Below are 230686 nucleotides of genomic sequence, written 5' to 3' on the forward strand. Positions count from 1 at the left end.
GCGATCATCATCATGCTCGCCGGTGGCCTGGCGGTGCTCAAGCTGCCGGTGTCGATGTACCCGGAAGTGGCGCCGCCCACGCTGACGATCACGGCGATCTACCCGGGGGCGTCAGCCACGGTCATCGAGGAAACGGTCACCAAGGTCATCGAGCAGCACCTCACCGGCCTGGACGGGATGCTGTACTTTTCTTCACAGAGTTACTCCTACGGGGGTTACGCCACCATCAGCATCGTCTTCGAGCCGGGCACGGACCTGGAGACGATCCAGCCACACGTACAGAATCGCGTACAGCGAGCAATGCCCTCGCTGCCCGAGCAGGTGCAGCGACGCGGTGTCAACGTCTCAAAGTCCGGTGCGGACGTGCTGCAGATTCTGGGCTTCGTGTCTGAAGATGGCAGCATGGAGGCCGCCGATGTGGCCGATTACGTAGGCTCGTCCGTGGTGGATGTGATCAGCCGAGTGGAGGGCGTTGGCTTTGTACGCGAGTATGGCGGCAAGTATGCGATGCGCATCTGGCTGGATCCTGCTCGCCTCCACGCCTATCGTTTGACGGTCGATGAGATAGCGCAAGCCATTCGCGCGCAGAACGCGCAGATTGCGCTGGGCGAGATGGGCGGCGCGCCCGGCGTGGAGGCGCAGGCGATGACGGCATTCGTCGACGCAGGATCGCGTTTGTCCAGTGCTGCGCAGTTCCGGGCGATCATCCTGAGGGGGAATCCGGATGGAAGCCAGTTGCGGCTCGGTGATGTGGCCCGCGTTGAACTCGGCGCGGAAAGTTACGATTTCAGCAACCGACTCAATGCACGGCCCGCTGCGGCCATCGGGGTCTACCTGGCTCCGGGGGCCAACGCACTGCGCACGCGCGAGGCGGTAGACAAAGCACTGGAAAGCATGGCCCCGGACATGCCCGCCGGGCTGCGCGTCGTGGTGCCGTATGACTCCGTGCCCTTCGTCAAGGCCTCCATCCGCAGCGTCATCTCCACGCTGCTGGAGGCGATCGTGCTGGTGTTCCTGGTGATCTACCTGTTCCTGCAGAACTTCCGCGCGACCCTGATCCCGACGATCGCGGTGCCGGTGGTGCTGCTGGGCACGTTCGGCATCCTGTCCGCGCTGGGCTTCTCGGTGAACATGCTGACCATGTTCGCGATGGTGCTGGCGATCGGCCTGCTGGTCGATGATGCGATCGTGGTGGTGGAGAATGTCGAGCGGATCATGGCCGAGGAAGGACTTTCTCCGCTGGAGGCCACGCGCAAGTCCATGGGCCAGATCACCGGTGCGCTGGTCGGCATCGGCCTGGTGCTGTCGGCGGTGTTCGTGCCGATGGCCTTCATGAGTGGGGCCACCGGCGTCATCTACCGCCAGTTTTCGGCCACGATCGTCTCAGCCATGGCGCTGTCGGTGCTGGTCGCGGTCGTGATCACCCCAGCGCTCTGCGCAACCCTGCTCAAGCCGGTCAGGACCGGCGGGCATCAGTCACCACCGGCAGGCGCGCTGGCCCGGGCCTTTGGCAGGTTCAACACGGGTTTTGAACGCACCAGCGCCACCTATGAGCGCGGGGTCGCCGGTCTGTTGGCCCGTCCGTGGCGAAGCATGGCGTTGTTCGCACTGTTGTCCGGCGCGATGATCGTGCTGTTCATGCGGCTTCCCTCTTCGTTTCTGCCGACCGAAGACCAGGGAACGCTGGTGGTACTCGTGCAGGGTCCGGCCGGTTCGACATTTGCCCATACCGAGGCAGCGTTGAAAGCGGTGGAAAAGCACTTCCTTGAGGATGATCCGGTGGTCGATGCCCTTCTCACCGTGGTCGGCTTCAGCTACTCGGGCATGGGGCAGAACAACGGGCAGGCCTTCATACGCTTGAAGGACTGGTCCACGAGAGGGGGTGATGACGAGGCGGACAACGTGGCGGAGCGCGCCAGGTCCGCGCTTGCCTCATACCCGGGGGCCACCTTCCACGTGCTGACGCCTGCCGCCATCCCGGCGTTGGGAACGGCCGCAGGATTCAGCTTCTTCCTGCGGGATGGCATTGGCCAGGGCCATGCTGCGCTGTTGGAGGCGCAGGACAGGCTGCTGGCACTGGCGGAGGCCAGTCCGATCCTTGCTGGCATGCGCGCCAATGGGCTGAGCGACATGCCTTCGCTGCAGGTGAATGTGGATGCCGAACGGGTTGCGGCGCTGGGACTGTCGATCGATGAGGTCAACAGCACCCTGGCCACCGCCTGGGGGAGCCGTTATGTAGACGACTTCAACGACCGCGGTCGGCTCAAGCGCGTCTACCTTCAAGCCGATGCGTCGTTCAGGACGAGCCCGGATGACTTCGCACTCTGGTCGGTGAGGAATGCGGCGGGTGAGATGGTGCCGTTCAGCTCGTTTGCTTCGATCGAATGGAGGCATTCTTCACCGAGATTGGAGCGCATCAACGGGATGCCCGCCCGGGAAATCCTCGGGGCCGCGGCCCCAGGGACAGGCTCAGGACGCGCGATCGCCGAAATCGAACGTCTTGCCCAGCAGCTGCCGCCGGGCTTCGGCATCGAATGGACCGGCACGGCACTCCAGGAAAACGGTGCGACGTTGCAGACCCCGCTGCTGTACACGCTGTCACTGCTGATCGTGTTCCTGTGCCTGGCCGCGCTGTATGAAAGCTGGAGCGTGCCGACCGCGGTGCTGCTGGTGGCGCCGCTGGGCATCCTCGGCGCGGTGCTGGCCAACACCTTCCGCGGCATGGAGCGCGACATCTACTTCCAGGTGGCGATGCTGACCACGGTGGGCCTGACCAGCAAGAACGCGATCCTGATCGTGGAGTTCGCAAAGGAAAACCTGGAGAAGGGCGCCGGCCTGATCGAAGCGACGATGCATGCCGTGCGCGACCGTCTGCGCCCGATCATCATGACCTCGCTTGCCTTTGGCCTGGGCGTGCTGCCGCTGGCGCTCGCGTCGGGTGCCGGTTCCGGCGCTCAGCGGGCGATCGGGACTGGCGTACTCGGCGGCATGGTCGTGGGCACGCTGCTGGGTGTGTTCTTCGTCCCGCTGTTCTTCGTCATCGTGCAGCGGGGGTTCAACCGAACGCGTTGATGCCATCGGCAGTCAATGCCGATGGAGGTGTCATCCATCGCGCTGCACCCGCGTTCGGTACGCCGCCACATTGTCACCGCGGATGCGCCGTTCCTGTGTGCCCGTCACCGTATCGACCTTGCGGTCTGAACCGGTGACGGGCTTGGCGTCGATCGCGGTGTCGCGCTCGAACGCGTGGGATTTGTCGGTGTTGCGGTAGTACCGGTACAGCGCCCAGTACAACGCCGTTGCACCGGCGGGACCGGCGGCAAGCAGCCAGAGACCACTGTCATCGCTCATGAGGCAGCTACCAGGAAGAAGAGCACGAGGGCTTCGATGATGGTGCCGGTGGTGAGCGCGGCCAGCAGCAGCTTCCACTGCTGCACCGGCACGCTGCCCATGGTTTCACCGGTGCGGCCGTTCACCGCGATGTAGTGCAGCATGCCGCCATTGCGGCCGGGTTGGTGGTAGGAGTACAGCCACACCGGCAGGTACATCGACACCCAGCGGGTGCCATGCACGTCCACGCGTTCACGTTCCCAGCGTACGCCCCGATCGTAGCGGCGCACCGAGCCTTCCACCTGCGCGCGGGCGATCGACAGCAGCTGGTCTTCCAGCCGTGGGCGCAGCGTCTCGACATCGAGGTTGCGCTTCTCCGAAGTGAAACCGGCCAGGTAGGAGGCGTTCCACTTCAGCGCGTTCTTGGTATCGAACGGCAGGATCGCGTTGATGATGTTGTTGGTATTGCTCTGGATGTCCAGATTGCCGCGTTCGGCGGAGGACTCCAGGGTCAGGTCGTCCACGGTGAAATCGACCTGGCGGTCCACCTGGTACACGTCGGCGTCGTAGTAGGTCTGCTTGTTCTTTTCGGTGCCGCGCGTGTACTGCCGCGTCTGGATTTCACCCTTGCCCGAGACGCTGGCACTGACGTTGCTGTCCACGATCATGTAGGGCAGGTAGACGCCGGTGACGTTTTCCGGCGTGAACTGGTCCTTGAAGGCCTTCAGCGCGAACAGGCGCCGCTTGTCCACGAACTGCCGGATCCGCGCGACCGCGTCGTCCTTGCTGATGCGGAACGGCAGCACCGCATCGGGCACCGCGCCGTTGGCGATCTGTTCGTTGACCCCGAACACGTGGCGGCACCAGTGGCAGCGTGCGGTCATGGTGCTTTCGGTGTTGATGGTGACTTCCGCCCCGCAGCCGGTGCACTTGAAGCTCATCAGGCTGGCGGTGCCAGTGTCGATGTCGCGCGCACCGGACGCGACCACCGTACCGCGAAGCTCGCCGATCCCTTCGCCGAACCCGAACGCTTCCTCGACCCGGTCGCCGTGCCATTCGTGACGGCAGAACTGGCAGACCAGTACATCGGTGCCGAGCTTGAGCCGCACATCGCTGGAGCCGCAGTTCGGGCAGCGGTTGACGCCGTCCTTGAGCTCGGCCGCAGAGGTGTCCAGCGCGGCCGGATCGGGCGCCAGCACTTCATCGCGGATGGGCTGGGGCAGGGTGGCCGGGTCGATCGGGAAACTGCCCGGCACCGGCGGCACCTCCCGGGGCGAGCCTGGGCCGGTGACCGGCGCCGCGGGCGAGGGCGAGGGCGAGGGCGGCAACGGTGGCGGACCCGCCGGGATCGGCGGTGGCATCTTGGGGTCGGACATGGTGTCGGTGCGCTCGGTGTCTTACAGCCCCAGCGCCTTGGCCTTGAGCTTGTCGTAGTCGTCCTGGGTGATCAGGCCGAGGTCCAGCATCTCCTTGGCCTTCTTCAGCTTGGCGACCGGGTCGTCCGCGGCCGGGGTGACCGGCTGCTGCATCCCTCCAACCCCGAGCATGCCCGAGGCCATGCCGACGCCGACCAGGCCGGCGGCACCGCCGTTCTCGCCGGCCGACTGGATGCCCTGGGCCACGCTGGCCTGCAGGTTGGAGTTGCCGCGCGAGCCGGCCAGCGCATCGGCGCGCTGCACGGTCTTGAGCAGTTCACGCGTGTTGGCGTCGTACTCGATCGAGACGATGGCGGTCTTGACGATGGCCAGGCCGCGATCGGACTTCCACTGGTAGCCCTGCTCGACGGCAGCGGACAAGCTCTGCGCGAAGCCCAGCGAGTCCTGCTGCAGCTTGGTGATCCGGTTGCCCTTGCCCGGGTCGTTCGTATACAGGCTGAAGGCCGGGGCCAGCGAGCCCACCACTTCGTTGAACAGCTGGCTGGCGGCGGCGTTGTCCAGATCGGTGAAATCGAACACCTGGCCCGGCTGCAGGTAGCTGGCCGGCACGAAGTTCTTCACGAACAGGATCGGATCGACGATTTTCAGCGTGTACGAGCCGCGCGTGACCGCGCCGACCTGCGTGCCGAGGAAGCCATCGTCCCAGTAGATTTCGGACTGCGTGCCAAAGCGGTTGTCCGGCAGCTCTTTCAGCGAGACGAAGAAGGCCGCCTGCTGCGACCCGGGCTGGCCGCCGAACTTGAAACGTTCCCAGCTCTGCTTGATCAGCGGGCTGACGAAGCCGTCGCCGGCGAAGATCGACTGCGAGTTGGTATCGTCCGAGCGCCATTCATAGCCACCCGGCTCGGCGACGAAACCGGTGATCGCGCCGTCCTGGAACAGCAGCAGGCCGTAGCCTTCGGGCACGACGATCCTCGAGCCGTTGGTGATGATGTTGGAGGAGGCGCTGGTGTTGGAGCCACGCCCGGCATTGGTGCCGCGCGGGACCGCCGCGAACAGCGCTGCCGTGGAGGGCAGGCCCGTCGGCACGGTGTAGAAGTCCTTCCACTGGTCGGCCAGAACACCACCCACTGCACCTGCCACCGCCTGACGAAGACCCATGACCAACTCCCTGTGATTCGTGGCCGGGCACCGTGCCCGCCATGCTCGGCCGACTATATCAGCAGCCAACGCACCTGCATCCAGAACGCCGTTCTGCTCGTACAAGCGCCATGAACCCCAAGTCGCCGATCCCCCGGAAGTGGCCTACCATGGAGGCTGACCCGCCTGTTGCCAGGATGACGCCCTTCGAGGCCGCCCGGATGATTGCCGCCCCCGCTCAATCCACGACGGAAATCAAGACCTGGGCGGCGGAAATGGCGGCGGTGGCCGGCTCGCGCGACCGCGAGTGCTTCCTGCGCATCTACGACCACTTCATGCCGCGTCTGTGCCGCTACCTGGGTGGGTTGGGGGCGGCCGATGGCGTGGCCGAGGATCTTGCCCAGGAAGTGCTGCTCAAACTGTGGAACCGTGCCGACCTGTACGATCCGGCGCGCAGCAGCCTGGGCACGTGGCTGTACCGGGTCGCGCGCAACATGCATATCGACCGCGTGCGCCGGGAACATATCTGGGTGCATGCCCACGAGGTGGTCGAGCAGGCCGCCGAAGGGGCCGACGGGGGCGGCTCGCTGGCCGAGCGCCATACCGAGCACGTCAGGCTCAAGCAGCGGCTGGACGAACTCTCCGCAACGCAGGCCCGTTTGATCCGGATGTCCTACTTCGAAGCCAAAACCCACGCCGAGATCGCCACCGAGCTGCATATGCCACTGGGCACCGTGAAGTCCCATATCCGACGTGCGTTTCTGCAGTTGCAGTCGCTGATGGGAGAGTCGCGATGAATCCTCGTCATCACCTGGACCCGACCACCGTCCTGGGCTTTGCCACCGGAACCCTGGCGCCGGAAATGTCGGTGGTCGCCGCGGCGCACCTGGAAGCCTGCGCCTACTGCCGGAAACAACTGCGCGCGGCCGAACGGGTCGGGGGACTGCTGCTGGAGCAGCAGTTGCCGCCGCCCGGCGCGGAGGATCGCCAGGCCGCGCTTCGGCAGGCCATGCTGGCGCGCCTGGATGCCGCGCCAGCGGAGGATGGCATGCGTGGCCAGACGGCTGTGCGCGGCGCGCCTGCGCACGACCCGGATCAACTGCCGGCGGCGCTGGCGCCACATTTCGGAACGTCCTACCGCTCGCTGAAATGGCGGTGGATGGCGCCGGGTGTCCACTGCATCCGCGCAACGGCGCACCCGTCGTTGATCATGCTGAAAATCGCCCCGGGCAAATGCCTGCCCATGCACAGCCATGGCAGCAGCGAGCTGACTCAGATCCTTCGCGGTGCCTACGATGATTCACTGGGGCATTTCGCCCCCGGCGATGTGGCCGATCTCGACAGCCAGGTCGAGCATCAGCCGGTGACCACCCCCGGGGTGGCGTGCATCTGCGTTTCAGCGCTGGATGCGCCACTGGTCTTCAGCGGATGGTTCGCGCGGAAGCTGCAGCAGGCGTTCAAACTCTGACCGGGCAGGCCGCGATCGCGGCCGCTTCGAACACCTGCATCACCAAGGCCGGGGACATCGGCCGGGCAAGCAGGTAGCCCTGGACTTCGTCGACCCCCATCGCAGCCAGCACCTCCACCTGCGCCTGTTGCTCGACTCCCTCGGCCACGGTGAGGTAGCCCAGCTCATGCGCCAGATGATGGATGGCCGAGACCTTGGCGCGCGCCCGGGGATTGATGGCGATGCCATCGATCAACGATTTGTCCAGCTTCACGGTGTGGATGGGAAGATCGGACAGATAGCTGAAATTGCTGTAGCCGCTGCCGAAGTCGTCGATCGCCACAGTGATGCCGGCCTGCGCCATCGCTGCGATATGGCCGATGGCCGGGGAGCCCGGACGCAGCCATTCGCCCTCGGTGATCTCCAGCTCGATCATCGAGAACGACAGCGCCCTGTGCTCGAGTTTGCTGCGGATGTCGTGCCATGCCGAGGCGTTGGACAGATAACTGCTGGAGAGGTTGATCGAGACCGGAATATCCAGCCCTTGGGCGCGCCACGCCTGGACCTGATCGAGCGCGGTGTCGAGCACCCAGTTGGTCACCTCATCCATCAGGGCGGTCCGCTCGAAGACCGGAATGAACTCGGCCGGGCTGATCGACCCCAGGGTGGGGTGGGTCCAGCGGATCAGGGCTTCGGCCGAGACCGGGCGCCGGCCGTCCAGGGTGAAGCGGGGCTGGTAATCCAGGTGGAAATCGCCGGCCTGCAGCCCGCGTTCGGCATCGGAGGCCAGGCGGTAGGCGCGGTGCATCTTTTCGTCGCGCTGTTCGGAGTACCAGCAGAACGGCCGCCGTGCGTCGAACGCACCGTGCATGCTGACCAGCAGCCGCCGCAGCAGGTCGTGGCTGTCTTCTTCGCCGGGTTCGACGGCGCAGATGCCGGCATGGAAGCGTGGCGACATCGGCACTGCCGCGGCCATCAGCGGGCGCAGCATGCGCGTTCTCAATTCCAGGATCAGCGCCTCCACCTGGGCTGCGGCCGGCATCTCGACCACAAAGGCAAACCGCGTCACCCCCACGTGGTACACCGTGGCCACGCCCTCCAGCGCGGCACGCAGGCGGACGCCGGCGCGCCGGATCAAGGCCTCCAGCGGCCGCAGGCCCAGCACCTGGCCCACCTGGTTGGCGCGTGGAATGTCGAGGATGTCCACCGCGACGGCGTAGGCCGTTCCTTCAGTGCAACGCGCCAGGATGCCGGGCAGATCCGCATGCAGCTGGTGCCGGCTCGGCAGGCCGCTGACCGGGTCCAGCCGACCGGACATCGCACGCAGCTCCAGCTGTGCGACGACCAGTTCGGCCAGGGTGGCCAGCTGATCCTGATCACCCTCGTTGAACGTGCGCGGGCGTGTGTCCATGACGCACAGGGCACCGATGGCGACCCCGTTCTTTGCCACCAGCGGTGCGCCCGCGTAGAAGCGCAGATGCGGGCTGTCGGTGACCAGCGGGTTGTCGCGGAAGCGGGGGTCCTGGCGGAGATCCGGAACCACCAGCACGCCATCGGCGGTGACGGCGTGGGCGCAGATCGAGGCGCGGATGTCGGTCTGCGCCATGGGCAGGCCGATCCGGGAAAGGAAGCGCTGCTTCACATCCCCGAGGATCGAGACGAATGCCACCGGGGCATTGAAGGTATAACCGGCCAGCGCGGTGAGCCTGTCCAGTGCAGGCAGGGACGCCAGACCGTCGACCTGCATGGCACTGAGGACCGCGCTGCGTTCGTCGCGTTGTGAGGTGGGGGGGCTCATCGTGATTCGACTGGGGGTGGAGGCCACGGCCGAAGCCGGAAAAGTGGGCCTCCTGTCCCTTGCCGCTCGAACCGGCGGCGTTCCTTCCAGGCTATACGTACGACACACGCAGCTGGATGCAGTTACCAGTCGGTGGGCGCGTAGTCCTTCAGGAACTGACCCCAGACGTGCTCACCGGTGTTGATGCCGTGGATGATCGGGTCGACGATGCGGGCGGCGCCGTCGACGATATCCAGCGGCGGATGGAAGCGCTCTTCCTTCACTTTCTTGGCCGCGATATCCGCCGGATCCTCGTCGGTCACCCAGCCGGTGTCGACGCTGTTCATGTGGATGCCGTCGTTCTGGTAATCCGCCGCCGAGGTGCGCGTCATCATGTTCAGCGCAGCCTTGGCCATGTTGGTGTGCGGGTGGCGGGTGGTCTTGAAGTTGCGGTAGAACTGCCCCTCCATCGCCGAAACGTTGACGATGTGCTTGTCACGCTCGGGCGTGCGCAGCATCAGCGGCTTCAGGCGCGCATTGATGATGAACGGTGCGATGGCGTTGACCAGCTGGGTTTCCAGCAGCTCCACCGAGGGCACTTCGGCCATCAGCATGCGCCAGGAGTTGCGCCCGCGCAGATCCACCTGCTGCAGGTCCTGGTCCAGGCGACCGTCCGGGAACAGATGCTGCTGCGCCACCAGCTCATCGTCCAGCAGCGGCACCTGCGACAGCTCGGCGGCACGGGTCAGGCCGTTGGCGGCATTGAAGTCGCGGCCCTGGACCACCGGCAGCCCGGCCGAGGCGGTGGTGCCGAGCAGTTCGGCGCTGCGCAGGCCTTCGTAATCGCCGATCAGCTTGCGCAGCGTGTCCGGTACCTCGTGCAGCGGCGCGGTTTCACCGGCCATCATGTGCGCATAGAACTGCGGCGGGCGGCGCACGGTCTGGCAGGCGTTGTTGATGATGAAATCCAGGCGCGGGCGGGTGGCCAGCAGTTCGCTGCAGAAGGCCTCCACGCTGGGGGTGTGGCGCAGGTCCAGGCCGTACACCTGCAGGCGGTGGCCCCATTCGGCGAAGTCGGGCTCTTCGGCGTAGCGCGCGGCCGAGTCACGCGGGAAGCGCGTGGTCACGATCAGCTCGGCGCCGGCGCGCAGCAGCTTGAGTCCAGCCTGGTAGCCGATCTTGACCCGGCCACCGGTCAGCAGCGCGACGCGCCCGCTCAGGTCGGCGGTTTCGGTGCGCTTGAAGAAGTTCAGCTCGGCACAGGCCGGGCACATCTGGTCGTAGAAATGGTGCAGCTGGGTGAACTTCTGCTTGCACACATAGCAGTGGCGCAGCTCCGGGGAATGCACCGGCTCCGGCGCGGCGGCGGCATTCTCGCCATTGGAGGCGTCATGCAGGCCGGCGGCATGGGGCGGGAAGTAATTCGGGGTGCTGAACACGGGCTTGCGGCGCAGGGCGCGGATGCCGGTCTGCTCCAGCAGTGCCTCGGCCTTGGCCACCTTTTCCTGGTGCCGGGCCTTGGCCTGCTGTTTCAGCTTCGCCCGCCGCGCCTTGGGCTCGGGGTGGTAGACCTTGGCCACCACCTGGTGCAGGCGGGTGCGGTCGGCGTCGGGCAGCGTATCGAGCACGCTGCGGTCGGCTTCGATGGCCTCCAGCAGGTCCAGCGCGGCGCGCAGCCGGTCGGTCAGGGGCAGGTCGTCGTCGGCAAGGGGCAGGGCGGTGGTATTCAATTCGGGTCCGGAAAAAGCAGCAGGAAGACAGGCAGGCGGGCGCCGCGCGGTGGCCCCCGACGGGGCATGCGCCGGCAGGCCGGGGCAAACGATGGGCGGCTATTGTCCCTGATCCTGGGATTTGGTGCTGAGCGGCGCCCGTCCCTGGCTCCACATCCGCTCCACACCGCGCCCCATAGAGTGGCCTCCACTCAATCGATGGCCCTTCCCCGTGAGCCTGCAGACCTCCGTGTCCCTTCCGCTTCCCCGGCGCCCGTTGCCGGACAGTTGCCACTTCGAGCTGCTGGATGTGAGCGCCCTGCAGGACCCGGGCAGCGGCCGTATCGTGCATCTGTACTCGATGGTGGCGCGGTGCCTGTCCTGTGAGGTGGTGTTCAACGCCCGGGAAGGGGAAGGATTCGTGAGCACCTCGGGGGCGCGCCTGCTGCGCTGCCCCACCGGCTGCGGCGAGCAGTCCCTGACGGGGGCCGCATTGCGCCAGTGGCGTGCGGCGGGCGTGTGCGGCACCTGATCCGATCCGGGCAGCCGCATGAGCATGCGGACACGCCGTCGCAGGGTGCAGATCTGCCGGCCGATGAGCACGCCAGATCCAAGGACAACGTCCAGCCCTGATCGGGCACGAACGCCGCGCTCGCTCAGCCTGACGCGAGCGAGGCCTGCAGCGCAGTGGCCAGCGCGGCGTCACCATTCACCAGTTCGGCCCACTTCAGGGTGAGGCCATTCCGTTTTCCCTTCGGCACCAGCTTCAGGCCGTCGGGATCGATGGTCAGCGTGTACGCCTGGTCGCCGATCTGGACCTCCCGGCGCACCGGTTTATCGAGTGGGGTCATGGGGGATCACGGCTTCGGCGGGGATTCGCGCTTCGGCTCCGCGCTGGTCCCGGTGCCGTGCCCGGAGTCCTGCGTCTCGGAGGCGGCCGTTCCACTACCGCCACCGGGCACGTTGCGCGACGTATCGCCCGCGGCCCGGGCGGTGGCAGGCTGCTCGATCGTATCGGCGTGCTTGCCTTGATCAGTGTGCTCGGCCTGGCTGCAGGCAGACAGCGCCATCGTGGCAAGGGCGGTGAGCAACAAGGTGCGCATGACGATTCTCCGGGAGTGATACCACTCCGGTTTGTAACGCTGAGGCTGTTGCTGATCCGTGATCACCTCGTTGATCACTCTGTGACGACAGCGGCATGGAGTACCCTTGCCGCCGTCGATGCTTAGCCGTTCCGTGGTCTGCGGGCGGGGAGCCGGCGTGTTACGGAGCAGAGTAGACATCATGAGTATTCCCGAGGGAGTGGACGAGAACCGGCATAGGCACGGCCTCACACGACGAGGCTTCCTTCTTGCGGTTGGTTCGGTTTCGCTGCTCGCGGCCTGTCGTGATAAGGCGCCTGCGGTGGCAACGCCCGCCGCAGCAGCGCCGGCGGCCAGGACCGATACCGCCTTCCTCTCGCTGTCCCGCGCCCTGACCGACAAGAACGACCTCGACCCGGCCACGGCCGAACGGATCGAAAAGGCGTTCGCCACCCTGCAGCCCGACCTGCATGCGCAGTTCCCCGCCCTGGTCACGCTGGCCGGGCAGGTGAGCGGTGCCACGGCGCTGGTCGCCGCCGCCGGCGAGGCCCAGCCCGCGGCGCTTGCCATCATCACTGCTTGGTATACCGGCACGGTGGGCAAAGGCGTCCACGCCGTGACCGTGTCCTATCGCGATGCGCTGATGCAGCGCTGCGTGGACGATGGCCTTTCGCCACCGACCTATGTCCAGGGCGGACCCGCCTGGTGGACCGCTGCGCCGCCGGCCCCGATTCGAGCCCACGCATAAGCCTGCGCGGTTCTCTTTTCCCTGTTACTGATCTGGAATCCCTCTCATGAAAGCTCCGGTTTTCCGTGATGGCGACGTCGATGCCGACGTCGTGATCGTCGGCTCGGGCGTCGTCGGTGCATTGATCGCCCACCAGCTGGTGCGCGCCGGCAAATCGGTCCTGGTCCTCGAGGCCGGGCCCCGCTTGAACCGCTCCGATGTGGTCGAGAACTGGCGCAACGTCAGTTTCGAGCGCCGTATCGGCAGCGACTTCCAGGGGCCATTCCCGCAATCGAAATTCGCGACGGCGCCGCTGTATTTCCCCGCCAACGACTACGTCGGGCTGACCGGGCCCGATGCCAGCAGCTTCCATCAGGGCTTCATCAAGGCCGTCGGCGGCACCACCTGGCACTGGGCGGCGTCGTGCTGGCGCCATCTCCCGGTCGACTTCAAGATGCAATCGGCCTATGGCGTCGGTCGCGATTGGCCGATCAGTTACGAGGACATCGAGCCGTACTACTGCCGTGCCGAGGAGGCCATGGGCGTGTCCGGGCCGAACGACCCGGCGCAGCAGAGCCCCTCGGAGCGGTCGAAGCCCTACCTGGCCGACATGATTCCGTGGGGCAACGGCGACAAGGTGTTCGCCGAGGTGGTCAATCCGCATGGCTACAACCTGGTGCCGATTCCGCAGGGGCGCATGATCAAGCCGTGGAATGACCGGCCTGCCTGCTGCGGCAACAACAACTGCCAGCCGATCTGCCCGATCGGGGCGATGTACAACGGCGTGCATACCGTGCAGGCCGCCGAGGCGCTGGGTGCCAAGGTATTGGCCGAATCGGTGGCGTACAGGATCGATACCGACGACCAGAACCGTGTCACCGCGATCCACTGGTATGACAGCGACAAGGTGAGCCACAAGGCCACCGGCCGCAGTTTCGTGATCGCCTGCAACGCGCTGGAAACACCGCGCCTGTTGCTGCTGGCCGCCAACGAACAGAACCCGAACGGCATTGCCAATTCCTCCGACCAGGTCGGCCGCAACATGCTGGACCACTCCGGCTTCCACTGCTCCTTCATTGCCGACCGGCCGATCTGGCTGGGACGTGGTCCGGCGCAGTCCAGCTGCATGGTCGGGCCACGCGACGGGGCGTTCCGCTCGGAGTACTCGGCGACCAAGATCATCCTCAACAACATCAGCCGCGTGGCGATCGCCACCGACCAGGCCTTGAAGATGGGGCTGGCCGGTGAGGCACTGGATGCGGAGATCCGCCGCCGTTCGATCTACGGGGTGGACCTGTCGATCAGCCTGGAGCCGCTGCCGGATCCGAGCAACCGCCTGACGCTCTCCAAGACCCGCGTCGATGGTCATGGCCTGGCCTGCCCGGACATCCATTACTCGCTGGGCGATTACGCGCGCAAGGGCTACGACAAGTCCTGCGAGCAGCTGCGGCACATCGGCAAGCTCTTCAATGCCGAAGAGTTCGTCATCACCACGGCGCTCAACGCCAACAACCACATCATGGGCTCGACCATCATGGGTGCCGACCCCCGGGATTCCGTGGTCGACGGCGACTGCCGCGCGCATGACCACCCGAACCTGTGGCTGCCGGGTGGCAGCGCGATGGTCTCGGCCAGCGTCGTCAACAGCACCCTGACCATGGCTGCGCTGGCGCTGCGCGCGGCCGATGCGATCGAGCGTGCCGCATGAAGACCTTCCTCCTCATCGCGTTCGGCCTGCTGGCCGGGGGCAGCCAGGTTGCACGCGCCGACGAGACGGTCGAGCGCGGTCGCTACCTGTCCGTGGCCGCCGATTGTGTGGCCTGCCATACCAGCCCGAAGCAGGGCAAGCCGTATGCGGGCGGTTATGCGATCGCCTCGCCACTGGGCGAGATCTGGGCCAGCAATATCACCCCGTCCAAGAGCCATGGCATCGGCAACTACACGGAAGGCGATTTCGCCAAGGCGGTGCGCGAGGGCGTGCGCAAGGACGGCGCGCATCTGTATCCGGCGATGCCCTACACCTCGTACGCGAAACTGACCGACGAGGACATCCACGCACTGTACGTCTATTTCATGCAGGCCGTCGCGCCGGTCGATGAAGAGGCGCAGACCACCGAGCTGCCGTTCCCCTTCAGCGTCCGCTCGTCCATGGCGGTGTGGAATCTGCTGTTCCTGGACAAGACGCCCTTCAAACCTGATCCGGCGCAGAGCGCGCAGTGGAATCGCGGCGCCTATCTGGTGGAAGGGCTGGCGCACTGCTCCAGCTGCCACAGCCCGCGCGGGTTAATGATGCAGGAAGTGGGTGGCAAAGCCTTCGCCGGCGGTTCGTTGGGTGACTGGTATGCCCCCAACATCACCTCCCATCCGATCAGCGGCATCGGCGGCTGGAGCGATGACGAACTGGCCCGATACCTCAAGACCGGCCGGGTGGAGGGCAAGGGACAGGCCGGCGGCGGCATGGCCGAAGCGGTGACCAACAGCCTCTCCAAGCTGCGCGATGAAGACATCAGCGCCATCGTGACCTATCTGCGGACCGTGCCTGCGGTGGCCGACAAGGACGCCACCCGCGCCGCCTTCGCCTGGGGCGATGCCGCCAAGGCGCCCGGTGAGCAGCTGGTGCGCGGCACGGACGCGCCGATCACCTCCGGTGCGGTGCTGTATTCCGGCCTGTGCGCCAGCTGCCACGGGCCGCAGGGCGAGGGCAGCAAGGACGGCTATTACCCGTCGCTGGTGCACAACAGCACCGTCGGCATGACCCGGCCCCAGAACCTGGTGGCCACCATCATCGGCGGCATCGACCGCGAGGTGGATGGCCAGCATGTGCTGATGCCGCATTTCTCCGAGGGCTCTTACGTCCAGGCGTTGAGCGATGCCGATATCGCCGCCGTTGCGACATATGTACGGACCAACTTCGGCCCCGGTGATCAGGTGACGGAAGCGCAGGTCGCGCTGATCCGCGACGGCGGTGAGAAGCCCTTGCTGGCGAAGATCGCACGCCTGTGGCTGCCGCTGCTCATCCTCGGGCTTGCGGCGTTCGTGTTGGTGATCGCGATGGTGCGACGCGCCTGGAAGAAACGAAGGCTGCGGAGGGCCTCAGCATGAAATACACCCCCTGTCTGATCACCCTTGGTCTGTTGGCGGCCGCGACCAGCGTACCGGCCTGGGCGGACGACGCCGAGGCGCCCAAGCCGAAACCGGTGGATACCATCGCCCAGACACCGCTGAGCGCGGCGTGGGCGGCCCGGATATGGCTGCAGGACCGCGGCGTGACCCCGAGCGCCCGGATCGTGGTCGCCACCGGCGTCAACAGCGACGGCTACAAAGGCACTGGCTGGTCCACCGCCGAGCACGTCGACATCGGCGCGATGATCGACACCGGCAAGGCCTTCGGTGTTGACGGCACGATGCGCGTGGTCTTTTCCGACCGCTTCGGCAACGCGGTCAACGACCGCTCCACCGGCTCCTACGTGCAGAACCAGGCCTTCTACGGGCAGGGCCAGAACCTGCGTTTCAATGAACTCTCCTACGAGCGCTGGCTGCTGGACAAGCGCTTGAGCCTGAAGGGCGGCTTCTACTCGATGGGCAACGACTTCGGTGGTCTGCCCTATACCTGCAATTTCAACAACAACGGCCAGTGCGGCCACCCGCTGGGGCCGATCTACAGTTCCGGCTGGCTCGACAACCCGACCGGCCAGTGGGGCCTTCGGGTGAAATGGGCCGACCCTTCCGGCTGGTACGCCCAGACCGGCATCTATGACGTCGTGCCGATGCGCAAGCAGGCCGGCAGCGGCTTCCGGGTGTCCGACCGTGGCAAGACCGGTCTGTTCCTGCCTGTCGAAGTGGGCTACAGCCACGGCAACACCGGCGCGCATTACGGCGGCACCTACAAGGTGGGCTACTACCTGGACACCTCCAACGCCGACGATATCGGCAATCCGGCGGCGCCACGTGCCTCCCATCGCAGCGGCTCCTACATCCAGCTGGCGCAGCGCGTGCTCAAACCCGAAGGCGACACCGTGCGCGGGGTGTCGGTATTTGGCGTGGCCACGCGCGCGGATGCAAAGACCGGCCTGATGCGTTACTCGTGGGAGGCCGGCCTGAGTTGGCGCGGTGTCGTGGCCTCGCGCGAAGACGACGTGCTCAGTCTCGCCTGGACCCGGCTGGACATCTCCGACCGCCTCGCCCAGTACCAGCGCATTACCGGCAAGGACGTGCAGAGCAACGAGCAGTTCGTCGAGCTGAACTACGGCGTGCAGGTCACCCCGTGGCTGATCCTGCGGCCCGCGGTGCAGTACGTCGCGCGGCCGGGTGCGTATGACAGCCGCCCGGACAGCTGGGTGTTCACGCTGCAGGCGCAGGCGACGCTTTGAGGGGGGGGCACAGGGCGCCCGTAATGCAGGCGCTCTGTCCCGGGACCATGCGACCGCGCGGTCGGTGCGGTCGCGACGCTGCGTCGTCGCTGGGGCTCTAGGCCTGCTGTGCGTTGCCCGTTTTCCCCGGTCCTGTGGCCAGCGCTTCTGCCACCCGTTGCTGCAACACGCGGATGTCAAAGGGCTTGGACACGAACGGCACCCGTTGATGGGCGCGTGGCACTATCTGGTGATAGACCGCGGAGGCGAACAGGAAGGGGGTGCCGGTGGCGGCCAGTCGGTCGGCCACGGGGAAGACCGATCCGTCGCGAAGCTCCACGTCGAGGATGGCCGCATCGAATCGTTGGCCGGTGAGGGCGCTGAGCGCATCCGTCACGGAATCAGCGGTGACCGCCGTATGACCTGCCTCCTGCAGCACTTCGATGAACAACCGGGAGAGCTCGGCTTCGTCTTCAACAACCAGTACGGTACGGCCTGTAGGTACAACAGTGGAACGGTTCATGGGGGTGGGACAGAAGAAGAGGCCTCCATGGTGTGCCTGCACGCGTCAAGGACGAGGGAAGGGCCGTTGCCTGTCCGTTGACACCGCGCCGGCCGGCAGCCGCCGCCGCGGCCGCCGGAGGCGTAAAATGGCCAGCCGCTGACGCTGACGAGTGCCCTCCCCATGCCCTATGCGACCCGTGACGCGATCCAGCGGCTGCGCGAGCAGATTCCTTCGTTCCGCTGCGTGGTGGGGTGCCACGACTGCTGTGGGCCGGTCACCGCCTCCAGCGAGGAAGTGGCCCGCCTGCCGCTCAAGAGCGATGCCGAGCATGCCGCCGCCCTGGAAGCGCTGAGTTGCCCGTACCTGGGCGCCAATGGCTGCGAGGTCTACGAAGAGCGGCCGTTGATCTGCCGCATGTTCGGGACCACGCCTACGCTGCGCTGCCCGAACGGCCAGCGACCGGTCTACATGCTGGATGAAAGCGTCGAAGCCGAGATCCACCAGTTTCTGCGCAGCACCCGCCAGGTTCTCATCTGACGGGCACTGTGGCCGTGCGGGACGCCATGCCCTCAGCTCGACCTGCGGGCGCCCAGACGCCAGACGGCGAGGCCGCCGTACAGCGCCAGCAGCGCCGCCAGCGTCCATATTTCGTGGCTGACTTCGCTGAGGCTGGCATCCATCTGGTTCAAGCGCACCATCAGGTTGATGCCGGGCGTGGTGGGCAGCAGGTGCGCCAGCGCGACCAGTGCCGGCGGTGAGGTGACTGCGGGCCAGGACAGGTTGGCCAGGAAAAACAACGGGATCGAGCAGGCGATGACGACCTGGAACGCACGCTCGCGGGTGGCGAAAAAGCTGCCCACGAACAGGCCGAACGCCACCGTGGCCGCAATGAACAAGGTGCCGCCCAGCAGCTGCCCGAGCGGATTGCCACCGCGCGGATAGTCCTGCACCCACGCGGTGAACCCGGCGTAGTAGAGCAGGCCGAGCAGGCCGATCGCACCGAAGCCGACGGCCATCCCGGCCAGCGTGGGCAGGTCGAAACGCAGCCGCCGGCCCAGCGCCAGCCGCCGCGCGCCGAGCAGCACGCCGATGCCCATGAGCAGGGTCTGGTGCACGATCAGTTCGGCCACGCCGGGGACGATCGCGCTGCCGTAGCCTTCCTGGGTGTTGAACAGCGGCCGCTGCACCAGGGTGATCGGCGGTGCCTGCGGCGCGCCCATGAAGGCCGCCTGGGACACCGCCGCTTCCCGGGCGAACGCGGTCAGGGCATCGGCCACGCCGCCGAGCACCCAGCTGGCGCGGCCCAGGTAGGCGCCGTTGCCCATCAGCACCAGATACCCATTGCCCCCACGCAGGATGTCGCGCTCGAGGTTGGCGGGGATCAGCAGGATGCCTTCGGCCCGGCCGGCTTCCATTTCATCCCGGGCCTGGTCGACGCTGGCCGGCTGGTCGACGATGCGCACCGTGCGCAGCGCATCCACGCGACGCAGTAGTTCCCGGCTGGTCGCGCTCTGGTCGTGGTCGACCACCACGATGGGCAGGTTGGTCGCCACCTGGTGGCGGTAGGCGGCCGGGTAGAAGAACGAGTACAGCACCACCGCGCCCACCATCAGCACGACTGCGTAGCGGTCGGTGAGGACCGTGCGCAGGGTCAGGCGCAGGCTGCTGCCGAAGCGGCTCATGCGCCGGCTCCCGAGGCCGCGGCGGGCGTACCCGGATCGGCAGCCCGCGCGGCGATCAAGCGCCACCCCCCGATGCCGCCCGCCACCAGGACCATCAGCAGCAGGGTGCCCAGCGGCCACAGGGAAACACTCCACGGCGCGCCGACGAACTGCTGCTGGGTCTGTAGTTTGACGTAGGCGGTCAGGGGCAGCAGCGCGTTCCAGATGCGGGTGAACAGTGGCGCATCCACCACCGGGAACGTCGCCCCGGAAAATGCCAAGGCAGTCCCGATGCTCAGGCCGATCGCGGAGAGCGCGCTGCCCATGTCGCGGGTGAGCCCCACGAACAGCAGCGCCACCGCCGCACAGGCCAGGTAGAACAGCGGCTGGCCCAGCATCAGCAACAACGTGCTGCCGGCGATGCCGTCGCCACGCACCCGCGCGAGGTAGAGCACGCCGAGCGCCCCATACGCCGAAAACAGCAGGACATAGGGCGCGATCTTGCCGACGATGGCCGACCACGGGGCGTCGCCGAGCCACGCGCGCAGGTGCCCGTCGCGCACTTCGCGGCCCAGGCTGGCTGCGACCGCCAACGCCAACCCCAGCGACAGAACCGCCGGGAACAGCAGCGGCAGCAGGAACAGCTCATAGCTGCGTGCCGGGTTGTGCAGGATGTCCGACTGCACCGCGATCGGCGGCGCGCGCAGCTTGGCCGGGCCCACCTGCTTGGCGATGCGCCCGCCCAGCAGGCGCGCGTTCCAGGCACTGACGGCTTCAACGATGTCGCGCACGGCGGACTGGCCAGTGGTGAGATAGGTGGCGTTGTAGTACGCGAACACCGTGCCCTGTTCGCCACGCAGGGCGTTGCGGGTCGCATCGCGCGGCACCAGTACGACGGCGAACACGTCCAGCCGCCGCAGCTGCGACTGCGCATCGGCCAGACTGATCGGCTGGCTGGCCACGCGCACCCCGGGGCTTGCATCGAGCATCCGGGCCAGCTGCCGGCTCTCGGCGCTGCGGTCCAGATCGACGACGGCGATCGGGATATCGCGCATCACCGAGGCCGCGAACAGCCAGGCCATCACGCCCAGCATCAGCGCTGGCAGCAGGGTGACCAGCAGCAGATCGGCACGATCCTGACGCAGGTGCTGCAGCTCGCGCTGCAGCGAGGCGGTGATGCCCGCCCACGCCCGGCGGTTCATCCCTGCGGCCACGCGAACAGCACGCTCATCCCCGGCCGGAAACCTTCGATGGGGGCGACCGGGCGCAGCCGGATCTCGAAGCTGCGCACGTCATAGCCGGACGACTGCCGGGTGGCGCGCCAGGTGGCGTAGTCGCCCGCCGGATTGATGAAATACACCTCGAAGTCGGCGTCGCGGTCCAACGCGGGAACGCTGCCGTGCAGGCGGCTGCCCACCTTCAGGCCGCGCATCTGCGACTCGCGCAGGTTCACTGAAACCCACATGTGGTCGATGTCGACCAGGGTGAAGACCGGGTAGCCGGCCGGCACCAGCTCGCCGATATCGGACATGCGCTTGTTGATCTCGCCGGCCACCGGCGCGCGGCCGTTGACCTCATCGCGGGCAGCGTTGACCTCGGCCACCGCGCCCTGCGCCTGGCGGACCTGGCCCTGCGCGGCGCGCTTGTCCTGGTCACGGGCGCCGGCCAGCGCTTGGTCGTACTGCGCCCGTGCGGCATTGGAGAGCTCGCGCGAACTGCGCGCCTGCGCCAACGCTTCATCGCGCTTCTGCCGGGTCATGACCCCTTCGTTGAACAGGTTCTGCACGCGCTGATAGGTCGCCTCGGCCAGGGTGGCACCGGCTTCGGCACGCTTCCAGTTGGCCTGCGCAGCGCGGATATCCTCGCTGCGTGCACCTTCGTCAGCCTTGTCGGCCACGGCACGCGCCGCTTCCAGTGCACCGTGCGCCTGCTCTTCCTTGGCCGCCACTTCCGGACTGTCGAGTACGAACAGCACCTGGCCGGCCTTGACCCGGTCGCCTTCGCGCACCTTCAGCTCGGCAAGACGCGCGGTGATCTTCGCGGCTACGTTGATGGTGTCGGCGTCGGCCATGCCCTGCAGCTGCTCGGCCGGGGTGCGCCAGGCCAGCCAGAGGCCGACCACCACGACGACCACCAGGGCCAGGCCAATGAGGATGCCCGCCTTGCGCTTCTTCGGCGGCGGCGCGTCGGCGGCGGCCTGCAATGTGTCATTCATGCGCGATCACCTCGTCGCCCCGGCGGCGGAATTCTTCGTATCGGTCCATCTGTCCACTGATCTCCAGCAGCTGTGCCAGCGCTACGTCGTATTGATAGGCGGCCTGCGCGCGTTCCACCTGCGCGCCCCCCAACCCCAGCCGTGCATCGATCACGTCCAGCGAGGTCGCCTGGCCTTCGCGGAACGCCAGCTCCTGAAGGCGCAGGTTCTCACGGTTCTGTTCGATGCTGCTGTCCAGCAACAGGAACTGCTGGCGGGCGGTGTCCAGTTCGTACCAGGCCTTGCGAACGCCCAGCGTCACCTGGTTCTCGGCCTCGCGCAGGCCGGCTTCAGCCTGCTCCTGCTGCGCGCGGGCGGCGCTGATCTGGGCCGGGCGCGAGCTGGGCGAGAGGAAGGTGTACTTCAGGCCGATGCCGAACGCCCAGTCCGGATCGGTCAGCATCTCGTCGCGACGGCGGAAATCGTACTGGCCGAACAGGAACACGGTGGGTTTGAGCTTGGCCTGCTGCACGCGCACGCCTTGTTCGGCCTGCGCCACCAGGGCGCGCAGCCGGGCGATCTGCGGCTGCCGGGCCTGGGCCTCGCGTTCGAAGGTGGGCAGTGCACCGATCGGCGCGCGATGCACGAACAGCGGCGACACCGGGCGGACCTCGCCGCCGCTGCGGAGCAGGGTGGCCAGCGCTGCCTTCAGGGTCTGCAGATCGTTCAGCGACTTCTGGTAATCGCGCTCGGCCTTGTCGCGGGCCACGTTGGCCTGCAGGCGCTGGGCGCGGGTGGCAAAGCCCTCGCGCTCAAGCTTCAAGGCGTCGTCGAGATGGCGCTGCAGGCCATCGCGGACATCCCGCCGCACATCGACGGCCTGCTCGGCAAGGCGCTGACCAAAATAGGCCTGGGCCAGCTGCACGCTCAGCGATTGCCGCTGCGACTCGCGCTCGGCACTGGCCTGGTCGGTCGCGCCGGCCGCCGCCTGCTGCGCCGCCGGGATCAGCCCGCCGGTATACAGCGGCAGCACCGCGGTCACCACCGGGCGGGTACGCCAGTCGCGCTCGGTGAACTGCAGCGGCGAATCGATACCGAAGGCTTCGGCAACCGGGGCCAGCGAACCCAAGGGGAGGGTGAGGGTCTTCTGGAACTGCAGGCGGCGCACTTCACCGGTGATCTCCGGCAACCGCAACAGGCGGGTGGCGTCCTGCAGGTCCTGTTTGTTGCGCACCGACGCATCGGCGGCGGCCAGCGCATCGGAGACCTGCTCCAGCCGCTGCTGGGACTGCTGCCAGTCCAGCGCGGGGATAGCGGCGGCGCCCGGGGCGGGCTGGGCGATGGCCAGGCCACTGAAAAACAGCAGGGAGAGACTGGAAAGTCCTTTTAACGCGCGCGTTGGCGGCCAATGCCGGCTCACGAGGGGGCAGCTCCGTGGGGTGTGACGGCAAGAGGGTAGTGTGCGTCGCGTGAAGTGCGGGTCTTCACAACGGTGACCGTGGGAACCCGGACAGTGGCGCACTGCACATTGACAATTCTCCTATCAGGACGTTTATATCCCATTCGGGATGATTGTCTGCCGCATGGGGTGGTCCTCCCTTGAACGCCGCGCGAGACGGAACCGCGGGGCGATACGCGCTTCAGTACGCCCTTCAAGAGAGCACGACATGACAGCAGTAAAGGGTTGGCGGCGGTTTTGGCGATGGGTGAAGTGGATCCTGCTGGGTCTGTTGGCGCTCGTGATTCTCCTCACCCTGGTGGGCGTCGTGTACGAGGCGCTGGCGCGCCGGAACGCGGCGGACGCGCACCCGCTGCGCGGCGAACTGGTCGACATCGGCGGGCGGCAGATGCATATCGAGTGCCGGGGCAGCGGCTCGCCGACGGTGATCTTCGAATCCGGCCTGGGCACGGGCGGCACGCTCGACTGGACCCGCGTGCACGACCGGATCGCCCGCTTTACCCGTGCCTGCGCCTACGACCGTGCCGGCATCATGCGCAGCGACGCAAAGGATTCCCCGCAGCGTGCATCGGCCGTGGCTGATGATCTGCATGCGTTGTTGAAGGGCGCCGGCATCACCGATCCGCTGGTGCTGGTCGGCCATTCGATCGGCGGGCCCTACATCCGGACCTATGTGGGTCGCTACGGTGATCAGGTCGCCGGGCTGGTGATGGTCGACCCCTCGCATCCAGATCAGATCGCCCGGCTTGGCAGCGTGGTCAGCATCAACGTCCACCCGAAGAAGGTGTCGTTGTTGATGCATACCGCGACGGCACTGTCGCGGACCGGCCTGGTGCGCTTCCTGTTCTCGCGTGCCGATCATGGTCCCCGCCCCGAGGATGAGGCGGCGGAGATCACCGCCTTCTCCAGTGCGTCGGTCAAGGGCGCGACCGCCGAAGTGGATGGTTTCGACAGCACCATGGACGATGCCCGCGCGGTCACCTCGTTTGGCGATCGCCCGGTGATCGTGCTGACCGCGCTGAAGCCGTTCAAGCCCGAGGAGCTGGAAAAGATGGGCCTGACCGCGGAGGAGGGCGCCCGGTTCAAGCAGGAATGGCGCACCTTGCATGCCGAGCAGGCCGCCATGTCCAGCCGCGGGCAGCAACAGATCGTGAGCGACGCCGGCCATTACATCCAGATCGATCAGCCGGATCGGGTGGTGAACGCGGTTCGTGAGGTCGTGGAAGACGTGCGTGCAGACGCGCGTACCGACAAGGAGATGAAATGATGAAGCGCACTCTGCTCTGGGCCGGTGTGTCGATGCTGTTCGCCGCCCATGCGGCCGCCGCCGACTATGACCTGGTGATCCGTGGCGGCCGCGTACTGGACGGTGCCGGCAACCCCTGGGTCCGGGCCGATGTGGCGGTCAGGGACGGGCGGGTGGCACGGGTCGGCCAGGTGCCGGGGACCGGCACCCGCGAGATCGACGCGCGCGGGCGTTATGTGTCGCCGGGCTTCATCGACATGATGGACCAGTCCGGCGCGGCGCTGCTCAAGGACGGCGCCGCGGAGAACAAGCTCCGCATGGGCGTGACCACGCTGATCGGCGGCGAGGGCGGACCGCCGGTGCCTGCGGCGGGCATGCCGGGATACTTCAAGCAGCTGGAGACGCAGGGCATCGCGGTCAACTTCGGCACCTACTACTCCTCTACCCAGGCCCGCGTGCATGTCATGGGCGATGCCGCCGGTGCCCCGACCCGCAAGCAGCTGGATGCCATGGGCGAGCAGGTCAAGATCGCGATGGAGGCCGGTGCGTTCGGTATCTCCAGCGCGTTGATCTATGCGCCCAGCAGCTTCCAGAGCACCTCGGATCTCATTTCGCTGGCCAAGGTGGCCGCGCAATGCGATGGCTTCTACGCCACCCATATGCGTGACGAAAGCGAGGGCGTGGTCAAGGCGATCGAAGAAGCGATCGAGATCGGTGAAAAGGGCGGCGTGAAGGTGGAGATCTTCCACTTGAAGGCGGCCTATGCACCGGAGTGGGGCAAGCTGATGCGGCAGGCGCTGGCCACGATCAATGCGGCGCGCGACCGCGGTGTCGATGTCGCCGCGGATCTGTACCCATATACCGCCGGCGGCACCGGGCTGGAGATCATCGCGCCGAGCTGGGTCTGGGCCGATGGGCTCGAGAAGGGCATCGAGCGCGTGCGCGATCCGAAGGTACGCGAACGCATGAAGAAGGAAGTCGCCGCTGGATCGATGCCCGGCTGGTCGAACCTGGTGCACGCCTCGGGCGGTTTCCAGAACGTGCGCCTGGCCAACAGCTTCAGTGACAAGTACCGGCGCTTCCACGGCAGGACGCTCGCCGAGATCGGTGCCGAACTGAATCTGGACCCGGCCGATGCGGCCTGGGATATCGCGCTCGAAGGGCTGCCCAACCGCGCGGTCGCGCTGTATTTCATGATCAGCGAGCAGGATGTGCAGCTCGCGCTGCGCCAGCCCTGGGTCAGCATCGGCAGTGATGCCGCGGCGGCGGTGAACTACGGCAGCGAAGGTGCCATCGGCCTGCCGCACCCGCGCGCCTACGGCACCTTCCCGCGGATCATCGCCGAGTATGTGAAGCGGAACCAGGTGCTGACGCTGGAGGATGCCGTCCGCAAAATGACCGGCTGGCCCGCGCAGCGGATGGGCTTGAGCGACCGCGGGCTGATCCGTGAGGGCATGCGCGCGGACATCGTGCTGTTCGATCTGGACACGCTGGACGATGTGGCGAGCTGGGATGCACCGGCCGGCGCGCCGACCGGCATCGAGACCGTCATCGTCAACGGCGTGGTGAGTTTCGAGGGTGGCAGGCACACCGGCGCCCGGGCGGGCTCGGCGCTGCGCCACGCCTGCCACACGCGCTGATCCACGTGCGCGTCAAACCAACTTCAGGACCCACCTCATGATTCGATACTCCTCCCGCTGCAGCCTTCTGGCCCTGGCGCTCGCCGCCTCCGCGCCGGTGCTGGCGGCCGCACCGCCGATCACCAGCGCGGACGATCTGGGTACCGCGGTCTCGGCGCAGCTTGCCTGCGCCGGCATTTTCGTGGCCAACCGCACCGAAGCCGACGTCCTGCGCGATGACGTGCATGCGCTGGCGCCTTTCACCAGAACGGTCGCGCTGTCGGTGGATCGCAAGGCCGGGACGGTCACCGCCTCCGCGCCCGGCACGCCGACCCGTACCGCGCTGTATCGCCCGGCGGTCGGCTGCACCCTGACCACCGGGGATGTTCCATTGAAGGCCCTCAAGACGCAGGCGGGGCGGCTCAAACCGCTTGCTCCCTTGTCGGCGCGCCCCTGGCCCCAGGGCGACACGCCCGTGCCGGCGCTGCAGGCGGCGGCTGAAGCGAAACTTGACCGGACTGCACTCGATGCCGCGGTCAGCGCCGCCTTTGATGAGCAGAACGTCGGCGGCTATCCCGACACGCGGGCGATCGTGGTGGTGCAGGGCGGGGCGATCGTCGCCGAGCGCTATGCGCCCGGCTTCAACCAGAGCACGCGCATGCTGGGCTGGTCGGCGACCAAGAGCATCATGGGCACCCTGGTCGGCCTGTTGGTCGATGACGGCGTGCTCAAGCTGGATGAGCCGGCACCGGTGCCCGAGTGGAAGGGGGCCGGCGACCCGCGTGGCGCGATCACGTTGCGGCAGCTGCTGACGATGTCCAGCGGGCTCACCTTCGTGGAGAGTTACAAGCCGGGCAACGACTCGATCAAGATGTTGTTCGAGGCCGGCGACATGGGGGCGCTTGCCGCTGCGTTGCCGCTGGAGCACGCGCCGGGAACCTTCTGGAGCTATTCGTCCGGCACGACCAACATCCTGTCGCGGATCGTCTTCGAGGCGACCGGTGGGACGCTGGAAGGCATGACCCGGTTTGCACAGACGCGGCTGTTCGAGCCCGCAGGGATGCGCAGTGCACTGATCGAGCCGGATGAATCGGGTGTGCTGGTCGGCAGCTCGTACGGGTACGCGACGGCACGCGATTGGGCGCGGTACGGACTGCTGCATCTGAACCACGGCGAGGCGGGCGGCAAGCGGCTGCTGTCGCAGCAATGGCTCGACTTCGCGGTGACACCGACCCCGGCCTCTCCGCGCCCCTCGTACGGCGCGCAGCTGTGGTTGAACCGGGCCGAAGCCGGCGGAGAAGGACGCAAGGTGCTGCAGGATGTCGCGACAGATGCCTTCATGGCGATGGGCCATAACCACCAGATCGTGGCCGTGATTCCCTCGCAGGATGCGGTGATCGTGCGCCTGGGCTGGACGCCCGAAGGCCAGAAGTTCGACTGGAACAAGTACCTCTCGCAGATCGCGGCCGCGCTTGCGCCCGCCGCTCCCGCAGCAAAGTAACCAGAAAAGCAGGGAAAGGGGAGGGCGCCGAACCCGGCGCCCGTTGACAGTTCTCTTATGAGAGAACTAATGTCTCAATGTGAGAATTCCTCACCATGAGGCAGGGAAACCAGATGTGCTTGATCCAGCTGTTGGGAACGTCCCCGTTGACGCGTGACCGTGCCGCAACCGGGGCGCACGTCTGATGGCCCGCCTGAAACTCGGCATCGCCGTCGACGCCCTGCGCCTTGCGGCACCCTTCCGCATTTCCAGCCACGTGTTCGACAGTCGCCTGGCCGTCCTCGTCACCTTGGATGACGGCACGCACATCGGGCGTGGCGAGGCGACCGGGGTGTACTACCTGGGCGAAGACGTGGAGACCATGCGCATCCAGCTGGAAGCGGCGCGCGATGCGATCCAGGCGCATCCCACGCGCGAGGAACTACGTGCGATCCTGCCGGCCGGCGGCGCGCGCAACGCGGTCGATGCCGCCCTGTGGGAACTGGAATCCAGGCAGACGCGAACGCCCGTGTGGGCGCTTGCAGGGCTCGAGGCACCGCGTCCACTGCCGACCACCTTCACGGTCGGCGCCGATGAGCCGGCCGCGATGGCGGCGGCCGCTGTGGCCTACCGTCAGGCGCGTTCGATCAAGGTCAAATTGACGGGCGATCTCGACCTGGACATCGCCCGCGTTGCGGCCATCCGCGCGGTACGGCCGGATGTGTGGCTGGGCGTCGACGCCAACCAGGGGTATCAGATTGGTGATCTCGACCGGCTGGCCACCGCCATGGTGGACGCCGGTGTGGCGCTGATCGAACAGCCGCTGGCCCGCGGGCGCGAAGCCGACCTCGATGGATTCGTCTCGCCGATTCCGCTGGCCGCGGACGAAAGCGCGCTCACCCTGGCCGACGTGGACGGCCTGAAGGGTCGCTTCAACGTCTACAACATCAAGCTCGACAAGTGCGGCGGCCTCACTGAGGCGCTGCTCATCGCGGGAGCCGCGCGCGAAGCGGATCTGGGCGTCATGGTCGGCTGCATGGTCTGCAGCAGCCTGGGCGCTGCGCCGGGCTTCGTGGTCGGGCAGTTGTGCGATCTCGTCGATCTGGATGGCCCTACGTTCCTCAAGCAGGACCGCACGCCCGGGGTCGTCTATCGCGACGGCACGATCTGGTGCGACGAGGCGGTCTGGGGCGCCGCACGCTGAGGCGCGGCGGACGCCTGGCGCACGATGTGATGTCAATGCTGCGTCGCAGGATTGACAGTTCTCTGAACAGGACTATTGTGTCCTACATGGGCTTGTAAGCAGCCATTCGTCCCCAGGAGCGTCATTGCCAGGCCGGCCCCCACCCCAGAACGCCGGGGTGCCCTGACTGCCGCATTCCGTGCCCATTGCCGTGGGCTCCCAGCTTCGCTACCGAGGTCTCATCACCATGAGTCACTGTTCGCTCCGAATGAACGCGTTGTCGCTGGCCTGCGCTGCAGGCATCCTGGCCCTGGGCTGCAGCGCCACGGCACTGGCACAGGTCGCCGCCGAGAATCCCGAGCGCGATGACGTGCATACGCTGGGCACGGTCACCGCCACTGCGCAGAAACGCGTGGAAGTGGTGACCGATATCCCGATGTCGATCAGCGTCATCAGTGAAGAGCAGCTCGATCGCCTGCAGGTCAACAACATGAACGACCTGGCCGGTCTGGTCCCCGGCCTGCAGATCACCAGCCTCGGCGCGCCGGGCCGCTCGACGATCTCGATCCGCGGCATCACCCCGATGGGCAACACCGCTTCGACCTCGATCTACGTGGACGATGTACCACTGACCGCCAATGGCTCGCTGTCCGGCGCCACCTCGGGCATGTTCGACCTGCTTCCCTACGATGTGCAGAACGTGGAAGTGCTGCGCGGTCCACAGGGCACGCTGTACGGTGCCAGCGCGTTGGGTGGCGTGGTCAAGTACGTCACCAAGCGGCCGGACCTGGAGTACTTCGCGGGCCGCGCCGGGGCGACGATGCGTGTCGTTGACGATGGTGGCCGGGTGGGTCATTCCGAACGCGCTGCGGTCAACGTGCCGCTGGTGAAGGGTCAGCTGGCCCTGCGCGCCAGCTATGCCGAGCAGACCAGCCCGGGCTGGATCGACAACAGTGTCCTGCATCGCCGCGACACCAACGACGTTTACCAGAACGCCGGCCGCCTCTCGCTGCTGTGGAAAGCCTCGGACACGGTGGACGTGCTGCTCACCGCGATGCGCCAGGAAAACAAGGGCGACAATTTCGCGACGGTCGCACTGGACCCGGTCACATTCAAGCCGAAGCTGCCGGGCTACTCGAACGAGTACCTGTTCCTGCAGCCGAGCACGATCAAGTACGACGTGTACGGCCTGACAGTGGAATGGGACGTGGGCTGGGCCGACTTCACCTCGGCCAGCAGCTGGATGAAATCCAACTCCTGGCGTCTGCAGGACCAGTCGGTCGAGTACATTCCGCTGCTCGGCCAGAAACCCGGCGTGGGCCCGGTCATGGCATACGCCGGCCTGGACACGGATATCGAATTGAAGAAGTGGACCCAGGAATTCCGCCTGACCTCCAAGGGCGACAGCCGCCTGCAATGGCAGCTCGGCGCGTTCTACACCGATGAAGACGCGGCCTACATCGAGCGCGGCAGCGCCTTGAGCCCGGCCTTCAACCCGGTGCTCGATCTGTTCACCGCCTCGGTGCTGACCACCTACAAAGAGAAGGCGCTGTTCGGCAACGCCACCTGGAAATTCACCGACCGCTTCGATCTGGCCCTGGGCGTGCGCCATGCCCGCAACGACCAGGAGTTCCGCCAGACCCTCGGCGGCCCGCTGGGCGGTGACGGGGTGCAGCGGATCACCGAATCCTCCGAGAGCGTGACCACCTGGAGCGCCAGCCCCCGCTTGTTCCTGGGCGAGGACACCATGGCCTACGTGCGCGTAGCCACCGGCTACCGCGCCGGCAGCCCGAACCCCATCCTGCCGGCCGCGCCGGAAGTCCCCGCGCAGGTCAAGTCGGACACGTTGATCAACTACGAAGCCGGCTTGAAGAGCCACTTCTGGGATCGCCGTGCGCTGGTGGAAGTGGCCGCCTTCCGCATCGACTGGGATGACATCCGTCTCAATCTGCTCACGGCCCAGGGCATCTCCTATGGCGTCAATGGCGGCGAAGCACGCAGCCAGGGCGTTGAGTTCACCGGCGCACTGATGCCCATCGATGGGTTGCGCCTGAGCAGCAGCCTGACTTACACCGATGCCAAGCTGACCGCGCCGATTCCGCCGGCGCGCCCGGGCGGCCCCAACCAGGCCGAATCCGGTGCCCAGCTGCCACAGGTGCCCGAGTGGGCCGGCAGCCTGCAGGCCGATTACCAGTTCCCGACGAGCGGCGAATGGGGCTGGAGCGTCGGCGGCGCGCTGCGCTACTACGGCGAGCGTGCGGCATCGGTGGCGTCGACACAGTCCTTTGACCTGCCCAGCTACACCACGGTGGACCTGACCGCCGAAGTCAGCAGCCAGAACACGACCGTGCGCTTCTTCGTCACCAATCTCACCAACAAGGACATCTACGTGGCGGCTGGCAGGACGATTCCTGCGGCCGGTGCGCAGCAGTACCGGCGCTGGAATGCGGTGATGATGCAGCCGCGCACGGTGGGTGTGTCGTTGGACTACAGCTTCTGACCGAGCGGGCAGGGGTGGTGCGGCACCCGCTGGTGCCGCACCGGCCGATACGCGGCGGCGGAGCGGATATGCTTGCAGGGGTCAGCTTCCCCCACCCGCAGGCCGCAGCGTGATGAATTTCAGAAGCTTTTCCGTCCTGCCTTGCGTGGGGGTGCTGCTGTGTGCAGCGCTGCTTGCCGGCGGATGTGCACCAACGACACGGGAAACCGTGTTCTCCTCGGGCACGCTGAAGGTGGTGGCCGTTACGGAAAGCCGGCTGGATATCAACGTCAGCAAGTATCAGCATTACACGACGTACGAGCTTTACGTGGACGGCAGAAAGCTGTCGGACAAGGCTTTTTCGACGCTCCTTCAGGATCCTGACGCCACAGACGACCAGTTCGTGCATGCCGATGCGGTGGTGCTGGACGAAGGCGCGATCCTGATGGCATCGCACAACCGCGACAGCTCACGCTGTTGGGCCACGCGGCTCTCCCCCAGCGAGGGCAGGGTGACGCTGGAGACGATCCTGCAGGGCACCGTCGACTGCGGCATTCGCCCGGCACCTGCAGGGTGGCGCGCGCTCTACGACGACCGCAGCGATCTCATCCTGATCCGTGAACACCCTTTCCAGGTCCATCGCCTAGCGGGGTATTGGTACGTCCTGTGGATCGATGGCGACATCGCCGCGCTGTACCAGAAAGATCGCGACCATGAGCGCCTGGTCGTCAAACTGGCGCGGATTTCCTCCGATACCACGCTTGCCCAGCAGGCACTGCCGATGCACACCTACGCGGAGCCTGACCTTCTGCATGCCTCCCCTGAACTGCGCCGGCAATGGCTGTTCGACAGCTTTACGGTGTCCATGGGGGATGCCCCCTCGATCCAGCTGCGGCCTGATCATCAACTGGACACGATCACGCCGGAGGTGTGGGCGGAGTACCAGGAGAACGACCGGCAGAACAAGGCGCTCGATGCGGACGCACGGGCTTCCGGAGATGCCTGGATCGAGGCGCAGCGCCGCGAGCTGATGGACGCGGACGCTACGCGGGATCTGCCGAAAAAGCCGTGATTTGCTATGTTGGGCCGGCTCAATCCCGGCATTCACGAGGTCTGGCGTTTCAGTGATCGAGACCCGCCTGCTCCAACAGTTCATCGCGGTCGCCGAGGAACTGCATTTCAATCGCGCTGCCGAGCGGCTGCACATGGCGCAGCCGCCGCTGAGCCAGGCCATCCGCAGGCTCGAAAGCGCCTTGGGCACGCCGCTGTTCGTGCGGACGCACCGCAGCGTAGCGTTGACGCCGGCCGGAACCGCATTTCTCGATACCGCCCGCCGCACCCTGCAGTCGCTGGAAGCGGGCGTGGCGCAAACGCAGCGGGTGGCCCAGGGCATCGAGGGCCATCTGACCCTGACCTTCATCAACATCGCCCCGTATGCCGCGTTGCTTCAGGCACTGCGCCGGTTTCGAGCGCTCAACCCGGGCATAGCCTTCACGATGCTGGAGGCCACCACCCAGGAGCAGGTAAACGCGCTGGAACAGGGCAGGGCGGATATTGGCTTCATGCGCACGCCGGGCACCACGACGCCGCACCTGCGCATGGAGCGCCTGTTGAGCGAACCGATCTGCGTGGCGCTGCCGGCCGGCCACCGCCTTGCCGCGGAACCGGGCATCCACCTTGCGTCGCTGAAGGAGGAGGCGTTCGTCGCCTCGCCACGGTCACTCGGCAAAGGATTTCATGACCAGCTGATCAGCCTGTGCCAGGCCGCCGGGTTCGTGCCCGATATCGTGCAGCAGGGCCGGCAGATGCAGACCCTGATCGCGCTGGTGTCCGCCGGCTTCGGTATCGCGTTGCTCCCCGCTTCGCTGGCGATGGAAGCCCGCGAGGATGTGGTGTTCCGGCCGCTTCAGGTGGATGCGCCGGAGGAAGCGTCACGGCTGGACCTGTTGATGGCGTGGAACGAAACCCGGCCGTCAGCGATCCGCGACCGCTTGCTACAGGCAGTCCTGCAGACCCGTTCTCCATCCTGAGGTGACGAGACGCGCGGCGTCTTGCTGCGGTATGAAACCCGTCCTTCACCCGCGCATGGCCAGGCACTAGGCTTCTGCGGCCCTGCTGTGAAGGACCCGCCATGCCTGCTGCCATCTACGTGTTCTCGCTGTGCGCCTTTGCGTTCGGTCTGTCCGAATTCGTCGTCGCCGGCGTATTGACCGCCATTGCCGACGACCTTGGCGCGCAGATTTCTCTCGTCGGGACGGCCATCGCCGCCTATGCCTTGGGCGCTGCCATCGGTGCACCGCTCATCACCGCACTGGTCGCCCATTGGCGGGACCGGGAGATCCTGCTGCTGGCCACTGCGTTGCTGGCGTTGGGCAGCCTGCTGATGAGCGCCTCGCCCAACCTGGTCACCCTGCTGGTCATTCGGTTTGTGGTCGGCCTCGGCCACGGTGTGTTCATGGCGGTAGCCTCGGACGCCGCGACCCGGCTGGTGGACCCGCAGCGGTCCGGTCGGGCGTTGTCAGTGGTGTGGATCGGATTGACGCTCGCGCTGGCCTTCGGCGTGCCGATCGGGACCTGGCTGGGCAGCGCGTGGTCGTGGCGCGTGGTCTTCATGGCGATCGGCGTGCTCAGTGTGGCCGGCATGCTCGGGCTGGCACTGTGCATGCCCAGCGGCCATGCCGGCTCCACCCGATCCCGGGGCGGTGCGTGGAAGGGCGTGAAGGCCATCACCCATCCGCAGCTGCTGACGACGGCCGGCATCGGCGCGCTGGTCAGTGTCGCCACGTTCTCGTTCTTCACCTTCGTCTCGCCCTATCTGCAGCAGATCACCGCTGTGGATGTGCAGTGGCTGAGCCTGGGGATGCTGCTGTTCGGCACCTGCGCGATCGCAGGCAATCTGCTCGGGGGATGGCTGGGCGATGCGATGGACGGGGATCGCAGCCTCCGGCTGGCGTTGATCGCGCTGGCGTTGAACCTGATCGGGCTCTACGGCTTCGCACGTATCCCAGCCTTGATGATGCTCCTGGTCGGCACGCTGGGCATCTGCTTCTTCTCGATCGTGACGCTGCTGACCCTGCGTCTGCTCAGGCAGGCCCAACAGCTCATCCCCGCATACAGCTCTGTGGCCGCGGGGTTGAACATTGCCTCGTTCAACCTTGGAACCGCGCTGGGCGGTGCCTTGGGCAGCCTCACGATCAGCTACGCGACGCTGGCCTCGGTACCGCTGACAGGCGCCGTGGCCGCGGTGCTGGCGGCGGTCGTGTTGTATCTGCAGAAGCGACGGATGCGCGCGCCGGCAGCCTCAACCGGCTGAGTAGCGACCGAGCGCCCCCATCCACATGCCTCCGTGAACCGCCGGGCGTAGTTGCTCCCCAGGATCTTTTCGATGCGCGCGTCAGTGTGCCCGCGCTGGCGGCCACACGGCAGCGACATCCGCCCCGGTATAGTGCCCCTGACTTCACCGCAAGGATCGAAGCTATGCAGAAGGGCTCGGATCTACTGGTCAAGGCGCTGGAAAACGAGGGCGTCGACCGCATCTTTGGTGTGCCGGGCGAGGAGAATCTGGACTTCCTGGAGTCGCTCCGGACCTCGCGCATCGAGTTGGTGCTCACCCGCCACGAGCAGGCGGCCGCGTTCATGGCAGCCACCCACGGCCGGCTGACGGGCAGGCCCGGCGTGTGCCTGGCCACCCTCGGCCCCGGCGCACTGAATTTCTCGACCGGCGCGGCGTATGCCCACCTGGGCGCGTGGCCGATGATTCTCATCACCGGCCAGAAGCCTGTCATGAGCGCCAAGCAGGCACGGTTCCAGATCGTGGATATCGTGGCGTCGATGAAGCCGCTCACGAAAATGACGCGCCAGATCGTCAGCCCTGCCGCGATTCCGGCCACCGTACGCGATGCCTTCCGGGTGGCCATGGAAGAGCGCCCCGGGCCGGTGCACCTGGAACTGCCGGAGGATGTCGCAGGTGAGGAGGTGGAGGATGTGCCCGTCATCCCCATCCACCCGCTGGACCGTCCCATCGCACCCTCTGCCGCGCTCGACCGGGCGGAAGCGGCGATCCTGGCCGCCAAACGCCCATTGGTGATGATCGGCGCGGCGGGCAGCCGGCCATGGCTTGCCGAATCACTCTCCGCATTCGTCGCGCGCACGCGCCTGCCGTTCTTCAATACACAGATGGGCAAGGGCGCGGTCACCGGCGGCTCCAACCTCTACATGGGCACGGCCGCGCTCTCCGAGGGCGACTACGTGCACGAGGCGGTCGCCCGCGCTGACCTGATCATCGCCATCGGCCATGACACCATTGAAAAGCCACCGTTCCTGATGAAGAGCGGCGGCGGTCCCAAGGTCGTGCACATCAGCTTCCAGTCCGCGACGGTGGAGCAGGTCTACCAGCCGGATATCGAAGTGCTGGGCGACATCGGGGCTTCGGTGGATGCCCTGGCCGAACGCCTGGAAGGGCGGTTGCCTGCGGACGAGGGCATGATCGCCCTGCGCCAGAGAATCCTGGCCCGCATCAACGACCGCGCCGAAGAGGACCGTTTCCCGGTCACGCCGCAGCGGCTGGTGCATGACGTGCGCCAGTCCATGCCGGACGACGGCATCGTCTGCCTCGACAACGGCATGTACAAGATCTGGTTCGCCCGCAACTACCGCACGCACGTGGCCAACACGCTGCTGCTGGACAACGCGCTCGCCACCATGGGCGCTGGCCTGCCGTCGGCGATGATGGCAGTCATGCTTTACCCGCAGCGCCGCGTCATGGCGGTGTGTGGTGACGGCGGCTTCATGATGAACTCCCAGGAGATGGAAACCGCGGTACGCCTGGGGCTCAACCTGGTGGTGGTGATCCTCAACGACAGCGCCTACGGCATGATCCGCTGGAAACAGGCAGTGGATGGCTTCGACGATTTCGGCATGCGCTTCGGCAATCCGGATTTCGTGAAGTATGCCGAAGCCTACGGTGCGAAGGGGAGCCGGGTGACCGCGGTCGAAGCGCTGGTGCCGATGATCGAGGCCGCTTTCGCCGGCGGCGGCGTCCACGTGCTGGATGTACCGATCGACTATGCCGAGAACACCCGCGTGCTGGTCGATGAACTGCGCAACCGCACGCCGGACGTGGGCTGTGATTGATCGTCATCCCTGATGCTGAGCAAGGAACCCAACATGCTGACTGTCGTCCAGGCGTTCGACCGTGCCCCCATCGCCGAGATCGGGCTGGATACCGCCGCGGCCCTGGAGCGCAAGCTCAGTGCCGCCGAGCGGGTATTCAAGGACCGCGACGGCTGGCTCGCGCCGCACCAGCGCATCGCGATCCTGCGCCGGCTCGCCGCGCTGATGGACGCCAGGCGTGATCATCTCGCGCTGCAGATTGCCCGGGAGGGCGGCAAGCCGCTGCCGGACGCCATCGTCGAAACCACACGCGCCATCGACGGTGTCCACAACGCCGCCGACGAGCTGCGCAACTTCGCCGGTCGCGAAATCCCGATGGGGCTGTCGGCCGCGGCGGAGGGGCGTTGGGCGTTCACCACGCGGGAGCCGATCGGCGTGGTTGCCGCGATCTCTGCGTTCAACCACCCACTGAACCTGATCGTCCACCAGGTGGCGCCGGCCATCGCCGTCGGGTGCCCGGTGATCATCAAACCTGCCTCCGCGACGCCACTGTCGTGCCTGGAATTCGTCGCGATGGTGCACGAAGCCGGGCTGCCCGAGCCGTGGTGCCAGAGCTTCCTGCCGGAGGGCAACGACCTGGCCGAGGCGCTGGCCACCGACAAGCGGGTGGCCTTCCTGAGCTTCATCGGCTCGGCCAGGGTAGGGTGGTCGCTGCACGCCAAGCTCGCACACGGTGCGCGTTCGGCGCTGGAACACGGCGGGGTCGCCCCGGCCATCGTCGATCGCAGCGCCGACCTCGGCAGGATCATCGAACCGGTCGTCAAAGGCGGCTACTACCATGCAGGCCAGGTGTGCGTCTCCACCCAGCGCGTCTTCGTCCACGAGGATGTTGCCGATGACTTTACCCAGGCGCTCATCGCACGGGTCGAGCGCCTGCGCACCGGCGACCCCACACTGAAGGACACGGATGTCGGCCCGCTGATCCAGCCACGCGAGGCCGACCGCGTCGCTGAATGGATTGACGAAGCGGTAAGTGGCGGTGCGCAACTGGCCACCGGCGGCAAGCGACTTTCCGAGACCACGCTGCAGCCCACGGTGCTGCTGGATCCGGCCAGCGACGCACGGATCACCACGCAGGAAGTGTTCGGGCCGGTGGTGGCGGTGTATCGCTATACCGACCTGGACGAGGCGATCGCGCGTGCCAACGCGCTGCCCACCGCGTTCCAGGCGAGCGTATTCGCGCAGGATATCGATATCGCCATGCGCGCCGCCAACCGGCTGGATGCCTCGGCCGTCATGATCAATGATGCCACCGCGTTCCGGACCGACTGGATGCCCTTCGCCGGGCGCCGCGAGTCGGGGTATGGCACAGGCGGCATCCCGTACACGATGCGGGACATGTCACAGGAGAAGATGATCCTGATGCGCAGGAGCTGATCGGGCAGGCGACGTCTACGGCGCTGGCTGCGTAATGTACGTCCGGATGCCTGACACCTGTCACTTGTGACGGGTCGGTGCAAAGCGAGAATGGACCCATTCCCGCACGGCGCTGCATCGCCGGCACCCACCCAGCTCAAGGACGCCCCGTGAACATGCTGCATCCCCTTCTCTCGAACATCCCGGTGTGGGTCTGGGCGCTTCTGGTCTTTCTGGTCGCACGGGGCGTCGCCGCCATGAAACCTGGAGAAACCTCGCTCACGAAACTGGCCATCGTGCCGACCCTTTTCGTGGCGTGGGGCATCGTGTCGATAAACCACCGGTTCGGCAATGCCTGGGAAGCATGGGGTCAGTGGTCGGTGGGCATCGGTGCAGGCGTGGGCCTTGGATGGCTGCTGCTGCGCCGGGCAACGCTCACCCTGAAGCCGTCGACGGGAAAGCTGTGGCGCAGTGCGGACTACAGTCTCCTGCCGCTGCTCCTGGTGACGTTTGCGGTGAAGTACGGCTTCGAGTGCGCGCTATCCGTATCCCCCTCACTGAGCGCGGACGGCAGTTTCCGTGCCGCGTATCTGCTGCTGTCTGGCGGGTTCACGGGCATCTTTCTCGGCAAGTATCTGCGGTACCTGCGCGCGTCTCGGCTTGCTGCACCGGACAGGACCGTGGATGCGGTGGGCTGAGTTGGGGCCGGCGCACATCGGCGGTCATGTTGATTCGCTTGACCACCATGCAGCTTAAGGCGATGCCGGCTTCACGACGTAGCGCTCCCAGTAGCCGGCAAGCTGAGCCGCCTTTCGGTTGCCCAGCTCGCTGCCGAGGGTCTGCCGTATCCCTGCTGCTTCCTCGCCACGTTCGGCACGGTATAACTCGCGGGCCGTCTCGAGCAGCGCCCGCTGGCGTACGTTGAGGTTACCGAAGGGGTCGAAGTAAGAGTCAAGGCGTGAGGCGTCAGCTACGCCAGTCCAGGTGAAGCGTGTTTCGCCCGCCTCCGTGGCAATGGATCGGTACCGGTCCACTGCCATGGCCGGCGCGATCCTGCCTTCCAGCACATCCAGGCGCGTCTGCAGCAACGCGACTTCAGGCGAGTTGCGCTCTACCTTGAGGGCTTGCACCGACTCCCGAACAAACGCGCGGTCCATGTTGCCGGTGCCGGACTGGACGCCCAGCAGGTTGAAGCTGGCGACAGCGGCGTGGTACTCACGGCGCTCCTCCCGCTGCACCAGCGCCTCACCGGGTTCGCCGAGGCTGGAGGGCTGTACGATCCGCAGGTCCGGGGAAGCGGCCAGGATCGCTTCGATGTCCCGCTTGTGGAACTCGCCAACCACCACGACAACCGTGCCGCCGGGGCGCGCTTTCACCGCGGCGGCTACCCGCTGCGCCTGCAGGTAGGTGCGATAGAGATACAGCCTGCGTGGCAGATCATCCGCTGCCCGCTTGGCCGGCGTTGCGGCCCACTGCGCGATCCGCTCCACGTCCTTTGCCTCGTCGGCGTGGAAGAGATCCCGCGTGAGCTGGCTCGGGGAGGGGAATGAAAGGAACTGCTGGAACCCGCTGGCAGGGCGCAGTTCCGGCGGCGCCCCCAGGTCCAGGCCGAATCCAAGCTTGGCATCTTCGACGGGTGGCTCCCAGTCGATGGGACACAGATCGATCCCGTTGCGCCGGGCGAAAGGAACCACGACGTCCTGAACTTCGTAGGTGAACTCGTAATAGTCGTTGCGTGCGAAGGCCTCCGGCGACCGCTCGATGCAGATGGCATCGGGCCTGGCATGCGCCAGGAAGGCCGCAAGGCGGGCAGGGCGGTCATTTCTGGCCACAAGCTGGGCAGCGTGGTCCACGCCAAGCACGATCACGGTTGTCGTCCCGTCGGCGGCCTTGGAACCTGCTCCGGCCGTCGCACACATCAACAGCAGCGCTGCCGAGAAAAATAGACGCCTCACACGTACTCCCTCCATTCCATCGGAACCAACATAGCGTGCACAGCCCCCTGGCTCGTGTGCCATTGGTTGTAGTCACGCCGCAGCTGCGATGCTGCAACTGGATCGTTACAGGGGCCAGCCTGCCTCTGGCGCCAGATGTCAATGACGCGGTAAGTTTCCATGACACGCCGCTGGACGGCGTCCAACAGGGACGTACCTCAATGCACCCCGATCACCGCAGCTACTTCAGGTTCACCTCGAAAGCCCGACTGAACAAATCCGTCAACGCCCTGATCGGCATCGTCGAAGGGATCGTGATCGACGGCCAGATCAATCCCCTTGAGCTCGACTACCTCAACCTGTGGTTGGTCGAGCACGAGGCAGTGCGAGAGCAGCACCCATTCAACGAGCTGGTGCCGGTTGTCACTACCGCCGTGGCCGACGGCGTCCTGACCGAGGAAGAGCGCGCAGACATCCTGTGGCTGTGCGAACGGCTGCGCTCCACCGAGTTCTACGCCGATGTGACTGCCGACCTGCAGCGATTGCACGGAATCCTGGGGGGCATCGTTGCGGATACGCACATCTCCGTGGAAGAGCTCCGCGCCCTGTCAGATTGGATGGCAGATCACGAGCACCTGAGGACATGCTGGCCATTCGACGAGGTGGGGAGCCTCATCACAGGCGTACTCGCCGACGGACAGATAGACCCGAAGGAACACGCGTTGCTCCTCGCATTCTTTGCGGAGTTCACGCCACTGCTCGACGACCGCACGATTACCAATCCGCTCGTACTGAAAGAACAGAGGATCGTCGGCTTGTGCGCCGTGGATCCCGAGATCAACTTTCTGGATAGGGGCTTTTGCTTTACCGGCGCATCGTCACGCTTCACCCGCACCGAGTTCCAACAGATCGTCGAGAGGCTCGGGGGATCGGCCCACGCGGCCCCATCGAAGAAGGTCCACTACCTGGTCATCGGCGCGGAAGGCAATCCTTGTTGGGCCTTTGCCTGCTACGGGCGCAAGGTCGAAAAGGCCATTGCGCTTCGTAAGTCAGGGTCACGTGTCGTACTCGTTCACGAGCTCGACTTTCACGATGCATTGGCCGATCACGGCGGCTGATTCGCCTGGGCCGCCAGCAGCTTCAGGGCCAGCGATACCCCCAGCGCCGGTGGCACCGCGCTTGCCTTCGGCGCGCGCCTGCTGGCGAGCGTGAGCGTGCGGGGTCAATCCTCCGCACGTGACTTCACCTGAGCGACGTGCTCACATCGTTTTTTCCGGTATCAGTCTAAGTAGCTTGCCGTCCACCCCATCGGTGAGCGCATAGACGGAGCCATCTGCAGCGACCATGACGTCACGAATCCGTTCACCCAATTCGACAAGCAGCCGCTCCTGGCGCACCACGCGATCACCGTCACGAACGAGCCGGCGGATGCTCCGCTCACGCAATGCAGGCACCAGTAGATCTCCCTGCCATCCCTTGAAGAGGGCGCCTTGATACACGGCAAGACCGGAGGGCGCGATGGACGGCGACCAGATCACCTCAGGGTCCTCGAACGCCTTGTGCCGGGTAAACGGGCTCACCCGGGCAAACGGGTAGTCGATCCCGTGACTGAGCATCGGCCAGCCGTAGTTTGCGCCCGGTCGAAGTCGGTTGAGCTCGTCACCGCCGCGCGGCCCGTGTTCGCTGATATAGATGGAGTCTGTGACAGGGTCATGCACGATGCCTTGTGGGTTGCGATGCCCGGAGGTGTACAGGGGCGCCACGCTCGCGCCAGGCGCGAGATGGATGCGCATCACCTTGCCCAGTGAGTTGCGCACATTCTGCGCTTCCTCCCGGCGGGCACTACCGTCGCCCACGGTCATCAGCAGGATGTGCGTGTCGAGAAAGGCCACGCGGCCGCCGTTGTTGCCGTCGCTGGCTTTTGGCGTGGATTCGAAAAGAATCTCCACCTGTTCCATGGACCACGCATCGCCAACGCGTTCCAGCGCGCCACGGATCAACCGAACACCCACGCCGCGTTGATCTCGATAACCCTGCGTCAGATAGACGCGGCGATCGGTCTCGAAATCCGGCGACAGCGCAATGTCCATCAGGCCGATCACGCGTTCACGCTGATAGCCCGCGGGCATTTTGGATAGATTGACGTCCACACGTGCACCGGCGCGGTCAATCAGCTTCAGGCGGCCAGCCATTTCGGTGACGAGCAGCGTTCCGTCGGGCAGTTCCGCCAGCGACCACGGCCACTGAAGGCCGCTGGCGACGGTCGCGACCTGGTAGCCTCCTGCCGCAGGCGGCTGTGCACGTTGCGCCGTCGGCTGCATCAACATGAATGAGGCAAGCGGAAGCAGCACCAGGCCAGCCGGCAACAGCCAGGCCACGCCGCCGTGGGGGTGCGTTTCGCGCACGGTACGCGCCCTCAGCGTGTAGCTCACATAGCCGCCCACCAGCCCACACAGGCTGAGCAGGGCGTAGCCTGGAAGCTCCCGGATGGCGGCGATCGCCGGCATCGGAATCACACTGCGCAGCAGCGCGAGCACGACCGCCAGCCCGGCTACACCGGCGAGCAGTGCGCAGGGCAGGGCATGGAGGCCAAGCCGGCGCAGAATTGGCTGCAGACCTGACGCAAGCACGCCGCCGGCCAGCGAAAAGCTGAACATTACAGGTCCGAACCGAGCCAGATCTTCCACGGTGACTGCGGCCCGTGCCGGCCAGCTGACGTCCAGGCCCAGCTGGGTAAGGGCATGCAGATTGATCTGGGTCTGGAGCAGGCTGGCAACAGCGGCCGTCGCCAATGCAGCAGTGAGGGTGATTGAGACTGTTCGCAACCAGGAGCGCATGCAGGGAGTTGGTCAAAGCAGGCCGAATCCACACTCTAACAATGAGATCCGGTGAACCTCCAGTGATGCATTCCGTTGAAGAATTCACAGCGGAGGAACTGCACGGCGGCGACCCTCTACGGATCTTCCCTCTACGTAAAGCCTCTCTTCCCATGACAAACAAGCAACTCACGACCATCAATCCGTTGACCGAAGAAGTGCTCGCCACCTATTCCTACATGTCAGACGGCGAAGCCGCCGCCACGGTGAAGGCAAGCCATGACGCATTTCTTCAGTGGCGTCTGCGCAGTCTGGATGAGCGAGCGAAAGTCATCGCGGACATCGCCAAGGCGCTTCGTGCGCGCAAGGAAGAGTTTGCGCAGCTCATGACCGACGAGGTCGGCAAGCTCATTGAAGACAGCCGTGCCGAAGTCGAGCTGTGCGCCAGCATCTGCGACTACACCGCCAAGCAAGGGCCCGTCGCCCTGGCCGATGAAGAGCGCGAGGTGGAGGGCGCCACCGGCATCGTGACTCACGCCCCGATCGGCGTGGTTTACGGCATTCAGCCGTGGAACTTCCCGGCCTATCAGGCCATCCGCTATTCCATCGCCAGCCTGATGGCGGGCAACGGGGTGTTGCTCAAGCATGCCGAGAGCTGCACCGGGAGTGGGCTGCTGCTGCGTGACATCTACGAAAGCGCCGGGCTGCCCAAGGGGCTGTTTGGGGTGCTGCTGATCACCCACGACCAGTCCAATGACATCGTGGAGAACGACCTGGTGCGCGCGGTGACGCTGACCGGGAGCGAGGCCGCAGGGCGCACCGTGGCCGCCAAGGCCGGCGCGGCACTCAAGAAGACGGTGCTCGAGCTGGGCTCGAATGACGCGTATCTGGTGCTGGACGACGCCGACCTGGACCTGGCGGTGAAGACCTGCGTCAAAGGGCGCCTGTTCAACAACGGGCAGACCTGCGTCAATGCCAAGCGCTTCATCGTGACAAAAAAGAATTACGAGGCGTTCGTCAGCGCCTACGCAACGGCGTTCGAAGCTATCCGCATGGGTGACCCGAATGCCGATAACACCCAACTCGGCCCCATGGTCTCCAAGGCGCAGCGCGACAAGCTGCACGAACAGGTGACCAAGAGCGTCTCCCAAGGGTCACGTCTGATAGTTGGCGGCGAAGTGCCGGACCGCACCGGCTGGTTCTACCCGGCCACGGTGCTGGCGGATGTGGCACCGGGGCAGGTGGCCTACGAGGATGAGCTGTTCGGCCCTGCAGCGGCCATCATCCGCGCCGAGGACGATGAGGATGCGATGCGCATCGCCAACGACAGCCGCTACGGCCTGGGCGGCGGCATCTTCAGCCGCGACGTGCAGCGCGCCCGGGAGCTGGCCAGCAAGTACTTCGACACCGGCATGATCTTCATCAACACCTTCGACGTGGCATCGCCAACGCTTCCGTTCGGCGGCGTGAAGGCATCCGGCTATGGCCGCGAGCATGGTCCGGAAGGTCTGAAGGAGTTCGTGAACGTCAAGTCGATAAAGATTGCGGCTACAGCGTCGGCTTGATTTCGACACCGGCACCGGGCTGCCGGACTCTGCGCCTGCTTGCGGTGGCCGAGCCGGGTAGGGCGTCGGGCGCAGGCTTGAAGCGGTAAGCTTCCCCCAGCTACAGGGGGAAGCTCATGCTCAAAAGGATTTCAGCAGGATTGCTGCTTTTTCCGCTGAGGCCCTTACTCTGTCGCCCGAGGCCCAACGCTCCGGGCGCCATGGACCGTCGGACAGCGTGATGAACCTGCCACCCTTGGGGTCCGAGGACTCCAAGCATTCGGGAACGGCATGTATCGGAAGTGAGTTGCGTCAGGCTCCGCTCCATACCTCATTGATAAGCGTGCGTTATCGGGGGTAGGGCGGGGGCCCCTTCTGGCCGGGAACGGACACGGTCCCTAATTTTGCTCCAGTACCTTTCTGGCCAACTGGCCGGCATGCGTGCCGGTATGACGGTCGCCACCACTCGGGTTGCGGGCATCCTCGGAGGTGTAGCCCAGATCGAGCGCTACTCCCCGCGCTTCCAACGCTGCCCGGCGGCCTTGGGCATTGGGCAGCAGATGGCCAGCCGCACCTGCGCATGGGGAAAGACGAGCAGACCAGCCAGAGGTAGCCAAAGCAGATGGGTGGAGTGAGACATGCGATGTGTTCCGGCCGGGAAGGCGCCAACCGCCGGCCAGACACGGTGATCCCTGGGCACGACGGCGGCGCGGCGCAGCATAGTGCGGCCACTCTTCTGGTCGCTTGAGGCGTTGACGATCTATCGGCAACAGACAGCTCCAGGGAAGAATTTTCAGGCGTCTCGATCCGGAACCGCGTTTGGCCGGGCAGCGGGCCATCAATCTCGCCACAGGCGCGCATCAGGGACTGCAGCCCGGCCAGGACCTGGGCATCCGGATCCTGGTCGAGCACCAGATCGTGAGGCCCAGGAGCGCAAGAAACTGTTCTTGCGGGTAGGCGAGACGGAGAGTCGGGCCAACACTCTGAGTGCATCTGAAGACACGCTGCGCGACCAAGTTCGCCAGATTAAAGGGTAGCTCGAGGACATGCGCAGCCAGCGCGACGGCGCCCATGCCCGCAACGAGCGCCTCGAAGACCAACTTGCTACAGTGCGTACGGATTCAGAACAACAAGCGCGACAACACGCGACCGAGCGTGGCGGGCTGCTCGCCCAACAGCAGCTGCAGGAAAGCATGGCCGCACAGTCCCGCGTGCAGCAGCATGAGATCGCCGATCTCCAGCAGGCACGACAGCTGGCAGAACAGGTCGCGGCCGCGGCCCAACGGGAGCTCTCTATCCAAGTTGCGCTCGTCAACACCTACACCACCACCCGATCAAGTGAGGGCCGCGCTGGCGACGGCCCCCAAGCCCGGGGCCCGCGCACAGGAAAGCAGGGGAGGGCGCACACGCCCGGTTCAAAATAGCCCCACGTCCACACGGAGTGGAGCAGGCCTAGCGCCGGGGCAAGGATAGAGTGCTGGGGCTAGGCGCCAGCAGCTAGAATCGTACTGCGCGCCCATTAGTTGGAGAATGATTTGAACGGAAATGCTCTGCATCTTGCCGACTTCAACAAGCAGTGCCTCTTCACAGGAAGTGTGCCCGTCAGATCGACGCGTGAGCACGTAGTCCCAAAGTGGTTCCTCAGCAAGCACGACCTTCATGGCAAGCGCCTTGAGATGGGGGCACCCCAAGCACTGGCGAACATCAGGAATTTCCAAGTACCGGCAGAATACGACGCCAATCAGCTATTCGGAACGATTGAGAAGCGGATTGAGCGCGGCCAAGCGGGAATTGATGAGATCCACCTGTGGCACAAAAAGATCTCCGCCGGCCTTGCGCTCTGCCACTGGACTCTATCGCTCAATGCATGGAATCCTCGCGCCCCAGCTCTTGTCGGCCCAGCCGCGCTTCGCGCGGTCGTTGTTGATTTTCAGAGCGACTTCGCAGAATTTAGGCGTACTGAAACATATGTGCGGAACGGCTCAACCATCGCTCTGAAGTCCCCCATTCCTGACGGGTGGTTCGCGCACGTCTTTGGCTCCGTGTCGGCAGCGTCATACATCGGGCAACTTGAACGACCTTTCGCGCTTGTTGCAACGTCTGTGGGCGGGTCACTTTACGTATCAATGCTCAATGATGCGGCGTGGGAGTTCGAGAAAACGTGGAACGCGAAGAACTGGGGCAGCATCCTGGCAACGTGCCACCAATTGCCACGTATGCAAGCCGCACTTGCCGGAATGCTGACGGAGGTAGTGGATGGATGGTCACGGGGCTGTGATGGGCGAGATCCATCCCAATCTGCATTTGAGACGATTGCGTATCAGCTCGGTATTGAATTTTTCAAAGGCGGAACCTGGGGCTTGCGTCGACCTCAATCTGCCCACCTTGCGGGTGATCGGGCCTAGGGCAATTCACTCCAACTGGCCTGCCAACTTGCCATGCACCCGCTGCATGCCAGGTAGTCCATTGCTCAGTCTGCAGGGCCTGTCCGTTTGCGTAACGGTGATCATCTTCTTGTGGTTGGGCTGGCTGTACCTTTCCAAGCCGCCTGCGGTTAAAGACACGAAAGTGGAGCAGGGGGCCGGTGCTTCGCCGGCGGCAAGTGCCCTGGCGCCCTTGGGCGCGGGCTTGCCGGAGGCGCGGCCCCTCACCCATGACGAGTACATCACCAAGCACACACCACGGATCGAGTTTCAGCCATGGTCCGCACCTGTGTTTGATGACCGCACCGTCCAGTCACAGCCCGAGCTTTACTGCATGGCATCTGGAACCACCGACAAAGACACTACCTGCACCTGCCTGACAGAGCAGGGCACAAAGGCCAAAGTTAGGCTGCCAGTCTGCGTCGCAATCGCTCGCGATGGCCCAGCCTACAACCCCTACAAACAGCCAGGACAAGTAGGCCCTGATAGGCCGCCATTCCCGGGCGATGTTGCAGGTCAGCGACCACCAGGTCATGTCGCACGGTTGAAGGCTGTGGCCTTCAGGGGTGAACATGTGGCCTCCCTGAAAGCCGAAACCGGCCCAAGGGCCGGTCATTTCGATGCGGTCGTGCGGGTCCATCGTGGTCATGCTGCGATCTCGTCCTTGCTGGGTTCCCGGGAAGGGAGGCAAGATGTGGGTTTCTTTAGATCGCGCCCAACACTAGGTGCTTGATTTAGTTGCGAAATGGCCGGGAGCGTTCGTCGCACACGCTCAGCCCGACTGTTAGAGACATGATTCAGAGAAAAAGCACAGTGCAGGGACACGATCCTGCAAACATCGTATGCGTCAGTAGCCTAAGTGGACCCCATCAGGTGGCCCAAGCCTAACTGCGGGCTGCTGCGCCCTATAGTCCATAGACTATAAAATACCTTTCAGATCAATGCGTTGCGATTGCGCGGCGTTTCTCTGCGTGCTAATTCTGACAGGCCGCGCTATGCGGAGACCTTTGATCGGCGGAGAAAACAGCTATGGCCTGACGCAAATGGATGCCTTCGGCTAGAACGACGAAAGGCCAGGGCGGCAACCCTGACCTCTCTGGACAACCGGATAATCCGCCGATTGGGGCTAGCCTTTCATGCCTCTCTACTTGTGTCAATAGTGGGGCGGGCATCTTTTGCCTCGGGTCCTGAGGGCCCAAGTATGAACTCTCCAATGAGAGCCGCGCGACCTGTTAAAGACCTGGTTGTGAAATCGGGTGAGTTGGTGATGTGCAGATCGAGACTGTGCCGCATCGTGAGTTGCACAGCGCCTGACAAAATTCACATCCAAATAGAAGGGACTTCAGAGTACCAATGGGTAGGCGTTGGCGATCTTTCCTCGTACAACCAGGAGGTCACTGAAAAGAAGATTCGGCACGTCGCCAGTACGGACGCTGCTCAGGAGGCAGTAGCTTTGCAATGGGCAAAAGCGCTCGGAGCAGCGCTGAGGGCGCACGGCGCTAGGTTGTCTAAGCGCACGTGCGATGAAATCGCCGGGAAATTCGATGTTTCGGCGAAGACTGTCAGACGTCGCTGGCGGCTGTACTGCTACAACCCGCTACCGGCATCTCAGTTGCCGAGCCTGCCTGGTCCATCGCCGAAGGCCAGGCTTCTGCCACCCCTCGTGGAGAGCTTGATCGCCGCCGCGATCGACGAGATCTATCTGGTCCGTGAGGCAAGCTCAGTTGCAGCTGTCGTTCGAAGGTGTGCACAGCTCTCGCGGGATGCGGGTGTAGCAGCCCCCAGCTACGCGGCGGTCAAGGCGCGTGTTCGTGCACGAGATCCAATGCAACTGGCTGTGAAACGCCTTGGGAGCCATGAAGCTCGTGCAAAGCAGGCTCCATCGATCCGAGGCTTGGACACGTCATCCCCCCTTGAGGTCGTCCAAATTGATCACGCAGTCGTCGACTTGATGGTGGTTAGTCCACTGACACGGCAGGTTATCGGGCGGCCGTGGATCACGCTCGCTATCGACGTCTTCACTCGTTGCGTTGTTGGCTACTACATGAGCTTTGATCCGCCCGACCAGACTTCAGTTGCGCTGACACTTGAGCACAGCTGCCTGCCGAAAGAGCGGTGGCTTGAATCCATTGGGCTAGATGGCAAACTCAAGTACTCAATCTTCGGAAAGATGGCTCGAATCGCGTGGGACAACGCGAAGACATTCAAAACAAAGGCGCTGCTCGCGCAATGCGAGCGCTACGGAATTGAGGTCCGTCCCAGACCAGTCCGCAGGCCTCACTACGGCGCCTATATCGAACGCTACATCGGCACGATGATGGGCGCGGTGCATCTCCTGCCTGGGACAACTTTCTCCAACTCAAAGCAGCGAGGTGACTATCCATCGGAGAAGAAGGCGGTACTGACCATCGCGGAACTTGAGCAGTGGCTCGCGCTCCAGATCGCGGGCGTATATCACAACTCTCCGCACAGTGGGCTGGGCGGAAGGACTCCATTGCAGGTGTGGGATCAGTCGTGGTCTAGCGAGCAAGGCTCCACCCGCTTTCCCCCTATGATCGGCAACCCTCGCGACTTCACACTAGGCTTCCTGCCGGCCGCCAATAGAAGAATAGGTCGGGCAGGAATTCAGCTGCACTCGCTTCACTACTGGGATCCCGCCCTTTCACCATTCATCAATGATGGTATTGAACATCGAGTGCACTATAGCCAGCGCGACCTCAGCAAGGTGTTCTTGTATGCAGCTGGCGACTACATCGATGTGCCACTACTAGATCGTTCTAGGAACCCATTTTCGCTCTGCGAACTTCGCGACATCCGAGCTCATATGAAGGAGCAAGGCAGGAAAGCTGCTTCGGAGAGCGAACTGTTTGATGCACTTGAGCGTCAAAGGGAAATCCTGCATCAAGCCGCGACCAGCTCAAAGAAAGCTCGCCGTAAGTTGGCCAGGTTGCCGCCGGTAGTACCCAAGGCGGTCAGAGAAGAAGTCGATTATGCAGAGCCCGCTCTACCAATCCCCTCCAGTGAGGGCCTGGTGGAATGAACCTGCCTGAAGATATCGGTCGCACCCATCCTCATCTAGAGGGCGATCTTCCGTTCGTGCTGAGTTCCCACTCAGTAAGGATTTTGAAGGCTTTGAGCCAGCTTCGCGTGGGCGAGTACCGACGCAGCCGGCCTGTGTGCCTTCACATTGCAGCAGCTGCCGGCAGCGGAAAGAGTCGGCTCCTCAACCACTACATGTCCCAAGTCTCTGCCGTTCGGGAAGCGACGGGGTCGCGTTACAGAGAGGCGATCTTGATCGAGGCACCTTATGACGGCAACTGCATGAAGATGTGCCGGTCCATCATCAATGCGTGTTTGCCCGGGTTTCCCATCCGCAAAACCCAGAACATACACGAGCAGGTCGCTGACGTGTTGCAGGCATCGGGGGTAAAACAGCTTCTGATTGATGAGGCTGGACATATTCTCAACGCTGGGAAATCTGGCCAGCAATACACTCTTGCACTCATCAAATCCATCTGCAATCTGGGCATCACGGTATGCATCGCAACAACAAGGAACATGGTCAATGCGCTGGCTGCAGACGAGCAACTGGCATCTCGGTTCAAAAGGGTTGAGCTTCCCGTTTGGTCAGAATCCAACGAGTTCCGTCAGTTCCTGGCCGGCATTGAAGTCGAGCTGAAGCTTCCTGAGCGTTCCCACCTGGACAGCAAGACCATGATTCGCTGGCTGGCGGCCCATGACTGCTGCGTTACCTTCAGATTGTTAGAGGTTGTCCTCGGCGCAGCCCGTCTTGCCAATTCGCGCGGAGAAGGGCGCATCTCAGTCGAGTTGCTCGACGAATTCTGGAAATCCGGGTTCGGTGTCGAGGAGAGATTCCATGAGGATTGAGGATCTTCCCGCAGCCGCAGAGCCCTGCATGGGCGAGAGTGTGTACTCGTGGTTAGACGCTACCAGGCTACAGCTTGGTCTTGAGGAAGCTGAGTGGAGGCAATGGTGTGAGTTCGAAGCAAAAGAGCCAGAACGCCGAATCGGTGGCGCTGAATGGGGCCGACTTCCGCCTGAGCTGGGGCGAATTGAGCGCGTCCCAGCCTCATGGCGTATTGCAGCTGAGTGGAGGTCGGTAGGGTGCGCTATGTGTACTGCGCCGACCCAAAGCGGTACTCGGCATCCGGTTCTAGTTGATTGGTTGGATGCCAGAGCTATCGAGTGCTCCCGACACCGGCTGTTGCTCAGCTACGCGCCCTGCCGGGATGCAATGCCCCTCGATGCCAACGAAGAGCTGGTGTCCCTCTGGCAGTGGCTCGAGGAGTGGCGTCATGGCCGGGTGAACGGGCAAGATGCTAGGCTTCGGAGAGACCTCGTTCTAGCGTCCGCTCGCAACTGGGGACCCGGCTCTGGTGGGATTGCAAGCGCCGAGCTGGCTTGGTCAATCGAAGGGGCCGGGTGGGCACTCCCTAAACCGCACAGAACATACCAGCCGCTAGGCCCAGCAAGGGTGGGGCGCCTTGCACCCAATGACAGGGCGGCAGCATTATTGGGTGCGTACAGGGCGTGGACGGCACTTGCCGCCGCTTCAGCCCAAAACCTGCCCAAGTGGCCGCTCGCCGCTTGGGAGTGGCTCGCGCGGCGGTGGCGTCACGGCGACCGACGCTTAGAGGCAATGCTCGTGGGAATCGTGATCGCGAGCCGGGGCGGGTCGCGGCGTTGAACGGGATGGGCCGACAGAGACTTGCCTGAATAGGCCAGTGGTGCGTGCAATCTCTAACGCCTTGACCATCATAAGATCCATCCTTGAGCGCACAGTTGCGAGGCGCTATGAGTGCTGCCCTGGACGCCGGCGCCGTTAGAGATTGCACGCGCCCGCCCCTGGGACGACCTTGTCGCCCGCGAGCTGGGCGATCCATGAAGTGCCCCCTATGGCGGGAACTGGTGGATAGGTCGGTTCCGGACAAGAGAACTGCCCAAACTAGGAAGCTGCTTCCATTGATGTTGTTCCGCCTCGTCGACAAAAGTCCTAGTGCTTGACGATTAGGGTGCGTTATCAGGGGTAGGGTAGATGTCCGGTCCTGGCCGGAAGCAGACAGCTGCGAGCCCCGCCTCTAGAATCGGCGTTGCCAGGCTAGGTTTGGGGGAAACAATGCAGCAGTGGAATTCCGCAGTCGACTCCTACTGGCATGGACTCTTCGACTCCGGTATCTGTGTGCCGACTGCAGATGAGTTCAGCCTGGTGATCAACCCGCACCTTGGCACTGCGCGGCGAGCAATGGTCATGGTGGCTAACAATGGGTGCACGCGTTCCGCAGTGTCTCCATGCGTGGCCTCTGCGCTGGGAATCGCGTCGGACGGTATTCCGGTCTCAGTATCATGGCTGCGCCAGGCACTTCACGCCGCAGGCGTTGAGATGCATGCGCCCGATGTCATCTATTACGTGGCAGCCGCCGGAGTCTCCGCAACGCGGAGCACCACCTTGGTAGAGGTACGCCCGTTGGCGCCTGACGATGCAGCACTGTTCGATGGATTCATGGCACAGATATCACCAGCCGACCAGGACGATGCGTCCGTGGAGCTCGGGCACTGGGCGGCCTTTGGCGCGTTCGTGGAATCGGAGCTGTTGGCTGTCTCCAGTCTCTACCCATGGGGTGGCGCGGCCATTGCCGATATGGGAGTGCTGACCATGCCACGAGCGCGCGGTAAGGGCATCGCCAGGTCTTTGATACTCGCGATGATTGAATACGCCGGCAAGCACGGGTATGAGGCTCAGTATCGCTGTCAGTTAGACAATGTGGCGTCGAATGGGCTTGCAAAATCTCTCGAGTTGGCGCCGTACGGAAAGTGGGAGGTCGCTTGCCTGCCTTAGAATCGCAGGGGTCTTGAAAGGAGGTCAAGGTAGCGATGTACGGCGAGGTCTGCGCTGCGGCATATGTCTGCTTCTGGCCGGAAGCGGACATCGGCGGGGCAGGGGATTAGGAATGTTTATCGGGGGCAGGGGAGGGCACGTGCCGTCCCGTCGCGCGCATCTGAACCTCTACCGGAGCGGAGAGCTTGCAGTAGTGGCAGATCTCTCTCCTGGCTGGTTCGCTGGCTTGTACGCCGTGCCCGATAGCCCTAAGATCTAGCTGTATTAAGGGGATGGCCCACCATGCGGTGAGCTATGGATGAATCGAATAACCGGACCCAAGCATCCGGCTATCAGGTAGTCAGGTCTACTCACATGGCAAAGCAGTACCCAAAGAGGTCAATCAGTGGCGACGCTGGCGAGCATTTCGCGGCGTACAAGTTTACACAAACCCTAAAGTGGCCTTGTCGACTTCAAAGTGTCGATTTAGGCATCGACGCAGAATTGGAGATTTGTGACCAGCAATTCTCCGCGACAGGAAACGTGGTCAAACTTCAAATAAAGTCCTTTCAAGAGTTGTCAGGATCACAGCGTCACGATGTCTACGTTGATGACTCAGATATCGACTATTGGCAGCGATTCTCAGTCCCAACCATAATCGTCTGCGTCGACCTTAAGAACGAGAAAGTGTACTGGAAGCCGATCAGCGCGACAGAAGCCTACGCGACAGGTGGGGCATCTAGAAAAATCACATTCAATTTGTCTGAGGATGAATTGAAACCTGAAGCAACGAGCAAGATTTCCTCTTTAGCATCACCAGATCACTTCAAAGATATTTTAGATTTGATCACTGAGGCAGAGTCCATCTACAAAAGACAAGTTGCTTCGGATGTGTTCGCCATTTCTGGCGATGAATTGGATGAAATACACAAAGTTAACGACACCTTTGAATCCATTGTTTCAAGAATAGAGGAAATTCGTCGCCATTACCCTTGGCGCATCAGCGAATTCTCTTCAAAAAAAATAGAGCGAATGAAAAGTGAGATGTACCGTTACTGGAACTATGCTGAGGTGAGTTGGAGAAATGGCGTCAATGGCATGTAGGTCTAGCGATTGGTCAAGCCGGACTCGTTATGCAAGTCGGCGCAATCCAGAGTTGAACACCCGCTACTGGCGGTAGCGGCGGCCGGAGGGGCGGTGGATTAGGAAGATTTATCGTGGCTACGAGCTCAGATCTTATCTGCGCCCGCTCTGTCTTAAGTACACGACTAGCTGTTGAAAACGTGGATCCGTATCGAGGTCAGGCGCGACCGAGCTTATCTCCTCGAGGCAGTCACCGAGGTCACTGGACGGCCATTGGGTTTGATCCCCTATCACCAGACTCAGGAAGTCCAGTGCATGTTCGGGGAACCTGCCGCAGAGGCCTGCCTCTTGTAGCCGATGCACCAGGTAGTCCGGGTGAGCCGCTGGTAGCAACCAGCCGCGGAGCAGCGTCAAAGCCTCGGGGAACGCATCTTGTGCTGCCACACAAAGGCGGGCCAGGCTTTCGGCGATGGCGGGTGAAACGTTGTCTCGCGTCTTGGGCCAGATGGCATGCAGATACGGGGCAACCCGGTTAGTCCAATAGTCGGCACGTTGCTCACCCGCACCCTCCAGGGCTCTGACCAATGCCTGTGCAGCATCGTGCAAACCATCCGGTGGCAGTGCGCGAGTGGCGGCTGCCAGCTCGGTAGTGGTGAAGGTGTCACTCGCGTCAAGAGCGGCGAATGTCAGTAACGATGCGTATTGTCCATCGTGCTTGCCCAATGCCGCGTAGTGGCGCGGGGTGTCTAGGAAGGCCGGCTTGAGCTTTTCCATCAGCGGGCGGTACAGGCGCGGTGACCACAGGAATCCTTCCCACGCTGCACGTGCTTCGGCTTCCGAGCGCTGCCAGTCGAAAAGCGGCAACAGGTATTGTGTCGCCCAATCACCATCGACGCGGAACAAGGCTATGACATGGGCCGCCAGCAACACACGGCCATGCTGATACTTGTCGATCTGGGTATCGCAAAGCTCGGTGAGCATGCTCTTGATCTCTTCCGGCAAGCCTTGCCCATCCTCCAGCGACCGTCGATACCACCAGCGTAGCAGTGCCTCGGTGACGTGCCCCACGGGATGATTGATGGCTCGCCCGACGGGATCATCGGTATCACTGCCACCCTGATGATCCTGCGCCAGGATACGACGAGCGAAAGCGAAGAAGAGTGCTTCGTGACCTTCGAAGGTCTTGGCAATGGCCTGTAGCCACCAGCTGACACCATGGGCGAGCGTCTGCAGTACCTCGTCAGGTGCGGTGGCCAGGATCGGCGCCATGTAACGCCAGGAGCGCTTCAGGAGTTTTTCCTCAGACCAGGCCTGCAGGGCCTCTCGCCAGCGCTCTGTAGGCCACACACCTTCTCTGGCCAGGGCGCATAAGGCACAAGCGGTCGTGGCAAAGTTGTCGCGACAGCGCTGCCGCCAGTCATCCTCTTGCCAAGGATCTGGGCTGGGCTGCTGCCTCAACCACTCGATGAGTTCACGGCGACTACGCGGTGCGGCGACGAACTTGCTCCACTCGTCGACATCGCCCATCCAGAAAGGAAATTCGTCGCGCTGATCTGCAGCGATTCGCCACTCAGGATACTGAGCTGAAAGTCTGTCCAGTCTGTCTCTGGCGACGCTGCCCAATATCGTGCCGACGTCGGCGATCTTTGCCAGCCGGAGCCATATTTTGTGGTCCACGATATGGATCCAGCGCTCCAGCTCGATGTCCTCCTTGAACATGCCGCGCGGAGGACCGCCGAGCACGGCCTGTTCCAGTTCGTGCAGCATCATCTCATCGAGGTGCGGCGCCAGTGCGACCAGCAGTCGCATGGCCTCCCGTTCGGTTTCCACCGACCACAGCCACCAGTTATCGTCTGACAGTAGCCAGTCGAGTGCCTTGCGATGGGGGATTACATTGTCCTGTGCCGCGGCAAAGAAGGCGAGGCGTCGGAACAGCGGATAGGGCGTGTGCCACCAAGACTCCGCCACGAGGACAGCCCGCGCCGGTGATTGTGCAACTGTGGCGAGCCACGCATCTCGGGTCAGGTCGATCAATGCGGTCCAGTCGCGGAAGTCCCGGTTCTGTGGATGTTCACTGATCGAGGGTTGATGCAGGTAGGAAAGGTCGCTCCTGTCCTCACCGCTACCGAGCTCGCGCATCAGATCAAGCGCGTCGCGCAACAGGGCGCTTACATCGGACAGCAACTCCGGCAATGCGGCATCCCAGCGCTCATCCCTTGGGAGATCCCGCAGGCTGGAATGGACGTGACCAGCCGACAGCACGATCTCCCATTCCACCAGCTCCTTGACGCGCTCCGGCTCGCGACTTTGGCCGTCCTCTGCGGGCCCTTGGAACGGTTCGCGCAACTGTACGCGCGGTGTCAACATCTCGCGCAGTTCCAGGCGCAGGGTTGCGGTGAGCCCATCGCGCTTGAAGCGGTTGCGCCAGCTATATAGGTCGAAGTCGCGCAGCCACGATTTCACGCGCCCGGTCAGCAGCAGCCGCCATAGGATGCGCATCAATGGTCCGGGGATCGCGCTGGGTGCGCCTTCACGAATGCGCGCCAACTCGGCGGTATTTCCCTCGCGTTCAAGTTTGGCCAGCTCGTCCAGACGCTGTCCGATCCACGAGACCAGATCGCCATGCAGCTGGCCGCCGTGCTTGACCAGCCATAGCAACAGTGCCGGGTCGTCGAGATGGCGAATCAGCCAGCGCGCCAGTTGTCGCATCACCTCGTCTAAGTGGCAGCCACGCGTGCCGGCATCGGCTAAACACATCAAAGGAGCCAGAGGATAAGGCGAGGGTCGGCGGGTCAGGCTGAAGGTGAGCTTGTCATCCACGGTTGTTCTGGGCGGGACACCGAAGCGGCCTAGGTCGGCATGCCGGTAGCGTTCCTCGCTCAGTGGCACTAGCCAATCCAGCGAAGGCACCGGGTCCAGATCGGCAAAGCGTCTGGCGGGCAAGCCGCCAGCATCGCTCAGTGCCCACAGCAGGCGGCCGACGAAGTCGTCCTGTCGGGTGCTCGCCAAGGGGCGAGCCATGGCGCATTCGACCACGATGCGCTCCTTGCCGTGCACGCCATCGCGGTAGGTCTCAGCCCAAGCCCGCAGGGTCTTGTGCAGGTAGGCGTGGCGGTTATGCTCGCGGTAGAGGATGGGGGTGACGTTCTTGGCCCGCCACTCGTTGGCCCGTTGCTCTTCCTTGCCTTTGGAAAAACTGCCGAAGGCGAACATCTCCGGCGGCGACTCACCCAGCAGACGGTCGGCTGCCAAGGCATCCATCATGTAGCGCAATACTGGGTCGTTGATGCTGTAGCCGACGAAGCAAACGGTGTAGTTGCGGAACAACTCGCTGACGAAACGCGCTGCCCAGCGCTCGGTGAGGTAGGCCAGGCCGAAATCGCCGCTGGAGACGACCAAGCGATCCAGCTCACTCGCGGTCGATGTGGCGCCAAGTAGTCCATGTAGATACACCAGGCCATCCCAGCGGTTCTTCGGCACCGGCAGGAGTGGTGCTTGAAACCGCTGGATTGGCAGGGACTTCGCCGCAATCACCTCCTCGAACAGACGATCGAAATTGGTGGTAATGAGGCGTGTATGGCCATTGCGACACTTGGCCAGCGTCAGCAATGCATCATGTGTGGCGATCGCGTTTGGGGCGCTGAGATCGGGTGTCAGGATGCCGGCCAACGCCCGGCGCACCGTCTCGCGGCCGCCGACGATGTCCGCTTCCAGCAGGCCGATGGCGGTATCGAACTGCCCGGCCTTGATCACGGCCTGCTGCACCGCGTTGGGTGTGGTGGCCAAGGTTACATATACCTTCGCCACCAGCCCGGAGAAACCCGGCAGGCGGGCCGGGTAAGAGATGCCCGCGCCGCAGAAAAACACCACGCGCCCGTCCTCGTGCGCCTGCAGCAGGCGCTCGGGGATATCGGGGCCGTGGCGGACGAACTGCATTCAGTGAGCCCCGGAGAAAACGCGTTCCAGCGTCGCCGGGATCAGCGCGTCATTGGCCTGACGGATGGTGGCGTGGCGGGATCTCAAGAGGGATTGCCGATCGAGGATTTCAACAACCTTGCGCTGCTTATCCTCCGGTGGCATCGGTAGTTCGACATTCAGGAATTGCTCTGGTCGGGTCCGTTCGCGACGAGCGCCAACTCCGCGCGTGGCGTCTTGAAGGAGGCTCCAGAACCAAGGCGTCCGGGCCAGTTCTCCGATATATGCGGGCGTGGCTTCACCTGGAACGCAACGAAAAGTGCGGTACTCGGGTGACACATACATTCCCGCAAGCTCGGGGGCGCAAAGTGCAAGTGCACCTTCCCATCCTTTCACCTGGCTCAATACCAGCGCATCTACGTAGAGGCGATTGAAGGCTCTGTAGGAGGTTTCTGTGCCTGCCACTGCGGCCTTCGGAAACAGGCCGCCACCGAAACCACGCACGCCGACTTGCGGATACTCGCTGTCAGCTCGAACAGGCACGGGCTCTTCGTGCAACTCGACAACGTCACCGAGCCGCCTCACTCGATCACCTGACAGCCTGTAGTGCAGGCTGAGAAACAGCGCTGCGGATTTTTGTTCGATGGCGTTGAGCCGCTCGTTTACCTGCCGCACCTTATCGGCCAGCGTGTCGAGTCGGCTGACAATGGCTTGTTGTTCGGAAAGCGGCGGCAGCACGATTTGCTGTGCGAGAAATCGATCCTCCTTGATGCGAACGCGGTTGGTTGTGCCTTCGCTGGCCGCCTTGCACAGATCGACGAAGTGACGTGAGCGCACCATCCATCCCATGAATGCCGGAGCGAGTTGTCTGCTGTTGGAAAACTCGAAGGAAGGAAAGTCGTTGCTGACGATCGCACCATCAAGCTCTTGCGGAACCAGCCCGATTGCGCCGTTGCGGGCGTCGATCTTGGAGAGGATCAGCTGGTTGGCACGCACTACACGTCGCGGAGTAGTGACATCAGCACCGCGAACTTTGCCACGGCTGATAACGCCTTTTCCCCAAAGACGGATGGTGACTTCGTCGTACTCGACGTCCGGCACGCACACGGCAGGCTCGCTGGAACGACAGAGCACATCGCCCAGTGCGATCTTCGGCCACTGGCTCATCCCTGCACCTCGACTACCAGAGCCTCGATCTCCACGAGCAGGCGCAGCACATCTTCCTCACCCGCGCGCATGGCGGCCACCAGGTCCTTCGGATCGGCGTGCTCTAGCCCTTCGGCGGCATGCGGGTTCTTCAGGTCCAAGTTGTAGATCGGCCAGTAGAGCGCATCGCCCTCGGCCTGCGCTGCTTTGGCGGCGGCCTCATGCGTCTGCTGCTGCGCCTTCAGCTCGCGCAGCTGCGCTTGCAGCGCGGCCTTGTCGCCATTGGCGGCATAGCCGATGGCCTGATCCAGTTCGCGGATTGGCTTGCCCAGGGCGAGGGCGCTGGCGCGCTCGGTTTCGGCTCGTTGCCAGTGTGGTGTGGCGGCGTCGATGGCGGCAGCGCGTTTGGCGGCGAAGTCCACGCGCCAGGCCTGCGGGCCTTCCTCGCGGGCGTTCCACCAGTCGAGCACGGACTGAAAGGCCTCGAAGGGTAGCGGTGCGGTCTTGCTGTACTTCTTGCGGCCCTCGGGCTGCGGCAGTTCGTAGTACCAAATGGTGTCGGTCGGGCAGCCGCGCTGGAAGAACAGCAGGTTGGCCGGGATGTCGGTGTAGGGCGCGAACACGCCTTGCGGCAGGCGCACGATGGTGTGGAGATTGAACTCCTTGAGCATCTCCTCCTTGATGACGGCGCACACGCCATCGCCAAACAGCGTGCCGTTGGGCACCACCACGGCGGCGCGGCCTCCCTGCTCTGCGCCATGCCCGGCATAGCGCAGCTTGCGCATGATGTACTGCAGGAATAGCAGTGCGGTTTCGGCCGTCTGCATGTTGGCCGGGAAGTTGGCTTTGATGCCGGCTTCTTCCTCGCCGCCGAAGGGCGGGTTGGTGAGGATTACGTCCACCCGCTCGCTGTGGCCGATCTCGGTGATGCGCCGCTCCAGTGTGTTGCCGTAGGCGATCTGCGGCGCTTCCAGCCCGTGCAGCAGCAGGTTCATCTGCGCCAGCATGTAGGGCAGCGGCTTGGCCTCCTGCCCGAACAGCGTGTCGCGCTGAAGGGTGCGGCGCTGGTCCGGATTGGTCACCTGCTGATTGAGGTGGTTGTAGGCCTCCACCAGAAATCCGCCGGTGCCGCAGGCAGGGTCCAGCATGGACTCGCCAAGGCGCGGGTCGGTGACCTGCACCATGAAACGCACCACCGGGCGCGGGGTGTAGAACTCGCCCGAGTCGCCGGCAGCGTCGCGCATCTCGCGCAGCATGGATTCGTACAGGTGCGAGAGGGTATGGATCTCCTCGCTGCTGCTGAAGTGAATGCCGTTGACCTTGTTGATGATGTCGCGCAGCAGGTAGCCGCTGACCATGCGGTTCTGTACGCCACGAAACACGTTGGCGATGACCTCGCGCTGGCTGCCTTTCTCGCCGCTGCCAGCCAGGCCGCGCAGATAGGCAAACAGACCCGCGCCGCGCGAGCCGTCGGCACGGTGGCATTCGTCCTGGTTGATGAAGGCCAGCAGTTCATCGCCGGTCAAGCCATCCTCACGCGCGGCCCAGTCGCGCCAGCGGTAGGAGGATTCGATGATGGGGTGATAGGGCTTGCCGTCGAGCTCCGCTTCTTCCTCATGCACGACTTCGAGGTCGTCGAGGAACTTGAGGAACATCACCCAGGTAAGCAGCGGCAGGCGGTCAACGTCGCCATTGAGGCCCTTGTCCTTGCGCAGGATCTTGCGGGCGCTGCCGATCAGCGCCGACAAGTTGTCGCGCGTGGTCAGCGGTGCCTTGGCACGTTTGGTTCTGGTCTTCTTTTCGGTTGCGGCCATTCAGGAACTTCTCGTCATTGGTAAAGAGCCGTCTGCAGGCGCGAGACGGCTTCCTTGAAAGGTTTGATGCCTCCGAAATGCCGGGTTGCGATTTCGGACGGGCTGCCGAAGCGGTCGAAGGGTTGCACCTTCATCAGCACGGAAAGGGCGTTGAACTGGACGATGCCGCGTTCGATGTACTTGTCGAGCAGCAGCGTGAGGATTTCGCGGGCCGAATCGCCGTACTGCTCGAACAGATCCTGCGCTGCCTTTCTGGCCTGTTCCGCGCGTTGGTGGCGGGTGAGCAGCGGCGCGTTCCAGGCCAGATGACACAGCAGATCGAAGGCGTCGGCGTCCGGCTGATCGGCGCTAGCCGCCAGCTCCTCGAAGCTGATGCCGCGCTCGGTCAGCTCACGCAGCACGTCAGCGCGGGTGTCGGGGTTGGCCCAGGCGGATTGCAGCGCATCGCGAGTCGGGTACAGAGTCCGAACGGTGCGGCCCGAGTATTCGGTGTACTTGACCACTTGTAGTTTTTTGCCGTCGGTGTCGAGGTCGTAGACCAGATGGCCGATCACCTCGATGTCGCCACCGTCGACGTAGAATTTGCGCGGTTCCTCCGGCGGTTCGGTGAGGATCTCGCCTTGGCCTGCGTCGGCGTCTACGGTGTAGTCGGCCTGCGGCTCTTCGACGCTGGGGGGCGTTTCGATGACTGATTCAATGGTCTCGCCAGCCTCATCGATGGTCACTTCCTCGATGCGTGCGGGATCGCCATCGAAATCCGGATCGGCAAAGTGCCGGGTGGCGGTGCCGGTGAAGTCGATGATGTTGAAGTATTCCTTGCCGTAGTCGACCTTCAGTCGGGTACCGCGCCCGATGATCTGCTTGAACTCGGAGCGGGAGCCGACCACGCGCGCCAGCACCACGTTCTTGACCATCTCGGCGTCAACGCCGGTAGTCAGCAATTGCGAGGTGGTCAGGATCACCGGCGTGGGTTTGTCCACGTCCTGAAAGTGCGCGAGGTGGGTAAGGCCAATGGTGCCTTCGTCGGCGGTGACGCGGCAGACGTAGTCGGAGTATTGCTTGACCAGATCGCTGTTGAGGTTGATCAGCTCTTGGCGCATTTCGGCTGCGTGCTCTTGGTCGACGCAGAACACGATGGTTTTGGCGAAGCGGTCGGTGCCCTTGAGGAAGTCGGCAAGATGCTTAGCGATGGCCTTGGTGCGTGCACGCAGCGCGATGACGCGCTCGAAATCCTTGGTCTGGTATTCGTCGTCCGGCACTGGGCGGCCGAAACGGTCGAGCTCGTCCTTGGACGGACGCCAGCCAGCGGCATCCACCGTGGTGATCACGCGATGCACGCGATAGGGCGCGAGGAAGCCATCCTCGATGCCCTGGCGCAGGCTGTAGGTGTAGACCGGGTTGCCGAAGTATTCGTAGCTGTCGCGCGATTCCTCGCGCAGCGGCGTGGCCGTCATGCCGAACTGTACGGCAGGCGCGAAGTAATCGAGTACCGCACGCCAGTTGCTGTCGTTGCGGCTGGAGCCGCGATGGCATTCGTCGATGATGATCAGATCGAAGAAGTCCGGCCGGTACTGGCGGAATACGTCTTCATTGGCGGTGGACAGCGCCTGATAGATGCCGAAGTACATGTCCCGGCTCTGGCTCACATCGCCCCCGGCGATCTTGTGGCGGGCATCGCCAAACGGCGCGAACATCTTGGCCATCGGGTCATCGACCAAGATGTTGCGATCGGCCAGGAACAGGATCTTCCGGCGCCGGTACTCGCCGGTGCGGTTCCAGCGGCTGCTCCACAACTTCCAGCACAGCTGAAACCCCACGCAGGTCTTGCCGGTGCCGGTGGCCAGCGTGGCGAGCACGCGCTTCTGACCAAGCAGGATGGCCTCGATCACGCGGTTGATCGCGATCTGCTGGTAGTAGCGCGGCACCTTGCCCGAAACCAGGTTGAAGGGTTCGAGCAGGTGGGGTGTGGCCGGATCGGGTAGATCGGTAGCAGCGGTCAGTCGCTGCCAGAGTTCGGCGGGCGTGGCGAAGCGCTCCACCTCACGCTCGGTGCCGGTGGTGTAGTCGATCTCGATGATACGATGGCCGTTGGTGGCATAAGCGAACTTCAGGCCGAGAATCTCGGCGTACTCTTTAGCCTGCTGCACCCCGGTTTCCGCCGGTAGCCCCAGTTCTTTCGCTTCCACGACGGCCAACGGATAGTCGCGCCGGTAGTACAGCAGGTAGTCGGCGCGCTTCTGCTTGCCACGGCGCACGCGACCACCGGTGACCATGATGCGGCCATTGGTGAAGGTGCGCTGCTCGCCGATCACGTGCGGCGCATTGCCCCATTCAGCCTCGACGAGCTTGGGTGTGACCAGTTCCCGGCAGGTGTCAGCCTCGCTCACGATTTCGCCAATTGTCATCAGTGCCCCCGTAGTACCCATGCAATTTTACTCGAGCAACCTGGCTGCTGGATTCTGGTCGCATGCACCCGATTGGAAGTAGCCCAATACACTCGACACCGACCGGTGCTCGGTCAGTTGCATGATCGCCGGCAACGCCACGCCCTGGCGGCTGGCTTCGGTGACGAACCCCGAGCGCAGACTATGCCCGCCGAAATCCCCCTCCAGACCCGCTAGGCGCGCCCGCCGCTGCACGATCTCGCCCACGGCGGCCGGGGACAGGGCAGGGCCCACGCGTTGCTTCCACAGCCGCCGGAAGATCGCCCCCTCGGTGATCCCAGAGGCCTCCAGCCAATCCTGCAGGGCGAGGGCGGCCCGATCCAGCACCGGCTTGTCCGGGGTCGAGGTGGCGGTAGCGCCGGCCTGCTGGGTCTTGCTGTGCTCCAATCGGTAGATATAGCCCGCCTCGCCGATCCGACGCAGGTCGCGCAAGTCAGCGGCGGCGATCTCGCTGCGCCGGCGCCCACCACTGGCGAATCCGAAGCAGAGTAGGGCGCGATACTCCCTCCAAGCTGTCGTCACAGGTGGCCAACATGGCCTCCAGCTCGCCCAGGGTGATCGCAGTCTTTTTGCGTGGGCGCTCGCCGCGCTTGACCGCGGCCCGCGCGGCGCGACTGAGCACGGTGCGGATTGCCGGCTGCTCGCAGGGATTGGTGGCTTGTTTGAGCCGGTGTGCGGTGGACAGTACGGCGACCCGGTGCCGCACGGTGGCCAGCGTCCAGGGCCCAAGTTTGGCTTTCAGGCCGGCCGCCACCAAGGCCTGATCGACGGCCGGCGGCAGTTCCCAGGCCAATTCGCCGTAGGCCGAACGGCGCTGTACGTGGTCGACCACAAACTGCAGCACAGTCGCTTCGGGCACCGGCAAGGTCAGCTCGATCCCGTAGCGCGCCGCATGCCAGCCGGCCCAGTAGCGCAGCGCGCTGCTGTAGCTGCGGGTGGTGTTCTCGGCGGCCGCTTCGGCCAGCAGTTCGCGCACCGCCTCGGCGGCTTGTTGGGCCAACTGTTCCGGCAACACCAGGCTGGCAGTCGTCGCGGCGAGCACGGGGATCGTAGAATTATCTTTCATACTATGTAATATATACTACGACATAGAGCTTATAACCGCGATAATCATCACTTATCGCCAGTACGTTACCAGCAGAGTAGGGCGCCAGTACAGGAGACTTCGCATGGCCCGCGGCATCACCGAATCTGACGTCCACACCGCCGCCGACGAACTGGTGGCCAAGGGTGAGCGCCCAACCGTTGAGCGAATCCGTGCTCACCTGGGGACCGGCTCTCCGAACACGGTCACTCGCTGGCTGGAGACTTGGTGGATTCGACTCGGCACGCGCCTGCAGCCACGACGTCCGGACTTTGAAGACGCCCCGGCGGTGTTGGCGGAACTAGCCGGGCAATGGTGGGAGCTGGCGCTGACGCACGCTAGGGAGGCGGCCCTTCGAGAGTTCGCAGAGACTGAGCGGTCACTGGCTACCCAGCGTGAAGCGCTGGATGCCAGGTCACGGCTCGTGGCTGACGAACTGAGTCAAATGCGCTCAGAGCGCGCCTCGGCTATCGCCGGCGAACGCATAGCTAGTACGCAAGCGGCCGAACTGGAGCGGTTGGTCGATCAGCTACACCTGCAGATCTCAGAGCTAACGGAGCAGCGGGATCTTGGGCTTCGGAGAGCCGATCGAGCTGAGGCAGCAAGACAAAATCTTGATGCCCGGCTTCATGAAACGCTGGAAACGGCAAAATCTGAGCGAGAGGACTGGACCGAGTACGTCAGATCTGTCGAGAATCGAACGCTCGGCGACGTGGATCGATCTCGGCAGGAGGCGAAAGATCTCCAGGCTCAACTCAACAATCAGGCCAAAGCCCAGAGGGCAATCGAGGATCAGCTACGCCAGGAGCTGCATGCAGCCCAATCTGCAGCCATCTCGGCCGGTCAAGCTGCCGATGTTCTCCGGGGCAGGTGCGAGGGACTTGAGAAGCAACTCAGCAGTCTACGAGAACTTCCGGCGCAACTGGAGGCAGCCTTCAAGCGGAACACACCGAAGCAAGCGATCCCAAGGTTGCGCCCACGACGCCAGAGCCCGAAGTCGACATGAGCGTAACCGCCGAAGGGTCCCCGAACAGATGAATCGATCTTCTGCGGCTTTCCGACGCATGCTGGCTGCATCGATTGTCGCTTGCACGCGCGCCACAACCTGATCGTGATGAATCGCCGGTCGCGCATCGGCAATGGCGCGCTCAATTTTTGCTCGGAACCACTGGTTGTAGCTCTCGGCCACAGCTGACTCAGATTTGGAACTGCTGAAATTGAACCTGACCATGGAGGAACCGTACGCCAACCGTCTTACGAACAGGGTAGAAGGCAGCTACAGCCGACACTTCCTTATTTAGGATGATGTCCCTGAATGCCTCAAAATTCCCAATGAAATCAAGAAGGGGCATGTTCGTCGCAGAGATTTGACGGCAAGCTAAGTCACTGATTTCTTGGGTCATAATTCTATCGCAACGCCACAATCTCCATGATCCAACGCAGATCTTTCTGTGCCTAGGATGCCAGTCGCAGACATTCCTTCCACTGGAAGGTCAGATGCCGACAATTCCGCCCTTCGGAGATCCGATGCAGACAATTCTGCATCTCAACGAACTAGTAAGGGGCGGTCCAGGTTTGGCAGGGAAGGATCCTCCATCCACTACACCTGACCGCCGGCTCTGCTTCGCTCCTTGCGGGCGCAGCCCAGCCACGCCAGAGTCAGAAGGCACGAGCTCCTTCTATGTCTGATCAACACCACTGGGCGGATCAGTGCGGCTTCATCATCGGTAGCAGAGCCGTCAAGTCGGCCGAGCAAGTGAAGGGCGGAGCTCGCGAAGCCGCGACCCAGTACCCGTTCGTATGCCCGCGCCAGGGCCTCGATCGCAGGGTTGTCAGACGGGAGGAGAGACATTGCCTGCGCGATCTCTCTTAGGACCGCCTGTGTGGGCCTACCCAATACACGGCCATCCAGGAACAGGTGCTCGCGGACTCTGTAGGCGGGGAGCAATACAACCGAAGCGCGCGAGGATGGCTGCCCCCCACCTTCCGAGGCCTCAGGCAAGCCTAAGCAGGCTCGCTCACGTGCCGAGAAGGTCGACTCGCGGAACTTCGCCGCAACTGAGGCCGTGATACGCGCCATCGGTCTTTCAAGCGCCTGAGGAAGCTCAAGAAAGAAGTCACGACCTGGCCCCATGGACGGGGCAAGGCGCGAGAACGCGGCCTTCTGGGAGCGAGCTTCGACGGATTGCCCATGACGTACGGTAGACGCCCTGATGAGCACGTCCGACGAGGCGTACTTCGGTCGGTACCAAGGGTAAGCCCTGCCGCGAAACAGGACTGCCGCCTCCTCGGCGGACGTCAGATCATCTCCCACCCCGATCAGCGTTCGCCGACCTCGACTCGCCCCGGCCCAGCGAAGGTATCGCTTTATCCAGCTGCCACGAAGGTCCTCGATCCTACCTTCTTCGTCAAGGGTATTCCGGCTCGAAACCGGGTCATGCCCGCATGGGCATAGTAGGGGAGGGGCATCGGAGCGAAAGCCATGCCATAGCGGTCTCGAGCAATGGTCGCACTGAGATGAGAGGGGTTGCGAGTGCCACGGACACCGGTTGACCCAAGGCATCTGGAACAACATCGAGTGATACCCAGTTTTCATGCACTCAGTACACCCCGACAGGTATGGACGCCAGTGCGTCGCAGAACCGCCGAATGCTTGCCAAGCAGTTGGCTGCCACAGTGGCGCGAGGATAGACGCAGCAGGAATTCTTGCCGCAATCGAAGTTCTGGCCTTTGCAGAGAGACAGAGCTGACGACACAAATCCTCGGTGTACCTTGGGCGAATGCCGAACGCACCATGACCATCACTGCAGTAAAGGCTATTGAATCTCAGCGTCTGAACAACGAATCCGAACGGGGAAATGCCGGCACTCCACGCTGGCGGTAGGTGGGCTACAGTTCTGACCTCACTGTCGCTATCCATTGATGCCTCCATCTGCTGTGAAAGTCAGCGCTCCCGATTCGCCATCAAAGGCAGCAAGATCCGAGAAGGCGACCGACATTTCAATGTCACTAGACGTGACCTCCTTGAAGCCAATTTTGCAGATGACCCTGGTCGCCAAGTAGTACGCAATGAGGCGCATAGCCTTGAGAGGCCACTCATCTTGACTGGAGTGCCCGGCTGCGGCGCGACAGCTGCAACCGGCATTCCAGATCTGCTCACTGAAATGCCGTAAACGGAACTCCCCGTCGTAGAGCTCTGGCGCAAGGCTCCTGGGCAAGGTAACGCCGGCTCCGGCGCTAGCCTCTACCTCGTCCTCGAAGCGCTCCAAGAACGTCTCAACGTCCAGGGCCCCTCGAATTCCATGCAGGCGATGGTAGCGGGTCAAGAAGCGCCCACGGACCTGAGGTGTGACCGTGGTTCTATTGATCTCTTCGCGCCGGCTGGAAGTGTGATTGTCCTGAAACAGGAAGATGACAAAGAGCGAAATGCCCTTCTTCTCCAGCGCGTTATCGATTGTAATGAAATGTTGAAAGGCGGCTTGCTCCAGCAAGTTTGCATCATCGGCGATGAAGAATAGCGATCCGCCGCCTGCAGACCTGAGCATCAGATCAACGGTATTAACGATCCGCTCGATCTTTCGGTCAGCAGCCTGGTGGGAGATCACTTGTGAGCCGAGCTGTGAAATGAACCAGTCCAGGAATGCGGACTCTCCAGGACCAAGCACCCGGAGGTTTGCCTGCTTGGCCACGTATTTGCATTCTGTCCATTCAGTGTTTGCGCAGATGAACTGCGCGAGGGTACTTTTTCCGAACCGGGTCAGCGAATGAAACCCGATACCGCGGTAGTCAACCTCAAGTGCGGAGATGATCTTGGTCAGAGCATCTTCCATGCCGCGGGTCGGGATGATGGGCTCTCCTTTGTAGTTGAACGTTGTCATTGCTTCGGCCCCTTCCTGCCCAAGTTGACCCGGCCGGTAATGGGTACGAACAAGTCCTCAGCAGGTGCTCGCTGTTGGCCGGTCTCGGCCAAAGGCAGTGTCGTTTCCTTAGCCACCGGTGAAGCCTCAGATGCCGCATCTAGGTCACGCCGGTGTCGCGTTGCTGCAAGCGCAGCGCCGTGCTCTGAGCTGAAGTTCCTTCTTACATGCTCCCTGTACGCGATGACCGCATCTTCTGCACCACTGATCTCGAAGCCATCCGTTCGGCTTCGGCGTTGGATTAACCGCCTAAGCGCAAGGCTATGCGGTGAGCGACCCCAAGGGCGGAGCGCCCTCAGGACTACGAACAGCTCTCCTGACGCGGTGTATAGATGCAAGAACCTTCCATCGTGGATGTCGACCTCTGCCGCGAATTTCTGGCCTAACAAGTCCCACCTGTTCTTCATTGATGCGGCTCGATACTTCGCGTGCCCAAAGCGCGCATAGGGCTGACGCCTCTTACGTCGATCTCCACGAATGGTTACGGAGAAGTTGTGCTTCGAAAGTGACCGAGCCCGATCCTCGTGATCCTTGGTGGCAAACAGCCATCCGCCAGACGCTGCAAAAGACTGAAGCGCCTCGACTGGCGTGCGGTTCTGGAGCGTGTTGATCGGCGATATGTTAGAAGCCGCGATCGTGACATCCATGAGATCTTCGAGTGCCGTGGGCTGCATTGGGAAGTTCTCGAATTTGTAGCCATTCGTTTTGGTCGCATCGGACAGCTCGCCCGCCGGCCGGAACCCGCCTGGCAGCTTTCGGACCACCGCTTCTTCCATCCGCTTGTTCCACGCTTCGAGGTGACCACGCGTTTCAGGAACATGGCTATGCCCAAGATGAATGACACCCATCAGCTCCGACGCCATTCGCAACCTATTGACCTTCAATTTGTGAGCCATCGCATTGTCGACACTCGTAATTGCTCCCGTTGCCACAAATCCAATGACGGACAAGGATCCGATGCACGCCCCTGGCTCATAGTTCATTGAGGGCACAACGAGGTCACGAACGGACCTTTCTCGCAAGCTTTCTGCGCATGCCGCGTTGAATTCGGTTCCGTTGTAGTTGGTGGAGAAGGAGAGCCACCAGCTAGAGCAGAGCCGCATCAGCGCGAAGTAGCCGACTATCAACCACGTCTTCGTGATCGTTTGGAAGAACGGGTTCCCATCCGCGTCCTCGCCTTCAACATTGAAATTCGTGTCCAAAGAGTGTCCATCGAACTGCACCCAGTCACCCATCTGTAGCGCAAACACTTCGTTCAGCTGGCTGGCTAGGGTTGCGTCCTCTATCTCGAAGCCATCATCTACAAACGGAGAGCCTTGACGCAGTCTTTTTAGGTACTGCAGGACGCTTCTCCTCGCACATGATTTGTCGTTAGCTGGATAGCGATCTGCCGGAACCGACTTCTGCACAGTCTTCTTCAGTAGTTTGAAGAATCGATCAAACTTGGGGCTGCGCTCATTTCTCGAAGGCAGTGGGCCGGCGTAGCCTATGAGCATTTCTTCGAATTCCGGGAGCTTTCTCAGGAACGAATTGAATGCTCCCGGTCCCGCAGCGGCTGGAAATTCTGCGGCAAGGCGTTGGCTGGTATTTCTTACTCTGTATGGCAGGCAGGCGCGCCAACCCCACGGCCGCCCATCTGGGGACGTCTGCTGTGTGTTTCGCAGCGTCAATGCAAGCGTCTTGGCGTTCAGCCCGTGACGCTTCGCGACCGCAGCGATCGAGGAGCCTGCGACGACGGCATGAACTGCGTCAACGCGAGCCTGGTAGGACTTGAGTTGGTTTGAGGTCAGCCCTTGAGGACTAAGCAGATCCCAGGACAGTAGCTCCTCGCGACTCACCCCGCTCATGGGTTTGCTCCCAGCGTAACTGACGACGAGGTCCGAAGCCTCTCATTGAAGTTGATCGCCAGGTCCCCGCGATGTACCAGAAGACAGGTCGCACTGCGAATATCCCGCCAATCGAACGTCGGGCGCAGGCTCGTTTCGATTGCATGGAAAGAGCTGACGGGGTGCCTTCTCATGTGGGTCATCACTGCGTCAATGAAGACACTGATTCCTCGCGACCGTCTAGCTGCCTGCACATAAGGAAGCAGCTCAAGTCGCGTGGCATTGGCCACCCGTGCTGCAAGAATGGACTGCAACTTCCGGATTGCAAGGTCCAAACCCGCACGCTGTGAAGCTTCCATCAGTTCGGCGCAAAACTGCTGTTCGGCGCGGAGCGCCGGAACAGTGGCGGCGGCCTGTCTGCGGAATACGATGAAGCTTTCGGTGCCACACTTCCTGGAGATCCAGAAGCAGAGCTCAACATCTCGGCCACGCACCAGTAATGTTCTAGGGCGCTCAACGTAGGTTGCCACGCTTGGATCAAACTCCAGATCCAGCGCCAAGGCCAAGCGGCATGGTTCCACGACAGCAACCAGGCGTTGGTTATTCCTTGGTGACTGGTAGTAGTAGGCGTCCAGTCTGGTGGATTCAGAGGGCGTGAGTGGGCGAGCGGTGTACGCCTCCTTGCTAGACGCGGGCGGGGTGTCTGATGAGGTGACTGAAGGGTGGGGAAGACTAGCCATGACGCCTCTCCCATTGAATCCCTAGCCGGTGGCCGGCAGGGGAGGCGGTGACCGGAGGAGCGGCAAGGGCATGGCACCGAAACTGAAAGAAGCGAGCCGCGTACCCAGCTAGCCAGTCATGGTGACTGTTCGCGGCAGTCATCACGGGGTAGTGGCGGGTGATGCCGCGCAGAGTGGCGACTAGCCGGCTTCGGCGTACAGGCCAAGCGGCATAAGAAGTTTCGGTGGGGCGCAGGTTGGGGTGATTGACCCGAGCAGTGTCGAACATTACCGGGCAGGCAGCTCCTGAAAGCATGGTTTTCTCCGGATTAGGTGCACGGTGGCACCACACCGCGAGGGACGGGGCGGGCCAGGGCGCAACCTTCACTCGGGTCGGCATATGCCGGCCCATGTAAAGGCAACACCTGTCTGGCCGACCATCACTGGCGGCTTGACTTCGCGGAAGAAATGAAGGAGCCTAAACCTGTTGGTGTTTAGTACTTCCTACCTCTCGCTCTTTCGAGAGGCTAATGCCCTCGTTGACGCGGGGGCATTGTCATTTCCAGGGGTCAGAGAGGGCGGTTTCAGCTCATGCTCAGGGCTTCCTGGTGGGTTGGGAAATGCGGCTAGCCGCCGGACGATGCCTTCGCAGAATCCACGAAGGCGGCAACATCGACAGTGTCGGCAAACCAGCCGCGGCGCTTGGGCAGCAGGAACATTTGGAAGGGCAGCGACCCGCGTGCGCGCGCCTTGGCCAACGACGCAGTGCTCTTGTAGCCAAGGATCCTTGCGGTCTGGGCCGCAGACAGAACAGCGCCGAAGGTGCGCAGGTACTTCGTTTCGAGCGAGTCTTCGGACATCTGCCGTACTCAGTCGTGGTCTGGCCGCGCAAGGTCGCGCACTGACAACAACTCTACTCGTGCGCGCAACCCCCTGCAATATGGCTAACATATTGATTGCAATGCACTTAATTGCGGGCAATTAGGCGTGGAAGCACTTTCAAATCGCATGGTTGGGAATGCGAAATTGCGCCGGTTGGGCTTTCAAAGCTTGAAAGCTTGCGGTTGAGTTCCTCGTGTCATTAGCGACCGCTTGTGAGGAGCTAGGAGACACCCCGGTAGCGTTCGACTCCTGCAACGTTCCGAAAAGCGATCTCCCTTGAGGAGCGCCCCCCCCATGGATAGGGCATCCAGAGCCGGTGCTTAGCCGGAAGATCAAATCAGAAAGCATGATGCACTGGGAATCGCGGAGTAGAGGGCGGCGTAGAAGACGCAGTCGAGCAGAAGACTCGGACGCCGGGTTGTGAGGTGCTTTGGGCCGGAAGTTGTCCTCCGCCAAACGCGGGAGGAGGCATCCAGCTTCATGATTAGGATTCGTTATCGGGGGTAGGGTAGATGCCCACTTCTGGCCGAAGTCGGACATCTGCGAGATGGATTGCCGCCGCTGGGACGTATGCCGGCGAGGGCGACATCACGCACGCCGCTTCCCTCGATCCGGTGAGGCAGTCGTTCCATGGACGTACTGTCGAGCTGGTGGCTCGATGGGGTGCAATGGCGATGGATGAGGACTGTATGAGGGAAAGACCCTGGCGACCGTCGGCCCTCTTGTTTCCCGAAAGCCAAATGCAATGGCTGCCAAGGGGTGACGCCCCCACCTGATTCGAGGGGGATTCATTCAATCAAGGTGCCATGGTGCCGACTTTACCGGATCGATAGCGTGCTGCTACTTTACAGGCGGTGGCAGCAGGGTAATGAGCGCCATCCAAGGTGCAATGGTCAGGGCGGTAGCGAGGTAAGACCTCTTCAAGCACTTGAACTTAGCGACCAGGATCTTGGAATTCCTCCAGCATTGGCCCAACACGTCGCGCTCAAACCCATCCAGCGTTCTGGTTTCACACGCGCGCAGGAACTCAGACTCGGTCATTTTTTCGATTCGACTAAAGAAGATCAGCGAATTGGATCCGCCGCGAAGATCGGGAAAATAGCCCAACCACAGGTTCCAGAAGCTCAAAGTGAGGGGCGTCAGGAACAGCACGCCAACGACTGAAACAAGCAGGGTGAGATCTTCTGGCTTGGGGATTCGGGTGGAGAGCATCGCCAGCATGCCCAGGTTGATGCCCAGACCCACCGATAGCTTCGTGTCCACTCGCGAGAAGAAGCCAAGAACGAGTTGAAGCTGCTGCCATGCAGCGTTAACGCGGTCGCTTTGATTTGGCTGGCGGTCGCCAGTATCTCGAACTTCTTGCATGTTGAGGGTTCTCTTTCTTCGTGCATCCGACTTGCTTGCGCCGGATGGCGTTGCGAAGACCGCATGTCTCCAAGGTCCCGCAGCAAGCCATTCCCGCTGCAGCGCATTGATCAAGGAAGGCCCTGTCGGCTAGCGCGCAGCGGTGCCGCTCCAGGACATAGGTCGCCAGAGCTTCGGCGTGGTCCGCGCATTCCGCCGTCGTGCGCTTCGGTCGGCAACCGCAGGGGCAGGCCAGCTTTCCGGAAATCAGGGAATTGCTGCGAAGTGAAACGCGCGCAATCAGTTGATCGCCACGCCACAGCTCCAGTCGACGCTTTCCCGGCCGCACATCTTGCCGGACTTCGAACAGACCGGCTTGCGCCGCCGCCTTGAATTCTGGGCCCAGGCATTCGGCCGCCTGCTCCGCGATAGCTTGATGCTTGGCCGCGTCGCCATGGGCGCGGCCGTTTTCTGCACCTGGGAAGACCCTGCGTACATTCGCGCTGATTTGATGGGCCAAGAATCGATACACCGTCGACCACCACTGTCTGGCTGCCGCTTCGTCGATAATGTGCCCCGGCTTACCGTCACCCCATCCCAGGCAGAAGCTTTGGTTGGGGTTGATGTGTCTGTCAGGGCAGAATTGCGGAAGTTGGTGGTGTCCTGGGGCTTCCTTAGCAGACACGTGCTCCCCGGCGATGGAGATCGCCAGGGTGAAAACATGCACAGCCCCGCCTGGACGAGTGACCGAGATCTCAGCCCTCCCTCCGCCTGCGGCGCGATGCAGCGTGGCACCGTAGTCCGATGCCACGCCTTGCAGCAATTCGAAGGCCAACGCCATCAGTGGATATCTGAGTGCGGGCGGATCGGCTGTTCAAGGCCGGGAACCACCGCGGGGGCCGCCTCTGCGTAATGGGCCGCCAACACCGCCTTGGCCACTGGGTCACCCGACGCGGCCAGTTCTTCCACCGCTGCCGCGTAATCGAGGTTGGCCACCTTTCGGTCAGATGCGAACACTCGACGAACTGCGTCGGTACCGGCGTTGTAGGCCTTCTCACCGATCGCGGTCTGCACGCCATCGCACTGCCGCTGTTCGGCCTCCGAGGCCAGCACCGCCCTGCCGGTTGCGCAGCGCACCAAACTGCCCTTCATTCCCAGCCGGGACAGTGCCAGCGGCCCAAGCTCAAAGCCGATGGCCAGACCCAGCTCCTCGGTGATCGAACCCTCGGAGTTCAAGTAGTCAATGGCCACGGCGAAGCTGCTGCGAAGTGCGCCTGCGCACTGTACAGCTGTACTCACCGTCGCTTCGGTGTCGGTCTCCTTTGAGGTACCTTCCAGCAGCACGCCTTGCAGGCAATCGCCGATAAAGCGAATGCGCCGCCCGGCAAAGTCCAAGTGCACTACCGCATCCAGCTCTGACCGCAGCACGTGGAGAGCGCGTACCAGATGCTGCGGATCCTCATCCAGATGCTTATCTACGAAGTTGGTGAAGCCGTCGATGTCTGCATACAGCGACACACCCTCGAAGCGCTTGGACTTGGCAGCGCTAAGCAGGCTGAAGTCCAGATCGGAAATCGGCGGGGTAGGGCGGCTGAATTCGAATTCGCCAATGGGCAGGTCCTCCTGCTCCTCCTTCCAGAGCTCTATGATCCGCGTCTTGGAAACGCCCAAGCCTGCCGCCTCAACGCAGGCCGCCACCTGATCCTGGGTCAGCGGCGTGGTGCGGTCTTTGTCGCCGCTCAGCGCCGGCAGCTCGAGCAGCGCCCGTGCACCATGGGTGAGGTAAATGCCCTCCGCCACGCCATGGCCGGCGCACTTGGCGGCCTGATTTGCCGGGGAGCCCAGGAAGAGCGGCTCGCGGCTGGCGCGGCGACCGTTGTTGACGGCCAGTGCCAGCCCGCTGTCGATACCCACACGGACCTGTGCATTAGGGATGTGCTCATCCGTATCGCCCGTTTCGGCCAGAACGTCGATGGTCAGCTGGGCAATGGCCACCGCGCGCTCGATCCGTGCGCGCTCATCGGCATCGCCATAGGGCTTGGTGACCACCGCATGCAACCGTTGGTTGTGGAAATCCACGCGGACCGTCTCACTCTCGACCAGGAGGCGGTGGACGGCGCGGTAATGCTGATTCAGGAAGCGGAGAGCGCGCTTGTGGCACGTTTCCCCTTCAACATTGGTGCAGTTGAGCATGTCCTGCAGATTGACGATGTCGATGTAGACATGCGCGCCGTTAACCCGATAGGCGCGGTTGACCGCGATATTGTCCAACGAGGTCTCGCGCGTGTAGTCACGAATATCGACCTTACGGACTTCCTCGTAACGCGTGGTAAGGCGCTTCTTGGTGCGGTCTTCCTTCCAGCTATGTCCCATCGTCCTGCTCCCTGCGGCCAAATGGAGACCGAGCCGGAGCGGGTCGCGTCGCTCTCGGGCCGGGCACCAACCGGTTTTCGGCTGGTTCATTTGTCGTATATTGGGAGCCAGTTCACACTTTCAAGGGAGGGAAGGTATGGGGGCGAGCATTATCGAGCGACTTTCTGCCGACGGCGGCAGGCGACTGGTGGCGGCCTTGGCCGAGTTCCGCACCCTGGCGGGGCTGGAGGCTGCTGCCACGCAGCTGGCTGAGGCCGGGGAACTGCTGGAAGTCGCGGCTGGCGCGTCCTTCATCACGCAAGAAGATGCCGAAACCGACGTGTTTTTCATCGTTGCCGGTGCGGTGGACGTGATCGTCAATGGCAAGGTGGTCAATACCCGCCGAGTCGGGGAACACGTGGGGGAGATGGCAGCCATCGAGCCGACCCAGTTGCGTGCGGCCACCATTACCGCCACCGAGCCCACAGTGGTGTTGAAGGTGCCTGAAAGCGATTTCAGTCGCGCTGCCGATGCACACCCATTGATCTGGCGGCGCTTGGCAGCTGCTCTGTCGCGCCGGCTGAAGGAGCGTAACCGAATGATTACGGCCCCCCGCGAACGGGTCCGGGTCTTCGTGATGTCCTCGGTGGAGGCGCTGCCGGTCACCCGCCTGCTGGTGCAGCATTTCGAGCACGATCCCTTCCTGACGGTGGTCTGGGACCACGGCGTTTTCCGCGCGGCCAACTACACCCTTGATGAGCTGGAGGCCCAGCTGGAGCAGGCGGACTTTGCAATTGCCGTGGCGCATGCCGACGACATGGTGATCAGCCGCGGTGACGAGTGGCCGGTCATGCGCGACAACGTCGTCTTTGAGCTGGGCATGTTCATTGGGTTTCTGGGACGTCGGCGCGCCTTCCTGATGGAGCCGCGCGAAGACAAGCTGAAGCTGCCGAGCGATCTGGCGGGGCTGACTACCGTTCCTTACCGATACAAACCTGGTGCCGATGCCCGTGCCTTGCTGGCACCGGCGTGCGAGCAGATCCGCGCCCGGATTCTCGCCGCTGGACCGAGAGACTGACCATGACAGTGCTGGAAGAGATGACGGCAGCAGTGGAAGCGATCACGCAAAACCAATGGTCAACCCGACAGGGCCAGGTCGTGCCCGATCCTGAGGATCTGCGGCTCGGCAACGACGCAGTCGAGTTTGATCGCGCCACGGTCCTGTACGCAGACCTTAAAGGCTCCACCAAGATGGTCGATGCCGAGCATTGGTGGCTGAGCGCGGAGATCTACAAAGCGTTCCTGCATTGCGCCGCCACCATCATCAAGAAGGAGGGCGGCAAGATTACCTCCTACGACGGTGACCGCGTCATGGGTATCTGGGTCGGTAACCGGCAAGCCACGCCAGCGGCCAAGGCAGGGTTGAAAATAAACTACGCGGTCAAGAATATCGTCGTGCCGGCACTGCGGCGCCAGTATCCGCACTGGGCCGGCACCGTGAAGCAGGTGGTCGGAATCGACAGTAGTAGAGGGTCGGCAGGGAATCGTTACGTACAGGGCCAAAAACCGCCTAAGCGATTGAAACAAAATCATAATTTCCTTGTCCCGATAGCGGATCTCCCCGTCTATGGGGCCTGTTCAAGGACTTTCGCTGTATAGCTCAGCGGCGCCACTTCCCTATCAAGGTCGAGATGGTAGTCGCCGAAGCGATTGATGTGGCTGGTCCGATACGGCGACAGGCCGGCCAGGATCTCGGGCGTCAGTTCAATCCCCTCCTTCCGCATCTCAGCCAAGGTGCGGCTCATGCCCTCCACGTTGTGGAGGATGATCATGTTGGCGACCAGCTGGCTGTACTTGATGATCTTGCGCTGCTCGTGTTGGACGTTCTCAGCAATGATCCCCTGGCTGCCAAAGAAGACCCACTTCACGAAGCCGTTGTACTCCTCGCTCTTGTTGGTCGCAGCATGGATCGTTTTGCAGATCTCGTTGTCATCAATGTAGCGCAGCAAGAACAGCGTTCTGACGGCCTTGCCAAGTTCCCGGAAGGCGAAGTACAGCTTGTTCTTCCGACTATAGGTGCCCAGCCGGCGCAGGATCGAGGACGCGGTGATCTTGCCCAATCGGATCGAGATCACCACCCGCAGCATGTCGTGGAGATGGGTGGCGATCAGTTGCCAGTCGATGCTGTCTCCGAACAATGCCTGGATGTTCTTATAGGCCCTGCCAGGTTCGGGCCGGAAGAAATTCAGATCCTTGATGTTTCGTATCCTGGGCATCAGCTGGATGCCCAGCATGTGGGCCAGACCGAAGACCGGGTAGCTTTGGGCCTGCGTGTCGCCATGGACGATCTCAGGCTGGATGTCGGACGTGTTGGCCAGCAGGCCGTCGAGGATGTAGATGCCCTCGTGCACGCCACAGGGAATGAAGTGACTGAACAACGCCACGTATTTGTCGGATACGTGGTAGTAGCCGATGCCACCGTAACCGCCGTAACGGATGTGGTACTCCGACAACAGGTTGTCCTCGTAGACGCTCCATTTGGTGCCATCTGCTGAGGCGCTCTTCCCGCTGCCCCAATAGCCCGGCAAGTCGAATTTGTTGTAGGTATTGATGACCTCCACGATGGCCTTCTCAAGCACATCCTCGGTCACGTATTTGAGGTTGAGCCAAGCGACCTGGCGCCGACTGAAACCCTTGATCGACCGCGCCGTCTGCGTCGGCCCCAGGTTGCAGCCATAGCAAAATAGCGTGGTGATCACACGTCGGGGCAGATCTTCGACTTGGCTCTCGGTACCGGCGATCGGGCGGAAGAAACGGTGCAGATCCAGCCATTGGCTGGCATCGATCAGGACATCTACGATGCTGGACTCTGGGAGCCGTTCGGCGATGAGGCGATCCACGGCGGTAATCGCGCTGGAGACTTCGGCCCGTTGCCCCTTCCGCAGCACCAGGCGCCCATCTAGGATGTCCGCATGCGCGTTTTCCGGGAAACGCGCGTCAACCTCATCGGCCAAGGCGGTCAATTGTGCACGCAACCCCGCCACGAAAGACTCGGCGTCGGTGGGCAGGCCTGACACCTGACCATAGGCTTCCAGTTCCTGGGCCAAGGTGGCTTCATCGACCAGCTGCTCGCGGTAGTCGTCAAACCGTTCGCTGCTGGGAATGAAGAGATCTCCGGATTTCAGCTCGTCTTTGACCTGCACCAGCACGGCCACCTCAAAATACTTCCGGTGCATCCAGCCGGCGCCGGCCGCGCTGGCCCGCTTGCCGAACACGTGCTGACGCCAGAGCTTGGACATCCAGTCGAAGTCCTTTTCCGGGTCCAAACCGAGGGAAGCGACCTCGATCAGCTCACGGCGCTGGTTGCGCAGCGAGAGCACGGCTGCGATCAACGGCTCCATGCCGGCATCGTGGCTGGTCGCCCGCAAGTTCATCAGCTCAAGCCCATTGAACAGCAGCGGCCTGACCGCGCCATAGGGCTGCAGCATGAAAGGCAGGTAATTCTTCCCGGCGTAGGCCATATGTTCTTCGCATTCGGCCAGCAAGGTCGACACTTCCGCTTCCAGGCTGTTGTCGATGGCATCCACGCGCTGACTATCGCTGCCGTCGAGCTGATAGGCCTGCAGGATCTCCTTGAGCTGGCCGATGAGGAAGTCGGCCCGCTTGGCATGTTCGAGCTGGTAAGCCAGCAGCTTCTGCTGGGCCGTGTTCTCCAGCCCGCGCACCTGCTTGATGAACAACTCGGCTGCATCATCCAGCGTCTTGGCGTGCTGGGAGCGAATGAAGATGGTGGCCAGCGCATAGCGCTTGTCCTCAGCCAATTCGGCCAGTTCGCTGGCGTCATAGGCCCGAGCCATTGCACGGAATTGCTTGAGCTTGGGCACCGGCACATCGATGGGAGGCAGTTGGTCAGCCAACTGCTGCAGCATGCGGATGTGCTGCAGATAAAAACGAACTTCCTTGTTGGTCGGCCGGCCAGGCTCGCGCTTGAGCGATTGCCAGCCAGTAAATCTGGAGCCTTCCGGTGCGCGCAGCAATTCGTCAATGAGCGTGCGTGTGGCAGGCGTCAGTGCGTGGCTGATGCTGCGGTAGTACCCCAAATTGACCCGCTCGCGTGCGCCAATGGCGGCCAGCTCCAAGGTGCGGAAGCCTGGCAGTTCGTAGCGGTGGTGCACCAGCTCTTCGAGCAGGACGTTCACGATGTCCGGGATAGTGTGCTTGGTCTGGGCTGCTCCGGTGGCCACTGTGTCCAGCCAAGACAACCCAGCTTTGTCCAAGGGACGCACCCCAATGAACTGCCGCAGCTGCGGCATATGCCGGCGCTGGCTGCCGGAGGCGTCATAGCGTTCGAGCTGGTCGGTGTCCAATACGCGCCCGAGTCGGGCGGCCTTGGCGATGTGCTTCCGGATCCGCTCGGGCACTTCGGCCAACACTGTGAGGTAACCCAAGCGCTGGAAGAGCTTGAGATGGATCAGTACCGCCAGTTGCGGACCCGGCTGGGTGGTCAGCTGCTTGGCGAATGCAATCTCAGCGGCGGTGGGGGTAGAGATCTCCTCCAGTTCCTTGGCGGTGGGATCAGGCTTCAGTCGCGGGTAGGCGGTCTCGTGAAGGGTAGCCATTGGATCCGGAGGTTATGAGGGGATCAATCCCAGTGCCGGCCGTCGTCTGTATTGAGAGACGCTTCCAGGAAACACTGGTGCGTATCGGCCATGCGGTGCATGTCATCGAGCAACGTGGCCAGGATTTCATCCAGATCCCGATCGGGATCGGTGGGAACAGTTAACCGGTACTCGCTGCTGGCGGTGTTCAGACGCACTGCCTGGAACGGAGCCAAGCAGATCTCTTCAATCCGGCCCCGGGCCTTGGCCGCGCCGCGGCCCGCGCGGGCAAACGGGGTCAGCACCATGCGCAGACGGAGCTGCAGCGCAGATTTGCCCTCGGGTGCCGGCAGTGCCATCGCCGGTACCGGCGCGGTTGGACTGGGTAGGCTCGCTTCAATGCGGTCCCGGGCAAACGGGTCACGCCCATCCAGGTAGCGCATGGCCGACTGCACATCGCGCCAGCCCACGTACTCCATCAACGCCTTCATGTCCCAGCCTTGGTCGTTGGCCCAACTGGCAAAGCCGCGGCGCAACGAATGGCTGCTGTGGAGCCCCGCATCGGCAAAGCCGGCACTGGTCAGCAACTCGCGTAGCAGGCGCACCAAGCTATTGGGATGGAGGCCTTCGGCGCTCACCTGGCCCCATTGGTTGACCGCCCGAAATACCGGTCCTTCCTGCAGGTCGGCCGCCTGCAGCCACACCTGGGTCGCCTCCACCGGGCACAGCCGCGACAACGCCGGCACCTTGTAGGTAACGCCGGCCGCTCGGCGATCGCCCTTGCTGCGCGGCAGGAAACAGGTCATCCCCTGTCCCGGCACCAGCGTGAGATGGGCCACGTCCAGACGCAGCAGTTCATCGCCGCGAAAGCCACGCCAGAATCCGAGCAGCACCAGCGCTCGGTCCCGTTGGTGGCGCAGCGCTGCCGCTCCGTCGCCCCGCGCGCGTGCCGCCGCGATCGCAGCGGCCAGCCAGTCGTCGAGCTCGACCAGCCGCCGAATCTGAAGCGGCGCGGCTTGCTTGACCTGCCCGGGGTGCAGGGTCTGGATGCCTTTGAGCACCTTGCGCACCAGCGGCGACCGGGTGGGATCGACAAATCCGTGGTCGCGGTGCCAAGAGGCGATGGCCGCCAGGCGTTGGCGAAGGGTGCTGGTGGCCAGGGTCTGCGCATACGCGGCCAGGTATCGGGCCACGCTGTCAGGTGTCGCTGGGAGGTGGCCTTGCCACTCGACTTCAAAGTGCCGCAGCGCCGACGCATAGCTGCGCACCGTGTTCTGGCGCGTGGCCGCATCGAGGTAGCGGTCCAGTTCGGTCACTGGCGCGTGGCCTCCACAGCGACCGGCTGCCGCAGGGTCGACAGGATGGTGCATTCCGCCCGCTGCCCACCGTGGCAACTGGCAATCACCCGTTCCAACTCGCTGGCCATGCGCTGCAGGTCGGCCATGCGCGCCCGCACGTCGGTCAGATGGCTGCGTGCCAGCCGATCCACGTCCCCGCACGAAAGCTCCTCATCGCCGGCCAGCTGCAGCAGGCTGCGGACCTCCTCTAGGCTGAAGCCTAGGTCCCGGCCGCGCGCAATGAAGCGCAGCCGCTCGATGTCGGCCGGGCCATAGACCCGGTAGCCATTGCCCGAGCGCCCCGGGCGCGGCAGCAGGCCGATCCGCTCGTAATAGCGGATCGTCTCCAGGTGGCATCCACTGGCGTCGGCAGCCTCACTGATTTTCATTCGTAGTACGCTTGACTCCGTAGTAGCTACGGACTTTACCCTCACCTGCTGTGTCATGCCAGCGGCCCGCCCGGGCCCGGCTTCCCTGCGACTGGAGATGTTCCGATGAGTGATTGCGGCTGCCACCACGAGGCCAAGAATGCGCAGGAGCGGCGCGTCCTCTGGATCGCCCTAGCGTTGAACGCGGCGATGGCCGTGATCGGCGGCATCGCCGGCTGGATTGCCCATTCCACTGGCCTACTGGCCGACGCTCTGGACATGCTGTCCGATGCCACCGCCTATGCCATTGGCCTGGTCGCTATCGGGCGCACGGCGCGATTCAAGGCCAATGCCGCGTGGGTCAGCGGCAGCGTGCTGCTTGTGCTGGGTGTGGGCGTGTTGGTTGAGGTCGGCCGTCGCGTGATGTACGGCGCCGAGCCGGTCAGCGGCTGGATGATTGGCACCGCCCTGCTGTCGCTGGCGGTCAATATGACCGTGCTGCGCATGCTGGCGCCGCTAAAGTCCGGCGAAGTGCATCTGCGAGCGACGTGGCTGTTCACGCGGGCCGATGTGGTCGCCAATGTTGGGGTGATCCTGGCCGGTCTGTTGGTGTGGTGGCTGGCCAGCCCGTACCCGGATTTCGTGATCGGCGCCCTGATCGGCCTGTATGTGATCAAGGAAGCCTTCGAGATTTTGGGTGATGCCCGCCGGGCACGTGCCGACGCGCGCAAGACGGCTGCATGACCAGGTTTGGCCGGCAGGGCTCGGGCCTGCGCTGGCTTCTGCTGGCGCATCTGGCCGTGGGCCTGGTGACACAGCCGGTGCTGGCCCTGGTCGGCGAGCTGCATGCCCAAACCCACCTGGTCACTGCCGACCGCGGCCCGGCAGTGGCGCCGCCAGCTTCCGAGCGTGGCGTAGACGCCGCCCTGCACCGGCTTCAGCAGCTGGTGCTGTGTTGCAGCCAGGCCGCGCCAGCGCCTGAGATCCTGCTGGCCGTGGCGGACATCGGCCGGCATTTTCCGGTGATCCAAGCCAACACGCGCTCTTATCCGCACGAGCATCCGGTCGCGCCGTTCCGGCCTCCGATCGCAGGGTGATGTCCGCCGGCAGTGCCGGCCCAGCGACCCGCTGCTGCGCGCGGTGGTGATCGTTTGTTGATATCGAAATCTTTCGGAGTACTTCCATGCATGTGCGATTGGCGGCCTTGGCCGCATGGCTGCTGTTGGGCAGCGCGGCGACGACGGCGGCGGCCGCGGCCGCCGAGTTGATGACCTTGGACGACGCGTTTGCACGCGTGGCCCAAACCCACCCCGAGCTGCGCTTGGTCGATGCGCGGGCCATCGTGCTCGCTGCCGAGCGCGACCAGTCCGTACAGCGGCCACCGTGGACGTTGGGGGCGGAGGTCGAAAATGCGCTGGGCAGCGGCGCCGCTCGCGGCCTGGACAGCGCCGAGCTGACCCTGAGCCTGAGCTCGGTGCTGGAGCGCGGCGGCAAGCTCGACGCCCGCCGCACCTTGGCCCAGGGCCGGATTGATGCACTGGCCGTGCAGCGGGAGACCGGCCGACTGGACCTGCTCGCCGAAACGGCGCAGCGCTACCTGGCCGTGGTCGGTGCCGATCGGCAACGCAAACTGGCGAACATGGATGTCGGTCAGCGCCAGCGGACCGTGGCGGCCGCCCGGCAGCGCCTACAGGCCGGCGCCTCACCAGAATCGGTGGTGCTCACCGCCCAAGCTGCACTGGCGCGGGCCGAGCTGACCCGTGATCGGGCCGAGCAGCAGCGAATCGCCGCTCGTCAGCATCTGGCCGCACTGTGGGGCGAACGTGCTCCCAGCTTCGAGGTGGCTGCGGCCGATCCCATGGTCTTGCCGGCGATCGCGTCCATGCAGACGCTGGCCGAGGAGCTGGAGCGGACTCCGGAACTGGCGCAGTTTGCCGACGCCCGTCGGATCGCGCAGGCACGACTGCAGCTGGCGCGTTCGGCGGCCGCGCCGGACCTGTCCTGGCAGCTGGGTGTGCGTCGCCTGCAGGAGTCCGATGACACCGCGCTGGTGGCCAGCCTGTCCATGCCGCTGGGCAGCCGCAGCCGTGCACAGCCGGAGATTCGCGCCGGTGAAGCCGAACTGGAGGTGCTGGCAATCGAGCGCGATTCCAAGGGCTTGTCGCTGTATTCCACGTTGGTCGAGGCCCATGGCCGCTACACCGTGGCACAGGCCGAGGTGGCACGGTTGCAAGGCGACGTGCTGCCGAAGCTGGCCCGGGCTGAGCAGGCCGCCGAGCGCGCCTATCGCGCTGGCGCGATCAGCTACCTGGAATGGGCACAGTTGCAGTCCGAATGCACGGCCATGGCCCAGCAGCAGCTGGACGTGGCGCTCGATGCGCAGCGCGCCCTGATCGAAATTCAACGACTGACCGGCCAGGCGCTTGTCACGCCGCCGGCGGCCGCTTCCACTGGAGAGACCCCATGAATCGCTTTTCCTGGACCGCACTGGGCATGGCCCTGATGCTGGCCGCCTGCAACGCGTCGGCCCCCAACGAAGCCTCCGAGAGCGGCGCCGCCGCTGAGGGCGAAGAACACGGTGAGCACGAGGAGGCACCGTTGGAAACCAAGATTGCCGCCAAAGCGGCGCAGGCGGCGGGTATCCAGGTCGCGCCTGCAGGCCCCGGTGAGATTGCCGATGAGCATGAGGTGCAAGGGCTGTTGACCCCGATTGACGGGCGCATCGCGCAGGTCACTGCACGCTTTCCCGGACCGGTCCGCTCCGTGCGAGCCGGCGTGGGCGATCAGGTACGCGCCGGCCAGGCACTGGCCACCGTGGAGAGCAACCTGAGCCTGACCACCTACACCGTCACCGCGCCGATCAGTGGCGTGGTCATGGCGCGTACGGCCGCTGTGGGCATGGCAGCCGCTGAGGGCGCACCGCTGTTCGAGGTAGCGGACCTGTCCACGCTGTGGGTGGACCTGCACATCTTCGGGGCCGACGTCCAGCACATCGGTGCCGGCGTGCCGGTGACGGTCACCCGCTTGAGCGATGGCGTCACGGCGCAGACCACCTTAGAGCGCGTCCTTCCCGGCACCGCCACCGCCAGCCAAAGCACCATTGCGCGCGCCACGGTGGCCAACACCGATGGCCTGTGGCGGCCCGGTTCGGCGGTCAAGGCGCGGGTGACTGTGGATCGCCAATCGGCAGCGCTGGTGGTGCCGATCACCGCGCTGCAGACCGCTGAAGACCAGGACGTGGTCTACGTGCAGCAGGGCGAGACCTACCACACCCGGCCGGTCAAGCTGGGCCGCCGCGACGCCGAACGCGCCGAAGTACTGGAAGGACTCAAGGCCGGTGAACAGGTGGTGGTGGCTCAGAGCTTCCTGATCAAGGCCGACATCGAAAAGTCCACCGTGGAAGAGGAATGAGGCCCGCCATGCTCGAACGCCTCATTGGGCTGTCCATCCGCCATCGCTGGCTGACGCTGGTGCTCACCGCTGCGCTGGTTGCGCTGGGCGTGTGGAGCTACCGTCACCTTTCCATCGACGCCACGCCGGACATCACCAACGTCCAGGTCCAGATCAACACCCAAGCCCCGGGCTACTCGCCGCTGGAGGCCGAGCAACGGGTGACCTTTGCCATTGAAACGGCCATGGCCGGCCTGCCCAAGCTGGACTACAGCCGCTCGCTGTCGCGTTATGGGCTCTCCCAGGTCACTGTCGTGTTCAAGGACGGCACCGACCTGTACTTTGCCCGCCAGCAGGTCGCTGAGCGCCTGCAGCAGATCTCTTCCCAGCTGCCCGAAGGGTTGGACCCGGAAATGGGCCCCATCTCCACCGGGCTGGGCGAGATTTTCATGTACACCGTGGAGGCCGAGCCCAACGCTCGCAAGCCCGACGGCACCCCGTACACGGCCACGGACCTGCGCACCCTGCAGGACTGGGTGATCCGGCCGCAGCTGCGCACCACGCCGGGCGTCACCGAGGTCAACACCATCGGCGGCTTTGAGCGGCAGATCCACATCACCCCCGACCCGGCCCAGCTGGTGGCGCTGGGCTTCACGTTGAACGACGTGGTCGCCGCGGTCATGCGCAACAATCAGAACATTGGCGCCGGCTACATCGAGCGCAATGGCCAGCAGTTCCTGGTGCGCGTGCCAGGTCAGCTGGCCAATCTAGAGGCGATCGGCAACATCGTGCTGGACCGCCGTGACGGCGTGCCCATCCGGGTGCGCGACGTCGCCAGCGTCGGCGAAGGCAAGGAGCTTCGCACCGGCGCGGCCACCCAGAATGGCCATGAGGTCGTGGTCGGTACCGCCTTCATGCTGTTCGGCGCCAACAGCCGGGAAGTCTCCCAGGCGGCCGCGGCCAAGCTGGACGCCGCCAACGCCAGCTTGCCTGCCGGTGTACATGCCAAGGCCGTCTATGACCGCACCGCGCTGGTGGACCGCACCATCGGCACGGTGTCCAAGAACCTGATCGAGGGCGCGCTGCTGGTGGTGGTGGTGCTGTTCCTGCTGCTAGGCAATGTGCGCGCCTCGTTGATCACCGCGGCGGTGATTCCGCTGGCGATGCTGTTCACCATCATCGGCATGGTGCGTGGCGGCGTATCGGGCAACCTGATGAGTCTGGGTGCGCTGGACTTCGGCCTGATCGTGGACGGGGCGGTGATCATCATCGAGAACTGTCTGCGCCGGTTCGGGGAGGCGCAGCACGCGCTGGGCCGCCAGCTCAACGATGAAGAGCGCTATGACCTGACCGCCTCGGCCACCGCCGAGGTGATCCGTCCCAGCCTGTTTGGCCTGGGCATCATCGCGGCGGTCTACCTGCCGATCTTCGCGCTGTCCGGGGTGGAAGGAAAAATGTTCCACCCGATGGCGATCACGGTGGTGCTCGCCCTTACCGGCGCCATGGTGTTGTCGCTGACCTTCGTGCCGGCGGCGATCGCCACCTTCCTGCGCGGCCGCGTGGCTGAGCACGACAACCGCCTCATGCGCTGGTCGCGGGCCCGCTATACGCCGCTGCTGGATTGGGCACTGCGGCGCCGGGTCGTGGTGCTGGCAGGCGCGGCCGTGCTGGTGGTGGGCTGTGGCGTGCTGGCCACCCGCTTGGGCTCGGAGTTCGTGCCGAGCCTGGATGAGGGCGACATCACCTTGCAGCCCATGCGTATTCCCGGCACCAGCCTGGAGCAGTCGGTGGCTATGCAGGAAACGCTGGAGAAGCGCCTGGCCCAGTTCCCGGAGGTGGCCAACATCTTCTCCAAGATCGGCACCGCCGAGGTGGCCACCGACCCGATGCCCCCGTCGATGGCCGACACCTTCCTGATGCTCAAGCCCCGCGACCAGTGGCCCGATCCGCGCAAGCCCAAGGCCGAGCTGGTGGAAGAGCTGGAGGCGGCGGCCAAGGAAATTCCGGGCAGCAACTACGAGTTCACCCAGCCCATCCAGATGCGCACCAACGAGTTGATCTCCGGCGTCCGTTCGGACGTGGCGGTCAAGGTCTACGGCGACAATCTGGACCAGCTGACGCGTCTGGCCAGCCGGGTCGAGCGGGTGATGCGCAGCGTCCCTGGCGCCGAAGACGTCAAGGCCGAGCAGGTCTCGGGCCTGCCGCTGTTGACCATCACGCCAGATCCGGCGGCATTGGCACGGTATGGCCTGAACCCGGGCGATGTGCAGGAAACGGTGGCCACGGCCATTGGTGGCAGTATCGCAGGCCAGTTGATCGACGGCGACCGACGCTTTGACCTGGTGGTGCGCCTGCCCGAGTCCCAGCGCCAAGACCCGGCCGTGCTGGCAGATCTGCCCATTCCGCTGCCGGCAAGCACCAGTGTCGATGAGTCCAGCCGTCTGGCCGCCGGCGCCAATGGCGGGCCTCGTACGGTGCCACTGCGGGAAGTGGCGAAGATCCAGGTGGAACGCGGGCCCAATCAGATCAATCGGGAGAACGGCAAGCGGCGTGTGGTGATCACCGCCAATGTGCGGGAACGCGACCTGGGCGGGTTCGTCGGCGAGTTGCGCACGCGCATCGGCCAGGATGTCACGCTTCCAGAGGGCTACTGGATCGATTACGGCGGCACCTTCGAGCAGCTGATCTCGGCCACCCAACGCCTGGGGGTGGTCGTTCCGGTGACACTGGCGTTGATCTTCGCTCTGCTGTTCATGGCCTTCGGTTCGGCCAAGGATGCGACCATCGTGTTCAGTGGCGTGCCACTGGCGCTGACCGGCGGTGTGCTGGCACTGGCTCTGCGTGGGATTCCGCTGTCGATCTCGGCCGGCGTGGGCTTCATCGCACTGTCGGGCGTGGCCGTACTCAATGGGCTGGTCATGATCGCGTTCATTCGCCGCTTGCGCGAACAGGGTGATCCGCTGGACGAGGCGGTACGCGACGGCGCCCTTGGACGCCTGCGGCCGGTGTTGATGACCGCCCTGGTAGCCTCGCTGGGCTTCCTGCCCATGGCCTTGAATGTCGGTGCTGGCTCGGAGGTGCAGCGACCGCTGGCCACCGTCGTCATCGGCGGCATCGTCTCATCCACCGCATTGACCTTGTTGGTGCTGCCGGTGCTCTATCGTTGGCTGCATCGCGACCGAGCTCCCCGCGGCGATCGCACTGCCTTGGAGTCCTCGACATCATGAACGAGATCAACCTGGAACAGGTCCGTGCGGCGATGTTTACCGACCCCGGTGTGAAGGCGGTAGACGATCTACGCCTGGTCCCCGGCAAAGAACATGGCCGTGCGATCGCTGCCACCATCACGGTCGCTGCGCCCTCAGTCGACCTGGACTTGGTGCACGCGGTGACCGCCCGCGTGCTGGCCGACCAATTCGGCATCGATCAGGTCATGCTGTGCTTCAACGACCCGGGCCCGGTGCCACCGCCACCCACCGGGGCGCCGTTGAAGAAGATGTGATCGCTGTCCGTGGCTCTATGCGTCTGCGCTGGCTGGCGCATAGAGCTGATGACCCGGCAGGGCGCACGCGCCGGCATACACAAAGGCCACGCTTTGCCGCGCCCTGGTGAAAGCCACGTAGTACTTCGGTGGCGCGGTGATACGCGCCGCATCTGCGGTGCGCAGGTACTGCGTCAATGGCCCGTTCGGAAAGATGAGGACTCGACTGTAGGTGCGGCCCTTGCACTGCCCAAAGTTCACGGCCGGTAGTCCGTCGCACGCTTGCCGCCGGTCATGCCGGAGCACGGTGGGGGCAAACTCCTGCATATACGCTGCAACATCCGCTGGAGCGACGAGGTAGATGCCATCGTGCCCGGTGACCTCGCCATTGCCTGATTGGGTTCGCGGCATCTGCGGATAGAGCGTGTCCGCCATATCGCACAGGGCCTGGACGCAGCGCAGACTGATGAGGCGGTGATCCAGCTGGCATAAGCCGTCCGACTCCCAGATCTGAAACAGCGCTGCCAGATTGGGTCCACGATACTGGCTGTGCCTTTGCGCATAGTTGGTGGCATACGTCGCCTGCCGCGTATCACCCACCAACGTGACGGCGATATGGCTCTTCAACAGCCGCTCGACCAGATCCAAATCAAAGCCGGCCAGGTCCTGAACTTCGTCGATGTAGAGCTCGTCGTACATGGCCGCCAGGCGTGCGATGACCTGACCTTGGGTCAGCTCATCGCAGCGCACAGCAAAGTCGGCGGCCCGGTCCGAATACATCCGGTTGCCTGCCAGGTAGTGGCGCGCCACCTGGGTGCGTGGGGCCCGGTTGTTGGTGACACCTTCTACGAACAGGATGGTCTCGATGCGAGGCTCAGGGCACAGTGCCGCCTGGTACGGGCGGATGCACTGGCGCAGTAGGAAGCCATACCAGCTGTGCAAGGTGACATGCGCGGGGACCGCACCAGCGTGGACCTCAAACGAGCGCCGGATCTCTTCTAGATTCTCCAGCGTGTAGGTCACAATCGCGATGCGGCGCCCAGGGCGTTCCAGGGCCTGCCGGACCAGCAAGGTGGTCTTGCCCGAGCCGGCCGCTGAGAGCAGTACCCGGTTAGGTGATGGCACGCTGGACATAGTCCGGGAACCTGATCGAATGCGGGCTGTTGAAGATCGCCAGGGCCGTGTCGGTCTTATGGCCCTTCATGTACTTGAGCAACGCTACCTCATCGGCAAATGCCTTGCCCAGCATGGTATTGAGCTCGGCCAGCGAATTGGCTTTGATCAGCTGCTCTTCCAGCGACGGGGCGCTCTCATCGGAATCGTAATAGATCGCGTTGATGTGCTCGGCATAGCGCTCCTGCACAACGGCGATGTCGCCATCGTTGTCGGTTATCACCTTGGCCTGAATTCTCAGCCGATCTGCAATCTGCAAGAAGCGCTTGAATGCCAACGACTTGACCGAAATGATGTCTACGCCACGAGCCATCGGCGCCACGCCGTGGTGGTCGCTGTAGGCACGCTGCACGATCAGCTCATCAGACGGGCCCTCCACCAGGATTGCCTGCTTGGCCAGGATCAGCCGCAGCGTGTCGTGGCCTGGCAGCTTCATGAAATAGTCGTGTGTATCGCTCGGCAGCTGGTCCAGCTTCATCTGGCCCTGCGCGCTGAACAGGATCACATTGTCCACGCCCAGCTTGTTCAACACGAAGCTGCTGTGGGTGGCGATGATCACCTGCTGCGCGGTGGAGAGGGTCGCAATCTTGTCGATCAGTTGCGTCATGCTGGAGAAGGACAGATGGTTCTCTGGCTCTTCGATCAGCAGCACGTGGGCCGCCCCTGCCGCGTGCATGGCCAGCTTCATCTTCACCGCGCTTTGTTCCCCCTTGCCGGCCTGGGTGAAGGGGAGCTCATCCAGGTACGGAGACAGGCTGGTTTCCCATGTTGAGCGCGGCGATGTATCCACCCCCACCGTCAGCGCTCGGTGGCTGATGTCCCCGGTGTGCTCGGTCAGGTAGGCATTGATGGCCGCCACATCGGCTTCTTCGGAGAAACTCTGCCGCATGCGTCGGAAGCTGAGCGACAGCGAGACGCGCTGCGCAGGCGTCAGTGCCTGCTCGATGATGCCGGCAATATAGCGATCGGCACCGGACAAGGTCTTGATGCCGTGCGTGTCGATGATGGTCGAGTCGAACGGAATACTGCGGGCGGTGACGCCATTGTTGGCGAAGGAATACCATCGCACCGTGTAGTACTCCACCGGCAGGCTGACCGCACCCTGGTGCTGCTGCAGGTAGGCGTTGAACTCCTCGCGGTAGTCGTCGTTGAGCTCGACCAGCAGCCGGATGCCGGCAGTATCTAGGCGCAGGGAGTTGTTGGTGCCGCGTAACGACGCCAGCGCGGCATCGCCGCCCAGATAGGCTTCGATGGAGATCCGTGGCGGCGAGGCCGGCGTGCCTGCTGCAAGCGCCGCGAAGTACTCCCGCACCGTCGGCTGATGGAACAGGTAGGGCGTGAGCTCGTAGGCGAGATTGCGCCCATGCAGCTGGCCGGTGACCACCGCGTGGATGGCCTCCAGCAGAGTGGACTTGCCGACCTCGTTATCGCCCACCACCAAGTTCATGTGGGCGTTGAGCGGCAGGTCCAGATGGCGAAACGACTTGAAATTGTCGATGACGATACGTTCGATCGGCATGCACAGTCCTTTGATGGCCAACGAGTTCGGTGGCGGCGCCTGCTTGCACCCCGGCTGGCCTCCTTTCCGCTCTGGGCCATACTACCCAGCGATCGCCGGCCTTGGGCGGTTTCGTACCGTTTTGACGACTTGAAATGGCCGAAACGCCGGTTACGCGGGATAATTCAATATTATCCCGCCCGAATTTCCTCCTTCCTTAAGGCCTTCCGCAGCATTGTTTGGTACGTAATTACATGGTATGTAATACATTACGAAATAACGGGAGAGGTGGAATGGCTCGGTCAGGTTTGTACAAAAGCGATGTGCAGCGCGCCCGCGACATCCTCCGGGCCGAAGGTAAGAACCCCTCGGTGGACGCCGTCCGCGTGGCGCTGGGCAACACTGGGTCCAAAACCACCATCCATCGCTACCTGAAGGAGCTGGAAGAGGAGGAAGGGCAAGGCCTACGCGCCAAGATCGCTGTCAGCGATGCCCTGCAGGACCTGGTCGCGCGGCTGGCCGAGCGACTGCACGGCGAGGCCGAGGCGCTGATCGCCCAAGCGCGAGAGCGCTTCCAGGCCGAGCTGCAAGCGGGCACCCAAGCCTTGGAACAGGCCCGGCAAGAGGCCGGAAGCCTCAGTGCGCAGCTTCAGCGCACCGAGGCGGCGCTGCAGACAGAGCGCGAGGCCGGCGAAGCGGCTAGGCGCGACTTGGCCAGCCGCACCACTGAACTGGCCCAGCTAGAGGAGCGCATCGCGGGCCTCACAGCGCGACTGACCGAGCACGAAAGCCATGCGCGCTCCCTGGAACAGAAGCACGAGCACGCCAGGGAAGCCCTTGAGCACTACCGCACCTCGGTCAAAGACCAGCGCGAGCAGGAGCAACGCCGGCATGAGCACCAGGTGCAGGAACTGCAGGTCGCCCTGCGCCAAGCCAACGAAGTGTTGACCACCAAAAACCACGACCTGGTGCAGCTCAACAGGGAAAATGGCCAATGGCTGGAACGCCACACTCGGCTGGAAAGGGAGTTGGCGCAGTTGCGCCAGACCATCCAGACACAACAAGGCGAGCTCGATACGCTGCGCCTCACAGCGGCCGAACACCAGGCGCTGCAGGTGCGCTGGAGCCAAGATACCCAGAGTTTGGAAGCAGCACGACAGGAGCTCACCCAAGCTCGGACCGAATTGACCCAGGAGCGCGAACGACGCGAGCACGCCGAGGCGGGGACCCTGCGCGCCACGGTGCGTCTGAGCACCTTGGAGCCGCTTTTGGCCCAGCTACAGCCGGCCAGTACCGGCGGTAAAGGCTCGAAGCGGATCTCATCGGAAGAGACGCCGGAGCCATAACCTAGGTTGAGAACACTAGGCGCAACGATCGCAAGGAGCTTTGCTATGACCGTGGTAACGACCACACCCCCGGAAATCACCCGTGCAGTGCGGCGCCTGACCGATTCCGTCGTGCGCGGCGCAGAGCCCGTCTATCTGCCTGTGCAGCCGGAAGCCGATGCGATCGTGCATGAGTGCTTTCCCAACGTGCAAGCGAAGATCACGCGGGACGGCGGCCAGATGCGGTGCGGTTGGCAGCTGTGGGAATGGCCGCACGTGCTGGTGGAGGCAGAATTCCATGCCGTGTGGGTCAGCCCCGAGGGTGAAATGGTCGACATCACGCCAAAGCCTGAAGGTGAGACACGCATTCTCTTTGTGCCGGATCCGCGCAGACGCTACGAGGGCTTGGCCATCGACAACGTCCGCATGCCGTTACGCGATGACATGCTCATCAAGCACTTCATCCAGATGTCTGAAGCGATAGTCCGGGTGATGAACCGCGGCGAGCGAGCATCCCAATATGGAGAGGTGAGCGTTCCCGCCAATGAAATCCAGCCCCTTCTACAGGCCAGGGATTTCTTGGGCCAGTCACTCGGTGCGGGACTGCGTGAACATACGCCGTGCCTGTGTGGCAGCGGCAGCAAGTACAAGCGCTGCCATGGCGCGCAAGTAGAAGCATTCTTCCGTCGTTGACGGTGGTGCCCCCGGTCGGAATCGAACCGACGTGTACGCGCTTATCTGGCGCGTGCTCTCACCGGGGTATAAGGCCGGCGCTCTGACCAACATGAGCAACAGGGGCGTGATCGATCAATGCGATCACGCCGGTATTCGGTGGCCGAGCTGGCAGATGTGACTCATGGCGCAAGCATACCCAATTCGCTCAATGCATCAAAGCCAGCAGAGCTTCTATACCCTGAGTCGCCGGTACGACTTGGCCCATGCTGGCGGCGGCAGGCGATCGGTAGCGACCAGCCACGCCATCCGCAACGCCTGCGCATCCGCCAGCGCGTGATGGCGCTTGGCGTTTTGCTCCGGATGTGCGGCGAACCAATCTTCTACCAGCATTCCCGTGAGGCCGTCCTTCAGCATGCGCGTCAGGATGGGGGTGGGAATTGGGCCGCAGGCTGCAGCCTGCTCGTCAGGCAGTTCAAAGCCATCCAAGGCGTACTGCAAGAGGTGCAAGTCGTTTGGGTAGTCCGCCATCACCGCTGGCGTCGCAACCGACCCCAGAAAGGCACGAAGCGCCGTGGTCAAAGCCGCATCCGACATGGCCGCATTTCCGCGGGTCAGCAGCGGGTATACGGCCTGGCGAACAAAGTCGGTCGGCGTTTCGGAAAGATCGGCACGTTCGGCGTAAAAGTCCTGCTCCCCATCCTCCCGGACCAGCGCGAGGCTGACCAACTCAGCGCCCAATACATCGGACCACTCGGTATCAAGAAAGTAATATGTCACCGCCATCACTACATGGTGCCACAACACCATGCGATAAATAACCCGTTGCACGGTGCAACGTGAAATCTGGGGAAGGAGGTAGTCCCGTCGTCACAAAACGGCTCTCCGACCTCGTCGTCGTTGGGCGCAGCGGCCCAATATGCAGGGATAGTGGGTTTGTTAGCTGTTGCCGAGGTTGTCACTTCCCGCCCTGGGCAGGGTGCTTTCATCCATCTTGGGGCGTTTGCCGATGGGTAACGCTCCGCTGACCATGTATACGACGTCCTCGGCTATGTTGGTTGCGTGGTCACCAACCCGCTCGATATTTTTCACGACGAACAGCAGGTGAGCTAAGTCAAATGCGGAGGCGCGGTCGTCGGCCATGCATTGGACGATATCCTTGAACAAGATCGTGTGCATCGCGTCAATTACTGCATCTTCCTCCCAAACGCGATAAGCCGAATGAATGTCCATCGTGGCAAAGGACTCCCGCGCTGATTTCAGCTGCAATAGCGTGAGCTCGGCCATACGCTGCATAGGCTCCGCAAGCTCTGCTGGTATCGGAGCCTCGCTCATTGCCATCGAGCGTTTGGCAATGTTGTAAGCAAGATCGCCCACGCGCTCCAGGTTTGAACTAATTCGGATTGCCGCCATCACATGGCGAAGGTCGATCGCTAGCGGCTGTCTACGCGCGATCATGCTCACAGCGTCGCTATCAATCTGCGCCGCAAGCCGGTTCAGTCGCTCCTCACGCTCTGCCACTTCCTTGGCCATTTGCTCGTTGCCACGCCGTAGCGACCAGACGGCATCCGTAAGCTGCTGTTCGGCAAGGATGCCGAGCTCAAGGATGTGTGAAGTAAGCCCCCGCAGCTCGACATCGAAAGACTGGACAATATGGTCGGTCATGACCTTTGCTCCTCAGCCGAAGCGGCCGGTGATGTACTCGTGGGTCTTCTGCTCTTTCGGATTGGTAAAAAACTCCGCCGTAGGGCCACTCTCAATGAGCTGTCCCATGTGCATGAATGCCGTCCTGTCCGAGATCCGCGCAGCCTGCTGCATGTTGTGGGTAACAATGACGATGGTGTACTGCGCACGCAACTCGTCGATCAGCTCTTCAATCCGCGCAGTTGCAATGGGATCGAGTGCAGATGTGGGTTCATCAAAGAGAATGATCTCGGGGTTGGGCGCCAGCGCCCTGGCTATGCACAGACGCTGCTGCTGACCGCCGGACAACTCGAATGCTGACTTACCAAGCCTGTCCTTCACCTCATCCCAGAGGGCCGCTCCGCGCAATGCGCGTTCGACATGCTCAGTGACAACTGATTTGTTGCGCACGCCGCGAATCATGATCCCTGAGGCCACGTTGTCAAAGATCGATTTCGGGAACGGATTTGGCTTCTGAAAAACCATGCCAATGCGCAGCCTCACGCGCATCGGGTCCACATCCGGCCCTACGATATTCAGGTTCTCCGGCATGAGGGTAATCGCGCCGGAGTACCGGTTATTCGGATACAGGTCATGCATCCGGTTGAAGCAGCGCAGTAGCGTACTTTTGCCGCAGCCCGAGGGGCCGATCAGCGCAGTGACCTGGTTGCTGCCGATCGACAGGTTGATGTCCTTCAGCGCGTGGAACTTGTCATAATGGAAGTCAAGCCCACGGACCTCAGCACGCACCGTCGCATCGTGGGCGGGGGTTGAGGTGCGTTCGGCCACGGGAACCGGAATTGAGATGGTCGAGTGATTCATGTTGTCTCCGTGGATCACCGCAAGCGGCGGCGAAGGCGGTAACGCAGCCAGATTGCAAAGCCGTTCATCAGCAGGGTCATGCCCAGCAGCACCAGCCCGGCGGCGGCTGCATTCACGTGAAAGCCAGCCTGCGGTCGCGACACCCAGTTGAACATCTGGATGGGCATCACGGTGAAGGGGGAGCTGAGCCATTCAAAACTGATGAAGGGAGCAGATGCCTGGATTGGTGACGGCGGCAGGAAGGCAATGAAGGTCAGTGCGCCGATGGTGATGATCGGCGCGGTTTCGCCAATGGCCCGCGACATGCCCACGATGGCGCCAGTCAGGATTCCCGGACGCGCGGCCGGAAGCAGAAAGATGCTGACGGTCTGCCACTGATCTGCCCCCAGCCCGAAAGCAGCCTCGCGGATGTCTTGAGGAATGGCACGCAGTGACTCGCGGGTCGCGACAATGATGATGGGCAGGATCAGCAGAGCAAGCGTCATGCCCGCGACCAGGATCGTTTGGCCGAGCCCGAACATCTGGACGAAGAGCCCCAGTGCCAGCAGTCCGAAGATGATCGAAGGAACGCCAGCAAGGTTGGTGACATTGACCTCAATAAAGTCGGTGACCCAGTGCTTCGGGGCGTATTCCTCAAGATAGACGCCTGCGGCGACCCCCACCGGCACGGCAAGGACCCCGGTCACCAGCATGACAAGGCAAGTACCGATCCAAGCCGAGAGAATACCGGCAGACTCAGGTCGGCGAGAGGGGAAGTTGGTGAAAAAGTCTGGAGTGAGTCTGGCCGCGCCGTCGACTACGAAGTCGGCTACAAGCGCCATCAGAATGGTCAGGGTCAGGAACAGTACCAGCAGCCCGAGCACGGTGAAGCACAAGTCTGAAACTCTTGCGCGCCGTGTAATTGCAGCATCGTCAAGGCCCATGGGCTCGATGTGGTCGCGCATCAGTAGGCCTCCCGGTAGCGCTTGCGGAGCCAGAAGGCGAAGAGGTTGAAACTGAACGTAAGTGCGAAAAGCGTCAATCCGGCGGCGAAGATGGTCTGATAGGCAATCGACTCATGTGGAAGATCGCCCATGCTCAACTGCACGATGTATGAGGTGATAGTTGCTGCACCCTCGAGCGGATTGGTCGCGATCCTGGCCTGCTGGCCGGCAGCGATAGCCACTACCATAGTCTCGCCGACCGCCCGCGACATTCCGAGCAGGTAAGCGGCGGTGACGCCCGAGAGCGCAGCTGGCGTCACCACCTTCAGTCCGGTCTGCAGGCGGGTGAATCCCAGTGCGTATGCCCCCTCACGCAGCGAATCAGGCACGGCGCGCATGGCATCTTCGCTCATGGATACGATGTAGGGCAAAATCATGATGCCGATGACCACCCCAGACACGAGCAGGTTGAAGCGCGCCAGACCCGGTATGAAGGATTGAAAGATGGGCGTCAAGAACAGCAGAGCGAAGTACCCGAAAGCGACCGTTGGTACGCCTGCAATGAGCTCAAGGAACGGCTTTACCGCTTCACGGAGCCTGGGCTTGGCGAACTCGCTGAGATACAACGCGAGAATCGTGCCGGCAGGCACGGCAACAACCAGGGCAATGGCCGTGGTCATCAGCGTACCCGACAGTAGTGTCATGATCCCGAAGTGCTTCTCTTCGAAGACGGGCGTCCACTGCGTATCGGTCAGGAAGTCCACGATGGACACCTGAGTGAAGAACTTCAAGCTCTCACTGAGTAGGACGTAGAGGATGCCGAAGGTGACCAGAACTGATAGCGCCGCTGCGACGAACAGTACCAGGCGAATGCCTGTGTCGATGGCATGGCGGCGGCGCAGAAATGCGTCGCTTGGCTGAAGCGGGACAGGACCCACATCGAGGAAGGAACCACTACTTTTCATCAGACGGCCTCAGCCAGCGCGCACATCGCTGTGCGCGCCGACCATGATTGTCAGTAAACCAGCTTCTCTTTCAGCAGCTCGTCGATGGAAACGCCAATCTTCGAGCCAGTGAAGCCGGTGCCAATCTCCCGCTTTGCAAAGCGCTCGCGCATTGCGGCCAATGCGTTCTCCGGCAGCGGTACATAGCCCACCTCCTGCACCAATCCTTCGGAGTGCTTGGAGTCCAGATAGAACTCGACAAAGCGCGCGACTTCGGGCTTGGTTTCGGCGGCCTTCTTGCTTACGTAGATGAAGATCGGGCGCGACAGAGGCTGATACTGGCCGGAGCGCGCGGTTTCGACGCTGGGCGCGACCGCCTGGGCGGCGGCGTTGGTCTTGATGCCTACTGCCTTGAGCTTGTCGGCGTTCTCTTCGTAATAGGCCAAACCGAAGAACCCCAGTGCATTGGCATCACCCGAGACTCCCTGCACCAGCACGTTGTCGTCCTCCGAGGCCGTGTAGTCGCCGCGACTGGAGTGCTCCTTGCCAACGATTGCAGCGGTGAAATAGTCGTAGGTGCCCGAATCGGTGCCTGCACCGTAGAGGACCAGCGGCTTGTCCGGGAAGCTCGGACGAATCTGGTTCCAGTTGGTGATCTTGCCCTGTGCTTCAGGGACCCACATGGCCTTCAGTTCGTCGACGGTGAGGTCATTGGCCCAGGTGTTCTGTGGGTTGACCACAACTGTCAGAGCGTCCATCGCGACTGGAAGCTCGATGTACTCTACGCCAGCGGCCTTGCAGGCTTCCTTCTCCTCACCCTTGATCGGGCGCGACGCATTGGAGATGTCGGTTTCGCCGCGGCAGAACTTCTTGAAGCCGCCACCGGTTCCTGACATGCCGACCGTTACTTTGATGCCGGCATTTTCTTTCTGGAACTCTTCAGCCATCGCTTCGGTGACGGGAAACACGGTCGACGAGCCGTCCGTGCTCACCATGCCGGTGATCTCGCCGGCTTTTGCAGGTGCCCCGGCACTGTCCTGGCCATTGGTAGCAGGTGTTCCAGACGGCGAGCAGGCGAGGATGCTGAGCGTTGCGGCGGCAAGCAAAGTGAGGCGCAGGTACATGTAAGTCTCCGAGGTTCAGATGAGCATGGGTGCGATGGTTAGGTACCCCCCGACTCCCCAGCCGGGCGGTACACGACTATTTGAGCGGCCGCGGTGGAGCAGGGACCTCCGCCACGCAATCGCAGGCGGGATCGGTGGGATGAGGCTGCAGACAGAGCTCGGAACGACCGCCGCAGCAATCGTCCAGCAGGAAGGCCAGCAAACCATGCATGCCGTCCAGGCAGGCGCGATAGCGCACGAAGCGGCCTTCGCGGGTGCCGCAGATCAATCCGCCTCGGCTCAGCACGGCCAGATGGTTGGACAAGGTGTTGTGCCGCATTCCCATCATGTCGGTCAGGACACCGGCGGTCAGTCCTTCCGGCTCGTGGTTCACCAGCGTGCGGAAGATCACAAGACGTGCGCCGTTGCTCAGTGCCGACAGTGCATCCAGCGCATGGTCGATCGACATCGATGCGCTGAGTGAGCGCCGTTCGAAGTAATCAAAATCCAAGACGCGTTGGGGCTGGGCCATCACGGTGCTCCGATTGCACAAAATGTCGACATGTCGAGATATGTCGACATGACGAAATGGTGGGCCCTCTATGTGACACCGTGATGACACACACCTATTCAGTTATCGATCAACGTCGCTCACAAAAAATCCCGCGGGAGCGGGACGTTGAGGGGAGCAAGCTGGCACGGTTGGCAACAGGGGTCAGCTACCTGTCCTGGTGGTCTGCGCAATAGGCAGTGACCTGCCTCACCGCCTCGCGGGCGTAACGCGTGACCCCAATCAGCGTGGCAGAGGCCATGCCGTTCCAATCCCCGTATCCCAACAACCAAACCGAGGGCACCGCCAACGCGCGCAGGCCGCTGCCGTCGACCTCCACCTGGCCCTGCGGGGTTACAAGGTCCAGGCCCTTCAGGTGCGACAACGCCGGGCGGAAGCCGGTGCACCAGATCACTGCATCGAACGCCCGCTCGGTGCCGTCGGCCCATTGCATGCCGGTGGGGGAGAAGCGGGCCGGCGGTGGGACTGCGGCGAGCACCCCGCGCGCCCGCGCGTCGAGCACCGGCGGCACCATGACGATGTCGCCGAAACCGCCTGGTGGCAGGTCAGGCTCCCGGCCTTCCTGCTGCGCCTTCCATCGCTCAGTCGCGCGTTCGAACAGCACGCGGCCGTCGACGTCATCGGCCAGGAACGCCGGTTCCTGCTGGGTGATCCAAGTGGTTTCAGCCACCATCGATACTTCGGCCAGAATCTGCGCACCGGAATTGCCACCGCCCATGATGGCCACCCGCATTCCGGCGAACGGCGCAGCGGTACTGTAGTGGGCAGAGTGCAGCTGGATCCCCGCAAAGGAGTCCAGCCCCTCGTACTCAGGCGTGTAGGGTTTCCCCCATGTTCCGGTGGCGCTGATCACCGCCCGGGCCAACCATTGCCGACCGTCGCTGGCCTCCACCCGCAGCCGTTCGCCGGCGCGGCTGATTCGTTGCACGCGGATGGGGCGAATGATCGGCAGCGCATATTTCTGTTCATACTGCGCCAGGTAGGCGAGCACCTCCGCACGCGCAGGGTAGGGGCCCTGGCTGGCGGGCATGGGCCACCCGGGAATGGAGCTCCAGCCCGCCGGGGAAAACAGATGCAACGAGTGCCAGGCATGCTGCCATGCCCCGCCGGGCGACGTTTCCGCATCGAGAATCACATAGGACAGCCCGCTGCGACGCAGGAAATAGCCGGCCGAAAGACCCGACTGACCACCTCCGACTATCACCACGTCGACGCTGTCCATCTGTGCTCCCTCGCGCCGCCGCACTCAGGCGGCGTTCTTACGCTGCTGTTGATCGGAAATTCTGAGTGCATCCAGATAGCGCTCTGCATCCAGTGCGGCCATGCAGCCGAAGCCGGCCGAGGTGATCGCTTGGCGGTAGTGCTGGTCGGCCACGTCGCCGGCGGCGAACACGCCTTCCACCGACGTCTGGGTCGCGTTGCCGCCCAGGCCCGAACGGATGTCCAGGTAGCCGTTGTTCATCGCCAGCTGGCCATCGAACAGGCTCGTGTTGGGGTGGTGGCCGATGGCCACGAAGAAGCCGTGCGCCTCGATGTCGCGGGTGCTGCCGTCCAGGGTCGACTTCACCCGCACGCCGGTGACGCCGGCGTCATTGCCCAGCACTTCATCCACCTGGTGGTGCCAGACGGTCTCGATCTTGCCGGCGGCGACCTTGGCGAACAGCTTGTCCTGCATGATCTTTTCCGCCTTGAGGGTGTCGCGGCGGTGGACCAGGTAGACCTTGCGGGCGATGTTGGACAGGTACAACGCCTCTTCCACGGCGGTGTTGCCGCCGCCGACCACCACTACGTCCTGGTCGCGGTAGAAGAAGCCGTCGCAGGTGGCGCAGGCCGATACGCCGCGGCCCTTGAAGGCTTCCTCGGAGGGGATGCCCAGGTACTTGGCGGTGGCGCCGGTGGCGATGATCAGCGCATCGCAGGTGTACTCGGCGCTGTCGCCGATCAGCCGGAACGGGCGCTGGGACAGGTCGGCGGTGTGGATGTGGTCGAAGATCACCTCGGTCTCGAAGCGTTCGGCGTGGGCCTGCATGCGGCTCATCAGGTCCGGGCCCATCAGGCCATGCGCGTCGCCGGGCCAGTTGTCCACTTCGGTGGTGGTCATCAGCTGGCCGCCCTGCTGCAGGCCGGTGATCACCACCGGCCTGAGGTTGGCGCGGGCGGCGTAGACCGCGGCGGTCCAGCCGGCCGGGCCGGAGCCGAGGATCAACAGCGGGATGTGTCGGGTCGTGCTCATGACTCAATAACTCCGTGCGTCGGCAGGAAAGTAGCGCTTGCCCAGCCGCAGGGCGACATGGACCAACAGGATCAGCACCGGCACCTCCACCAGCGGTCCGATGACCGCCGCGAAGGCGACCGGCGAAGCCAAACCAAAGGCGGCGATGGCGACGGCGATGGCCAGCTCGAAGTTGTTGCCAGCAGCAGTGAAGGCGATCGCGGTCGTGCGCGGGTAGTCCTTGGCAATGAACTTGCCCATGAAGAAGCTCAGCACGAACTGAATGATGAAATAGAGCGTCAGCGGGATCGCGATGCGCACTGCATCCATCGGGATGCGCAGCACATCGCCTCCCTTCAGGCTGAACATGGCAACGATCGTGAACAGCAGCGCCGCCAGCGTGATCGGACTGATCGCCGGCAGGAACTTCTCTTCATACCAACGCACGCCCTTGCGCGCCTTGAGCCAGCGGCTGGTGAGGAACCCTGCGAGGAAGGGGATGCCCAGATAAATCAGCACCGCCTCGGCAATGGTCCAGAAGCTGACGTCGATCACGCTGCCCTGCAGCCCGAACACCGGCGGCAGCCACGACAGGAAAAACCAGGCATACACACTGAACAGCGCGATCTGGAAGATCGAGTTGAAGGCCACCAGCCCGGCCACATACTGCCCATCACCGCGGGCGAGCTGATTCCAGACCAGCACCATAGCGATACAGCGTGCCAGGCCAATCAGGATCAGGCCGGTCATGTATTCGGGGTAGTCGCGCAGGAACAGCACCGCCAGGCCGAACATCAGGAACGGACCGATGATCCAGTTCTGCACCAGCGAGAGCATCAGTACGCGCTTGTCGGCGAACACCTTGGGCAGCTCTTCGTACTTCACCTTGGCCAGCGGCGGATACATCATCAGGATCAGGCCAATGGCGATCGGGATGTTGGTCGATCCGATCGACAGGCTGTGGAGCGCGCTGGGCACGCCTTCGAACATCGCGCCCAAGCCGACGCCCAGGGCCATCGCCAAGAAAATCCAGAGTGTAAGGTACCGGTCCAGGAAGGACAGGCGGGGGGAATCAGTAGTCATGGCAGGTCTCGGAAAAGCGGTTAGTCGATCTGCGCGATCGGGTCGAGGCGAGCCTTCAGCGCTGCGCGGTCGTCCCAGGCGCTGTCAGGAATCTCCAGGAAGGCCTGCAGGCGTCGCTTGATGGTCTGATGGGCACGGTCAAAGGCTTCTGCCTTCTGCGCATCCGAACCTTCCACGCCGGCCGGGTCGAACAGGCCCCAATGCACGCGAACGAAGTCACCAAACACCACCGGGCACGCCTCGGCGGCCGCGCTGTCACACACGGTGACGATCAGATCCATGGCAGCGGCATCGGCTTCGGCAAATTCGTCCCAGGACTTGCTGCGCATGCCCTCGACCGGGAAGCCTTCGCGCTCCAGCTGGGCAATGGCAAAGGGATTGACGCGACCGGCCGGCTGGCTGCCCGCACTGAAGGAGAGATAGCGGCCTTCGCCCCATTTTTTAAGGGTCGATTCGGCAAGCACGCTGCGGGCGGAGTTGCCAGTACACAAGAACAGAACACGACGGGTCATTTGAGCGATCTCTAGGAGGGGGGGAGGTCAGCAGCCAGCAGGACGTTCGCAGGCCTGTTCGTCGGCGCAGCAGTTTTCGGTCAGGTAGGCAACCAGCGAGCTCATCGCCTCGAACTCGGCGCGGTAGCAGATGGTGCGACCGCGCTGCTCGGCGGTGATCAGGCCAGCGGCCAGCAACTCCTTCAGATGGAAGGAGAGGGTGGCACCGGGAAGGGAGAGGGACTGGGCGATATCGCCGGCCAGCTTGCCGCCACTTCCGGCTTGGACCAGCAGGCGGAAGATGGAAAGCCTGGTGGCGTGACCCAAGGCAGCCAGGGCGTGGGTTGCGTTCTTATGTTCCATGCTTCTAGAATAGTCGAATCAAATTGGCAGGACAACCCCCATGCAACACCTCCCCAATGTCGTCCCCGGCGCCTTGAACCCTCCGGCGGCCGAAAAGCTGAGCGAGCCGAATGCCGCGCCACACCGGCCCCGCATCCTGATCCTGTACGGCTCCCTGCGGCCGCAGTCTTTCAGCCGCAAGCTGGCTTTGGAGGCGCAGCGGCTACTGGAACATCTGGGCGCGGAGACTCGACTGTTCGATCCGCATGAGCTGCCGATTCTCGATTCGGTGCCGGCCTCACACCCCAAGGTGCAAGAGCTGCGCCAGGCCTCGTTGTGGTCCGAAGGGCACGTGTGGGTCAGCCCGGAACGGCACGGGACGCTGACTGCCGTGTTCAAGAACCAGATTGACTGGCTGCCGCTGGAAGAGGGCAGCGTACGCCCGACCCAAGGTCGCACCCTGGCAGTGATGCAGGTCTGTGGCGGCTCCCAGTCCTTCAACGTTGTCAACGCGTTGCGCGTTCTCGGCCGCTGGATGCGGATGGTGACGATTCCGAACCAGTCCTCGGTGGCCAAGGCCTGGCAGGAGTTCGATGACGAAGGGCGCATGAAGCCGTCGGCCTACTACGATCGCGTCGTGGATGTGATGGAAGAACTGGTCAAGTTCACCCTTCTGGTGCGTGGCCGCAGTGACTACTTGGTTGATCGCTACAGCGAACGGAAGGGGGCTGTCGAGGCGGCCGCCCTGACCGCCGCGGCCGGCGTCGTCGAGACTGCATTGAATGAAAAGGAGAACGCATGAACGCTGTCATCTATCACAACCCCAAGTGCGGCACCTCGCGAAACACCTTGGCGTTGATTCGCCACGCCGGCATTGAGCCTGAAGTCATTGAGTATCTGGTCGACCCGCCCAGCCGAGCGCGGCTTGTCGAACTGATTGCCGCCGCTGGATTAGATGTTCGCGGTGCGATCCGCCAGAAGGGCACACCCTATCTGGAACTGGGGTTGGACGATCCCGCGTTGAGCGAGGACGCACTGCTGGATGCCGTGGTGGCCAATCCTATTCTCATTAATCGCCCCTTCGTCCAGACCACCATGGGCACGCGCCTGTGCCGACCCTCCGAGGTGGTTCTGGATATCCTGCCAGCATTGCAAGAGCCCTTTACCAAGGAAGATGGCGAAGTGGTGATCGATCAGGACGGCAAGCGCGTCCGCTGAGTAGCTAAAGCGCCAGGGAGAGTTCGAGAGCATGCAGAGCGCGTCCAGACAGCCGCAAAAGCTGCCCCGGCTGATCGTTGCGCTGGGGGTGGGCCAGATCATTGCGTGGACCAGCAGCTATTACCTGTTGGCCGTTTTGGCGCTTCCCATGTCCAGAAGCACTGGCTGGTCGCTCGGGCTGTTGGTGGGAGGCCTCTCCGCTGGGCTGGTCACAGCCGGACTACTGGCTCCTCTGGCCGGCCGGACCATCGACAGGCGGGGAGGGCGCACGGCGCTGGCGGTCAGCTCCGTAGGGTTTGCCATAGGCCTTGCGGTGCTGGCAACGTCCCACTCCCCAGCTGCCTATTACCTTGGCTGGGTGGTACTGGGCGTTGCCATGTCTGCGGGCCTGTATGACGCTGCGTTCTCGACACTTGGACAGCTGCTCGGGTCAAACGCGAAGCGATCCATTGCCGGCCTGACCTTGGTGGCCGGCTTTGCAAGCACGCTCGGCTGGCCAGCGCTGACCTACCTTGACGGGGCCATGGGATGGCGCGGCGCGTTGTGGGTGGCTGCCGCATTCAACCTGCTTGTCGCATTGCCCATCCATTTGCTCGCTATTCCGAAGCATCAGCCCCTCATTGGCGCAAGTCCGCATCTCTCAGCGGCCGCTGCCGCCCTCATCAGCACTGCAGCACCCGTTTCAGCTGCAGTACCGCCTACGCACCGGCTTGTGCTCATTGGCCTGTTGCTGACTTGCCAAGCCGCGATCATGGCGACCTTGTCGGTGCATCTGATTGCGCTGCTGGGTGCCATTGGGCTGGCGCCATCGGTTGCGCTGCTCGCTGGCATGGTGATCGGCCCCGCCCAGGTCATCGCTCGTTTGCTGGAGATGTACTTCGGGCGAGGCGTGCATCCGACCTGGTCTGCGCGCGTGGGCATCGCAGCGACATTGGCTGCGCTCTTGCTGCTACTCACCGGACACCCGTGGGTCGCGATCATTGCATTTGTCATTTACGGTGCCGGCAACGGGATACTCACAGTGGCCCGCGGCACCCTCCCGCTAGTCTTGATCGGATCGGCGGATTACGGCAAGACCATGGGCCAACTTGCCCGACCCATGCTGCTGGCACAGGCGGCAGTACCACCGCTTGCAGCCATCGCGCTGGAGCGAAGCGGGCCTGTTTGGCTGATCTGCCTATTGGCGCTGCTTGCCACTGTTTCCTTGGTCGGAAGCTGGTGGTTGCCTGCCAAGATGCAGGGCGTGCGCCATTGAATGTGCATGCGTGTGCATATATGCTTCATGCATGAGTAAGGGCACCCCCAAGGCAAACGCCATAGAGCAAGCAATAAGCGTGCTGGCAGACCCTATTTTTCGGGCGCTAGCTGAGCCGTCGCGCTTGGCCGTGCTCAAGCGCGTGCTTCAGGTGGAGCGTGCAGATATCGCGGAGATTGCCGCCGGCCTTCCACAGGAGCGATCCGTGGTCTCACGTCATCTGCAGGGACTCCACGATGCCGGGATCCTACGCGCGGAGCGGGTGAGCCGGCAGGTGTACTACCAGGTCGATGGTCCCGCGATGGTCGCACGCCTGGAGCAGATCCTGCTGCAGGTCAGGGCGCTGGCACCTTATTGCTGCCCCGGTAACTTGAAGTAATACCGCAGGCAATTCTTGATCGATCAACGCAACGCATATATATGCATATAGGCGCATACACGCATGAATAAGTTGAATGTCGACGTCGTCGTGATCGGGGCAGGGCAGGCGGGCTTGGCGATGTCTTACCGGCTCAAGAACGCGGGCGTGTCGCATGTGGTTCTCGAACGACAACCGGCCGCTGGTGGCAGTTGGCCGTCGTACTACGACAGCCTGACCCTGTTCTCCCCGGCGGGATATTCCTCGCTGCCTGGCCTCGAATTCCCCGGAGGATCCAAGCGCTACCCCAAGCGGGACGAGGTCACCGCGTACCTGCGCCAGTATGCGTCTACCTTCGAACTGCCAGTGCGCCCCAACAGCGAGGTTGTGGAGGTCATCTCCGAGGCAAGCCAACATCGCGTCACACTTGCCGATGGAGCGGTCATTACCGCCCAGGCAGTGGTGGTGGCCACCGGCGGCTTCAACACACCGTACTTGCCGGACATCCCTGGAAGGCAGCTGTACCACGGGACGATTCTGCACAGTTCGGCCTACCGCACACCAACCGGTTTCGAGGGCAAACGCGTCGTCGTGGTCGGCGCGGCCAACTCAGCGGTACAAATCGCGCACGAACTGCACTCCACTGCCAACGTGGTGCTGGCAACCCGCGAGCCAGTGAAGTTCATGCCACAACGGTTCCTCGGCTTCGATTTTCATGACTGGCTCAAGTGGACCGGCCTGGGCAATTCCCGTTGGCTGAGCGATCAGAGTACCCCCGTTCTGGATGATGGTCGTTATCGACACGCCCTGCGTACGGGTGCCATTTCCCGTCGAGAGATGTTCACTGCGTTTACCGGCGATGGGGTGGTGTGGCCGAATGCGGAAATACAGGGAGTCGACGCTGTGATCTTCGCAACAGGCTTCCGGCCGAACACGTCATTCCTGCCGCGGGAAGCCGTGGGCCCGGACGGGCGAGCGCTACACAGCAAAGGAGTTTCCACCACGATCAAGGGGCTCTACTACCTCGGGCTGCCGCTACAGCGCAACTTTGCCTCTGCCACGCTTCGCGGCGTGGGAAGTGACTCCGTCGGCATCCTCTCCATTATCGTGACCCACTTGCGATCCGCATAGACCCTGACTGTTCGCATGGCTCAAGCGCCGCTTTCCACTCACCACCTTGCGTCCGCACTCCAGGACGAAAAATCTTGCCGCGCAGCCTCAAGTACCAGATCCGGCGCCAAGGTAAGCATCTGTGATGGTGCGCTCCCGTGCAGGCGCGCATGCGGAGCAATCAGCCACTCAAGCTCCTCCCAACCTGACGTCCGCTCGCCGCCCGACACTCCATACTCGCCACGCAGAAGTGCCAGCACTTCAGAAAGGGCGGTAGATGGTCTCCCAACGGAATCGAGCTGCCATTGTGGGAAGAGAAACGAATGACTTTCGGGGACCCACACGGCGAAGACGACGCCAGACTGCAGGCATTGATCCAGCGAGCGGCCTTGACGGGCATCCAGGTCCAGGAGGGATTCGAACGTCGCGGCGTCGAGCCAATCTGCGACAGCCTCCGCTCTGGCTTGAGCAGATGCTAGGGTTTCCGGTGGCAAATCACTGCGCATTGTCTGCCTGCTGCATGAGCTACTGGTGTAAGAATGCCACGGTCTCCACGTTGTTAGGTGTGGGGGAGATGAAGCCCCATCGCACCAGCCGGATGATCTCAGTGCGCCGGCAATGGCGGCAGCCACCATACCTGCGGACAGTCCGTGGCGTCAGGTCATTGATCAACTTAGCGCCGGGGAATCAGACTTGGCACGTCGCGAGATGATCCTCTCGAGGCGTGGCCGTCTTTGAACGCACTTGGCTTGAAGTAATTGCAGATTTACGTGGCGCTAGGTTGCAGATTTACCTGCTTCGTCACCTCCGCAGCTGCTGCTATCGCTAGCCAATCTCTGAGCTCGGTCGAAACCCAACTGGCCTGCGAAATCCAAAGTAAAATAACCACTTAGGGTAAATTTGGCTGTTCTTGTAATGAATCCCTGCCAACCCTCTCATTGGGTCGCGGTATCGGCAGCGAGCAACAAGCGCGACTGGAAAGCCTGCTGGTCGTACCGATAGGCAGCCGCAACTCCGCGCTTGACCGATTGCGCACTGGACCATTGACCATCAGCAGTCCGGCTTTGGTCCATGCCCTGCAGCGCCTGCGCACGGTGCGCGAGTTGGGCATCACGTTGCCGGCGACGGCGCGCATCCCGGCCACGCGGGTGGCGGCACTGGCGCGGTTCGCCGGCGCCGCCAAGGCCAGCGCGATCCTGCGCCTGCCGAACCCGCGTCGGTTGGCGACGCTGGTGGCGTTCGTGCATTGCCTGGAGGCCAGCGCACAAGATGATGCGCTGGAAGTGCTGGAGGCACTTCTACGCGACCTGTTCGGCAATGCCGTCAAGGCCGATCGCAAGGCGCGGCTACGCACGTTGAAGGATCTCGACCAGGCCGCCGCCGTCCTGGCCAGCGCGTGTCAGGTCGTTCTCGATGACGGACTCGCCGATGCCGAGTTGCGCGACCGTCTGTTTGCCAGAATTCCCCGGGCCGCGCTCACGCAAGCCATCGAGAACGTCAATGCGCTGATCCGGCCGTCGGACAACGTGTACTACCGGGAATTGGACGCCAAGTACAAGACGGTGCGCCGCTTCCTGCCGGCCTTGGTCGAGCACATCCGTTTCGGCGCCAATGCCGCCGGCGAACCCGTGGTGGCCGCCTTCGCTTGGCTGCGCGCCAACCTGGCGCGCAAGAAGCTGACGGAGGATGCCCCGCGCGAGATCGTCGGCAAGGCCTGGCAGCGCCACGTCGTGCGCGAGGACGGCAGCCTCGATGCCCACGCCTACACCTTCTGCGTCCTGGACGAACTGCAAACGGCGTTGCGGCGCCGTGACGTGTTTGTCGCACCGAGCTGGCGTTATGCCGATCCCCGCGCCGGTCTGCTCGACGGCGCCGAGTGGGAGGCGACCCGGCCGATCATCTGCCGCACCTTGGGCCTGTCTGCGGGCCCCGAGCCGACGTTGAACGCATTGGCAGAGGAATTGGACCGCACCTATCGCACGGTGGCGGCGCGTCTGCCTGACAACCCGGCCGTTCGCTTTGATGACGCCGAACTGGTGCTCAGCCCGCTGGACAAACTGGAGGAACCGGCCTCGCTGGTCGCGCTGCGGGAAAAGGTGCTCGCACTGCTGCCGCGCCTGGATCTGCCCGAACTGATTCTGGAAATTGCGGCCCGCACCAGATTCACCGCCGCCTTCACCCACCTGTCCGAGCGCACGGCCCGCGCAGCCGACTTGCACATCAGCGTGTGCGCGGTACTGATGGCGGAGGCCTGCAACACCGGACTGGAGCCGTTGATTCGTGGCGACGTACCGGCCCTGAAGCGGGATCGGCTGTCGTGGGTGGATCAGAACTACATCCGCGACGACACGCTGACGGCCGCCAATGTGATGCTGGTGGCGGCGCAAAGCCGCCTGGCACTGGCCAACCTGTGGGGCGGCGGTGAAGTGGCTTCAGCCGACGGCATGCGCTTCGTAGTTCCAGTGCGCACCGTGCACGCCGGACCGAACCCGAAATACTTCGGGCTGGGCCGCGGCGTCACTTGGTACAACCTGCTGTCGGATCAGTTCTCCGGCCTGAACGACATCACGGTACCGGGGACACTGCGCGATAGCCTGGTGCTGCTGGCCGTGGTGCTCGAACAGCAAACAGATCTGCAGCCGACGCAGATCATGACCGACACCGGCGCCTACAGTGATGTGGTCTTCGGTCTGTTCCGCTTGCTCGGCTATCGCTTCAGCCCACGCCTGGCCGACATGGGCGGCACCCGATTCTGGCGAATCGATCCCCGCGCCGATTACGGCGCGCTCAATGCCATCGCGACCCATCAACTCAGCCTGCAGAAGATCGCGCCGCATTGGGATGACATGCTGCGCCTGGCCGGCTCGCTCAAGCTCGGCCGGGTGCCCGCTACCGGCATCATGCGCACGCTCCAGGTCGGCGATCGGCCGACGCGGCTCGCGCAGGCGATCGCCGAGTTCGGTCGCATCGACAAGACGCTACACACGCTGACCTACATCGACGACGAAGCCAAGCGCCGTGGCACGTTGAGTCAACTCAACCGCGGCGAAGGCCGGCATAGCGTCGCCCGCGCCGTCTTCCACGGAAAACGCGGCGAACTGCGCCAGCACTACCGCGAAGGCCAGGAGGACCAGCTTGGCGCGCTCGGGCTGGTGCTCAACATGATCGTGCTCTGGAACACCGTCTACATGGAGGCCGCCCTCGACCGGTTGCGCCAAGACGGCTACCCGGTCCAGAACGAAGATGTCGCCCGGCTTTCGCCGTTGCTGCACGAACACATCAACATGCTCGGGCGGTACTCGTTCTCGGTACCGGAAGCGGTGGCCAAGGGCGAATTGCGACCGCTACGCGACCCGGCCGACGAGGCATAGCGCCGATCGACCGGTCACCACTTTGCTACCCCGCGCAGCAGGAGAGTTGCTTCACATCCTTGGTGAAGGTCTGCGCCGCGAGCTTCAGGCCCTCGACCATGGTCAGATAGGGGAATAGCTGATCGGCCAGTTCCTGCACGGTCATCCGCGCCTGAATGGCCAGGGCGGCGGTCTGGATCAGTTCACCCGCTTCCGGTGCCACCGCCTGCACACCGATCAGCCGGCCGGAATCGGCTTCGGCGACCAGCTTGATGAAGCCGCGCGTGTCGAAGTTGACCAGTGCTCGCGGCACATTATCGAGCGTGAGCGTGCGACTGACGGTCTCGATCCCCACTTGGTACGCTTCCGCCTCGCTGTAGCCCACGGTGGCCACCTGCGGGTCGGTGAACACCACGGCCGGCATGGCCGTCAGGTCCAGCGCCGCATCGCCGCCGGTCATGTTGATCGCGGCGCGGGTCCCGGCCGCCGCGGCAACGTACACGAACTGCGGCTGGTCGGTGCAGTCGCCGGCGGCGTAGAGGTGAGGCGCAGAGGTACGCATCGCGCGGTCGATGATGATGGCTCCTTGCCCATTGAGCTCGACGCCTGCCGCTTCGAGATTCAGGCCGCGGGTATTCGGGGTGCGGCCGGTGGCGACCAGCAACCGGTCGGCGCGCAACTCGCCGTGTGCCGTGGTCAGCACGAACGCGCCCTCGGTGTAGACGACCTGGCTCGCCTGGGTATGCTCCAGTACCTCGATGCCCTCCGCGCGGAACGCAGCCGTCACGGCTTCGCCGATGGCAGGGTCTTCGCGGAAGAACAGCGTACTGCGCGCCAGGATCGTGACCCGGCTGCCCAGCCGGGCAAAGGCCTGCGCCAACTCGACCGCGACCACCGACGAGCCGATGACCGCCAGGCGCGGCGGGATCGTGTCGCTGGCCAGTGCTTCGGTCGAGGTCCAGTAGGGGGTGTCTTGCAAGCCGGGGATCGGTGGAAGCGCGGGACTCGCGCCGGTGGCGATCAGGCAGCGGTCGAACGCGACCACGCGCTCGGCACCGTCGCCGAGTTGTACCTTCAGGGTGTGCCTGTCCTGGAAGCGGGCTTCGCCGCGCAGCACGGTAATGGCCGGGGTGCTGTCCAGAATCCCCTCGTACTTGGCCTGGCGCAGTTCATCGACGCGCGCCTGCTGCTGCGCCAGCAAACGCTCGCGCAGGATCGCCGGCGCGGCGGCGGCAATACCGCCATCGAACGGACTTTCCCGCCGCAGATGCGCGATGTGCGCGGCGCGGATCATGATCTTGGACGGCACGCAGCCGACATTGACGCAGGTGCCGCCGAGGGTGCCCCGCTCGATCAGCGTGACGCGTGCTCCTTGTTCGACGGCCTTCAAGGCTGCCGCCATGGCCGCGCCGCCGCTGCCGATCACGGCCACGTGGAGCGCCGGCCCGGCGCCCGCACGAGCCGGCTTCGTTTCATCGCTCAACCAGTCCCGCGCTCGGTCGGACAGGCCACGAGGCGCATCCTGCGCGTCCGCCGCTTGCGCCTGGTAACCGAGTCCGGCGATGGCCGCGACCAACGACGCCGTCTCCAGGCCAGCGGCCGCATAGGTCTCGACCTCGGCCCGCCGCTGTGGATAGGACACCCGGGCCAACCGCACCCCGGGCACCTTCTCCAGCGCCTGCCGGATGTGCTCCGCGCACGACCCGCAGGTCATGCCCTCGATGCGCAGCGCGATGGCTCCGGTCATGGAGGCGATCACTCCTTGATGGTGGAGGGGTAGCCCGCATTCCCGGTCGCCTGGGTCAGCGCGGCCGGCGTGGTCTTGGTGTCGTCGTAGGTCACCACCGCCTCCTTGGGCTCCCACGTCACCTTGGCCGCGATGACGCCTTCCACCTTGGACAGCGCCTTCTTGACGGTGATCGGACAGGTGGCGCAGGTCATGCCCGGCACCGACAGCGTGACGGTTCGGGTGGCCGCCCACGCCGGAGCGCTCAGGGCCAGGGTGAGACCGAGCAGGGCAACGAGTTTCTTCATGACAGTCTCCTTCAGTAGAACAGGGGCGCGAGATACGGAAACACGAGCGCGATCACCACCAGGGCGGCGACGATCCAGAAGAGCACTTTGTAGGTCGTCCTCACTCGGGGGACGGCGCACGCCTCGTCCGGCTCGCAGGCGCGGGCCGGACGGAAGATGCGGCGCCAGGCGAAGAACAGCGCGACCAGTGCCGCGCCGATGAAAATCGGCCGGTACGGCTCCAATGCGGTCAGGTTGCCGATCCAGGCGCCGGAAAAGCCCAGCGTGATCAGCACCAGGGGGCCGAGACAGCAGGTGGAGGCGAGGATGGCGGCGAGGCCGCCGGCCGCTAGCGCACCGCGACCGTTGCGGGGTTCTGCCATGGAAACATTCCTTCCGGGTTGGCCATGCGCTAACCTTACTTCCGTAGTCAAGTACGGAGTCAAGGGAAATGGTGAACACACCGGAAACCCTGACCATCGGGGCCTTCGCCAAGGCCGCCGGGGTCAACGTGGAGACCATCCGGTTCTATCAGCGCAAGGGCCTGCTGCCGGAGCCGGATCGCCCCATCGGCGGCGTACGTCGCTACGGGCCGGCGGACGTGGACCGGGTGAAGTTCGTGAAGTCCGCCCAGCGCCTGGGGTTCAACCTGGATGAGGTCGCGCAATTGCTCCAACTGGAAGACGGCACCCATTGCCATGAAGCCGCGGACCTCGCGGCCGCACGCCTGACGGACGTGCGGGCGCGACTGACGGATCTGCAGCGCATGGAATCGGCGCTGTCCCAACTGGTGAAGGCTTGCGGCACGCACAGCGGCAAGGTGTCGTGCCCGCTGATTGCTTCCTTGCATAGCGATCAAAGCGCTTAGCCCGGTTTTCGTTCCGTTGCGCTCTTAACTGCACTTTCCGTTCCACTGCGCCTCAAACCCCGGACTCTATAAGAGTGACGTCCAGAAGGCGCGCGACGCGCTGCTGGCCCAAGGCAAGAAGCCGTCAGTCGACGCGGTGCGAGTGGCTTTGGGCAACACGGGCTCCAAGACCACGATCCACCGCTACTTGCGTGAACTGGAAGGAGAGGAAGGCGGCGGTCCGGCGAGGACGGTAGCCGTTAGTGATGCTTTGCAGGACTTGGTTGCGCGCTTGGCCTCGCGGCTCCAGGAGGAAGCAGAGGCCATCCTCACCCAGGAGCGTGAGCGCCATCAGGCTGAGCTCCACAGTCGGCAACAGGCGCTTTCCGGTGCCCAAGAGGAGGCTGCTGCCTTGAGCAGTCGGCTGCAGCGCACCGAAGCAAGCCTGCACCAAGAGCAAGCTGCTCACGCCCTCCTTCAACAGAATCTAGGTGACAGGATCGCGGAAATCGCCCAGTTGAACGAGCGCATCGCTGGCATGACGGTGCGGCTGGCTGATCATGAGGCGCATACGCGTTCTCTGGAGGACAAGCATGCCCATGCCCGGGAAGCGCTTGAGCACTACCGCACTTCAACCAAAGAGCAGCGTGAGCAAGAGCTTCGCCGTCACGAGCATCAGGTCCAAGAGCTGCAAGTAGCCTTACGTCAGGCCAATGAAGCCTTGGGCGCGAAGAATCAGGAGCTGTTGGTGCTGAACCGCGACAATGGTCAATGGCTGGAGCGCCACGGGCGGATTGAGCGTGAGCTTGCCCAGCTACGACAGGCCCACGAAGGCCAACACAGCGAGGTCGTGGCGTTGCGCCAGACCGCGACGGACTATTTGGCACTGCAGGAGCGCTGGAAGACTGACGCCAAGACCTTGGATGCCATGCGCAACGAGCTAGCTCAAGTTCAAGACACCCTTGCGCGGGAGCGTGAGCGCCGCGAGAGCGCTGAAGCCGATGCGTTGCGTGCCAATGCACGTCTTGAAGCGCTAGAGCCTCTACTGAATCAACTGACGCCAGCACAAAATGCGGTGAAGAAAACTCGGCGCGGCCATGCGCAAGATGGGGGAGCCGACTGACGAGGCTGCTCGTTTGTCTGCTAGCGGCTGGGGTGGCGCTCACCTGTCCAGTACGCCCATTCCATAGGGACGACCCAATCTACAAACAGTTTGGCTACTGAGGACTCCGGTGCCAAATGATAGGGCTTGAACATGCCTTGCTCGGGCGAACTGGTCATCAGGTAGCGCAGGCGCTTCTGGACCTCCTGAAAGATGGCTTCCCGCACATGAGCGCTGTCGTGCACGCCAAGACGCATCGCCACCGAGGCACCTTGGCGTACCGCCGCCCAGCAGCAGTAACGCCACCGCGCGATCGGCAAGCCCCGCGGTCCGGATTGAAAGACGAACCCCACATCACGTGCCCAGCCTGGGTCGAAGTGATGTTTGAGCAATTGCTGCTCCAGAAACTGCTCGGTCTCCCAGAGTGCAAGTTCATCCCACAGCTCCAGTTTCGCGTCCGCCAAGTCTACATCGTGTGCCATATCGCCGAGTTGGTCTTCCAGCACCGGGAGCAGGTGCCTGCGCTCGTGGGTAGACCAGGCGAAAGCCCATTGCAGATCTTCGATGGGCGTGACCTCGGCATCGGGGCGGATCTGCCATCGATCCGCTGGCCAGGGAACTTGGATCAAGGCCAAGTCTCGCAGCGTGTCCAGCACCAGCAAGGTGGAGCGGCGTGTGGGCGCCACCGGTATGCGTCGTAGCTGCGCGGCTAACAGTGCGGCTAGGAAAAGGGTGCCACGAAGGCCCAACTCCTCGATGCTGGCGACCCCAGATGGCGTCATTGACGAGGTTCCGGGCATGCGGTTTCCGGGGATGAGGGAGCGGCGTCGCTCCTGGGGGGGGGGGGGGGGGCGGAGCTACCGGTGTCGCCGGTTGCCTCAAAGCTAAGAATATCTTAGTATGCAAGGCAGGGTACATCCGCCATCCTTATGGGGTCTCCATGGGGTGCGCGCGTGAATTTGTCCGTCGACTCAACACCGACCTTCGCTCGACGCCTCAAACAAGCCCGCCTGCACACGGGTTTGTCGCAGAAGGAGTTGGGCATCCGGGCCGGTCTGGATCCTCACGTGGCCAGCCCCCGAATCAACCAGTACGAGCGTGGCAAGCACGAGCCCAAGCTGGAGACTGCTGAGCGGTTGGCCCAAGCGTTGGGGATCCCCGCCGCCTTCCTTTACACCGACGATGATCTGCTGGCCAAGTTGCTCCTGCGCTGGGGCTCGCTAAGCAAGCAGCAGAAGCGCGAGTTGGTGAAGCTGATCGAGGCCACGCCCGAGAAGTAAAACCGAACAAGCGCTCGCCCTATGGGCAACTCTTCGCCTCAACCCGCCCTTTGGGCGCTTCTGGAGGGAGCTGCAGTGTCCGCGGCTAGTGCGACTGACAAGTCGCGACATCTCAGGCTTACTTAAGATTTTGTTCACGACCGATACACACGCGCCTTGTCTAAAGTGATTTACCATGTCGCCCGTGTCAGCCTCCTCACTTCTACTGCGACTGTTCCTGATCGCCATGCTCGTGCTTAACGGCGCGTGGTCGGCGTTTGCGTCCGTCAGTATGAACCCGGTCATGGAAGAGCAGGCCAGCGAAGTGGCTGCCGCGGTGCAAGTCGACGAAGACTGCTTCGCCCATCACAGTGCTGAGCATCATCCCGATGCCACATCGATTAAAAAGGCTGGCACTGGGCATGGCGACCATGCCGGTCCCGACTGTTGCAAGTCTTCTGCGTGCCGGTGCGCCTGCGTACACGCTTGCGCGAGCGCACTTCCTGCGCGCCTGCATGTTTCGGTGCAACTGGCCTTGGGCCTGGATGTCATGCCGCTGCCCCTAGGGCATGCGGCACCTGCCTTGCCTCATCTGATCCGACCACCGATCGGCTAAGCGTCCCTAGGCGCCGCAATGGCGCCGTTGGTGTGGCTTGCATGCCTGTTTAGGCCAGCCGCCCCCTCTGTACCACCGCCCGCCGGTGGCAACACGACGCTTGGAGCATTTTCATGTCGCATGATGATTTTCGTAGTCCACGCGGTGGACCGCTGCTGCCTTCGCGGCGGCGATTTGTCCAAGGCTTGGCCTTGGGAGGCGCAGTCGCAGGATTAGGTTTCTGGCCCAAAGCCAGTTGGGCGCTCAAGGGGCCGGGACAACCCAACGTACTATCGGGCACTGAGTTTGACCTGACCATTGGCGAGACGCCGATGAACTTCACCGGCAAGACCCGCACCGCGATCACGGTCAACGGGTCCGTTCCGGCGCCGTTGCTGCGGTGGCGGGAAGGCACCACGGTCAACTTGCGCGTCTCTAATGCATTGCCCGCTAACTCCATCCATGGCGCGGACACCTCCATCCATTGGCACGGCATCATTTTGCCGGCCAACATGGACGGCGTGCCGGGTCTGAGCTTTGACGGTATCGGACGTGGTGAGACCTACCACTACCGGTTCACCCTGCATCAGGGCGGAACCTACTGGTACCACAGCCACTCAGGGTTCCAGGAACAAGCCGGGCTCTATGGCCCGATCGTCATCGACCCATTGGAGCCGGAGCCCTTCAGTTTCGATCGCGACTACGTCGTGATGCTGAGCGATTGGACAGACCTGGACCCGACGGCCCTGTTCGATCGTTTGAAGAAGATGCCGGGCCATGACAATTACTACAAGCGCACGGTCGGCGATTTTGCGCGCGATGTGAAGCGCAACGGCCTGTCGGCCACGTTGGAAGATCGCAAGATGTGGGGCGTGATGCGGATGACGCCCACGGACCTGTCCGACGTCAACGCCAACACCTACACCTACCTGATGAACGGCACGACCTCACTGGGCAACTGGACCGGTTTGTTCCGCAGTGGCGAGAAGGTGCGCCTGCGTTTCATCAATGGCTCTGCCATGACGTACTTCGATGTGCGTATTCCGGGGCTGAAGATGACCGTGGTGGCGGCAGATGGCTTGTATGTCCATCCGGTTTCCGTCGACGAGTTCCGCATCGCGGTAGCAGAAACTTTAGATGTGATCGTGGAGCCCTCCGGGCAGGACGCATTCACCATCTTTGCCCAAGACTCCGGTCGCACCGGCTACATCAGCGGCACGCTCGCTGTGCGCGAAGGATTACGCGCGCCCGTTCCGTCTGTGGATCCCCGGCCGCTGCTGACGATGGCAGACATGGGCATGGATCATGGGTCGATGGATATGTCTGGCGGCAGCAAGGGCATGGAAGGCGGCTGTGGTGCGGCCATGGGCATGCCTGGCATGACCCCACCTGTCAGCGGTAACGCGACCTCGGCCCATGCAGGCCATGCGATGCCCGCCGCCGGCGATGGTGCCATGGCAGGCATGCAGCACGGGGGCATGCAATCACACCCTGCTAGCGAGACCAACAATCCCCTGTTGGACAACCAAGCCATGAGCGTGAGTTCGCGCTTGGATGATCCGGGCAATGGCCTGCGCGATAACGGCCGTCATGTGCTGACGTATTCCATGCTCAAGAGCACCTTTGAAGACCCTGACGGACGCGACCCCGGTCGCGAGATCGAGCTGCATCTGACCGGACACATGGAGAAATTCTCCTGGGGCTTCAACGGTCAGAAGTTTTCCGATGTCGAGCCGCTGCGGCTGAACTACGGCGAGCGTATGCGCATCGTATTGGTTAACGACACGATGATGACCCATCCCATCCATTTGCACGGCATGTGGAGTGACGTGGAGGACGACAACGGCAACTTCATGGTGCGCAAGCACACGGTGGATATGCCGCCAGGTAGCCGACGCACGTATCGCGTGCGTGCCGATGCGTTGGGCAGCTGGGCGTTCCATTGCCACCTGCTTTATCACATGGAAGCCGGAATGATGCGCACGGTGAGGGTCGACGAATGAACATCAATAGACGCGATACCACCCTGACTGCGCTGACGCTGGCTATCTCGCTGGCCCTGGCCAATGGGGCCAGCGCCCGATCCATGCAGGACGGCTCCATGCCGATGGAGCAGGGCGCGCAGACCCAGACTCAGGATCACTCTGCACATCAGGCGCCGACATCAAAACCTGCGCCAGCCCAAAAGCCTGCAACACCGGCCAAGACGAGCGAAGCGACGATCGATCATGCGGCGATGGGCCACGCCGCGCCGCCGGCTGAAGCAGCCGAGCCTGCCATGCAGGGCATGGACCATTCGCAGATGGGGCACGGCTCGCCCGCGAGCACACCTGCGGCGCCCACAGCGCAGGCGCACTCGATGCAGGTCATGGATCACAGTCAGATGGCACAGCCCGCCGCGGCCGACACCTCCAGCACGGCCACGCCTGCGATGCAGGGGATGGGCCATTCGCAGATGGGCCATGATTCGCCCGCGCCCGCTACATCAGAAGCGGGAATGCAATCGATGGAGGGCATGGACCACAGCCAGATGGGACACGGGCCTGCAGCGCCAACGCAGCAGCGCACCCCGATTCCCGCGGTGACGGACGCAGATCGCAAGGCGGCCATCGCGCCGGAACACGCGCATCCGGTGCATGACAACTCGATCAAGAGCTACGTGCTGCTCAATCGCGTGGAAACCTGGGATGCCGATCCGGGCACCGGGCTGGGCTGGGAGGGCCAGGGCTGGATCGGTACGGACCTCAATCGCGTCTGGCTCCGCAGTGAAGGCGAACGCACGGATGGTCAGACCGAGTCGGCTGATCTGGAAGTGCTTTACGGCCGCAGTATCTCCACGTGGTGGGATGTGGTGGCCGGTGCGCGTCATGATTTCAAGCCTGGGGCTTCGCAGAACTTCGCCGCTATCGGTGTACAGGGCTTGGCGCCGATGAAGTTCGAAGTGTCCGCCACAGCCTATCTCGGCGAAGGGGGCCAGACTGCCGCCAACGTCGAGGCCGAGTACGAATTGCTGCTAACCAACCGGCTGATCTTGCAGCCGCTGGTGGAAGTCACCGTCTATGGCAAGAACGATCCATTGCGCGGGATAGGTTCGGGTCTGAGTACCGCTGAGGCGGGGCTACGACTTCGTTATGAGTTCACCCGAAAGTTCGCTCCCTACATCGGCGTGGTGTACGAGCGCGCTTTTGGCAATACCGCAGACATGCGACGCGAGCATGGCGAGTCCTTTGAAGACACGCGCTTGGTCATCGGCCTTCGTACCTGGTTCTAAGGGGAACTGACAATGAAATCCAACAAAAAGATGTGGGTATGGCTCGGTGCCGGCGTGGCATTGGTTGCGGTGGTCGCAACCGCCACGGTCTCTCTGGGCGTGTACAACGTGGCCGCCGACGATCCGCATAGTCGCCCGGTGTATGCGCTACTTGAAACGGCGCGCGAGCGTTCCATTGAGGTGCGCGCCGCCAAGCTTCAGCTACCCACGAACCTTGATGATCCTGAGCGTATCCGCCAGGGTGCGGGCAACTACAACGCCATGTGCGTGACCTGCCATCTTTCACCAGACGCGGCGGCCACCGAGATGAGCAAGGGCCTGTACCCCGCGCCACCGAACCTAAGCAAACAGCCGGTCGCTCCAGCTGAGGCGTTCTGGGTGATCAAGCACGGCATCAAGGCCAGCGGCATGCCCGCTTGGGGCGGCAGCATGGACGATGAGTTCATATGGAACATGTCGGCCTTCCTGCAGAAGTTGCCCACGCTGGACGCGACTGCGTACAAGGAACTTGTCGACAGCAGCGAGGGCCATTCGCATGGCGGCGGCGAGACGCAAGGCCACCATGACGACGAAAAGGCCGAGGATCACCCTGCCTTATTCGAGCCGGGCAACAACTCCATGCCGCATGCGCACCCGCCGGGCGTGGACGACGATCACCACGGCCCGACACCCAGCGACACGGAAGTCGGGTTGGTGAGCCACGGCCATCCCGACGGCAAGGTGGAGTCGCACCCTGCACCACACACGCCCGTGGCCGATGACGGCCATGCGCACACCCATTGATCTCCTTGGAGCCCACGCAATGAACGCAACAGCAATCTCGTTCACCCTCGCACTGGCACTGGCCGTCGTGTCCCCCGCAATGGCGCAGGCGACACAGCCGCACGCACATCACCCCGCTGCCGCGGCATCTGCGGACGTCGACGTCCCAGTCACTGCAGAGGCCGCGGTCGCCGTAGCGGAGCGTTTCAACAGGGCCCTGTCTAGCGGCGATCTGGCCACGGTCGAAGCCCTGCTCGCTGCCGACGTTCTCATCCTCGAGTCCGGGGGCGCCGAACGCAGCCGCGAGGAATACATGGGCCATCACGCAGTCAGCGATGCGGCGTTCCTCAAGGGCGCCCATCGCCAGCTGCTCCGTCAGCGCGCACGAGCCGCTGGCGAGTTCGCGTGGGTCGGAACCGAAAGCGAGTTGCATGCCCAGAAAGACGGCCAGCCACTGACCGTCCAGAGCGCCGAGACGATGGTGCTGAAGGAGACCGCGGACGGCTGGCGGATCGTCCACATCCACTGGTCCTCGCGGACCAAGCGCTGAGTCGAGAGATTGAAATGACTACGCTCACATTGCACCGTCTGACTTTTGTGGTCCTTGCCGTGGCTGGTCTGGGTGCTTGCACCCAGGATGCTTCATCCGCGCAACCCACAACCTCGCCCTCCGCACAGGTTGTCGTCCCATCAGCCGACGCGACTCCAGCAGCCCTGCCACGCATGACCGTCCACAAGACCCCGACCTGCGGGTGCTGCGGTGTCTGGATCGACCACGTGCAGAAGGCGGGATTCACCGTGGATGTGCACGACATGGATGACCTGGGTCTGGTCAAGGAGCGGTTGGGTGTCCCCTATGCAAAGGGCTCCTGCCACACGGCCGAGATCGGCGGATACGTCATCGAAGGCCACGTTCCGGCCGCGGACATCAAGCGTCTCCTCGAAGAAAAGCCGAACGCACGCGGCCTGGTCCTCCCAGGGATGCCGCTTGGTTCTCCGGGCATGGAGGTCCCGGAGGGACGCCAGCAGCCGTTCACGGTCGAGCTGATCCATCGCGACGGAACCACTGAACCGTTCGCACAGCACTGATCCGTCGCAGCAACAGGGGACGGTGTTGCGGGCGCGCCGATTCTCGCCCGCGAGGAAGAAGGAGAACTACATGACTCACCATTCCGCAGCACACCGGCCCCAGGCCATGAACGAGTGCATCGACAACTGCACGCAATGCCATGCGATCTGCCTGGAGACCATCAACTACTGCCTGACCAAAGGAGGTGTTCACGCGGCCCCGGAGCATATCGCCCTGTTGGCGACGTGTGCCGATACCTGCGCAACCAGTGCCGACGCGATGCTGCGCGGTGCCAGCGTTCACGACGTGGTTTGCGGTGCCTGCGCGGAGATCTGCCGCCAGTGCGCCGATGCATGCGACGCCATGAACGACCCTGAGATGACGCGCTGCGCCGAAGTTTGTCGCCGCTGCGCGGAAAGCTGCAGCGCCATGGCAGCGTAATGCGTCGAGGATCCCGCCTGAGCCGGTGGGATCCTCGTCTCGCGAAAGCGGAAGTATCAAGAAAATCCGACAAATCGTGGTTTCGGTGACAGTCCGACATCTAACGCTTGTCGCATCGAACACAGCGCGGCCCCTCCCGAACGGGCTTTGCATCACATTCCAATGAGGATTTATCCATATGAAGTCGTCCAACGTCATTCGCTCCTTCGCGCTCGTCCTCGCAATCGCGGCCGGGCAGTTTTCGCTGCAGGTCGCGCACGCCCACGCCGCGCTGCAGCAGTCCACACCGGCGGCTAATGCGGTGGTGGCCTCGCCGGGCCAGATCGATCTCGTGTTCAACGAGACATTGATTCCGCGGGCGTCGCGTCTCAAGTTGCTCATGAAGCACGGCAGTTCCACCATGCCGATCGAGAATTTCACGACCGAGATCGTCAACAACGGCAAGACCCTGCGTGCCAAGTTGCCTGGACCGCTGGCTCCGGGCGTCTATACCGTGGAATACCGCGCCGTCGGTGGTGACAACCACCCCATGCCGGGCAGCTTCAGCTTCACGGTGCGCTGAGGAGTCGCGAATGTTCGACCTGTCGGCTTATGCACTGAGATTCTTGGAATACCTTGTCATCATGGTTCTTTTCGGGGTTCCACTCTTCGGTTGGTACGGGTCGCGTCGATCGGCACTCGCCGACGCCTTGGCCGGGTGGTCACTCATGGGCGTTCTATTGGCGGGTGCCGTAGCCGGTCTCGTGCTCACCGGGCTCGATGTCGTCTTCAAGACCGCGGGCATCATGGGAATGCCGCTTGCCGAGGTTGATCGCGGATCGCTTGGCTGGTATCTGCTCGAGACGTCCGCGGGCCGGGCAGCCATGGCGAGAGGCGCGCTGCTGGTCGCCCTGATGTTCGTGCTCGGATGGCATCGTCGCCGCGGGAAGGTGGAGACCGCCTTCCCGCTGGGGGCGATGCTGGCGGGCGGCGCACTCGCTTCGCTGGCATGGAACGGCCACGCCGCCGCTGGCGAGGGCTTGGCAGGCGCGGTCCGGCTTGCTGCAGGCATCGTCCATCTTCTCGCGGCAGGCGGCTGGATCGCAGCGGTCCTGATGTTCCTTGCCATGCTGCTGCGCGGCAAAGAGACGAACGGCAGCGGGCGTCTGCGATCAACGCATGACTTTCTGCATGGTTTTTCGACGCTGGGAACGATCTTCGTTGGTGCGCTCATCGTGTCCGGCATCGCGCACTACGGGGATCTCACCGCGTGGTCGTTTTCGGCCCTGTTCCAGAGCACCTACGGGAAGTTGCTGCTGTTCAAACTGGCCCTGTTCGCTGGAATGCTGGGTTTGGGAGCGCTGCACCGATGGACGCTGGTGCCGCGCTTGGAACGAGCGCTGACCAGCGGAGATCCCGCGCAGGAGGTGCGGGCTTTGCGGCAGAGTGTTACGGCTGAGGCCGCGCTGGCCATCTTGATCCTGATTGTTGTTTCAGTGCTCGGGACGCTCAGCCCCGAATAGCTGTGTAACCCGCAATGGCACACTGCCTTGGCAGTCCATCCCCACTAAAGCGAGCATCGGCATGAACTCACCGTCGTCCCATGACCATCACCATTCTGCAGGCGCAGCCCCTGTCGAGGCTGCGGATGGACGGGTCACCGATCCGGTCTGTGGCATGCAGGTCGATCCCGCCACGACGCAGCATCATGCGACCCACGCCGACACACCTTTCCACTTCTGCTCGGAGCGATGCCGCGCGAAGCTCGTGGCCGATCCGGAGCGCTATCTGACGCCCCAGGACGAACCCGAGGTGGCACAGCCCGGCGCCATCTACACCTGCCCGATGCACCCGGAAGTCCGGCAACAAGGTCCAGGCAACTGTCCCTTCTGCGGCATGGCGCTGGAGCCGGAAATGCCGAGCCTGGAGGACGATGACAATCCGGAACTTCGCGACTTCTCGCGCCGGTTCTGGTGGACGCTTCCGCTGACTGTGGTGACGCTCGTGCTGGCCATGTTCGGCCAGTACCTCCCGCGTGTCGTGCTGGGCGACGTGCAGATCCTGCCGTTGTCGATCGACGTGCAGACCTGGGTCGAGCTGGTCTTGACCACACCAGTCGTGCTGTGGGCCGGCTGGCCGTTCTTCGAGCGCTGCGTGCAGTCGATCCGCAACCGCAGCCCGAACATGTTCACCCTCATCGGGATTGGCGTTGCGGCCGCCTTTGGCTACAGCCTGGTCGCCACGCTGGCACCCGGCTTGTTCCCACCGTCGTTTACCGAACATGGGCGCATCAGCGTGTATTACGAGGCGGCGGCGGTGATCGTGTCGCTGACGCTGCTCGGCCAGATGCTGGAGCTACGGGCGCGTTCGAAAACGTCCGCGGCAATCAAGGGCCTGCTTGGTCTGGCGCCCAAGGAAGCCCGGCGGGTCAATGCCGACGGCACCGAGGAAGACATCCCGCTAACCCACGTGCATGTCGGCGACCACCTGCGCGTGCGACCCGGCGAAAAGTTGCCGGTGGATGGCGAAGTGGTGGAAGGCCGCTCCAGGGTCGACGAGTCGATGCTCACCGGCGAGCCGATCCCGGTCGAGAAAACCACTGGCGATCAGGTCATCGGCGCGACCCAGAACGGCACCGGCGCGCTGGTGATCCGCGCCGCCAAGGTGGGTTCCGACACTGTGCTGTCGCAGATCGTGCAGCTGGTCGCGCAGGCGCAGCGCGCTCGCGCGCCGATGCAGCGGATGGCCGATACCGTCGCCTACTGGTTCGTGCTCGCGGTCCTGGCGATCGCGGTGGCCACCTTCTTCATCTGGGGCTTCTTCGGCCCGGAGCCGGCCTGGACCTTTGCCATCCTGAACGCGGTTTCGGTGTTGATCATCGCCTGCCCCTGCGCGCTGGGTCTGGCCACGCCGATGTCGATCATGGTCGCCACCGGCAAGGCGGCACAGGTGGGCGTGTTGTTCCGCGATGCCGAGGCCATCGAGCACATGCGCCGCATCGATACCCTCATCGTCGACAAGACCGGCACCCTCACCGAAGGACGCCCCGCGTTCAAGGAAGTCGTGGCCTTCGAGGGCTTCGACGCCGACCAGGTGCTGCACCTGGCGGCCAGCCTGGACCAGGGCAGCGAGCATCCGCTGGCCGATGCCATCGTGGCCGAGGCCCGACGCCGGAACTTCGAGTTCGACCGCGTGGAGGACTTCGACTCGGTGACCGGCATGGGTGTGCGCGGAACCGTCGCCGGTCGCGCGCTTGCGCTGGGCAATACCGCCCTCATGGATGATCTGGGCGCCGATCCCGGTGCGCATGTCGACGTCGCCGAGCGTCTGCGCCGCGAGGGTGCGAGCGCCATGTTCCTCGCCGTGGACGGTCGCCTGGCGGGTCTGATCGCGGTCGCAGACCCGATCAAGGCGTCGGCCGCGGCCGCCATCAATGAGCTGCACGCCGCCGGGCTGCGCATCATCATGGCCACCGGCGACGGGCTCACCACCGCACGGGCTGTGGCCACAGAGTTGGGCCTGGACGAAGTGCATGGCGAGGTCCGCCCCGAGGACAAGGCCGAACTGGTGCAGCGCCTCAAGCGCGAAGGCCGGCGGGTGGCGATGGCGGGCGACGGCATCAACGACGCGCCGGCGCTGGCCGCCGCCGACGTCGGCATTGCCATGGGTACTGGCACCGACGTCGCGATGTCGAGCGCGCAGATCACCCTGGTCAAGGGCGACCTGCGCGGCATCCTGCGCGCCCGGAAGATCTCTCAGGCCACCGTGGCCAACATGAAGCAGAACCTCACCTTCGCGTTCGTCTACAACGCGCTCGGGGTTCCGCTCGCGGCCGGGGTGCTCTACCCCGCGTTCGGGATCCTACTGAGTCCGATGGTCGCGGCGCTCGCCATGAGCGTGAGCTCGGTTTCGGTGGTCACCAATGCCCTGCGTTTGTCCGGCTCCACCGTTGTTGCCACCCCCCACCCTGACCGCGCCGATGAGCCTGCGCGCGGCCATTCCTGTCACTGATGGCTCATATCCCACAAGGAGTACTGCAATGAAGCGTTATGCCTCCCTCTCGATGATGGCCTTGTTCCTGATGGCGGGCGCGGCCTTCGCCGGCGGCCAGACCACCACGCCCACCACCGACCACGGTCAGCACAAGCCGGCGGCGGCCGATGCCGATTTCACCAAGCTCGATGCCAACAAGGACGGCTCGCTGTCCAAGGAAGAACTGGCCAAGCACAAGCTGGCGCCGCACTTTGGCATGCTCGATAGCAACAAAGACGGCAAGCTGAGCCCGCAGGAATTCGCTGCCGGCAAGGGTATGTAAGTGTTCTCAGCCCGGGAGCTGTTCCAACAGTTCCCGGGTTCTTCCGCCGTTCTGCCATTCCCACGGAGATTGTTATGTCCTCTTCGCACGGTACGCACGAAAACGCGCAAGACCCGCAGTCCCAGCACGCAAAACCGCACGCCTCACACCAACCTGCCCACCAGGCACAACAAGGGCATCAAGGCCATTACGGCCGCCTGTTGTTGATGATGGGCCTGTCTTTCGTGGCCATGTACGCATTGATGTACGCAATGGTCGATCAGTGGGCTAACGTCTATAACAACGTCAACCAGTTCTACATGGCGGGCCTGATGGCCGCTCCCATGCTGCTGATCGAGCTGTGGCTAATGTCCAGCATGTACCCCGATCGCCGACGCAATCTGATTCTGGCTGGTCTGACGGTGGCGTTCATGCTGTTCTGCTGGTGGGGCATTCGCACTCAAGCAGCGGTCACTGACAAGCAGTTCATCCGTTCGATGATTCCCCACCACGCTGGCGCCATCCTGATGTGTGAGGAGAATCGTCTGAAGGATCCTGAGTTGGTGAAGCTCTGCCAGGACATTATTACCTCGCAGACACAGGAGATCGCGCAAATGAAGCAGTTGCTGGCTGAGCGTTCCCGTTAGCTCACTGCCTTTTGCCAGCCGATATCACTTCACTGAGCCTGCGCACTGACCATTCGGTGGATCAAACGCGCGGCCACACGTGCGGTGGCTTGATCCGGATCCAGGGGCGGACACAGTTCCGCCACGTCGACCACACGTACCTTGCCCGAGGCCATGACCAGATCCAGCAGGGCTTCCAGGACCTCCAGACTCACCCCGCGTGGGTTGGGGGCGCTCACGCCCGGGGCCACCACCATTGAGTACGCCGGCAAGATCACCAGCGGCTTGGGTAGCTACACCCAGTGGCGTGGCTTGGGCTCACTGCGTATGGGCAAGAATCGTTGGACCGGCGTCTATTCGGCGCAGTACATCGGCAGCGCGGACGACATCATCGCCGTGCCCGACACGATCGGCTCGCATGTGTCCAGCGTGGTGTACCACAGCCTGCAACTGAGCTACGGCATCAAGAAGAAATGGGATATCTCCGCCGGCGTTGAAAAAGTGCTCGATAAGAAGGCGCCGTTCGTGAAGAACAACCCCAACACCGACACCGACACCATGACGTACGACTTGCTGGGTCGTCGCTGGAATGTCCGCTTTGGTTACCACTGGTAAGCCACGATCACGAGGAGCTACACATCATGAGAAACACGCAACTATCCGCCACACTACTGCTGTTCGCTGTGGCCGGCAGTGCCGGTGCGCACGACCTGTTTGTCGCTTTCTCCAAGCCTGGCACCGCAGCGGGCGAGGCGAACACCGCCTTGGTGAACAACGGCACCTTCGATGAAAGTGCTGGCGCAGTCACCCGAGCGCGTCTACAGGACGTTTCGCTGAGCCAGGACGGTGCCAAGGCCGCCCCGGACCTGGCCAGTTGGAAAGAGATCGGCAAGCAAAGCCAGCTCACCGTCCATCCGGCGGGCGAGGGCACCTATCTGCTGGGTGTCTCGACGATGGCTTCCACCAGCACACGTACGGCCAGCGAGTTCGGCAAGTACCTGGAGCTGGAAGACTTGCCCGATACGCTGGCCACCTATGACGCGAGCAAGTTCCCCAAAGGGGTCACCTATAGCTATACCAAGCATGCCCGTGCCATTGGACAGGTGGGCACGAAACTGACCGACGACTTCGCTGCCTCGCTGGGCTATCCGTTGGAGATCCGCTTGACCCGCAATCCTGGAAGCGTGAAGGTCGGCGAACAGCTGTCGTTCCAAGTGCTGCAGCAGGGCACGCCGGTGCCCAACCTACGCGTGTACGTCGGTCATCGTGCTGATGCACCGGTCAAGGGCGGGCACGGTAGCGCTACGCTCCTGCGCACCGATGCCCAAGGCCAAGCCAGTTTCCAGGTGACCACCGCCAAGACCTGGTACATCCACACCAATCACATGGTGCCCTCTACACAAAAGGCTTTGGATTTTGTGTCGGATCGGGCGTCGCTGAGCTTTGAGATTTCCCCGCACGCCGGGCACTGACAAGTAGGCACGTAGGCGGTACTCTCCCCTTTGACGCCAGTCATGACTTCTTCCATGACTCGCGTCTTTTTGTGGGGACGGACCTCAGGTGCTCAGTCTGTCTCTCATTGGTCGCCCCGCGCCGCGCGCAATCCACGTCGCCGCACCAGATAGAACGCTGCGGGAATCACCACCATAGAGAGCACCGGTGCGGTGAGCATGCCACCCAGCATCGGCGCGGCGATACGTTGCATGACCTCCGAGCCGGCACCGGCACCAACGAACAGCGGAAACAACCCGGCCAGGATGACGGCTACCGTCATCGCCTTCGGGCGCACCCGCTGCACGGCACCTTCGTAGATAGCCTCTTGCAGGGTAGACACATCTTCCGGCGCACCGCTGGCCAAGCGCTGCTCCCAAGCATGACGCAGGTACAGCAACATGATGACGCCGAACTCAGCCGCAACGCCACCCAGGGCGATGAATCCGATCATGCTGGCTACCGAAATCGCATGGCCCAGCCCCCAGATCAACCAGAAACCGCCCACCAACGCCAAGGGCAAGCTGAGCAGGATGATGGATACATCGCTGAGCCGGCGAAACACCATCCAGATGACCAGGAAGATGATCGCCAACGCCGCGGGCACCACCCATTGCAGGCGTGCCAATGCCCGTTGCAGATACTCGTACTGCCCCGACCAGGCCAGACCATAGCCGGCAGGCAAACTCACCTGGGTCTGCATCGCGGCTTGCAGGTCCTGGACCACCGATCCTAAGTCGCGATCGGCCACATCGACGTAGATGTAGCCCACCAACCGGCCGTTATCGCTCTTGAGCATCGGCGGGCCTGGGCTGATTGACAGCTCCGCCACCTGGCTCAAGGTCAGTTGCACACCGCCTGGCGCGATCAGCGGCAGATCCTGCAAGGCCTGCAATGAGTCGCGCTGGCCACGGGGGTAGCGCAAGACGATGGGATAGCGCTCGCGCCCCTCGATCGTTTCCCCGATTGGATCGCCGCCAACGACCGTGGCAATCAGTTGCTGGAGTTGGCCTTGAGTGAATCCATAACGCGCAGCGATTTCCGGGCGCACCTGTACATCGACATAGCGCCCGCCGGTGACGCGTTCGGCCAGTGCCGAACTCACGCCGGGCACAGTCTTGGCCACCTGCTCGATCTGCTGGCTCAGGCGCTCGATCTGCTCCACATCTGGTCCGGAGACCTTGATCCCAATCGGGCTTTTGATGCCGGTGGCCAACATATCGATGCGATTGCGAATGGGCGGTACCCATAGATTGGTTAGACCGGGAATCTTGACCGCGGCGTCCAACTCTTGGCGTAGCTTCTGAAGGGTCATGCCCGGGCGCCATTGATCCCGCGGCTTGAAGGTCACGGTGGTCTCAAACATTTCCATAGGTGCCGGATCGGTCGCACTTTCGGCACGGCCGGCCTTGCCGAACACGTGCTCGACCTCCGGTACGGTTTTGATCATCCGTCCTGAGAGCTGAAGCAACTGGCGCGCCTTGTCGGCTGACAGGCCTGGCAACGCAGTGGGCATGTACAGCAGGCTGCCTTCTTCCAAGGGTGGCATGAATTCACTGCCCAACCGGCTAAAGGGGATCAAGGTGAGCACCAGCAGCAGGCCACTGAGCAGCAAGGTGACACCGGGATGTTTGAGGACCCACAACAGAATGGGCCGGTATCCGGCGATCAGGATGCGATTTATGGGGTTCTGTTGTTCCGGCCGGATGTGGCCGCGGATCAGGTAGCCCATCAGCACGGGGATCAAGGTCACCGACAACCCTGCTGCGGCGGCCATCGCGTAGGTCTTGGTGTAGGCCAAGGGCGAGAATAAACGCCCTTCCTGCGCCTGCAGGGCAAAAACCGGCACGAAGGATAGGGTGATGACCAGCAAGCTCGCGAACAGGGCCGGTCCGACCTCGGCCGCCGAGCGGGCCATCAACTGCCAGCGCTCCTCACCCTGGGGTTCCCGACCGTGCTCCTCCCGCCAGTGCTCCAGATGCTTGTGTGCATTTTCGATCATCACCACCGCTGCATCGACCATCGCACCAATGGCGATGGCGATGCCTCCTAACGACAGCAAGTTGGCGGAGATCCCCTGGGCGTGCATCACGATGAAGGCCGCTAGGATACCCAAGGGTAGGGTGATGACGGCCACCAACGCCGAGCGTAGGTGCCACAGGAACAGCAGGCATACCAGCGCTACGACCAGGAACTCTTCACCAAGCTTATGGGTGAGGTTGCGTACCGCATCCTGGATTAGCTCGGAGCGGTCGTACACCGCCACCACTTCCACGCCTTCGGGCAAGCTGGATTGCAACGCCTGCAGTCGCGCTTTGACGTTCCGAATGGCCCCCAAGGCATCCTTGCCGGTCCGCAGGACGATCACGCCGCCGGCCACCTCACCTTGACCATCCAACTCTGCGATACCACGACGGAAGACCGGCCCGCGACTGATCGTGGCCACCTCGCCGAGCAAGACGGGGATGCCGTCGTTGCCGGTTACCGGCACCTGTTCGAACGCCTCCTGTGTGCGCAGGTAGCCTTCGCTACGCACCATCAGTTCGGCTTCGCCTTGTTCGATCACGGAGCCCCCGGTAGCGCCGTTGGCCGCATCCACCGCCTCGATGAGCTCGGCCACCGTCAGTCCACGGGCCGCCAACGCCTGCGGATCCGGCTGGATCTGCCAGGCGCGCACCGCACCGCCCACACTGGCTACTTCAGCCACGTCCGGCACGGTTTTTAGCTCATAACGAAGAAACCAGTCCTGCAACGCACGCAGCTGCCCCACATCACGTTGACCGGTCCGATCCACCAAGGCGTACTGGTAGATCCAGCCCAGCCCTGTCGCATCAGGACCCAGCGCCGGATTCACATTCGGCGGAAGTCGATCGCGCACCTGGCTCAAGTACTCGAGCACTCGAGAGCGAGCCCAGTACAGATCAGTGGCATCGTCAAACAGGATGTAGACGAACGAATCACCGAAGAAGGAGAAGCCGCGTACCGCTTTCACGCCCGGCACGGACAACATCGTGGTGGCCAACGGGTAGGTGACTTGGTCTTCGATGATACGCGGGGTTTGCCCAGCCCATTGCGTGCGGATGATGACTTGGGTATCCGACAGGTCCGGCAGCGCATCCAGCGGCGTGTTCTTTATCGACCAGATGCCGACCACCGCCAGCAGCGCGGCGGCAACCAGCACCAGCACGCGATTGGCGATGCAAGCATGGATCAGGCGCGCGATCATGGCGTGCCCTCCATCGCTTCGGACATGACGGCGCTTGCCTGGCAATCAGCGGCTGCGGCGGAGCCGAACTTGGGTACCAACTGCATATCCATGAACGGTGACTTGCCCGGCTTGTCGAAATGCTTCTCCGGCACCATCGGGTCATACCAGTACTGCACCGGGCAGCGTGGCGGCGTGGAGGTGGAGGTCTCTGGCGCGACAGGCGCAGGCTGTCTGGACGGTGACGGCACGACAGTGCGTGCGTCGTGCCCGGCGTCATGGCGCTCGTGTACACCTGATGCGCTGGCAGGGCTTGTAGGTTGTGCAGCGCCCAGGCGCTCCAACGCACCGGAGAGATTGGCTTCAGAGTCGAGCAGGAACTGACCCGAGACCACCACGCGTTCACCACCGGCCAAGCCTGCCACGATCTGCGTGCGCCCTTGCACGCTACGTCCGGCACTCACCCGCACTGGCCGGAAGCTCCCGTCCGGATCCTGCACGATGACCCGGCTGTCCCGCCCGGTGGCAATCAGCGCCTCCGTGGGAACGACTGGCAAGGCCTGCTCGCATCGGGCTGCACCAGAACCTCGGCGAACATGCCCGGCACCAGCCGACGCTGCGGGTTGCGCAGCACAATTCGCGCCCGCTGCGTGCGACTAGCCATGTCGACCTGGGGAAGCAACGCCTGGATCTGTCCGCCAAAGCGCTCTGCCGGCCATGCATTGACCGTGGCCTGCACTGAGGTCCCCAGCCGCAAGGTGCCCAGCGCTGCCTGGGGCACCGAGGCCTCCAGCCACAGCGTGTCCAGCCCATTGATCTTGAACAGTGGCGTACCGGGTATCACCGTCTGCCCCTCGCGTGCCAGGATCTCGGTCACGACACCACTGTGGTCTGCGCCAAGCACGACGCCACTTCTGGCCGAGGCGCCAGAAGGAACACCCAACGAACGCAACCGTTGTTGCGCGGCACCCTGTAGCTCACGCGCGCTCGCGGACTGAGCTTGGCTCAGGGTATGTGCTTCGGCGATGGCCGCGTTCCATGCCGGGGCCTGCACGGTGGCCAGCGCTTGACCACGACGAACCTCGGTAAACGGCGCCTTTACCTGCACGTGGGTGATCAAGCCTTCCGTGCGCGCACTGACCACGGTTTCCTGGGTCAGATCCCTCGTCAGTGTGCCCGGCACGCGTACAGCAGTCCCTAGTGACTCTACCGTCACTTCCTGAGTGCGTATGCCCACGTTCTGCTGCAGGCGCGGATTGATCTGCGTTCCGCCGCCCATGGCCTCATCTGCGTATTTGGGCAGCAACTTCATATCCATGAACGGAGATTTGCCCGGCTTGTCGAATCGCTGCTCCGGCGCCATGGGGTCGTACCAGTACAACACCTTGCGCGCTTGACCTGCGCCGCTCGTGCCGGTGGGCGGGGTGGAATCAGAGGTTCGAGTCATCCAGGCGTAGCCGCTGGCAAAGCCGAGCGCCAGCAACCCGAGGGCCACGGCGAGCTGTGTGAGACGCGTCTTGGTCGGGGTCATGGCGTGTTCTCCTCATGGGGCAGCAGATAGGCCAGTGCCGCCCAGGCACGGCCCTGTTCGCCCAGCAGACGGGCGTTCTCCAGTTGCAATTCGATCTCATCGCGCCGCGCTTCCAGCCACGGCTGCAGGTCGGCACCGGCGCCGTAGGCGGCCAACGCCGTGCGTGCGCGATCGCGCGCCAAAGGCAGGCTCTGCGTGTTCTGACGCTCCAACTGGCCGGTTAACCCGCGCCATCGCGCCATCGCGCGTTGCACCGACTCGGCTTGGATGCGCCGGGCCTCATCGCGCTCTGCGGACACCGCCTCCAGCTCAGCCCGTCGTGCCACGATGCCTCGTGCTTGGCGGTTCTTCTGGAACAGCGGCAGGCCCACGCCCACTTCCACCATGAGCATGTCGCTGCGCGCCATGCCGTCGAGTGCGCGCTCGCGACGTCCGTAGGTGAGCTCCACACTCCAATCCGGGCGGGTTTCGGCCACGGCCGCATCCACCTGGGCCTGGGCTAAGCTCTGGCGTGCCTCCCAGCCCAGTAGTGGTGTGTGCTGGTCCAGGTTGGCCAGCAGTTGGGTGGGCTCCAATGGCAACTGCGAAAAATCCGGCGCCGTACCACTGGCCAAGATCGCCTCTGGTGCAATACCCAACCACCGCGCCAGGCCGGCCTGCGCCGCGGCGTGCTCCGCATGTACCTGCTCCAGGCGATTGTCCAACTGCAGTAGGACGGCCTGGGCGGCAAGCACGTCACTGGCCCCGGCCGTGCCACCTGCCAAGCGAGCACGCGCCGCACGCTCGGCTATGCGCGCCGGCTCGCGCAAACCTTCCAACGCATCTACGGCTTGCTGCGTACTCCGCAGCTCGATCCAGGCCTGCGCGGCCGCTTGGACCACCATCTGCTGTTCGACCATCGACAGTGAGCGCGCTTGTGCCAGCGTCGCTTGAGCCAGCGCTTGCTCGGCACGTCGTTTCGCACGGGCAGGAAACTCCTGCATCAGCCCGACTTGCTGGGTGGTCATCTCGTCTGCCCGCAGACTGAAGGCATCGGGTCCGCTGACGGGCCAGTTCGCCAGCCCCACGATCAGACGTGGATCGGGCAACGCGCCGGCACGCGCGGCTTCTTCGGTACTTGCATCGATCTGGGATCGGCGCACCTGCAGGGTAGGGGCGTTAGCAAGCGCTTGTTGTAGTGCTTCGGGATAGCTGATCGGGATAGCGGGCGGTGCCGCCACCACAGGACCACTGAGCGCCAGGGCAAACAACACCCCGCACGCCATCCTGCGTCTTGCACGCAGAAAGAAGGACATCTCCATAAGACCTCCGGACAAACGACAACGAGCGTGCTGCAACACAAGCAGCACGAGCACGGGTCAATCCAGGAGGGGCTTAAATCAGCAGGCTACAGAAGCGCTGCAGGGGGGGCGGATCGGACACGCACACCGGAACATCCCGATAGAACGTGCGTGTACCGGTGGCAACAGAGCCTGCACGAGCGCGGAGGCGGCCAGCGCGGGCTGGTAAGGCACTTGAGGGGCCTTCGCATCGGCCGTGGCGATGTGATCGCGCTGGCAATGCTGGTCGCACAACGCCGGAGCATCGGGATCCGGCGCGGACATCTCTTCGCAACCGACCATCAGGGTCGCTTGTCCAGCATCCACCGATTCCAGCGGACAGGCGTAGGCCACCAGCGCCAGTTGTTGCAGCAGCAGCGCCCACAGTCCCAGCCATGCCAGTCGGGCACGAGGACGGGGTCGCCGCCATCGCCTCAGCAGCTTCACCATGACAGCTCCCGCACGCCCGAAGCAGCGCCTGCGGACGCTGGGCAGATCAGGGCAGGGGACGTGCGAGCTCTCATAATTGCCAGTCTAGCCCTCTTGGGGCCGACTGGCATTGATCACGATCAAGCCATCGCGCGGACTCAGCGGTGGCATCCGCCGCAGCAGGGGGATGCGGCCGGGGCGGCTGGCGTGTCGGCCTCAGAAGGGAGCACGGCGGCGATCACATACCGGAATTGACCGAGGAGGAGAAGGATCGGCAGACCCGCGAGGGTTTGGCCGACGTCGACGCTGGACGGACGATCCCGCACTAGGAACTACTGCAATGGGTCAGGCGACTGTCGGAGCCTTCTTGTTGAGGGTTTCCGTTGGGTCAGGAGCGTGGAAACTCTTGAATCCAATATTCAAGAAGGGCACGCGTGCCTGAGCAGTACTTCCGCAATGCCTCTGTCACGCGACTTCTGGTTCGATCAAGCCTAGCTCTGTAATCCACGAACTGTTGACGTCGAGGGGTGTTTCCTCGTTGAATCATGGCGATAGAGCCGATTCGGCTGTTTTTCTCACGAATCCCTGCCGACCCTCAAGTAGAAGCATTTTTCCGTCGTTGACGGTGGTGCCCCTGGTCGGAATCGAACCGACGTGTACGCGCTTATCTGGCGCGTGCTCTCACCGGGGTATAAGGCCGGCCCTCTGACCAACATGAGCAACAGGGGCGTGATCGATCGATGCGATCACGCCGGTATTCGAGGGTCGAGCTGGCTCAGGCGGTTCATGGGGCAAGCATACCGGGGATGGACGCTATGCCGCTATCCCCGGGCGCGGCGGTAGGAGTGGGCCCACGCCGGAGCAGAGATCCGGCCGGTCGCCACCAGCCAGGCCATCCGCAAGGCCTGCGCGTCCACCAACGCATGGTGGCGCCTGGCCCTATGTTCCGGATGGGCTGCGAACCAGTCCTCGACCAGCAGCCCAGGAAGGCCTTCCTTCGACATGCATGTCATGACCGGGGCCGGCCGGGGTCCGCATGCGGCAACCTGGTCATCGGGTAGCTCAAAACCATCCAGTGCATACCGCAGCAGCTGGAGATCGTTCGGGAAATCCGCCGTCACCGCCAGCGCGTCGGTCTCGCTGAGGAAGGCGCGCAGCTCGGTAGTCAGGACGGCATCCGGCAGGGCTGCGTCGCCGCGGTCGAGCAGCGGGTAGACGCTCTGACGAACGAAGTCGGTGGGAGCCTCGGGCAGGCTGGCTCGCTCAGCGTAGAAAAGGCGGTCTCCACCTTCGTTCACCAGCGCCAGACTCACCAGCTCGCTGCCCGTTACATCGGCCCACTCGGTGTCCAAGAAGTAGTACGTGGTGGCCATGATTGAATGGTGCCACAGCTTCCCGGGGGGCCGAGCCTGGAAGTGCGGCCGAGGGTAGAATTCAGCGATCCATCAATCGGTTAGCGAAGATCTGGCCGTGCTCGTAACGATTCCCTGCCAGCCCTCGTCTTAGCCTGGTCCAGGTGGTAGACAAAACCGCCTTCGGGCAGGGCACGCAGATGCGCCAGGGTCGCTGCCGCCACCTCGCTGCGACGGCGACCGCCAGTGGAAAAGCCGAAGTAGAGCAGGGCGCGATCGCGCAGGCCTGCCAAGCCGGGGCCGCAGGTGGCCAGCAGCGCATGCAGCTCGAGCCGTGTGATCGCTGCCTTTTTGCGTGGGCGCTCCCCACGCTTATGCGCAGTCCGGCGGGCGCTGACCAGCAGCTGGCGCACCTCGACGCTGTCGAGGGGATTGGCCAAGTGCTGCAGCTGATGGACCTTGCTCAGCACCGAGACGCGGTGGGTGAGGGTGGCCAACCGCCACGGGCCAGGGCGGCTCTTCAACTTGGCCGCCACCAGCGCCTGGTCCAGCGCGGCCGGCAACTCCCAGCGCACACCCTCGGCGGTGTCGCGCGCCACGTGGTCGACGATGAATTGCACCACGGTTGCCGACGGCAGCGGCAGGCGTAGCGGCTGAGCGTAGCGGCCTTGGTACCAGCCGGCCCAGTAGCGCAGGGCGGTACGGTAACTGCGGGTGGTATTGGCGCTGTGCGCCGCCGCCAGGATCTGGTCAGCGGCGGTAGCGGCCTGCGCCGACAGCCGGGCCGGATCGGGCAGGGCGACACTCCGATCAACGGTAATGGAAGTGATGTTTTTCATATGTACTATGTACCTCTCACTACACGCTGGCGTCGATACATCCGATAATTCTACATTATCGGATGTACCGCTCGGATTCGTTCTTTTTCGCAGCTGGAGACATGTTTATGGCCCGGGGCCTCACTGAGCTGGACGTCCATCAGGCCGCCGACGACCTCATCGCCGGAGGCGATCGCCCCACGGTGGAACGCATCCGCGCCCACCTGGGCACCGGTTCACCCAATACCGTGACCCGTCACTTGGACAGCTGGTGGGCCAGCGTCGGCGCACGCCTGCGGCAGCGCGCCCGCGAGCAGGGCCGCCCGGACGTGCCGACGGAGGTGGACGCGTTGGCGCAGCGCTGCTGGGCCGCCGCCCTAGAGGCCGCCGCCGACCACGCGCAGGCCTTGGTGGTTGGCGAACGCGCCGATTTGCACGCGGCGCAGGCCGCCGTGGCCAGCCAGCAGGACGTGCTGGCGCATGAGCGCACCCAAGCGCTGGAGCGGCTGACTCAAGCCCAGCACGAGGCCCGTACGGCTGAGACCAGCGCCGCCGCCCTGCGCGAACAGTTGCGCCAGCTGCACGACGAGCGCGACGACCTGCGCCGCCAACGCGACGGCACTTCCACGCGCAACGAACTCCTGGAGGAACAGGTGGCCGCGCTGCGCGCCGAGCTGGCGCAGAAGGCCGACCAGCACACCGCCGAGCGCGATGAGCTGCTGGCGCATCTCCGCGCCACCGAAGACCGCGCACTGACCGAGGTGGACCGGGCACGCCAGGCGCTGCAGCAGCTCCAGCACAGCGTCACCGCGCAATCCCTTCAGCACCAGCGTGAGCTCAGCAACCTAAGCGCGGCCCGCCAGCAGGCTGAACAGACCACCGCCCAGGCACTGCGCGACCGGGACATCCAGAGCGCGCTGGCAAGCGCCTATGCCAGCCAGCTTGAGCGCTTGGGCGATCTGCCCGAGCAAGTGCGCGCTGCACTCACACCGCCGGCAGCGCCCGCGCGAACCAAGGCAAAACCGGTCCGCAAGGCGCGCTCGGGGTAGGCCGATGACCGGTGCGATTAGCTAGGCCAGCCCGATCATCCGCAAGCGGGGCAGGGTGCAGTCCTGCCCCGGATCCCACTCGCCGCAATAGACCCGTGAGGTACCTGATCCATGATGAGCAACGCCCAGGTGAACAGGATCCCCAGCGTCGAATTGCAGCTCTTCAAATGGATCACGCTGGTCGATGCCGTCGAGACTCCCGACTGCGTTGAGCTGGAGGGCGGCGCCCGGATCTGGATCAAGTAGGCATGCCATTCGCTGGCCGGCTTTGGCGATGATGTGCCAATACTCACGTTGAGCATTCAGCTCATCCCCTGCGTTAGAGGTCGCCGCTGGTCTACCGAATTTATCGAGATGTGCAGTAGCTTGATCCCGTGGCCGGCCTTATTTCTTCGAGCCGGCGCAAAATCAAAGCTATCGCCCTGCCCCATACGCAGAGGATCCATCCAGCTGCAGCGGCCAACGCTAACGCATCATCGCCAGAGGTGGCGGGGTCAAAACTTGAGCGTTTCACCATCTTCAGGAATCAAGACGCTGCCTTGGAGCGAATTTTCGATAACGTACTGCCGCAGGTCGGCGCGGAAGACAGTCGCGTGGTTCACGGCATCCATATGCACGGACACAATCTTCGCATTAGGGGCGAGCGTGTGCGCCCTAAGTGTATCCCCAGAACTCATGATGATCCCCGTATCAAAACCCGTGATGCGAGCATCGCCAGTGTTGAGGACGATAACATCCGGTTTATAGCGATTGATCGTATCCTGTACTTCATTCGTCCAGACGGTATCAGCAGCAAGGTAGATCGTTGGTGAACCAGCCTTTTCAAAGACCAAACCCATAACACTGCCAAGTCTCTTCGCCAGCGACTCAATCGCGTACATTGAATCCGAGCCGTGCTGAGTCACAGTGCGGGAGATAGCCACTCCGCCAAAAATTTCGCGCGGACGCAGGATCCGGACGTCTTTGAAACCCTTATCCCTCAGCAGCTTAGCGTCAACTTCGTTTTGGACGAATACGGGCATCTGCTTCGGAATCAGCGACTCAGCGGCGGGATCCCAATGATCCAAGTGGGTATGTGTCACAAGCACCGCATCCACTCCCTTGAGCACCTGACCGGTGTCGAAGGGAAGTTCGACGGTCGGGTTGCGCAATTCATTGCGATACGTTTCCGGGAAGCCTGGATAGGCGCCTTTAGAGGCCAGCATAGGGTCCACCAGCAATACGGTTTCGCCATACGTAATCTTAGCCGTGGCATTGCGTATCTGCTGGAACGACGTCGTCGCGCCCGAGACGCCTGCAGCATCTGCGTTGCTCTGGAGGCCTAGCGCCGAAAGCGTGCCAAGTGTAAGGGACAGCATTTTCATATGTCTTCTCTAATTGGAGTGATCGCGCTCCTCAGTCAGACGTTTCACCTCGGCCTTCAACCGACGCACCTCGGCTGAGTCCTTGGGCGTGGGCAACATCGACCCCTCTGGTGTGCCCGCCAAGGCCTCGCTCTTGGCCTTGCGGAGCCATTGGTAAAGGCTGTGGGATGAGACCCCCAGCCGCTTGGCAACCTCGGCTACAGCAAAGCCCCTTTGGGTAACCTGCTTGACCGCTTCGGCATTGAACTCATCCGTGTACTGCTTGCTCGCCATAGACACCTCTCTGGCTTCCATTGCTTATGGCTCTGAGATGTCTACGAAATCTTGGCCGGTCCAATGAGAACCTTTGTGCCCATGATAATTGGTCGCAGTTGATGAAAGCAGAAAAAAGGCTCAGGCGGCTAAACGGCCCTCACGAGAGCCATCCGTTACGCCGTCAGATGAGACGTACGTCTGGCTACTTTTTGCGTTTTATGGTTCTGCATCGGCCTTTCGCTGCCTTCTGCTTCCTACCCCCTGTCACCACATGCCTTGTAATCCACTGGGCAGCAGACGGTTCCGCGCTGAAGGTCCTAATGATCCTTTCAACTACAGTTGAATACCCCACCGTCGCACCTCTGAGCAGGTTGGTCCAGAACCGAGCAATGAGAAAAGACAGCACGCCACTCATAAGGACGGAGCCAAAGAACCAGAAATGACTAATGGGCGAGGTAACCTTCAGCCCCTTGGTAAACATATACGTCGCAAACATGCCTGCACCGGAATGCGCCAGCATTATCAACGACGTCGGCGAAGTGCGAACCCTGAAGACAACCGAGGTGGAAAGCGTTTCTACAGCCGACAGAAGAATCAGTAAAAGGCTTGCCGTTAATGCGGGGCACAGAAGCTGGCAACCAGACTGCTGCGTGTAAAGAAGGAATGGAGCCGCCAACAAGACCAGTGCCTCAAGGCACACGCTGGGATATCTCCTCAGGAACTGCCCCCAACTTCTTCGGGCTAATGCAAACATGTCCTGAATAAGGCTAGCCACCGTCATTGCGGCCATGCTGGATAGCGTGATACAGGCTGGGATCCAGAGCATCCTCTCCTCCGGTCCCGGCGCGAAAGGCTCCATAGCCACCACGCCCCAGGTGGCCATCGCAAGGAACGACACGATAGGCCATACAGCTTGGCTTACTTTTCGCATAGAGCTGCTACATCCGACGTGCAGGCTCTTCTTGGCGAGCCCGAAACGATCATCTCGGCCCCCAATCGATAGCCAAAGCGTGGCAGCGTATGTATCAACCTCTCGTCGAACCCCCCATCAACGCTTCGTCTGAGGGCGGACATATGAGATCGGAGCAGGTCCCGATCTGGCGGATCGTCCCCCCATAAAGCGTGCTCCAGCTCTTGGCGACTCACAGCCGAAGGGCTCGCCCGCATCAGAACTTGTAGCAACTTTCGGGATCCAGGGTAGAGCCGCAGCTGCCTTCCTTCCCTGGTCGCTATCAACGTTGCCAGATCGAGAGTAAGGCCACCGACTGTCAGCCGTCTGGTGGCCGGACGCCCTTGGGCGCGGTTCACTATCGCCTGGAGCCGGACTTCCAATTCCGGGATGTCAAATGGCTTGGTTACATAGTCATCCGCCCCAGAACGGAAGGCACGAATTTTATCGGACAGCTCCCGCCTCTCAGTAAGCATCAGAACTGGTACCGATACACCATGCTCAGACCGCAGCTTGCTGATCAGATCAGGGCCTTCGATACGCGGCAACGTCCAATCCAAGACGACTGCGTCATAGGTATTAGACACTGCAAGGTGCAGCCCTGTGACGCCGTCTCCCGCAGCATCGAGCTGATGCCCCCTGCACTCGAAATACTCGAAAATCGCCTTGGCAACCCGGAGATCACGGTCAATGACAAGAAGGCGCATGTCAGGACTGACGGTAGCCGAGAAGCCGAAGGGCATTGAACACCACCAGCAACGTCGAGCCCTCGTGCACGGCTACGGCGGGACCAATGCCAAGACCCATGATTGTGGCTGGAACGAGCAGTGCGACAACGCCAAGGCTGACATAGACGTTCTGACGGATCACCCCTCGGGTGCGACGACTGAGCTCCACAGCGAAGGCAACCTGTTTCAGGTCCTCGGACATGAGGGCAACATCAGCAGTCTCCAGCGCGACATCGGAAGAGGCCGCTCCCATCGCAATACCCACACTTGCACTGGCCATTGCAGGTGCGTCATTTACGCCGTCGCCCACCATCGCCACCCGCTCCGTCTCTTTTAATTGACGGATCGCCTTTACCTTATCGTCGGGCATGAGATTGCCCCATGCCTCGTCCAAACCGACGTCCCTTGCTACAGCTTGGGCAACAGTCTGATGGTCACCGGAGATCATGATCATCCGCTGGATGCCCAAGCTCCGTAACTTTTCCAATGCCTCACGTGCCTCTGGGCGCGGCGTGTCCATCAGCCCGATGATGCCCAGGTCCCGGTCGCCCAGGCGAACCGCCATGGTCGTTCTCCCAGCTTCGCGCAGTACATCGATAGCAGACTGCGCGTCAGTGGTGAGAGCTCCAATGCTACCGTTACCGAACATCTCTGCTTTTCCGATCCAGGCGCTGATGCCGTTCACTTTTGCCTGAACGCCGCTCCCCGCAAAGTTCGTAAGATCCGTCGCGCCCGTCACCTGGATGTCGCCCAGTCGAGCGCTCCCGTCGCGAACGATGGCTGCAGCTAACGGGTGGTCACTGAGGGCCTCTACGGCCACCGCAATTTGGAGCAACTCTTTCTCCGTTGCCCCCTGCATGACCTTGATATCGGTGATGCGCGGCTTGCCTTGGGTGAGCGTTCCGGTCTTGTCAAACGCGATGGCGCGGATCATTCCTAACTCTTCGAGCGGCGCTCCACCTTTGATGAGTACACCACCACGTGCGGCTCTTGCGATCCCCGCCAGAACAGCACTTGGCGTGGCTATGGCCAGTGCGCAGGGGCTCGCTGCTACCAAAACTGCCATAGCACGATAGAAGCTGTCACGGAATGGCTCATCAACCACAACCCAGGAGAAGAGAAGGAGTGCAGCCAGAATCAATACCGCAGGAACGAACACTCTCTCGAACTTGTCCGTAAAGCGCTGCGTGGGCGACTTCCTCGTCTCAGCCTCACTTACCATCTTGACGACGCGAGCGAGGGCGGATTCCCCTGATCTACGCGTGACTTCAACCTCCAAGGCGCCAGAGCCATTGATAGTGCCGGCGAAAACACGTGACTCCATTGCCACCGAATCAGACCGAACCCGTGCCAGGGCAGGGTCACTGACTGCCAGCTTATCGACCGGGATGCTTTCCCCGGTGACAGGGGCTTGGTCAACGCTGCTAGCCCCTTTGATAATGAATCCGTCCGCCGGCATCCGGTCATTGGGACGTACGACCACGACGTCTCCAGGTATCAAGGCTTCAACCCGGACTTCAACCACCCGTCCATCCCTCAGTACCTTGGCGGTCTCAGGGGCAAGCTTGGCGAGAGCTTCGATCGCACGCTTCGCCCGGCCCATCGCGTAATGTTCAAGGGCGTGACCGAGACTGAAGAGGAACAGAAGCAAAGCGCCTTCGGCCCATGCGCCGAGCGCGGCTGCGCCTGCCGCTGCAACCAGCATCAGCGTATCGATCTCAAAGCGCTTTAGCTTGATATTCCCGATCGCCTCGCCAAGCGTGAACCAGCCGCCAAAGACGTAGGCTGCTACGTAAAACGCTGTGGGAATCCAGGGCGTTTGGGTCAACCCAAGCTTTTCAATCGCAAATCCCACGATCAGGAGCAGGCCGCAAGCAAGTAAGAAGATCAGCTCACTATTGCCACCCAGGAGGCCCCCGTGGGAATGACCGGGGTCCTGTCCGTCCTTGTGATCGTGTCCTTCGCGCTGATCCTTCAAATCTCCCCTCGGACTCGGTGGCTCTTGCGCTACACCCAGCGCGTCAAGCTTCGCTCTCAGCTCCGCCTCGCCTGTCTTGGCTCTCTCGTACTCGATACTTATGCCGCCAGCTGGGCTGGTGGTGGCTTCAATGACGCCTGGTACGGCCTGCACTTGCGCCGCAATTGTCCTTGCCTTTCGTGCGTGAACGGCCGAACCAAGCTCCAAGAAAAGGTGGCCATACCGATCACCCAACTCAACGCCCATGGATGCCGCCACCTCTCGCACTCGCTGAAGCGAGACGATCTCGGGGTTGTAATGAATGCAGAGCATTCCGAGAGCTCCCTCGCCACCCTCGCACGCGTGCACGCGCGATACTCCGTTCATTTCCTCAAGGCCATCGACCAGCCTCTGCACGCAGCTGTCGTCGCGAGCGACGCCTGGGAGTAGTAGCGGCAGTTCGATTTCTGTGGTCAGGTTCATGTGTTCCCTCCAACGTCATAAGAATGGATCGGGAAGTCCGGCAGGCAGATGCGCTGCCGGACCCAAACATTCCATCAATCAGTGGGCAGTTTCCGGTTGCCCTTTGGGATCTGGCTTGGACAAACGGCCCGCAAATGTCGGCAGCACAAGCAGTGTGAGCACTGTGGCGGTCAACAGGCCGCCAATGACCACCGTCGCGAGAGGCTTCTGCACCTCAGCGCCAGACCCACTGGCAATGGCCATAGGAATGAAGCCGACGATCGCCACCAGCGCGGTGGTCACGACAGCGCGAATTCGGCTGCCGGCGCCGTTCATTGCCGCGATCAGTGGACTGTCACCAGCATCAAGCCTCTCTCTGATGGCTTGCATGAGCACCAATCCGTTCAGCGTCGCAACACCCGATACAGCGATGAATCCGACAGCGGCCGATACCGAGAACGGCATACCACGCACCAGCAATGCGAGAATTCCGCCAACTAGGGCAAGCGGGACGCAGGTGAACACCAAACCCGCCTCCTTTGCACTGCCCAATGCCATGAACAGGAGGCTGCCGATCAGCAGGAAGACAATCGGAACAACTGTCATGAGTCGCTTTTCAGCCCGCTGCAAGTTCTCGAACTGACCGCCCCACGTCATGTGCGCGCCCGGTGGAAGCTGTACGTCCTTCACCGCCGCCTGGGCCTCTCCCACAAACCCGCCCAAGTCACGACCGCGAACATTTGCCTGCACCACGACACGGCGGCTTCCGTTGTTTCGACTGATCTGGTTCGGCCCCTCGCTGATCTCGATGCGTGCGACAGAGGAGAGCGGGACGATGCCCCCAGTAGGCGTTGCAATCGGCAGCGATGCGAGCTGATCGGGGTCATTGCGTGCGTCGTCGCTGAGGCGAACAACAACATCGAACCGGCGGTCACCCTCGAAGATCTTGCCTGCCGCGGCGCCGCCAATACCGGTTGAAAGCGCGTCGCTTACGTCCGCCGCCGTGAGGCCATACTGCGCAGCTGCAAGATGATCGATCGCCACATTGAGGGTGGGTAGGCCGGAAATCTGCTCAACACGGACATCTGCCGAGCCCTGAACGTTTCTTAGCTTCAGCGCGATCTGGTCGGCAACAGCTTGCAGTTGCTCGAAGTTGTCGCCGTAGATCATGACGGCCAAGTCCGTACGTACACCTGAGATCAGCTCATTGAAGCGCAGCTCGATGGGCTGGCTGAATTCAAAGCTGTTGCCTATCTGCGAGGCGGCGATCTTTTCAAACCTCGCAATCAGATCCTCCTTGCTCAGGGAAGAGTCTGGCCACTCCTTTCTTGGCTTAAGTACGATCACACTGTCGGAGATGTTGGTCGGCATGGGGTCGATAGCTGCTTCTGCGGTACCGGTCCGCGAGAAGACCGTCACGACCTCTGGTTCAGCAGCAATAGCCTTCTCCAGCGCCAACTGCATAGCCAACGATTGCTCAAGCGACGTCGATGGCACACGCAATGCCTGCATGGCGAGGTTTCCCTCATCAAGGGTTGGCATGAACTCTCGACCCAGCATCGTAAAGCCGACCACGCCCATCCCGAGCATCAAAAGGGCGCTAGCGAACACTGCCTTGGGCCTACGAATCGCCGCTTGGATCGCCGGTTCAATACGGCCGCGCAGGACGCGGATGATTGCTGTCTCATGTTCTTCGTCCTGGTCGCCCTCGTGTCCCTCCTTATTCGCATGGAGCTTGGGTTCCCTGACCAGCAGGGCAGCCATCGCCGGTACGAAGGTAAAGGAGAAGATGAACGCGCCAACGAGGGCGAGCATGAAGGTGGCGGCCATCGGGTGGAAGGTCTTGCCTTCCACACCTTCCAACGTAAGGATCGGTGCGAAGACCAACAGGATGATCACCTGGCCGAACGCTGCAGGACGCGCCATCTTCCTCGCCGAGTCGGCGGCCACACGCAGTCGCTCCATTGCATTGAGGGGTCGGCCAAGTTCGGCACGCCTCTTCCCAAGCATCAGCAGGGTGGACTCGATCACAATTACCGCGCCATCTACAAGGATGCCGAAGTCCAGCGCTCCCAAGCTCATCAGGTTGCCGCTGATACCGAACTTGTTCATGCCGATAACAGCGAACAGGAACGACAGCGGAATAACCAAGGCGGTGATGGCTGCCGCACGCAGGTTGCCTAGCAGCAGGAACAGCACAACGACGACCAGCAGGGCACCTTCGGTTAGGTTCTTGGCGACAGTCTTGACAGTGGAGTTAACCAGCACACTACGGTCCAGCACTGGCTCTGCGAAGATCTCGGCGGGTAGGGATTCATTGACCTGTGCCAGACGCTCAGCAGCAGCTTGAGCGACGGTGCGGCTGTTGCCGCCAGCGATCATGAGTGCCGTGCCCAGTACTGCCTCATGACCGTTTCGGCTAGCTGCACCAAGCCGTGGGGCGCGCCCCATCCCGACCTCGGCAACATCGGCCACCCGGATCACCACGCCGTCCTTGGTGGCAACCGGCGACTGAGCCAGGTCGTCGGTCGTCAGGGCAAGGCCGTCGGCCCGAACGACCAGTCCTTCGCCCGCACGCTGGACGAAACCGGCACCAGCCTGGACGTTGGAGCGTTCCAGAGCTTGGACCAAATCGGCCAGACCCAGGTTGTATGCCGCCAGTCGAGCGCTGTCGGGGTAGATGCCGTATTCCTTGACGTAGCCACCTACGGTATCAACACCGGCCAGGCCGGGGCTGGAGCGCATCTGTGGTGCGATGATCCAGTCCTGGACAGTACGCAGGTACGTTGCGCGCTCCTGGGCGGTTCCAAGTCGATCGCCCTCTGGTGTCAGGTAAACCTCACCTTCTTGCCAGCCAGCCTGGCCGGGCTTGGCTAGCTTCTTGGGGTCAAATGGCTTGAAGTCCACCGTCCACATGAGAACCTCGCCCAGCCCGGTTGTAACCGGGGAGAGCATGGGGGACACGCCCTCGGGCAGATCTCCGGCAGCCTCCCGCATCCGCTCTGCCACCTGCTGGCGGGCGAAATAGATGTCGGTCTGATCAGTAAAGATCGCCGTGACCTGAGAGAAGCCATTGCGTGACAGGGAACGAGTGGTGTTCAGACCCGGGATTCCGGCCAAGGCCGTTTCCAGAGGATAGGTAACCTGGCGCTCAATCTGCTCCGGAGTAAGGGCAGGTGCGATGGTATTGATCTGAACTTGGCGGTTGGTGATATCTGGTACAGCATCGACTGGCAGCTTGCTCAGTTGGAACAAGCCAAAGCAGGCAATCAATGCAGCCAGAAACACCACGAGCCAGCGGAACTTGACCGCTGCTTCAATGATGATCTTGAACATGGTGTATGAGTTCCCTTAGTGGCCGTGCTCGGCTTCACCCTTGGCCAGTTCGGCCTTGAGCAGGAAGGCATTGGCGCCTACGAGGCGCTCACTACCCGTCAGGCCGCTAAGGATTTCGATTCGATTACCTGCACGACGGCCAGCGAGTACCGGCGTTGCCTTGAAACCACCCTCGACGGCAACGAAGACAACACTTCTGCCATCAACGCTTTGGACCGCATCTGCCGGCACGCTCATGCCTCCGGCGGCGCCATCGGCGATGATGACGGCCGAAACGGGGGAGCCGGCCGGTGGCAACTTCTCCGAAATTGGTTTGGCGCGAATGGTCGCAGTGCCGCCCTGCTGCATCACATTCGCAGCGGCGGCAATGACCTCAGCTTCGAAGCTTCCGCCCGGGCCAGTCACTTCCAGCTTCATTCCGGGCACCGCGAGAGTGGCCAGTGCTGGCGGTGCAGTGAATACGAGTTCATTCATGTCGGGATTGGAAACCTCCGCAACAAGCGTCCCAGCTGAGACGACGCCACCGGGCGTCACTTGGACGTTGCCAACCAAGCCAGCGACAGGACTCGAGATGGTCACCCGGCCGGAACTGTCCGGAGACCCGCTGGCCGCAACCTGCGCACGTGCAGCACTAGCGGCAGCATCCGCGGCCAAAGATCGCGCACGCGACGCCTCCAGCTCCTGGCGTGCCACTACGCCTTGCTCGACAAGGGATTTATCGCGGCCGTAGGCCAGGCGGATGGCTTCGGCCTCCGCCGCTGCGGCAGTAGCGGCGGCCTTGAACGTCGCGGCTTCTCCACTGACAACGATCACCAGGGGCTGGTTGCTCTTGACGGCCGTACCAGGTGCAACAAGCACGCGTTCAACGCGGCCGGTGACCGTTGATGCGATCGCAGCACGCCCCCCGATGGCCGGCTCGACGCGCCCAGCTAGGCGGGTCGATGCGCCACCGCCGCGCCCGACAGCCACCACGCCGATGCCAGAAGCCTTGATCTGGTCAGGGGTCAGCTTGACTACACCTTCCTCGGCCTCCTCTTCGCCGTGATCGCCATCGCCATCACCCTCACTGTGCGCCTCGGCGGAGCCCGGCTTAGCGTCAGCTGTGTGATCGTCGTGACCGTCATCCTTGCCAGCCGGCTTCTCTGCCTGGGCACCACTGGATTTAGCATCCTCCTGGGCACCGCCACTGCATGCGGTCAGCCCGCCGGTCATCAGCAAGGTAGCCAACAGCGTCGCTCCGATGAGCGTTTTGTTTCCGTACTTGTTCATTTTGCCTCCACAAACGGTGCGCGCCCTTCAAGGCGGGCGAGGTCGATTTCTGCTGCCACCCGGCTAAGACGGGCATCCACAGCACTGCCACGAGCAGCGATCAGGGTTGATCGCGTGCTACGCAGCTCCAATTGCGATATACGACCTGCCTCGAATCCGATGCGGGCCAGCCGATAGGCTTCGTCTGCAGCTTGTACGCTCTCATCTGCGGCCCGTGCGCGGCTGTTGGATGCTTTGAGACTCGCAACTGCCCCCAAGCGGGCTGCTTCACTGTCACTCTTCTGAGCAACCAGAACCGCTTCGGCAGCACGTTGTTCCGCGTAGGCGGCCTGGATCGCACCGCGGTTACGGTCAAATAGGGGGATCGAAAGGCTGATGCCCACGTTGTAGGCCTGGTCGCCTGCTTGGCGGAAGCGCGTCTGAGCCACGGACGCACTCAATTGTGGCAAGGCACGCTTGCGCTCGACATCTATAAGGCGACCGGAGGCCTCCGCTTCAGCCTGTGCAATGCGAACGGCAAGCGGGGGTGCCTCAATAGCGACTGGGTGAGAGGGCACGCGGTCAAGCAGGCTTTCACCGATGTCGGTCAGGGGACTGTCCACCAAGGACACCCCGGCCAGGCGCGCAAGCGCCGCATCCCGGTAGGCCTCGGCCTCATCCAGGCTTGCCTTCGCATTGGCGACCTCGCTCCGTGCCTGCACACCGCGCAGGTTGGGCTCACGGCCCTCGCTGACCATCGCAGCCACGGCCTTAGCGTCCTGTTCAATCAACGCCAATGCTTCGCTGGCCAGTTCATAACGGCGCAACGCAGCCTCTGCTTCGGCATATGTTGCCGCCAAGCGCCCGGCTGCGTCACTGCGCATCAGATCACCCCGTAAGCCTGCCGCGCCTGCCTCCGCACGCGCGGCGCGCACTCGGGCCCCTCGTTGACCCCAGATCTCCAATGGCTGGGAAAGCGTGACAATGCTGTCAGCGTTGGAAAAGCCTTTATAGGGTCCCGTGCCGTATGCATTTTCCGCTTCGATGGAGACCGTTGGATTGGGTAGTGCCCGAGCCTGTTGTACCCGCGCCTCGGCGGCCTCAGCCAGCGCGACGCCCTGGACGGTCGCAGGCATCTGGTCCAAGCGAGAAAGCAACGATTCGTAAGATGGTGCAGTTTGAGCAGCCACATGTCCGGTTGGCACCAACGCCAACAGAATAGCCACAGCCAACCCGGTCGCTGAAAGCGACCGGCCTGTCAAAATCGACATAAAAACTCCCGTAAATTATCTGAGCGAATGACCCGCAAGTGCGGGGCAGAGCCAGATCAGATACGGGGGGGGCGCATGGGACCGTCGAGTCGGAACGCGTAGACGTCCGCGTGCTTGGTACTGTGCAGCGAGATCCGGCCATCGGCGAAGAGATCATCGTGACCGGCAGTTGGCAGGCTTGCCGTTGAATGGTGGCAATGCCCATGGCCACAGGCATCGGCGCCAGACGAATCCTTGCCCTTGCCGGGGTCCTGGTCCGATTCGCCTGAGACGCCGTGCATGTCACCTACGGTGGCTGGAGCCTCCTGCGCGCATGCCAATGCCTCAGCCACGGGCACGACCACGAACACCGCCAGAAGCAGCAGCATCAGGTACATACGGATGGCGGGCAGAGAGCGACGCATGGGGGAAGGCTAGCAACCTCGTCTGGACGGATACAATTACATAGAAATACTACAGTTACGACACCGGACGCGCTGTCGGGTCCTGTTCAGGTTAGGGTGCCTAGAGGGTCAACCCAGCAGAACCAGGGCCCAAATGAGCGCCACGTTGCAAAGAGCCACGAACACAGCGCCCGAACCCATGTCTTTGGCGCGACCGGCCAGCTCATGGATCTCTGGGCCGTAGCGTTCGATAACCGCTTCGATGGCGGAGTTCAGCAGCTCCAAGGCCAGCACAGCCAGCACGCTCCCCATTAGAAGTGCTCGCTCTACCGCTGAGTGGCCCAGCAGAATCGCTGCCGGTAGTGCCACCACGGCCGCGACAACCTCGAGTCGAAACGAGGATTCATGCAGCCAAGCTGATCGTAGTCCTTGGAGGGACCAGCGGAGCGCCTTGAAGACGCGGGCAATGCTCCGCGGACGATGACCGTACATATCTGCCACTGCGTTGCTTCCTTAATTTAGGACCCCAAGAGCCGCTGCTGGGCGCTTCCAGCAGCGTGCTCGTTGTCGCCCGTTATGGGGTGGACCCGGAGTTGATGGAACAACCGGAGAAAAGATTCAGGCTTTCGTCCAACGACTTCGTCCGGACCTGCATGAGGCCGAGTACAGAATGGAAGAGGTTGTCGTGGCTGGCCGGCCGCTTTGATCGGTCCCGGACACATTGAAGGTCCAGGTTGTTGCTGCTCTTCATGCCCTCGGACATCCACATGACCATGGGCACTTTGATCTGAGTGTCGGGAGCAATGGCATAGGGGAGACCGTGGAGATAGACGTTCGCCTCGCCCAGTGACTCACCGTGGTCGGATACGTAGATCAATCCAGTGTCATGGCTTTGATCCTGCTCAAGCATGCGGATGGCCTTTCCTAAGAAGTCATCTGTTGCAAGAACTGCGTTGTCATACGCATTGACGATCTGCTGGCGTGTGCACTTGCCCAGATCTGCATTGCGGCAGTCAGGCGTGAACCTCCTCAGAACCTCGGGATATCGCTTGTAGTAGCTCGGCCCGTGGTTCCCCAGCTGATGCAGAACGACCACAACATCACCCGGATTGTCATCGATCGCGTCATGCAATCCCCGCAACATGATCTCATCGCGGCACGCTTGGTCATCGCACAACCCATCCTTGATAGGCACGCGGAAGGACTCAAACGCCAGGTCCGCGCAAACCCCCTTACAACCTGTCTGGTTGTCCCGCCATAACGTCTTGATGCCAGCTCGCTCAAGCACATGAAGCAGCGACTCTGAGCCCCTGATCTTGTCTCGATCGTAGTCTCGCCTTCCATACACCGAGAACATACAAGGCACGGAAACTTCAGTATTTGACCCGCAGGCAGTCACGTCCGAGAAGTTGACAACGTCCGATGCCGCCAGCTGTGGCGTTGTCTGCCGGCTATATCCATTCAGTCCCCAGTTCTGCGCGCGAACCGTCTCGCCTACGACTATGACCAGAAAGTGTGGCTTCGCACCTGGTGGATGGGGCTTCATTCTGGCGTCCGGACCGACCACCTGAATCGGACCCCGTTCGGCTCGCGTCTGTTCTCGGACAACCTTGGCAATGGAAGCAAGATAGTTTCCGGGTGTTGCCAAGTACCTGACTGGCTTGTGGTTACGCATGAGCGAGGACAGGTTGTCGAACGAGGCGAAGGCCGCGCCAGTTATGACCACGACAGAAACGCCGAGCAGAAGGACTCTAGCAAGTACGGCGCTCGCCAGACTGGAGGGACGCCGGATCCGAACCGTACATGCCACGACGGCTGGAAACACGCCTTTCATCAACACCGCAAGGAAGAATCCCCAGGTCAGCAGCTCGCCAGCCTCTGCGCTGTCAGTCTTCAGCACGTTTCGCACCATGCTTGCATCGAAGTAGACGCTGTAATTGTCTGAGTTGTAGGCGGCAGCAGCGGACACGACAAGAAGCAAGGAAACGACGGGCTTTACCGTCCATCGAGTGCACAACAACCCAAGAAAGAGTACGTTCAAGGAGGTAAGAATCGCTGCCGTTGACAAGAGAAGCAGCGCACGGGCCGCTCCATCAACACCACTCTTGGCGATGACCTCTGCAAAGAAGGCGTTGTTGAGGAACAACGTGAAGTACAACGCCACAACGATGATCAGAGTACTGATCCCCAGCTGAGGTCCCCTGACATGCCTCCCAAGCCGACCGAGTGGATCTGAGACAGCTCGGCCTTGCCGATCACTCCGGCTGAAGCATTTTTTCAAGTAGTCCATTTGTTTTTCCGTTTGATGGACCCGCAGACGCGCTCATGGCGAGTACGCCGGCGCTGTGCAAACCGAAGTCGCTGTGCTCGCGGGTCTACTTAAGGGGCGCTCAGAGGGGCAGTACAGGTGCAAAGGACCTGACGCCCTCGACACTCGGAAGCGGCGGCGAGGTCTAGCGAATTGAGGTTTCGCATGTCGATAGAGCTCCAGCCGGAATGAGCCACCAGGTTCTTCGATTGGCTACTCCAAACTGCAAGGATGGATCCGGCCTTCGATCACCGCAGTTCTCTAGCACCGACCCCTCAATGAGCAGCCAACGCACGTCCTGGCGCTCCTGCTGCCAACTCAATGCCGTGGCAAGCTGCTGCCTAGCAGGCCGATTGAAGCCGAACTCCGCCGTGGCTGATTGCGACATGAGCAATTGCTGCTCGCGCCAACCGACCAGTCCCAGTTGCGCCGAAGGTCCGATGCGTGTGCTCACCTGTTCCATGAGCCCCCGGGATGAGCTTGCCTCGTTCAGGACGCTGGGACCCGCAAACCCGTAGACGACCCAAAAACCACTCATCCCCGTGAGCAGCCCCTTCCAGGCGCTGCCTGAAAGTGAGAGAGCCGCACCAACCAGCAAGGGCAACGAGGCGAGGAGGACCAGGATGGCGATCGAGTGCGAGTCCTCACTAGAGCCACGCTCAGTGAGAAGCTTCACTTCGAACCGAGGGTTGGAAGCGAGCATCCATATCCCCAAGGTCGCCGTTGCCGTACCCAGGAGCGAGACAAACGCGGTCGCCAATCTTCGTACTCCGACTCTTCCGACAATGTCTGGAAGAGACGCAGCGAGCGCCAAGCACAGCATCGGCAGGCCGGGGAGGATGTACATGTCTCGCTTTCCTGCAGGAACTGAAAAGAACAGTACGATCAGGGCGAGGCTGCCGACCGGAAGCCATAGACGTTCGTCAAAGCGACAAAGCCCTTTGTAGAGGCTTGGCCCCGCCCAGGGAAGAAGGGCGATCGTTGGCAACCACGACGTAGCTATAACTACGAGGAAGTACCACGGTGCCTGGAAGTGATGCCATGAGTTTCCGTAACGCTGGATCGTCTGGCGGAACAGGATGTTACGCGCGTACTCAAGGTTCTCTTGGGTGGGGTGGATCCATACAGCGATCAGCATCGGAATGAGCCAGATGCCAATCGCGACCAACAAGGCCAGGGGTCCCAGCCACGCGCGTCGATCACCTATCCAAGAAGCACTCATCTTCCTGGAAAACGTCAGCGCCAGGGCTGGAACCAGCATGAAGAGTGCAATCACTCCCACGCCCTTGGTGATCACTCCCAACCCGGCCGCAAACCACGCCACGGTCCACATCCGCCAATCCGGACCGCGAACAATGTGCCGAATGAGGCCGTAGTGGGCCAAGGTGACCCATGCAAGCAGCAGGGGATCGATCTGCGCGCGCTTCATCTGCAGAGTGAACTGCACGGCGAGGAGTAGCGCCCAACCTGCGTAGATCCCGGCCTGCTTGGACCACAAGCGCCGTCCTAGGTCGTAGGTCATCCACACACATGCGATACCTGACAGCACCGAGGGAAGCAGGAAGGCAATCCTGAGATTTCCGGTCAGCTGCAGCAGGGCAGCCTGGATCCACATGAAGAGCGGAGGCTTGTCTGCGTACAGCTCTCCACCGCGGCGTGGGAACAGCCAGTTTCCGCTGTCCACCATTTGGGAGGCAACCAAGGCGAATCTCGGCTCATCGGCAGGCCAAGGGTCGCGCAGGCCCAGGCCCGCACCGAGGACCACCGTAGCGGTTGCCATCAGCAGTGCCGCTTGACCGCGCGGAGTTCGGAGGTAGGTAGATATTGAGAGGGGCATTCAAGCCGCCTTCTTAGAGGCGGCACGGTGCCGTTCGGCGACTGCGCGAGCAGGCACGCGTCGGCCGGACGCACAAAGCGCCCAGAAACAAGATGTGATCATGGAAAGATCCGCTAAGGGTGATCGCAGAAGGACGAACAGGCGCCTAGCGCCTGGGTCGCGATCAAGCCCTGGGAGGTCTAATCAGCCTGTCGGGGGTGTGGGGCGCCACGGGCCGCTCGTAGAACACGTGCCCACCCTCATCCAGTGGCGCCTCGCCCGGCGCAAATCCGTTAGACGCCACGAATGCACTGCTGTGATGGCAATGACCATGACCACAGGCTGGGTGTGCCTTGTCGGAGTGCCTCTCGCCTGGCCCTGCTACTTCCTGATGGGACTGCTCTTCAGAGAAACAGACCGAAGCATCGACGACAGGCACTATTACCAGCACTGCAAGTAGCAGTGCCAAGGCGTAGCGCTTGGCGTGGATGGCAAGGGAAGTCACGTGCTGCTTCGACCCATACGGACGTGGCCGGGAAGATACCTTGCATCATAGTTCTCAGCAAGCTGAGGCTTGTTCATGTTCTGCCCGGGCCCGGGCGGGTGGAGCGGGAGCGGCCGAGCACCTTGCCACCAACTGGATCCAAGGCCAGGTCTGCACCTTTCCCGCCGGTGCCTCTCAGCACGCTTGCACGCAGATCATCTTCGGCCAGATCCACAACAACCTCAGCACCAGACCACTTCGCTCGTTCAACCTCGGCGGCCGAGGAAACGACGGCACTCGGCATGGCTCCCAGCGCTCTGCTCATCTGGATCAGTGCGTGTCCCACGGACCCGGACGCTCAAGAGATCAGCACTGTCTGCCCGTCCTTCACCTGTCCAATGCGGGTCAAAGCCTGGTAGGCGGTGACGTAGTTGATGGGAAAGGCGGCCCCCTGATCCAGGGTGATGGAATCAAGAAGGCGGATGATGCGCTTGTCCTGCACCAATGCCCACTGCTGCTGCAGGCCATCCTCAGTAACGCCGAGTGCGGCACCGCCGTAGATGGCCACGCGTGTTCCTGGCTCAAAAGCGCCGCTGTGTTCAACAATACCGGCACCGTCATTAGTCAGCACCAATGGTGCGCGTGCGTGCTCGACAATACCCGCGAGGACCTGGCTTGAAAGTGGGTTAACGGTAGCAGCGTGCATGCGAACCAACGTGTAGCCCTCACGTGGCGACGGTACTGGCCGTTGTTCAATGTGCATGGTGGGCGCAGGGCCGAATGAACTGGCTACGACTGATTTCATAAGTACTCCTGTTGGCGAATGCCGTGTAGACGGCGCCGCTGTGAGAGAGGGCTGGGCAGTGGAGACAGGGGCACCGAAGTGCTCGATATCAGCTATCGATCTATGCAGGCATTTGCCGCATCACGGCGATGGCTTCGAGAACGGCATCCGCTCCCTGATAGAGGACTTCAGAGCTCACCGGCTGCAGCTGGCCAGCAGTCTGGAGATACAGCCTTAGAACGCCCCGGACCTGTTCACTCTCCATCATGCGCTGAGTTTCATCGATGCGTTCGCAAGCCAAAAGGGCCAGCGCATCGTCAGCGTTGAGCTGCTCGGCAAACACCACTGGGTCAGAAGCGTATCCATGCCGCTCAAGGAAGCCGGACGTGATGGCCGCAGCGACCCTCGCGCTGCTGGTCTCCCGGCCGTCGATGTACCGCTGCCGCTGGAAGTGGTGGAGCAGCGGTAGCTCCAGGCGTCTGTCGAGGCCGCGCGCCAAGGTCAGTGCACGGGTCATCGGACCCGAATCGAAGCTGCCATGCGGACCGAGCAACACCTGCTGACGGTACGCCTCGCTGAATACCTGCCCGGTCAGTGCTTCAATCCTCTGATCGTTAGACCACGCGTACTCTGCCCATTCCCGATTCTGCGGGCGAGCACCACGGCCTGTGAATAGACCGCTTGGCAATAACATCAGTTCGATAGAGGAGTCGTTAGTCAGCGCGTCGAGCGCCGGAGCGGCGGCGTAGCACAACCCGCACCACGGGTCGAATAGATAAAGCAGCGTTTTTTGCAGCATGAGAGAAAGGGGAGGGGAGGGATCAAGCCCTACCATATTGGATCTAAATCGGAACATATACCCCGCATTAACGACAGACTGTCAACCAGAACGAACATGTTTGCGTGTTTTACGACGTCCAAGGTACTCCCAGTCTCGCCCCCCCTTTGTTTTTGCTTCAGGCCGGCGAAGCGCCTAGACAGGACCGACCCGATGTAATTGGAAGAAGTCAGGGCATGGTGCACCGTGCAGGCATCGCACACCGGTATACGGCGGCCTGATTCTTCGCACGCAGGCAAAATAATCCCGCCATGAGAATCGTCTACGCCACCTCGCGGGATCTGATTGGCTCGCGGGAGCGGACCGGTGCTGTATATGCAGCCGCCACGCTGGCCGTTCCTGGGTGCAGCTGGTGATTGCGCCGGCGCGAATTAACTTGGGCTCGCTGCGGGTTGACCGCAGAAGGCCCAAATCTGGGCGTCATCTTCGGTGGCGGCGCTATCGCCAGAGAGCGGTTGATGGGCACCCGTGCCACCGCAGCCTTGAGGTGCAAACGTGGATCGTTGGGTGGCCAAGTTATGGGCACCGCGTAAGCAGAGGTCTGATGGCGGCGGCCGTTAACATAAGCTACGTTATGCGAAGTAACGCATTGATCTTAAAAGCGTTTCCCTGCCTTGGCCGATCCTACTCCAGCAAAGAGACGTCATCAAGCAGGCCTGAAGAAGCAGGGTTATCCTCGAACCCTCAGCTGCTTTCTCCACATGCATGGGGGACACGTCGCGATTCCGGGTTAGCTGGCAGTTGAGTTCCCGCGAGCCTACCAGCGTGCGTCATCGCTCCAGGAGGAAAAATCTTGCTTCGCCGCCTCCAGCACGAGCGCTGGATGTAGGGCAAGAGCCTCTGCTGGACTGCCTCCGCACAATCGAGCATGCGGAGCGATCAGCCATTCGATTTCCTCCCAACCTGACGTCGGGCCGCCGGCTGAAACGCCATATGGGCCACGCAGTAGCGACAGTACCTCCGAGAGCACTGGCAAAGGCATCCCAGTAGAGTCCAGCTGCCATGGAGGAAAGAGAAACAGCTTCAGTTCCCCAATCCACACGCCCAGAACGCTCCCAGATTGCAGGCACTGCGTCAGGGTGCGGCCCTGGACGGCACTCGGGCTCAGTATCGCTTCGAACGCCGCCATATCGAGCCAATCCCGCGCGGCGTTCGATCTGGCCTGAGCGAAGGCAGATGTTTCCGAAGGTATATGCCCGCGCATAGAATGCCTGCCTGGTAAATGAACAGCTCCCACAAGGATGCCACACGCTCTACTAAGGCAACCTGTGGGGGAAACGTCGCTTGAACGTCAGGCATCCAGCGGTTTGCCGCAACAAGGGCATTTCCCTCCTGCCAGTTCTCGATCGTATGCTGCGTTTTGGCGGTTGGCCAGCCAGACTGCTGCCACGGTAATGGAAACAACAAGCGCCACCAAGACGCCTGCGACGATGCTCATCTGTTGCAAGGTAGACAGGGAATTCATTGCATTGCCCACTAGGAAGACCAAGACGATGTCGCACTACAATTTTAGCCCCCAAATCGGAAGAACTTGCAGGAAATTTATCCGGAAAGGCACCCGATCTAACGTAGGCTGAGGGCTCTATGGCTGAACTCTGCGGGCGATATGGCTGCATCTGAAAGCTGGCCCACAGCAAGGCAGCTACTTGGAGGTCCTGCGACCAACGAGCTCCAGAAGAATTCGGGGCAAGTAATGCGTAGTTCCGCCAAATTAGGGGCGGCTTGTCCGAAGACTCGCGGAAAGATGGGCGGGTTTCCGGAGCAGAATGGGGCAGTTTCAGCTGTGAAAGGGGCAACTTGTCCGCGTCAGACAGCTGCATTTGAACCCGGCGCACCCAGGCGATCAAAGGGCGGAACTTTGTTCATCCAGACAACTAACACCCAGAAATATCTGCGATGGCTTACGGCGGTCCAACAATGTCTGCCTCGCGAACCAGAATCTCTACCTCAACGGGGCAGAATTGTCTGATGACGAACAGGGGCACAATCCTAAGCAAAAGGACAAGAATCAGGACTTGATCCAGAGCCAGACCCACGAAAGACGGCGCATCATTCATTTCGCATAATGTATATTATGTAAGACTCCGGCTTACTGGTCTTCGGCTCCGCAGGCCTGCGCTGTTCGTTGAGACCCAGAACCTGGGTCGGATGCATCTCTCTCGACTAGCGCCAACCTGTTTACATCTTCCAGGAACACGTCACCCAGCCTCGTCGCGGCTGCCCAAGTGTCCGTTCGCCATAGAGCCACGCCCGATACGCCAACAAGCATGATGCCCCATAAGGAATATGCAACAGAGGTGGCGTTGCTTACGTCAGTAGAAGTGGATGCCAGCAGAAATAGAATCAATCCTCCGACGAAGGCCGATACAAAGTAGATCAGCCAGAAGATCAGATTCCAACTTGCCCGTCTCGTAGCAGATGCCGCCTTGGACTTCCAGCGGATCTGCTGGGTCTCCTGATTCCACTCAATCAGGCTCCATACGTCGGACAGATCACCTAGCGTCCGGCACACCTCGGCACCTGACCGATCACACACCCTTCGGACCACAGCTGCCGGCAGATAGGTGCCGAACAGCTGCCGCGAAAGAACCTCAACACTCAATGCATCGAGTTCCCACGGATTTTTCCAGTATTGGAGGAATTCTCGGCGTCGGACGAACTGAAGATCCCTTCGTCCAATCAGCCACCGGAACGCCCCAAGGGCCACGATAGCCAAACCCATGACGATCTTGAGCTGACCTCCGGCCAGACTTAGCAACTGCTCCATACTCCCCCGACTGACATCCGTGCGTACTTCGAACGATCACCGACCAGGCGCGTCCGGTCAACATCGATCTCTACGTCCCGCAAGTCCTTGCCCCAAACCGGAAGCTGTTTCCGCGTGGGATACACCGCGAAGATGCCCAGTTCCACCGCTCGGAATTCCGGCATGACCTCGACCAGCACTCCGTTTCGCCAGCCGGCCCTGGAAGGTCCAGACGGTACCTGGACTGGTGGCGGCGGAGAGCGGCGTATGTGTCATTTCCAGTGCTTCGCGTCAGTCACGGCCCGACCTGCACTACCGCCTGATTGCAGGGGAAAGAGCGACCTCTAAGGAAGGTAAAGATCAGTCCGCCCTACCCTCGATGACGAACCCTAATCTCCCCTGCTCAGTATCTGCTCTGTATCAGAAGCAGACATCCTCCGAGCACCCCGCCCGCCCGCCATCGCTCACTTGCCGGTCATCTTCAACGCAGCTTCCGGCAAGCGCTCACCGCTGATACTGATGCGGGCCACGTCCTCATCGATACGCGCCAGGTCGGCCGCATCGAGCACTAGATCCACCGCGCCCAGATTCTCATCCAGCCGATGGGGCTTGGTGGTGCCAGGGATCGGCGAGATCCAGGATCGCTGAGCCAGCAACCAGGCCAAGGCAACCTGAGCAGGCGTGCCGCCCTTCTCTGCCGCCATCGTCTTCACCACTTCGACCAATGCCATGTTGGCCCGGCGTGCCTCCGCGGAGAAACGCGGCACCGCATTACGAAAATCCGTTGCATCGAACTGCGTGTTCTCGTCGATCTTTCCGGTCAGGAACCCTGCGCCCAGCGGGCTGAAGGGTACGAAGCCAATGTTCAGCTCTTCAAGTAACGGAAGAAGCGCCTTCTCTGGCTCGCGCCAGAACAGTGAGTATTCGCTCTGCACTGCCGTCAGCGGCTGCACCGCATGTGCCCTGCGGATAGTCTGCACACCCGCTTCGGAAAGGCCGAAATGCGCAACCTTGCCCTCTGCAATGAGCGCCTTCACCGTGTCGGCAACATCCTCGATCGGCACCGCCGGGTCAACACGATGCTGGTAAAGAAGGTCGATGCGCTCGGTGCGAAGCCGCTTCAGACTGGCCTCTACGGCGGCCCGGATGTGGGCGGGCTGGCTGTTGGTACCTGTGCCGCGGGCACCGGTCACCGGGTCGATGTCAAAACCGAACTTGGTGGCGATCACGACCTGGTCACGAACGGGCGCCAGTGCCTCGCCCACCAGGTCTTCGTTGGCAAAGGGGCCGTAGGCTTCGGCGGTGTCGAAGTGGGTGATGCCGCGCTCCACCGCCGTGCGGATCAGCGCAATCATTTCCAGCTTGTCTGCGGCCGGGCCATACGCCGCGCTCATGCCCATGCAGCCGAGGCCGAGGGCAGAAACTTCAAGGCCTTGTCCAAGGGTACGGGTCTTCATGGTCGAATCCTCATCGTGCCGTGCGGAGTGGCCAACCAGGCGTTGACGCTCTCCATGGTGTTGCGTTCCTGGTCGGCCTGCATCACGAATGCATCCAGGATGCGGGCGTTGGGTGCATGGCTGGCCAGGACGCGCAGGCTGCTGCCCACGCCGAAGCCGCCATGGGTGATGAACGGCACGATCGTCTTGCCCCTCATGTCGTGCCGCGACAACAGCGAACGAATGATCGGCGGCGCGGTCTCGCCCCAGATCGGAAAGCCTAGGTAGACGGTGTCATAGCGACCAATGCCGGCAATGTGGGTGCGCAGCGCCGGTTCTACCCCGTCGTCGCGCTCCTGCCGCGCCTTGGCCACCGTTTCCAGGTAGTCCGCCGGATAGTCCACAGCCGGCTGTATCTCGAACAGGTCGCTGGGCATGCTGCGATGAATGAGCCCGGCAACGACCCGGGTGTTGCCCGAGCGCGAGAAGCACGAAACCAGTGTCCGTGCATTCGATCGACCCGCGGCCGCGCCCTCCTGCGGCTCCGCAGCGGAGCATCCCAGCGGCAGCGAGGCCAGAGCGGCGACCACTGCCCGGCAACCGTGATTGGCGGCTGGCTTTGTCATGACGCCAATCTACGCCCCCCAAACACATTCTTGCAGAGGCATAATCGGATATCGCTTATATCCGGTGCGCATCAATGAGCGTAGAGAACTACGACCAGTTGGCCATGTTCGTCCTGGTGGCGCGGGAGCGCAGTTTTACCCGGGCTGCGGCCCAGCTGGGCATGTCCCAGCCTGCCCTGAGCCGATCGATGCGGCAGCTGGAAGAGCGCCTGGGTGTGCGCCTGCTTGCCCGGACCACCCGCAGTGTGTCGCCCACCGAGGCCGGGGAGCAGCTGCTGCGGGTGATTGCGCCGCGCTTCGAGGAAATCGACATGGAGTTGGCCCAACTCAACGCTTTTCGCGACAAGCCCGCCGGTCGCCTGCGCATCACGGCAGGTGAACATGCCGCGCTCACCGTGATGCAGCCGGTACTGGGCAGGCTGCTGCCGGCCAATCCCGATCTGAACATCGAAGTGATCGTCGACTACGGGTTGACCGACATCGTCGCCGAGGGCTTCGACGCCGGCATCCGCATGGGCGAACAGGTGGCCAAGGATATGATTGCCGTGCGCGTTGGGCCTGACCTGCGCATGGCCGTGGTCGGATCGCCTGCCTATTTCCAGCGCCATCCGAAACCGAAATCGCCGCACGACCTCACCCGGCACAACTGCATCACCATCCGCCTGCCAACCCATGGTGGCATCTTCGCGTGGGAGTTCGAGAAAAAGGGGCAGGAACTGAAAGTACGGGTGGAAGGCCAACTGGTGTTCAACAACATCGCGCTGCGCCTGGGCGCCGCGCTGGAGGGGCTGGGGCTGGCCTACATGCCCGAGGATCTCGTCCGCACCAACGTGCAGGCGGGCACCTTGGTCCATGTCCTGCAGGACTGGTGCCCCTCCTTCCCCGGCTACCATCTGTACTACCCGAGTCGCAGGCAGTCGTCGCCTGCGTTCACCCTGTTGCGTGATGCGTTGCGCTATCGGGATTGAGCCCTAACGCAGAGGCGCCTCGACGCCGCTGTATGCCTGCACTGCTGGCGGAAGACGCTCGCCCTGCACTGCCACCGCGGCAACTGCCGCGTTGAGCTCCTGCAGCTCACCGTCGTTGAAGATAACCCCGCCTGCGCCCAGGTTGTCCAGCAGATGTGCCATCTGCGTGGTGCCGGGGATCGGCACGATCCAAGGTCGCTGCGCCATCAGCCAGGCCAGTGCGATCCGCGCAGGCGTCGCCTGTTTTCGCGCGGCCCAGTCGCTGAGCAGGTCCACCAATGCCAGGTTGTGTTCCAGGTTCGGCGGGGCGAAACGCGTTTCGATGCCGCGAATGTCGCCCTCGGCAAACCGTGTCCGGGCGTCGATCGCACTGGTCAGGAAGCCGACGCCCAGTGGGCTCCACGGCACGAATCCGATGCCCAGCTCGGCGCACGCAGCAAGCACCTCCTGTTCGGGGCCGCGCCAGAGCATCGAGTACTCGCTCTGCACAGCGGCCACCGGCAGCGCAGCGTGCGCGCGGCGAAGCGTCTTCAGGCCCATCTCGCACAGGCCCCAATGCAGCACCTTGCCCTCGGTCATCAGGTCCTGGATCGCACCGGCCACGTCTTCGATCGGCACCTGCGGGTCCACGCGGTGCTGGTACAGCAGATCGATGCGGTCGGTACGCAGCCGCTTGAGCATGCCCTCCACTGCCCGTTTAATATGCGCTGGCCTGCTGATCAGGCCCGGGCCACGCGCACCGGTTTCCAGGTCGATGTTCCAGCCGAACTTGGTGGCGATCACCACTTCGTTGCGGAACGAGGCAACCCCCTCCCCCAGGATCCGTTCCACTTCGTGCGGGCCATAGGCCTCGGCTGCGTCGTAGAACGTCATCCCGCGATCAAACGCAGCGCGGATGATGCGGTGCATCTCGGTGCGGGAGGGGATGGTGGTCTGGTAGGTGCGGCTCATGTTCTGCACGCCCAACCCGATGCTGGAAACCTGCAGCGTTCCGAGCATGCGGCGGGCGTCCATTCTCGGCGCTGCAGCTGCGGGGGTGGCGTTTGCCGTGGAAGTGGCCAGCGCGCCGGCCAGCGGCAGTGCAGCCAGCGTGGCGGCGCCCTTCAGGATCGAGCGGCGTTGGGCGTTGGTGGGCAGATCGTTCATTCCGGTCTCCATGTGGGGCGCTGTCAGGGCTTGGGTGCCGGGGTCTGTTCCAACGCCTGCACCGCGCGGGTGGATGCGGCCGCGTAACCGTTGTGGGCCAGCAGTCGGGCCACGTGCTGCAACTGTGCGCGGCTGAGGCCCACGCGCTGGCTGGCCGCCATGTGCGAGCGCAGCTGCGCCTCCACGCCGGGCATCACTGCCAGTGCACCCACCGTCGCCAGCTCACGGCTTTGCCAGTCCAGGTTGTCGCGCTCGAAGATGTCGCCGAACAGGTGCGTCTGCAGGTACTGGTTGATGATCGGGGCGAAGTCCATGACCGGCCCGGTCACCGGGGCACCGGAGATCCGGGTCTGATTGGCGGTGCCCACCGCGCGGAGTGCATCGCCTACGGGAACCTTCCCGGTGGGCGGTTGCCCGGGCGCGGTGGCGATGCCTTGCACCTCACGTGCGCGCACGACGTTCATCAGCTCGCCCAAGGCGTTGAGGCTCTTCGGGAACCCCGCATAGGCATACAGCTGCACGAGCACTTCCTTTGTCTCGCTCAGCGTCAGGCCAGCATCCAGTCCCCGGCGCAAGGCGGCATTGAGCTGGGGCATGTCGCTGCTGGCCGCAGCGGCTGCAATCAGCGGGATCGCCTGCTGCCTCGGCGAAAGCGGCCCGGCAACGGGCGCCTCGATGCCTGCTGACGCTTGGCGGTACTGGTCATCACTCACCTGCTCCAGCCAGGCCACCGATTTTCCCTCTGCCACACCGGTTACCGCGAGATGGGTCATCGCGTTGTGCGGCGCGGCGCCGTGCCAATGCTTGACCCCGGCCGGACACACCACCACATCCCCGGCGTGTATCTGCTGCACCGGCTTGCCCCATTCCTGGGTCAGCCCAACGCCAGAGGTAACCACCAATCGCTGCCCGGCGGGATGGGTGTGCCAGGCCGAACGCGCGCCCGGCTCAAAGCTGACGTATGCGGATGAGACCTGCACGTCCTTGTCCGCTGGGAACAGCGGATCCACGCGCACTTTGCCAACGAAGGTCTCTGCTGGACCGGCAACGGACGATTGTGTTCCCGACCGGGTGATCTGCTGGATGGGCATTTCGCCGGCGCCGGAGAACGGTGCCGCCACGCTCAATGCAGCGCCCAGCAGCGCCGTCTGCGCGGGTGATTTACGAGGCGTGGTCATGGTGCAAGCGTCCGGGTGTAGAACGTGGTGAGCGAGGCGACGGCAGCATCCACGTACTTCGGCACCCAGTAGGTCTCGATGTGCGTGGCCCCCTCCAGCAGCACCAGCTGCTTGTCGATGGTACCGGTTGCTTTGGCGAAGGCATCCTGGGTCATGTACAGACTGTCCGCCTTGCTGCCGGCAATCATCAGCAGTGGTTGGTTGATCAGCTCGATCTGGTTGGTGGCGTCCCAGCGCATCAGGTCCAGCAGGCTGCTGGTCGTGTAGCGGAAGGTGGAATTGGGATGGGCATGCGTCTTCCAGTAATACTCATAGCCCTGCCGATACAGATCGAAGGGGAGCTTGGCGATCTGCTCGTCGCTGAGGTTGGCATCGCCGGAGTACAGCACTTCGCCGCCGGCGGCCTGCTGTGCGCGCGCCTGCGAAGCCTGCTGCAGGCGCTGTTGGATGGTGTCCAGCTGCGAGTCGGCATAACCGTTGCGGCGCACTCGGCCAGAGTTGAACATGCTGATCGTGGCTACGGCCTTGAAGCGCTTGTCGGTCTGCGCGGCCGCCAGCGAGTAGCCGCCGCCACCACAGATGCCGAGCAAGCCCAGGCGCGAGGTGTCCACCCAGGGGAATCGACTGATGAAGTCCGCCATGCCGTGGATGTCCTCGATGCGGTGGGAAGGCATGTCCACGCTGCGCGGTTGGCCGCCGCTTGCCCCCTGATAGGCCGCATCGGCGGCAATGGCGATGTAGCCCTGCTGGGCCAGGCGTTGCGCGTACAGGCCGGCCACCTGCTCTTTGACCCCGCCATTGGGGTGGGCAACCACGATGGTCGGGTACTTCCGCGAGGCATCAAAATTGGCGGGCGTGTAGAAGTTTGCCGCGATCTCGATTCCATTCAGCGGATAGGACACCGAGTGAATGTTGACCTCACTGGGCACATTGCGCGTGATCGCACCTTCGTAGGCCAGTTGGAAGGGGTTGAGTGTGTAGTCGGCAGCGGAGGCATTGCCTGCTGCCAAGCCGAGAGACATCGCCAACAGCGTGGCGTGCACGATGTGCTTCATTCAAGTGCTCCGGGTTTGTACGTTACCCCTGACGGCGCGTGTTGCGGGCCGACGGTGGCGGGGTTCAGGAGTAAACCTAACGCCCGTGCACCCATGGAAACAGAGCATCAGCCGGATATCACTCATGCGTGCATGATATGAATGACGAATTGGCGAGCGGCGCAGCATCCAGGACGCCACACTCCATGGCGCGATCCATGCACGGGCGCGGTCCGGCTCAACGATCCAGATGCTTCTTCTGCAGGAACTCACTCACCAGATCGGCGATCTGTACGTTGTTGAGGTCTGAGAACAGGAAGTGGCTGTTGCCACGGATTCCCATCTCCGGCAGATGGATCAGGGTGACATCGCCGCCCTGCCGATTGACGGCATCACGCCAGGCGCGGGCCATTTCCAACCGGGCCCGCCAACTGTCCTGCGCCGGCAGGTCAACCGGCTTGTCAGGGATGTTGTCGCCATACAGCACCAGAATCGGGATCCGGGTCAGCGCCTTGAATTCCGCGGGCGAAACCAGCGCGGGAGCGACGGTATCGAACGCGCTGGGAATCGGTGCCGGTGCATCGTCCTTTGCGAACACGAAGCTGCTGCCAGGCTCGAACGCGACGATCGCGCGGACGTTGGGGCTTTTTATGGCCGTCATCCAGCCAGGACCACCCGCCTGCGAATGGGTAAACAGGATCGCAGGCCCTGTCTTCTGCAGCACGGCGGCTACCCCGTCCGACACTACGCCGAGGTCGAAGGGGCCGGTGTTGGGCGTGACCGAACGGAAGAACTGGTCGAGCGCGGCCTCCCCTTTCGGGAACTGGCTGCCACCGAAGTAGTTTGGCCAGAGGCCGATCCGGAACTGGTTGAACCACATCTGATCGTCTGCCACGGGCTTCAGCGTCGCCTCGACCATGCTTCGGCCGGCCTTGCCGCGCCGTGGTTGATCGATCAGGTAGGTAGCGAAACGACGACGCAGGAACAGGTTCTGGAAGCCCTCACGCCCATCGGCCGTCGTCTCCCAGCTCTTGGAAGACTGGCCCGCACCGTGCCACATCACGATGGGCAACGTGCGCGCGTTCACCGGCTTCTGGTAGAAGGCATAGACGTGATCGCCGTGATAGCTCTGGCCATCCGGATTGGAGGGCTTCAACGGATCGAACGTGCCAGACTCTTTCTTGGTCGTGCCCCCAGCGAGGAAGCTGCCTTGCGAATCGATCTGCAGTGGCTCGTTGGCCATGGCGGTCGTGCCGCAGAGGGAAACCGCTATCCAGAGCAGTGTGGAGGGGAAGCTGGGCACCAGAGTGCGAAGGCGCGTGCGAGTCTGCATGGGTCACTCCGTGACAGATTGTCAGGGGAATCTATCTTCGGGACCATGCGAGAAGAAGAGCGGGAGTGCATATCACTCATGCGCGGAGGGTATAGATGCCTCACTGCCCAGATCACGATCCAGCATGCAGTCGATGAAGGCCCGCAACCCCGGCAGCATGTGCCGTCGGCTCGAGTAGTACAGATAAAGACCGGGCACCGTCGGCGACCAGTCCGCCAGCACGCGCCGCAGTCGGCCATCGCGCAGTGCCTCGGCGATGTCATCGTCGTTGTAGGCATACAGGATGCCGAGCCCTTGCAACGCCGCCGGCACGATGATGTCCTGGTGGTTGGAAATCACGCTGCCTTCGCCAAAAAACTCAACCGTTTTGCCCTTTTTACTGAATTCCCAGCCCGCGATCCTGCCGCTGCCGGGGAAGCGCCAATTGATGCAGGCATGACGACTTAGATCCGCAGGCGTTCTCGGTTCACCGTAGCGGGCAAGGTACTCCGGCGATGCGACGGCCAGCAGTTCGACATCCGGCGTCATCCGGACCGCCACCATATCCTTCTGCAGGCGATTGCCCACGCGGATGCCGGCATCGAAGCCCTCCCCGGCAATGTCGCTCAAGGTGTCATCGATCACGATATCCAGCACCACATCGGGATGGGCACGTGCAAAACGCCCCAGGCGTGGCGCGATCAGTCGCTTGGCGGCCATGCTGAGCGTGTTGATGCGCAGCGTGCCCGAGGCGTGCGTGCGTGTGTCGACCGCCTCCGCCACGGCCGCGTCCATTTCACGCAGCATCGGCGCCATGCGTTCGTGCAGCCGCCGCCCCGGCTCGGTCGGAGAAACACTGCGTGTCGTCCGGTTCAACAAGCGCACGCCCAGCCGCGACTCCAGCTGGCGAATGGTCTGGCTGAGGGCTGACCGCGACAACCCCAGGTGATCCGCGGCTTTGGCGAAGCTGGACCTGTCCACGACGGCGACGAACGCCTTCAGTTCTGCGAATTCAGCGCCGCGCATTGTGCACTCGTTTCTACATAGCCTGCTCAGATAGTAGGTGATTCTATTACCAGAAGGAACACGTCAATCTGGCGCCGCCCACCACAACGGAGACACCAGAATGCAAACGCTCGACCTTCCCGAACCGATCGCCGCCTATTTCACTGCGGACCAGCACGATGGCCGCGCGGTTGCCCGCTGCTTCACGCCAGACGGACGCGTGCTGGATGAAAAGAAGATCCATACAGGCACAGCCCAGATCGAGGCATGGAAAGACGCTTCGTCTGCCAAGTACACCTATGTCGTGCAGCCTCGCAAGGTGGAGACACTGGATCGCACCTGCATCGTGACCAGCGAAGTGGCCGGCAATTTCCCCGGCAGCCCTGTCCAGCTGCGTTATGCCTTCACCCTGGAACGCGACAAGATCGCCTCGCTGGAGATCGCGCCATGACGTTCGATCTTCAATTGGCAGGCAAGCGCGTCCTGGTGACGGGTGGTGCCCGCGGTCTGGGGGCTGCGGTCGTGGATCTGATGTCCAGGCTGGGTGCGCGTGTCGCGGCGTCGGCGCTGTCGGTGCCGAAGCGCCCTGTCGATGGCGTGCGCTATGTGGCGGCGGATCTCGCCACCGCCGAAGGCGTACGCCAGGCATCGGAGGTCACCATGCATCATCTCGGCGGCCTGGACATCCTGATCAACGTGGTGGGCGGCTCCTCGGCGCCGGCCGGGGGATTCGCACGGCTGGACGATGCGGAATGGGCGAAGGCGCTGGATCTGAACCTGATGACGGCGGTACGGATGGATCGCACCTGGTTGCCTGGGATGATCGCGCAGGGCTCGGGGGTGATCCTGCACGTGACGTCGATCCAGCGAGTACTCCCGCTGCATGACGCCACGATTGCCTATGCCGCTGCGAAGGCAGCGTTGTCCACCTACAGCAAAGCGCTCTCCAAGGAAGTCACGCCCAAGGGGGTGCGTGTGGTCCGCGTGTCGCCGGGCTGGATCGAAACAGAGGCTGCGATCGCATTCGTCGAGCGGATTGCGTCCAATGCGGGCACAGACTATGCGGGTGCCAAGCAGCAGGTCATGCAGGCGCTGGGAGGCATTCCGCTTAGGCGCCCTGCCCAGCCGGCCGAGGTCGCCGATCTGATTGCATTCCTGGTCTCCCCGCGGGCGGCCTCCATCTCCGGTGTGGAGTACACCATCGATGGCGGTACTGTGCCGACGGTCTAGAGCGGACACCTTTCAGGGGGCGTCAGCGCCCCCGAGTTTGGTGGACGGAGACAGCTTCGGCGCCACAACGGCAAGGTCGTAGCCGCGGATGAGCTCGCGCCACTCGGGCGTCAGGTCGTCCATATCCTTGCTGCGCAAACGGCGCAGATCCACCAGCATCCAGTCGTCCGGTGCCATGCCGGAGGGGCGGGCCAACATCACATCCTTGCGCCAGTCACTGTCCTTGCCGGTGGTCGCATCGAAGTCGTACACCTTCATCGGGCGACCGACCCCGTTGTATCCGGCGCCCACGCCTTTCGCACCACCTACCATCAGGTGCAGGGCACTCACGCCCTGTCCGTCGGCATGTTCGGCAACGAAGTTGCCCACGTCGCGCTGGCCAAGTGGGTTGTAGCCCTTGTAGAGATGATAGGCGCCGAACTTCATCAGCACGCGCGCCTGCGGCACCTCGGTGAAATGGGCGGCGAGCGTCCGCTTCATCAGCCGCGCCCTGCGCCCGTTCGGATCGCCACGACCAGACTGCGAGGCCTGGTAGATGGCACGTGTTTCGCGCAAGGCGGCGAACAGGGCCTTTGCCCGGTCGCCGCCATCTTGGTCGATGGCTTTCCCCGCCGGCTCCAGCGTCGCATCGGTGACCTTCAACAGGAACAGATCCATGGGCGACCCTGAGGCGAGCGCGACCTGCACCGCCGTCCGCTCCTGTTTGGCCAAGGCATCGATCTGGGCACGGGCGAGCGGCCCTGGCCCGGATGCCAGCATCTGGTCGAACAGATAGCCGCTTACGCCCAGGAACTCCTGATCCAGTCCCCACAACGTGAACTCGGGCCCGGCGACCGCAGCGCAGTCGGCCACCGTCTGCCCTTCGGCGCGGCTGTTGAGGAACGCCATGACGTCGGGATAGGCGGTCATGAAATCGGAAATCTGCTGTTCCCGGTCCGGCGCTCTCATCCGTGCATTGACTGCGCTGGCGGCCTCCGGTCCTGTCTCAACGGCCATCGCGGCCAGGCCGCCCGGCGCCATCAACCGACAGACGTTGGTGGTGAAGGCGGGGATCTCGCGCGAAAAGTGGCTCTCGCCGATGAGAACGTACCGGCTGGCGTCTACCGCGTCGGACAGAATGGCGGCGCCCGGACCCGAGAAGCCCTCCGGCCGCACGGTCAGCGGCGACCCTGCCTGCGCCAGCCGATCGGCGAAGGTGAGAGGTGCAACGGCCTGCGCATAAGCGGACGCGGCGCACAGGCATGCGAACGACAGTCCCACCCCGATCGACTTCAAACGCATAGTGCTTATCCCCTTGGATGAATCGGCTTGACGAATTTCGGCGCCCACTTCAGTTGCAGGCCGCATCATCAGGCTCCCAGCGGCGGCAAGCAAGGCGCCGACCGCACCCAACCTTCACAGCAACCATGGCACCCCCAATGCAACTATGAGGGCCGCGACCTGCCCCCCATCGGTAACCTATGCCCCACCTTCGTCGTCTTTTTGGCCGTTGGCTGCGTCTGCGTCGTCTTGTCCGTTGGCGCTGGCGTGAGCGCCAGGCCTCGGCGCCGGCCATCGAGGCCACCGAGGGCCCCCTGCGCGCCGCGCTGTACAGCGTTGAGCAGATGGAGGTGTACGGCCGCGCCCTTGCGCGCCAGCACCGGGTGCGGATGCGGCCTGGCGCAGAGCGCCTGCTCGATCGCCTGCAGGCAAACGAGCGAGTCCTGGAAGACGCCAACACGCTGCTCAGCAGCGTGGTGCGTGAACAGCGGCCGGTCACCCCCGCCGGGGAATGGCTGCTCGACAACTACTACCTGATCGAAGAACAGATCCAGACCGCGCGACGCCATCTGCCGCGCGGCTACAGCCGTCAGTTGCCTTCACTTGTCGCCGGCCCCTCGGCCGGCCTGCCGCGTGTGTATGAACTGTCGATGCAGGCCATCGCGCACGGCGACGGTCGCATCGACGCCGATACCCTGGGCCGTTTCATCGCCTCCTACCAGTCGCTTGCTCCCCTGAGCCTGGGCGAACTGTGGGCCGTCCCCATCATGCTGCGCCTGGCGCTGCTCGAGAATCTGCGGCGCATGGCCGCGCGGGTGATGCGCGATGGCACGGACCGCAGCCTGGCGGCGCAATGGGCTGAGAACCTCAATCGCGCGGCGTCCGACACCCCGACCGAGGTGGTCCTGGTGGTGGCCGACATGGCCCGGTCCGAGCCGCCGTTGACCGGTGCGTTCATCGCCGAGCTCACCCGCTCGCTGCAGGGGCGCGGCGGCGCGTGGGCGATGCCGGTCGCCTGGCTGGAACAGTGGGCCGCCGCGGCTGGCCAGCGCATCGATGAACTGGTCGCCGCCGAGGGGCAGCAGCAGGCGGCCGACCAGGTCTCCATCGGCAACAGCATCGGCAGCCTGCGCTTCCTCTCCACCATGGACTGGCGCACGTTCGTCGAAGAGATGAGTGTGGTCGAGCAGCGGCTGCGGGAAGACCCCATGGGGGTCTATGCGCAGATGGATTTCGGCACCCGCGACGCCTACCGCCACGTCGTGGAGAAGATCGCCCGCGGCAGCCGTGTCGCGGAAGAGCGCGTTGCCACGATTGCGCTGGACCTGGCACGGGCGGCTGTGCCGGTTGAAGGGCCGCGCACGCACGTAGGCTACTGGCTGGTCGGCGAAGGCCTGCCCGCCACCGTTGACGCCGTGGCCCAGGCAGCGCCGCGGCACCGCAAGGCACGGCAACTGGCGCATCGCGTGCCGCTTGCGCTGTACCTGCTGCCGATCATCCTGCTGGCGGTGCTGGCCACGGGTGGCCTGCTGGCCACCGGCGTTGGCTCGGCGCCCGTCTGGCTGGCCGCGCTGCTCGGGCTGCTGGTCTTCAGTGAGCTGGGCATCGTCCTGGTGAACTGGACCGCGACAGTGCTGGTCACGCCCAGGCCACTGCCCAAGCTCGATTTCAGCGAAGGCATCCCGGCTGCCTGCGCCACGGTCGTCGCGGTTCCGTCCATGCTCTCCAGCATCGATGGAATCGACGTGCTGGTCGAAGCGCTGGAAGTCCGCTTCCAGGCCAACCGCGATCCCCAGCTGCGCTTTGTGCTGCTGACGGACTTTCTTGATGCCGTGGAAGCCGAGACGCCGACGGACCATACTCTGGTTGCGCACGCGGTGGAGCGGATCGAGGAATTGAACGCCCGCTACGCGTCCGAACGCGGCGATCGCTTCTACCTGCTGCATCGCCCCCGGCAATGGAATCCGGGCGAAGGGGTGTGGATGGGCCACGAGCGCAAACGCGGCAAGCTGGCCGCGCTCAATGCCCTGCTCCGCCACGGCGATGCGGCCGCGTTCATGCGCACCGTCGGTGACGTTGCGGCCCTGATCGGCGTCCGCTACGTCATTACCCTGGATGCGGACACCCAACTCCCGCGGGATGCGGCACGCGCGTTCGTCGCCACGCTGGCGCACCCGCTCAACCGCCCGCGCTTCGATCCGGCGCTGCAACGCGTCGTGGAGGGCTACGGCATCCTGCAGCCCAGCGTCGGCACCAGCCTGGGCACGCGCCGCACCTCGCGCTTTGCCAGGATGTTCGGCAGCGAGCCGGGCATCGATCCGTACACGCGCATGGTGTCGGACGTCTATCAGGACCTGTTCGACGAAGGCTCGTTCGTGGGCAAGGGCATCTATGACGTTGAAGCCTTCGAGCATGCGCTCGAGGGCCGCCTGCCCGAGAACCGCATCCTCAGCCATGACCTGCTGGAAGGGTGCTACGCACGCGCTGGCCTGGTCAGCGATGTGCGCCTGTACGAGGATTACCCCGAGCGTTACGTCGCCGACGCCAAGCGCCGTGCGCGCTGGATCCGTGGCGACTGGCAGCTGCTGCCATGGTTGCTGCCGTGGACACCGCGCCCGGGCTCCGCATGGGAAGGCAACCGGCTGAGCCTGCTGTCGCGCGGCAAGTTGCTGGACAATCTGCGCCGGAGCCTGGTGCCGGTCGCCGCCCTGGCCTTGCTGGTCGCAGGCTGGCTGTATGCCGAAAACCCGGCGGCATGGACGGCGTGGGTGCTCGCGCTGTGGTTCGCGCCGCCGCTGATCGGCATGCTGCGCGATGCCCTGAGCGTTCCGGATGACACACCGCTCGAGGCGCACTACATCATGGTCGGCCGTGGCACGCTGCAGTCGTTGCTGCGCGCGTCCACCCAGATCGCCTGCCTGCCCTACGAGGCGCTGCTGGCCGGTGGCGCGATACTGCGCACGCTCTGGCGCATGGCCGTTACCCGCCGCCACCTGCTGCAATGGAACCCCTCCAGCGAGGTCGAGCGCCGCCTTGGCGGCGACCGCGGCGCGGAATGGCGGGTGATGGCACCGGGGTCGCTGCTGGCGCTCGTGCTGGTGGGGCTCGTGGCCAGCGTGCATCCGCAGGCACTGCCTGTCGCCCTGCCCTTGCTGCTGGCGTGGACCTTCGCGCCCGCATTGATGGCATGGCTGGGCCGGCCGCCGGCCGCGAGCGTGGCCGAGCTTTCCGTGACGCAGCGGGCCTTCCTGGGCCGGCTGGCCCGGCGTACCTGGTCCTTCTTCCAGGCCTGGGTACGCGAGCAGGATCATTGGCTGCCGCCGGACAACATCCAGGAGCATCCCTCGCTGGTGGTGGCGCGGCGCACCTCGCCGACCAACATCGGCCTGTCCCTGTTGGCCAACCTGTCGGCGTGGGATTTCGGCTGGCTGCAGCAGGATGCGGTCGCCGAACGTACCGCCCTCACGTTCGATACGCTGGACAAGCTGCCGCGCCACCGCGGCCACTTCCTGAACTGGTATGACACCGAAACCCTGGCGCCGCTGCCGCCGCGCTACGTCTCCACCGTGGACAGCGGCAACCTTGCCGGCCACCTGCTGACGCTGCGCCAGGGCCTGCTCGCCCTGGTGGACGCGCCGGTGCTGGCGCCGCACACGTTCGATGGCCTGGCCGATACGCTGGGCGTGCTGGAAGAGGAACGCCAGCGCCATCGGCCCGACGACGCGCACGTGGGCCAGGCACTCAACCACCTTCGCCAGCGCCTGGCATCAACGCGTACCGACCGCCCACGTGGCACGGCCCAGCTGCTCGCCCGGTTGCAGGAGCTGGCCGGCCTGGCCGATGCCGTACTGGCACAGTGGCCGGCACCGCCATCGCCCGAGCAGGGTGAGCTGCACTGGCCGGCGCTGTTTGCCGCCGAATGCCATGCTGCCCGGGCATCGCTCGCCAGCATCCCTGCCGATGCCAACGCAGCCGACGAGACGCCGGTACCCAGCCTGCGCCAGCTCGCCGAGCTGCCCGGCACGGTCGGCGCGGAGGCGCGCGCGCGCATCGAGCAGCTGCAGGCCCTCGCGCACCGCGCCGGGCAGTTCTCGCTGATGGAATACGGGTTCCTGTTCTACCGTACCCGCAACCTGCTCTCGATCGGGTACAACGTCGACGACCACCGCCTCGACAACAGCTTCTACGACCTGCTGGCCTCCGAAGCGCGTCTGTGCGCCTTCGTCGCCATCGCCCAGGGCCAGCTGGCGCAGGAGAGCTGGTTCGCGCTCGGCCGGATGCTCACCGAGGTCAACGGCACCCCGACGCTGCTGTCATGGAGTGGCTCGATGTTCGAGTACCTCATGCCGCAACTGGTGATGCCCAGCTATCCGGACACGCTGCTCGACCAGACCGCGCGGCATGCGGTGGAGGCGCAGATCGTCTACGGCCGTACGTTGAACCTGCCGTGGGGCGTGTCCGAGTCCGGCTACAACGCCGTCGATGCACGCCTGAACTACCAGTACCGCGCGTTCGGCGTGCCGGGGCTGGGTCTCAAGCGCGGCCTGGGCCAGGATCGGGTCATCGCGCCCTATGCCAGCATGATGGCGCTGATGGTGGCGCCGGAGGCGGCGTGCCAGAACCTCCAGGCCATGGAAGAACTGGGCTTCTCCGGGCGCTTTGGCATGTACGAAGCAGTCGACTACACCCCCGCCCGCGTGCCACCGGGGCAGGATCACGTTCTGCTGCGTTCGTTCATGGCCCACCACCAGGGCATGGGCCTGCTCTCGCTGGATTACCTGTTGCGCGACCAGCCGATGCAGCGCCGCTTCGTGGCCGATGTCGAGTTCCAGGCGACCTTGTTGCTGCTGCAGGAGCGCATACCGCGCATCGGCGTGTTCCATCCCCATGAGGTGGAAGCCCTGGGCGAGCACTCCGCCATGGCCGAGCACGAGACGGCCCTGCGCGTCCTGCGCGACGCGGGTGGCCCGCGCCCGGAGGTGCAGCTGCTCTCCAACGGGCGCTACCACGGCATGCTCACCCATGCCGGCGGCGGCTACAGCCGCCATGGCGACCTGTCGCTCACCCGTTGGCGCGAAGACGGCACCACCGATGCCTGGGGGTCGTTCTGCTACCTGCGCGACGTGGACAGCGGCGAGTTCTGGTCTGCCGCCTATCAGCCCACCTGCGTGCCGGTGGACAATTACGAGGCGATCTTCTCTGACGCCAAGGCTGAATTCCGCGGTGCGCGCCGCGGTTGCGAGAGCCACCTGCAGGTGGCCATCTCCGCCGAGGACGACATCGAGCTCAGGCGCCTGCGCCTGACCAACCGCAGCCGTCGCCAGCGCACGGTGGAGATCACCACCTACGCCGAAGTGGTGCTGGCACCTGCAGCCTCCGACGACGCACACCCGGCCTTCAGCAATCTCTTCGTCCAGAGCGAGATCCTGGCTGCCAAGCAGGCCCTGCTATGCACGCGTCGCCCACGTTCCCACGACGAAGTGCCGCCGTGGATGTTCCATCTGGTTGCGGTGCATGACGCAGAGGTAGTGTCGATCTCCTACGAAACCGACCGTGCGCGCTTCCTGGGTCGTGGCAACACGCCGCGGACGCCGCAGGCCTTGACCATCGATACCGACCTCTCCGGTACGGACGGCTCGGTGCTCGACCCGATCGTGGCGATCCGCGTCCGCGTCTTGCTTGAGCCCGAACAGACCGTCCAGCTGGACATGGTGTATGGCATCGGCGCCGACCGCGCCGGTTGCGAGGCACTCGTGGACAAATACCGTGATCGCCGGCTGGCCGACCGCGTCTTCGATCTGGCCTGGACGCACAGCCAGGTGGTGCGCCGGCAGATCAATGCGAGCCAGGCCGAGGCGTCGCTGTACGAGCGCCTGGCCAGCCACGTGCTGTATTCCAATGCGCTGCTGCGCGCAGGTGCCGGCGTCCTGCAGCAGAACCAGCGAGGCCAATCCGGGCTGTGGGGGCATGCCATCTCGGGCGATCTGCCGATCGTCCTGCTCAAGGTCACCGACGCGGAGAACGTGGAACTGGTCAGGCAACTGGTGCAGGCCCATGCCTATTGGCGCCAGAAGGGGCTCAACACCGACCTGGTGATCTGGAACGACAGCAAGGCCGGCTATCGCCAGGAACTGCAGGACCAGATTCTGGGCATGGTCGCCGCCAGCTCGGAGACCGGCCTGCTCGATCGCCCTGGCGGCATCTTCGTACGGCCCGTGCAGAACATGAGTCACGAAGACCGCGTTCTGTTGCAGGCGGTGGCACGGGTGGTGATCAGCGACGAGGACGGTACGCTGGTCGCCCAGGTGGGACGCCAGCCCCTGCCCGTCCGCCGGATCCCGGCCCTGGTGCCACAGGTGGAGCAGCAGGAGCTGACACTGTCGATGGACGCAACGCCCGGGCTGCCCGTGGTTGCCGACCTCGGGCCCGAACCGGGCATGCCCCCGGGCGCCGGGCACGACGAAGAGCTGGACGACCCGTGGCCCTTCCTTCCGTACCGCGGCACCGGCCGATTCGACAACGGAACCGGCAGCTTCAGCGAGGACGGCCGCGAATACGTCGTGGTGGTGCGCGAAGGCGCCCCGACGCCCGCGCCCTGGGCCAACGTGATCGCCAACGCCCGCCTGGGCACCGTCGTCAGCGAGAGCGCACCGGGCTACACGTGGTTCGAGAACGCACACGAATTCCGCCTGACGCCCTGGCTCAACGATCCGGTATCCGACACCGGCGGTGAAGCCTTCTACGTGCGCGACGAGGACACCGGCCGCGTCTGGTCGCCGATGCCGCTCCCGTGCCGGGGCACCGGCGCGTACCGTACGCGCCATGGATTCGGCTACACGGTCTATGAGCATATCGAGGACGGCATCGTCAGCGAGTTGTGGGTATTCGTCGACGTCACCGCCCCACTGAAGTTCTCGGTCCTGCGGTTGCACAACCTGTCGGGCAGGACACGGCGGCTGTCGGCCATCGGCTACGTTGAGTGGGTCATGGGTGACCTGCGTCCGAAATCACGTATGCATGTGCTCACCGAACGCGACCCGCAGAGCGGCGCGCTGCTGGCGCGCAACACCTACAACACCGACTTCGGCGGCCGCATGGCCTTCTTCGACACCGATGCCGAGGGCTGTGGCTGGACCTGTGATCGCCTGGAGTTCATCGGGCGCAACGGCGGCCTGCACGCGCCGGCCGCGCTGCGGCGCGAACGTCTGGATGGACGGATCGGCGCGGGCCTGGATCCCTGCGCGGCGATCCAGGTGCCACTGGAACTGGCACCGGGTGACCGCAGTGAAACGACGTTCCGCCTCGGCGCGGGGCGCGACCGCGAGGAAACGCTCGCGCTGGCACGAAGCCGCCAGGGCAATCATGAGGCCATCGATGCGCTGGACGCGGTGCGCATCCACTGGCGCAATGTGCTGGCCACGGTGCAGGTACGTACGCCGGACCCGGCGCTGGACGCACTGGCCAATGGCTGGCTCGTGTATCAGACCCTGGGCTGCCGCTACCTGGCGCGCAGTGGGTACTACCAGTCGGGCGGCGCGTTCGGCTTCCGCGACCAGCTGCAGGACGCGCTGGCCCTCATCCACACGCGCCCGGACCTGACCCGCGAGCACCTGCTGCTTTGCGCGGCACACCAGTTCGCCGAAGGCGATGTGATGCATTGGTGGCACCCCCCGCAAGGTCGCGGCGTGCGTACCCGCTGCTCCGACGATTACCTCTGGCTGCCCCAGGGCGCATGCCGCTACCTGGAGGTCACCGGCGACGCCAGCGTGCTGGACGAAGTGGTCGGCTTCATCGAAGGGCGCGCGGTGACCCCGGAAGAGGAAGGGTATTACGACATGCCGACCCCATCGGTGCAGCGCGGCACGCTGTATGCGCACTGCATCGTCGCGCTCGAGCGCGGCTGCCGCTTGCTGGGCGAGCGCGGCCTTCCGCTGATGGGAACCGGCGACTGGAACGACGGCATGAACCGCGTCGGCGACCAGCAGCGCGGCGAAAGTGTGTGGCTGGGATTCTTCCTGCATGACACGCTGCGCCGCTTCATCGTGCTGGCGAACGCGCGCGGCGATGACGCCCGTGCGCAGTGGTGCCAGGAGCAGGCCGACCGCCTGCGCCAGAACCTGGAACACCACGCCTGGGATGGGGCGTGGTATCGCCGCGCCTGGTTCGACAACGGCGCCACCTTGGGCTCGTCACAGAACGACGAGTGCCGCATCGATTCCATCTCGCAGAGCTGGTCGGTGCTGTCAGGCGTCGCCGCGCCGGAGCGTGCCTCGCAGGCGCTGGATTCGCTGTACACGCACCTGGTGCGCAAGGACGCCAAGCTGATCCAGCTCCTCGATCCGCCCTTCGACCAGACCACGGAAGACCCCGGTTACATTCGGGGTTACGTACCGGGGGTGCGCGAGAATGGCGGCCAGTACACCCACGCGGCCGTGTGGGCGGCGATGGCATTCGCGCAGCAGGGAGATGCGGTGCGTGCCTGGGAGCTGGCCGGCATGATCAATCCCCTCAACCACACGCTGGACCCGGCGGCGGTCCAGACCTACCGCGTCGAACCTTACGTATTGGCCGCCGATGTATACGCCGTGTCGCCGCACGTCGGCCGCGGCGGCTGGACGTGGTACACCGGGTCGGCCGGTTGGATGTACCGCCTGCTGGTGGAATCCCTGCTTGGCATCCGTCGCGAAGGCGATCGTCTGTCGCTGGCGCCGTGCCTGCCCGATCATTGGCCGTCATTCGAACTGAGCTACCGCTTCGGCCGCAGCCTGTATGAGTTCGAGGTGACCCGCACGGCGCAGGGTGAGCCCACCCTGCATGTGGATGGCGTCCTACAGCCGGACCTCACCGTCCTGCTCCGCGACGACGGCCATTACTACCGCGTCGTGCTCGACCTGGGCGCGCCCCCGGGATGAACGTGCGCACCGAAATCCAGGTGCAGCTTGATGCGCTGGCCGACCAACTGGACCACTGGGTGGCGCGCGTGCGCCACCCGGCGCAGTTCTGGCCGCAGTTTGAGCAGCTGACTGGCGAGATCCTTGACCAATGCGCGAACACGGAGAGGGACCACGCGCGTGCATGTATACAGGCCATGCTCGAACGCCACGCACTGGATCTCCCGTCCTGGCACCAACGGGACGACACGCTGCCGCCGGGGACGCCGGGAGCGTGATGGCGCGAACGATCGCAGCGCCCCGTCGGATGGCGTCGTCGCATTGCCGTCCTTCCAGCACCACCGGCCGGGCAATGGCCCCTCCCCACGCTGCCCAGCCATTCAGCGCCGCCTACACGGCCTCAACCTCCATCGCTGCCCCACCCCGCCGCTGTTCACGCCGGCGATGCACCCAGTAGTACAGCGTCGGCAGCACCAGCAGGGTCAGCAGCATCGCCGACAGCAGTCCACCAATCACCACCACCGCGAGTGGCTTCTGGGTTTCGGCGCCGATCGCGTGCGAGGTGGCCATGGGCAACAAGCCGAACATCGCCAACAGCGCCGTCATCAGCACCGTGCGCAGGCGCTGCAGGGCGCCCTGCACCACGGCGTCGTAGAGCGCCATGCCCTGCTCGCGCAGCTGGCCGAACCGGGTCAACATGATCACGCCGTTGAGCACCGCTTGCCCGAACAAGGCGATGAAGCCGATTGCCGCCGAGACCGACAGCGGAATACCGGTCAACCACAGCGCCAGGATGCCGCCGATCATCGCCAGCGGTACGTTCGCCAGGATCAGGGCGGCACTGGTGACGTCCTTGAAAGCATCGAACAGCAGCACGAAGATGATCAGTACCGAGAGCGGCACCACCCAACCCAGACGGGCCATGGCGCGCTGCTGGTTCTCGAACTCGCCGGACCAGTCGATCCGGTAGCCCTCCGGCAGATCGATGGTCGCGTCGACCTGCCGGCGCATGTCGGCCACCACGCTGCCCATGTCGCGCCCGGCGATGAAGATGCTCACGGCTTTGACGCGCTGGGCGTTCTCACGCGAGATGTTGATCGCGCCGCTGGCCATGGTGAAGTCCGCCACATCCCCCAGCGTCACGGTCTGGCCGGAGGCAGTGCCCACCGGCACGGTGCGCAGACGCTGCAGGTCGCGGTCGGCATCGGACAGGCGCAGGCTGATCGGGAACTGGCGCTCGCCTTCCCACAGCTGGCCGACCTCGCGGCCGCCGATGGCGGTCTCGATCACGGCATCGATGTCCTGCACGTTCAGGCCGTAGCGCGCCGCACGGTCGCGATCGATATCGATGCGCAGCTGCGGCAGGCTGCCGTCGCGATCGATGAAGGCGCTCTCCACGCCGTCCACGTGCTTGACCTGCGCCAGGATCGCCTGGGCCTGGTTGGTCAGCACCTCCAGGTTCTCGCCGCTGACCTTGATCACCACCTGGCCTTTGATCTGCGAAATGCTCTCCAGGATGTTGTCGCGCACCGGCTGCGAGATCGAGAATTCGGGGCCGGGAATGCGCTCTTCCAGGAGGCGCTGCATCTGCGCCACCAGCTCGCGTTTGTCGATCTTCCGGGTCCACTCGGAGTCGGGCTTCAGCGCCACCAGTGCTTCGATCTGGTTGGCACCCTTGGCATCGGAGCCATCCTCCGGGCGGCCGAGCTTGGCCACCACGGTGGAGACCTCCGGCAGCGTCCGCACCAGGTCGCGGATGCGTCGGGACTGCGCCTGCGCCTCGGCCAGGCTGGTGCTGGGGTCCAGCGTGGCAGTCAGCCAGATCGAGCCTTCATCCAGTTCGGGCAGGAACTCCGAGCCCAGCCGCGTGCCCAGGGCCAGTGTCACCACCAACATCGCCACCGCGGCCAGCACGACCGCCCGGGGGCGCGCCATCGCGCCTTCCAGCCAGGGGCGGTACCAGCCGACCAGCCGATTCATCACCGGGTTCTCGCCTTTCAGACGCTCGCGGCGCAGCCACCAGAAACACAGCAGCGGCACCACGGTGAGCGCCAGGATCAACGCGCCGATCAGGGCCGACGTCACCGAATAGGCCATCGGTGCGAACATCCGGCCTTCCTGCCGCTGCAGGGTGAAGATCGGGATGTGCGCGGCGATGATGATCAGCATCGAGAAGAAGGTCGGCCGCCCGACCTCCGACGCCGCGGACAGCACGGTGGCCATGCGCTCGCGCCGGGTGCTGCCGGCCGGCATTTTCGACATGCGGGAGACGATGTGCTCGGTCACGATCACCGCACCATCGATGATGATGCCGAAGTCCATCGCGCCCAACGAGAGCAGGTTGGCCGGCACGCCCCACAAGTGCAGGCCGAGGAAGGTGGACAGCAGCGCCAACGGCATCATCGCCGCCACGATCAGCGCCGCGCGGGCGTTGTAGAGGAACAGCCACAGCACCAGGAACACCAGTACCGCGCCCTCCACCAGGTTGCGGAACACCGTTTTCAGCGTGGTGGACACCAACCACGAGCGATCGTAGAACGGCTCCAGCGTGACGCCCTCGGGCAGGTGGTTGGCCTCGATCTCGGCCACGCGCGTGTGCAGCGCATCCAGCACCAGCGACGGATTCTCCCCCTTGCGCATCAGCACCATGCCGAACACGGCATCATCGTTGTCGTCCTGGCCGGCCAGGCCCTGCCGGGGCAGCCCGGTGTCGACGATGCGGGCCAGGTCGCGTACCAGCACTGGCGTGCCCTGTCGCTCTGCCACGACCACCGTGCCGATATCGGCGGGCGAGCGCATCAGCCCGACGCCGCGGATCAGGTACTGCTGCTGGCCGCGCTCCACGTAGCCGCCACCGGCATTGGCGCTGCCACGTTCGAGCGCCTCGGCGAACGCCTCCAGGCTGATCCCGCGATCACGCAGCCTGCCCAGGTCCGGTTCGACCTGGAACGTCCTGGCGAACCCCCCGAAGCTCACCACATCGGCCACGCCCGGCACCGTGCGTAGACGCCGCTCCATCACCCATTCCTGCACGGTGCGCAGTTCGGTGGAACTCATGTGCGGCGCGTGCAGCACGTAGCGGTAGATCTCGCCCACCGCCGAGCTCATCGCCTCCATCTCCGGCTGCACGCCCTCGGGCAGATCCACGCCCTGCAGTCGCTCCATCACCTGGGCACGCGCGAAGTAGTCATCCGCGCCATCGTCGAAGGTCAGGATGATCATCGACAACCCGAACTGGGTATGCGAGAACACGCGCACCGAGTGCGGAATGCCCGACAGCGCCACTTCAAGCGGCATGGTGACCTCACGCTCGACCTCTTCGGCCGCGCGCCCCGGATGCAGGGTCACCACGGTGACCTGGGTATCGGAGACATCCGGAAAGGCTTCCACGGGCAGCTCGCGGAATGCCGCGAACGAGGCGCCGATGAAGATCAGCAGCGCCAGCATGACCATCAGCGGCTGGCGCAGGCAGTACGCAATCAGACGATCGATCATGGGGCGCCCCTGCCTGCCGCGGCAGTGCTGGCAGATCGGTCAGCAGTGCCAACGTTCTGGTCGAGCACTTGCTGCAGCAGCAGACCGCCGTCCACTACCACGCGGGCCCCCGCGGGCAGCCCCTGCCCTACCCACAGGCGGCCCTGGCCCAACTCCTCGGCCTGCACGGTGCGTCGTGCGAACTGCCCGTTGCCCTCGTCCACGAACACCACCTGCTCGCGCCCGAGCAGCAGCACCGCACCTTCCGGCACCGATACTCCACCGTCCATCGGCACGGTGATCTCGGCACGCACGTACTGCCCGGCCTTGAAGCGACGCTCGTGGTTGTCCAGTTCGGCACGCGCCTGCACCACGTGGCGCTCGGTGTCGATGTAATCATCGACGTGGCCCAGCACCCCCTGTGTGGGCTCACCGCTGCCAGGCGCCACACGCACCTTCAGACCCGGCGTGAGACGGCCGGCCAGCGCTTCGGGAACATCGATGATCAGCCACAGCCGGTCCGGATCGCTCACCACGGCCAGCGGCACCTCGGCATCGGCGGAGACGCTCATGCCGGGGCTCATCCGGCGCTCGACGAGGATGCCATCGATCGGCGAACGCAGCGGCATGCGCTGGTCGATGCCGCGGCGGCTGCCGAAGCCACGGGTCAGTGCCTGCAGCCGCGCGTGCTCGGCTTCGCTGGCGGCCAGCGCGGATTCGGCCTCGCCCAGTTCGCGGCCGGAGGCAACCCCGGCCTCATGCAGCTCACGTACCCGTGCCAGTTCATTGCGCGCCTGCCGCAGCTCGGCCGCACCTCGCGCACCTTCCGCCTGCACCTGCCCGAATTCGGGGGAGGTCACCCACGCCAGGACCTGGCCTGCCTTGATCTTCTCGCCCGGCGCCGCCTCGATGCGTGCGATCTGCCCCGGCAGCGGCGAGCGCAGCATGCTTGAGCGGGTGTCATCCCAGGTGACGCGCGCCGGCAGCTGCAGCACCGACGCCGACCCGTCGGTCACGGTCTCGCTGCGCAGCACGCTCAGTTGGGGGCTGTCGGCGGCGAAGCGGATCGTTGCGCCCTCCACCGTGGGCGCCGCCGCTGCTTCGGGGCCCGCATCGCGCGCGCAGCCACCCGCCAGCACAGTGGCGACAATCAAGGAAAGCAGACGGGCCGAGCCGGCTGTGCGCGAAAACGTCATGGGGTATGTCCTTCGGAAACGGAGATGGCCGCGTTCCAGCGCGCCAAGGCGGAGGCATGCGCCAGGCGCGCATCGACCAGGTCGGATTCGAATTCGCGCCAGCTGCGCCGCGCATCCAGCAGGTCGGTCAACGTGGCGGCACCGCGGCGATAGGCCAGTTCCAGACCCTCCATGCTCTTGCGCGCCGCGGGTCCCTGAAGCTGTTCGTACGCGGTGCGGCGTTGTGCGGCCGCCGCCAGTGCGTGCCGCAGCTGGTCAAGTTCAGCGGCGGCTTCGCGGCGCAGCTGTTGCCGTTCCAGCACGGCGGCGTCGTAGTCCGCCTCCGCCCGTTGCTGTTCGCCGCGCCAGCGCGTGGCGCCGCCCAGCGGCACACTCATCGACAGTCCCCATGTCACGCCGCCGATGTCGGCCGGCTCGCGCTCGGCTTCGATCCCGAACTGCACATCGCGCCGCCGTTCGCTGCGCGCCAGGGCTCGCGCGGCATCGGCGGCGATCACCCGCGCCTCGGCCGCACGCAGGTCAACGCGCTCGTCCAGCGTGGCCATCGCGGCGGTTGCCGCCGAGGCTGGGTGTGGCCACGCGTCGTCGGCACGCAGTGCCTCATCCGCATCGCAGCCCAGCAGCAGCGCAAGGACATGCCGTGCCTCGCGCAGGCCCAGTGCGGCCTCGCGGGCGGCATCGGCCACTTTCAGATCATCCACCGCAAGCCGCGCGCGCTCGATCGGCGCCATGGCGCCGGTGGCGACCTGCCGATCGGCAGCGGCCAGGCTCTCGGCCGAGGCACGGCGATCTTCCTCGGCGATGCGGCTCAGTTCCTGTGCGGCCTTCAACCCGAAGTACGCTTCCCGCAGCGCCACCTGCTGCTGGCGGCGGCCATCGAGCAGGCTCAGCTGGGCCGCCTCGACCAGGGCATCGGCCTGGCGCATGCGCCAGCCCCGCTTGCCGCCGCGCTCCCACGTCCAGCCCAGGCCGAGCGTGGAATCCACGCGCTTGTCCTTCCAACGGCCCGGGCCGATCCCCTCCTGGCGGCTGATCTTGGAGGTGCCCACGCTCAGCTCGGGGCTGGGCCGGCGCGCGGCGCTCTGCGCATCGCCCTGCGTGCCGCGCAGTTCGATCGCAGCGGCCAGCAGGTCGGGATTGTGCTGTGCCATGACGCGCTCCGCCTCGGCCAGGGTAAGCGCGGAGACCGTGGCAGGCGCGATCAGCAATGCCGCGATCAGCGCGGCACATCGGGTGGTGGTATTCATTGCCGACACGGTAAGGTGCAGCGCTTTCGTCAAACTTTCCCGAACCTTGCGTCAACCTTGCAATGCGCATTCTGCTGATTGAAGACGACGCCGCACTGGCCGATGGCCTGGTGCGCGCCCTGACCCGCGCCGGTCACGCCTGCGACCCTCTCGCCCGCGGCCTGGCCGCGCCGTCGGCGCTGGCCAGCGTCAGCTACGACCTGGTCGTACTGGACCTGTCACTGCCGGACATCGATGGCCTGGAGCTGCTGGCGCGGCTGCGGCAGGACGGTTTCAGCGTGCCGGTGCTGATTCTCACCGCACGCGACGGCGTGGAGGACCGCATCCGCGGCCTGGACAGCGGCGGCGATGATTACCTGGCCAAGCCATTCGCGCTCGGGGAACTTGAAGCCCGTCTGCGCGCGCTTGCGCGCCGCCAGTCCACCGCCCCCGCCGTGCGTCAGCTGGGCGCGCTGCGCTTGGACACCGGGACCCGCGAACTGCGCGTTGGCGATCAGCCGCTGGAACTCACCGCGCGTGAACTCGCGCTCATGGAAGTCCTGCTGCAGCAGCCGGGCCGGATCGTGGCCAAGCAGCGCCTGTTCGATGCGGTCTACAGCTGGGATCACGACGCCAGCCTGTCGGTGATCGAGGTCCACGTCAGCCGGTTGCGCCGCAAGCTGCAGGTAGCCGGCGCCAAGGTTGGCATCCGCATGCTGCGTGGCCTGGGCTATCGGCTGGAAGCCTGCGATGACTGAGGCGCCCTACAGCCTGCGTGGCGTGCTGCTGCGGCGCCTGTGGCTGCCGCTGCTGGTGCTGCTGCTGGCCAGTGCCGTGGGCTCGTTCGTATTGGCCAGGCACTACGCCGAGCAGGTTTACGACCGCTGGTTGCTGGACTCGGCCATGTCGCTGGCGCAGCTGACCGAGGTCCGCGGCGACACCGTCCACATGGAGATCTCCCCCGCCGTCTCGCGCATGTTCACCTGGGACACCGTGGACCGGATCTACGGCGAGGTAACCCGTGCCGACGGCACGCGCCTGTATGGTGCAGCCGTGCTGCCTGGCGGCACGGCGCTGCAGGCCGAAGGCGCCGACGACAGCCCGGCCCGCACTTACTACGATGCCGTGATCGATGGGCAGGACGTGCGCGTTGTGCAGGTCGCGATGACACCCCCCGGCGCTGCCGCCCCGATCCTGATCCGCGTGGCCGAGACCCGCACCAAGCGGCTTCGCCTGGAGCATCGCCTGCTGCTGGCGAGCATCCCGCTGCAGGGCACGATCCTGCTGCTGGCGGCATGGCTGGCGTGGTCGGGAACGGGCGCAGCGGCGCGGCACACCAACGGCGCCGCGCGACGGCTGGCCAGCGCGCCGCTGGATGCGCTGGCGCCACTGGATCCACGGGAGGCCGCGCCGCGCGAGCTGTGGCCCGCGGTGGATGCCTTCAACCAGCTGGTAAACCGGCTCTCGGCGATGCAGGACGCACAGCAGCGCTTCATCAGCAACGCAGCGCATCAGCTGCGCACGCCGCTGGCCGGCCTCCAGATCGAGCTGGAAAGCGCGCTGCGTGAACAGGATCGCGCAGCACAGCGCGATGCGCTGGCCGGCCTGTTGCGTGGGCTGACCCGACTGCGCCATCTCACCCATCAGTTGCTGATCCTGAGCCGCTCCGAAGACAGCGCCGGCGCGATGCTGGCGATGCGCCCGGTGGACCTTGCCGTGCTCGCCCGCGATGAACTGGAACGGCTGATGGACCGCGCCGTGGTCGCCGGTGTCGACCTTGGCTACGAGGGTCCCGATGCCGGCGTCATGGTGATGGGCGAGCCGCAGCTGCTGCGCGAGACGATCAGCAACCTGGTCGACAACGCGCTGCGCTACGGCGCACTGGAAGGGATGATCACGGTCAGCGTGGAAACCACACAGGGCCAGACGCGCTTGAGCGTCAACGACGATGGTCCCGGCATCGATCCGTCTTTGCGCAGCCAGGTCACCGAACGGTTCTGGCGGGGCGATGCCAGCGGCGACGGGTGTGGCCTGGGCCTGGCCATCGTGGCCGAGATCGCCGAACGGCATCGGGCCACGCTGGGCATCGGCCGCTCGGCGCTGGGTGGCGCCCAGGTCACGCTCGCCTTTCCGTCGCGTCCTGGGTGAACGACGTTACTGCGTCCAGTACACGGCCTTGAGCGCCTCAGCCAGGTGGGATGCCGCTTCCTGCTGGCTGAAAGGTGGCGTGCGCGGCGGGTCATACACGTCCGGGCGCGTGCCGGCGACGACCAGATCGATCGCATAGCAGGCACCGTTATGGACTGCGCGGTAGCTCTCGGCGCTGACGTAATGGCTCATGGCGGCATCACCAGCCGTGAAGTGGGTGAACGGCACGCCGCCGATATCGACCGAGGCCGATGCCGCAGGGCCCGTTGCTTCGGCCGGCGGTTCCAGGCAGGACGTGATCTGCTTTGCCTCAGCACTGCGGCCGATCCGCAGCTCGCCGGCCGTGACCCGATCCGACCCTTCCAGCACCAGCGCCACCAGCGGCGTCCCCTTGCTCTCCGGCGGTGCAAACAGCTTCCAACTGGGCGAGGCCAGGTAGTCACGCTGGAAATCGAGCGCAACCCGCACTCCCGCCACTGGACCCACCGCAATGCCCGGCTTCGCTTCCTCATAGACAGGTGACGGCCGCTCGGCCGCTGCCGCGGCGGGCACGGGATCAGTGGCCTTCGCCGCGCCCGGATCGGCGCCGCTCGGCAGCGCCACGGGTGCGGCACCGTCCTCGCCCTGCGGCGAGCAGGCACACAGCAGCGCCGTCAAACCGGCCGCCATCCACCCTGCCCTGTTTCGGATCTGCGTCTGCATGAGAGGCTCCACTGGGAATGGGCCCAGACTGCCTCGGGATGCGTGAACGACGTGCCACGCCCTGGGGCGTTCGCGTTGGTGCGGCTGCCGGCGGGCAGGGGCTCCCTCCCCCACCCGCCTGGCCCTTCCCCTCAGTAGTCGTAACTCACGCTGACCCGCAGCGAACGGGGCGCCTGACGCACGGTTGCCGCGCCATACAGCGGATCCGGCTGTCCCGGATCCAGCTCGGCGTACGGCGATTTCCACAGCGCCACCTGGCTGTTGAACACATTGAACACGTCCAGGTTGAAGCCCAGCCGACCATCGGCCACTGCCGGGCGGTAGGACACCCCCAGGTCAAGCTGCTTCAGCCACGGTAGGCGCCCCTGGCTCCCGGGAGGCGCCGGCTGGCCGTTGTAGAAGTGATACGCGATGCCGTAGCCGGATGGGTCTTCGAAGTCCGGCCCGTACGAGCCCAGCGCACTGAACGGCGAACCCGAGAGTACCTTCAGGTTGGCCGACACCAACCATTCCGGGGTGAGCTGGTAGTAGCCGTGCAGCTTGAACTGGTGGGTGTGGTCGTTGCTCTGCGGCCCGTTGGTGTGCTCCATCAGCTGGGCGTAGTCCCACGCCTGCGTGGTGGACACCGCCGTCTGGCCGATCCCCGAGAGCAACTGGCCTTCAGTGGTCCCGTAACTGCGTGACCAGGTGTAGTCGCCGCGGGCATACCAGCGGCCATCGAACGGATGTTCCAGCGAGAGGTTCACCGCGTAGTAGTTGCGCTTGAACTGCGGGAAGCCCATTTCCGCGTTGCTCAGCGGAACTGTCACGTAATTGCCGCCAGTATCGACCAGGTTGAAGGTGTTGGCGCGGCCGGGATTGATCAGCCAGCAGCTGACCGGGTTGCTGTCCTTGGTCACGTTGTAGCCCAGGCTGCTGGCCTTGCCGAGCACCGCATCGATATCGCAGTAGTCGTCCACGCCGCTGCGCAGCACGCGGTAGGTCGCTTTGGCCCCGTACACCCAGTCCTGGCCGAGCGCCTTGCTGAAGCCGAGGATGAACTCATCCTGGTAGGACGGCTCGATGCCGGAGGTGGCCACGGTCTTCGCATCCGGCAGCAGGCCATAGTTGTTATTGGCCGAAACAGGATCGGAGAACCGGGTGAGGTCTGTCGGATAGCCGTTGCGGTCGATGCCGCCGTAGGTGTAGTAGGTCGAGGTGGCCAGCGTCGCGCCAGCGGCGTTGAACGCGGGGTTCAGCGGCAGCGCCAGGTAATAGCGCCCCACGTTGCCGAACACCTTGAAGCGGCCGTCACCGTCGACATCCCAGCTGAAGCCCAGGCGTGGCGCCCACTGCCCGCTGGTCTGCTTGATGTACGCGTCGCCATCGCGGTTGAAATTCGTGAACTGGTCCAGGCGCAGGCCAAGATTGAGCAGCAGCCGGTCGGTGACCTGCCAGTTGTCTTCAATGTACTGCGCCCGCTGCGAGGCCCGCACCGAAGCCAGCGCGCTGTAGACATACTGGCGTACGTAGTAGCCGTCCTCGCCATTGCGGATGCCACCTGTCGCCGGTACGCCGAGGCCGGTATTGATCGGCACGTTCGGGTTGGACTGCCCGTAGATCCAGTAGTAGCCATCGGCCGAGGCGACCGAACCGCGGTTCAACGCGCGGGCGTTCTGGTTGTCGATGCCGAGTGTGATGCTGTGGTCGCCCCACACGTAGTTCGCATCCAGGCGCAGGTTGTTGCTGCGGTTGCCGCGATCCGGATTGACCAGCAGCGAGGTGGTCTGCGCGTTGGTGATCGGCGTGCCACCGGTCAACGCCGGATTCTGCAGGTTGGGGCTGTTGAGGTAGGTCAGGCTGCCGTCGTAGGCCGGGTTGCCGATGTAGTCATCCGTGCGCATTTCGCCGTATTGCGCGCTGACGGTGAGCCGGTCGGTCAGGTAGCCGGTGTACTTGGCCGTCCACAGGTCGCCACCGGTCTTGGTGGTGTCTTCCTTGCCGCGTTGGGCGCCACGGGTGAGCGTGTCGTAGTCGTAGGCGAAGATGTCGCCACGGTATACGTTGCGGCTGGATGCGCCGGTCAGCTCCAGCAGATGATTGTCGGTGATGTTCCAATCCACCTTGGCGTACCAGCGGGGGCGCTCGTACTCGTAGCGGGAATAGGAATTCGTCGCCTCCACGTTCTTGACATCCGTGCCTTCACGGCGCTCCAGCTCGTAGGAGCCGAAGAAGAACAGCCGGTCTTCGATCAAGGGGCCGCCGGCATAGATGCTCTGCGTGCTGACCCATTCGCGGTCCTTGCTCTCCGGCGCATACAGTGCGCCATCGCCGGGGTAACGCACGTCGTCCTTGTCCGCACGTGTGGATGCCGGCTCCCAGGTCGCCTGGCCGCCGAAGTGCCACTGATTCGTTCCGCGCTTGCCGACCGCATTGATCACGCCACCATCGGAGCGGCCGTACTTGGCGCTGTAGCCACCGGTGTAGATCTCCTGCTGGTCGATGCTTCCGTACGGCAAGGTCAGCCCGCCCAGGCCGCGTAGCGGATCGGTGCTGTTGAAGCCGTTGATGTAGTAGGCGTTCTCCGCTGCGGATGAACCGCCAAAGCTCACCAGCTGGGCGCCGGTTGGGCCGGCGTAGGTGCCGTTGCCGCTGTTGCCGATCACGCCGGGTGCGAGCTGGGCGATGGCCTCGGCCGAACGGCCCAGCGGCAGCCGGTGCAGTTGCTCTGCGGTGATGACCGTACGCGAATCCACGCTGCTCACATCGATCGCGGCGGCGGCACGGTCCGCGCTGACCTGGATGCCGTCCAGGCGGGTGACATCGCCGAACGATACTTCGGTACTGGTACCGACCGTCAGTGCGACGTCCTGGCGGGTCTGCAGCACCTTGCCGTCGGCGTCGCGCGCCTCAACCGAATACCGGCCCAGCGGAAGCTGGCTGATGGTATAGCGACCGCGCGCGTCGACGGTCACTTCGCGGGTGAGGCCGGTATCGCTGCGAACGAAAATACGCTGCGCCGATGGCGGCGCCTGGCCGGCGATCGCACCGGTGGTGGACTGTGCATGCAGGGTCGGGGAGGCGGTGGCAAGCAACACCGCCAACGCCAGCAATCGCGGGCGCAGGGAAGAACGAGCTGTCGTCATCGAAGGTCGTACGGGTAGTGGGGGAAGCCATGACTGCCACCGCCTCGGGGCGGAACGGACATCGCACATTCATTAACCCCGCTTGCGCCCCAATGCAGAAATGCGCAGGGGTTATGTGGTGTTTGCCGATGGCGATATCGGCAGCGACGAAACCATGACACGCGTCACCGCGCAGGCGGGTTCTGCTTGGTTACGCGTATCGGGCGCAGCCGTGCGGCGCGTGACTCATCACTGCGGGGTCTGCCGTCATGAGCAATCTGCATCAGTGCCAGCTCACCCGCGGCCGCGCGGCTTCCTACAATCGAGCCTGTCTGCTGCCCTCTCCAACTGCCTGGATGTCCTGATGCGCCTTGCTCTGTCCCTTGGTTTGCTGGGCGTGGTTGCCCTGCTCCCGGCCTGCACGCCGGCCCCCTCCCCCGCTGACGCTGCGGCGCCCACGGCTACCGCACCGGCACCTGCGGAGATCGCCTGGCGCCATGGCGACGTCGACGACGCGTTCGCCGATGCGCGCGACAGCGGCAAGCCCGTGCTGCTGTACTGGGGCGCGGTGTGGTGCCCGCCCTGCAACCAGCTCAAGGCCACGCTGTTCAAGGATCCGGCCTTCATCGCGCTGACCCGTCAGTACGTGCCCGTCTATCTGGATGGGGACGAGGAAGGCGCACAGGCCTGGGGCGAGCGATTCGGCGTGCGCGGCTATCCGACCCTGATCGTGCTTGACCCGCAGCGCAACGAGCTCACCCGCCTGGCCGGTGGCAACGACAGTGAAGCCCTGACCCGCGCCCTCACCCTGGCTGCCAGCCGTCGCACCGCCGTGAGCGAGGTGCTGCAGCATGCCTTGACGGCACCACAGGATGTCAGCGCGGAGGACTGGCGCGTGCTCGGCGATTACGGCTGGGAAGTGGATGCCAATCGCCTGGCGGGCAAGCGCGATGCAGCGTCATTGCTGCAGCAACTGGCCACTGCTGCGCCCGAGCCGGCGCTGCAGCGGCGGTTCGCGTTGCTGGCGCTCGGTGCAGGCAAGCCGGACAACGCGCCGACCGCCGCCCAGCGCGACAGCACCCGCGCCCTGCTGGATGCCGTTCTCGCCTCCCCTGCGGAAGTGCGGGCCAATCGGGACCTGCTCGGCTATCAGGGCCCTGCCCTGGTGGCCCGCGCCAGTTCCACCCCGGACCAGGCCCAGCAACTGGGAACGCAGCTGCTGGGCGCGCTGGATGCCGCGGATCATGCCCTCGGCGACAAAGCCGATGCGCGGCTCGGCACTGTCATCACCGAGCTTGCCCTGCAGCGCCAGCAGCATCCCGACCAGGACATTCCAGCGGCGCTGAAGGCCAAGGCGCAGCAGCGTGTCGCGGCCGCCGATGCCGCCGCGACCACACCACACGAACGCCAGGCCACGATCAGTACCGCCGTCTATGTACTCCGCCAGATCAAGAACGATGCCGCGGCCGAGAAGCTCCTGCTGGCCGAGCTGGAGCGCAGCCAGACACCCTATTACTACATGCCCGAACTGGCCGAACTGGCTGAAGAACGTGGCGACAAGGCTTCTGCCATCTCCTGGCTGCACAAGGCCTACCAGGGTGCGCAGGGACCGGCCACGCGCGTGCAGTGGGGCGTTCTCTACGTTGAGGGGCTGCTGCGCTTGAGCCCGGACGATGCGCCGGCGATCGAGACGGCCACCACCGAGGTCATCGCCGATCTGGCTGCCCAGCCAGCCGGCTACCACCAGCGCACCCGCCAGCGGTTTGAACGGTTGGGCGGTGCGTTGCAGGCGTGGAGCCGCGACCACCACGGCGCGGAAAGCCTGACCCGGCTGCAGGCACGGATGACCGAAACCTGCGCGAAGGCCGCCAGCTCGACCGACAGCAGCGCAGGCTGCGAGCGGTGGCTGAAAAGCTGACCTGGCAGGTCAGCCCGTCGTCAGGAGCAAGGCGCCGCCCGTCGTTGGGCGGCGACCTCCAACGAGAGCATCAGCGGCGCGGATGCGCCAGCGCAAAGTCCAGGCCGGCGCATACCGCCGCGACCTGCGCATCGTTGCATTCCTGCGGCGACGTCCGCGGGCTGTCCGGGTAGACCTCGGTGGTGGTGGCGTACAGCGCGTCGGTGAAGCCGGCGCAGGCGCCGATCGAACGCGATTCGCCCCAGACCACGCCCGGCGACTGCAGCGGCATGCCGATCAGCTCGCCATTGGCATCGGCCGGGGCGATGTGCGTGATCTTCTCCACTGCGGCGATCAACGCCTGCTGGAACGCCGGCTGCGGATCTTCGCTGTTGCCGATCACGTAGAAGCCATCGGGAATGATGTCCGGCACCAGGGCGATGCCATCGCGGGCGCAGCGCGCCGGATCGAACTCATGCAGGTCGCTGTCGGTCGTTTCGTGCAGGTCCAGGTGCAGGTGCACCAGCAGGTCATCGCCACGCGCGGCCATCCAGCGCATCAGCGACGCCGCTTCTTCGATCTGGCCATCACCACGGAAGCTGCGGTTGGGATCGATCGCATCGGGATTCCAGCGCTGGATGCGCTCATAGCCCCACGGGCTGACGCAGGGCGCCACGATCAGATTGATACGGCCTGCATACGCCTCGGCGTTCTGATCCAGGAACTGCAGCGCGCCATGCACGCCGCTGGTTTCGTAGCCGTGCACGCCACCGGTCACCAGCGCGGTCGGCAGTGCCGGATCCCACTCATGGCTGACCACCGCAAACAGCGGGTAATGATCCGGCGCGTAGTCCAGCTGCCCGTACTGCACCACATCGAAACGCTCGCCCAGGCGCTCGAGCGCGGCCACGACATCGTCGTGGTAGCTGCGCTGGCGCTGCTGGCCTGCGCGCCACCGGGCGCGTTCGGCGTCACCCCAGGGCTGGCCCGGCGTGCCGATGGGATAGAAATGCGTATTGCTCATGGTGGTACTCCAAGGATGTCATCCGGTCGCCGGACAACTCACGCCGTCAGCGACACTGCACTGGATATTCTATCTGCGGCCGTGTGCATCCGGCTGTGCGGACTCCCAACGCTGACAGGTAAAGGGAGCCGGTTGCCCGGCTCCCTTTCCGTTCCGCTTTGGCCGTCAGGCCGTCTGCGCCGCTTCATACCCGTTCAAGCGCATGTCGCTGGACGCGCGCCCCTGGGTCAGCGAGCGCAGCGACGTGGTATAGCCACCGAGCCGCGCCAGCGGGGCATAACCCAGCACCTCGGTCTGCCCATCCTGGTCCTCGATCGAGGCCACCCGTCCACTGCGGCGGTTGAGGTCGCCGACCACATCGCCGACGTTGCCCGACGGCGCGTGGATGGCGATCTCCATCACCGGTTCCAGCAGCTGCGTGCCCGCCTGGGCCAGCGCCGCTTTCACCGCTTCACTGCCGGCGCGATGGAAGGCCATGTCCGAGGAGTCCTTGACGTGGGTCTGTCCGTCCACCAGCGTCACCTCGACACCGACCACCGGATGCCCCAGCGGACCTTCGCCCAGTGCGGCACGCACGCCCTTCTCCACCGCATTGACGAACCCACGCGGAATCGCGCCGCCCACGGTGCGATCGACGAAGGTCACCTCGCCATCCTCGCGCGGGGCGATGTCGATCAGTACCTGGGCGAACTGGCCCTGGCCACCGGTCTGCTTGGCGACCTTGCCTTCCACCCGTTGCACGGCGCGCTTCGGCGTTTCCTGGTAGGCCACGCGTGGCTCGCCGGTGCGGATGTTGACGCCCCACTCCGTGCGCAGGCGCTCGACCATGACCTCCAGATGCAGTTCGCCCATGCCCCAGATCAGGGTTTCACCGCTGTCCGCATCGGTCTCGACGCGGAACGACGGATCCTCCTGCGCCAGGCTGGCCAGGCCTTGGCTGATGCGGATCAGGTCGGACGCCTTTTCCGCGGTCAACCGCCACGCCAGCACGGCCTGCTGCGCCTGGATCGTATCGAGCAGCAGCGGGCGCGAGGGCGCACTCAGCGTTTCACCGCTGACCGCATCCTTCCAGCCCAGCACCGCCACGATGTCACCGGCCACGGCCTGCTTGATGTCGTGGGTCTGGTCGGCCTGCACCCGCACCAGGCGGCTGACGCGTCGCCCGTGTGCGTGCTGCGAGCTGGCCAGTGCGTCGCCCACCTTCAGCGTGCCCGAGTACACCCGCACGAAGCTCAGCGCACCGTGGTTCTGGTGCGTGATCTTGAACAGCAGCGCCGCCAGCGGGCCATCCGGGTCGGGCGGCAGCCGCACGTCGGTGCCGTTCTCCGTGGCGACCACCGCTGGCCGATCCACTGGCGAAGGCAGATAGTCCACCACGGCGTCCAGCAGCGTCTCCACGCCTTTGCTCTTGAACGCCGAGCCCGCCAGTACCGGCACGCCCGCACCCGCCAGCGCGCCGCGACGGATCGCCGCGCGCAGTTGTGCGTTGTCGATCGCCTCGCCTTCCAGCCAGGCCTGTGCCAGCACGTCATCGGCATCGGCCACGGCTTCGATCAGGGCCTCGCGCTGCGGCAGCCACTGGGCAGCCTCATCGGCCGTCCAGGCGTGACGCAAGGCGCCGCCCTTGTCGTCCCACTGCACGGTGCTGCGGTCAACCAGGTCCACCCAGCCGCTGAACTGGCTTTCGGTGCCGACCGGTACGCCCAGCGCCCACGGGGTGGCGCGCAGCTTCTCGCGCAGCTGCGTGAGCACGCGCTCGAACGAGGCACCGGTGCGGTCCATCTTGTTGACGAAGGCGATCAGCGGCACCCCGTGGCGACGCGCCTGGCGCCAGACCGATTCGGACTGGGGCTGCACGCCGTCCACGGCGGAGAACACCGCCACCGCGCCGTCCAGCACGCGCAGGGAGCGTTCCACTTCGATCGCGAAATCGATATGGCCCGGGGTGTCGATCAGAGTCAGGTGATGGATCGGCTCATCGCGTGGCGCCCAATGCGCCTGCACGGCGGCCGCGCCGATGGTGATGCCGCGCTCGCGCTCGATCGCCGAAAAATCGGTGGTCGCCGCGCCGTCGTGGACTTCGCCGACGCGATGGATCTCGCCGGTTTTCCACAGCAGGCGTTCGGTGAGCGTGGTCTTGCCGGCGTCGATGTGGGCAATGATGCCGAGGTTGCGCCGGAGGGAAAGGGTCTGGTACGGGGTATGGGTGTTCATGGTATGGGTCTCGCTGCCAACATCGAGGAGCCGCACGCCGCCGTTGGCTAACGGGCGTGCGGCCAGGTTTGGGGCTCGGCGATCTGGTGCATGGCACGTTCTCCTTCAAACAGTTCTGGTACGTGGAAACGAAAAGAGCGCCCGGTGGGCGCTCTGCTTGGGGTCCAGGGTGACCGGTGTTCCGGTCAGCAGCCTCGCACTCCGATTGGCAGACGCGCCCGTGCCGCGTAAACGCGGGTCAGGGTAAAAAACGTCAGAAGCGGCATCGAAGTCATGGGGTCACCTGGGGTGTAGCCGGCATTGTAGACCTCTGACGGGCCGCGACAAGCCCTCATTGGATGCATCGGCGCAACAATGAAGTCCAATTGGTCCACATGGCTGCCATGGATAGGACGGCAATGGTTGCTGCCCGTTCGAACATGCGAATGTGTCGCAATTGCGTATGCGGCGCAAATCCTTAAAATGGCGGCTTATGCGTCGCTTCGGCGACGCCCGCGAGGCCGGCACTGCCGACGAGGCATCGAGCCGGCGCCCGCGCCCCTTCCTCCGCGTTGTCGAGTTGTTGCCCATGTCCTGCTCTCTGCCCCTGAATCCGCGCCGGTTGCGCCCCAACCTGCTGGCCCTGGCCTGCGTGGCCGCCGCCCTCGTCCCCGCCGCGCACGCCCAGACCGCCACCGACCTGGATGCCGTGCGCGTCAACGCCTATCGCGCCGCCAACAGCACCAGCGGCGCGACCAAGACCAGTACCGCCCTGGCGGAAACCCCGCAATCGGTGTCGGTGATCGAGCGCGCCGAGCTCGACGCCCGCGGCGTGCAGTCGCTCAACGATGCGATGCGCTACGTCGCTGGCGTCAGCCTGGAAAGCTCGGGCATCGACAACCGCGTGGACGACTTCCGCATCCGCGGCTTCGATGCCGGCAGCTGGTCCAACAACGTCACCCTGGACGGGATGCGTGCGCCGCAGGGCAGCCAGTGGAACCGCAGCATGTTCGACAGCTGGAATCTGGAACGCGTGGAAGTACTCAAGGGTCCGTCCGCCGTGATGTATGGCCAGGTGGCCCCCGGCGGCATGGTCAACCAGGTCAGCAAGACGCCGATGCCGGACCAGGCGCAGCAGTTGCGTCTGGGCGTGGATGCGAATGGCCAGTACAGCGCCGCCTTCGACGTCGGTGCCGGCACTGCGGGCGAGGATCACCTGTTCCGCCTGGTCGGCCTGTATCGCGACGGCCAGACCCAGATCAAGCGCACCGAACAGCAGCACTGGTTCCTCGCCCCCAGCTACACCTGGCAGCTTGCCGAACGTACACGCCTGACCCTGCTGGGCATGTACCAGAAGGACGATGGCGGCTCGACCTACCAGTTCCTGCCGGCCGCCGGCACGCTCAACCCGACGGCGTCGGGCTACATGAAGAACAGCACCTTCATTGGCGAGCCGGACTGGAATACCTTCGACCGCACCCTGTGGACCGCCGGCTGGATGTTCGAGCACCAGTTCAACGACCACCTCACGCTGACCCAGAGCGCGCGGCGCACCCATGTCGATTCGCTGTTCCGCAGCGTGGTCACCTTCGGCGCACTCAACGCCGATGGCCGCACCCAGAACCGTCGCGGCGTGATGGGCACCGGCGACTCCGATGGCGACACCTTCGACACCCGCCTGCAGGCCCGTTTCAGTACCGGCGCGGTGGATCACACCGTACTGCTCGGTTGGGACTGGCAACGTGCGGACTGGGAGGGCGTGCGCAGTGCCATGAGTAGCCCGCGCCCGATCGACATCTTCAATCCGGTCTATTCGACCTACCGGCCGACAGTGACCACGGAAACCCCGACCGCCGGCATCAACCGGCAGAGCGGTGTGTATCTGCAGGACCAGCTGGCGCTCGGCAACTGGCGCATGACCCTGGGCGGCCGCTACGACTGGACCAAGGACGACAGCAGCAGCGCCAACCGCAATATCGCCACCGGCATCTCCACGCCTGGCGGGCGCAATGTGATCAAGAACGAGGCCTTCACCGGTCGCGCGGGCGTGCTGTACGTATTCGAGAACGGGCTGACCCCGTATGTGAGCTACGCCGAATCGTTCCAGCCCTCGACCAAGTCGCCGTTGGACAGCTTCACCCAGACCGCGTTCGAGCCGGTGACCGGTTCGCAGTGGGAGGCGGGGTTGAAGTACCAGCCCGCCTCGGTGGACGGCCTGGTGACGCTGTCGGTGTACGACCTGCGCCAGCAGAACATGATCGTGGACGATCCGGTGGCGTCGCATCGCAACTGCGGCGCGACGGGCACCGCGACCTGCTCGATCCAGGGCGACGAAGGACGGGTGCGCGGCATCGAACTGGAAGGCCGGATCACCCCGGTCGAGGGCTTCAGCCTGATCGGCGCCGCCTCGCGGATGGACTCGGAGATGACCCGCTCGGCGCCTTACAAGGGCAAGGAACTGGCGATGGTGCCCGATTACAGTGCCTCGTTCTGGGCGGACTACACCTTCCAGGCCGGCGCACTGCGGGGCCTGAGCCTGGCGGCGGGCGCGCGCTACAACGGCGTGAGCTACGGCGACAGCGCCAACCTGTACCGGATTCCGTCCTACACCCTGTTCGATGCGGCGATCCGCTATGACGTGGGCCAGATCGGTGGCACCCAGGTGCAGCTGGCACTCAATGCCAGCAATCTGTCCGACAAGCGTTTCGTGTCGACCTGCACCGGCGTGTCGTCGTGCTACTACGGCAGCGGCCGCACCGTGATGGCAACCGCGCGCTTCGGCTGGTAACCGACCCTCCCGACAACGGTAGTGCCGGCCGCTGGCCGGCGCCCGTCACACATTCAACGCGCCGGGAGAAATACCCGGCGCTAGGGATCGGTCACCACGACCAGCGGGACATCACGCTGCGGGTGACGCAGCACCAGCACCGGTTGCTGGTAGACCCGCTCGATATGCTCACGGGTCAGCACCTCGGTCGGTGTGCCATCGGCCGCCACGCGGCCCTGTTCCAGCAGCACGATCCGGTCGGCATAGGCGGCGGCCAGATTCAGATCGTGCAGCACCACGATCACGCAGGCGCCGGCATCGGCCAGTTCACGGACCGCGCGCAGCGTGCGTTCCTGATGGCGCAGATCCAGTGCAGCGGTGGGTTCGTCCAGCAGCAGCACCGGCGTATCCTGGGTCAGCACGCGGGCGAAGGTCGTGCGCGCCGCCTCGCCACCGGACAGATGCTCCACCTCCCGCTCGATCAAGGCGTGCAGGTCCGCACGCGCCAGCGCGTCGGCGATGCAGGCTGCGTCTTTCACCGGATCCGGCGGATGCGGCAGGCGGCCCATCGCGACCACTTCGTGCACACGGAAGGCAAAACGGACCGCATGCTCCTGCGGCATCACCGCGCGCTCGCGGGCCAGCGCTTTGGCCTTCCACGCGGCCAACGGCTGCCCCTGCAGCAGCACCTCGCCCTGCTCGGCCGCCAGATCACCTGCGGCCACCGCCAGCAGCGTCGATTTGCCCGCACCGTTGGGACCGACCAGTGCCGTCACCGAGCCGGGCAGGAAGTCCAGCGTGATGTCATCCAGGATGCGCCGCGCACCGCGGCTCAGCTGCACCGACCGCAGCTGCAACAGCGCGCTCATGAACCGCTCCGGTGGCGCTGGCGCATCACCAGCCACAGGAAGAACGGCGCGCCGAGCGCGGCAGAGAACAGCCCCAGCGGAATCTCCGATGGCGGATCGAGCGTGCGCGCGGCGGTATCGGCGACCACGATCAGCAGGGCACCGGCTACGGCCGAGACCGGCAGCAGCCAGCGATGGCCCGGACCGACCAGCAGACGTACCACGTGCGGCACGACCAGACCCACGAAACCAATCGAGCCGGCGAAGGCAACCGCAGCGCCCACCAGCAATGCACTGAAGGCAATCAGCTTGAGCCGGGTGCGTTTTACATCCAGGCCCAGGTGCTGGGCCTGGCGCTCACCGAGGGCGAGCATGTCCAGTGGCGTCGCCAGGCGCAACAGGGCGATCGTGCCGAGCACGAACACCGGCGCCACTGCGATCACATCCATCCAGTCGGCCTGGGCCAGCGAGCCCATCTGCCAGAACACCAGCGACTGCAGTTCGCTCTCGCTGGCGATGTAGGTCAGGAAGCCGATCACGGCCGAGCAGAACGCGGCGATCGCGATGCCGACCAGCAGCAAGGTCGCCGTGCCGCTGCCCTGCCCCGGCCGTGCCAGCAGGTAGGTCAGCGTGATCGCGCCACCGGCACCGGCAAACGCCGCCAGCGGCAACGTCCAGGCGCCGAAAGCACCGGCACCCAGCACGATGGCCGAGACCGCACCCAGGGCAGCGCCCTGGGTCACACCGACAATGCCGGGGTCGGCCAGCGGATTACCGAACAGGCCCTGCAGGCTCGCACCGGCCATCGCCAGTGCGGCGCCCACCATCGCGCCCAGCAAGGCACGCGGAATCCGCAGCTGCCACACCACGGCCAGATCGCGGGTGCTGACGCTGGCCGGATCGACCAGCCCCAGCTTCACCCCGATCGCCTGCAGCACCTCCATCGGTGGGAGCCGCAACGGACCCACCGCGAAGGATGCGATCACCGCGATCAGCAGACCGATCGCGGCCCAGATCAACACCGTCGCGCCACGGCGACGCGCAGGACTCAACACCGCCATGCCTTACGCCCTCACGGGCGCGGCACCGTGGCGAAGGCGGCCGCCAGCGCGACCGCGCCACTGCCGGAAGCGACGCTGGCCGATTTCAGTTCCACATCCGGCATCACCCACACGCGGTTGGCTGCGCCGGCCGGCGTCTGGCGCAGCGTCGGATACGCGCGCCACAGACCCGCCTGGCCACCGAACAGGGCCAGATCGTTCTCGGTCACCAGGATCACGTCGGGCGCCGCCGCCACCACGCCTTCATTGCTCAACGCGGAATAGTTGGCCACGCCGGCTTCATCGCCGATGTTGATGCCACCGGCCAGCGTGATCAGTTTGCCCGAGGCGCTGTCCGAGCCGGCCACCGTCGGCGCACCGCCGGCACCGGTCGCGGAAACATGGATCACGCGCGGATGCCACGCCAGCGCGGCACCACTCGCCTTGGCCGCATCCAGCTGAGACTGCACCTTCGAGGCCAGCGCTTCACCCTGCTCGGCCATGCCGACCGCCCCGGCGACCTTGCGCACCTTGTCGGCCGCCGGCTGCAGATCGTCGACGATCACCGCCGCCTCGCCCGCGCCACGCAGCTTGGCGGCCAGATCGGAATGGCGACGCAGGCTGTTGCCCAGGAACAGGGTGCCCTGCAGGCTCAACACGCCTTCCACGCCGGTGGTGCGGTTGAACAGGAATTGTTTGGGGGCCTTGCGGCCGGACTCGGTGGCCGAGCGCAGCGGCGCGGCGTACACCTGATCATCCAGGCCAAGGGCTTCGAGCACGGCGATGATGTCATCCCCACCGGCGATGATCTTCGAGGTATCGGTCACCGTCGTGGCCACGCCATCGTCGGAGGTGACCTGCGCCGGCAACTGCTGGGTGGCGCCCTCGATGTCCGGCACGTCCACGCCCACCACGCGCTGCCAACCCTCCGGCAGTGCTTCGGCGGACTGCGCGACGGGTGCCGCAGCGGCGTCGGCGGCAGGGGCGGCGGGCTCTTTCGAGCAACCGGCGATCACCGCGACCAGGGACAGGGCCAGCAGGCTGCGGCGGACATCATTGGACTTCATGGCAGTTCCTCTTCAATCAGAACGGCGGGGCTGTCTGCCCCGCCGTCAAAGCAACGCAGTGCGCTGAACTCAGTTCGCGCGGGTGCTGATGCGGGTGATGCGGTCGCCCTTGGGGTCCTGGGCATCACGCGACTTGTTGACGGCAAACACGTTGCCCTTGCCATCCTCACGCACATGGTTCGGGAAGGTGCCGCCATCCAGGTTGCCGACCACCTTGCCGTTGCCATCGACCACCGTCACCGTGCCGGCGCCGCGATTGGTCACGTAGGCCAGCTTGGAGACCGGCTCGAACGCCACGTTCAGCGCACCCGCGCCGACCGGCACGTCGTGCAGCACCTTGCCGCTGGCGACATCGACGATCAACAGGTTGTCGGTGCCCTGGGAGGCCACGTACAGGCGACCCGCCGCGGCATCATAGGCAACGCCGGAGGCGCTGATCGAGTTGCCCAGATCGATGACCTTCTCCACCTTGCCGGTGGTGGTGTCGATCACGGCCGCTTCGGGCGTGCCGATGCTGACGGTGAACAGCTTGCCGGACGCTTCATCCAGCACCAGGCTCATCGGGACGAACTTCTTGTCGTCCACGCCCGAGGCCAGGGTGATCGGCTCCAGCGGCTGCAGGGTGCGGGCATCGAACACCGAGAGATGATCCTCGCCGGCGGCCGAGGCGAACACCTTGCCATGACGTCCATCGACCACGATGTCGCGGGCATGCGGTACGGCGCCGACATCGAACTGGCGCACCAGCGACAGATCCTTCTGGCGATACACGGCCACGGTGTCCTGGCGGGTGTTGGTGACCCACACGTTGCCGTTGGCATCATCCACGCCCACGCCATACACCGCGAACACCGCACCGCCCTTGCCACCCGGAACTTCAGCCGGGGTGATCCTGGCGGTGACCTTCAGGCTCTTCGGGTCGAGCTTGAGCAGCTGCGACTGGGTCACCGGCGGGCGACCGACGGCGGCAGTGACGAACATCGCGTTGCTGGCCGCGCTGTACGCGGACTGGTACAGCCCCTGGACCAGCTTGGCCGAGGTCTGGTTGAAGTTCTGCTGGCCGCTCAGCGGCAGGTTCGGCGAAACGCGCAGCGACAACACCGTCGCCGCGGACGGCTGGCTGGCACGCACGATCACCGGCTGCTGGCCGGGCACGGCATCGGAGGGAATCGCTACCTTGCCCTTGAAGTTGCCCTCGGCATCGACCACGTACGGGGTGGCATTGAGCACCGTCTCGCCACGCAGCAGGGTGACCTGCTGGCCCGGCACGAACTGACGGCCGATCACCTCGGCATCGCTGCCCGGCACCACGTTCTGGCCGCGGCTGACCAATTCGCCGCGGAAGCCGTTGGCCGGGGCATCGAAGACAGGCTGCGCGAACAGCGACGGGCTGGCCAAGGACAGCGCGAGGGCCAGGGTGGCGACACGCGGGAGGGATTTCAGGGTGTACATCAGCAGACTCCTTCTGTTGGGGGCGCGCCGGTTGGCGCGTTGTCACAGTGCTTGCCTTGGCGTGGCCGCGGTCCGTTGCGGCGGTGGCACAAGGCCACGGAACTGCCTGGGTATCGAAAAATCAGGGCGCCGGCGCGGGCGTGCCGCTGCGATCGGCGATGCCGTACAGCTGGCTCAGCGTGGCCTTGAGCGAGGCCGGCAGCATCGGCCCATGGCCAAGGCCGGGGAACTCGCGGTACTGCACCGTCAGGCCGGGCACTTCCGCCAACCGGTTGGCCAGCTGCTGCGCGGCATCCGGGGTCGCGCCGCCGATGCGGCGCAGGTGCGCGACCACGCGCGGATTGGTCATGTCGCGCACACCGCGGTTGCCCGTGCGCTCGTCACCGCCGAGCATCACCGTCACCTGCGCCGGCTGGCTCTGGTTGTTGGCGATGAACTGGCGTTCCATGTCGCCCAGCGGTGCGCCCTGGCTCCACCACAGTGACGGGCTGGCCGACACGTAATGCTGGAAGGCGGCCGGCCGGGTATACAGCGTACTGACTACGAACAGACCGCCGAGCGAATGGCCCCACAGCGACTGCTGCTGCAGATCGATGCTCGCGCGGCGCTGCACTTCCGGCTTGATCCGGCGTTCGATCAGATCCAGAAACGCATATGCACCGCCACCGCTGGACTGCGACGTGCCGTTCTCATCGTCGGCGGTGTCGATCCATGCGGTGTAATCGCGGGTACGGGCGGGCGAATCGATGCGCAGGTCGTTGTCGTAACCGATGAACACCAGCACCGGCGCGGCGTGCGCGGCCAGGTCGGCCAGCATGGCCTGGTCCAGCACCATCGCCGCGGCATTGCCATCCAGCATGTACAGCACCGGGGCGGGCGTAGCGGCCGCCTTGGCCGGGACACCGATGTTCACGCGCCAGCGTCGGGCCTTGTCGGGGCTGTCCAGCACGAAATGTTCAAAGCGATAGCTCTGCGCCGGCTGGTCCAGCACCGTCTCGCCAACCTTCTGTTCGGGATTGCGCTGCTGCGCCGCCGCGGGCGACAACGCGGCCATGCCGATGGCGGTGGCCACGCCCAGCGTGCGCAGCCACGGCGATACGGAAGAGATCAGGGAGGAAGAAACGATCATGACAACCCGAAGCGAGAGACAGTGCTATCCCGCCAGTGTAACTCAAATGAGAATGGGTATCACTGACGTTGCGCTGAGCGCCCTGCCATCGCGCTCGCCATGCACGGGCTCAGCGCGCGCAATCGCCCGACGCCTTGCGCGCCGCGCCCACCGTCGCACCGCCCTTGCCGGCGACGGACATCCAGCCCTTAAGCGGGAAGGTGTCCGGCAGCGACGCTGCCATCGGCGCCGAGCCGATCACCAGCTCCCGCCAGGTACCCACCGGCTCCAGTTCGGCCAGCCGCGCGGCCTGGTCGTCATCGGTACTGATTACGTCATCCGCCCCGGAGGGCGCCTTGGCGGTCGTCCCGGTCTTGGTGGCCCTGATCCGCAGATCGCCACTGGTCGCACTGGTCATCGCCACCGCGTAGTGCTCCTTGCCATAGGCCCACGGCGTTTCGTGCTGCACGCTGGCGGTCTGTCCTGCGGCAGGCAGTGCCAGCGCATCGCCCGCGGCCGCCTGCACCATCGCCATGCCGCCCATCACCGCCATGTACATCCCGTACGCACGCATCTGCTTCTCTTCCTGCGTCTTCGCCTCGGGCGCGCCTGGCCAGTTCGCCTCCAGATTGAAATGCGCCTTGCCGTTGCACAGCGTCAGCACCACCGGTGTGCCCTCGCCTTCGCCCAGGCTGATCAGGCTGTCGCCGTTGCGGAACTGCTGCACATGGGCCAGCAACGACGCACCGCTCGGCGGCACCTGGTTCACCTCGATACGCGACGCCGCCTTGAGACGCTCGTTCAACGAGATCGTCGTGGCAGCAGCGGGCAGCGCTGCACCGATCGCGGCAGCAAGTACAAGCACAGGCAGGAAAACGCGCATGGCATCCAGTCCAAGAGGGCGGGACATCATACGCGTCCGGCCATCGCTCACTCGCACGCCATGGCCCCGCACCGCGCAAAGCGCTCAGCTACGCGTCACCATCGCGGCGATCGTCGCCGCCAGCTCCTGCACGGCCTGCTGCGCGGTGATATCGCCCGTGGTGGCGGCATAGGAGAGCCCTTCGGCCGCGCCCAGCATGCCCCACAATCCCGCCTGGGCCAGCACGCCCGAGGGTGCGAACGGTGACAGCAGCGCGCGGCACTGCTCGAGAAACACGACGTCGTACTCGCGCTTGATCCGTGCCAGTTCGTGCGAACCGGCCAACGCCGCGATCACGCCGGGAATCTCACGCCCCTGCTTCATGACGCAGGCGACGTAGGCATCGGCAATGACCTGCGCCTTCTCGGCGAGCGTCGGACCGCTGCCTGCAAAGCGCGCTTCCATCACCACACCCTGGCGCGCATCGAAATCCTGGTACAGCGCCGCGAGCAGACCGGCCCGCGTACCGAAATGGTCATACACCACCGGCTTGGTCACCCCGGCCTGCTCGGCCAGCCGCCCCAGGGTCAGCGCGTCGGTGCCTTCCTCGCGCACCAGCCGCCACGCTTCCTCCAGCAACTGGCGCAGGCGATCGTCGCGGGTCATGCGGCGGCGAGGCGCCACCGGAACGGCAGAGTCGAGCGGGCTTGACATCGCTATATACCAATCGTAACTTACAATTCGTAACTTACCGAAAGTATACAACCTCCTCCCCTTGGACGCCCATGCACACCCTGATCGTCACCTCCCACCCCCATCCCGACGCCCTGACCCAGGCCGTCGCCCGCCGCATCGCGGACGGTCTATCCACCGCCCCCGGCGCTACCGTGGAACTGGCCGACCTCCATGCCGAGGGCTTCGACCCCCGCTACACCCGGCACGACCTGGACGGCCACCACCGCCTGAGCGCGTTCCCGGCCGATGTACTGGCCGAACAGGCCCGCCTGGACCGCGCCGACGCACTCGTGCTGGTGTTTCCCGTTTACTGGTGGAGCATGCCGGCGCTGATGAAGGGCTGGATCGACCGCGTCTTCACGGGCGGCTGGGCCTATGACGACAGCAGCGGCCAGGGCGTGCTCAAGAAACTGGGGCACCTGTCCGTCCATCTGGTCGGCCTGGGGGGCGCCGATGCGCGCACCTGGCACAAGCGCGGCTACACCGAGGCTATGAAGACCCAGATCGACACCGGCATCTTCGATTACTGCGGCGCGCCGGTGCTCTCGTCCACGCTGCTGCTGGAGACCGACACGGGTGATGCTCAGGCCCACCTGCACAGTGCGTTCGCGCTCGGCGAGCGGATCGCGACGGCAGCGCGGTGAGCGGAGAAGACAGCACGCGATGCGACGAGGCTGAAGCACCGACACGAGCATGACGCGCCGCACGCTTCATGAATCGCGACAGCACCCCGCGCATCAACTGTGACGTGCGGCAGGCGCCGGCGACCGCCGGCGCTTTACTCTCCGGCGACCGCCTCGCCCCGCACGCCACCTTCGCCGGACCCTGCATGAAGTACTTCCTTGTTCTGTTGCTGTTGCTGCCCGCAACGCAAAGCCACGCCCTGACCTTGACCAACCCGGCGTGGCGCGTCGAGATCGATTCTGCAACGCTGGCGGTGACCGCCACCCAGGCCGACGGCACCACCACCCGCATCTCTTCGGCGGGCGACGCCGGCACGGTGTCGGCGCTGAAGCAGACCGCCGCTACCGGTCGATGGCGATGGGGCGATGCAACGCAGGTACGGGCCGAACTGGTCGGCGATACGCTGCAGATGCACTTCAACCGGACCACCGAGGGCAGCGTGCACTGGCCGCGACTGCCCGCCGGTCCGCACGCCCTGTTGCTGCCGCTGCACGAGGGCTACTACCTTCCCGCCGATGACGCCGTCTGGCGGGATGAACTGCTTGATGCCTACGGCGAGATCAACACCACCGAAGACCTTACCCTGCCCGTGATCGGCCTGGCGTGGCCGGATCGCGTGCTGTCGATCCTGTTCGCGACACCGTTCAACAACACCGTTCACTTCAGCGCCGATGGGCCAGGCGTCGCGGTCGCCGCCGAGCACCACTTCAATGCGCTCAACGTGTCTGAGCCGTATACCGTCATCGTCAGCCTGGATGCGCCGGATTGGCTGGCGCCGGCCAAACGTTACCGGGCGTGGTTGCAGGCGCAGGGCGGCTTCGTGCCGCTGAAGGACAAACTCGCCGGATTGCCGGACGGTGAGAAGCTGATCGGTGCCAGCCACCTGTATCTGTGGGGTGACCGCCTGCTGGTGGAACAGGACGTGCGCGACTGGGCGACGCTGAAGGCGCTGCTGCCACGCGCGTGGATCCAGAAGGATGACGAGGCGTTGGAGGCGTTGGCGGCCGCACACAGCGGCCCCTATGTGCAACAGGTGTTGGTGGCCGCGATCAATGCCGCGCTGGCGGAACAGTTTCCCGGTGACACCGCCCAGGCCATGCAGCAACGCCGGCACCAGCTGGATGCCACGCTGGGCACGGCGCTGCAGCCCGAGGCGTTGCGGGGCGACAGCGCGTCGCCGCGGATGATCCGCGCCCTGCAGGCCGCGGGCCTGCCGCGCCTGTGGCTGGGACTGCCGGACTGGACGGCGGGCTGGGCGAGCCCGGGCGGCGTGGAAGCAGGCGTACAGGCCGGCTACCTGGTGGCGCCGTACGATTCCTATGACACCGCCCTGCCCGACGGCAACGACAATCCGTCCTGGCTGTCGGCCCAGCTCGGGCAGGACGCGTTCGAGCGCTGCGGAATCATGAAACCCGATGGCCAGCGGATCAAAGGGTTCCAGGGCAGCGGGGTGTATACCAACGCAGCCTGTATCCGGCCATTGATGGAACGTCGGGTGCGGGACCTGCGCGCCACCACGCCCTACAACAGCTGGTTCCTGGATGTCGCAGCGACCGGCATGCTGTTCGATGACAGCGACCCGGCCAAGCCCACCCCGCAGGCGCAGGATGCGGCCAACCGCAACGCGGCCCTCGCCTGGCTGGCCGATACCCAGGCACTGGTGGTCGGCTCGGAAGTCGGCTCGGCCGTGGTCAACCGGCATATCGTCTTCGCGCACGGCGCGCAGACCGCCGGGTTTGGCTGGCGCGATCCGCAGATGCGCCGCGAGCGCGACTCGCCGTACTACCTCGGGGCGTGGGCGCCGGAGCACCAGCCTGCCTTCTTCTTCAAACAGAGCCGGCTCAAGCCCCGCTACCAGCAGCTCTATTTCAACCCGGCCCGTCGCCTGCCCTTGCTGCAGGCGGCCTTCCACGACAGCGTGGTCAGCACCCATCACTGGACCCTGGACAGCCTCAAGTTCCGCGAGAGCCGCAGCACCACCGAGCTGCTGCAGCAGCTGTACAACGTACCACCCCTGCTTAACCTCAGCGTGGCGACCGCCCCGTCACGGATCGCCTACCTGCGCCAGCTGGACGCGTTCTTCCGTCCCGTGCATGAGCACTTGTTCGACCAGGCACTGACCGACTTCCGCTGGCGCGATGCCGCCGGGCAGGTGCAGCAGACCACATTTGCCGATGGCAGCGTGATCGTGGCGAATTTCTCCGATCAACCACGACAGGTGGATGGCCGTCCGCTTCCGGCGCGCAGCGCGACCGCCCGCCTGGCAGACGGCCGTACGCTGGAGTTCATTTCGCCGGCGGGGCCGTAGGCCGGCACGCCACCAGACCTCTGCGCCCGCGGACCTGCATCCCCCGGACGCGGGCGCGCCCACCGCTCCGGTGAGCGCGCCAAGGCGTCACTCCTTCGCCGCTTCCGCCTTCCACGCAACGACCTTCGCCCTGGTCTGCGTCAACAGCGCATCCAGCGCCGTGCGGTCATAGCCCTGGCCGCGCAGCACGACATACTGGATGCCGCGCGTGGCCTCGATATCCTCCAGTGGATTGCGCTCCAGCAACACCAGGTCGGCCGCCTTGCCGGGCGCGACCGCACCATAACGATCCAGGGTGCCGAACCAGGCCGGGCCCGCGCGCGTGGCCGCGGACAGGGCCTGCGCCGGGGTCAGCCCTTCCTTGACGAACAACGACAGCTCGTCATGCAGGCCAATACCGGGATAGTTGAACGAGTTGAGGAAGCCCGCATCGGTACCGGCCATGATCGTCACGCCGGCCTGCTGGAGCATCGGCAGCACCGCGGCGACCTGGTGGTACTCCTGGTGCCGCGCGTCGATCTGCGCCGGGGTCGCCTTTGCCGCGCGCTCGACGCGCCAGGCGTAGGTGGCCTGCAGCTTCGGGCCGATGTAGGCCAGATAGGGATCGTCGCGGTGGTCGTCCTGGTCCAGGAAGTCCAGGATGCGCCCGCCATTGAGGGTCGGCGTCACGAACACGCCCTTGGCCGCGAAACCGCGATAGGCGGCCATGGCGGTGTCACGGTCGAAGCCCGCATCCAAGCGCGCGTTGGCCTGCGCGCGATCGATGCGCTTGGCGCCGAAGTCCGCGGCGATCGCGGCTTCATCCTTGACGCCCGCCTTGTAGGCGTAGTCCAGGTGTTCGATCGAGCTGATGCCCGCATCAACCGCCTGCTGCACGGTCAATGCCATCGGAATATGCCCGGATGCACGCAGACCGTTGGCGCGTGCACCGCGCACGGCCGCCAGGAACAGGTCCGGGGTCAGGGTGCTGTCGGTGATCTTGACGAAGTCGACGCGGTCGCGCTTCAAGCGCACGAACGCCGCATCCAGGTCCGCCTGCGAGCCGACTTCGATGGTGCCCTTCCAGACCGGCTTGATGCCTTCGATCTTGGCACCCGAGGTGAACAGCTGCGGGCCGGCCAACCGGCCGCTGGCGATCTCGCCGCGCCACTGCAGCACCTGGTCGGGCAGATCGCCGGAGGCGTCGCGGATGGTGGTGATGCCATGGGCGATGTACAGCGGCAGCAGCGCCTTGTTCTCCTCAATGAGCTCCGGGCCGCCCCCGAAATGCACGTGCATGTCCCACAGGCCCGGGATCAGATAGCGCCCCTTGCCGTTGACCTCCTCGCGGGCCTTCCACGCCTTGCGCATCGCACGATCACTGCCCATCGCCACGATGTCCTGGCCGCGTACCACGACGGTCTGGTCCGGCACGGTGGAGGCATGCTCCACATCGACCACGGTCGCATGCCGGATCATCAGGTCGGCCTGCTCGGCCGCGAATGCGGAAGGGGCCAGTGCAAGCAGCACCGGAAGGGCAAGACGCAGGGACATGGACAGTGCACCGGAAAATGGAGAACCGGGCCACCTTACGGTCGGGCCCGGTCCATTCACCAGTTAAATTTTGGAATGCGCGTCATGCGCATTGCAGATGAGCATGCTGCCTCACATCTCGCCCTGCATCGCCGGACGTGCCTGCAGCTGTGCCAGCCACGCCGCCACGGCCGGGTGCGCGTCCACGGCAGCGCCCACGAAGGTCCCGTAGCCGACCACCTGGCCCACCACGAGATCTGCCAGCGAGTAGGCCTCACCCAGCATCCAGGGCTGCTGCGACAGGCGTGCCTCCAGCACGTCCAGCAGTTCATTGGCCGCGCGGATCCCGGCTGCGGCATGGTCGGCATGGCGCAGCGCATCGTCCGTGGTGGCCAGCCACACACGCCCGATCACCGCGCCATAGGTGACATATGCCCACGTGCACCACGACATCGCCTCCAGCCGTGCCGGTGTGCCGCCCTGCGGCCACAGGCCCTTGGCCACGCCGTAGTGCTCGCCCAGCCACAGGTGGATCGCCAGGGCTTCGAACATCGGCGTGCCATCCACCACCAGGCACGGCACCTTGCCGTTGGGATTGATGGCCAGGTAGTCGGCCGTGCGCTGCTCGCCGGCGCGGATGTCGATCCTGACCCGCTCGTGAGGGACGGCCAGTTCGGCCAGGGCGCAGGCGATCGGGGTGGCGCTGGACATCGGGTGCCAATAGAAGACGAGGGACATCTGGAACTCCTTGAGGGCGGCCAGGGGTGCGACCGAAGCGGTCCTGCACCGTGGCCCCAAGGCTAGCCACCCTTGCGGACAGAACCCGCCCGCAATGGCTGCTACGCTTTCCTGATGCTGACCGCCTCCGCCCGCCTGCTGAGCCTGCTGTCCCTGCTGCAATCGCGCCCGCATTGGGGCGGCGGCATGCTGGCCGAGCGCATGGGCATCCATCCACGCACGCTCCGCCGCGACATCGACCGGCTGCGCCAGCTGGGCTATCCCATCCACGCCAGCACCGGTGTCGCCGGCGGCTACGCCTTCCGCCCGGGCCGGGCCCTGCCACCGCTGCTGCTGGACGACGATGAAGCGCTGGCGGCCGCAATCGCGCTGCGCACGGCGGTGACCGGCACCATCAGCGGGATCGAGCAGACCGCGATCACCGCGCTGGTCAAGATTGAACAGGCGATGCCACCGCGCCTGCGGCCCCGTCTGGAGGCACTGCGCTCAGCGATCCTGCCCACCGATCAGATCGGACCGTTGGTCGATGCCGGTCGGCTGACCGCCCTGGCCGCTGCCTGCCGCGACCAACTGCAACTGGCCTTCGAGTACATCGACCGCACAGGTCAGCCGAGTTCTCGCCAGGTGGAGCCACAAGGCGTGGTGCACACCGATCGGCGCTGGTATCTGGTTGCCTGGGACCCCGCACGCGACGACTGGCGCACCTTCCGCATCGACCGGATCACCAGTACGCCCGTGGTGGGCGCGCATTTCGCGCCCCGCGCCGGCCCCGGCGACGGCGACCTGCGCCAGTGGGTGGCCCGCTCGCTCTCGCTCGGGCAGTACCCCGATGAGGCGCGGATCATCCTGCACGCACCCCTGGCTGCCCTGCGCCAGCGCATCCCTGCGTCGGCCGGGGTACTGGAGGGTGTGGATGACCAGCGCTGCCTGCTGCGCTGTGGCGCTAACCCGATGGGCTCGGTGATCTATTGGCTGCTGGCCATGGACCTGGAGTTCGAGGTGCTGGGGCCACCCGCACTGATCGACCGGCTACGTGCGGCTGGCGAGCGGGTGGCGCGGAGCCTGACCCCAGGCGTCGCCGACGCCGTGCCGACGCCCGAGGACGTGTAGCCACGGGGCATGGCCATGGCGGCCGTGGTCATTGCGCTTCACAATGGCACCATGACTGCCAGTGAAAAACCGAATCGGGCCCTGTTCGACCTGGACCTGTTGCGCGCCATGGTGATGGTGGCCGATTGCGCCAGCTTCACCACGGCGGCCGCCCGCCTGCATTCCACCCAATCCACCATCAGCCAGAAGATCCGCCGGCTGGAGGAAATGGCCGGCCATCCGCTGCTGGTGCGCGGCAACCGTGATGTGCATCCCACCGATGCCGGCGAGATCGTCCTGGGTCACGCGCGCCAACTGCTGGCGCTCAACGACCAGCTGCTGGAGGCCCTGGCCGGCACCACCGTGGCCGTCACCGTGCGGCTGGGCGTACCGGAGGACTTTGTCAGCGCCGCGACCACCCAGCTGCTTGGCGCCTTCAACCGCGAACATCCCCAGGTGAAGCTGGAGGTCACCAGCGGCCTCAGCCGCGACCTGGCCCACGGCTACGATCATGGCGAACTCGACCTGATCCTGGTCAAGCAGCGCCGCAACAGCCGCGCCGCGGTGGCCTGCTGGCCCGAGACCATGGTCTGGATCGACAGTGCCCGCAATGGCTGCATCGGCCTGGATCCGGTGCCCCTGGTCACCTTTCCGCCGCGCGGACTCTACCGCGACGACATCATCGACGCGATCGAAGCGCTCGGGCGCCGCTGGCGGATCAGCTTCACGAGTTCCAGTCTGAGCGGGATCCAGGGCGCGGTGGCCGATGGCATGGGCATCAGCCTGCTGCCGGCGCGTGCCTTGAGCCGCGAGCACACCGTGCTGGGTGCCGAGCAGGGTCTGCCACCGATCGATACGTTCGAGATCGCCCTGCTCCATCGCGCCACCGCCGACCCGCTGGTCAAGGCGCTGGCGATGCGCCTTGGCGAACTCCTCAACCACGAGCGCGCCAGCAAGGACGTCACGCCGGCCTGAGCACGCAGTCGATCCGGATCACGCACCAGTCGATCGACCACGACGTCAGGCTGTATCGCCAGTGGCAGGCTGTCCTTACTTGAGCTGCAGCGGGTAGCGCTGCCAGAGCACGTGCACCAGGAACCCGGTCAGTTCCGGGTCCTTGCTGGTGATCGAGGCGCGGATCTTGTCCAGCAGCACCATGTCGCTGCAGTTGCGCACATCGGCGTGGCCAGCCTGGCCGGCGCGGCGGGCCCGGTAGCGGGCGGCGCGCTGTGCATCGGTCATCGCGTAGCCGAAGGTGGGCGGACGGCCGCGCTTGCGCGGCAGCGTCAGTTCCAGTGTTCCGGGGTCTTGTTCATCGCGCATGACGGACGAGGATGCAAACGGGGGCGCGCACGATATCGTGAGACATCACTTTAATCCAGCGTTTTCCGTGGATTTCTGCATTTGCGACGCAAGCGTCAGCGCCACGACTCTGCGACACGCGCGCCCGCCCACACCAGCAGCATCCCGCCGACGAGGCTCACACCCAGATACAGCGGCACCATCACGCTGCGATCGTTGCGGGTGAACACCAGCGATTCGAGCATCATCGAGGAGAACGTGGTCAATCCGCCCACGATCCCGACGATCAGGAACGCGCGCCAGTACAGCGCCGCCGTGCCACGACTCTGCAGCCAGATCATCACGTAACCGGCGACGAACGCACCGGCCAGGTTCACCGTCAGCGTGCCCCACGGAAAGCCATTGCCGAACTGGCGCAGCATCGCATCGCCCACCATGAAGCGCAGCGCGGCGCCCAGTGCGCCGCCGGCCATCACCAGGCCCAACTGCTGCCACCAGACGCCGATGCCGTCCATCAGTCGCGGCCCTTCTCCGCGCGTGCCTGTTCGCGCGCGGCACGCAGGCGGTCCAGCTTTTCCTTCAGTTTGATCTCCAGCCCGCGCGGCACCGGCTCGTAATACACGCGCTCGCCCATCGCATCGGGGAAGCCGGTCTGGTCCAGCGCGATCCCGCCGTCGGCATCATGGTCGTACTGGTAGGTCTTGCCGTAACCCAGCTCTTTCATCAGCTTGGTCGGCGCGTTGCGCAGGTGCAAGGGCACCTCCTGGGTGCCGGTTTCGCGCACTTCCTGTTTGGCCTTGTTGAACGCGGCATACCCGGCGTTCGATTTGGCGGTGCTGGCCAGGTACAGGACCAGCTGTGCGAAGGCGAGCTCGCCTTCCGGACTGCCCAGGCGCTCATAGATATCCCACGCCTCCAGCGCCATCGACTGCGCCCGCGGATCGGCCAGGCCGATATCCTCGATGGCCATTCGGGTCAGCCGCCGGGCCAGGTAGGACGGATCACAGCCGCCGTCGAGCATCCGGGTCAGCCAGTACAGCGCGGCATCCGGGTTGGAGCTGCGCACGGACTTGTGCAGTGCCGAAATCTGGTCGTAGAACTGCTCGCCGCCCTTGTCGAAGCGGCGGGTGCGGTCGGCCAGTACCTGCACCAGCATCTCCGGGCTGATCCGCCCGCCATCGCCGCTGGCCAGTTCGGCCGCGATCTCCAGCAGGGTCAGCCCGCGCCGCACATCGCCATCGGCGGCGGTCGCGATCTCCAGCAGCGCCTCGGGGGCGACCTGCAGATGCTCCGCGCCCAGGCCGCGCCCGGTGTCGTGCAGCGCCCGCTCCAGCGCCTCGACGATGTCGCTTGGCGAGACCGACTCCAGCACGTGCACGCGGCAGCGCGAGAGCAGCGCCGAGTTCAGTTCGAAGGACGGATTTTCGGTGGTGGCGCCAACGAACACGATGGTGCCGCGCTCGATGTGCGGCAGGAACGCATCCTGCTGGGCTTTGTTGAAGCGGTGTACCTCGTCCACGAACAGCACCGTGCGCCGGCCTTCGGCGAAGCGCTGTGCAGCCTCGGCCAATACCTGGCGCACCTCGGGCAGACCGGACAGCACGGCGGAGATCGCGCGGAACTCGGCGTCGGCGTAGTGCGCCAGCAGCAGCGAAAGCGTGGTCTTGCCGCAGCCCGGGGGGCCCCACAGGATCATCGAGTGCACATGGCCGGACTCGACCGCGCGGCGCAGTGCGCTGCCCGGGGCGAGCAGGCGCTTCTGCCCCACCATCTCATCCAGCGTCTGCGGACGCATCCGCTCGGCGAGCGGACGCATGTTGTCCCGATCCACGGTCAGCAGATCGGGCCCATTGAAAGTCGTTCGGTTTCTGGCCACGTGCCTAGTGTATCGCGGCGGATTGCAGGCGCGATGCCGGCCAGCGGCCGGCATCTACACCGTCATTCGCCGATGACGTCCACGCCCTTGGCCGGGGTGAAGCTGAAGGTGCCCGAGGCAAAGCTCGGGTTGCGCTTCCAGCCGGTGAAGCTGATCACCGTGCGCTGGCCGACCGCGTCCACCACTTCCATGCGCGCCAGGCCCTGGGCATTGAAGCCCAGCGCGGCGTACTGGAAGGCGGTATCGGTTTCGCGCTTGGGGCTCAGCGCCAGCCACTGCAGGCCATCGCGCACAGCGGCCTCTTCGCTGACGTCGTACTGCTTGTCCAGCAGGGCGGGATTGATCAGCGCGGTCAGCGGGCTGTTCTGCTCTTCCTGGCCCTGCGGGCGCACGCTGGCCTGCTCCAGATCGGGCTCGTAGACCCACACCTTCTTGCCATCGGCCACGATCAGCTGCTCGTGCGGCTTGATGTATTCCCAGCGGAACAGGCGCGGTGCGGACAACGCGACACGGCCACTGGTGGTTTCCTTGACCTTACCCTTGCTGTCGTACACCTGCTGGCTGAACTGCCCATCCAGCCCCTTCAGGCCCTGGGTGAAGCGATTGAGCTCATCACGGGCGCCGGCCCAGGCCGACGCCGACCCGACACTGGCGACAACCAGGGTGGCAGCAAGCAGGGAGCGGCGGAAGGTGGTGTGCATGTGAGGTATCCAGGCGAATGGGAAGGATGGAAGCAGTGTGCCCATTCAATCCTGAATGGGCGATCAGGGCGCATTATGCGCTGGAAACGGGTGTACCGAGCGTACTCAGGGCCCGGCCTGCACCGTCTTCAGATCGCCGTACACCACCTGCCCGCGGAAGCCGCGCCGGACCTGCTGGTACAGCTCGCGGAACGCCGCGTAGTCCTGCGGCTGACAGAGCGCGTCCGCCCCGCGCACGGCGCGTTGATGCAGCCGGTGGCGCGCGGTGACCACCTGCCCTTCGCGCGTCCATTCCACCGTGTACTGGCCACCCGCATTGTCGAACTGCTGGCTGCGCGGAATCGCCACGATCGGCACGCTGGCCGGGAAGGTGAGCCGATAGCGCTCCTCGCGCAGACTGTCGTTGCAGTAGAACGGCGTAGCGTTGTCCGGCGCAGAGGTGCTGGCGTACAGGTCACGGAACGACTCACCGCCCGGCGCATCGGGCAGCACCATGCCGCCGAGGACCGCGAAATCGACATAGTCGCTGGCCTGGAAGTCGTAGCGGAAGTTGAACGGACGGGTCAGGTCCTGCGGATCCCCGAGCAGGGTGAGCGCGCCACTGCCATCGAAACCGGAGGCGGCCATGATCGATTCTTCCGCCCGCGCCCGGTTCTGTGCGTTGAGCCGTGCGAAGGCGGCACGCATGCCGATCTCGGCCACGCCGCTGGGCTGCTGCAGGGTCTGGCCGACCAGGTTGCCCGCCGCGTCGAAGCGGAAATCAACCTCCAGCCCGGTGCCGTTGCGGCTGGCATCGTTGGCGGGGGTGCGCGCCACCACGGCCTGGCGGGTGTGCAGCACCGGTGCGCCGAGATCAGCGTCGGGCAGCTGGCCGAAGCGCGCATAGGACGTGGTCGAGTCCAGATACAGGTCGAACTCGGGAAGATAGGTGATCGCGTGGTTGAAGCGGCCCAGCAGCGGAATGGTCGGCAGGGTCGGCCCGCCACCGGCGCCGATCAGCACCGGGGTGCTCTGGATGCCCCGTGCAGCCAACAGCGCCTCCAGGATCACCACATGGTCTTTGCAGTCGCCGTAGTGATTGTCGAGGATGCTCTGCGCCGGGTTCGGCTCCAGCCCACCGTTGCCCAGGTACACCGCCACGTAGCGGATGTTCTGGGCGACCCAGCGGTACAGCACCGCGGCCTGCTCGCGCCGGTCGGTGATGCCGCGGGTGAGCTGGTCCGCCAGCGCCTGGATCTGCGGGGTGACCGCGGCCGCCTCGCCACCCTTGAGCTGATAGGCCTGTGCCACCTGCGACCAGTCACGATACGTGCTGGCCATGATGCCCGGGCTGTACTCCCAGGCGGCAGCGGACCAGTTCTGTGCCTTGAGCGGCTCACTGCGGCGGTAGGTCCACTCCCACTGCGCCTGGCCATTGCGGATCCGGGGCTTCTCACTGCCACGCACGCCCCGCTGCTCCACCTGCATCGGCAGGCTGGCCGGGGCGGTGAGGGTCACGCGCGCATCGTCATACGGCGTGAACACGCTGAAGGTTTCCCACAGGCCGAAGTAGCCGGGGAAGTACGGCGTGTTCTGGGTCCGGCGGGTCTGGTAGACCACGCGCGTGCCCGGCGCCAGGTTCGGAAACACCACCACCCGCACCTTGCGGTCGGCATACATCGCTGCGGCAGCGCTGGAGTAGCTTTCCTGCGTGTAGATGCGGTCGGCGGGCACGTCGCGGCGCTGGCCATCGGCGGTCAGGGTATAGGCCTGCAGCACCTCCAGCGTTTCCATTTTCTCGCTGTAGCTCAGCCGCACCTGGCTGAACTGCTCGACCGCCGATTTGGTCTTGAGCAGGATCTCGTACTCTTCGGTCTGGGTGTTGCCCGCGTCGGGGCGCACCACGTAGTCGGCGCGATAGCGCACGAAGCTGAAGTTGTTGCTGGCCTGCGCGTCAGTGCCCGCCCCCTGCCCACCCGGCGCGACCGGTGCGACCGGTTCGGCAGCCGGGGGCGCAGCTTGGGCTTGGGCTTGGGCTTGGGCTTGAGCCTGGGCCTGCGCCACCACTGGCGCGACCAGCAGCGCACCTACCATCATCCAGCGCATCGGCTTCATTGCAGGTTCCTTGTGCGAAGCGGCCGGCGAGGACGTCGCCGGCCGGGTGCCGATCAATGACGGCCGGGCAGTACCCGGCCTTACTTGGGCGGTGGCGGGGCCAGCACGCTGCGATCGCCGTTGTGCTCCGGCGGGCTCACCACCCCGGCGGCCTCCATCGCTTCGATCAGGCGCGCGGCCCGGTTGTAGCCGATCTTCAGGCGACGCTGCACACCCGAGATCGACGCGCGGCGGGTTTCGGTGACGATGCGCAGCGCTTCGTCGTACAGCGGGTCGGATTCGTCGCCGCCACCACCGCCTGCCTCGGGCAGTCCGCCGGGGCCGACCACCACGCCATCGCCCATCATCTGCACCTCGTCCAGCACGCCGGTGATGTAGTCGGTCGGGCCGCTGGCCTTGAGGTGTTCGACCACCCGGTGCACTTCCTCATCGGAGACGAACGCACCATGCACGCGGTCCGGCAATGCCGTGCCCGGCGGCAGATACAGCATGTCGCCGTGGCCCAGCAGCGTTTCCGCGCCGGACTGGTCGAGGATGGTGCGCGAATCGATCTTGGAGCTGACCTGGAAGCCGATGCGGGTCGGGATGTTGGCCTTGATCAGGCCGGTGATCACATCCACCGAGGGGCGCTGCGTGGCCAGGATCAGGTGGATGCCGGCCGCACGCGCCTTCTGCGCCAACCGCGCGATCAGCTCTTCGACCTTCTTGCCGACGATCATCATCATGTCGGCGAATTCGTCGATGAAGATGACGATGAACGGCAGCGTCTCCAGCGGGCGCGGGGCCTCGCCGAGTTCCGGGTTGGGCTTGAACAGCGGGTCCATCATCGGCTGCCCGGCATCCTGGGCATCCTTGACCTTCTTGTTGAAGCCGGCCAGGTTGCGCACGCCCACCGCGCTCATCAGCTTGTAGCGGCGTTCCATCTCGGCCACGCACCAGCGTAGGCCGTTGGCGGCCTCCTTCATGTCGGTGACCACCGGCGCCAGCAGATGCGGGATGCCCTGGTAGACGCTCAGCTCGAGCATCTTCGGGTCGATCATCAGCATCCGCAGGTCTTTCGGCGAAGCCTTGTACAGCAGGCTCAGCACCATCGCATTGACCGCCACCGACTTGCCCGAGCCGGTGGTGCCGGCCACCAGCAGGTGGGGCATGCGCGCCAGGTCGGCCACGGTCGGGCGGCCGGCGATGTCCTTGCCCAGCGCCAGGGTCAGCACGCTGGCCGACTTGTCGTATTCCTTGGAGCGCAGCAGTTCGGAGAGGTAGATCATCTCGCGGGTGACGTTGGGGATCTCCAGACCCACCACCGATTTGCCCGGGATCACATCCACCACGCGCACCGACTTCACCGACAGGCCGCGCGCGATGTCCTTGTCCAGCGAACTGATCTGGCTGACCTTGATGCCCGGCGCGGGTTCGATCTCGAAGCGGGTGATGACCGGGCCGGGATAGGCGCCGACCACCTGCGCATCAATGCGGAAGTCCTTGAGCTTGAACTCGATCTGGCGCGAGAGCGTCTCCAGCGTGCCCTCGTCGTAGCCCTTGGGCTGCGGCTTGGGATCATCCAGCAGCGCCAGCGGCGGCACATCCGAGCCATCGCCATTGACCCCGCGGAACATGGGAATCTGGGTCTCGCGCTTGGCCCGGTCGCTTTTCTCCAGGACTGGCTCCGGGCGCGGCTCGATCTTGACCGGCTCGCGCTTGGCGCGGACCTCGGCGTCGACCTTGCGCACTTCCTGGCGCTCCTCGCGCATGGCGCGGGTCTGCTGCCACTCGGTGGCCTGCTCTTTCTTCTTGTTGAACAACGGCGGCAGCGCCAGCACCCAGTTGCCGATCTTCTCCATCACCACGAACCAGGAGATGCCCGTGGCCAGGGTGATCGACGCCAGCAGCAGCACCAGCACGAACAGATTCGCGCCCAAGGCGCCGAAACCGACGCTGAGCGAACTGCCGACCAGCTTGCCGAGGATGCCGCCGGCGTGGGCCACATCGGCGACGAACAGGCGCAGGTGCAGGAAGCCGGTACCGGCGATCAGGAAGCCGACCAGACCGACCAGGCGCAGGGCCGGGTCCAGGTCATGCTCGCCCTTGGCCTCGCGCTTGAGGCCGAACATCGCGATCCACGCCAGTGCGCCCAGCACGATCGGCAGTACGAAGGCCATGTAGCCGAACAGCTGCAGCAGCACGTCTGCGATCCAGGCACCGGCGCGGCCACCCATGTTGTGGACCGGCGCGACCACGCTGCCGGTATGCGACCAGCCCGGGTCGGTGGCCGAATAGGTGAACAGACTGGCGACCAGATACAGCAGCGCCGGGGCGACCGCGATCAAGCCCAGGTCGCGCCACAGGCGCTGCCGGCGCGGGTTGTCCACGCTGGCCGGTTTGCGCGGCGCTGCCTTGCTGTCGGACGCCTTGGATCGTTCCGGGACCTGTTTCGCCACCTTAGACCACACCTTGGGAATGCACTGTTAGTGCTTGATAATAAACGACTGGACCCCACCCCGGTAGGTGCCGGCCGCTGGCCGGCACGGTCAGCGTCAAAACCCCGGCGCCGGAATGGGCGTCGTGCTGCGCGGGTCGCCGCGTTCCACTGCGCGCCTTGAATCGCCCCGCCCCTGCCGCCACTCTATGACTTCGCTCGGATGCCGCGCAATCACTGCGCCGGCACTCCCGCCCTACCTTCTATTGCGAGCTTACATGAGCAACTCCAAGCACTCCCGCCTGTTGATCCTTGGTTCCGGCCCGGCCGGCTGGACCGCCGCCGTCTACGCCGCGCGCGCCAACCTCAAGCCCGTCGTGATCACCGGCCTGCAGCAGGGCGGCCAGCTGATGACCACCACCGAGGTGGACAACTGGCCCGGGGATGCGCACGGCCTGATGGGCCCGGACCTGATGAGCCGCATGCAGGCGCATGCCGAGCGCTTCGAAACCGAGGTCATCTTCGACCACATCCACACCGCCGATGTCTCCCAGCGCCCGTTCAAGCTGATCGGTGACAGCGCCGAGTACACCTGCGACGCCCTGATCATCGCCACCGGCGCGACCGCCAAGTACCTGGGCATCCCCAGCGAAGAGGCCTTCAAGGGCCGCGGCGTGTCCGCCTGCGCCACCTGCGATGGCTTCTTCTACCGTGACCAGGACGTGGTCGTGGTCGGCGGCGGCAACACCGCCGTGGAAGAAGCCCTGTACCTGTCCAACATCGCCCGCAAGGTCTACCTGGTCCACCGCCGCGACACTCTCAAGGCGGAGAAGATCATGCAGGACAAGCTGTTCGCCAAGGTCGAAGCCGGCAAGATCGAGACCGTCTGGCACCACCAGGTCGACGAAGTGCTGGGCAACGAGGCCGGCGTGACCGGCGTGCGCGTCAAGTCCACCCTGGACGGCAGCACCCGCGACATCGAGGCGCACGGCTTCTTCGTGGCGATCGGCCACCACCCCAACACCAGCCTGTTCGATGGCCAGCTGACCATGAACAACGGCTACCTGGACATCCGCTCGGGCCTGGGCGGCAACGCCACCCAGACCTCGGTGGAAGGCGTGTTCGCCGCGGGCGACGTGGCCGACCAGCACTACCGCCAGGCGATCACCTCGGCCGGCTTCGGCTGCATGGCCGCACTGGATGCCGAGCGTTATCTGGATGCGCAGGGCAAGGCCAGCTGAGGCTGGCTTCCATAGCGCCGAGGCATGATTGACCGGGAAGGCCGACGCGAAAGCGCCGGCCTTTTCCTTTCAGCAGTGCCAGGCGATGCCTGGCAAGCATGGCCATGGCCGCAACAAACTGGACCGGCTACGCACACCCAGCCCGCATCCCACCTGCCCTATCCTTTCCCCCATGCCCAGCGCCCGCTTCCTCGACTCCCTGCAGTCCGTTCCCGCCACCGACTGGGATGCCCTGCACGACAGCGGCAACCCATTCGTCAGCCACGCTTTCCTGTCCGGCCTGGAAACCTACGGTTGCCTGCGCGAGGACTGGGGTTGGCAGCCGCAGCATCTCACTCTGTGGGACGGCGATGCCTTGCTCGGCGCCATCCCCGGCTACCTGAAGACCAACTCGCATGGCGAGTTCGTGTTCGACCACGCCTGGGCCAATGCCTATGCGCGGCATGGACGCGACTACTACCCGAAGTGGCTCGGTGCGGTGCCGTACTCGCCGGTGACCGGCCCGCGACTGCTGGCCCGTGATGCGTCGCAGCGCACTGCCCTGCTGACGGCACTGCGCGACCGGTTGCGCTCACTCCATGTGTCGTCAGCACACATCAACTTCCACACGGCGGCTGACGAAACGATCTTCGACGACGACTGGTTGCTGCGCGAGGACATCCAGTTTCAGTGGCATAACCCGGGTGACTGGGTGACGTTCGAACAGTTCCTGGGCGCGATGGACCACAAGCACCGCAAGAACATCCGCCAGGAGCGCGCCAAGGTCAGCCGCCAGGGCATCAGCTTCCGGGTGGTGCATGGCGATGAGGCCACCCGCGCCGATCTGCAGGCGATGTACCGCTTCTACCTGCAGACGTTCCTCGAGTACGGCAACGCGCCAGCGCTGACCGAGGCGTTCCTGCGCCATCTGGCAATTTCACTCGGGCGCGGGCTGGTGCTGTTCCTAGCCGAACAGGACGGTGAGCCGATCGCCGGCGCGCTGTGCCTGCGCGGCGGCGACACGTTGTACGGCCGCTATTGGGGCGGCGCTACCCTGCCCGGCCTGCACTTCGAGGCCTGCTACTACCAGGGCATCGAGTACTGCCTGCGCGAGGGCGTGGCCCGCTTCGAACCGGGTGCGCAAGGCGAGCACAAGCTGGCACGCGGCTTCCTGCCCACCATCGTGCGCAGCCGGCACTGGGTAGCCGACGCGGACTTCACCGAGGCACTGCAGGACTGGTGCCGACAGGAGCGACGCGATGTGCGGCGCTACCAGAAGGAGCTGCAGGGGCATGGCCCGTTTCGTGCGGAGCCGTAGTCTCGGACTGGCTCGGATGAGCTAAGAATACTGGCTGTAGTGCCCACTGATTCGGCAATGGTCACACCAGAACGTATAGAGCATTCCTCCATTCATCCACTGCATTAGAGACCCATCGTCCAAAGGAATGCGGGAATCAAGCTGCATGACAAAGAACATCGTGCGGCAACAATCGGGACAGGCCAGATAGAGGCCGCTTTGGATCCAGGATGGCAGTCCACCCACCCTGCTGTAGTTCTGCCAGCCATCCACATAACTCGGCGGTTGCCAGAACCGACCCGGAAGCTCGACCAGATCGATGTCCGCCCCCAGTAGCGAAGTCGACGTTTCGGGACATGCCCGCGGATCGAACACCTGCGTTTCATGGGCGTAGGGAAGGCCCTGCGCATCGTGGCGGAAATATACGGGATCTCCGTGGCACCAACCGGACTCTCCATTATCGGGGCAGTCCAGGCATATGCCGAGTGTCACCATCGAGAGGGTGCATGGGCCGATCAAGGCCAGCTCCAGCTCCAGCAAACGCTGCAATGGTGACCCGCATATTCCACATCGCCCTTCCAGGCGACCGCCCATATGTGCCACTGCCTTCGCATCCCCACCCTTCCAGGTCGGATGCAAACGCTGGAGGCGGCCCTCCACGCTGGTGGATTCCGCCAGTTGCAAGCGCTGGAGCTGCGCAGTGAAACGCAGGTGCAGGCCACGCGCTCCATGCAGCGCGCGTCCCGAGCCCACCTCAAGACCAGACAATCCTTCCCGTCCAATTGTTGCCCAAGGCTCATCCCGTGAACCGGATAGATCACACACAGCGTCTTGGAACTCCACCACCCCACTCATCTCAAGCGGCAGCCCGAGCAAGCCGGCAACAGACGACGACGCCCCTCTTGCCTCCTGAATCCATCGCCGGCCCACCTCAATCGGCAGCTCCCGCCAGAACGGGCCTTCTACAGGCTCATGGGCCGACAGGCGAAGGACAGCATCCCAGTCATCATGAAGCAATCCGGGGACACGATAGGCCGCCTGCGCCGCGATCTCGGCCGCCAGCCAGTGGCTGTTGCCGCTCTTGAACTCGCTCCAAGCAAACCTGCAAACCTCTGTGGCACTGTTATCCGGCAGCAACTCCGCCGCAGCCCTTAGCATCCCGCTTCTCTCCACCCGAGCCTTCATCGCCAGGATGAGCAGTGTTGAGAGGGCGGCGGGATCACGCTCAGAGAGATCGAGCATCGCAACCAATGCTCTATCTGAGCCCCCCGGCATTCGAGCCATCTCAAGCAACTCTTGAATGGCGGCAGTACAGGTCATGGCAGTCAGCCCAAGGCATGTAAACAAAAAGGGTGACTGGAAGTGCCTTACAAGGGAATGCAACAAATCTCAAAAAAAGAAGCCTTCAGGCAACCGAGGCGCTCAGGTGCACTGCCAGAAGTGCCCGCTCACCCGGCACTTCGCGCACCAGAAGCTGTACAGCATGCCGCCACTACCCCACAGCAACATGCCTTCATTGGTAGTCGGCAACGTTGAGTCCAGCTGCATCACGAAAGGCATCTGCTCGCCGCAATCGATGCACGCCGGGTAGTGCGCGCTCTGCACCCAGCTCGGTGCGCCCCCCACCCGCGACAGGTTCTGCCGGTGATTGGACTGGCCCCAGTCCTGCTGCTGCCAGCGATGGCCGTCCATCGCGGCAAGACCCACCTCGGCCTGTAGCAGGTCGCCGCTGTCGGTGGGATTGATCGGCACCTGGCAGTGCTGGCTGGGGTGACAGCTCGGCATGCCTTCTGCATCGTGCCGATAGAAACGCACGGGCGGGTCTTCCCAGCCACAGCAGTCCAGGCACAGCCCGAGCGTGATCTCACCCTCCGCGTCCGGCTGCAGCGCCGCAGCATCGGACTGCAGCAGACGCTGCAGCGGCGCATGACAGCAGCCGCACAAGGCATCAAGCAAGCCGCCCATGCGCCCGGCGTGACCCACCTGGCCGCTATTCCAAGTCGGGTGCAGACGCCAGATCCGCTTGCGCCAGGCAGGCTCTTCGGCCACCTGTGCGCGATGCTGTTCGCGCCCGAAACGCAGGTGCAGCGGTTGCTGGCCATGCAGACGGCGCAGACGCGGGCCATCGGCCAGGCCCGCCCAGTGCGCCCAGACCTCGGCATCCAGATCGCTCCAGTCGGCCAGGTAGCCACGGGCGGCGGCATGGGTCTCCGGCTGGGTGGCCAGCAGCACTGCCTTGGCCCGCTCCAGTTCGCGATCGTCGTCTGCCTCGGTCAACCGATGCGCCCAGTCAGTCGCAACAAACGACGGCAATGCCTGCCAGACCTGCGAGGCCAGCTGGATGTCATCCTCGATGGCGACTTCCAGCAGCGCCCCCCAATCGTCCTGCAGCGTGTGCGGCGCCTGGTAGCTGGCAAACTCCAGCACGCTGGTCAGCAGCTCGCCGCGCTCGCCGTCACGATAGCGCCGCCAAGCGTCAATACAGACCGGGGCGACAGCCTCGTCCGGCAGCAGATCCAACGCCGTATCGAGGAAGGTGGAGCCGGGTGAGCGGCGATCCAGCGCCTGCAGCAGCAGCGCGCCAAGCTGTGGGCGGTCTTCGCTGGCCAGGGTCAACAGCATGGCCAGGCTGTCATTGCGTGTGCGCGGCGCATCGTGCGCATCGAGGATGGCGGTGATCGGATCGCTCATGCGGGGCTCCTTGCCGGTAGTGCGTGATGGTGCCAGACATCGCGCATCGCCACGACGAATACGACGAATACAATGCCGGCATGACCCGTCAGCTGCCCTGGCGCCTGGCCGATGCGCCGGATGCCCCCTTCCCGCCCGCCGAGACCGCCCTGCGCGATCCCGATGGCCTGCTCGCGCTCGGTGGCGACCTCTCGCCGGTCCGCCTGCTCAATGCCTATGCCGGCGGCATCTTCCCGTGGTTCTCCGAGGGCCAGCCGCTGCTGTGGTGGTCCCCGGACCCGCGGATGGTGTTCCGCACCGACGGCGTGCACCTGTCCAGCCGTTTCCGCCGCTCGCTGCGGCAGAGCACGTGGACGCTGCGCGCCGACAGCTGCTTTGCGCAGGTGATCGATGCCTGCGCGGCCAGCCCTCGGCCGGGGCAGGACGGCACCTGGATCACCCGCGACATGCGCGATGCCTACATCGAACTGCACCGGCTGGGCTTCGCGCACTCGGTGGAGGTGTTCGATGGCGGACAACTGGTCGGCGGCATCTATGGCGTAGCGATCGGCCGGATGTTTTTTGGCGAGAGCATGTTCAGTGCGGCTACCGGCGGCTCCAAGGTTGCCCTGGCCGGATTGGCCCATCGGCTGGCCGGCTGGGGCTGGCCGCTGATCGACGCACAGGTCGAAAATGACCATCTGCTGCGCATGGGCGCCGAACACTGGCCACGCCAACGCTTCCTGGCCCTTGTCCGTGAACAGGTCCAACAGCCAGCTCCCGCAGGCGATTGGCGGGATTTGTTCGGGACGATGGCAGCGGCCGATCTGGCCACGCGGGCCTGGCCTTAACCAAAACTTTGCATCAAACGCCCGACGCGCGTAAAATGCCCGCTCTTCAGGCCAGCTCGGCCGGTTACAGAACTGCACAGGACTACATGTCGAAAGACGACTCCATCGAGTTCGAAGGCACCGTCAGCGAGACGCTGCCGAACACCACTTTCCGCGTACGACTGGAAAATGGGCATGAAATCATCGCCCACATCTCCGGCCGCATGCGCAAGAACTACATCCGCATCCTGACGGGCGACCGCGTCAAGGTCGAAATGACCCCGTACGACCTGACCAAGGGTCGCATCACCTACCGCATGAAATAAGCGGTCCGGGGGTTGTTCCCGCCAGAAGGCCAGCCAGGTGCTGGCCTTTTCGCGTGGGCGCCATTCAGCCATCGCCCCACCCCTGCCAAGCGTCACCCTGACCCTGTGCACCCTGACGTCGGTCAGGATGCCTTGATGCAGATTCGCCCTGGCGCGAAAACGCCCAGTGTGGCCCTCGATCCAATCCGGATCCCGACCCGATGGCCCCCGCCATGAAACGCCTGCCTTCCCTGCTCCTGCTTGCTGCCTGCCTGGCCACCGCTGCCTCGGTCCAGGCCGCCGAACCGGCCGCTGCCGGCGATTGCATCACCCTGTCCCCGGATCAGCAGCTGGTGCGCAATGGGGCCGACCGCGATGTACTGCTCCGCAACGGCGACCAGCACTACCTGGTCCGTTTCGAGCGCTCGTGCAGCAGCGCAGCCATGTCCCCGAAACTGGCCTTTGTCACTCCCGGCCGGGACGGCCAACTCTGTGGCGCAGGAGCCAGCAGGCTGCGCACGAACGGACAAAGCTGCACGATCAGTGCGGTCGAGCCGATCACCGCCGAAGAATTCACCCGCAAGGCACGCGCCCGCCAGTAACCGCACCGAAGGCGCCGCGCACCCAAAGAAAAGCCCCCTTGCGGGGGCTCTTCAATGACGGTGCAGGCATCTGCCGCGCGGCGTCTACCGCGCGGTCAGACCGTGGCCGGCAGCAGACGCTCCGGCTCGGCTTCGGTCTCGACGAACAGCTGGTCGTCGCGCACATCGATGCTGACCTTGCCACCGTTGACCAGCTTGCCGAACAGCAGTTCGTCGGCCAGCGGACGCTTGATCTTGTCCTGGATCACGCGCGCCATCGGGCGGGCACCCATCAGCGGATCGAAGCCATGGTGGGCCAGCCAATCGCGCGCCGTCGGCGTGGCCGACAGGCTGACGTGCTTTTCCTGCAGCAGCATTTCCAGCTCGATCAGGAACTTGTCCACCACGCGCAGGATGTGCTCGAAGCCCAGCGCCTGGAACTGCACGATCGCATCCAGACGGTTGCGGAACTCCGGCGTGAAACTCTTGCGGATTACTTCCATCGCGTCGGTGGCATGGTCCTGGCGGGTGAAGCCGATCGAACGCCGCGAGGCCTGGGCCGCGCCAGCATTGGTGGTCATCACCAGCACCACGTTCTTGAAGTTCGCCTCACGGCCGTTGGTATCGGTCAGCACACCGCGGTCCATGACCTGCAGCAGGATGTTGAAGATGTCCGGATGGGCTTTCTCCACCTCGTCCAGCAGCAGCACGCAGTGCGGGGTCTTGACGATCTTCTCGGTCAGCAGGCCGCCCTGGTCGAAGCCGACATAGCCCGGAGGGGCGCCGATCAGACGGCTGATCGAATGCGACTCCATGTACTCGCTCATGTCGAAGCGGACCAGCTCGATGCCCAGCTGCAGCGCGAGCTGCTTGGTCACCTCGGTCTTGCCTACGCCGGTCGGGCCGGAGAACAGGAAGTTGCCGATCGGCTTTTCCGGATTGGCCAGGCCCGAGCGGGCCAGCTTGATCGCCGAGGACAGCGTCTCGATGGCCGGGTCCTGGCCGAAGATCACCATCTTCAGGTTGCGCTCCAGATGCTGGAGCACGTCCTTGTCGGTGGCGCTGACCTGCTTGGCCGGGATCCGCGCCATCTTGGCGACGATGGTCTCGATCTCCTCGATGTCGATCAGCTCCTTGCGCTCGCCGTCCGGCAGCAGCCGCTGGCGGGCACCGGCCTCGTCGATCACGTCGATCGCCTTGTCCGGCAGCAGGCGGTCGTTGATGTGCTTGACCGACAGATCCACGGCGGCCTGCAGCGCGTCATCGGCATAGGTCACGCCGTGGTGCGCTTCGTACTTGGGCTTGAGGCCCTGCAGGATCTCGTAGGTCTCGCCCACCGTCGGCTCGACGATGTCGATCTTCTGGAAGCGGCGGGCCAGCGCCCGGTCCTTCTCGAAGATGCCGCGGTATTCCTGGAAGGTGGTCGAGCCGATGCAGCGCAGCTCGCCCGAGGCCAGGGCCGGCTTGATCAGGTTGGAGGCGTCCATGGTGCCGCCCGAGGCCGAACCGGCACCGATGATGGTGTGGATCTCATCGATGAACAGCACCGCGTTGGGCAGCTTCTTCATCGCGGTCAGCACGCCCTTCAGGCGCTTTTCGAAATCACCGCGGTACTTGGTCCCGGCCACCAGCGCGCCCAGGTCCAGCGAGTAGATCACCGCATCGGCGAGCACATCCGGCACCGACCCTTCCACGATGCGCTTGGCCAGGCCTTCGGCAATGGCGGTCTTGCCCACACCGGCCTCGCCCACGTAAAGCGGATTGTTCTTGCGGCGGCGGCACAGGACCTGGATGGTGCGCTCGATCTCATCGGCACGGCCGACCAGCGGGTCGATCTTGCCGTTGCGGGCCTGGTCGTTGAGGTTGCTGGCGAACTCGGCCAGGGCATCGCCCTTGCCCTCGCCTTCGGCACCCTCGGCGCGGCCCTCGCCATCGGCGGCGGGCGGCACTTCGCCCTCCTCGCCCAGCTTGGCAATGCCATGGGAGAGGTAATTGACGATATCCAGCCGGGTCACGTCCTGCTGGTTGAGGTAGTACACGGCATGCGAGTCCTTCTCGCCGAAGATCGCGACCAGCACGTTGGCGCCAGTGACTTCCTTCTTGCCCGAGGACTGCACGTGGTAGACCGCGCGCTGCAGCACGCGCTGGAAGCCCAGGGTCGGCTGGGTATCGCGCCCATCATCTTCGGACAGGCGCGAGACGGATGCCTCGATGGCCTGTTCCAGTTCCTGTCGCAGGCGCTCGGCGTCCGCACCGCAGGCCTTGAGGACGGCTTGGGCGGACGGGTTGTCGAGCAGTGCCAGCAGCAGGTGTTCCACCGTCATGAATTCATGCCGGGCCTCACGGGCGCGCTTGTAGCACTGTCCGATGGTGTGTTCGAGGTCTTTACTGAACATGATTAACTCCGGCGGCAGTTAGGAACAATATGCGGCCAACCTTCACGATTTCCATCACCCTAGCGGATCAGTGCGTTCAGACGGCGTTAGCACTCCGCCGATCGCACCAATCCATTGGACGGCCTCCATCATGCACGAACTTGCCGCCACGAAATGGCAGCTTCAACGTGATGGTGATGTCATCGTGACGCCACGCCGGGCCAGCGCTGGCCGGTGCAGCTGCCGGGCGGCAGCCTGGCGATGCTCAGGGTGGGTGCGGATGCCGGAGAACCGAATGGCTCCGGCTCGGCTGGGGCCGGCCGCACGGCTGTCGCCATGGCTGGAACAGTGCGGATCGCTGGCGCGCCTATGGCGGGGCCAAGGGCGGCTCAGCCGCTGGCCTTCTCCATCGTGCACAGCAGCGGGTGCTGGTTCATGCGCGAGAATTCATTGACCTGGGCGACCTTGGATTCGGCGACCTCGCGGGTGAACACCCCGCACACGCCGCGGCCGCGGGTATGCACGTGGAGCATCACCTGGGTGGCCTGGTCCAGGTCCATCGAGAAGAAGTGCTGCAGGACCGTCACCACGAAATCCATCGGGGTGTAGTCGTCGTTCAACAGCATCACCTGGTACAGCGGCGGCGGCGCGACCTCGGGACGTGCAGGCTCAAGCAGCACGCCGTGGTCGTGATGAGTTTCGTGGGAAGTCTCGCGGGGCATCCCCCCATTATAGGGCCCCGCCCGGCCGGATTGGACGTTGCCCCCTGCGGCCTTCACAATCTGCACTCTCCAACCAGATGTTCACAGGGATTTCATGAAAAGGATTGCTGCCGCACTGCTGCTGGCCGTCACTGCCACCGGCGCCCATGCGGCCGACGCGGACAGGGCCGTCGGGCGAGCGCTGGACACGCTCAAGTACACCTACGAGGTGGACGAGGACGGCGATTACAAGATGGTGTTCGACATGGATGACGGCCGCAGCCAGCTGGCCTTCGTGCGCTCCACCGTCGAGGAGTTCGGCAAGCACAGGATCCGTGAGATCTGGTCGCCGGCCTACAATTCGCCGGGCAAGCAGTTCCCCGCTGCGGTCGCCAACCGCCTGCTCGAAGACTCGCAGGATGCCAAGATGGGCGCCTGGGTGAAGCAGGACCAGCTGGCGATGTTCGTGGTGAAGGTCGATGCCAACGCCACCCCCGAAGCGCTCAGCGACGCGATCGATGCGGCCGTGCGTACGGCCGATGCCATGGAGCTCGAGCTGACCGAGCAGGACGAATACTGAGGTGAATGCCGTGCAGGAACCGCGCTGGACGCCCCATGTCACCGTCGCCACCGTGGTGGTGCGTGACGGGCGTCTGTTGCTGGTCGAGGAGGCGATCGACGGCCGCCAGGTGCTGAACCAGCCCGCTGGCCACCTGGAGCCCGACGAGAGCCTGGCCGCCGCCGCGTGCCGGGAAACGCTGGAAGAGACCGGCTGGACGGTGCGCCTGAGCGCCTTCATCGGCACCTACCAGTGGACCGCCCCGGACGGCACGCCGTTCCTGCGCTTTGCCTATGCGGCCGAGCCGGTCTCGCACGATCCCGCCCGTCCGCTGGACACCGGGATCCTGCGGGCCGTGTGGCTGACCCCGGCCGAACTGAAGGCCGACCCCGGCCGCCTGCGCAGCCCGCTGGTCTGGCAGGTGGTGGCCGACTATCTGGC

General features: G+C 64.2%; 190 protein-coding genes, 2 tRNA genes and 3 pseudogenes (1 of these 195 cut by a window edge). 83 read left to right on the plus strand and 112 right to left on the minus strand.

Annotated features, from left to right (window positions below; genetic code table 11):
- Positions 1-3072: efflux RND transporter permease subunit (locus PV764_RS00005; protein WP_421115914.1), on the plus strand; the 3072-nt coding region annotated here is incomplete at its 5' end.
- Positions 3073-3102: 30 nt separating this feature from the next.
- Here PV764_RS00005 and PV764_RS00010 read toward each other — a convergent pair.
- From PV764_RS00010 to PV764_RS00020, 3 genes are read right to left on the minus strand one after another with little or no spacing between them, the layout of a single operon-like run.
- Positions 3103-3351 (minus strand): hypothetical protein, encoded by a 249-nt coding sequence (locus PV764_RS00010; RefSeq protein WP_019183681.1) that lies wholly within the window; start codon positions 3349-3351, stop codon positions 3103-3105.
- On the minus strand, positions 3348-4706 hold the full coding sequence (locus tag PV764_RS00015) for a TFIIB-type zinc ribbon-containing protein (RefSeq protein WP_421115916.1): 1359 nt from the start codon (positions 4704-4706) through the stop codon (positions 3348-3350). The genes PV764_RS00010 and PV764_RS00015 overlap by 4 nt, the downstream gene beginning before the upstream one ends.
- A 21-nt stretch (positions 4707-4727) precedes the next feature.
- The gene (locus PV764_RS00020; protein WP_421115917.1) at positions 4728-5867 is read right to left on the minus strand and encodes an SPFH domain-containing protein; all 1140 of its coding nucleotides are present in this window, start codon (positions 5865-5867) and stop codon (positions 4728-4730) included.
- 149 nt (positions 5868-6016) lie between these two features.
- Here PV764_RS00020 and PV764_RS00025 point away from each other — a divergent pair, with 149 nt between their 5' ends.
- Together PV764_RS00025 and PV764_RS00030 are read left to right on the plus strand one after the other, a co-directional pair.
- Complete coding sequence (locus tag PV764_RS00025; protein WP_421115918.1) at positions 6017-6643, plus strand: sigma-70 family RNA polymerase sigma factor; 627 nt, start codon at positions 6017-6019, stop codon at positions 6641-6643.
- The gene (locus PV764_RS00030; RefSeq protein WP_019183685.1) at positions 6640-7314 is read left to right on the plus strand and encodes a ChrR family anti-sigma-E factor; all 675 of its coding nucleotides are present in this window, start codon (positions 6640-6642) and stop codon (positions 7312-7314) included. Before PV764_RS00025 ends, PV764_RS00030 begins: the two co-directional genes overlap by 4 nt.
- Here PV764_RS00030 and PV764_RS00035 read toward each other — a convergent pair.
- Together PV764_RS00035 and PV764_RS00040 are read right to left on the minus strand one after the other, a co-directional pair.
- Positions 7304-9091 carry a bifunctional diguanylate cyclase/phosphodiesterase gene (locus PV764_RS00035; RefSeq protein WP_037553275.1) on the minus strand — a complete coding sequence of 596 codons (1788 nt, stop codon included), beginning with the start codon at positions 9089-9091 and terminating at the stop codon, positions 7304-7306. The genes PV764_RS00030 and PV764_RS00035 overlap by 11 nt on opposite strands.
- Before the next feature lie 122 nt (positions 9092-9213).
- Complete coding sequence (locus PV764_RS00040) at positions 9214-10800, minus strand: SDR family NAD(P)-dependent oxidoreductase (RefSeq protein ID WP_019183687.1); 1587 nt, start codon at positions 10798-10800, stop codon at positions 9214-9216.
- Between the two features lie 211 nt (positions 10801-11011).
- Here PV764_RS00040 and PV764_RS00045 point away from each other — a divergent pair, with 211 nt between their 5' ends.
- Entirely contained in the window at positions 11012-11311 is a 300-nt protein-coding gene (locus PV764_RS00045) for a hypothetical protein (protein ID WP_026069850.1), read from the plus strand.
- A gap of 124 nt (positions 11312-11435) precedes the next feature.
- On the opposite strand, the gene PV764_RS00050 is transcribed toward PV764_RS00045, so the two are convergent.
- Positions 11436-11630: a hypothetical protein gene (locus PV764_RS00050; protein ID WP_019183689.1), complete on the minus strand. Its 195-nt coding sequence runs from the start codon at positions 11628-11630 to the stop codon at positions 11436-11438.
- Positions 11631-11636: 6 nt separating this feature from the next.
- Positions 11637-11882, minus strand: a complete 246-nt coding sequence (locus PV764_RS00055; protein ID WP_026069851.1) for a hypothetical protein — start codon at positions 11880-11882, stop codon at positions 11637-11639.
- Between the two features lie 181 nt (positions 11883-12063).
- Here PV764_RS00055 and PV764_RS00060 point away from each other — a divergent pair, with 181 nt between their 5' ends.
- Genes PV764_RS00060 through PV764_RS00075 form a run of 4 tightly spaced genes read left to right on the plus strand, consistent with a single transcriptional unit; the run spans position 12064 to position 16958 of the window.
- Positions 12064-12609 carry a sugar dehydrogenase complex small subunit gene (locus PV764_RS00060; RefSeq protein WP_080114841.1) on the plus strand — a complete coding sequence of 182 codons (546 nt, stop codon included), beginning with the start codon at positions 12064-12066 and terminating at the stop codon, positions 12607-12609.
- A gap of 46 nt (positions 12610-12655) precedes the next feature.
- Positions 12656-14296, plus strand: coding sequence for a GMC family oxidoreductase (locus PV764_RS00065; RefSeq protein ID WP_019183692.1), 1641 nt, complete (start codon positions 12656-12658; stop codon positions 14294-14296).
- Entirely contained in the window at positions 14293-15690 is a 1398-nt protein-coding gene (locus PV764_RS00070) for a cytochrome c (protein ID WP_019183693.1), read from the plus strand. The genes PV764_RS00065 and PV764_RS00070 overlap by 4 nt, the downstream gene beginning before the upstream one ends.
- The gene (locus tag PV764_RS00075; RefSeq protein ID WP_019183694.1) at positions 15687-16958 is read left to right on the plus strand and encodes a carbohydrate porin; all 1272 of its coding nucleotides are present in this window, start codon (positions 15687-15689) and stop codon (positions 16956-16958) included. The genes PV764_RS00070 and PV764_RS00075 overlap by 4 nt, the downstream gene beginning before the upstream one ends.
- A 97-nt stretch (positions 16959-17055) precedes the next feature.
- Here the strand turns inward: PV764_RS00075 and PV764_RS00080 are convergent, their stop codons facing one another.
- Complete coding sequence (locus PV764_RS00080) at positions 17056-17460, minus strand: response regulator (RefSeq protein WP_019183695.1); 405 nt, start codon at positions 17458-17460, stop codon at positions 17056-17058.
- Positions 17461-17622: 162 nt separating this feature from the next.
- Here PV764_RS00080 and PV764_RS00085 point away from each other — a divergent pair, with 162 nt between their 5' ends.
- Complete coding sequence (locus PV764_RS00085; protein WP_019183696.1) at positions 17623-17979, plus strand: YkgJ family cysteine cluster protein; 357 nt, start codon at positions 17623-17625, stop codon at positions 17977-17979.
- Positions 17980-18011: 32 nt separating this feature from the next.
- On the opposite strand, the gene PV764_RS00090 is transcribed toward PV764_RS00085, so the two are convergent.
- Genes PV764_RS00090 through PV764_RS00105 form a run of 4 tightly spaced genes read right to left on the minus strand, consistent with a single transcriptional unit; the run spans position 18012 to position 22663 of the window.
- A complete protein-coding gene (locus PV764_RS00090; protein WP_019183697.1) occupies positions 18012-19124 on the minus strand; it encodes an ABC transporter permease in 1113 nt (370 codons plus the stop codon).
- Positions 19121-20305, minus strand: a complete 1185-nt coding sequence (locus PV764_RS00095; RefSeq protein WP_019183698.1) for an ABC transporter permease — start codon at positions 20303-20305, stop codon at positions 19121-19123. Before PV764_RS00095 ends, PV764_RS00090 begins: the two co-directional genes overlap by 4 nt.
- A complete protein-coding gene (locus PV764_RS00100) occupies positions 20302-21318 on the minus strand; it encodes an HlyD family secretion protein (protein ID WP_019183699.1) in 1017 nt (338 codons plus the stop codon). The genes PV764_RS00095 and PV764_RS00100 overlap by 4 nt, the downstream gene beginning before the upstream one ends.
- On the minus strand, positions 21311-22663 hold the full coding sequence (locus PV764_RS00105) for a TolC family protein (protein WP_235318882.1): 1353 nt from the start codon (positions 22661-22663) through the stop codon (positions 21311-21313). Before PV764_RS00105 ends, PV764_RS00100 begins: the two co-directional genes overlap by 8 nt.
- Positions 22664-22880: 217 nt before the next feature.
- Between PV764_RS00105 and PV764_RS00110 the strand changes: the two genes are divergently transcribed.
- The 11 genes from PV764_RS00110 to PV764_RS00160 all read left to right on the plus strand — a co-directional run bounded on the left by PV764_RS00110 (position 22881) and on the right by PV764_RS00160 (position 37989).
- A complete protein-coding gene (locus PV764_RS00110; protein WP_421115921.1) occupies positions 22881-24023 on the plus strand; it encodes an alpha/beta fold hydrolase in 1143 nt (380 codons plus the stop codon).
- A complete protein-coding gene (locus tag PV764_RS00115) occupies positions 24023-25642 on the plus strand; it encodes a D-aminoacylase (protein ID WP_019183702.1) in 1620 nt (539 codons plus the stop codon). The genes PV764_RS00110 and PV764_RS00115 overlap by 1 nt, the downstream gene beginning before the upstream one ends.
- A 37-nt stretch (positions 25643-25679) precedes the next feature.
- Positions 25680-27122 (plus strand): serine hydrolase domain-containing protein, encoded by a 1443-nt coding sequence (locus PV764_RS00120; RefSeq protein WP_421115923.1) that lies wholly within the window; start codon positions 25680-25682, stop codon positions 27120-27122.
- 184 nt (positions 27123-27306) lie between these two features.
- Positions 27307-28305 carry a dipeptide epimerase gene (locus tag PV764_RS00125; RefSeq protein ID WP_421115924.1) on the plus strand — a complete coding sequence of 333 codons (999 nt, stop codon included), beginning with the start codon at positions 27307-27309 and terminating at the stop codon, positions 28303-28305.
- Positions 28306-28552: 247 nt separating this feature from the next.
- Positions 28553-30784 (plus strand): TonB-dependent receptor, encoded by a 2232-nt coding sequence (locus PV764_RS00130; protein WP_421115925.1) that lies wholly within the window; start codon positions 28553-28555, stop codon positions 30782-30784.
- A 112-nt stretch (positions 30785-30896) separates the two neighbouring features.
- On the plus strand, positions 30897-31835 hold the full coding sequence (locus PV764_RS00135; protein ID WP_421115926.1) for a hypothetical protein: 939 nt from the start codon (positions 30897-30899) through the stop codon (positions 31833-31835).
- A 52-nt stretch (positions 31836-31887) separates the two neighbouring features.
- Positions 31888-32793 (plus strand): LysR substrate-binding domain-containing protein, encoded by a 906-nt coding sequence (locus PV764_RS00140; protein WP_019183706.1) that lies wholly within the window; start codon positions 31888-31890, stop codon positions 32791-32793.
- A gap of 101 nt (positions 32794-32894) precedes the next feature.
- Positions 32895-34076, plus strand: coding sequence for an MFS transporter (locus PV764_RS00145; protein WP_046272408.1), 1182 nt, complete (start codon positions 32895-32897; stop codon positions 34074-34076).
- Positions 34077-34240: 164 nt separating this feature from the next.
- Positions 34241-35896, plus strand: a complete 1656-nt coding sequence (locus PV764_RS00150) for an acetolactate synthase large subunit (RefSeq protein WP_421115928.1) — start codon at positions 34241-34243, stop codon at positions 35894-35896.
- Positions 35897-35929: 33 nt separating this feature from the next.
- Complete coding sequence (locus PV764_RS00155; RefSeq protein WP_026069855.1) at positions 35930-37312, plus strand: aldehyde dehydrogenase family protein; 1383 nt, start codon at positions 35930-35932, stop codon at positions 37310-37312.
- A 155-nt stretch (positions 37313-37467) separates the two neighbouring features.
- Positions 37468-37989: a DUF6622 family protein gene (locus PV764_RS00160; protein WP_421116182.1), complete on the plus strand. Its 522-nt coding sequence runs from the start codon at positions 37468-37470 to the stop codon at positions 37987-37989.
- Between the two features lie 54 nt (positions 37990-38043).
- On the opposite strand, the gene PV764_RS00165 is transcribed toward PV764_RS00160, so the two are convergent.
- Complete coding sequence (locus PV764_RS00165) at positions 38044-39159, minus strand: hypothetical protein (RefSeq protein WP_284129271.1); 1116 nt, start codon at positions 39157-39159, stop codon at positions 38044-38046.
- 122 nt (positions 39160-39281) lie between these two features.
- On the opposite strand from PV764_RS00165, the gene PV764_RS00170 reads away from it, so the two are divergent.
- The gene (locus tag PV764_RS00170) at positions 39282-40343 is read left to right on the plus strand and encodes a BRCT domain-containing protein (RefSeq protein WP_237740299.1); all 1062 of its coding nucleotides are present in this window, start codon (positions 39282-39284) and stop codon (positions 40341-40343) included.
- 141 nt (positions 40344-40484) lie between these two features.
- On the opposite strand, the gene PV764_RS00175 is transcribed toward PV764_RS00170, so the two are convergent.
- A complete protein-coding gene (locus tag PV764_RS00175; RefSeq protein ID WP_026069857.1) occupies positions 40485-42062 on the minus strand; it encodes a PQQ-dependent sugar dehydrogenase in 1578 nt (525 codons plus the stop codon).
- 65 nt (positions 42063-42127) lie between these two features.
- On the opposite strand from PV764_RS00175, the gene PV764_RS00180 reads away from it, so the two are divergent.
- Positions 42128-43606, plus strand: a complete 1479-nt coding sequence (locus tag PV764_RS00180; RefSeq protein WP_200899474.1) for an aldehyde dehydrogenase family protein — start codon at positions 42128-42130, stop codon at positions 43604-43606.
- Positions 43607-44706: 1100 nt separating this feature from the next.
- Here PV764_RS00180 and PV764_RS00185 read toward each other — a convergent pair.
- Positions 44707-44886, minus strand: coding sequence for a hypothetical protein (locus tag PV764_RS00185; RefSeq protein WP_152663669.1), 180 nt, complete (start codon positions 44884-44886; stop codon positions 44707-44709).
- Positions 44887-45120: 234 nt separating this feature from the next.
- On the opposite strand from PV764_RS00185, the gene PV764_RS00190 reads away from it, so the two are divergent.
- Positions 45121-45990, plus strand: coding sequence for a hypothetical protein (locus tag PV764_RS00190; protein ID WP_152663670.1), 870 nt, complete (start codon positions 45121-45123; stop codon positions 45988-45990).
- A gap of 331 nt (positions 45991-46321) precedes the next feature.
- Here the strand turns inward: PV764_RS00190 and PV764_RS00195 are convergent, their stop codons facing one another.
- Entirely contained in the window at positions 46322-46657 is a 336-nt protein-coding gene (locus tag PV764_RS00195) for a DUF3653 domain-containing protein (RefSeq protein ID WP_421115930.1), read from the minus strand.
- 564 nt (positions 46658-47221) lie between these two features.
- Between PV764_RS00195 and PV764_RS00200 the strand changes: the two genes are divergently transcribed.
- The 4 genes from PV764_RS00200 to PV764_RS00215 all read left to right on the plus strand — a co-directional run bounded on the left by PV764_RS00200 (position 47222) and on the right by PV764_RS00215 (position 52948).
- Complete coding sequence (locus tag PV764_RS00200) at positions 47222-49048, plus strand: Mu transposase C-terminal domain-containing protein (RefSeq protein WP_421115931.1); 1827 nt, start codon at positions 47222-47224, stop codon at positions 49046-49048.
- The gene (locus tag PV764_RS00205) at positions 49045-49896 is read left to right on the plus strand and encodes a TniB family NTP-binding protein (RefSeq protein WP_421115932.1); all 852 of its coding nucleotides are present in this window, start codon (positions 49045-49047) and stop codon (positions 49894-49896) included. The genes PV764_RS00200 and PV764_RS00205 overlap by 4 nt, the downstream gene beginning before the upstream one ends.
- A gap of 1249 nt (positions 49897-51145) precedes the next feature.
- Positions 51146-51865, plus strand: a complete 720-nt coding sequence (locus tag PV764_RS00210) for a GNAT family N-acetyltransferase (RefSeq protein ID WP_284129275.1) — start codon at positions 51146-51148, stop codon at positions 51863-51865.
- Between the two features lie 354 nt (positions 51866-52219).
- On the plus strand, positions 52220-52948 hold the full coding sequence (locus PV764_RS00215) for a DUF4365 domain-containing protein (RefSeq protein WP_284129276.1): 729 nt from the start codon (positions 52220-52222) through the stop codon (positions 52946-52948).
- 132 nt (positions 52949-53080) lie between these two features.
- Here the strand turns inward: PV764_RS00215 and dsr1 are convergent, their stop codons facing one another.
- The 5 genes and pseudogenes from dsr1 to PV764_RS00240 all read right to left on the minus strand — a co-directional run bounded on the left by dsr1 (position 53081) and on the right by PV764_RS00240 (position 63312).
- Complete coding sequence (dsr1, locus tag PV764_RS00220) at positions 53081-56863, minus strand: anti-phage defense-associated sirtuin Dsr1 (RefSeq protein WP_421115933.1); 3783 nt, start codon at positions 56861-56863, stop codon at positions 53081-53083.
- Positions 56864-58009 (minus strand): restriction endonuclease subunit S, encoded by a 1146-nt coding sequence (locus tag PV764_RS00225; protein ID WP_284129278.1) that lies wholly within the window; start codon positions 58007-58009, stop codon positions 56864-56866. It lies immediately after the preceding gene.
- Positions 58006-59802, minus strand: a complete 1797-nt coding sequence (locus tag PV764_RS00230; protein ID WP_284129279.1) for an N-6 DNA methylase — start codon at positions 59800-59802, stop codon at positions 58006-58008. Before PV764_RS00230 ends, PV764_RS00225 begins: the two co-directional genes overlap by 4 nt.
- Positions 59803-59816: 14 nt before the next feature.
- Positions 59817-62207, minus strand: a complete 2391-nt coding sequence (gene hsdR, locus PV764_RS00235; RefSeq protein ID WP_421115936.1) for an EcoAI/FtnUII family type I restriction enzme subunit R — start codon at positions 62205-62207, stop codon at positions 59817-59819.
- Positions 62208-62234: 27 nt separating this feature from the next.
- Positions 62235-63312, minus strand: a pseudogene (locus tag PV764_RS00240) (site-specific integrase).
- Positions 63313-63415: 103 nt separating this feature from the next.
- Here PV764_RS00240 and PV764_RS00245 point away from each other — a divergent pair.
- Complete coding sequence (locus PV764_RS00245; RefSeq protein WP_088434184.1) at positions 63416-64336, plus strand: DNA-binding protein; 921 nt, start codon at positions 63416-63418, stop codon at positions 64334-64336.
- On the opposite strand, the gene PV764_RS00250 is transcribed toward PV764_RS00245, so the two are convergent.
- The 8 genes from PV764_RS00250 to PV764_RS00285 form a co-directional block, all read right to left on the minus strand.
- Positions 64232-64561 carry a hypothetical protein gene (locus PV764_RS00250; protein WP_421115938.1) on the minus strand — a complete coding sequence of 110 codons (330 nt, stop codon included), beginning with the start codon at positions 64559-64561 and terminating at the stop codon, positions 64232-64234. The two genes, PV764_RS00245 and PV764_RS00250, sit on opposite strands and share 105 nt — an antisense overlap.
- Before the next feature lie 1681 nt (positions 64562-66242).
- Positions 66243-67208 carry a hypothetical protein gene (locus PV764_RS00255; protein ID WP_102789240.1) on the minus strand — a complete coding sequence of 322 codons (966 nt, stop codon included), beginning with the start codon at positions 67206-67208 and terminating at the stop codon, positions 66243-66245.
- On the minus strand, positions 67205-69094 hold the full coding sequence (locus tag PV764_RS00260; RefSeq protein WP_146027616.1) for a hypothetical protein: 1890 nt from the start codon (positions 69092-69094) through the stop codon (positions 67205-67207). The genes PV764_RS00255 and PV764_RS00260 overlap by 4 nt, the downstream gene beginning before the upstream one ends.
- On the minus strand, positions 69091-69639 hold the full coding sequence (locus PV764_RS00265; protein WP_146027615.1) for a hypothetical protein: 549 nt from the start codon (positions 69637-69639) through the stop codon (positions 69091-69093). Before PV764_RS00265 ends, PV764_RS00260 begins: the two co-directional genes overlap by 4 nt.
- Positions 69640-70418: 779 nt before the next feature.
- Positions 70419-70652: a hypothetical protein gene (locus PV764_RS00270; protein WP_102789238.1), complete on the minus strand. Its 234-nt coding sequence runs from the start codon at positions 70650-70652 to the stop codon at positions 70419-70421.
- Between the two features lie 862 nt (positions 70653-71514).
- Positions 71515-72039, minus strand: coding sequence for a Pycsar system effector family protein (locus PV764_RS00275; RefSeq protein WP_182338177.1), 525 nt, complete (start codon positions 72037-72039; stop codon positions 71515-71517).
- Complete coding sequence (locus tag PV764_RS00280; RefSeq protein ID WP_220466564.1) at positions 71984-72859, minus strand: E2 domain-containing protein; 876 nt, start codon at positions 72857-72859, stop codon at positions 71984-71986. Before PV764_RS00280 ends, PV764_RS00275 begins: the two co-directional genes overlap by 56 nt.
- Positions 72859-74391: an adenylate/guanylate cyclase domain-containing protein gene (locus PV764_RS00285; protein WP_102789236.1), complete on the minus strand. Its 1533-nt coding sequence runs from the start codon at positions 74389-74391 to the stop codon at positions 72859-72861. Before PV764_RS00285 ends, PV764_RS00280 begins: the two co-directional genes overlap by 1 nt.
- A gap of 136 nt (positions 74392-74527) precedes the next feature.
- Here PV764_RS00285 and PV764_RS00290 point away from each other — a divergent pair, with 136 nt between their 5' ends.
- Complete coding sequence (locus PV764_RS00290) at positions 74528-75448, plus strand: TIR domain-containing protein (RefSeq protein ID WP_102789235.1); 921 nt, start codon at positions 74528-74530, stop codon at positions 75446-75448.
- 2 nt (positions 75449-75450) lie between these two features.
- Positions 75451-76029, plus strand: coding sequence for an adenylate/guanylate cyclase domain-containing protein (locus PV764_RS00295; protein ID WP_174704360.1), 579 nt, complete (start codon positions 75451-75453; stop codon positions 76027-76029).
- On the opposite strand, the gene PV764_RS00300 is transcribed toward PV764_RS00295, so the two are convergent.
- From PV764_RS00300 to PV764_RS00310, 3 genes are read right to left on the minus strand one after another with little or no spacing between them, the layout of a single operon-like run.
- Positions 75996-78989 carry a Tn3 family transposase gene (locus PV764_RS00300; protein ID WP_074058973.1) on the minus strand — a complete coding sequence of 998 codons (2994 nt, stop codon included), beginning with the start codon at positions 78987-78989 and terminating at the stop codon, positions 75996-75998. The two genes, PV764_RS00295 and PV764_RS00300, sit on opposite strands and share 34 nt — an antisense overlap.
- Positions 78990-79012: 23 nt before the next feature.
- Positions 79013-80284 carry a site-specific integrase gene (locus tag PV764_RS00305; RefSeq protein WP_102789687.1) on the minus strand — a complete coding sequence of 424 codons (1272 nt, stop codon included), beginning with the start codon at positions 80282-80284 and terminating at the stop codon, positions 79013-79015.
- Complete coding sequence (locus PV764_RS00310; protein ID WP_017160757.1) at positions 80281-80694, minus strand: MerR family transcriptional regulator; 414 nt, start codon at positions 80692-80694, stop codon at positions 80281-80283. Before PV764_RS00310 ends, PV764_RS00305 begins: the two co-directional genes overlap by 4 nt.
- A gap of 105 nt (positions 80695-80799) precedes the next feature.
- On the opposite strand from PV764_RS00310, the gene PV764_RS00315 reads away from it, so the two are divergent.
- From PV764_RS00315 to PV764_RS00340, 6 genes are all read left to right on the plus strand, one after another.
- Entirely contained in the window at positions 80800-81417 is a 618-nt protein-coding gene (locus PV764_RS00315; RefSeq protein WP_182338178.1) for a cation transporter, read from the plus strand.
- Positions 81414-81770, plus strand: a complete 357-nt coding sequence (locus tag PV764_RS00320) for a hypothetical protein (RefSeq protein ID WP_182338179.1) — start codon at positions 81414-81416, stop codon at positions 81768-81770. The genes PV764_RS00315 and PV764_RS00320 overlap by 4 nt, the downstream gene beginning before the upstream one ends.
- A gap of 86 nt (positions 81771-81856) precedes the next feature.
- Positions 81857-83140: a TolC family protein gene (locus PV764_RS00325; protein ID WP_390329740.1), complete on the plus strand. Its 1284-nt coding sequence runs from the start codon at positions 81857-81859 to the stop codon at positions 83138-83140.
- Positions 83137-84084, plus strand: a complete 948-nt coding sequence (locus PV764_RS00330; RefSeq protein ID WP_251755150.1) for an efflux RND transporter periplasmic adaptor subunit — start codon at positions 83137-83139, stop codon at positions 84082-84084. The genes PV764_RS00325 and PV764_RS00330 overlap by 4 nt, the downstream gene beginning before the upstream one ends.
- An 8-nt stretch (positions 84085-84092) precedes the next feature.
- Positions 84093-87290: an efflux RND transporter permease subunit gene (locus PV764_RS00335; protein WP_421115940.1), complete on the plus strand. Its 3198-nt coding sequence runs from the start codon at positions 84093-84095 to the stop codon at positions 87288-87290.
- Positions 87287-87565 (plus strand): hypothetical protein, encoded by a 279-nt coding sequence (locus PV764_RS00340; protein ID WP_251755145.1) that lies wholly within the window; start codon positions 87287-87289, stop codon positions 87563-87565. The genes PV764_RS00335 and PV764_RS00340 overlap by 4 nt, the downstream gene beginning before the upstream one ends.
- Before the next feature lie 15 nt (positions 87566-87580).
- Here PV764_RS00340 and PV764_RS00345 read toward each other — a convergent pair whose 3' ends face one another.
- On the minus strand, positions 87581-88678 hold the full coding sequence (locus tag PV764_RS00345; RefSeq protein WP_421115941.1) for a UvrD-helicase domain-containing protein: 1098 nt from the start codon (positions 88676-88678) through the stop codon (positions 87581-87583).
- On the minus strand, positions 88656-90236 hold the full coding sequence (locus PV764_RS00350; RefSeq protein WP_421115942.1) for an ATP-dependent nuclease: 1581 nt from the start codon (positions 90234-90236) through the stop codon (positions 88656-88658). Before PV764_RS00350 ends, PV764_RS00345 begins: the two co-directional genes overlap by 23 nt.
- Positions 90237-90508: 272 nt before the next feature.
- On the opposite strand from PV764_RS00350, the gene PV764_RS00355 reads away from it, so the two are divergent.
- Together PV764_RS00355 and PV764_RS00360 are read left to right on the plus strand one after the other, a co-directional pair.
- Positions 90509-91561, plus strand: coding sequence for a DNA-binding protein (locus PV764_RS00355; protein WP_049446662.1), 1053 nt, complete (start codon positions 90509-90511; stop codon positions 91559-91561).
- A gap of 45 nt (positions 91562-91606) precedes the next feature.
- Complete coding sequence (locus PV764_RS00360; RefSeq protein WP_164158671.1) at positions 91607-92233, plus strand: SEC-C domain-containing protein; 627 nt, start codon at positions 91607-91609, stop codon at positions 92231-92233.
- A 3-nt stretch (positions 92234-92236) separates the two neighbouring features.
- Here the strand turns inward: PV764_RS00360 and PV764_RS00365 are convergent.
- The 13 genes from PV764_RS00365 to PV764_RS00425 form a co-directional block, all read right to left on the minus strand.
- Positions 92237-92339 (minus strand) — tRNA-Ile (locus PV764_RS00365).
- A 107-nt stretch (positions 92340-92446) separates the two neighbouring features.
- Complete coding sequence (locus PV764_RS00370; protein WP_239503369.1) at positions 92447-93043, minus strand: 3'-5' exoribonuclease; 597 nt, start codon at positions 93041-93043, stop codon at positions 92447-92449.
- Between the two features lie 108 nt (positions 93044-93151).
- Entirely contained in the window at positions 93152-93877 is a 726-nt protein-coding gene (gene phoU / locus PV764_RS00375; protein WP_019184709.1) for a phosphate signaling complex protein PhoU, read from the minus strand.
- 12 nt (positions 93878-93889) lie between these two features.
- Positions 93890-94717, minus strand: coding sequence for a phosphate ABC transporter ATP-binding protein PstB (gene pstB / locus PV764_RS00380; protein WP_074038423.1), 828 nt, complete (start codon positions 94715-94717; stop codon positions 93890-93892).
- Positions 94718-94731: 14 nt separating this feature from the next.
- A complete protein-coding gene (gene pstA, locus PV764_RS00385; RefSeq protein WP_082332067.1) occupies positions 94732-95661 on the minus strand; it encodes a phosphate ABC transporter permease PstA in 930 nt (309 codons plus the stop codon).
- Positions 95661-96605 carry a phosphate ABC transporter permease subunit PstC gene (gene pstC, locus PV764_RS00390; RefSeq protein ID WP_174704372.1) on the minus strand — a complete coding sequence of 315 codons (945 nt, stop codon included), beginning with the start codon at positions 96603-96605 and terminating at the stop codon, positions 95661-95663. The genes pstA and pstC overlap by 1 nt, the downstream gene beginning before the upstream one ends.
- A 50-nt stretch (positions 96606-96655) precedes the next feature.
- Entirely contained in the window at positions 96656-97708 is a 1053-nt protein-coding gene (locus tag PV764_RS00395) for a PstS family phosphate ABC transporter substrate-binding protein (RefSeq protein ID WP_164158670.1), read from the minus strand.
- Positions 97709-97784: 76 nt separating this feature from the next.
- A complete protein-coding gene (locus tag PV764_RS00400) occupies positions 97785-98219 on the minus strand; it encodes an ArsR/SmtB family transcription factor (protein ID WP_019184704.1) in 435 nt (144 codons plus the stop codon).
- A 187-nt stretch (positions 98220-98406) separates the two neighbouring features.
- Positions 98407-99480, minus strand: a complete 1074-nt coding sequence (locus PV764_RS00405) for an ArsO family NAD(P)H-dependent flavin-containing monooxygenase (RefSeq protein WP_164158669.1) — start codon at positions 99478-99480, stop codon at positions 98407-98409.
- 24 nt (positions 99481-99504) lie between these two features.
- The gene (gene trxB / locus PV764_RS00410) at positions 99505-100491 is read right to left on the minus strand and encodes a thioredoxin-disulfide reductase (protein WP_421115946.1); all 987 of its coding nucleotides are present in this window, start codon (positions 100489-100491) and stop codon (positions 99505-99507) included.
- A gap of 3 nt (positions 100492-100494) precedes the next feature.
- Entirely contained in the window at positions 100495-101553 is a 1059-nt protein-coding gene (gene arsB, locus PV764_RS00415; protein WP_282243815.1) for an ACR3 family arsenite efflux transporter, read from the minus strand.
- Positions 101554-101573: 20 nt separating this feature from the next.
- Entirely contained in the window at positions 101574-102065 is a 492-nt protein-coding gene (locus tag PV764_RS00420; protein WP_032960056.1) for an arsenate reductase ArsC, read from the minus strand.
- A gap of 27 nt (positions 102066-102092) precedes the next feature.
- On the minus strand, positions 102093-102407 hold the full coding sequence (locus tag PV764_RS00425) for an ArsR/SmtB family transcription factor (RefSeq protein ID WP_012480201.1): 315 nt from the start codon (positions 102405-102407) through the stop codon (positions 102093-102095).
- A gap of 40 nt (positions 102408-102447) precedes the next feature.
- Between PV764_RS00425 and arsH the strand changes: the two genes are divergently transcribed.
- The 5 genes from arsH to PV764_RS00450 all read left to right on the plus strand — a co-directional run bounded on the left by arsH (position 102448) and on the right by PV764_RS00450 (position 106348).
- Positions 102448-103188 carry an arsenical resistance protein ArsH gene (arsH, locus tag PV764_RS00430; RefSeq protein WP_421115948.1) on the plus strand — a complete coding sequence of 247 codons (741 nt, stop codon included), beginning with the start codon at positions 102448-102450 and terminating at the stop codon, positions 103186-103188.
- Complete coding sequence (arsC, locus tag PV764_RS00435; RefSeq protein ID WP_421115949.1) at positions 103185-103604, plus strand: arsenate reductase (glutaredoxin); 420 nt, start codon at positions 103185-103187, stop codon at positions 103602-103604. Before arsH ends, arsC begins: the two co-directional genes overlap by 4 nt.
- Before the next feature lie 31 nt (positions 103605-103635).
- Positions 103636-104859 (plus strand): MFS transporter, encoded by a 1224-nt coding sequence (locus PV764_RS00440; RefSeq protein WP_421115951.1) that lies wholly within the window; start codon positions 103636-103638, stop codon positions 104857-104859.
- A gap of 31 nt (positions 104860-104890) precedes the next feature.
- Positions 104891-105238, plus strand: coding sequence for an ArsR/SmtB family transcription factor (locus tag PV764_RS00445; protein ID WP_421115952.1), 348 nt, complete (start codon positions 104891-104893; stop codon positions 105236-105238).
- A gap of 63 nt (positions 105239-105301) precedes the next feature.
- Entirely contained in the window at positions 105302-106348 is a 1047-nt protein-coding gene (locus PV764_RS00450; protein WP_421115953.1) for a flavin-containing monooxygenase, read from the plus strand.
- Positions 106349-106386: 38 nt separating this feature from the next.
- Here PV764_RS00450 and PV764_RS00455 read toward each other — a convergent pair whose 3' ends face one another.
- On the minus strand, positions 106387-106833 hold the full coding sequence (locus PV764_RS00455) for a hypothetical protein (protein ID WP_421115954.1): 447 nt from the start codon (positions 106831-106833) through the stop codon (positions 106387-106389).
- Between the two features lie 432 nt (positions 106834-107265).
- Between PV764_RS00455 and PV764_RS00460 the strand changes: the two are divergent.
- Positions 107266-109698, plus strand: a pseudogene (locus PV764_RS00460) (Tn3 family transposase); the annotation flags it as partial.
- A gap of 25 nt (positions 109699-109723) precedes the next feature.
- On the opposite strand, the gene merA reads toward PV764_RS00460, so the two are convergent.
- Genes merA through merT form a run of 3 tightly spaced genes read right to left on the minus strand, consistent with a single transcriptional unit; the run spans position 109724 to position 112073 of the window.
- Complete coding sequence (merA, locus tag PV764_RS00465; protein ID WP_187576244.1) at positions 109724-111424, minus strand: mercury(II) reductase; 1701 nt, start codon at positions 111422-111424, stop codon at positions 109724-109726.
- Positions 111425-111432: 8 nt separating this feature from the next.
- A complete protein-coding gene (gene merP, locus PV764_RS00470; RefSeq protein ID WP_064539816.1) occupies positions 111433-111711 on the minus strand; it encodes a mercury resistance system periplasmic binding protein MerP in 279 nt (92 codons plus the stop codon).
- Positions 111712-111722: 11 nt separating this feature from the next.
- Positions 111723-112073, minus strand: a complete 351-nt coding sequence (gene merT / locus PV764_RS00475) for a mercuric ion transporter MerT (RefSeq protein WP_064539814.1) — start codon at positions 112071-112073, stop codon at positions 111723-111725.
- A gap of 68 nt (positions 112074-112141) precedes the next feature.
- Here merT and merR point away from each other — a divergent pair, with 68 nt between their 5' ends.
- The gene (merR, locus tag PV764_RS00480; RefSeq protein ID WP_164081471.1) at positions 112142-112558 is read left to right on the plus strand and encodes an Hg(II)-responsive transcriptional regulator; all 417 of its coding nucleotides are present in this window, start codon (positions 112142-112144) and stop codon (positions 112556-112558) included.
- A gap of 28 nt (positions 112559-112586) precedes the next feature.
- A complete protein-coding gene (locus PV764_RS00485) occupies positions 112587-113660 on the plus strand; it encodes a DNA-binding protein (protein ID WP_164081473.1) in 1074 nt (357 codons plus the stop codon).
- 20 nt (positions 113661-113680) lie between these two features.
- Here the strand turns inward: PV764_RS00485 and PV764_RS00490 are convergent, their stop codons facing one another.
- The gene (locus tag PV764_RS00490; protein ID WP_223293216.1) at positions 113681-114439 is read right to left on the minus strand and encodes a hypothetical protein; all 759 of its coding nucleotides are present in this window, start codon (positions 114437-114439) and stop codon (positions 113681-113683) included.
- A gap of 129 nt (positions 114440-114568) precedes the next feature.
- Here PV764_RS00490 and PV764_RS00495 point away from each other — a divergent pair, with 129 nt between their 5' ends.
- The 13 genes from PV764_RS00495 to PV764_RS00555 all read left to right on the plus strand — a co-directional run bounded on the left by PV764_RS00495 (position 114569) and on the right by PV764_RS00555 (position 125956).
- A complete protein-coding gene (locus PV764_RS00495) occupies positions 114569-114919 on the plus strand; it encodes a helix-turn-helix domain-containing protein (protein ID WP_104575746.1) in 351 nt (116 codons plus the stop codon).
- 175 nt (positions 114920-115094) lie between these two features.
- Positions 115095-115514: a transcriptional regulator CopL gene (copL, locus tag PV764_RS00500; RefSeq protein WP_164079809.1), complete on the plus strand. Its 420-nt coding sequence runs from the start codon at positions 115095-115097 to the stop codon at positions 115512-115514.
- A gap of 113 nt (positions 115515-115627) precedes the next feature.
- Positions 115628-117496 carry a copper resistance system multicopper oxidase gene (locus tag PV764_RS00505; protein WP_421115957.1) on the plus strand — a complete coding sequence of 623 codons (1869 nt, stop codon included), beginning with the start codon at positions 115628-115630 and terminating at the stop codon, positions 117494-117496.
- Positions 117493-118764 (plus strand): copper resistance protein B, encoded by a 1272-nt coding sequence (locus PV764_RS00510; protein ID WP_421115958.1) that lies wholly within the window; start codon positions 117493-117495, stop codon positions 118762-118764. Before PV764_RS00505 ends, PV764_RS00510 begins: the two co-directional genes overlap by 4 nt.
- A 12-nt stretch (positions 118765-118776) precedes the next feature.
- Entirely contained in the window at positions 118777-119547 is a 771-nt protein-coding gene (locus PV764_RS00515; RefSeq protein WP_012480216.1) for a c-type cytochrome, read from the plus strand.
- Positions 119548-119566: 19 nt separating this feature from the next.
- The gene (locus PV764_RS00520) at positions 119567-120076 is read left to right on the plus strand and encodes a nuclear transport factor 2 family protein (protein ID WP_012480215.1); all 510 of its coding nucleotides are present in this window, start codon (positions 119567-119569) and stop codon (positions 120074-120076) included.
- A gap of 14 nt (positions 120077-120090) precedes the next feature.
- A complete protein-coding gene (locus tag PV764_RS00525; RefSeq protein ID WP_223293215.1) occupies positions 120091-120615 on the plus strand; it encodes a DUF411 domain-containing protein in 525 nt (174 codons plus the stop codon).
- A gap of 70 nt (positions 120616-120685) precedes the next feature.
- Positions 120686-121036: a four-helix bundle copper-binding protein gene (locus tag PV764_RS00530; RefSeq protein WP_012480213.1), complete on the plus strand. Its 351-nt coding sequence runs from the start codon at positions 120686-120688 to the stop codon at positions 121034-121036.
- 178 nt (positions 121037-121214) lie between these two features.
- On the plus strand, positions 121215-121598 hold the full coding sequence (gene copC, locus PV764_RS00535; protein WP_005413416.1) for a copper homeostasis periplasmic binding protein CopC: 384 nt from the start codon (positions 121215-121217) through the stop codon (positions 121596-121598).
- 10 nt (positions 121599-121608) lie between these two features.
- Positions 121609-122538: a copper homeostasis membrane protein CopD gene (copD, locus tag PV764_RS00540; protein WP_005995728.1), complete on the plus strand. Its 930-nt coding sequence runs from the start codon at positions 121609-121611 to the stop codon at positions 122536-122538.
- A gap of 61 nt (positions 122539-122599) precedes the next feature.
- A complete protein-coding gene (locus PV764_RS00545) occupies positions 122600-125026 on the plus strand; it encodes a heavy metal translocating P-type ATPase (RefSeq protein ID WP_421115960.1) in 2427 nt (808 codons plus the stop codon).
- A 28-nt stretch (positions 125027-125054) separates the two neighbouring features.
- The gene (locus tag PV764_RS00550; RefSeq protein ID WP_005413412.1) at positions 125055-125330 is read left to right on the plus strand and encodes a hypothetical protein; all 276 of its coding nucleotides are present in this window, start codon (positions 125055-125057) and stop codon (positions 125328-125330) included.
- Between the two features lie 74 nt (positions 125331-125404).
- Positions 125405-125956: a DUF305 domain-containing protein gene (locus tag PV764_RS00555; RefSeq protein ID WP_005995733.1), complete on the plus strand. Its 552-nt coding sequence runs from the start codon at positions 125405-125407 to the stop codon at positions 125954-125956.
- A 29-nt stretch (positions 125957-125985) separates the two neighbouring features.
- Here PV764_RS00555 and PV764_RS00560 read toward each other — a convergent pair whose 3' ends face one another.
- The gene (locus PV764_RS00560; RefSeq protein WP_187756563.1) at positions 125986-126174 is read right to left on the minus strand and encodes an arginase family protein; all 189 of its coding nucleotides are present in this window, start codon (positions 126172-126174) and stop codon (positions 125986-125988) included.
- An 88-nt stretch (positions 126175-126262) separates the two neighbouring features.
- Here PV764_RS00560 and PV764_RS00565 point away from each other — a divergent pair, with 88 nt between their 5' ends.
- Together PV764_RS00565 and PV764_RS00570 are read left to right on the plus strand one after the other, a co-directional pair.
- Positions 126263-126550 (plus strand): TonB-dependent receptor, encoded by a 288-nt coding sequence (locus PV764_RS00565; protein ID WP_005413409.1) that lies wholly within the window; start codon positions 126263-126265, stop codon positions 126548-126550.
- Between the two features lie 26 nt (positions 126551-126576).
- The gene (locus PV764_RS00570) at positions 126577-127407 is read left to right on the plus strand and encodes a DUF4198 domain-containing protein (protein ID WP_005995738.1); all 831 of its coding nucleotides are present in this window, start codon (positions 126577-126579) and stop codon (positions 127405-127407) included.
- Between the two features lie 104 nt (positions 127408-127511).
- Here the strand turns inward: PV764_RS00570 and PV764_RS00575 are convergent, their stop codons facing one another.
- The 8 genes from PV764_RS00575 to PV764_RS00610 form a co-directional block, all read right to left on the minus strand.
- The gene (locus PV764_RS00575; protein WP_104575752.1) at positions 127512-130652 is read right to left on the minus strand and encodes an efflux RND transporter permease subunit; all 3141 of its coding nucleotides are present in this window, start codon (positions 130650-130652) and stop codon (positions 127512-127514) included.
- Positions 130649-131188 carry a heavy metal-binding domain-containing protein gene (locus tag PV764_RS00580; protein ID WP_421115963.1) on the minus strand — a complete coding sequence of 180 codons (540 nt, stop codon included), beginning with the start codon at positions 131186-131188 and terminating at the stop codon, positions 130649-130651. Before PV764_RS00580 ends, PV764_RS00575 begins: the two co-directional genes overlap by 4 nt.
- Entirely contained in the window at positions 131161-132162 is a 1002-nt protein-coding gene (locus PV764_RS00585; RefSeq protein WP_224096873.1) for an efflux RND transporter periplasmic adaptor subunit, read from the minus strand. The genes PV764_RS00580 and PV764_RS00585 overlap by 28 nt, the downstream gene beginning before the upstream one ends.
- Positions 132159-133517, minus strand: a complete 1359-nt coding sequence (locus PV764_RS00590) for a TolC family protein (RefSeq protein ID WP_224096874.1) — start codon at positions 133515-133517, stop codon at positions 132159-132161. The genes PV764_RS00585 and PV764_RS00590 overlap by 4 nt, the downstream gene beginning before the upstream one ends.
- A 24-nt stretch (positions 133518-133541) precedes the next feature.
- On the minus strand, positions 133542-133931 hold the full coding sequence (locus PV764_RS00595) for a hypothetical protein (protein WP_224096875.1): 390 nt from the start codon (positions 133929-133931) through the stop codon (positions 133542-133544).
- 605 nt (positions 133932-134536) lie between these two features.
- Positions 134537-134639: transfer RNA gene (locus PV764_RS00600), tRNA-Ile, on the minus strand.
- Between the two features lie 92 nt (positions 134640-134731).
- Positions 134732-135283, minus strand: coding sequence for a hypothetical protein (locus PV764_RS00605; RefSeq protein WP_353098698.1), 552 nt, complete (start codon positions 135281-135283; stop codon positions 134732-134734).
- A gap of 80 nt (positions 135284-135363) precedes the next feature.
- Positions 135364-136101, minus strand: coding sequence for a hypothetical protein (locus PV764_RS00610; protein ID WP_182338190.1), 738 nt, complete (start codon positions 136099-136101; stop codon positions 135364-135366).
- A 107-nt stretch (positions 136102-136208) separates the two neighbouring features.
- Here PV764_RS00610 and PV764_RS00615 point away from each other — a divergent pair, with 107 nt between their 5' ends.
- Positions 136209-137129: a DNA-binding protein gene (locus tag PV764_RS00615; RefSeq protein ID WP_157825030.1), complete on the plus strand. Its 921-nt coding sequence runs from the start codon at positions 136209-136211 to the stop codon at positions 137127-137129.
- A gap of 114 nt (positions 137130-137243) precedes the next feature.
- Positions 137244-137375 (plus strand): hypothetical protein, encoded by a 132-nt coding sequence (locus PV764_RS00620; RefSeq protein ID WP_269801247.1) that lies wholly within the window; start codon positions 137244-137246, stop codon positions 137373-137375.
- A gap of 248 nt (positions 137376-137623) precedes the next feature.
- Here PV764_RS00620 and PV764_RS00625 read toward each other — a convergent pair whose 3' ends face one another.
- The 19 genes and pseudogenes from PV764_RS00625 to PV764_RS00715 form a co-directional block, all read right to left on the minus strand.
- Positions 137624-138493: an MBL fold metallo-hydrolase gene (locus tag PV764_RS00625; protein WP_421115965.1), complete on the minus strand. Its 870-nt coding sequence runs from the start codon at positions 138491-138493 to the stop codon at positions 137624-137626.
- A 21-nt stretch (positions 138494-138514) separates the two neighbouring features.
- Positions 138515-138766, minus strand: a pseudogene (locus PV764_RS00630) (transposase); the annotation flags it as partial.
- 184 nt (positions 138767-138950) lie between these two features.
- The gene (locus tag PV764_RS00635) at positions 138951-139574 is read right to left on the minus strand and encodes a hypothetical protein (protein WP_146027638.1); all 624 of its coding nucleotides are present in this window, start codon (positions 139572-139574) and stop codon (positions 138951-138953) included.
- A 92-nt stretch (positions 139575-139666) separates the two neighbouring features.
- Positions 139667-140404: a response regulator transcription factor gene (locus tag PV764_RS00640; RefSeq protein WP_080341495.1), complete on the minus strand. Its 738-nt coding sequence runs from the start codon at positions 140402-140404 to the stop codon at positions 139667-139669.
- Position 140405: 1 nt separating this feature from the next.
- Entirely contained in the window at positions 140406-142865 is a 2460-nt protein-coding gene (locus PV764_RS00645) for a heavy metal translocating P-type ATPase (RefSeq protein WP_421115967.1), read from the minus strand.
- Positions 142866-142943: 78 nt separating this feature from the next.
- Positions 142944-146180 (minus strand): efflux RND transporter permease subunit, encoded by a 3237-nt coding sequence (locus PV764_RS00650; protein ID WP_182338192.1) that lies wholly within the window; start codon positions 146178-146180, stop codon positions 142944-142946.
- Positions 146181-146195: 15 nt separating this feature from the next.
- Positions 146196-147449, minus strand: coding sequence for an efflux RND transporter periplasmic adaptor subunit (locus tag PV764_RS00655; RefSeq protein ID WP_102789638.1), 1254 nt, complete (start codon positions 147447-147449; stop codon positions 146196-146198).
- Complete coding sequence (locus PV764_RS00660) at positions 147446-148699, minus strand: TolC family protein (protein WP_182338194.1); 1254 nt, start codon at positions 148697-148699, stop codon at positions 147446-147448. The genes PV764_RS00655 and PV764_RS00660 overlap by 4 nt, the downstream gene beginning before the upstream one ends.
- Positions 148700-148755: 56 nt before the next feature.
- Positions 148756-149103: a hypothetical protein gene (locus tag PV764_RS00665; protein WP_046272799.1), complete on the minus strand. Its 348-nt coding sequence runs from the start codon at positions 149101-149103 to the stop codon at positions 148756-148758.
- 108 nt (positions 149104-149211) lie between these two features.
- On the minus strand, positions 149212-149583 hold the full coding sequence (locus PV764_RS00670; RefSeq protein WP_101098476.1) for a diacylglycerol kinase: 372 nt from the start codon (positions 149581-149583) through the stop codon (positions 149212-149214).
- Positions 149584-149656: 73 nt separating this feature from the next.
- Positions 149657-151372 carry a phosphoethanolamine transferase gene (locus tag PV764_RS00675; RefSeq protein ID WP_284129285.1) on the minus strand — a complete coding sequence of 572 codons (1716 nt, stop codon included), beginning with the start codon at positions 151370-151372 and terminating at the stop codon, positions 149657-149659.
- 163 nt (positions 151373-151535) lie between these two features.
- Positions 151536-153170 carry an ArnT family glycosyltransferase gene (locus PV764_RS00680; RefSeq protein WP_167390411.1) on the minus strand — a complete coding sequence of 545 codons (1635 nt, stop codon included), beginning with the start codon at positions 153168-153170 and terminating at the stop codon, positions 151536-151538.
- 614 nt (positions 153171-153784) lie between these two features.
- The gene (locus PV764_RS00685; protein ID WP_350469485.1) at positions 153785-154036 is read right to left on the minus strand and encodes a zinc-binding dehydrogenase; all 252 of its coding nucleotides are present in this window, start codon (positions 154034-154036) and stop codon (positions 153785-153787) included.
- A 12-nt stretch (positions 154037-154048) separates the two neighbouring features.
- A complete protein-coding gene (locus tag PV764_RS00690; RefSeq protein WP_421115970.1) occupies positions 154049-154495 on the minus strand; it encodes an alcohol dehydrogenase catalytic domain-containing protein in 447 nt (148 codons plus the stop codon).
- 100 nt (positions 154496-154595) lie between these two features.
- Positions 154596-155309 (minus strand): DsbA family protein, encoded by a 714-nt coding sequence (locus PV764_RS00695; RefSeq protein WP_421115971.1) that lies wholly within the window; start codon positions 155307-155309, stop codon positions 154596-154598.
- 1294 nt (positions 155310-156603) lie between these two features.
- A complete protein-coding gene (locus tag PV764_RS00700) occupies positions 156604-156777 on the minus strand; it encodes a hypothetical protein (RefSeq protein ID WP_167390418.1) in 174 nt (57 codons plus the stop codon).
- A 624-nt stretch (positions 156778-157401) separates the two neighbouring features.
- Positions 157402-158079 (minus strand): hypothetical protein, encoded by a 678-nt coding sequence (locus tag PV764_RS00705; RefSeq protein ID WP_046272414.1) that lies wholly within the window; start codon positions 158077-158079, stop codon positions 157402-157404.
- A gap of 443 nt (positions 158080-158522) precedes the next feature.
- A complete protein-coding gene (locus tag PV764_RS00710) occupies positions 158523-159515 on the minus strand; it encodes an aldo/keto reductase (RefSeq protein ID WP_421115972.1) in 993 nt (330 codons plus the stop codon).
- The gene (locus PV764_RS00715) at positions 159512-160120 is read right to left on the minus strand and encodes a flavodoxin (protein ID WP_421115974.1); all 609 of its coding nucleotides are present in this window, start codon (positions 160118-160120) and stop codon (positions 159512-159514) included. The genes PV764_RS00710 and PV764_RS00715 overlap by 4 nt, the downstream gene beginning before the upstream one ends.
- A 74-nt stretch (positions 160121-160194) precedes the next feature.
- On the opposite strand from PV764_RS00715, the gene PV764_RS00720 reads away from it, so the two are divergent.
- A complete protein-coding gene (locus PV764_RS00720; protein ID WP_421115975.1) occupies positions 160195-161088 on the plus strand; it encodes a LysR family transcriptional regulator in 894 nt (297 codons plus the stop codon).
- A gap of 3 nt (positions 161089-161091) precedes the next feature.
- On the opposite strand, the gene PV764_RS00725 is transcribed toward PV764_RS00720, so the two are convergent.
- From PV764_RS00725 to PV764_RS00745, 5 genes are all read right to left on the minus strand, one after another.
- Positions 161092-162102, minus strand: coding sequence for an aldo/keto reductase (locus PV764_RS00725; RefSeq protein ID WP_200899476.1), 1011 nt, complete (start codon positions 162100-162102; stop codon positions 161092-161094).
- 155 nt (positions 162103-162257) lie between these two features.
- A complete protein-coding gene (locus PV764_RS00730; protein ID WP_421115976.1) occupies positions 162258-163412 on the minus strand; it encodes a (R)-mandelonitrile lyase in 1155 nt (384 codons plus the stop codon).
- Complete coding sequence (locus PV764_RS00735; RefSeq protein ID WP_046272419.1) at positions 163409-164467, minus strand: alpha/beta hydrolase; 1059 nt, start codon at positions 164465-164467, stop codon at positions 163409-163411. The genes PV764_RS00730 and PV764_RS00735 overlap by 4 nt, the downstream gene beginning before the upstream one ends.
- A gap of 217 nt (positions 164468-164684) precedes the next feature.
- Positions 164685-165779: an alpha/beta hydrolase gene (locus tag PV764_RS00740; RefSeq protein ID WP_421115977.1), complete on the minus strand. Its 1095-nt coding sequence runs from the start codon at positions 165777-165779 to the stop codon at positions 164685-164687.
- A 72-nt stretch (positions 165780-165851) separates the two neighbouring features.
- Positions 165852-166784 (minus strand): LysR family transcriptional regulator, encoded by a 933-nt coding sequence (locus PV764_RS00745; protein ID WP_046272420.1) that lies wholly within the window; start codon positions 166782-166784, stop codon positions 165852-165854.
- A gap of 100 nt (positions 166785-166884) precedes the next feature.
- Between PV764_RS00745 and PV764_RS00750 the strand changes: the two genes are divergently transcribed.
- Together PV764_RS00750 and PV764_RS00755 are read left to right on the plus strand one after the other, a co-directional pair.
- Complete coding sequence (locus PV764_RS00750; protein ID WP_046272421.1) at positions 166885-167214, plus strand: nuclear transport factor 2 family protein; 330 nt, start codon at positions 166885-166887, stop codon at positions 167212-167214.
- Positions 167211-167993, plus strand: coding sequence for an SDR family oxidoreductase (locus tag PV764_RS00755; RefSeq protein WP_046272422.1), 783 nt, complete (start codon positions 167211-167213; stop codon positions 167991-167993). The genes PV764_RS00750 and PV764_RS00755 overlap by 4 nt, the downstream gene beginning before the upstream one ends.
- A gap of 12 nt (positions 167994-168005) precedes the next feature.
- Here PV764_RS00755 and PV764_RS00760 read toward each other — a convergent pair whose 3' ends face one another.
- Entirely contained in the window at positions 168006-169274 is a 1269-nt protein-coding gene (locus PV764_RS00760) for a hypothetical protein (protein WP_046272423.1), read from the minus strand.
- 179 nt (positions 169275-169453) lie between these two features.
- Here PV764_RS00760 and PV764_RS00765 point away from each other — a divergent pair, with 179 nt between their 5' ends.
- Together PV764_RS00765 and PV764_RS00770 are read left to right on the plus strand one after the other, a co-directional pair.
- Positions 169454-178165, plus strand: a complete 8712-nt coding sequence (locus PV764_RS00765; protein ID WP_421115979.1) for a GH36-type glycosyl hydrolase domain-containing protein — start codon at positions 169454-169456, stop codon at positions 178163-178165.
- Positions 178162-178422: a hypothetical protein gene (locus PV764_RS00770; protein ID WP_421115980.1), complete on the plus strand. Its 261-nt coding sequence runs from the start codon at positions 178162-178164 to the stop codon at positions 178420-178422. Before PV764_RS00765 ends, PV764_RS00770 begins: the two co-directional genes overlap by 4 nt.
- A gap of 112 nt (positions 178423-178534) precedes the next feature.
- On the opposite strand, the gene PV764_RS00775 is transcribed toward PV764_RS00770, so the two are convergent.
- From PV764_RS00775 to PV764_RS00785, 3 genes are read right to left on the minus strand one after another with little or no spacing between them, the layout of a single operon-like run.
- Entirely contained in the window at positions 178535-181639 is a 3105-nt protein-coding gene (locus tag PV764_RS00775) for an efflux RND transporter permease subunit (protein WP_421115981.1), read from the minus strand.
- On the minus strand, positions 181636-182814 hold the full coding sequence (locus PV764_RS00780) for an efflux RND transporter periplasmic adaptor subunit (protein WP_421115983.1): 1179 nt from the start codon (positions 182812-182814) through the stop codon (positions 181636-181638). The genes PV764_RS00775 and PV764_RS00780 overlap by 4 nt, the downstream gene beginning before the upstream one ends.
- A complete protein-coding gene (locus PV764_RS00785) occupies positions 182811-184061 on the minus strand; it encodes a TolC family protein (protein ID WP_421115984.1) in 1251 nt (416 codons plus the stop codon). The genes PV764_RS00780 and PV764_RS00785 overlap by 4 nt, the downstream gene beginning before the upstream one ends.
- A gap of 62 nt (positions 184062-184123) precedes the next feature.
- Between PV764_RS00785 and PV764_RS00790 the strand changes: the two genes are divergently transcribed.
- Together PV764_RS00790 and PV764_RS00795 are read left to right on the plus strand one after the other, a co-directional pair.
- A complete protein-coding gene (locus PV764_RS00790) occupies positions 184124-184798 on the plus strand; it encodes a response regulator (RefSeq protein WP_421115985.1) in 675 nt (224 codons plus the stop codon).
- Positions 184791-186188 carry a sensor histidine kinase gene (locus PV764_RS00795; RefSeq protein ID WP_421115986.1) on the plus strand — a complete coding sequence of 466 codons (1398 nt, stop codon included), beginning with the start codon at positions 184791-184793 and terminating at the stop codon, positions 186186-186188. The genes PV764_RS00790 and PV764_RS00795 overlap by 8 nt, the downstream gene beginning before the upstream one ends.
- 6 nt (positions 186189-186194) lie before the next feature.
- On the opposite strand, the gene PV764_RS00800 is transcribed toward PV764_RS00795, so the two are convergent.
- Entirely contained in the window at positions 186195-186845 is a 651-nt protein-coding gene (locus PV764_RS00800; RefSeq protein WP_421115987.1) for a hypothetical protein, read from the minus strand.
- Positions 186846-187021: 176 nt separating this feature from the next.
- Positions 187022-190015, minus strand: a complete 2994-nt coding sequence (locus PV764_RS00805; protein ID WP_421115988.1) for a TonB-dependent receptor — start codon at positions 190013-190015, stop codon at positions 187022-187024.
- Between the two features lie 343 nt (positions 190016-190358).
- Here PV764_RS00805 and PV764_RS00810 point away from each other — a divergent pair, with 343 nt between their 5' ends.
- Positions 190359-191912, plus strand: coding sequence for a thioredoxin family protein (locus PV764_RS00810; protein WP_284129303.1), 1554 nt, complete (start codon positions 190359-190361; stop codon positions 191910-191912).
- A gap of 70 nt (positions 191913-191982) precedes the next feature.
- Here the strand turns inward: PV764_RS00810 and PV764_RS00815 are convergent, their stop codons facing one another.
- On the minus strand, positions 191983-192915 hold the full coding sequence (locus PV764_RS00815; protein ID WP_421115990.1) for a M14 family metallopeptidase: 933 nt from the start codon (positions 192913-192915) through the stop codon (positions 191983-191985).
- Positions 192916-193080: 165 nt separating this feature from the next.
- The gene (gene fusA / locus PV764_RS00820; protein ID WP_284129305.1) at positions 193081-195129 is read right to left on the minus strand and encodes an elongation factor G; all 2049 of its coding nucleotides are present in this window, start codon (positions 195127-195129) and stop codon (positions 193081-193083) included.
- 568 nt (positions 195130-195697) lie between these two features.
- Between fusA and PV764_RS00825 the strand changes: the two genes are divergently transcribed.
- The gene (locus tag PV764_RS00825; RefSeq protein ID WP_284129306.1) at positions 195698-197896 is read left to right on the plus strand and encodes a TonB-dependent siderophore receptor; all 2199 of its coding nucleotides are present in this window, start codon (positions 195698-195700) and stop codon (positions 197894-197896) included.
- Positions 197897-197976: 80 nt separating this feature from the next.
- Here PV764_RS00825 and PV764_RS00830 read toward each other — a convergent pair whose 3' ends face one another.
- The 7 genes from PV764_RS00830 to PV764_RS00860 all read right to left on the minus strand — a co-directional run bounded on the left by PV764_RS00830 (position 197977) and on the right by PV764_RS00860 (position 204918).
- A complete protein-coding gene (locus PV764_RS00830) occupies positions 197977-198744 on the minus strand; it encodes a heme ABC transporter ATP-binding protein (RefSeq protein ID WP_046272435.1) in 768 nt (255 codons plus the stop codon).
- Positions 198741-199775, minus strand: coding sequence for an iron chelate uptake ABC transporter family permease subunit (locus tag PV764_RS00835; RefSeq protein ID WP_046272469.1), 1035 nt, complete (start codon positions 199773-199775; stop codon positions 198741-198743). The genes PV764_RS00830 and PV764_RS00835 overlap by 4 nt, the downstream gene beginning before the upstream one ends.
- 20 nt (positions 199776-199795) lie before the next feature.
- The gene (locus PV764_RS00840) at positions 199796-200830 is read right to left on the minus strand and encodes a heme/hemin ABC transporter substrate-binding protein (protein WP_421115992.1); all 1035 of its coding nucleotides are present in this window, start codon (positions 200828-200830) and stop codon (positions 199796-199798) included.
- A 69-nt stretch (positions 200831-200899) separates the two neighbouring features.
- On the minus strand, positions 200900-202282 hold the full coding sequence (locus PV764_RS00845) for a YncE family protein (RefSeq protein ID WP_421115993.1): 1383 nt from the start codon (positions 202280-202282) through the stop codon (positions 200900-200902).
- 121 nt (positions 202283-202403) lie between these two features.
- On the minus strand, positions 202404-203411 hold the full coding sequence (locus PV764_RS00850) for an alpha/beta hydrolase (RefSeq protein WP_421115994.1): 1008 nt from the start codon (positions 203409-203411) through the stop codon (positions 202404-202406).
- A 109-nt stretch (positions 203412-203520) separates the two neighbouring features.
- On the minus strand, positions 203521-204300 hold the full coding sequence (locus PV764_RS00855; RefSeq protein WP_284129308.1) for a hypothetical protein: 780 nt from the start codon (positions 204298-204300) through the stop codon (positions 203521-203523).
- A gap of 57 nt (positions 204301-204357) precedes the next feature.
- Complete coding sequence (locus PV764_RS00860) at positions 204358-204918, minus strand: TetR/AcrR family transcriptional regulator (protein WP_343311963.1); 561 nt, start codon at positions 204916-204918, stop codon at positions 204358-204360.
- 119 nt (positions 204919-205037) lie between these two features.
- Here PV764_RS00860 and PV764_RS00865 point away from each other — a divergent pair, with 119 nt between their 5' ends.
- Together PV764_RS00865 and PV764_RS00870 are read left to right on the plus strand one after the other, a co-directional pair.
- The gene (locus tag PV764_RS00865) at positions 205038-205631 is read left to right on the plus strand and encodes an NAD(P)H-dependent oxidoreductase (protein WP_019184744.1); all 594 of its coding nucleotides are present in this window, start codon (positions 205038-205040) and stop codon (positions 205629-205631) included.
- 68 nt (positions 205632-205699) lie between these two features.
- A complete protein-coding gene (locus tag PV764_RS00870) occupies positions 205700-207979 on the plus strand; it encodes a glycoside hydrolase (RefSeq protein WP_284129309.1) in 2280 nt (759 codons plus the stop codon).
- 87 nt (positions 207980-208066) lie between these two features.
- Here the strand turns inward: PV764_RS00870 and PV764_RS00875 are convergent, their stop codons facing one another.
- Both PV764_RS00875 and PV764_RS00880 read right to left on the minus strand, forming a co-directional pair.
- Positions 208067-209512 carry an amidohydrolase family protein gene (locus PV764_RS00875; protein WP_421115997.1) on the minus strand — a complete coding sequence of 482 codons (1446 nt, stop codon included), beginning with the start codon at positions 209510-209512 and terminating at the stop codon, positions 208067-208069.
- Positions 209513-209623: 111 nt separating this feature from the next.
- Entirely contained in the window at positions 209624-210229 is a 606-nt protein-coding gene (locus tag PV764_RS00880; protein ID WP_421115998.1) for a glutathione S-transferase family protein, read from the minus strand.
- 114 nt (positions 210230-210343) lie between these two features.
- Here PV764_RS00880 and PV764_RS00885 point away from each other — a divergent pair, with 114 nt between their 5' ends.
- Together PV764_RS00885 and PV764_RS00890 are read left to right on the plus strand one after the other, a co-directional pair.
- Positions 210344-211339 carry a helix-turn-helix transcriptional regulator gene (locus PV764_RS00885; RefSeq protein WP_421115999.1) on the plus strand — a complete coding sequence of 332 codons (996 nt, stop codon included), beginning with the start codon at positions 210344-210346 and terminating at the stop codon, positions 211337-211339.
- A gap of 51 nt (positions 211340-211390) precedes the next feature.
- Positions 211391-212293, plus strand: a complete 903-nt coding sequence (locus tag PV764_RS00890) for a LysR substrate-binding domain-containing protein (RefSeq protein ID WP_421116000.1) — start codon at positions 211391-211393, stop codon at positions 212291-212293.
- A 75-nt stretch (positions 212294-212368) separates the two neighbouring features.
- Here PV764_RS00890 and PV764_RS00895 read toward each other — a convergent pair whose 3' ends face one another.
- From PV764_RS00895 to PV764_RS00920, 6 genes are all read right to left on the minus strand, one after another.
- On the minus strand, positions 212369-212641 hold the full coding sequence (locus tag PV764_RS00895; RefSeq protein ID WP_019184750.1) for a hypothetical protein: 273 nt from the start codon (positions 212639-212641) through the stop codon (positions 212369-212371).
- Between the two features lie 95 nt (positions 212642-212736).
- Positions 212737-213135: a fluoride efflux transporter CrcB gene (crcB, locus tag PV764_RS00900; protein ID WP_399618061.1), complete on the minus strand. Its 399-nt coding sequence runs from the start codon at positions 213133-213135 to the stop codon at positions 212737-212739.
- The gene (locus tag PV764_RS00905; RefSeq protein WP_019184752.1) at positions 213135-214436 is read right to left on the minus strand and encodes a replication-associated recombination protein A; all 1302 of its coding nucleotides are present in this window, start codon (positions 214434-214436) and stop codon (positions 213135-213137) included. The genes crcB and PV764_RS00905 overlap by 1 nt, the downstream gene beginning before the upstream one ends.
- Positions 214437-214558: 122 nt before the next feature.
- Positions 214559-215197, minus strand: coding sequence for an outer membrane lipoprotein chaperone LolA (gene lolA, locus PV764_RS00910; RefSeq protein WP_293981176.1), 639 nt, complete (start codon positions 215195-215197; stop codon positions 214559-214561).
- 105 nt (positions 215198-215302) lie between these two features.
- Positions 215303-217282, minus strand: a complete 1980-nt coding sequence (locus PV764_RS00915) for a DUF3857 domain-containing transglutaminase family protein (RefSeq protein WP_421116183.1) — start codon at positions 217280-217282, stop codon at positions 215303-215305.
- Between the two features lie 89 nt (positions 217283-217371).
- Positions 217372-219729 carry a DNA translocase FtsK gene (locus tag PV764_RS00920; RefSeq protein WP_046272445.1) on the minus strand — a complete coding sequence of 786 codons (2358 nt, stop codon included), beginning with the start codon at positions 219727-219729 and terminating at the stop codon, positions 217372-217374.
- Between the two features lie 256 nt (positions 219730-219985).
- On the opposite strand from PV764_RS00920, the gene trxB (PV764_RS00925) reads away from it, so the two are divergent.
- Both trxB (PV764_RS00925) and PV764_RS00930 read left to right on the plus strand, forming a co-directional pair.
- On the plus strand, positions 219986-220948 hold the full coding sequence (trxB, locus tag PV764_RS00925) for a thioredoxin-disulfide reductase (protein ID WP_343311967.1): 963 nt from the start codon (positions 219986-219988) through the stop codon (positions 220946-220948).
- A gap of 172 nt (positions 220949-221120) precedes the next feature.
- Positions 221121-222245, plus strand: a complete 1125-nt coding sequence (locus PV764_RS00930) for a GNAT family N-acetyltransferase (protein ID WP_421116002.1) — start codon at positions 221121-221123, stop codon at positions 222243-222245.
- A gap of 21 nt (positions 222246-222266) precedes the next feature.
- Here the strand turns inward: PV764_RS00930 and PV764_RS00935 are convergent, their stop codons facing one another.
- Positions 222267-223466 carry a hypothetical protein gene (locus PV764_RS00935; protein WP_421116003.1) on the minus strand — a complete coding sequence of 400 codons (1200 nt, stop codon included), beginning with the start codon at positions 223464-223466 and terminating at the stop codon, positions 222267-222269.
- A 180-nt stretch (positions 223467-223646) separates the two neighbouring features.
- Entirely contained in the window at positions 223647-224915 is a 1269-nt protein-coding gene (locus tag PV764_RS00940) for a hypothetical protein (protein ID WP_286776600.1), read from the minus strand.
- Between the two features lie 80 nt (positions 224916-224995).
- On the opposite strand from PV764_RS00940, the gene aat reads away from it, so the two are divergent.
- From aat to PV764_RS00955, 3 genes are all read left to right on the plus strand, one after another.
- Positions 224996-225745 (plus strand): leucyl/phenylalanyl-tRNA--protein transferase, encoded by a 750-nt coding sequence (gene aat / locus PV764_RS00945; RefSeq protein ID WP_046272477.1) that lies wholly within the window; start codon positions 224996-224998, stop codon positions 225743-225745.
- A gap of 86 nt (positions 225746-225831) precedes the next feature.
- The gene (infA, locus tag PV764_RS00950; RefSeq protein ID WP_005409596.1) at positions 225832-226050 is read left to right on the plus strand and encodes a translation initiation factor IF-1; all 219 of its coding nucleotides are present in this window, start codon (positions 225832-225834) and stop codon (positions 226048-226050) included.
- 212 nt (positions 226051-226262) lie between these two features.
- On the plus strand, positions 226263-226631 hold the full coding sequence (locus PV764_RS00955) for a hypothetical protein (RefSeq protein ID WP_037553682.1): 369 nt from the start codon (positions 226263-226265) through the stop codon (positions 226629-226631).
- A gap of 95 nt (positions 226632-226726) precedes the next feature.
- Here the strand turns inward: PV764_RS00955 and clpA are convergent, their stop codons facing one another.
- Positions 226727-229006 carry an ATP-dependent Clp protease ATP-binding subunit ClpA gene (clpA, locus tag PV764_RS00960; RefSeq protein ID WP_019184759.1) on the minus strand — a complete coding sequence of 760 codons (2280 nt, stop codon included), beginning with the start codon at positions 229004-229006 and terminating at the stop codon, positions 226727-226729.
- Between the two features lie 368 nt (positions 229007-229374).
- Positions 229375-229707, minus strand: coding sequence for an ATP-dependent Clp protease adapter ClpS (gene clpS / locus PV764_RS00965; RefSeq protein WP_019184760.1), 333 nt, complete (start codon positions 229705-229707; stop codon positions 229375-229377).
- A 94-nt stretch (positions 229708-229801) separates the two neighbouring features.
- Between clpS and PV764_RS00970 the strand changes: the two genes are divergently transcribed.
- Together PV764_RS00970 and PV764_RS00975 are read left to right on the plus strand one after the other, a co-directional pair.
- Positions 229802-230266, plus strand: coding sequence for a hypothetical protein (locus PV764_RS00970; RefSeq protein WP_421116004.1), 465 nt, complete (start codon positions 229802-229804; stop codon positions 230264-230266).
- Position 230267: 1 nt separating this feature from the next.
- Positions 230268-230686: the 5' portion of an NUDIX hydrolase gene (locus PV764_RS00975; RefSeq protein WP_046272451.1), read on the plus strand. Its footprint extends 43 nt past the window's final position; only the first 419 of its 462 coding nucleotides appear in the window; its start codon is at positions 230268-230270; the stop codon falls past the right edge of the window.

The organism is Stenotrophomonas sp. AS1 (genome assembly GCF_048957655.1).
Classification (GTDB): Bacteria; Pseudomonadota; Gammaproteobacteria; order Xanthomonadales; family Xanthomonadaceae; genus Stenotrophomonas; species Stenotrophomonas bentonitica_A.

Bases quoted from the DNA above. Each gene is read 5' to 3' on its own strand.
- PV764_RS00010 (WP_019183681.1), bottom strand. From the start codon at position 3,351: ATGAGCGATGACAGTGGTCTCTGGCTGCTTGCCGCCGGTCCCGCCGGT.
- PV764_RS00015 (WP_421115916.1), bottom strand. From the start codon at position 4,706: ATGTCCGACCCCAAGATGCCACCGCCGATCCCGGCGGGTCCGCCACCG.
- PV764_RS00020 (WP_421115917.1), bottom strand. From the start codon at position 5,867: ATGGGTCTTCGTCAGGCGGTGGCAGGTGCAGTGGGTGGTGTTCTGGCC.
- PV764_RS00025 (WP_421115918.1), top strand. From the start codon at position 6,017: ATGGAGGCTGACCCGCCTGTTGCCAGGATGACGCCCTTCGAGGCCGCC.
- PV764_RS00030 (WP_019183685.1), top strand. From the start codon at position 6,640: ATGAATCCTCGTCATCACCTGGACCCGACCACCGTCCTGGGCTTTGCC.
- PV764_RS00035 (WP_037553275.1), bottom strand. From the start codon at position 9,091: ATGAGCCCCCCCACCTCACAACGCGACGAACGCAGCGCGGTCCTCAGT.
- PV764_RS00050 (WP_019183689.1), bottom strand. From the start codon at position 11,630: ATGACCCCACTCGATAAACCGGTGCGCCGGGAGGTCCAGATCGGCGAC.
- PV764_RS00055 (WP_026069851.1), bottom strand. From the start codon at position 11,882: ATGCGCACCTTGTTGCTCACCGCCCTTGCCACGATGGCGCTGTCTGCC.
- PV764_RS00060 (WP_080114841.1), top strand. From the start codon at position 12,064: ATGAGTATTCCCGAGGGAGTGGACGAGAACCGGCATAGGCACGGCCTC.
- PV764_RS00065 (WP_019183692.1), top strand. From the start codon at position 12,656: ATGAAAGCTCCGGTTTTCCGTGATGGCGACGTCGATGCCGACGTCGTG.
- PV764_RS00070 (WP_019183693.1), top strand. From the start codon at position 14,293: ATGAAGACCTTCCTCCTCATCGCGTTCGGCCTGCTGGCCGGGGGCAGC.
- PV764_RS00075 (WP_019183694.1), top strand. From the start codon at position 15,687: ATGAAATACACCCCCTGTCTGATCACCCTTGGTCTGTTGGCGGCCGCG.
- PV764_RS00080 (WP_019183695.1), bottom strand. From the start codon at position 17,460: ATGAACCGTTCCACTGTTGTACCTACAGGCCGTACCGTACTGGTTGTT.
- PV764_RS00085 (WP_019183696.1), top strand. From the start codon at position 17,623: ATGCCCTATGCGACCCGTGACGCGATCCAGCGGCTGCGCGAGCAGATT.
- PV764_RS00090 (WP_019183697.1), bottom strand. From the start codon at position 19,124: ATGAGCCGCTTCGGCAGCAGCCTGCGCCTGACCCTGCGCACGGTCCTC.
- PV764_RS00095 (WP_019183698.1), bottom strand. From the start codon at position 20,305: ATGAACCGCCGGGCGTGGGCGGGCATCACCGCCTCGCTGCAGCGCGAG.
- PV764_RS00100 (WP_019183699.1), bottom strand. From the start codon at position 21,318: ATGAATGACACATTGCAGGCCGCCGCCGACGCGCCGCCGCCGAAGAAG.
- PV764_RS00110 (WP_421115921.1), top strand. From the start codon at position 22,881: ATGGGGTGGTCCTCCCTTGAACGCCGCGCGAGACGGAACCGCGGGGCG.
- PV764_RS00115 (WP_019183702.1), top strand. From the start codon at position 24,023: ATGAAGCGCACTCTGCTCTGGGCCGGTGTGTCGATGCTGTTCGCCGCC.
- PV764_RS00120 (WP_421115923.1), top strand. From the start codon at position 25,680: ATGATTCGATACTCCTCCCGCTGCAGCCTTCTGGCCCTGGCGCTCGCC.
- PV764_RS00125 (WP_421115924.1), top strand. From the start codon at position 27,307: ATGGCCCGCCTGAAACTCGGCATCGCCGTCGACGCCCTGCGCCTTGCG.
- PV764_RS00130 (WP_421115925.1), top strand. From the start codon at position 28,553: ATGAACGCGTTGTCGCTGGCCTGCGCTGCAGGCATCCTGGCCCTGGGC.
- PV764_RS00135 (WP_421115926.1), top strand. From the start codon at position 30,897: ATGAATTTCAGAAGCTTTTCCGTCCTGCCTTGCGTGGGGGTGCTGCTG.
- PV764_RS00145 (WP_046272408.1), top strand. From the start codon at position 32,895: ATGCCTGCTGCCATCTACGTGTTCTCGCTGTGCGCCTTTGCGTTCGGT.
- PV764_RS00150 (WP_421115928.1), top strand. From the start codon at position 34,241: ATGCAGAAGGGCTCGGATCTACTGGTCAAGGCGCTGGAAAACGAGGGC.
- PV764_RS00155 (WP_026069855.1), top strand. From the start codon at position 35,930: ATGCTGACTGTCGTCCAGGCGTTCGACCGTGCCCCCATCGCCGAGATC.
- PV764_RS00160 (WP_421116182.1), top strand. From the start codon at position 37,468: ATGCTGCATCCCCTTCTCTCGAACATCCCGGTGTGGGTCTGGGCGCTT.
- PV764_RS00175 (WP_026069857.1), bottom strand. From the start codon at position 42,062: ATGCGCTCCTGGTTGCGAACAGTCTCAATCACCCTCACTGCTGCATTG.
- PV764_RS00180 (WP_200899474.1), top strand. From the start codon at position 42,128: ATGCATTCCGTTGAAGAATTCACAGCGGAGGAACTGCACGGCGGCGAC.
- PV764_RS00195 (WP_421115930.1), bottom strand. From the start codon at position 46,657: ATGACCACGATGGACCCGCACGACCGCATCGAAATGACCGGCCCTTGG.
- PV764_RS00200 (WP_421115931.1), top strand. From the start codon at position 47,222: ATGAGAGCCGCGCGACCTGTTAAAGACCTGGTTGTGAAATCGGGTGAG.
- PV764_RS00205 (WP_421115932.1), top strand. From the start codon at position 49,045: ATGAACCTGCCTGAAGATATCGGTCGCACCCATCCTCATCTAGAGGGC.
- PV764_RS00210 (WP_284129275.1), top strand. From the start codon at position 51,146: ATGCAGCAGTGGAATTCCGCAGTCGACTCCTACTGGCATGGACTCTTC.
- PV764_RS00215 (WP_284129276.1), top strand. From the start codon at position 52,220: ATGGCAAAGCAGTACCCAAAGAGGTCAATCAGTGGCGACGCTGGCGAG.
- dsr1 (WP_421115933.1), bottom strand. From the start codon at position 56,863: ATGCAGTTCGTCCGCCACGGCCCCGATATCCCCGAGCGCCTGCTGCAG.
- PV764_RS00225 (WP_284129278.1), bottom strand. From the start codon at position 58,009: ATGAGCCAGTGGCCGAAGATCGCACTGGGCGATGTGCTCTGTCGTTCC.
- PV764_RS00230 (WP_284129279.1), bottom strand. From the start codon at position 59,802: ATGGCCGCAACCGAAAAGAAGACCAGAACCAAACGTGCCAAGGCACCG.
- hsdR (WP_421115936.1), bottom strand. From the start codon at position 62,207: ATGACAATTGGCGAAATCGTGAGCGAGGCTGACACCTGCCGGGAACTG.
- PV764_RS00245 (WP_088434184.1), top strand. From the start codon at position 63,416: ATGGCCCGCGGCATCACCGAATCTGACGTCCACACCGCCGCCGACGAA.
- PV764_RS00250 (WP_421115938.1), bottom strand. From the start codon at position 64,561: ATGGTCAGGTTCAATTTCAGCAGTTCCAAATCTGAGTCAGCTGTGGCC.
- PV764_RS00255 (WP_102789240.1), bottom strand. From the start codon at position 67,208: ATGACAACGTTCAACTACAAAGGAGAGCCCATCATCCCGACCCGCGGC.
- PV764_RS00260 (WP_146027616.1), bottom strand. From the start codon at position 69,094: ATGAGCGGGGTGAGTCGCGAGGAGCTACTGTCCTGGGATCTGCTTAGT.
- PV764_RS00270 (WP_102789238.1), bottom strand. From the start codon at position 70,652: ATGTCCGAAGACTCGCTCGAAACGAAGTACCTGCGCACCTTCGGCGCT.
- PV764_RS00275 (WP_182338177.1), bottom strand. From the start codon at position 72,039: ATGCAAGAAGTTCGAGATACTGGCGACCGCCAGCCAAATCAAAGCGAC.
- PV764_RS00280 (WP_220466564.1), bottom strand. From the start codon at position 72,859: ATGGCGTTGGCCTTCGAATTGCTGCAAGGCGTGGCATCGGACTACGGT.
- PV764_RS00285 (WP_102789236.1), bottom strand. From the start codon at position 74,391: ATGGGACATAGCTGGAAGGAAGACCGCACCAAGAAGCGCCTTACCACG.
- PV764_RS00290 (WP_102789235.1), top strand. From the start codon at position 74,528: ATGGGGGCGAGCATTATCGAGCGACTTTCTGCCGACGGCGGCAGGCGA.
- PV764_RS00295 (WP_174704360.1), top strand. From the start codon at position 75,451: ATGACAGTGCTGGAAGAGATGACGGCAGCAGTGGAAGCGATCACGCAA.
- PV764_RS00300 (WP_074058973.1), bottom strand. From the start codon at position 78,989: ATGGCTACCCTTCACGAGACCGCCTACCCGCGACTGAAGCCTGATCCC.
- PV764_RS00310 (WP_017160757.1), bottom strand. From the start codon at position 80,694: ATGAAAATCAGTGAGGCTGCCGACGCCAGTGGATGCCACCTGGAGACG.
- PV764_RS00315 (WP_182338178.1), top strand. From the start codon at position 80,800: ATGAGTGATTGCGGCTGCCACCACGAGGCCAAGAATGCGCAGGAGCGG.
- PV764_RS00320 (WP_182338179.1), top strand. From the start codon at position 81,414: ATGACCAGGTTTGGCCGGCAGGGCTCGGGCCTGCGCTGGCTTCTGCTG.
- PV764_RS00325 (WP_390329740.1), top strand. From the start codon at position 81,857: ATGCATGTGCGATTGGCGGCCTTGGCCGCATGGCTGCTGTTGGGCAGC.
- PV764_RS00330 (WP_251755150.1), top strand. From the start codon at position 83,137: ATGAATCGCTTTTCCTGGACCGCACTGGGCATGGCCCTGATGCTGGCC.
- PV764_RS00335 (WP_421115940.1), top strand. From the start codon at position 84,093: ATGCTCGAACGCCTCATTGGGCTGTCCATCCGCCATCGCTGGCTGACG.
- PV764_RS00340 (WP_251755145.1), top strand. From the start codon at position 87,287: ATGAACGAGATCAACCTGGAACAGGTCCGTGCGGCGATGTTTACCGAC.
- PV764_RS00345 (WP_421115941.1), bottom strand. From the start codon at position 88,678: ATGTCCAGCGTGCCATCACCTAACCGGGTACTGCTCTCAGCGGCCGGC.
- PV764_RS00350 (WP_421115942.1), bottom strand. From the start codon at position 90,236: ATGCCGATCGAACGTATCGTCATCGACAATTTCAAGTCGTTTCGCCAT.
- PV764_RS00355 (WP_049446662.1), top strand. From the start codon at position 90,509: ATGGCTCGGTCAGGTTTGTACAAAAGCGATGTGCAGCGCGCCCGCGAC.
- PV764_RS00360 (WP_164158671.1), top strand. From the start codon at position 91,607: ATGACCGTGGTAACGACCACACCCCCGGAAATCACCCGTGCAGTGCGG.
- phoU (WP_019184709.1), bottom strand. From the start codon at position 93,877: ATGACCGACCATATTGTCCAGTCTTTCGATGTCGAGCTGCGGGGGCTT.
- pstB (WP_074038423.1), bottom strand. From the start codon at position 94,717: ATGAATCACTCGACCATCTCAATTCCGGTTCCCGTGGCCGAACGCACC.
- pstA (WP_082332067.1), bottom strand. From the start codon at position 95,661: ATGCGCGACCACATCGAGCCCATGGGCCTTGACGATGCTGCAATTACA.
- pstC (WP_174704372.1), bottom strand. From the start codon at position 96,605: ATGAAAAGTAGTGGTTCCTTCCTCGATGTGGGTCCTGTCCCGCTTCAG.
- PV764_RS00395 (WP_164158670.1), bottom strand. From the start codon at position 97,708: ATGTACCTGCGCCTCACTTTGCTTGCCGCCGCAACGCTCAGCATCCTC.
- PV764_RS00400 (WP_019184704.1), bottom strand. From the start codon at position 98,219: ATGGCCCAGCCCCAACGCGTCTTGGATTTTGATTACTTCGAACGGCGC.
- PV764_RS00405 (WP_164158669.1), bottom strand. From the start codon at position 99,480: ATGGACAGCGTCGACGTGGTGATAGTCGGAGGTGGTCAGTCGGGTCTT.
- trxB (WP_421115946.1), bottom strand. From the start codon at position 100,491: ATGAGCACGACCCGACACATCCCGCTGTTGATCCTCGGCTCCGGCCCG.
- arsB (WP_282243815.1), bottom strand. From the start codon at position 101,553: ATGACTACTGATTCCCCCCGCCTGTCCTTCCTGGACCGGTACCTTACA.
- PV764_RS00420 (WP_032960056.1), bottom strand. From the start codon at position 102,065: ATGACCCGTCGTGTTCTGTTCTTGTGTACTGGCAACTCCGCCCGCAGC.
- PV764_RS00425 (WP_012480201.1), bottom strand. From the start codon at position 102,407: ATGGAACATAAGAACGCAACCCACGCCCTGGCTGCCTTGGGTCACGCC.
- arsH (WP_421115948.1), top strand. From the start codon at position 102,448: ATGCAACACCTCCCCAATGTCGTCCCCGGCGCCTTGAACCCTCCGGCG.
- arsC (WP_421115949.1), top strand. From the start codon at position 103,185: ATGAACGCTGTCATCTATCACAACCCCAAGTGCGGCACCTCGCGAAAC.
- PV764_RS00440 (WP_421115951.1), top strand. From the start codon at position 103,636: ATGCAGAGCGCGTCCAGACAGCCGCAAAAGCTGCCCCGGCTGATCGTT.
- PV764_RS00445 (WP_421115952.1), top strand. From the start codon at position 104,891: ATGAGTAAGGGCACCCCCAAGGCAAACGCCATAGAGCAAGCAATAAGC.
- PV764_RS00450 (WP_421115953.1), top strand. From the start codon at position 105,302: ATGAATAAGTTGAATGTCGACGTCGTCGTGATCGGGGCAGGGCAGGCG.
- PV764_RS00455 (WP_421115954.1), bottom strand. From the start codon at position 106,833: ATGCGCAGTGATTTGCCACCGGAAACCCTAGCATCTGCTCAAGCCAGA.
- merA (WP_187576244.1), bottom strand. From the start codon at position 111,424: ATGACCGGAGCCATCGCGCTGCGCATCGAGGGCATGACCTGCGGGTCG.
- merP (WP_064539816.1), bottom strand. From the start codon at position 111,711: ATGAAGAAACTCGTTGCCCTGCTCGGTCTCACCCTGGCCCTGAGCGCT.
- merT (WP_064539814.1), bottom strand. From the start codon at position 112,073: ATGGCAGAACCCCGCAACGGTCGCGGTGCGCTAGCGGCCGGCGGCCTC.
- merR (WP_164081471.1), top strand. From the start codon at position 112,142: ATGGTGAACACACCGGAAACCCTGACCATCGGGGCCTTCGCCAAGGCC.
- PV764_RS00490 (WP_223293216.1), bottom strand. From the start codon at position 114,439: ATGCCCGGAACCTCGTCAATGACGCCATCTGGGGTCGCCAGCATCGAG.
- PV764_RS00495 (WP_104575746.1), top strand. From the start codon at position 114,569: ATGGGGTCTCCATGGGGTGCGCGCGTGAATTTGTCCGTCGACTCAACA.
- copL (WP_164079809.1), top strand. From the start codon at position 115,095: ATGTCGCCCGTGTCAGCCTCCTCACTTCTACTGCGACTGTTCCTGATC.
- PV764_RS00505 (WP_421115957.1), top strand. From the start codon at position 115,628: ATGTCGCATGATGATTTTCGTAGTCCACGCGGTGGACCGCTGCTGCCT.
- PV764_RS00510 (WP_421115958.1), top strand. From the start codon at position 117,493: ATGAACATCAATAGACGCGATACCACCCTGACTGCGCTGACGCTGGCT.
- PV764_RS00515 (WP_012480216.1), top strand. From the start codon at position 118,777: ATGAAATCCAACAAAAAGATGTGGGTATGGCTCGGTGCCGGCGTGGCA.
- PV764_RS00520 (WP_012480215.1), top strand. From the start codon at position 119,567: ATGAACGCAACAGCAATCTCGTTCACCCTCGCACTGGCACTGGCCGTC.
- PV764_RS00525 (WP_223293215.1), top strand. From the start codon at position 120,091: ATGACTACGCTCACATTGCACCGTCTGACTTTTGTGGTCCTTGCCGTG.
- PV764_RS00530 (WP_012480213.1), top strand. From the start codon at position 120,686: ATGACTCACCATTCCGCAGCACACCGGCCCCAGGCCATGAACGAGTGC.
- copC (WP_005413416.1), top strand. From the start codon at position 121,215: ATGAAGTCGTCCAACGTCATTCGCTCCTTCGCGCTCGTCCTCGCAATC.
- copD (WP_005995728.1), top strand. From the start codon at position 121,609: ATGTTCGACCTGTCGGCTTATGCACTGAGATTCTTGGAATACCTTGTC.
- PV764_RS00545 (WP_421115960.1), top strand. From the start codon at position 122,600: ATGAACTCACCGTCGTCCCATGACCATCACCATTCTGCAGGCGCAGCC.
- PV764_RS00550 (WP_005413412.1), top strand. From the start codon at position 125,055: ATGAAGCGTTATGCCTCCCTCTCGATGATGGCCTTGTTCCTGATGGCG.
- PV764_RS00555 (WP_005995733.1), top strand. From the start codon at position 125,405: ATGTCCTCTTCGCACGGTACGCACGAAAACGCGCAAGACCCGCAGTCC.
- PV764_RS00565 (WP_005413409.1), top strand. From the start codon at position 126,263: ATGGGCAAGAATCGTTGGACCGGCGTCTATTCGGCGCAGTACATCGGC.
- PV764_RS00570 (WP_005995738.1), top strand. From the start codon at position 126,577: ATGAGAAACACGCAACTATCCGCCACACTACTGCTGTTCGCTGTGGCC.
- PV764_RS00575 (WP_104575752.1), bottom strand. From the start codon at position 130,652: ATGATCGCGCGCCTGATCCATGCTTGCATCGCCAATCGCGTGCTGGTG.
- PV764_RS00585 (WP_224096873.1), bottom strand. From the start codon at position 132,162: ATGACCCCGACCAAGACGCGTCTCACACAGCTCGCCGTGGCCCTCGGG.
- PV764_RS00595 (WP_224096875.1), bottom strand. From the start codon at position 133,931: ATGGTGAAGCTGCTGAGGCGATGGCGGCGACCCCGTCCTCGTGCCCGA.
- PV764_RS00605 (WP_353098698.1), bottom strand. From the start codon at position 135,283: ATGGCCACCACGTACTACTTCTTGGACACCGAGTGGGCCGATGTAACG.
- PV764_RS00610 (WP_182338190.1), bottom strand. From the start codon at position 136,101: ATGAAAAACATCACTTCCATTACCGTTGATCGGAGTGTCGCCCTGCCC.
- PV764_RS00615 (WP_157825030.1), top strand. From the start codon at position 136,209: ATGGCCCGGGGCCTCACTGAGCTGGACGTCCATCAGGCCGCCGACGAC.
- PV764_RS00620 (WP_269801247.1), top strand. From the start codon at position 137,244: ATGAGCAACGCCCAGGTGAACAGGATCCCCAGCGTCGAATTGCAGCTC.
- PV764_RS00625 (WP_421115965.1), bottom strand. From the start codon at position 138,493: ATGAAAATGCTGTCCCTTACACTTGGCACGCTTTCGGCGCTAGGCCTC.
- PV764_RS00635 (WP_146027638.1), bottom strand. From the start codon at position 139,574: ATGCTCTGGATCCCAGCCTGTATCACGCTATCCAGCATGGCCGCAATG.
- PV764_RS00640 (WP_080341495.1), bottom strand. From the start codon at position 140,404: ATGCGCCTTCTTGTCATTGACCGTGATCTCCGGGTTGCCAAGGCGATT.
- PV764_RS00645 (WP_421115967.1), bottom strand. From the start codon at position 142,865: ATGAACCTGACCACAGAAATCGAACTGCCGCTACTACTCCCAGGCGTC.
- PV764_RS00650 (WP_182338192.1), bottom strand. From the start codon at position 146,180: ATGTTCAAGATCATCATTGAAGCAGCGGTCAAGTTCCGCTGGCTCGTG.
- PV764_RS00655 (WP_102789638.1), bottom strand. From the start codon at position 147,449: ATGAACAAGTACGGAAACAAAACGCTCATCGGAGCGACGCTGTTGGCT.
- PV764_RS00660 (WP_182338194.1), bottom strand. From the start codon at position 148,699: ATGTCGATTTTGACAGGCCGGTCGCTTTCAGCGACCGGGTTGGCTGTG.
- PV764_RS00665 (WP_046272799.1), bottom strand. From the start codon at position 149,103: ATGCGTCGCTCTCTGCCCGCCATCCGTATGTACCTGATGCTGCTGCTT.
- PV764_RS00675 (WP_284129285.1), bottom strand. From the start codon at position 151,372: ATGGACTACTTGAAAAAATGCTTCAGCCGGAGTGATCGGCAAGGCCGA.
- PV764_RS00680 (WP_167390411.1), bottom strand. From the start codon at position 153,170: ATGGCAACCGCTACGGTGGTCCTCGGTGCGGGCCTGGGCCTGCGCGAC.
- PV764_RS00690 (WP_421115970.1), bottom strand. From the start codon at position 154,495: ATGAAATCAGTCGTAGCCAGTTCATTCGGCCCTGCGCCCACCATGCAC.
- PV764_RS00695 (WP_421115971.1), bottom strand. From the start codon at position 155,309: ATGGTAGGGCTTGATCCCTCCCCTCCCCTTTCTCTCATGCTGCAAAAA.
- PV764_RS00700 (WP_167390418.1), bottom strand. From the start codon at position 156,777: ATGAATTCCCTGTCTACCTTGCAACAGATGAGCATCGTCGCAGGCGTC.
- PV764_RS00705 (WP_046272414.1), bottom strand. From the start codon at position 158,079: ATGGAGCAGTTGCTAAGTCTGGCCGGAGGTCAGCTCAAGATCGTCATG.
- PV764_RS00710 (WP_421115972.1), bottom strand. From the start codon at position 159,515: ATGAAGACCCGTACCCTTGGACAAGGCCTTGAAGTTTCTGCCCTCGGC.
- PV764_RS00715 (WP_421115974.1), bottom strand. From the start codon at position 160,120: ATGACAAAGCCAGCCGCCAATCACGGTTGCCGGGCAGTGGTCGCCGCT.
- PV764_RS00720 (WP_421115975.1), top strand. From the start codon at position 160,195: ATGAGCGTAGAGAACTACGACCAGTTGGCCATGTTCGTCCTGGTGGCG.
- PV764_RS00725 (WP_200899476.1), bottom strand. From the start codon at position 162,102: ATGGACGCCCGCCGCATGCTCGGAACGCTGCAGGTTTCCAGCATCGGG.
- PV764_RS00730 (WP_421115976.1), bottom strand. From the start codon at position 163,412: ATGACCACGCCTCGTAAATCACCCGCGCAGACGGCGCTGCTGGGCGCT.
- PV764_RS00735 (WP_046272419.1), bottom strand. From the start codon at position 164,467: ATGAAGCACATCGTGCACGCCACGCTGTTGGCGATGTCTCTCGGCTTG.
- PV764_RS00740 (WP_421115977.1), bottom strand. From the start codon at position 165,779: ATGCAGACTCGCACGCGCCTTCGCACTCTGGTGCCCAGCTTCCCCTCC.
- PV764_RS00745 (WP_046272420.1), bottom strand. From the start codon at position 166,784: ATGCGCGGCGCTGAATTCGCAGAACTGAAGGCGTTCGTCGCCGTCGTG.
- PV764_RS00750 (WP_046272421.1), top strand. From the start codon at position 166,885: ATGCAAACGCTCGACCTTCCCGAACCGATCGCCGCCTATTTCACTGCG.
- PV764_RS00755 (WP_046272422.1), top strand. From the start codon at position 167,211: ATGACGTTCGATCTTCAATTGGCAGGCAAGCGCGTCCTGGTGACGGGT.
- PV764_RS00760 (WP_046272423.1), bottom strand. From the start codon at position 169,274: ATGCGTTTGAAGTCGATCGGGGTGGGACTGTCGTTCGCATGCCTGTGC.
- PV764_RS00765 (WP_421115979.1), top strand. From the start codon at position 169,454: ATGCCCCACCTTCGTCGTCTTTTTGGCCGTTGGCTGCGTCTGCGTCGT.
- PV764_RS00770 (WP_421115980.1), top strand. From the start codon at position 178,162: ATGAACGTGCGCACCGAAATCCAGGTGCAGCTTGATGCGCTGGCCGAC.
- PV764_RS00775 (WP_421115981.1), bottom strand. From the start codon at position 181,639: ATGATCGATCGTCTGATTGCGTACTGCCTGCGCCAGCCGCTGATGGTC.
- PV764_RS00780 (WP_421115983.1), bottom strand. From the start codon at position 182,814: ATGACGTTTTCGCGCACAGCCGGCTCGGCCCGTCTGCTTTCCTTGATT.
- PV764_RS00785 (WP_421115984.1), bottom strand. From the start codon at position 184,061: ATGAATACCACCACCCGATGTGCCGCGCTGATCGCGGCATTGCTGATC.
- PV764_RS00790 (WP_421115985.1), top strand. From the start codon at position 184,124: ATGCGCATTCTGCTGATTGAAGACGACGCCGCACTGGCCGATGGCCTG.
- PV764_RS00795 (WP_421115986.1), top strand. From the start codon at position 184,791: ATGACTGAGGCGCCCTACAGCCTGCGTGGCGTGCTGCTGCGGCGCCTG.
- PV764_RS00805 (WP_421115988.1), bottom strand. From the start codon at position 190,015: ATGACGACAGCTCGTTCTTCCCTGCGCCCGCGATTGCTGGCGTTGGCG.
- PV764_RS00810 (WP_284129303.1), top strand. From the start codon at position 190,359: ATGCGCCTTGCTCTGTCCCTTGGTTTGCTGGGCGTGGTTGCCCTGCTC.
- PV764_RS00815 (WP_421115990.1), bottom strand. From the start codon at position 192,915: ATGAGCAATACGCATTTCTATCCCATCGGCACGCCGGGCCAGCCCTGG.
- fusA (WP_284129305.1), bottom strand. From the start codon at position 195,129: ATGAACACCCATACCCCGTACCAGACCCTTTCCCTCCGGCGCAACCTC.
- PV764_RS00825 (WP_284129306.1), top strand. From the start codon at position 195,698: ATGTCCTGCTCTCTGCCCCTGAATCCGCGCCGGTTGCGCCCCAACCTG.
- PV764_RS00830 (WP_046272435.1), bottom strand. From the start codon at position 198,744: ATGAGCGCGCTGTTGCAGCTGCGGTCGGTGCAGCTGAGCCGCGGTGCG.
- PV764_RS00840 (WP_421115992.1), bottom strand. From the start codon at position 200,830: ATGAAGTCCAATGATGTCCGCCGCAGCCTGCTGGCCCTGTCCCTGGTC.
- PV764_RS00845 (WP_421115993.1), bottom strand. From the start codon at position 202,282: ATGTACACCCTGAAATCCCTCCCGCGTGTCGCCACCCTGGCCCTCGCG.
- PV764_RS00850 (WP_421115994.1), bottom strand. From the start codon at position 203,411: ATGATCGTTTCTTCCTCCCTGATCTCTTCCGTATCGCCGTGGCTGCGC.
- PV764_RS00855 (WP_284129308.1), bottom strand. From the start codon at position 204,300: ATGTCCCGCCCTCTTGGACTGGATGCCATGCGCGTTTTCCTGCCTGTG.
- PV764_RS00860 (WP_343311963.1), bottom strand. From the start codon at position 204,918: ATGACCCGCGACGATCGCCTGCGCCAGTTGCTGGAGGAAGCGTGGCGG.
- PV764_RS00865 (WP_019184744.1), top strand. From the start codon at position 205,038: ATGCACACCCTGATCGTCACCTCCCACCCCCATCCCGACGCCCTGACC.
- PV764_RS00870 (WP_284129309.1), top strand. From the start codon at position 205,700: ATGAATCGCGACAGCACCCCGCGCATCAACTGTGACGTGCGGCAGGCG.
- PV764_RS00875 (WP_421115997.1), bottom strand. From the start codon at position 209,512: ATGTCCCTGCGTCTTGCCCTTCCGGTGCTGCTTGCACTGGCCCCTTCC.
- PV764_RS00880 (WP_421115998.1), bottom strand. From the start codon at position 210,229: ATGTCCCTCGTCTTCTATTGGCACCCGATGTCCAGCGCCACCCCGATC.
- PV764_RS00885 (WP_421115999.1), top strand. From the start codon at position 210,344: ATGCTGACCGCCTCCGCCCGCCTGCTGAGCCTGCTGTCCCTGCTGCAA.
- PV764_RS00890 (WP_421116000.1), top strand. From the start codon at position 211,391: ATGACTGCCAGTGAAAAACCGAATCGGGCCCTGTTCGACCTGGACCTG.
- PV764_RS00895 (WP_019184750.1), bottom strand. From the start codon at position 212,641: ATGCGCGATGAACAAGACCCCGGAACACTGGAACTGACGCTGCCGCGC.
- crcB (WP_399618061.1), bottom strand. From the start codon at position 213,135: ATGGACGGCATCGGCGTCTGGTGGCAGCAGTTGGGCCTGGTGATGGCC.
- PV764_RS00905 (WP_019184752.1), bottom strand. From the start codon at position 214,436: ATGCGTCCGCTCGCCGAGCGGATGCGTCCGCAGACGCTGGATGAGATG.
- lolA (WP_293981176.1), bottom strand. From the start codon at position 215,197: ATGCACACCACCTTCCGCCGCTCCCTGCTTGCTGCCACCCTGGTTGTC.
- PV764_RS00915 (WP_421116183.1), bottom strand. From the start codon at position 217,282: ATGCGCTGGATGATGGTAGGTGCGCTGCTGGTCGCGCCAGTGGTGGCG.
- trxB (WP_343311967.1), top strand. From the start codon at position 219,986: ATGAGCAACTCCAAGCACTCCCGCCTGTTGATCCTTGGTTCCGGCCCG.
- PV764_RS00930 (WP_421116002.1), top strand. From the start codon at position 221,121: ATGCCCAGCGCCCGCTTCCTCGACTCCCTGCAGTCCGTTCCCGCCACC.
- PV764_RS00935 (WP_421116003.1), bottom strand. From the start codon at position 223,466: ATGCTCGATCTCTCTGAGCGTGATCCCGCCGCCCTCTCAACACTGCTC.
- PV764_RS00940 (WP_286776600.1), bottom strand. From the start codon at position 224,915: ATGAGCGATCCGATCACCGCCATCCTCGATGCGCACGATGCGCCGCGC.
- aat (WP_046272477.1), top strand. From the start codon at position 224,996: ATGACCCGTCAGCTGCCCTGGCGCCTGGCCGATGCGCCGGATGCCCCC.
- infA (WP_005409596.1), top strand. From the start codon at position 225,832: ATGTCGAAAGACGACTCCATCGAGTTCGAAGGCACCGTCAGCGAGACG.
- PV764_RS00955 (WP_037553682.1), top strand. From the start codon at position 226,263: ATGAAACGCCTGCCTTCCCTGCTCCTGCTTGCTGCCTGCCTGGCCACC.
- clpA (WP_019184759.1), bottom strand. From the start codon at position 229,006: ATGTTCAGTAAAGACCTCGAACACACCATCGGACAGTGCTACAAGCGC.
- clpS (WP_019184760.1), bottom strand. From the start codon at position 229,707: ATGCCCCGCGAGACTTCCCACGAAACTCATCACGACCACGGCGTGCTG.
- PV764_RS00970 (WP_421116004.1), top strand. From the start codon at position 229,802: ATGAAAAGGATTGCTGCCGCACTGCTGCTGGCCGTCACTGCCACCGGC.